This window comes from Rhodococcus sp. 05-2254-5, from assembly GCF_002258575.1.
Taxonomy (GTDB): Bacteria; Actinomycetota; Actinomycetes; order Mycobacteriales; family Mycobacteriaceae; genus Rhodococcoides; species Rhodococcoides fascians.
The window spans coordinates 230,687-461,372 of record NZ_NOZG01000002.1 but is presented as its reverse complement, the minus strand read 5'-3'; the positions used below and the strand labels follow the sequence as shown (position 1 = coordinate 461,372).

Here is a 230,686-nt window from a genome sequence, read left to right as displayed (position 1 = left end):
CTGCCGTGCCGTCCGATCGGAGCATCGATGGTTCCACTGCTCGGATCCGGATGTCCCTGCACCAGGGCGTGATAACGCTTGTCGATCGTACGAGCCTTGAACGCCCGCTTGAGCACGGTGTATGCCCGTTCGGACGTCGCGACCACCATCACCCCGGACGTTCCCACATCGAGTCGGTGCACGATGCCCTGACGCTCGTGCGCGCCGGACGTGGAGATTCGGAAACCGGCGGCCGCGAGGCCGCCGATGACGGTCGGCCCGGTCCAGCCCACACTGGCGTGCGCGGCGACGCCCACGGGCTTGTCCACGGCCACGACGTCGTCGTCGGCGTAGAGAATCTCCATCCCTTCCACCGGCTCGGCCTCGATCGTCAGCTCACGTGCAGGTTCGGGCAGAGTCACTTCGAGCCACGACCCACCCGAGAGGCGATCGGACTTCCCGACGGCACTGTGATCGACCAGCACCGAGCCCTCTTCGGCCAAGGCTGCGGCGACCGTGCGCGAGAGCCCGAGAAGTCGCGCCAGGCCGGCGTCGACGCGCATGCCGTCCAAACCGTCGGGCACCGGCATGGAACGCGATTCCCTCACGAGTCGGCCTTCTGCGGGGCATCGGACGTGGACTTCGTCACCCGTTCGCCGTTGGGCTCGAAACCGAACAGGCTGAGCGCGACGAGCAGGATGGCCCCGCACACGATGGACGAGTCGGCGACATTGAACACCGGCCACCATCCCACCGATACGAAATCGACCACGTGACCCTGGAACGGGCCCGGTGCGCGGAAGAACCGGTCGATCAGGTTCCCCAGAGCGCCGCCGAGAACCAGCCCCAGACCCAGCGCCCACCACGGCGAACGCAGCGTTCGACCGATCTTCACGACCCCGATCACCACGGCCACGGCGACCAGCGTCAACAACCACGTCATTCCGGTGGCCATGGAGAACGCCGCTCCGGGATTGCGCACCAGCCGCAGTGTCACGACGTCGCCGATGATCTCGATCGGGTTTCCAGGCTTCACGTAGTGCACCACCACGATCTTCGTGATCAGGTCGAACAGCAGAATCACTGCCGCGATCGCCACCAGGAGTCGGGTACGCAGAGGTGCGGCGGGCCGAACCGCAGCACTATCGGCACCGGACACCTGCTCGTCTGCAGCCTCGTGGGGGTCGGGGGTTGCACTGGTCTCGGTGGTCGGATCGTCGGGTCGGTCGTCACTCACCCGTCCATCATGGCGCATCGACAACCGTCGGTCCGCATCCGAGCCGCGTGGTAGCGGTCTGCGCACCCGGTGTCATCAGTAGCCTGGTGCCCGTGAAGTCGACCGATCGCACCCGCACCGTCCGCTCCGGCTTCGTGGCCGCCTCCTGCGCAGTGGCTCTACTGGCCGGATGCTCGAGCGGTGATTCGGATCCCGCACCCGAACAGACCCCGTCTTCGAACGAGGTCACGATCGCGGTGACGCCCACGACCACCACCGTCGTCGATCCCGGTAGCGAGCCACGGCGCGCGCTCACCTTCGACAGCTCCGACACGGACGCGCAGAACCAGAGCGTCGACCTCACCACCACCTCGACCGTGCAACAACAGATCAATGCTGCTGCGCCGCAAGACTTCTCCAGTCCGGAACTGACCGTGCCACTGACTGCCTCGGCGTCCGACACCGTCCCGGACGAGGACGCGTCGAGCGGGGCCACCACCTCCGTCGAGCTGACCATCGGAGCCGCGACGTCACCGGACGCGGGACTGACCGACGCACTCTCCGCATCCGAGGGATCGACTGCGCGATTGGCCAGGACCGATTCCGGAGCGATCACCGCCCTACACATCACGCCGGCCGACGATGCCCTCGATACCGCCCGCGCCGCGATCGAACGCTCCTTGAACGCGGCCGTGTACCGATCCATCGACTTTCCCGACGCGGAAGTGGGGGTCGGCGCGGTCTGGACCGTCGATCAGCAAGTGCTCAGTGGCATCACACTGAACCAGCGCACCACGGTCACCTTGCGTGCACTCGACGGCGACCGCGCGACCCTCGACGTGGCCATCACCCAGACGCCCGAATCGTCGGTGTGGAATCTGCCCGACAATGCGGGCACTCTCAACATCGCGTCGTACACCTTCACGGGCGCGGGAACACTCGACGTCGATCTCTCCCGACCACTTCCGGTCGGAGGTTCGATCACCGCGGGCGGCGAGCAGATGTACACCGACCCCGACAGCACCACGGTGCTTCGACAAACCGTCGGCGATTCGATCACCTGGACCGCCCGATGACGCGCGCTGCCACCCGGGTACTGGCGACGTTGTCGATTCTCGGGATCGCTGCCACCGGATGCAGCACGGACGAGCCTGCCGAAACGGCCACGCCTGCCCTCACCACCGTCGCGGCTCCCGACCCGCTGCGCGGTCCGCCCATCACCGATCCGGCCGCGCTGACTGCCGCGATGCTGGGACTCGCAGACCTGCCGGACGGCTTCTCCTCGATTCCCGATCCGGTTCGTGATCTGGGATTGGATCCGGCACCGGAGTACGACTCGCCTGATCGCTCGAGCACCGACCCGGCCGAGTGCGCCGCCGTCCTCGCGCCGGTATCGCAACAGCAGGCAGGAGCCGCGTCGAGCGCGGTGGTCCGCTTCTCCGGTCCGAATTTCTCGTCGATCGACGAGGACGCGGCGAGCTATCCCGTGCCGGGAGCCGCCGAGGCTTTCGCGAACATTCAGCGAGCGTGGGCCGAGTGCTCGACGTTCACCGGAACCGACGCGGACGGTATCGGCGTCGACTACTCGGTGGCGGGGCGTGACCAAGCGACCGTCGGCGACGCGTCCGCATCAATTCGACTGACCACCACGAGCGAGGGCTTCACGCTGGTCTCCGACGTCGTGGTGGCGGTGGTCGACTCGACCGTGGTGCAGATCGTCGTCTCCGACCAGAGCGGACTGGAACCGGAGACCGTCACCGCCGTCGCGGGGTCTGCAGCGGATCGCATTCGATCGGCCGTGCCCAGCGCCTGACCGCCGTCCCTACACAAGACGAACTGCCGGTGACGCCCTCTCGAAAAAGGGTGTCACCGGCAGTTCGCGGTTGGTCAGAGACGATCGGCAGGACTCAGGGTGCGGGGCACGCCGGGCTGGTCAGCTGCGCGAGAGACACGATGCCGCAGGCGTTCTCCTTGGAGAGCTTCCACACACCGTCCTCGGGGACGAACTTGAACGTGCCGGGGTTGGCCTGGCCGTTGAGAGTGATGGTGATACCGGCGTTGAGCTCACCGGTGCCCAGATCGTCGATGCTGGTGATCTCGATCTGTGCGTTGTTGGCCACAGCAGCGGCGGCAACCTGGTTGATCAGACCCGGATCCTCGGACGCACCCTGGATCAGAGCAGCCTTCTCCTCGACCGGAACGTTGGGATCGAGTCCGCGGTTGAGCTCGGTGTTGAGCTGCTCGACGGTGGGCACCGGCGGGTAGTCCCCGCCCGCGGGTGCAGCACTCGCGGTGGTGGTGGCAACCGTCGTGGTCGTGGCCGTCGTGCCGCCCTCTTCCGAGCTGCAGGCAGACATGGTCAGTGCACCGGCGATGGCGATACCGGCAACCATGGCCCGTCGGGTGTTGCGAAGCTTCAAGTGCTTGTCCTTTTCACTCTGAGTCACGTATCGATCGTTCTGTGACTCGTCGGTCGTCTGTATGGGGGTCGTCTCGGACCGAGTCCACTATGTCAGCTCGACTCGCCCGAGTCACAACGCGAAGGGCATACCTGTGAAACCTCACAGAGTTTCCTCAGCCGCGCCACAACTCACGCCAAGCTGTCCAGAACATCGGCCACGACCAGGTCGGTGTCCGATTCTGCAAAGGTGCGGGCCGTTCCCGGGCCGGTGGTCCGCGTCTCGAAACGGACCGTCACCACCGAGTGTCCCGCGCCCTGCACCCACCCGTGACCGTACCGAACATGCCGAACGTCCATACCCGGTTGCCACCGCGGACCGTCCTCGACCACGGCGAGATTCGCGGCCTCCTCAGTCGCGGGTAACGGCTCGTCCGGGACCGGAGCAACCGGTTCGTACTCGAGTTCGGGGAACAACGATCCTTGCCGAACCGCGGACAGACCGGCGAGTCCTACACCGACGAGCCGGATCGGTCCGACATCCAGCGGATCGACCGCCAACCGCTGAGCAGTGGCCACGATCGTCTGCTTGTCCACCGTCGCGTAGGGCAATGTCGCCGATCTGGTGATGATGCTCATGTCGGACTTACGCAACTTGAGCACGACCGTGCGGGCCCCCCGGCCGTCCTTCAGCAACCGGCGATGAGTCGACTCGACGATGGACTCGATCGCCGGGCGTAGTTGAGCGAGAGTCGTCAGGTCGTTCGCGAACGTCGTCTCGGCACTGACCTGCTTGGCCTCGGCCCGCTCGGCCACCACCCGGTTGTCTATGCCGCGCGCCAGCTGATGCAGGCTCGGGCCCATGGTCGCACCGAGAATCGACGCCACTTCCGACTCGGGCGTAGCCACGAACTTGCCGATGGTGTCGATCCCCAACCGGTGCAACCGTTCTCCGGCAACAGGGCCGATCCCCCACAACTTGCGCACCGGCAGATCGGCCATCAACTCGGCCTGGATGCCGGGCGCTACCACCGTGATTCCATCGGGTTTGGCCAGACCCGACGCGATCTTGGCGATCTGTTTCCCGGACCCGGCACCGATGGAGGCGACGAGCCCGGTCTCTGCCAGTACCAGCGCCCGCAGATCGGCACAGAAGCGCTCGACCTCGGCCACCGTCGCGCCCGCCAGCTCGAGCGGCTCGCCGAAGGCCTCGTCGATCGAGAGCTGTTCCAGCACGGGCATGCGCACCCGAAGTGCCTCGAAGGCACGTCTGCTCAGCTCCGAGTACAGCGGGAACCGCGGCGGCAGGACCACTGCGCTCGCACCGACGAGTCGACGGGCCTGGTGCATCGGCATCGCCGAACGAGCCCCGAACGCCCGGGCCTGATAGCTGCACCCGGCCACCACGCCTCTGCCGCCTGCACCGCCGACCAGCACCGGCCGACCCCGCAGCGTCGGCCGCGTCAGCTGCTCGGCGGACGCAAAGAACGCGTCCATGTCCAGATGCAACACCCAACGCCGGCTCCGCAGAGTCCGATCGACACTGTCGGGCATGGTCAACGACGGCCGTCGGGCGGCTCGAACGGGGCGTCGGCACCGAAGCCGAGCACACGTGCGGCCCGCTCCGGTCCGGGATCGGACCACCGTGCGGAGTACTGCTCGGTCGTGGTCAGCGACCGTGTGTGTGCACGATCGATGTACAGCGTGCCGGCGAGGTGATCGCTCTCGTGGGCCACGATCCGTGCGGGCCAGCCACGCACCACCTCGTCGATCTCGCGGCCGGTCTCGTCCTTACACACAAGCCGGACTTCCGCGGCGCGGGTCACGACGGCCTGATACCCCAGCACACTGAGGCAGCCCTCGTAGAACGAGGCCGTGCGTCGCCCTACCGGGGTGTACCGAGGATTGATCAACGCTCGGAACGACAACGGGGTGCGCTCCCGGACCCGGGCGACGTCCACCGCGACATCGAAGAGATCCTCGATCACCGCGATCTGCAACGGAATTCCGATCTGCGGTGCAGCAAGGCCGACACCGGGCGCATCGTGCATCGTCGCACGCATCACCTCGATCAACTCCGTCAACACATCACGCCCGAGCTGACCGGTGTAGCGCAGCGCCGGGGCACGCAGCACCGGATGTCCGGCGGCGACGATGGGAACGACGCCGCCGCGAGCCTCGGAGAGACGCTCGTGGACGGCATCGACCACCTCCTCCTCGGTCACGACGACCCGGTGCCCCTCGCTCATATGCCCTCGGTCACGACGACTTCGTGATCGCTGCCCGAACTCCCTCACCGAGATCGCTGCCGTCGTCGCCGACCGAGCCGTCGACCAGCGACAACGCGAGTACCTCGCGCGCGATCAGATCCCGATGAGCGTCCAGCCACGCCCGTCGATGTTCGGGTACCTCGATGACGATGTCGATACGGTCGGACACATCGAGTCCGTGGCTACGACGCGCATCCTGCAACTCACGAATGCGGTCCTTGGCCCAACCCTCGGCCTCCAGCTCTTCGGTGACCGCCGAATCGAGCACCACGAGTCCCGCGTTCCCGGGCAGCGGTGCCGTCGATTCCGGCTCCGCGGCAACGAGTCTGCGGGTGTACTCCTCGGGCAGCAACGCGATGCCTGCGGCGCTCACGACACCGTCGGCATCCTCCGACCAGTCACCGGCCTTGACTGCCTTGATGACCTTCTGGACATCCTTGCCGATTCGCGGCCCGGCAGCGCGTGCGTTCACGACGAGCTCGAATTTGCCGTGCACGGCGACGTCTTCGGTCAGATCCACCTTCTTGACGTTGACCTCGTCGGCGATGATGTCGAGGAACGGACGCAGCCGCTCGGCGTCGGCGGCCGCGACGGTCACCTCGGGCAGCGGCAGCCGCACGCGCAGATTCTGTGCCTTACGCAGACCGAGCACCGTGGAGCACACGGTACGAACCTCGTCCATGCTGTCGACCAGCTCCGGGTCGGACGGCAACTCGTCGGCGGTCGGCCAATCCGTCAGGTGCACCGATCGGCCACCGGTCAACCCGCGCCAGACCACCTCACTGATCAACGGCAACAACGGAGCGGCGATGCGGGTGAGCACTTCGAGCACCGTGTGCAGGGTGTCGATCGCGTCGGCGTCCTCGCCCCAGAAGCGTGAACGCGACCGTCGCACATACCAATTGGTCAGTGCGTCACAGAACGTACGCAGTTCGTCGCACGCCCCGGCGATGTCGTTCCCTTCGAGCGCGTCGGTGATCGCATCCCGCGTGGCGGACAGTTTGGCCAGCACGTATCGATCGAGCACATGCGGAGAATCGGTCCGCCACTGCCCCGGCGTCGACGCGTAGAGCTGCAAAAAGCTCCACGCGTTCCAGATCGGCAACAGCGCCTGCCGTACCCCCTCGCGGATGCCCTGCTCGGTGACGATCAGGTTGCCACCGCGCAGGATCGGCGACGACATCAGGAACCACCGCATGGCATCCGAGCCGTCGCGGTCGAAGACCTCCTTGACGTCCGGGTAGTTCCCTTTCGACTTACTCATCTTCAGACCGTCGTCACCGAGCACGATGCCATGGGCAGCAACGGTTTTGAAGGCTGGCCGGTCGAACAGTGCAGTCGCGAGCACGTGCAGGGTGTAGAACCAGCCGCGCGTCTGACCGTTGTATTCGACGATGAAATCGCCCGGGTTGTGCGTCTGGAACCATTCCTCGTTCTCGAACGGGAAGTGCACCTGCGCATACGGCATCGAGCCGGACTCGAACCAGCAGTCCAGCACCTCGGGAACGCGACGCATCGTGGACTTACCGGTCGGGTCGTCCGGGTTGGGACGCGTCAAGTCGTCGATGTACGGCCGATGCAGATCGGTGGGACGCACACCGAAGTCACGCTCGAGTTCGTCCAGGCTGCCGTACACGTCGAGACGAGGGTAGGCGGGGTCGTCGGACGTCCACGCCGGGATCGGGCTGCCCCAGTATCGGTTTCGGCTGATGTTCCAGTCGCGGGCACCTTCGAGCCACTTGCCGAACTGACCGTCCTTGATGTGCTCGGGCACCCAGGTGATCTCCTGGTTGAGCTCGACCATCCGATCACGGAACTTGGTGACCGCGACGAACCACGACGGAACCGCCATGTAGATCAACGGCTGACCACTACGCCAACTGTGCGGGTACGAGTGCTCGATGGTCTCGTGCCGCAGCAAGCGGCCCGAGGCCTTGAGATCCTTGATGATCACCGGATTGGCGTCGAACACCATCAGGCCCTCGTAGGGCGGCACCAACGACGTGAATTTGCCGCCCGCATCGAGCGGTTGCACGACCTCGATACCGTTCGCGGTGGCGACGTCCATGTCCTCCTCACCGAATGCCGGTGCGAGATGGACGATTCCGGTGCCGGAGTCGGTGGTGACGTAATCGGCCTCCAGAACGCGATGCGCATTCTCGTGGCCTAGGAAGAAGTCGTAGGGCGGTGCGTAGGCGAGGCCGACCAACTCCGCGCCGGTGTGCTCCGAGAGCACCTCCGGCTCCTCCCCCAGTTCCTTCGCATAGTGCGCGAGTCGGGCAGAGGCGAGCACGTAACGCTCACCGTCGGCACCGCGGACCTGAACGTAGTGCACCTCCGGATGCACCGCGATCGCGAGGTTCGACGGCAGAGTCCACGGAGTGGTGGTCCAGATCAGTGCGTTCGCGCCGTCCAGGGGTGTGCCCGGTGCCGTCAGGGGCATGGTGACGGTGACCGCGGGATCCTGACGCATCTTGTAGGCGTCGTCGAGCCGGGTCTCCTGGTTGGACAGCGGCGTCTGCTCGTACCAGCTGTACGGCAGCACTCGGTAGCCCTGGTAGATCAGGCCCTTGTCGTGGAGCGTCTTGAACGCCCACATGACGGACTCCATGAAGTCGACGTCGAGGGTCTTGTAGTCGTTGTCGAAGTCGACCCACCGCGCCTGCCGAGTGACGTAATCCCGCCACTCGTCGGTGTACTGCAACACCGATTGCTTGCAGTAGGCGTTGAACTTCGCCAAGCCCATCTCGTCGATCTCGGACTTGTCCTTGATGCCGAGTTGCTTCTCCGCTTCCAATTCGGCGGGAAGGCCGTGGCAGTCCCACCCGAAACGACGCTCGACCTTCTTGCCGCGCATGGTCTGGAACCGGGGCACGAGATCCTTGACGTACCCGGTGAGCAGATGGCCGTAGTGCGGCAAGCCGTTGGCGAACGGAGGTCCGTCGTAGAAAACGAATTCCTCGGCATCGGCGCGGTTGTCGATGCTGGCGCGGAACGTGCCGTCCTCGGCCCATTCGTGCAGCACGATGCGCTCGAGATCGGGAAACGGAACGCTTCCCGATCGACCTTCGGCCAGATCCACCAGCGGGTACGACGCGTTCTCGGGGCGTGCGCTCGAATCTGTCATATCTGTCTCCTCCGTGCCGGACGCGTACAGGACGCGACATCGATTGGCACGGGGACGACATTCGGCGATGGGGACGCCGAGTACCGCGGTACCACCCCGCTTGCTCGGACCGATGGAACCCGTCGGACCGAGCCTCTCCACACGAGCTGTAACGGGCTCACCCGTTCGGTTCTACTGAACAGCCCATTTCGGTCGTTGCAGACCGAATCGTCACTGTCGTTCTTCCGAAGGCTCCCCGGTGATGGCCGGATCGACGCCTGATTGTTCTCTCGTCTGACAACCGTCGAACTGATGCACTACCGCATGATGTACTACCGCGTAGATGCTACCTGTCGATCTCGGGCGGTGGCCGTCGCCCGAGCAGGGCCCCGACCAGGAGCAGCACCGCCCCGACTATGCAGATCACGATGCAGGCCCAGGCCCAGACGACCGATCCGGTCATCAGGGCCAACACCAGGAACCCGAACCCGACAGCCGCCGCGCCGAGAGTCAGAATCAGCACAGGATTCCTCGCTCACCACTCGACGCTACAACCGAGCCCGACGCTGCCCCGAGAGGCAGCGTCGGAAAACGATCGCGTCAGTTGTTGCCCTTGGCGTACGACTGGCTGTAGCCGGACGTCTGATTGTCCTGGTTGAAGTTGTCCTGGCCGTTGTCCACCGGCAGCGCCGAGGAACGGTTCTCGAGCTCTTCGAGCTGCGATTCGAGGTACGACTTGAGGCGCACCCGGTATTCGCGCTCGAACGTCTTGAGCTGCTCGATGCGACCTTCCAGCACCGACCGCTGCTGGTTGATCGTCGCCATGATCTCGGTGTGCTTGCGCTCGGCGTCGGCCTGCAATGCGTCGGCCTTCTCCTTGGCCTGGCGAAGCTGGGTTTCGGAGCGAGTCTGTGCATCGGTGAGCAGCGATTCGGACTTCTGCCGCGCTTCGGACATCATCGACTCCGAGCGAGCGCGGGCATCCGACACCAGCCGTTCGGCGTTGGTGCGCGCATTGCCGAGCAGCTGCTCGGACTCGGTCTTCGCATCGCCGGTGAGGCGATCCGCCATCTCCTGCGCGAGACCGAGAATCTTCGCGGCCTGCATGTTGGAGTCGCCACTCTGCTGCGGTGCTGCGGCCACGGGAGCGACCGGCGCGGGCTGCTGAACCACTGGTGGCGGCTTGGGGGGATCGACCGGCCGCTGCGGCTCGGCTTTCGGTGCGGCGACCGGAGCCGACTGTGGGCTCTGGCGCGCAGAGTTCTTGGCGTCCGCAAGCTCCTGGTCGAGCTCACCGACGCGCTGGCGCAGGTCGGCGTTCTCTTCGATCAGTCGGGACAACTCTTGCTCGACGAGGTCGAGAAATGCGTCGACCTCGTCTTCGTTGTAACCGCGCTTACCGATGGGCGGCTTGCTGAACGCAACGTTGTGCACATCAGCTGGAGTCAGCGGCATGGAAGGATCCCTTCACGCGTCTTGGGGCGGTAGAGCAAGCATTCAGTTATATGCCATTCCGCGCGAGTGCAGAACAATCAAACTGTAACTGGCGTCCATTCTGTCACACGGGACACGCAGCTTGCGCTGGGTCCCGAGTTCTAACATTCCATCTTCGGCCTCAGGCCGCGAGGCTGCTGGTCACATTCCACAGAATGAACACGACGAACAGCAAGACCATGATCGACAGGTCCAGTCGCACACCACCGAGGTTGAGCGGCGGAATTATCCTGCGCAGGAACTTCACGGGCGGGTCGGTGACCGTGAAGATCGCCTCCAGAAGGATGACGACCAGCCCGGTCGGTTGCCAATCTCTCGCGAAAGTCCTGATGAACTCGACGATGATTCGACCGATGAGAAGGAGCCAAAAAAGAAACAATACGATGTTGATCACCGTGAACACGATCACGGCTATACTCTGCCTGACTTCGCCGGGCTGAGCAAAGTGCGCTGGTCACAGCTCCGACTTGCCGCCCCAAGGGGAGAAACGATCACTGCTGGCTGTAGAAGCCGGTTTCCGCAATTCGCCTGCGCTCCTGCGGGGATACATCGACATCGGCCGGCGAAAGCAGGAACACCTTCGTGGCCACCTTGTCGAAAGATCCACGGAGCGCGAAGGCCAATCCGGCAGCGAAGTCGACGAGTCGCTTGGCGTCGGCGTTGCTCATTTCGACGAGATCCATGATGACCGGAGTGCCGTCACGGAAACGCTCACCGATGGTGCGCGCCTCGCTGTAGTCCCTCGGGCGCAGGGTGGTGATCTTCGAGAGTGGGCCGCCGTCGTCGACGATCGGGCTGCGTCGCGTCTCGGCCCGCACGTCCATGCGGGTGTCCATCGCCAGCGCGCCACGAGTGGCAGCGCCTCGGGTCGACGGTCCTGCTGTGCCGCGTGCGCGTCCACCGATCGGAGCGAGCGTCGCAGCGGGGCGAGGGGCCTCGTAATCGTCGTAGTCGTCGTCGGCCTGCGCGTGCCGCGAGCCACCGAACGACGGCTTGACGAAGTCACGATCGTCGATGTCGTCGTAACCGTCACGGCCACCACGGGGACTGCGGCGGGTGTCCGGATCGTCGAGGTAGTCGTCCTCGTAGTCCGCGAGCGGAACCATGCCGAAGTACGCCTTGAACTTGTGCAGGGTGCTCATCGTTCTGCCTTCCGTGGCCGTGTCTACTGTCCATCTCCAGGTTCGCAAGTGTCTGTTGTGACTGATGTGATCCGTGGACTGTTATTGGGAGGCTATCGGCCGCGCACCGAGTATTGCGGTACCGACACGCACGCACGTCGATCCGTGTCGCACAGCAGCTTCCAGGTCCCCCGTCATGCCGGCCGACAACTCGCGGGCATCGGGATGATCACGCAGAAGTCGCTGATGCAGCACCTGGAGATCACCGAACGCAGCGTCCGCGTCGGCGTCCAACGGAGGTACGGCCATCAGTCCCGCCAGACGCAAGCCGGGTGCGGTCGACACCGCGTCGGCCAACTCGTACAGGTCCCCGCGTTCGACGCCGCCGCGGTGGACATCGCCGTCGAGACTGACCTGAACGAGGACGTCGAGCGGCGTCGTCCGAGCGCCGTCGTCGAGTGCTGTCTCGGTGGCCTTGGACAGCGCGATGACCAATCGAGCGCTGTCCACCGAGTGAATGGAGTGGGCCCACGCAGCGATGGACTTCGCCTTGTTTCGCTGGAGATGCCCGATCATGTGCCATCGCGGCGGATCACCGCGGAAGTCCTCGGCGGTCTCGGCCACCTTGGGCGACGCATCCTGCTCTCTGGACTCGCCGAACTCACGGCAGCCCAGCTCGTACAGGATCCGAACGTCGGACGCGGGGAAGAACTTCGTCACCGGCAGCAGAGTCACGGTCGAGTCTTCTCGACCTGCGTCCGCACATGCTCGCGCCAGTCGTTCGCGTACCGACGCCAACGCGGCGGCGATCTCGGCAGCTCGGTCGGTGGGCTCGCTCACGACATCCTCTCCTGGCCGGAGTCGGGAACCTCGTCTGCGGATGCGGAATCCATCCACACGACGCTCGCGATACGGCCGGTCGAACCTTCCCGGCGATGGCTGAACAGGGTGCGATCCTCGATGGTGCACCGGGGATCCTGAGCCACTCCGTGCAGTCCTGCGGCAATCAGCTGCGCGCGCACACCTGCCGGGATATCGAGACCGGGAGTCTTCCGAACCGTCGTCGTCGCGCTCCCGGGAAGATGCTTGTCGACGTCGGCACGCATGTGTGCGGGTACCTCGTACTGACGCCCACTGGCCGCCGGGCCGAGGAAGGCCCCGATCCTCTCCGGGACCGCGCCCAGCTCGACCATCGACGCAAGTACCCGAGGAATGATGCCGATGCGGGCACCGACGCGGCCGGCGTGTACCGCGGCGATCACGCCCGCCTCTTCGTCGGACAGCAACACCGGAACACAGTCGGCCGTCAACACCACGAGCGCGAGATCGCGCTGCGTCGTTACCAACGCATCGGTCATGGGAACGGGCTCGGACACCGGCCCGTCCACCACCGTGACGGTGCGGCCGTGGACCTGTTCCATGAACACCATGCGTTCGATGCCCATACCCAACCGGTCACCGAGGCGCCGACGGTTGGCCTCGACAGCAGCCGGGTCGTCGCCTACGTGGTCACCGAGATTGAAGGTGTCGAACGGCGGGGCCGACACGCCGCCTGCTCGCGTCGTCGACACCCGCCTGACCCGAAAGGAGTCACTCACCGCCGCATGAAGGACGGTACGTCGACCTCGTCTTCGCCGTCGTCCTCGGCGACGGGAACGCGGCGTCCGGATCCGACCGACTCGCGGCCCTGACCACCGGAATCCCGGCCGTGACCGGCTGCGGACTCGCGACTGGACGATTCGCGGTTCGACGAGCTGGACGAGTTCAGCGGGGGCAGGCTCGATCCGCTGGGTGCGCCGACCGGGTCGCGGAACACAGCGCCTTCGGAGCTGTCGTTGGAGCGTGAGGAGACCTCCCCCGAGCGCGCCGATCCGATCGGGCCACGGGTGGATGCCGCTGCCTCGACCGGACGACGCGTGGGCGTTCCTCCGTCGAACCCGGCGGCGATGACGGTGACACGAACCTCGTCACCGAGAGAGTCGTCGATGACGGTTCCGAAGATGATGTTGGCGTCGATGTGCGCAGCTTCCTGGACCAGCGAGGCGGCCTCGTTGATCTCGAACAGGCCGAGATCCGAGCCACCCGCGATGGAGAGCAGCACTCCGCGGGCACCTTCCATGGACGCTTCCAGCAGCGGCGAGTTGATCGCGGATTCCGCGGCCTTGATCGCGCGGCCTTCACCGCGGGAGGAACCGATGCCCATCAGCGCACTGCCTGCGCCGGACATGACGCCCTTGACGTCGGCGAAGTCGACGTTGATCAGCCCGGGGGTGGTGATCAGATCGGTGATGCCCTGAACGCCGTTGAGCAGGACCTCGTCGGCACTGCGGAACGCATCCATGAGGCTGACGGCCGCGTCGCCGAGCTGAAGCAGACGGTCGTTGGGGATGACGATGAGCGTGTCGCAGGATTCACGCAGCTGCTGGATACCGGTGTCGGCCTGGCCACCACGGCGCTTGCCCTCGAAAGAGAACGGGCGCGTCACGACGCCGACGGTCAGCGCGCCGAGCTTGCGCGCGATGTTGGCGACGACGGGAGCGCCACCGGTACCGGTTCCGCCGCCCTCACCTGCGGTGACGAAGACCATGTCGGCACCCTTGAGGACCTCTTCGATCTCGTCCTTGTGGTCGTCCGCTGCGCGGCGACCCACCTCGGGGTCGGCACCGGCACCGAGTCCGCGAGTCAGCTCACGGCCGACGTCGAGCTTGACGTCGGCGTCACTCATCAGCAAGGCCTGAGCGTCGGTGTTGACGGCGATGAACTCGACTCCCTTGAGTCCCTGTTCGATCATCCGGTTGACCGCGTTCACGCCGCCGCCGCCGATGCCGACGACCTTGATTACGGCGAGGTAGTTGTGCGGGGGCGTCATGGGCTCTCGCCTTCCGTGGATTGTTGCTCGAAAAATGTGGAAAACCCTCAACCTAAACCACAGGCTTAGAGTTATGTCAAGTACTCGACTGTTCGGAACGCTATTCACCGACGGCCACGATCGCCATTAGGCGCGCCGATGCCGCGCCGAAAATATGAGCCTTTAGGGCCCGTCGCTACTTCGTGGTCGGAAGATCGGGACTGGACACGTCGAAAATCTGACCCGGTTGCGACAGCAGCGCGATCGCCACCGCCCCCTTGCGCTCGGAGTTGTCCTTGTTCCCCCACACGACGGTACGCCCGTCCAACAGCAGGATCGAGATGTCGGACAACGTGCTCGCGCGCACTTCGCCGACCTGACCTCGAATCAGCGGCGGCAGCGAATCGAGCACAGCCAGTGCATCTTTCGTCACCGGATCGCCGAAGACAGGATTGTCGGTCACCAGTCGGACCACCCCGGGCGGAGGCGGTGCGACGGCGAAGTCCACGCCGGTTGCATCGAGCAAGTGAGCGCCGTCGGGGGAATCGACGAACGCCACCGGGACACGTTCTTCGACGGTCACCTGCACGGTGGACGGGTATTTCCGTTGCACCCGAACCGATGCCAGCTCCGGTATCGATGCAACACGCTGGGCCGCGGCCGCGGCGTCGACCCGCACCAGCGGCAGGCCGGTCGGCACCTCGAGTCGGTCGAGGATCTCCTGTTCGGACACCGACGAGGCTCCCACGACCGAAATCGTCCGAACCGACAGCAGCGGCGTGAAGTAGACCAGTACTGCCGATCCGACGATCACTGCGACAACCGCCACTACGGCAAGGACTGCGCGACGGCGTGACCGTTTCACGCGAGCGCGCTCTTCTTCCCTGGCCTGCGCGCGAGCTTGCCTGTCTGTGACCGACGACGTCGAATCACCCTGCCCGGCAACGGGTTCCGATCTGGAAGCGCGGTCTCGATCGGACCGACGAGTCACGTCGACGGCCGATCCTTCGGTACCGCGCGGCCGGTCGTGGCACCGAAATCGGTTTTGGAACGTAGGGCGTCGAGAATGGGCCCGCCGAGCATGGTCACGTCGCCCGCACCCATCGTGATCACCACGTCGCCGGGACGGCTGAGATTGGCCACCTGCTTGGCGACCAACGACAGATCCGGTTGGTAGTTCACCGGTTTGGTCACCGACGCTGCGACCAAGGCCCCGGTCACACCGGGCAGGGGTTCCTCGCGAGCGCCGTAGACGTCGAGCACCACGATCTCGTCGGCCAACGACAGTGCGGTACCGAACTCCTCGGCGAACGTCGCAGTGCGCGAGTACAGATGCGGTTGGAACACCACCACGACCCGCCCCCGCTCGCCACCCTCGAGTGCTTGACCCGCGACCAACGCCTGCGCAGCGGTCAGCACGGCCCGCACCTCGGTGGGGTGATGGGCGTAGTCGTCGAACACTCGGACTCCGTGCTCACGTCCGGTGAACTGGAACCGCCGGTGCACTCCCCCGAATCCGGTCAGCCCGGCCAGCAACTCGTCGACCCCCGCACCCACCTGGCGGGCAGCCACGAACGCCGCCAGGGCGTTGAGGGCGGTATGTCGTCCCGGTACTCCCAGCCGAACCGTGCGGGCAGAGTCCTCACCGGCGATCTGCAACTGCGCGACGCCGCCGATGTCCTCGGGCTCCCAGGCCAACAGACGAACGGCCATCTCCACCGGTCCGGCGTCGACGTCGGACGACCCGTAGCCGAGCACCGTCACTCCGGGGAGATTCTTCTCGACCACGCGGCGGGCCAGAGCTGCCGAACCCGGATCGTCCATGCATGCCACCAGCACACCGCCCGGGTGAAGCAGCGCGGCGAAATCGTCGAACACCTTCACGTAGGCCTCGGTCGTACCGAAGAAATCGAGATGATCGGCCTCGATGTTCGTCACGATGATCACGTTCGCCGAGTACTGCAACAGCGAACCGTCACTCTCGTCCGCCTCGGCGACGAAGACGCCGCCACTGCCGTGATGCGCGTTGGTGCCGGCCTCGTTGAGCTCACCGCCGACCGCGAACGACGGGTCGAACCCACAGTGCTGCAGCGCGACGACCAACATCGATGTGGTCGACGTCTTCCCGTGCGTGCCCGACACCAGCAGGGTGCGGTACCCCTCCATCAACGACGCGAGGACGGCGGGCCGCAACACCACCGGAATCCCGCGATCGCGAGCCTCGACGAGTTCGGGGTTGGTCTTGGGTATGGCCGCGTGGGTCGTCACGACCACGGTGGGGCCGCCGTCGATCATGTCCAGCGCGCTTGCATCGTGCCCGATTCGCACCAGCGCACCGCGGGCTCGCAGCGCCAACACCCCGCGCGATTCCTTGGCATCCGATCCGGACACCTGACCACCGCGCGCCAGCAGAATGCGTGCGATCCCGGACATCCCGGCACCGCCGATTCCCACCATGTGCACCCGTTCGAGCTCTGCCGGCAACTCCGACATCGCCGCACCCTCAGTTGTCACGCGGACGTCTCCCTCGTTCTGTGGCATTCTCGCCGCCGCCCGGTTCAGCGCCGCGCCGCGTGCGCGGTATCGAGCACGATCTGCGCAACGGCAGCCGCAGCACCCTTGTGACCGGCTCCTGCCGCAGCACGGGACATCGCGGCGATGCGCTCGGTGTCGGCCACCAAAGCGACGACCGTGTCGGTCACGTACTGCGCGCTCAGCGTCGCGTCGGCTACCAGGATGCCACCTCCGGCGTCGACGACGGGACGGGCATTGAGCTCCTGCTCACCGTTGCCGTGCGGTAGAGGCACGTACACGGCAGGAAGCCCGGTCGCGGAGACTTCGGCGACCGTCATGGCACCGGACCGGCAGATCGCGAGATCGGCCGCCGCGTAGGCCAGGTCCATCCGGTCGATGTAGGGCACTGCGACGTACGGAGCATCCGGATTGCTCTGCTCCACGTCCAGTGTGTTCTTGGGACCGTGTGCGTGCAGAACCGAGATGCCGGCGGCGGCAAGGGCGGCCGAGGCACCGGACACTGCGTCGTTGAGTGAACGCGCGCCCTGTGAACCGCCGAACACCAGCAGCACCGGCCCGTGTTCGGGCAGACCGAAATGAGCGCGAGCCTGCGACCGCATCGCTGCGCGATCGAGACCGGTGATGGTGGGCCGCACCGGAATTCCGATCACTTCTGCATCCTCGGACCCCGGTGCAGAGATACCAGATCCGGCGACGGCGGCAAGGACTCGTTCGGCGCTGCGTGCACCGACCTTGTTCGCGATGCCGGCGCGGGCATTGGCCTCGTGAATGATCACCGGAATACGGCCGCCGCGACCGAGAAGTCGACCGCGGGCAGCGAGATACGCAGGAAGCGCGACGTAACCGCCGAAGCCGACCAGTACATCGGCCTCGACCGCAGCGAAGATCTCCCGGGTTCGACGCACCGACCGTGCGACCCGAACCGGTAACTTCACCAGGTCGAGAGTGGGCTTGCGAGGCAGCGGCACGGGCGGTATCAGTTCCAGCGCGTAGCCGCGGGCGGGTACCAGTGTCGTTTCGAGCCCCCGGCTGCTGCCGAGGGCGGTGACGGTGACGGTGGGGTCGAGCTCGCGCAGGGCGTCGGCCACGGCGAGCGCGGGCTCGATGTGTCCGGCGGTTCCGCCTCCGGCCACCACCACGGATATCGGCCTCGATGTCTGCTTCACCGTCGATATCCTCGCTCACCCGAGCGGACCGGCGGACGACCGGGTTGCGGTTCCGGACGCGGCCGATACGGCGACCGTGGTCCGGCGGCGTACCCGCTGCCGGTGTCTCGGCGTTGGGGCTCGGCACGGCGGGCGTGGCCACGGGGTGCGTTCCTGGCCGACCCGTTGGGGCCGGCAGTGTCCACCCGTGAACTCGACACCCGGGTACGTCCGGGCTCGGGTGACCGTGCCCCGCGGCCGTCCTTGTTCTTGCGGGACTCGAGACGTGTGCGATCCTGCGCCGCCAACGTGGGACGGGTGGATTTGGAGCGTGCCATCGCGGCCCGCTTCGGTGAGAAGACAGCAGGCAGCGGCAATCTCAGAGCTCGGGCGATACGACCCTCTTGCCCGGCGTGCAGCGCGGCGATGGCTTCCGGTTCGTGTCGGGCCGCACTGGCGATGATCCCGAACATCAACAGCGTGATGGCCGTGGACGTACCGCCGTAGGACACCAGCGGCAGCTGCAGACCGGTCACCGGCAGCAGCCCGACCACATAACCGATGTTGATCATGGCCTGACCGAACACCCAGCACGTTGCGCCTGCAGTCAACAGACGCAGGAACGGATCGACCGACCGCATCGCGATGCGTAGGCCGGTGTAGACGAAGAGACCGAACAATCCGATGACGGCAAGGCAGCCGATCATGCCGAGCTCCTCGCCGATGATCGCGAAGATGAAGTCGTTGTGCGCGTTGGGGAGGTAGCTCCATTTCGCGCGACTCTGTCCCAATCCGCGACCGAAGAGTCCGCCGTCGGCCAAGGAGTACTTGGCCTGGGTGGACTGATACGACAGACCCTGGGTGTCCTCCCCCGGGTTGAGCCAAGCCTTGACGCGGTTCGAGCGGTAGCCGGCGGTGAACGCGAGCACGGTCGCCAGAGCCAAACCGGTCACCAGGACTGCTCCGAACAGCCGGGCGTTGAGGCCGGCGAACCACAGCAGTGCGACGAGAATGATGCCCAGGGCGATCGCGGTACTGAGGTTGGGCTGGAGCACGACGAGCAGACACATGAGCAGGCCCGCAGGCAGCAACGGCACCAGCAGCGACTTGATGTTGCCGTGCTCGCTGCGACGGGAGGCCAGCAGGTGCGCTCCCCACAGAACCAACGCGACCTTCGCCAGCTCGGACGGCTGGAACGAGACGACACCGAAGTCGAACCAACGCCGTGCGCCCTGACGCTCGGCACCGATACCGGGGATCAACACCAGCATCAACATCGTGATCGAGACCAGGAAGAGCGGGAACGACAATTTGCGCAGGTATCGCACCGGCAGTCGAAGCGCCGCATAGAACGCGACCACACCCAGTGCGACACCGATCAGCTGTTGCGTGAACAGCGCGTAGCCGGACTCGTCGGCTGCGAACGATTCGGCCGACGACGCGGACAGCACCATCACCAGTCCGAGCACGGTGAGCAGCACCGCGATCGTGACGATGAGGTGGAACGACGCCAGCGGCCGACCGAACCACAGTCCGATTCGGGTGCGCGGCGTGGTGGTGCGACGAGGTGGACGCGCCGGTCGAGCTGCGGTGGTCACGATCGCGGCGATCCGAGGGCGGCGATGTCGAGGCGCTCGACGGACTCGGCGAAGCTTCGGCCGCGGTGACCGTAATCGACGAACATGTCCAACGACGCAGCCGCGGGGGCCAGCAGGACGGTATCGCCGGAGGCGGCAAACCCCGCAGCGTGGTCGACGGCCGCTCGCATCACCGCATCTGCATCTTCAGCCTCATGAGTCACACCAGCATCGTCTCCCGAAGGGAGCCTGACGACCGGAACATCGGGGGCGTGTCGCGCCAAAGCCTCTGCGATCTGCATCCCATCGCGGCCCAACACCACCGCAGCCACGAGCCGATCGGCGATCTCGACGACCAGATCGTCGATCACCGCACCCTTCAACAACCCGCCCGCGATCCACACGACCCGATCGTGCGCGAGGATCGACGAGCGCGCGGCATGCGGATTCGTCGCCTTGGAATCGTCGACGAACGTCACCCCACCGAGTTCACGCACCACTGCGGCCCGATGCGGTCCCACCCGGTACGTCCGCAATCCGTTTCGGACGGCCTCGGCGTCGACACCGATCGATCGCGCCAACGCAGCCGCGGCCAACGCGTCGAGCACACCGGACGGGCCACTCGGTTCCACCTCGTCGGCCCGGAGCAACTCGACGTCGTCCCCGAACGCACGATCGACGAGCATTCCCGCCCGCACTCCCAACTCGCCCGCGGCGGGTTCGTCCAGGCGGAAACCGACGACCGTCTCAGCAGGTGCCCCCGCCCGCAGACCGGCCGCCACCGCGTCGTCGAGTCCCACGACAGCGACGTCCCCGCTCAACGCGCGCGCCTTGGCCTGGACGTACCCGTCCATGCCCCCGTGCCAGTCCAGGTGATCCTCGGCGATGTTGAGCACCACCCCCGCCGCGGGACGAACCGACGGCGCCCAGAACAGCTGGAAGGACGACAGCTCGACCGCGAGCACGCGGGGATGTGGGGTACCGCGCAATGCGTCGGCGATGGGGAGGCCGATGTTTCCGCAGGCGACGGAGTCGATTCCGGCAGTGTCGAGGATCGACGCGAGCATCGAGGTGGTGGTCGTCTTACCGTTCGTACCGGTGACCACCAGCCAACGAGCGCGCGGGCCGTACACCTCGGCGCGGTCGAGATGCCAGGAGAACTCCACGTCGCCCCACACCGGGACGTCGTGGTCGGCGGCCGCAGCCAGCACCGGGGAGTCCGGCCGGAATCCGGGGCTGGTGACGACGAGCGCAAAGGCCGCGATCGCGTCCGGATCGGCGAGCAGATCGTCCTGAACCACCATGGCAGCACCGAGCGCCGACGCCTCGTCGAGCGCAGCTCGGTTCGAGTCGGTGACGGTCACGAGTGCGCCGAGGTCCAGCAGTGGGCGTACGACGGCCAGCCCGGAGATGCGCGCACCGGTGACCAGCACCGAACTACCGCGCAACCAGGACAGATCGGTTGAGGCGTCGGTCATCGCCTAGCCGCCCACAGCCGCGAGGTATTCGCTGTAGAACAGTGCCAAGCCGACGGCCGAGGCGATCGCGGCGAGCAACCAGAACCTGATGATGACCGTGGTCTCGGCCCAACCGGCCAACTCGAAGTGGTGATGGAACGGGGCCATTCGGAACACGCGTCGCCGACTCGACCGGAACACTGCGACCTGGATGACGACCGACGCTGCTTCGGCGACGAACAACGCGCCGATGACCACCATGATCAGTTCGGTCTTGGTGACCACGGACAGTCCTGCGATCAGGCCGCCCAGAGCGAGGGATCCGGTATCGCCCATGAAGATCTTGGCGGGCGCGGCGTTCCACCACAGGAAACCGATGCAGGCACCGGCCGCCGATGCGCACACCAGGGCCAGGTCGAGAGGGTCGCGTACGTCGTAGCAACCCGGCGCAGGACCGGCCGGTCCTGCACACGCCTGCCGGTACTGCCAGAAGGTGATGACGGTGTACGCCCCGAGGACCAATGTCATGGACCCGGCCGCCAGCCCGTCGAGGCCGTCGGTGAGATTGACCGAGTTGGACCACGCGATCACCAGCAGACAGACAAAAAACACGAAGACAGCAGCCGACATCGACCACGTTGCGATGTCGCGCACATACGACAGTTGAGTGCTGCCCGGAGTCAATCCGTCGTCGCTGCGAAATTGCAGGACCAGGATGGCGAACAGCACCGCCGCGGTGATCTGGCCGACGTACTTGCCGGTGGCGTTCAGACCGAGGTTCCGCTGCTTACGAATCTTGATGAAGTCGTCGAGAAAGCCGACGAGGCCGAGCACGGTGGTCAGGCCGAGTACGAGTAGAGCCGAGGCCGACGGCCCCTCGGCGTCGTATCCGATGCCGATCAGGTGCGAGCCCCAGTAGCCGGCCCAGATCCCGACCAGGATCGCCACGCCGCCCATGGTGGGAGTACCGCGCTTGGACTGATGGCTCGCCGGGCCCTCGACCCGGATCTCCTGGCCGAAGCCCTGTTTCGAGAAGGTCTTGATGAGCACGGGAGTCAGCAGAATTGCGACTGCAAGTGCGATCCCTCCGGCGAACAGGATCTGTCTCACTGCTCGCCCTCCGACGGTTCGGCCAACAGGGCGTCGGCCGACGGTTCGGCCAACAAGGCCTCGGCAACGGTCCACATCGCGCCCGACTGCGAGGCCTTGACCAGAACGATGTCGCCGGCGCTAACCTCGTCCTCGAGCACGGCGATGGCGGTCTCGCGGTCGGGTACGAGCATCGATTCCTCGCCCCAGGACCCTTCCATGACGGCGCCCTGATGCAGCGCACGCGTGGGCCGACCCGAATCGACGATGATCAACCGATCGACGTCCAGGCGGACGGCGAGCCGACCGATCGCATCGTGCTCCACCACCGATTCGCCGCCGAGCTCGCCCATCTCCCCCAGCACCGCCCAACTGCGCCGCTTCGGCCCGTCGTCTCGCCGCGACATCGACACCAGCGCCTTGAGGGCGGCCCGCATCGAATCGGGATTCGCGTTGTACGAGTCGTTGATGACGGTGACGCCGTCCGCGCGGGTGCGTACATCCATCCGGCGGATCGAGGTGGGTACCGCGGTCGAGAGCGCTTCGGCAACCTGGGCCACGCCGGCCCCGCACTCGAGCGCGACGGCCGCGGCAGCCAGGGCGTTGCCCACCTGATGTTCACCGTGCACCGCCAGGGTGATGTGCGCTGTGCCTGCCGCACACACGAGGGTGAACGACGCTCGCGCATCGGTGTCGACCACGACGTCGACGGCCCGGACGTCGGCGTCCGCGTTGAGTCCGACGGTGACGACGGCCGCCTTCGTGCGTGTCGCCATCTCGGCGACCAGACGATCGTCGATGTTGAGGATCGCCACGCCGCCGTCCGCAGCAGCGGGCAGTGCCTCGACCAGTTCACCCTTGGCCAGCGCAATCGCGGCACGTGAACCGAACTCGCCCAGGTGCGCGGTTCCGACGTTGAGGACCACCCCGATCCGCGGCGGCGCAAGCCTGGCGAGTTCGGCGATGTGGCCGATTCCCCGGGCGGACAGCTCGAGAGCGAGGAAGTCGGTATCGGCGTCGGCCCGCAGAGCAGTCCATGGATGCCCGAGTTCGTTGTTGAACGATCCGGGTGGGGCCACCACGGATCCGAGCGGACGCAGCACCGCCGAGATGAGATCCTTCGTCGACGTCTTGCCCGACGACCCCGTCACGCCCACCACGGTCAGGTCGTGGCGCGCGGTCAGTTCGAGCACCGATTCCCGGGCCAACGCACCGAGCGCGGTCAGCACCGCAGCGCCGGCCCCCTCCGGATCGTGTTCGAGTGCCATCGCACGGCTCGAGTGCGGCGCCGGCCGAACGACGACAGCCGGGACGCCCACCGGACGCGCCGCGAGAACGACAGCAGCGCCGGCGGCCACGGCGTCGGCCGCGTGCTCGTGGCCGTCCACCTTGGCACCGGGCAGGGCGAGAAAGACACTGCCGGGTGTGACCTTGCGTGAGTCGAACTCCACCGGCCCGGCGACCAGCACCGTCGGGTCCGCTACGTCGTGCAGTTCGCCGCCGACGATCTCGGCGATGCGAGCGATCGAGAGCGGTATCACCGTGCGCCTGCGCTCGTGGTGACCAGTCGTGCGTCGATGGCCGATGCGAGTACCACTCGGTCGTCGAACGGATACTTCACCCCCGCCACCTCCTGGCCCGTCTCGTGTCCTTTACCTGCGATCAACACAACGTCCCCCTCACGTGCCCACGCCACGGCTTGTTCTATCGCCGCTGCGCGGCCTTCGACATTTCGTACTTCGCCACGAGCGTCGTCGGGCACCGACAGTGCACCGTCTTCGACGGCATGCCGTATGGCTGCCGGATCCTCACTGCGCGGATTGTCGTCGGTCACCACGAGCAGATCGGCACCGCGCGCTCCGGCCGCACCCATCAGAGGGCGCTTGGCGGTGTCTCGATCCCCGCCGGCACCCAACACGACGGCGATACGTCCACGGGACGACTCTCGCAGAGTCGCCAGCACCGCTTCGACCGCAGCGGGCTTGTGGGCGTAGTCGACCACCGCGAGGAAGTCCTGGCCACGATCGATTCGTTGCACTCGACCGGGCACGTCGACGGTCGCGATTCCGGGCGCCGCCGTCGCGGCATCCACGCCTGCCGCTTCGCAGGTCGCGAGCGCGAGCACGGCGTTGGCGACGTTGTAGCGACCCGGCAGACGTACCGACACCGGCAACGACGTTCCGTTCGGATCGGCAACGGTGAACGACTGCGTTCCGTCGTCGTGCTTGGCCCACTCGGAGACGGTCCACTGCGAGTCGGCACCGGTGGACACCGTGACGACCGTGGATCCTGCCGACCGGGCGATATCGGCCATCCGCACTCCCCAGGCATCGTCGACGCACACGACCGCTGTGTCTGCCCGTACCGGCGAATCGACCCCGAACAGCCGGCTCTTGGCCAGAAAGTAGTCCTCGAGCGAGTCGTGGAAGTCGAGATGATCCTGGGACAGGTTGGTGAACGCGCCGACCGCGAAGTCGGTGCCGTCGACTCGGCCGAGGGACAACGCATGGGAGGACACTTCCATCACCACGGTGTCGACTCCGGCCTCGACCATGACGGCGAAGAGCGCATGCAACTGCGGAGCCTCGGGGGTGGTGAGAGCGCTCGGTACGTGCCGGCCCACTACGCGGGTCTCGATCGTGCCGATCAGTCCGCAACGGCGGCCGGCGGTTGTCAGGCCGGCCTCCACGAGGTACGCGGTCGTCGTCTTGCCCGACGTGCCGGTGATTCCGACGACCGTCATCTTCGACGACGGATTGCCGTAGACGAGGGCGGACACGGTTCCGAGCACCTGGCGTGGTCGGTCGTGCACGAGGACAGGAACCTGGCGATCGGCGGTGGCGAGCACGCGGCGGACGATGTCGGCACCGGATGGGTCGGTGAAGACCGCCGCTGCACCCCGCTCGATCGCGTCGGCGGTGAACTCGGCTCCGTGCCGAGCGGATCCGGGTAGCGCGGCGAAGAGATCGCCGGGACGAACGGACTGCGCTCGCAGATCGATTCCGGTGACCTGCACTCCGTCGAGGTGTCCCCACTCGATCGTTGCACCGACAGCGGACGCCACGTCGGATACGTCGGTGTGCGGCGGATTCGCCGGCCGAGACCCCGGAGCGGGTTGTGAATCCGATGACACAGTCACTCCTGCTCCCTTCCTCTGTACTGCCACCGCACACTGCGTCAGCTCGAACACGCTGCGGTGGCTGATCGACGAACACGCCTCGAGCCGATGTGTCAGATTACCGGCGACCGTGATCGGCATGCTGCCGCCCCGATTCCCGGACCGACAGATTCGAGCCTCAGTCGGCCTGAAGAACCAACTTGGGGCCCGGGTCTGCGGACATCGGAACACTGTCGCGCTGCAACAGCCAGCTGGCGATGTTGTGGAACAGCGGTGCGGCCGACTGCCCTCCCGAGCCGTCGGCACTGCGGGACGGCGCGTCCAGCATGATCCCGATCACGTAGCGAGGATCGTCGGCCGGAGCGATACCCGCGAACGTGATCCAGTACTTCGAGTTCGAGTAGCACTTGCACTCGGGATCGACCTGCTGGGCCGTGCCGGTCTTACCACTGATCTGGTAGCCCTCGACACCAGCGGCGACTCCGGTACCGCGCTGATTTCCGTTGTCGTCCTGGGTGACCGACCGGAACATGTTGCGGACCGTCTTGGCCGTATCGGGACTGACCACGTACACCCCGTCGGGTCGCGGTGTCTCGGTTCGTTCGCCGTTGGCGTCCACCGTTGCCGCGACGATCCGAGGCGGGATGCGCACACCGTCGTTGGCGATCGCCTGGTACATCCCGGTCATCTGCAGGAGCGTCATCGACAGACCCTGCCCGATCGGCAGGTTGGCGAAGGTACCGCCCGACCACTGATCGCGGCTGGGCACGCTGCCTGCGCTCTCATTGGGGAGGCCGACGTCGCTGCGCTGGCCCAGGCCGAACTTGTTCAGCATGTCGGCATACCGATCCTCGCCGACACGTTGGGCCAGCATCAGAGTCCCCACGTTGGAGGACTTACCGAACACTCCGGTGGAGGTGTACGGCGCAACTCCGTGTTCCCAGGCGTCCCGGACCGAGACACCGGACATGAAGATGTTGCCCGGTACCTGCAGCACCTCGTCGGGTGTGGTGAGCCCGTACTCGATAGCGGCTGCAGCAGTGATGATCTTGTTGACCGAACCGGGCTCGAACGGCGTCGTGACGGGCAGATTGCCCATCTCCTTGGTCCGTTCGTTGTTTCCGACGCCGATTCCGGGGTTGAACGTGTTGTCGTTCGACATGGCCAGCACTTCGCCGGTGTGCGAATCCTGAACGTAGGCAGACGCATTCTTGGCCCCGGACAGATCTTTCGCCAGCTGCACCTGCTGCTGTACGTAGTACTGCAGGTCCGCGTCGATGGTCAGTTCCACGTTCGAGCCGTTGACCGCGGGCTGCTTGTCGCGCCAGCTGCCGGGAATGACGGCCCCGTCGGAACCGCGATCGTAGGTCTGCGATCCGTCGGTACCGGCGAGCGTGGCGTCGAGCGAATCCTCGAGCCCGAGCAGGCCGTGTCCGTCCCACCCGGTGGCCCCGACGATGTTCGCGGCGAGCGAGCCACCCGGGTACTCGCGGATGTCCTGACGTTCGAGCCCGACCTGCTTGAATTCCTTGCTGATGTTCGACGCCACGGTGGCGTCCACACCCCGTGCCAGATAGGTGAATTCGTCGTTGCTCTTCAGTTTCGCGAGCAGATCCTTCTTGCTGACGACGTCACCGAGATCGCTGTGGATCCGCTCGGCGATGTCGTCGAGGTACTTGTCGGTTTCCGGTTTCGTCGGATCCTTGGCGCGTGCCTCGTCGAGTTCTCTACGAACCCGGACCGGCTGGAACGTCAGCGCTTTCGCTTCCATGGTGAAAGCGATCGGGTTTCCGTTGCGATCGAGGATCGAGCCGCGCATCGCCGGATCGACGAGGGTGGTGGTGCGCTGCGAGGCGGACTCGGCCGACAGTGTCGGCGCATCGAATCCTTGAATCCAGAGCAACTGTGCCGCGACGACCGCCAAAGCCACGTACATCAGGATGCGGCCCGTGCCGTGCCGAAAACGAAATGTGGACGAGTCCAACCGCTTTCGTCCCGGCCGCGCTCGATCTGCGGGCCGGGGACGTGACGCAGGCGACGGCCTGGTCACTGCTCGTCACCGGAGGATTCGCCGGGGGCGGGAGCCGAGGGGGTGCTCATGGGAACCAATTGTTCAGCAAGCGCGGCAGTTCCGGCACCATTGGGCGCACTCGGCGTGGCGGCACGGGTGTCACCTGTGCCCGTCGGCCTGGTGGGCTGCGACGCACTCCTCGGAGTCTGCGACTGCGCCGACTGTTGTGCGGGATTCTGTGTCGACGCACTCGGAACCGAGCCCTCCCCCGAGCCGGTGGCGGGAGGCGGATCGAGGGGTGCAACCGGCGCACCGTCGGCGGGAGCGGGCGTGCCGACGACCTGCACACCGCCCTCGGGGGCTACGACGAGGCGGGCGGGGTTCTTGGCGGGGACCATTCCGATCGCGGCGGCTTTGCGCGCGAGCTCGGGCGCAGATTCCGCGAGCTCGACGTCACGCTGCAAGGAGGCACGCTGTTGTGCGAGCTCGGCGTTGACGGCCTTGGCGGCACTGAGGTCGTAGGAGTCCCCCGCCGAGCGCGTCGTCAACAACAACGTCAAGCCGAGCCCGAGGGCAAGCAGACCGATGACCAAGGCTACGAACGGGATTCGAGCCGCAATGGCGCTGCCGTTGAGCGTCGGGCGAAGTGAGGCCGCCGAACCGCGAGCAGAATCCGACGTATGTATCGAGGCACGCTGCTGCCTGCGCTCGTAGGCGCGCAATGCGGCTCCGGACCGACCACCGCGGCCGGCCCGCTCGGGTCGAGTAGCCGGAACCCGATTGCGTTGTGTTCCAACAGTTGTGCCTGGAACCGTCATTCCGCTCTCCTTGCAATCCGTTCGGCGGCGCGCAACCTCACCGGGGCCGAGCGTGGGTTGACTTCGATTTCCTCGTCCGAGGCGCGTTCCGCACCTCTGGTCAACAGCCGAAATTCCGGACCCATCCCGGGAAGTTCGACCGGCAACCCCTCGGGACTTCGAGACTTGATCCGAGGGGCCAACTCCTGCTTGACAACTCGATCTTCGAGCGACTGATACGACATGAAGACGACGCGGCCGCCGACGGCCAAGGCGTCGAGTCCGGCCGGCACCGCGGCTTTGAGCGAATCGAGCTCCCCGTTGACCTCGATACGCAGCGCCTGGAAAGTTCGCTTTGCCGGATGCCCACCGGTGCGGCGAGTCGCGGCCGGTATTGCGGCATACAGCAATTCGACCAACGGGCCGCTCGTCGTGAACGGCGTGTGCTCACGTCGCCGCAGAATTGCGGACGCGATCTTGCCTGCGAACCGCTCTTCTCCGTAGGTGCTGAGCACGCGAGCGATATCGCCGTGCGAGTACGTATTGAGCACGTCGGCTGCCGTGATGCCCTGCGTCGGATTCATCCGCATGTCCAGCGGTGCATCGACGGAATACGCGAAGCCGCGGTCCGACTCGTCCAGCTGCATCGACGACACTCCGAGGTCGAACAGGATGGCGTGAACGGAATAGGTCGCGGGAAGTCCGGCCTCGTCTAGGGCGGCGGCAATGCCCTCGTATGTGGTGTGCACCAGAGTCGTTCGATCCGAGAACGGGGCCAGTCTGGCACCCGCCTTGTCGAGCGCGTCAGGATCGCGATCGAGTCCGATGAGGTGCAGACCGGGATACTTCCGTAGAAAGTGTTCGGCGTGACCGCCGAGTCCGAGCGTGGCGTCGATCATGACCCGAGTCGTGTCGGGGTCGTCCGCCGATTCCACTGCGGGCCCGAGAAGCTCGTCGGCACGCTCGAGTCGAACGGGGACGTGGATCGGGCCGCCGGAGCGACGGTGAGTGCGGTCGGCGGACGCGTCGTTCTCGTCCGGCCCGGCTCCCTCCGTCATGGTCCCTCCCGGTTGCGTATACGTACTTCTCGCCCGGGTCCGGGCCCTGCGGGTCGTCCATTGCGGCCGGTACGAATGCTTCGAGGTCCCTGTCCGATAGGGAACCTGGCGTTGGGGAAGAACGTCAGGGTCCTGATCTGCGAAACCTGGCGTTGGGGAAGAACGTCAGGGTTCTGATCGGGCAGAGGCCTCGCTGCACTCGCAGCCGGCCTCGGTGGTCTACAAGATCCCTCCGAGGGATTCGTCGAACGCGTCGGAGAAATCCTGCTCGTTCTCGGCGGAGTAGCGGGCCCAGGCTTCGTCGTTCCAGATCTCGATGAAGTCCATCGATCCGATCACCACGCAGTTGCGTTCGAGTCCCGCATACCGACGGTGCTCGGGACTGATGGTGATACGGCCCTGTCCGTCCGGCCGCTGTTCGTCGGTTCCCGAAAAGAACTGGCGCACATAGGCACGGGCTTTGGGGTTGGCACGAGAGGCCGCCGTCAACTTTCGAGAACGCTCTGCGAAGTCTGCCGCGGTGTAGACAGCAAGGCTGAAATCCTGCCCCTTGCTCACCATGACACCTCCCGCAAGCGCGTCCCGAAACTTGGCCGGCAACGTGAGTCGACCCTTGTCGTCGAGCTTCGGCGTGTAGGTACCGAGAAACACTCGCCACCTCCAGCCTCGACTCTCCGCTGCGGACCACTTTACCCCACTCTCCCCCACTTCGAACCATTCACAGCCCGAAAACTTTGTGGACAACCACATATCCGCAGCTCAGACGCAAGAAGATTGCCCGTTCAGGTTGCCGCGTTCGACGTCGGCCCTGATCTGGCCGACGCAATCCCCCGGGGCGCGCGGCGTCGCGAGCAGGCACTTTGTGCGACAACCCGCCTGACAAGCGCAGCTGGACCCTGAAAGTGGGGACTGGGTGGGGTGAAGTGGGGACAATGGCGGCTGTGGGGGGAAGTGGGGAGTTCGCCCCGGAACCACCACCCGGGAACCACCACCCCGGAACCACCGCACGGGAACGATCGCCCCGCGTCGTCGCTGGGGCGCACTTGATCGAGCACGCCGCGCGACAGGGGCTACGGAATGCTCGCCGTATCGAAGAGCCGTGGAACGACAGCAGCACCTCACCCGAGGGTGAGGTGCTGCTGTCGAATCGGTGAAGTTGTGGTGGGTGACCGTCAGGCCCAGGGAGATCCGGACGGCGGAGTCATATCACTCCTGATCGAACCGCTTACGAAAACGGTCTTCCATTCGAGAGGTGAAGCTGCCGCCCTTGCGGCCACCACTCGATTTCGGCTGAGCACTACGACCTTGCGTGCCGGCTCGGTCGCTTGCGCTACCTTCTTCGCCGGTCGCGGCAGCTCCCTTCTTGGAGCCGCCGAACAAGAACAGTGCCCCGGCACCGAACATGAAGAGAAAGCCGATGAGGCTGACGACGAGAAAACCCAGACTGTTCGTCGACAGTGCTACACCGGCGACGAGCAACACGAGTCCCACGACGAACAACGCGGCAGCCTGAAAACGCCTCTTGCTCGACGCCGCGCGAACGCGACCGCCCCTCACATGGGACGCGAATTTGGGATCCTCGGCGTAGAGAGCGCTCTCGATTTGATCGAGCATGCGCTGCTCGTGCTCGGAGAGTGGCACGGTACCTCCCCCTGCACAGATAATGAGAGTCGTTTCGGTTCAGAAGCGACGGGAAGCTGACCTTGGCGGCTACCTACTGACGATGATACGAGCTGAATCGACCGCTTACCACCTACTCGCACTATGTGTTCCTGAGAAACGACCAAGTTTTCGAGACGGACGTCTCGGAAACACTTGTCGAACACCGTGTGACGTGGCCGTTCACGTCCGTTCGAACTCGAGGAATCGACGCGGCGGGCTATGCGGACAGCGGTGCCGCCATCGGATCGACGGGCTGGAACCTCGACTGACCGCCCAACCGGTCCTCGACCGCGTTCAGAAAACGACTGACGTGTCGATAGAAGTCGTCGGCGTCGACGTCTCCGACAGCGGACGAGGCACCCGCCTCGACTGCCGCGCGGGTTGCGGAGAAGGACGAGAAGTACTCGGACCAGATCGCCAGATCCGGCGCAGCCTTCGCCATCAGAACCCAGGCGTTGCGTGAACGTGGCCGCGAGCCGATCGAATTGGGCAGCGATGCCAGGACTGCGGCAGCACCCTTGAGTGCGGCGATGTAGCTTCCGAGGAAGCGGTCCCCCGCATCGCGCTCACCGATGGATTCGGACAGCAACGCATCGGCTCGACCGAGCAGGACCTGCGCCTGACGCGACACCGGCGACCGCACGCCGACATCGAATGTCTTCGTCATCGTCATACTCGAACACCTCCAGTTCGAATCTCCGGGCGCGCTACCGACACGCCTGGAACCGTGATGAAGCCTTACAGTCGAACTCCGGGAGAATCCGCCTCGTTCGTCGAGGTGATCCACCGGCGCGCTCGGCCCCGATCATCGAACACCCGTTCGACACATTCAATATAGCTGTGCCCACCGACAAGTTGCCGAAGAAAGGGTGAGAACCGTCGTCACCGATGCGCAGACAACCCCCTACGTGGTCGATCTGACGCCCCAGGAATTCCGTCGGCGCTTGTTCGAAGCTCTGGCGATCTACGTCGAGGCCATGGGATATCCCCGCGGAACCGAGCACAGCCGCGCACCGATGTGGACGGAGCATCTGCACCGGCCGGGCTGGCGAGCGGTGGGAGCCATGGTGCCCAATCCCGACAAGACGCAGCCGGACACGCTGGTCGCCGTTGCGTACGGGTATCACGGCGCGCACCATCAGTGGTGGCATCAGCAGGTCCGCGACGGATTGCGCCGCGCCGGACACTCGACACAGCACGTCGACGCCACCCTCGGCGACTACTTCGAACTGACCGAATTGCACGTACTACCGAGCGCGCAAGGACACGGACTCGGCGGGCGTCTCTGTCGCAGGCTGCTCGACGGTGTTCGAGCGCACTCTGTGATGTTGTCCACACCCGAGGTCGCGCAGGAGGACAACCGCGCCTGGCGGTTGTATCGACGGCTCGGCTTCGAGGACGTACTGCGGCACTTCACGTTCGCCGGCGACCGGCGCCCCTTCGCGGTGCTGGGCCGCCGGTTGCCGCTCGACGGGCCCGTAGCCTGAAGGTGTGATCGATGCTGTGGTGGTGGGCTCCGGCCACAATGCCCTGACTTCTGCCTGCTACCTGACCGATGCCGGAATGTCGGTGGAGATCGTCGAACGCGACACCGTCGCGGGCGGTGCGGTGTCGACGGTGGAGCGCTTCCCCGGCCATCGAGTCGACCGCGGCTCGTCCGCGCACATCATGATCAGGCACACCGGGATCGTCGAAGAGCTCGGACTCGAGGAGTTCGGGCTGCGCTACATCGACTGCGATCCGTGGGCATTCGCCCCGGGCGACGTCGACACCGCCGAACGCGCCATCGTCTTCCATCGCAGCCTCGATCGAACGTGCGAGTCCATCGCTGCCGCCTGCGGGCCCGTCGATGCGCGCGCCTACCGTTCCTTCGTCTCGGTGTGGGGTCCGCGCAGCGAACGCACCATGCGCGCATTCGGTGGGCCGCCCACCGGGTCCAAACTGCTCCGATCCTTCTGGGGACTCGGTGCGCCCGACGGCGGCAGCGCGCTCTCGCGCGAGTTTCTTGCCACCGGCGATTCCCTGCTGGACGAAATGTTCACGAGCGAGCGACTCAAGGCTGCGCTGGCATGGTTCGGAGCGCAGTCCGGCCCGCCGATGTCCGAGCCCGGCACCGCCCCGATGGTCGGGTTCGCGGCTCTGATGCACACGCTCCCACCGGGCCGCGCCGTCGGCGGTAGCGGCGCACTGACCGAGGCGATGATCGCCCGGCTGCACCGGGACGGGGCAGCGCTGACGCTCGGCGATGCCGCCGTATCGCTGACGCGTCGCGCGCACGGCTGGACGACGAGGACCGCGTCGGGACGGGAGATCGACAGCACGATCGTCGTGGCCGGGTGTCACATCCTGACCACGCTCGACCTGCTGGCGGAGGGCGGACACGACGCGGCGCAGCTGGCCCGGTGGCGCTCCACCATTCGGGTGGGTCCGGGGATCGGTACCGCGGTTCGGTTGGCCACCGACGCGCTGCCGCAGTACCCGAGCGCCGACTGCATCGAGGACGGTACCCACGGTCTCGCGCTGCTCGTCCGCGACCGCGCGCAATTGCGGTTGGCTCACGGGCACGCTCTCGCCGGGGAGCTGCCGCCGAAACCCGCTGTTCTCGGCATGTCGTTCAGCGCCCTCGATCCGACGATCGCGCCGCCGGGTCAGCATCAGATCTCCCTGTGGTCGCAGTGGCATCCGCACACTCTCGCCGATGGCCGCCGGTGGCGCTCGAACGTACCGGGGCAACGTTCTTTGGCCGAGGTCGAGGGTGATCGAATCGTCGCCGAGCTCGATCGCTACGCCCCTGGATTCGCCGCGTCGGTCCTCGATCGGTACGTACAGTCGCCGCCGGACATCGAGCAGGAACTCGGACTGATCGGAGGCAACATCATGCACCTGGACATGTCACTGGACCAGATGATGATGTGGCGTCCTCATCCCCAACTGGCCGGCCACCGCGTTCCCGGAGCAGACGGTCTCTATCTCACCGGCGCGTCGACTCACCCGGGAGGCGGCGTCACAGCGGCCAGCGGCCGTTCGGCGGCGAGAATCGCACTCGCGGACGCACGCGCGGGGCGTCGTCGCGCATTCTTCAGCAGGAGACGAGCATGAAGATTGCCCCGACGGTCTTCGCGATCGGTGCCGTCGCCGCCCAGATCTGCTATCCGCTCGTATCGGGTTCGACGCGGGACGCGGTGACCATCGCGGTGGTCGCGCTACTCGCGCTGGCGTCGATCGCGCACGCCGTGCTGTACCGCGGAAAGCTGTGGGCGGCGGCTCTCGTGATCCTGACTGCAGGAACGGGATTCGTGTCCGAGCTCGTCGGCACGGCCACCGGGTTTCCCTTCGGCGAGTACTTCTACGCGCAGAATCGACTCGGCCCCAGCCTGTTCGAGGTCCCCGTGGTGGTTCCACTCGCCTGGACGGCGGGGTTCTATCCGATCTGGTGCGCGGTCACGTTCATCGTCGGCCATCTCGGTGCGACACGGCTCCGAGCGTCTGCATTCCGAATCGCCGCAGTCGCCGTCGGGATGGTGGGCTGGGACCTGTATCTCGATCCTCAGATGGTCACCGACGGCCAGTGGACCTGGACGTCCGGTGCCGTCGGACTGCCGGGTGTGTCGTCAATCCCGTTGACCAACTACGCGGGTTGGCTGTTGGTGGCGACATTGATGGCCGCAGTCATGGAAGCGGTGAACCGCGTGGTGGCCCCGCGCGCGTCCGACGACGTCGTTCCCCTCGGGCTGTTCCTGTGGACGTGGCTGGGTTCGGCGCTCGCGCACGCGGTGTTCCTCGACGGCCCCGAACTACGATTCTCGGCCGTCTACGGATTCGTCGTCATGGGTAGTGTCGGAATCCCGTTGCTGTGGATCGCACGTCGTCGCGGATCTCTACGTAGCCGACACGCACCGATGGCAACCCCTGCCGACTGACACCGACGCGACGCCCTGGCACGATGTCGCTGTGCAGTCGACATCACGAACATCCGCTCGTACCCGCCGACGCCGAGTTCTCTCGGTGCTCGCCCTGACGCTGCTGGTCGCGCCGATGCTGGCCGGCTGCTTGCGGGTCCAGGTCACGATGGGTGTGTCGGCCAACGACCGGGTGGCGGGTCAGATCGTCGCGGCGACGGTCCCCACCTCCGACACCGACACCGGCCCCGAACTCGTGGTGCCCTCCTCGATCGAGGACAAGGTCCGCGTCGAGCCGTACAACCAGGACGGGTACGTCGGGTCGCAGGCCATCTTCGACGACCTCTCGTTCGGTGATGTTCAGACACTCGGTTCGATCTTCCAGAACGCGGCCGGATCGTTTCAGCTGACCCTGCAGCGTTCGGGCGACACCGTGACGCTCGCCGGTAACGCCGACCTGTCGTCGGTACCGGTCCAGGGGTCCGACGTGCAGTTCACTATTGCATTTCCCGCCCGTATCGGGACCACCAACGGCACTCGCGAGAGCGACAACTCGATCTCGTGGAAGCTGCCGGCAGGCGAAGTCACCTCGGTGCGTGCCGAGGTCAACTACCCGGACCCCAACACTCGTAGCTTCGCCGGCTGGGCGGGCATCGTGGGCGGCGTGACCGTCGGAGTGGCCGCTATCGTCGGTGCCATGGCCTGGGTGTCGCGGAACCCACCGTTGGGCAACCGTCGTAAGCGCGCTGCCGAGACGGGCGAGTCGAACGACCGAACGTCGGTGTGATCGCCCCCATCTCGTCCCGCACGACAGATCTCGCCGAATGACGGTCCTGACCCGGGCGACTCGGGCGACTGCCGTTCTCGCCTCCACCTCCGCTGCCGTCGCGGTGTTCAATGCGCTGTTCGTGCCGGGTTTGCGTCGACCGAGCCGTGACGTCACCGAACGGGTCGCAGTGTGCATCCCCGCGCGCAACGAAGTCGACACGCTGCCTGCGTTGATCGGCGATCTCACGCGTCAACGATTCTGCACCGACCTGCAGGTCGTCGTCCTCGACGACGATTCGACCGACGGAACGGCAGCCGCTGCCGTCACCGCGGCGAACGGCGATCCGCGATTCCGCGTCGTGACCTCCCACGCGTCGCCGCCGCCCGGATGGACGGGTAAAGCCGCCGCGTGCGCCGAACTGGCCGACTCGGTCGACGTGGATACGACGATCGTCATGTTCGTCGACGCGGATGTCCGGCTCGAACCCGAGGCCCTCGCCGCCGCGGCGAGGAGGTTGCGCCGCCGCGGCGACGCTCTGATGTGCCCCTGGCCCGAGCAGGTGGCGGGTGGTCTCGCCGAACGCCTCGTTCAACCGCTGCTCGCGTGGTCGTGGATGTCGACGCTGCCCGTGCCGGTCGGCAATGCGACGCTGCTGCCGTCGATGGCCGTCGCCTGTGGGCAGTTCATGGCGTTCGATGCCGCCGCGTATCGCGTCGTCGGCGGCCACAGCTGCGTCGCGTCGAGTGCCACCGAGGATCTGGACATCGCGCGTGTCCTGCGTCGACGCGGGTTCTCGACGTCGGTTGCCTCCGGTGCCGGGTTCGTACGGTGCCGGATGTACCGCTCGGCCGCCGATGTTCGGGCGGGTTACAGCCGGTGGCTGTGGAACGAGTTCGGTGGGCCCGTCGGTTCGGCCACGGCTGCCCTTGCGCTGAGTACGGTCTACCTGTTGCCGCCGGTCGCGGCAGTCTTCGGTTCCGGTTCGACGCGGCGACTGGGTGTCGTCGGTTACCTCGCCGGGACCATCTCGCGCGTGGCATCTCGTCGGCGCGAGTCGGGACCCCGATTCGGCGCTCGCGACGTCGTCGACGCCGCGGTGCACCCGCTGTCGATTCTCGCCTTCGTGGGGCTCGTTGCGGAATCCCACGTGCGACGACGCCGCGGCGCGCTGAGTTGGAAGTCGCGTCCGATGCCGACGTCGTAACGCCGATCGCAAGTCAGACGCGCGCGGCTGCCAGCCCCAGGTTGCTCAGGACCTCACGTGTCGCGCGCGCGAAATTCAACGTGATGAAGTGCAGCCCGGGCGCACCTTCCGCGATGAGCCGCTCGCCGATGTTCGTGGCGAGCTCGATACCCACCTCTCGAACCGCGGCCTTGTCTTCCTCGGCTCCGGATCCTGCTGCGCGAGTGAACTTCTCGTCCAGATGCGACGGCAATGTCGTGCCCGAGAGCTCGAGCATCCGGCGCACCGAACGCAGCGAGGTGATGGGCATGATCTCGGGGATGATCGGCTTGGCACCCTGCTCGGGGTCGTATGCGCTGACGCGATCACGCAGCCGCAGGTAGTCGTCCACGTCGAAGAACATCTGCGTGATCGAATACTCCGCTCCCGCACGCAGCTTCCCGACGAGGCACCTGGTGTCCTGCTCGAGATCGTCGGCGCGGTGATGGCCTTCCGGGAACGACGCCACTCCGACGTGAAAGTCGCCCAGTTCGCGGACCATGCGCACCAGCTCTTCCGCGTACTCGACTCCCTCGGGATGCTTCTCCCACTCGCCGAGTGGATCGCCCGGGGGGTCACCGCGAAGAACGAGGATGTTGGTGATGCCGCGGTCGGCGTACGACCCGACCATCGAGCGCAACTCGGCGACACTGTGCGACACGGCAGTGAGATGCGCCACTGGCAGCAGAGTCGTCTCCTCGGCGATCTGACCGGTGACGCGCACCGTTCGATCGCGGGTGGAACCACCTGCGCCGTACGTCATCGACACGAACGCGGGCTGGAGTTGCTCGAACTCTCGCACTGCTCGCCACAACCTGGCCTCGGCAGCCTCGTCGCGCGGGGGCGAGAACTCCACCGAGAACGGGATCCTCGCTTCGGGTTCGGTCCGCAATCGGTCGACGATCGACGGCGTCCTCGTCACGAATCCTCGGCTCGACCGCCCCCTGACGGAATCTTCGCTCACCCGAAGATCATAGGTTGCGCTGCGCCGCCGGCCCGCTGGGCATCCCCCGACGGCGTAGTTCGCTGCTCGTCGGTGCCGGGTTCGGGTGCCTATTACTGTGGGACTGTAACGCGTCTTTCCCACGAAGACCTTGGAGGATCGTCCTGTCCGGAGACCTGTCCGCGCCCACCAACTCTGTGTCCGTGAATGCGACGTCACTACGGGATTCCGTCGATGCGAAGCTCGCGGAGTTCTTCGCCTCGCGTCGTGCGGTCGTCGACAGCGTCGGCGGTGGCTACCCGGCCGCAGTGGCCGACCTCGAGGCGTTCGTACTACGCGGCGGCAAGCGCATGCGCCCGGCCTTCGCGTGGACCGCGTGGCTCGGCGCGGGCGGTGAGCCCACCGGGGACCGCGCCGACGCAGTACTGCGTGCGTGCTCGGCACTCGAGTTGATCCAGGCCTGCGCATTGATCCACGACGACATCATCGACTCGTCCCGCACCCGCCGAGGCTTTCCGACCGTGCATGTCGGCTTCGCTCAGCGACATCGCGATGCGGGGTGGTCGGGCTCGGCAGATCACTTCGGTGTCTCCGCTGCCGTTCTCGTCGGCGACCTGGCGCTGTGCTGGGCCGACGACATGCTGCGCGAGTCGGGTATCGACACGGACGCGGCGCGGCGGGCGCAGCCCGTGTGGTCCGCGATGCGTACCGAGGTGCTCGGCGGTCAACTCCTCGACATCGAGGCCGAAGCCGGGACCGACGAGAGCGTCGCGGCAGCCATGCGCGTCAACCGGTACAAGACCGCCGCCTACACAGTCGAACGCCCGCTGCACCTCGGGGCCGTTCTTGCCGGGGCCGGCGAACCGCTGACTGCGGCGTACCGCAGCTTCGGTGCCGACATCGGCATTGCCTTCCAGCTGCGCGACGACCTGCTCGGCGTGTTCGGCGACCCGGAGATCACCGGCAAACCGTCGGGTGACGACATCACCGAGGGCAAGCGCACGGTGCTCATCGCCGTCGCCTTGCAGCAAGCGGATGCGAGCCGTCCCGATCACGCGGCGAGGATTCGAGCCAGTCTCGGTACCGAGCTCAGCGAGAGCGAGGTCGCCGACATCCGATCGATACTCACCGAACTGGGCGCCGTCGACGCCGTCGAACGGCAGATCGACGAACTGGGCACCCGGGCCGTTGCCGCGCTGGACGACAGTTCCATCGATCCGATCGCCGCCGAACACCTTCGTGCCATGGCCACCGCCGCCATCCAACGGCAGTACTGAAAGAGAGCGTCATGTCTACGATCCGAACCGTTCCCGGCCGCACCGACTCGGTCGTCGTCGTGGGAGCTGGATTGGCCGGCCTGGCCGCGGGGCTCCACCTGCTGGGCGCAGGCAAGAAGGTCACGATCGTCGAGCGCGACGACACCGTGGGCGGCCGGGTGGGGGTGTATCCGGTGACCGACTCCGACGGAACGCATCTCTACGACATCGACAACGGTGCGAGCGTACTCACGATGCCGAACCTGGTGCTCGAAGCGTTGGCCGCCGTGGGTGCCGACTTCGAGTCCACGACGCCGCCGATTCGGCTGACGTCCCTGTCGCCGTCGTACCACACGCGGTACGCCGACGGCACGTCCATCGACGTCTACTCGGACCCGGAGGCAATGGCCGCCGAGGTCGAGCGGACCTGCGGTACGGCCGAGGCGCAGGGCTACCGCGATCTTCGGCGCTGGCTCGCCGACATCTTCGACGCCGAATTCGACCGCTTCATCGACTCGAACTTCGATTCGCCGCTGGACCTCGTGGGATCCAAGGCCGCGATCACCGATACCGCAACGCTGACGAAGCTGGGCGGCTTCGGTCGCCTCGGGCCACGGGTCGATCGTTTCCTGAAGGACACCCGTCTGCGCCGAGTGTTCACGTTCCAGGCCCTCTACGCCGGCATGGCACCGCAGAAGGCGCTGGCCGTCTACGGTGCGATCGCACACATGGACACCTCCCTCGGGGTGTTCTTCCCCGAGGGAGGCATGGCGGCTATCGGCCGGGCCATGGCCGACGCGTTCGTGACGGCGGGCGGCACGCTCGAACTGGGCACCGACATCGTCGACATCACCGTCGACCGCGGCCGTGCCGATGCCGTCCTCACTGCCGATGGACGTCGAATCGCTTGCGACGCATTGATTCTCACCGCCGACTTGCCCGTCGTCGATCGCCTGCTCGATCGCGCCGCGGTGTCGAAGAAAGGCAGGCGCAACGGGTACGGCGTCGTGTCGCCGTCCGCCGTCGTGGCCCACGGAACGGTTCCGGTCGAACTCACGGCGTCGTGGCCTGCGCGGGCGCACCACACCATCGACTTCGGCGACGAATGGGCCGAGACCTTCCGCCGGATCACCGCCCGCTCCGGCAAAGGATCTCTGATGGCCGATCCGTCACTGCTGATCACGCGGCCGTCGGTGAGCGATTCGGGCCTCGAGGTCGTGCGCGACGGGGTCCGCAGCGAGCCGGTCTCGATCCTTGCCCCGTGCCCCAACCTCGACAGCGCTCCCCTCGCCTGGGCCGAACTGGCTCAGCCGTACCTCCGAGAGATTCTGGCGACGCTGGAGGGCCGCGGATACACCGGACTCGCCGACGCTTTCGTGCTCGATCACATCGACACACCGCAGACGTGGGCGGACAAAGGCATGTTGTCGGGCTCGCCGTTCTCGTCCGCGCACGTCTTCCGGCAGACCGGGCCGTTTCGGAGAAAGAACATGGTCGCCGGCCTCGACAACGTGGTTCTCGCCGGCTCCGGAACCACTCCGGGTGTGGGCGTGCCGACCGTCTTGGTCTCAGGCAAACTGGCGGCAGAACGGGTGACAGGGCCGCAAGGGCGGTAGGTTCGTCCGACCGACTGCGTCGACCAACTAAGCTGAGCGCGATCGTTTGCCGGTCGCGATCTTTGCTGCGACCATGATCCTTCGGCCGACAGCGAGAACGCGTCGGCGCGGAGCCACATCTCGACACACACGACTCGCAGCAGCAGAGGAGGAGCAGGCGGCAATGTCTTCGGTTTCGTCGCACTCCACCTCCGAAGGGCGCTCGTCGGACGGGTCTGCACCCATGCCTGCGCGGCATCCGTCGAGACTGACGACCACCGGAAACTTCCTGCGAAGCCCCGAGGGCAAAGCAGCGATCCTCGGGGTTCTCGGTGCGGTCTGCATCATGTTCGGTGGATTCGGCGCGGGCAGCGTGCGCCGTCGTGACCCTCTGCTCGAAGAGATGCATCTGTCGTGGCTGCGATTCGGCCACGGCTTCGTGATGTCGACCGTCATCGTCTGGGCCGGTGTGTTGTTGATGATCACCGCCTGGGTCAGGCTCGGCCGAGCCACGCTGCACGGCCGCACCACGGTGGGCGAGCTCCGGTGGATCGTGCCCGCATGGACGGCACCGCTGCTGCTGTCGGTGCCGATGTTCAGCCGCGACGCTTACTCGTACCTCGCTCAAGGTGCGTTGCTACGGGACGGCTTCGACCCGTATGCCGTTGGGCCCGTGGCCAATCCGGGAATCCTGCTCGACAACGTCAGCAACGTGTGGACCACGACCACTGCCCCGTACGGGCCACTGTTCCTACTCCTCGGTCGCGGCATCACGAGCCTGACCGGTGACAATGTGATCGCCGGAACCATGCTGCTTCGCCTGACCATGCTCCCCGGGCTCGCTCTGATGATGTGGGCCGTCCCGCGACTGGCCACCCATCTGGGCGGGCGCGCCACGACGGCGGTGTGGCTCGCCGTGCTCAATCCCCTGGTGCTGATCCACCTCATCGGCGGAGTGCACAACGAGTTGCTCATGGTCGGCCTGATGACCGCGGGCATCGTGCTCGCGCTCGAGCGTCGCCACGTGGCCGGCATCGCGCTGGTGGCGATCGCTGTGGCCATCAAGGCAACTGCCGGTCTCGCTCTGCCGTTCCTGGTGTGGATCTGGATGCTGCACCTCCGCGACAAGGCGCGCGAAGAAGGCCGCACACCGCCTGCACCGATTCTGGCGTTCACGAAGACCGCGGGCATCGGAGCGTCCGTTTTCGTCGCGGTGTTCGCCGTCGCGTCCGTGATCGCCGGAGTCGGCATCGGCTGGCTCACGGCGTTGTCCGGCTCGGCGAAGATCATCAACTGGCTGTCGCTGCCGACGATCCTCGCGCATCTGGTGACCGTCAGCACCTCGTGGTTCCTCGATCTGCGTCTCGGACCGGTTCTCGACGTCACCCGGTTGCTGTGCGCGATCGCCTTGGTGGTCATCCTGGCCGGGGCGTGGTGGTTGGGCCGCCGATCCGAGCGGGACGCTGTCAAGGGCATCCTGATCGCTCTTGTCGCCACTGTCGTTCTCTCCCCCGCCGCGCTGCCCTGGTACTACTCGTGGCCGTTGGCGATCGCGGCCGGCTTTGCGTTGTCCCGCCGAACTCTGATGGTTCTCACCGGCCTGTCGACCTGGCTGATGCTGGTGTTCCAACCCGACGGATCCATCGGCCTGTACACGTTCGTGCACGTGGCCCTCGCAGTTTTCGCTGGTGTCGTTGCCGCGCTGGCGCTGACCCGAGTCGACCCGTTGCGTTTGCGATCGGACCGCTCCCGGGAACACCGTGCCGTACCCAACGCCCCCAAGACCGCGCCCGTCTCCACCGAAGACGACGCCACACCGTGAGGTCCCGCGCCATGAGTGCCCGCGTATCGAGAGAACTGACCGACATCGATCCTGCTCTGCACGAGGCGTATCGCATCTGCCGCGAACTGAACGCCCAGCACGGCAAGACCTATTTTCTGGCAACCAGACTGTTGCCCGTCGACAAGCGCGCAGCCGTGCACGCTCTGTACGGTTTCGCTCGGATGGTCGACGACATCGTCGACCTCGAGGGCACCGACATCGCGGTCGGTTCGGACGAACTGAACGCCCGCAGAATCGTCGAACTCGACATCATCGAATCCCGGGTGCGCGACGCCTTGGCCGGAAAACCGCTGTCCGACAGCACATCCGATCAGGTGTTGAGCGCATTGTGCGACACGGTCGCTCGGTACGAGATTCCCCACGATTACTTTTTCGCGTTCATGCATTCGATGCGCATGGACATCCCGGGCAGCGCGATGTTCGTCTCGCGGTACCGAACGATGGAGCAGTTGAACGAGTACATGTACGGATCGGCCGCAGTCATCGGACTGCAGATGTTGCCGATTCTCGGAACGGTGGTTCCGCGAGCCGAGGCGGAGCCGTCGGCTGCGGCGTTGGGCGAGGCGTTTCAGCTGACCAACTTCATCCGCGACATGGGTGAGGACCTCGACCGCGACCGCATCTATCTCCCGACCGACGAACTGGCGGCCTTCGGGGTCGACGAGGATCTGTTGCGGTGGTGCCGGACCACCGGCTCGGTCGATGCCAGAGTCACCCGCGCCCTCGCCCACTCGATCGCCGTCACCCGGTCGATCTACCGGACGTCGGACGCCGGGATCGACATGTTGGATCCGCGAGTGCGTCCGTCCATGCGAACGGCGTCCATTCTGTACGGCCGCATTCTCGACGAGGTCGAGGCGCAGGGCTACCGGGTGCTCTCCCAGCGTGCGACCGTGCCGCAGTGGACTCGCGCACGCGTCGCGCTGCCGCAGTTCGCCGTCACCGGCTGGAAGCGCGCCACGGTCCGCTGACGACCGCTGTTCCAGCTGCTAGAAGGCCATTGCCTGAGCGCGTCTGATCACTTCGCGCATCAGGTCACCGTGCAACGCTGCGACCGGGGTGCCGGGCAGACTGTCGTCCTCGGCGAACAACCACCGCAGAATTTCTTCGTCCTCGTAGCCGCCGTCGTGCAGCACCGCCAGCAGGCCGGGCAGACCCTTGACGATTTCGCCCTTGGTCGTGTCGAAGAACTGCTCGGGCACGCCGGGGACGCGGGAACGCTTGAGAGCCAACAGCTGACGATCCCGCACGAGCTGCTCGACGCGCGTCTTGGGGACGTCCAGGATCTTGGCGACGTCGGCGAACTGCAGCAGAGAAACCGACGGATCGAGCACGTCGTCGGCGTAGGGAATGGCACTCACGCGGGTAACGTTAACGGGTCCGGCGTCCAGACTTCAAAAGTGACGCGGCCCGCCACGGAGACCGAAGACACGAACCACGATCGTCGGTGAGCTCCCACGGCGCCGATACCATCGTCGTCAGGCGTCCGGATTTCGAGCGGACACATCGAGGACGACGAGGGGAGGTTCGGTGATACCGGGTTCGATGCTCGATCGTCGATATCGAATAGACGCACCGATCGCACGGGGCGGAATGTCGACGGTCTACCGCGGACTCGACACCAGGCTCGACCGACCTGTCGCGGTGAAGATCATGGATCCGAAGTTCGCCGAGGACCCGCAGTTCGTTCAGCGATTCGAGTTCGAGGCACGCGCGGTGGCCAGGCTGAGCCACCCCGGTCTGGTGGCCGTGTACGACCACGGGCGGGACGGCGATCACGCATTCCTGGTCATGGAGCTCGTCGAGGGCGGAACGTTGCGCGAGCTGCTGCGGGAGCGCGGGCCCATGCCTCCGCACGCCGCAGTCGCCGTGGTTCGCCCTGTGCTCGAAGCTCTCGCCGTCGCACACCGCGCCGGTCTGGTGCACCGAGACATCAAACCGGAGAACATCCTGATCAGCGACGACGGAGACGTCAAGATCGCCGACTTCGGGCTGGTCCGAGCCGTCGCCGCATCCACCGTCACCTCGAGCAGTGTGATTCTGGGCACGGCCGCGTATCTGTCCCCCGAACAGGTCACCACCGGCTCCGCATCCGCGAGCAGCGACGTCTACGGCGTCGGAGTCGTACTGTTCGAGCTGCTCACCGGACGCACCCCGTTCACCGGCGACACATCCCTGTCCATCGCCTACCAGCGCATCGACAACGACGTTCCGCTCCCGTCGACCCTCATCGCAGGCGTGCCACCACAGTTCGACGACGTGGTTCAACACGCCACCGTCCGCGACCCGGAACACCGATACCGCAACGCCGACGACATGGCCCGCGCGCTGCGCACTGCCGCGTCGGCGCTGGCGCTTCCCGCGTACCGGGTGCCCGCTCCCCAGCGTTCGGCACAGCACCTGAGCTCGGCGGCTGCGGGCGCACCGACGACAGTCGCCGGCGATCGACAGCCGCCCACCCGCACCCAGGTGGTGCAGAGCGCTCCCCCGGTACCGCCGCCCGACGGCGTGCACCACACCCGAGTGGTCACGTCACCGACATCCCGCGAAATCGAGTACGAACCGCAACCGGACGACCCGCAGCCGGCGGCACCCCTGGGCCGGCGACACTACGAATTTCCCGATTTCGCCGCCGATCGCCAACGGTCCCGGCGGGCCATCGTCGTCTGGTTGGTGGTCGTTGCACTGCTGGCAGTGTTGGTCGGTTTCGGCGGCTGGTGGATGGGCTCGGGCCGATACACCGCAGTTCCGATGGTCGACGGTCTCGACACCACCGGTGCCACGAGCGCGATCGAAGCGTCGGGCTTGGAAGCGACGGTTCGGGGAACGTACTCCGACACCGTCTCGACCGATCTGCTCATCGGCACCGACCCCGTCGGTGGTTCCCGAATCGCCAAGGGCGACACCGTGTTCCTGCTCGTCTCACTGGGCAGCCCGACCGTCCCCTCCATCGACTCCGACGCCTCCGTCGAAGACATGCAGCAGCAATTGCGCGATAGAACCTTCACCCCGGTCGACGGCGGCGAGGCATTCAGCACCACCGCACCGATCGGCGGCGTCGCTGCGCTCGATCCCCCGCCGGGAACGGTGTTGAACACCGGTGCCGCAGTCACCGTGCTGCGCAGCAAAGGTGCACCGCCGGTGCAGGTTCCCGACGTCCGCGGACAGAGCGTCGATCAGGCACGGACGACTCTCGAATCGGTCGGCATCACCGTCGACGAGATCCGCGAAACGTTCGACGAGGACACCGACGGCGGAAAAGCGATCGGCACGAATCCGAAGGCCGGCCAGACCGTCAAGTCCGGTACCACCGCCGTCCTCGACGTGTCGACCGCGGTCACCGTGCCGTCGCTGCTCGGACGTTCGGTGGGATCCGCACGCACGACTCTGGATTCGCTGGGACTGACGATCGATGTTCGTCAGGTGGTCGACACGGACGGCTCGTTGGTCATCTCCCAGAGCCCCGGAGCCGGTTCACGGGTGGAACCGGACTCCGAGGTCATGGTCGTCTCCCTGCCCTGAACCTGCCAGGGCGGTGCCGGCGATCAGCCGCGGAGCATCTCGGCGACGAGGAATGCCAGCTCGATGCTCTGCTGAGTGTTCAGTCTCGGGTCGCAGGCAGTTTCGTAGCGCCCGGCGAGGTCGAGATCGGAGATGTCCTGGGCTCCGCCGAGGCATTCGGTGACGTCGTCACCGGTCAGTTCGACGTGGATTCCGCCCGGATGGGTGCCGAGGCCGTTGTGCACCTCGAAGAAGCCCTGCACCTCGTCGACGATGCGGTCGAAATGCCGTGTCTTGTATCCGGTGGACGCCTCGTGCGTGTTGCCGTGCATCGGGTCGCACTGCCAGATCACCTGGTGTCCGGTGGCCTGCACCTTCTCGATGATGGCGGGCAAGATGTCGCGAACCTTGCCGTTGCCCATGCGCGAAATCAGCGTCAGGCGGCCCGGCTTGTTGGTCGGGTCGAGGCGCTCGACGTATTCGACGGCCATCTCGGGGGTCGTGGTGGGTCCGATCTTGAGCCCGATCGGGTTCGAGATCAGTTCGGCGAGCGCGATGTGCGCGCCGTCGAGCTGGCGAGTGCGGTCGCCGATCCACAGGAAGTGAGCCGACAGATCGTAGAGCTTGGGGTGATCGTCGGTGTTGTCGAGCCGCAGCATCGCGCGCTCGTAGTCGAGTACGAGTGCTTCGTGGCTCGCGAAGATCTGGGCGGTGTGCAGATTGGGGTCGGAGACACCACAGGCATCCATGAACCGCAGGCCGCGGTCGATCTCCCCGGCCAGCGCCTCGTAGCGGGCTCCGGCGGGTGACTGCGCGACGAATTCACGGTTCCAGTCGTGCACCTTGTGCAGGTCGGCCATCCCGGCTCCGGTCAGTGCCCGAACCAGGTTCATGGCCGCACTCGCGTTGGCGTAAGCGCGCACCAGTCGTGACGGATCGTGGCCGCGCACGCTCTCGTCGGCCACCAGCGAGTTGATCATGTCGCCGCGGTAGGACTGCAGGCCGAGCGCATCGATGTTCGACGAGCGAGGCTTGGCGTACTGGCCGGCGATGCGCGCGACCTTGACCACCGGCATGCTCGCCCCGTACGTGAGTACGACGGCCATCTGCAGCAGCGTGCGAATGTTGCCCTTGATGTGCGGTTCGGTGTTGTCGACGAACGTCTCGGCGCAGTCGCCACCCTGAAGCAGGAACGCCTCGCCGCGGGCGACGGCAGCGAGCTTGTCCGACAGCGCCTCGACCTCACCTGCGACGGTGATCGGCGGAACGCTCTCGAGCACCTTGCGCATCTCGCCGGCCTGCTCGGGATCCCACTGCGGCTGCTGCGCAGCCGGCTTGGCCAACGCGTCGTCCAATCGAGTGCGCAGTGTCGGAGACAGCGGCGGCAGGTCGGGCAAGCGATCGATGGGTACGTCGACAGTCCAGTTCACCGCTACAGGATATTCGTACCGCCGTCACCGCAGGACAACGGGTGTTCAACCGCGGTACGAGTACTCCTCGATCGCCTGGAACTTGGCCAGATTGTGGCGCGCGTCGGCCAGGGCATCGTGGGCGTCGTCGGGCACAGAGGGAAGCTCGGGACTGCCGCGATCCTCCCAGTGCTGACGGAGCTCACGGGTGAATCGAGGCAGGGAACGCGGCAACTCGGTCATCGATCCCCACAGCTGGCAGAGCGCCACGTGGTCGTACGCCGCCACCCATGCCCACAATTCGACCTCGGCACCGTAGTACGGAACGAGAAATTCGAGCAGTTCGTCGCGAATTCGGGATCGGCTCATCCACAACGGCGACGAGTACGGTGGCAGCTTGGGTAAGACGTTGCGCCGGACCCACCGGCCCGCCCGCTCGGGGTCGAACTCGGAGGACACCGCATAGAACTCGCGACCGTCCTCCGACACCACACCGATCGAGACCAACTCGATTGTGCGACCATCCTCGATGAACTCTGTGTCGTAGAAGTAGCGCACGCGGCTCACCCTAGCGCGTGCCCCGGCACGTCCCCCACACACCGCAGAACCGAGCCGAACAAGCCCTGAAAGGGAACGTTGTGACTTCGTCCGACACCAACCGTCCGGTCGCCGAAGCGTCGGAGCCTGCCGGCCCGACGCGACGCCGGTGGCCGCTTTGGGCGGTGGCGTCGAGCAGGGTCGTCGTTGTCGTCGCCGCGGCGGTCGGTGTGCTCTTCCATCTCAACGGGTTTCCCGGGCTGCGAACGTTGGGTGAGCATTACCGACTGGATCTCGATGTCTACCGGCTCGGCGGTGAGGTGTTCGCTCGGGGCGGGGATCTGTACGGCCAGCTTCCTCCCATCGCGACCGGTACCACGTTGCCGTTCACGTATCCCCCGATTGCTGCCGCTCTGTTCAGCCCGCTCTCGAAGGTCTCGCTGTACGCCGCGTCGATGACGGTGACGTCGTTGTCCATGCTCGCGTTGCTGGCGACCGTTGTGCTCACGCTGATCTCGTTGGGGGTTCGCCCTCGCACGCTCGTGTGGTGGGGTGCTGGCGCGGTGTTCGCGGTGTCCGTCCTCGTACTGGAGCCGGTCACGTCCACGTTGAACTACGGGCAGATCAACATCGTTCTGATGATGTTCGTCGCGCTCGACTGCTTGCCGAAGAAGACTCCGTGGCCTCGAGGTGTGCTGATCGGTCTGGTCGCGGCCGTCAAACTCACTCCCGCAGTTTTCGTCTTGTTCTTCTTGCTGCGCAAAGACTTTCGTGCTGCGGTGGTATCGGCACTGAGCTTCGCGGTGTTCACAGCGTTCGGGTTTGCGCTCACGTGGTCGGACTCGGTGAAATACTGGACCGAGACGATCATCGATTCCGATCGGATCGGCGGCCCGGCGTACCCGGCGAATCAGTCCATCACAGGTGTACTGGCCCGCCTCGGAATGGACGAGCTCCCCCGTTCGATTCTGTGGATCGCGCTGTCGGTAGGAGTACTGCTCGTTGCGGGAATCGCGATGCGCAAAGCGTTCGCCGCCGGTGAGATCGCCCTGGCGCTGACCGTGAACGCGATGTTCGGCCTGTTGGTCTCGCCGGTCTCCTGGTCACACCACTGGGTGTGGGCAGTACCGTTCGCGTTGGTGCTGGCCGCCGTCGGATACCGCCGTCGAAGCGCACTGCTACTCGCTCTGGTTGCCGTCGGACTGGCGATCATGGTGTACGCACCGCACTGGAAACTCGGTGAAGGTCGATGGAGTGGACTCGACTGGCCGCTGGTCGATCAGTTCGCCGCGTCCGCCTACGTGTGGTGGGCTCTGGTCTCTGTGGTCGCCGTCGCGGCCGTGAAACTCTCGCCTCGGGTCACCCCGAAGGAAAGCGACACCGCGGTTCACTGACCGCCGTCGTCAACTGGCCTTCGAGTCGGGGATACGGCGCGCGGACGGAGCCGAATCTTCGGGTGTCGCAACCTTCTTCAGCGAGGCCGCGTACACGTCGACGTATTCCTGGCCCGAGAGCAGCATCAGGTCGTACATCACCTCGTCGGTGACGGCGCGCTCGACGAATCGGTTGCCTGCCATTCCCTCGAACCGGGAGAAGTCGATGGGCTTGCCGACGCGAATGGTGACCTTTGCCGGACGCCACACGCGCGAACCGATCGGGTTCATCTTCTCGGTGCCGATCATGGCGACCGGCACCACCTGAACGCCGGTCTGCAATGCCAGGCGCGCCATTCCGGTCTTGCCCTTGTAGAGCCGGCCGTCCGGCGACCGGGTGCCTTCGGGGTAGATACCGAGCACCTTGCCGGCTTCGATCACGCGGGCCCCGGCGTTCAGTGCGTCCTGTGCCGCGTCGGCTCCGGTGCGGTCGATGGGCACCTGACCCACCGCGGTGAAGAACCACTTCTGGAACGCACCCTTGAGACCCGAGCCGGTGAAGTACTCACTCTTGGCGAGGAAGGTGATGCGCCGCGGGGTCTTGAGCGGAAGATAGAACGAATCGAGAACCGCTTTGTGGTTGCTGGCCAGGATCACCGGGCCGTGCGTCGGAATGTTCTCCGCACCCTCGATCGTGGGCCGACCCAGGGCAATGAGCAGGGGCCCCACGATGATGTATTTGAACAGCCAGTACCACATTGACGTGCTCCCTGATCATGGTCGGCAATCGTTGGTGTGCCGGCTCGCGCGGGGCGAACCGACTGCGGCCGTGCGTTCTCGAACCGTGCCGCGTAGTGAACTGTACCCAGGGTTTATGACACCAGCCACATCGACGAGGAGTCGTCGTGCGACATCACACGGCGTCGGTCCGGACCGTCATCGTGCGGTGGTGACGAACTGTGCTCGCGCGAGCTCGGCCGCACCGATCATCCCCGCGGCCTCGCCCAGTTCGGTGCTGCGAATCCGTGCCAGCGGGCGATGCCCCGCGCCGGTGACGAGCTCGGCGTACTTGTCCGTGGCACGAGCGAGGAATTGGCTCGACGAAGTGGCCACACCGCCGGCCAACACGATCAGGTCGGGGTCGTACACATCGCTGACCATCGAGAGTCCGACGCCGAGCCAGTGTGCGAAATCCTCCATGGTGCGTCGGCCGATCGAGTCGCCGTCGTGCGCGGCGCTCGCGATCCGACGCCCGGTCAACGAGCCGGGATCGAGGAAGACCTCGCGCGCCAACCTCGTCGAGGACGACGGGTCTGCGGCCAACAACTCCACCGCCGTATCCACCAGTGCAGTACCGCTGCAATACCGTTCCCAGCACCCGCGTTTGCCGCAGGGACACGCGCGTCCGTCGGGCACCACCTGAATGTGACCGAGTTCGGGTGCCACCCCGTGGCTCCCTCGATAGATTCGGCCGTCGATCAGCAGCGCCGCACCGATTCCCGTTCCGATCGCCACCATCACCACGTTGCGGCCACCCGATGCCGCTCCGAAACGGTATTCCGCCCATGCGGCGGAGTTGGCGTCGTGTTCGAGCAGGACCGGTAGTCCGATGCGTTCGCTCATCTCGGTTGCGACCGGCGTGTCGACCCACGGCAGGTGCGGAGCGAACCGGACCGTCGTGCGGTCGGAATCGATGAAACCCGCCACCGCCAGACCGACGGCAGCGATGTCGTGCCTGCCGGCCAGCTCCTGCACGGCGCGGTCGAGACCACGCTCGAGTGCACGAGCAGTGTGGGGCGTGGGTGCTGCGGTCGAGTCGAGCACCTGACCGTCCGCGTCGACAACCGAGGCGCGCAGGCTCGTGCCGCCCACGTCGATCCCGACCGTCAATCGCTGATGATGACGCTTCATTCGTTCATGCCTTCCTCGGCCGTCCCCCCACGGCGATGGTCACTCCTTGACCCGAACGGTAATCGGTACGAACGCCGGTCGACGAACGGACGGCGCAGAGGTGTCCTCCGACACGTCCGCGTCGGCGTCGACCCGGTCGGCAGCGGACGCGGTCGACTCGGTACCTGGCTCGCTGCTACCACCAGCGGCGTGTTCGGTGCCCGGCGCGGTGTGGTCGATCAACAACTGGCGTAGCAGTGCGACGACGACGGCCCCTTCCGAGGCAACGAGTTCGACGAGATCGTGCCGTTCACCGCGCACCAACGCCGCGAGCGCACACACCGGGCACCAGCTGCAGCCCTGCTGATCGCGGTCCTGCTGTGTCTCGGCAACTCGGCGCAGGATGGGCTCGAGACGTGTCAGGACGGTGTCGGCCAACGCCAGCAGGTCCGCGCCCAACTCCGAATGCCCGGCCGTCACAGCGTCTCTCCGCTCACAGCTCTTACGGTCATGGCTCGGCCGCTCACAGCGGCCACACATCGGGGTCGGGTCGGAAACGCACCACCAGGAACGGGCCGTCGAGTTCCGCAGAATCGGCAATACACCGACGCAACACCGACGCCAACGTGACGCGTCGCCGCCTACCGTCGGCACTCACTATCAAGTCGTCCTCCACTCGCCCCAGACCCAAGGTGGTCGAATCGACTACCGGCAGAAGCATTCTCATCGCGTACACGGATTCGAGTCCGCTCCCCGACTCGAGTTCGACCGACGGTCGACCGGCCGGGCTCGACGCACGTCGTTCGAGGGAGTGCGGTGCCAGGTGCTCGGCCACATCCTGCAAGGGGCCCAACCCTACCGGTTCCACTTCACAGTGCTCCACCTCCACGATCGGAACCGCGCCGACGCGTCCTCGGAGTTCGGCCACGGCGTCGAGCTGCGCGGCCCGCCATCGCTCGAACCAGAACACCGCAGGATGAGCTCCGACCAGACCGATCGACGAAGAATTGAGAGCCGGGAGCATCCGGTTCACCAGCAGTCGGTCGACGCGAACGCCGAACAGAGCCGCTGCGGAGAGCGTGCGTTCGGCGTCGACGATGGACAGGTGCTCGGGGGTCAGGACCACGGTTGCCCCGGTCCGGTCGGGATCGGTGATCAGCGCCCGGACCGATTCGATCTGTCCGAGGATCCGCTCGATCATGGCCACCACGAGCGTGAGCCGCACGTCGGTTCCGGTGCCGGCGACCATGCGATCGTGGCGCGGCCACACGCGCTCGAAATAGGACGAGACGGTGTCGGGCAGCTGCAGGGTTCGCAGCGCATCCCCCGATGCCGGAAGATCGACTATCACTGTGTCCCAACGACCTTCGTCGACGAGCCGGGACACCTCGTGCAATCCCAACAGCTCCTCGATACCCGGGAACCCCATCAGCTCCTCCGGCTCGATCGCGCCGAAACTCACGCCGTGTTCGTGGCCTGCCGAAGCCACCGACAGCATCGAACCCAGACCGCGGTACCGCTCTTCGAGCAGCCGCGAGGTATCGATCTCGACGACGTCCAGGTTCGGAGCAACCGCTCCGATGCCCGAGTCCTGGTCGGTGTCACCTTGTGCGCCGAGGGCGTCGCGGAGCGAGTGCGCCTGGTCGAGGGAGGCAATCAGCACCTCCCGGCCCGAGGCCGCGAGCGCAAGACCCGACGCAGACGCCAGGGTGGTCTTCCCCGCGCCACCTTTGCCGATGAACAGCGATACCGTGGTGCGGAGTTCGGGGCGAGCGTCGGTCAGCCTTCGACCCGCTTCTTCAATTCCTTGAGCGCAGTGTCGGTGATGACCTTCTCTGCTTTGCGCTTGAACAGGCCGATCATCGGAATGTTCAGATCGACAGTGAGCTCGTATGTCACGTCGGTGCCGTTGCCGGTCTCACGCAGCGAGTACGACCCGTTCTGAGATTTCTGCATTTCGCCCGAGACGAGATTCCACGACACCGAATTGCCGTCCGCGGCCCAGTCGTACTCGAGTTCGTACGTGTCTTTCACCATTCCGGCGTCGAGCACGAACTTGACCCGCTTTCCCCGTCCGTCCGCACCGACTTCGAGGACCTCGACGGACTTCGCGGCGGACACCCACGTGGGATACGCGTCGAAATCGGCGATGACGTCCATGACCCGACTCGGTGGGGCTTCGACGACGATCGACCTCTGGGTTTTCTCCGCCATGACTACTGGTCCGCTTCCTCTCGGGTACTTCGATCCGCTTCGTTCGCTGCCTGCTGTGTAACCCGCGGCAGGCCTATCTCACACGATCGAACCGCCAACGCACAACGCGAACCGGCCGACCGTACCGCGCGGTTCATTCGGGAGCTGAACTCGACGCTACGTGGTGGGGTGCCTCGCCCGCTGACCTCCCGGCCTCGAGCTCCCGCTTCAGCTCGAAGGTCATGGCGCGGCCGGCCACCCGACGCGCATGCTGCTCGGTGGCCGACTCACTTGGTGAGGCCGGCTCGGCGTGCAGGAAGTAGTGGACGATGACGCCGTCGAGTACGGGCTCGAGCCACAGCTCCATCGTTCCGACGACGCCGCCGCGGACCGACCACCGAATGCCCTTCTCGCCGCGATCCTCGGTCACGGTCAGCGACAGGTCCGGCCACCACCGCCGCCACCGCTCCGGCGAGACGAACGCCTGCGCCACCGCCGCACCGGGCGCTGCCACGAATGTCTGATCCGCAACTTGAATACTGCTCATCGTCAGAGCTTCACATATCGGGTCCGAGACCAGGACCGCCGAGGCACATTCGGGACCGCGCGCCCCAGGTCTAGAGTATCTGTGAAGCCGAGCTATCGACTTTCTCCAACCCGTTCGATCCGGAGGTAATCCCGTGCGCGAGTTCACTGTTTCCGCCGAGTACGACATCGCGGACACCGACTCGGCTGTCGACAGCGTCTTCGCCCGCGCTCGGACGTCGCCGGATGCCGTGGTGTTCCGTCGGCTCGACGACGGCCGATGGACCGATGTCGGTGCCGCAGAATTCGAGCGACTGGTCGTCGACGTGGCCAGGGGCCTCGTCGCGGCAGGTATCGAGCAGGGCGATCGCGTCGCGCTCATGTCGTCCACGCGATTCGAGTGGTCGGTCATCGACTACGCGATCTGGGCCGCGGGCGGAGTGACCGTGCCGATCTACGAGACGTCGTCGGCGGGCCAGGTCGAGTGGATTCTCGAAGACGCCGAGCCGGTTCTGTTGGTCCTCGAGAACGACGCGCACGTACGGGAGACAGAAGCCGTCGTAGCTGCTGCGCCGTCGGTACGTCGAACGTTCGTGATCGACAACGCTTCCGGCACGGGCGCAGTGCAGGCTCTGATCGACAACGGCGCGGACGTCTCCGAAGACGTTGTGCACGAACGAGTCTCGACACTTCGCTCGTCCGATCCGGCCACGTTGATCTACACCTCGGGCACTACCGGCCGCCCCAAAGGTGTGCAATTGACGCATGCGAACCTCCTTGCGGAATCTCGCGGCATTCGCCAGACGTCGTTGAAAGCTCTTCTGACACAGGGCCGCAGTACGTTGATGTTCCTTCCGATGGCGCACGTCCTCGCTCGCGCGGTGAGTATCGCGTCGTTCGATGCCGGAGTCACCCTCGGCCACACCAACGACATTCCCAACCTGGTCGCGACCTTCGGGACATTTCGACCGGACTTCATTCTGTCCGTGCCGCGCGTGTTCGAGAAGGTCTTCAACACTGCGAAGCAGAAGGCACACAGCGACGGCAAGGGCAAGATCTTCGATCTCGCGACCGAGTGCGCAGTGGCGTGGAGCCAGGCGCAGGATTCCGGTGGCCCGTCGATCGTGTTGCGCGCCAAGCATTTCGTGTTCGACAAGCTGGTCTACTCGAAGCTGCGGACCGCTCTCGGTGGCAAGTGCGAACTCGCCATCTCGGGCGGCGCACCACTGGGCGCGAGACTCGGCCACTTCTACCGCGGCATCGGCGTGACCATCTACGAGGGCTACGGCCTGACCGAAACCACTGCGGCGTTCGCGGTGAACACCATCGGATTTCAACGTGTGGGCAGCGTCGGACGCCCGCTACCCGGGAACACCGTCCGCATCGCCGGCGACGGTGAGATCCAACTACGCGGACACGTTGTGTTCGACGGGTATTGGCGAAACGAGAAGGCGACCGCGGAATCCCTCGACGACGGGTGGTTCCGCACCGGCGATCTCGGATCCGTCGACGAGGAGGGATACATCACGATCTCCGGCCGCAAGAAGGAACTGATCGTCACCGCCGGCGGCAAGAACGTCTCCCCCGCGGGCCTCGAAGATCACCTTCGTGCCGGAGCACTGATCAGTCAGGCCGTGGTGGTCGGTGACCAGAAGCCCTTCATCGGTGCCCTCATCACCCTCGATCCGGATGCGTTCGACAAGTGGAAGTCCGCACACGGCAAGGACTCCGACGCCACCGCAGCGGATCTGCAGGCCGACCCCGATCTCGTCGCCGAGATCGACGCCGCCGTCGCCGACGCCAACAAGTCGGTCTCGCACGCGGAATCCATCAAGAAGTACCGCCTGCTCCCCCACGACTTCTCGGAGGAGAGCGGCGAATTGACGCCGACGATGAAGCTCAAGCGCAATGTCATCACCAAGGCGTACGCCGACGAGATCGAGGCGATCTACGCGAGGTGACACGCGTGGCGTGAGCCGTGGTGCGAGCGGACCGCCCGGTCAGATCAGCGACCGCAGTTTTTCCGTCAGCACGTCCCAGCGCCATTCCGCGTCGACCCATGCCCGACCGGCGTTGCCCATCTGCGTCGCCAGTGTTCGATCGGACAGGATCGTCACGATCGCGTCGGCGATGGACGACACCGAAGTCCCGTCGACGACGAGCCCGGTCTTGTTGTGCTGCACAGCTTCCGGAGCGCCCCCGGACATTCCGGCAACCACCGGAACGCCACAGGCCGACGCCTCGAGGTAGACGATTCCGAGCCCCTCGACGTCGAGGCCCGCGCCTCGGGTGCGGCTCGGCATCGCGAACACGTCGGCAATCGTGTGATGGGCAGCCAGTTCCGCCGACGGTACTGTCCCGGTGAACACCACGTGGTGCTCCATCCCGGTGGAGCGAACCAGTTCGCGCAACGTGTTCTCGTACGGACCGCCGCCGACGATCACCAGAACCGCCCCGTCCACCGCGCGCCGGATCTCCGGTAGCGCCCGGATCAGAAAGTCCTGGCCCTTGCGCGGCACCAGTCGCGACAGACACAGAACCGTCGGTCGGTCACCGAGGCCGTACCGAGCACGTAACTCCGTCCTCGCGGCATCGTCGGGCACGAAGCGCTCGGTGTCGACCCCCGGCGGCAGATGCTCGAGTGCCGCCGACGCCCCGAACGCCGAGCTGAATCGGCTCCGCGTGTACTTGCTCACGTAGGTCACCACATCGGTGTTCTCCCCGATGGTGCGCAGCGTCGCGCGACCACCGGGAACCATCGACCACCCCACCTCGTGGCCGTGCGTGCTCGCCACGATGCGATCCGCCCCGGCTTTGCGCAGGTGTGACGACATCACCGCCAACGGGGCCGCGGCACCGAACCACACCGAGTCGCACCCTCGGGTTTTCACGATGCGTGCTGCGCGGCGAGCCACCAACGGAGTAGGCAGCATCAACGTGGTCGGATGCCTGATGACCTCGAAGGGTTGTTTCGCATCGAACTTCACGTGCGAATCACCACGCCACCGCGGCGCGTAGACCACGAGCTCGTCGGCGGGCAACTGCGAGGCGAAGCTGTGCAAGTAGGACTGGATTCCGCCCGGCCGGGGCGGAAAGTCGTTCGTCACCAGAAGAGTCCGACGCATGACGACAACCGTAGCGCTCCCGATCGGACAGCTCGTGTCGACGACGCGCACGTCCGGGTCAGCGTGACCGAGCGGCCACCCAGTTGCCCCACTCCGCGACGAACCGGGTTCGGCTCGGACTCAGGACCGAGGTGATCGCTGCGTCGACGACTCCGTCCGACCCGGGTCCGGACGCCAGCGCCTCGTAGAACCTGCGCAACGTGGACTCGCCGTACCGGTCGGCCACGAACGCGAAGACCGACCAGGCGGACTCGTAGGCCACGTTGGAGCGGGTGCCGCCTGCACCGAAATCCTCGTCTTTCGGCAACACGGTCGGCGGGCCACCGGCAGCCACGATCGATGCCAGAGTAGGTGCCAGCTGCCGGAAGTCGGCACCGGAACTGCGATACCCGGAGTAGTCGGCGAAACCCTCCGCCACCCACAATGCGGTGCCTTCCGCCGTCTTCGCCCGCGCCGCCACATGCGTCAACTCGTGCCGAAGCACCGAACGAAGAGTGAACGGAGACAGCCGCGACGCGGCATCGGGACCGAACACCACCCGCTGACCCGTCGGACGCGACCCGCCGGCCACGGCGTCGGACACGGTCACTGCGGCCACGTCCGTCGAGGGCGAGGACCCCGTCGATTCGTCGAACTCCTCGGCCGTCGAACTGACGAACACCAGTCCGTCCCGGGCCCAGTCGGCTCCCCAGAAGTCGGTGACCGCAGCGGTCGCCGCGGGCAGCTCGGCGGCCACATCTGCCACGAACTGCTCACGGTCGGGATGTCCCAACACCACCGACGTGCCGGATGCAGTGGCGACCGAGCGCACCGTCACGGGCCCGAAATCCCACGGACCGCGCCAGGTGTGGCGACGGTAGGTCGGCAAGTCGGCGTCGTCGACCAGTCGCCACTGGCCGTCGCGTTGGGCGACCACCAGCGAAACCGGCCGGCGGGTCGGCGAGGCATCCGGGCCCTGCACGGCATACCGCAGGTACACCGGTGGAGCCCACACATCGGTGGCATCCAGCTGCTCGGCAATCGACGACGGCACGGGGGTCTCGGGTTCGTCACCGATCTCGTAGTCGAAGCCCGAGAAAGGAACCGTCGGAACGACAGTCGCCCGGCGAACCTGCGCATCCACGAACGTCGGATCCGCGAGGGGGTCGAGCAACCCACGCAGCGCCGATTCGTCGCCGGAACGGAGGGCAGCCGCCCAGCGCTCGAGCAGCTCGGTCACTTCGGCGCGGCGCTGCTCGTCGTAGGTCGGCGGATTCTGGGAGGCCGACGGATCGGACGAAGTCGATGCGCTCGATGTCGCCGCTCCCGATGCAGGACCGTCGTGACGATGAACCAACAGCAGCGTCGACGCCACTGCCAGAACAACCAGGACTGCCGCCCATCGCGCCCGCCCCGACGCGGTGAGAGCGTGGACAACGGACGGCCGTTCCGTACCGCTCATTCAGGCGTCAGTCGTCGTTCGCGGCACAGTCAGTATCGACGGGCCCCGTAGAACGGGAACGACGCCATCGACTGGACCTTCACCGGTACCCCGAAGGTGGAGGCATGCAGAACGTTGCCGTTACCGGCGTAGATACCGACGTGTGATGCGTCCGGGTAGAACAGAACGACGTCTCCCGGCTGCAGATCCTTCTGATCGACGGGAGTTCCGCCGGCAGCCTGAGCCTGACTCGACCGCGGCAACGTCTTTCCGACCTGCTTGTAGGCCCAGACGACCAACCCGGAGCAGTCGAAACCGTCGGGGCCGGTCGCTCCCCAGACGTACGGCTTGCCGATCTGTGTGAGACCGGCTTGCAACGCGCTGGAACCGGAGCCCGGCGTCAAGTTCTTCAGAATCGTGGAGGGGTCGAAACCTTCGGGAAGCGCCGATCCCGCGAGGGCCAGCTGCTCGGACGAGGAAAGCGCGCTGTACGCGGCCATGACTTCGGCGATCTGGCCCTGGAGTTCACTCTGCTTCGCCTGCAGATCGTCGCTGACCGCTTTGGCCTGCTCGGCGGCGACTCTGGCCTGTTCTGCGGCGGTCGCGGCGGCCTGCTCTGCCGCGGATGCATCCGCGCTGGCCTGCTGGAACCGAGCTACCTGGCCGGCTGTCTCGGCGGAGATGACATCGAGGGCCGACATTTGGTCGAGCAACTGTTGCGGGGAGTCGCTGACCATGACCGCGAACAACCGGTTGGTGCGAGCGCCCTGGTAGTTGACATTGGCCACCTTGTCCATGGCGGGTTTGAGCTGCGCCAGCTGCGACTGGGCGGCGTCGAGGGCCGCCCGACTGGCATCGACGGCGGTCTGCGCATCGAGCTGCTCGCGAGCCCGAGCGTCGAGATCGATCTGCGCGTTGTGCAGCGACTCGTTGGTCTGTTCCGACTCCCGGGACAGCTCCGCCAGCTTCGCCTGCGCGTCGGAAGCCGAGCCGAACCCCGGATCGGCGCTCGCCGTCGTGATCGGCACCACCATGATGCACGCGGCCGCAACGGCTGTGGTCACCGAGCTACCTACTAGTCGTAGAACTCGGGTGGTTCTCGATATCGCCACGGAAAGCGACTCTCCGTCCTGACATATGCCATTCCAGCTGGAGTGGCGGTTGGAAAAAGTGACCGGAACCGAACAATACCCATGCTCAGCTGGGCGCGGACGTGAACACGGTCCGAAATCGACGCAGTCTGCACGTGACAGATCACAAACCAAACGTCGGAGAGGTCTCGATCAGATTACGAACTGGACGCTCTGCTGTCCACCGTACCGGCGTGTCGCCCGGAAACCGTCCCTGGAAACGACAACAGGGCCGAACCGTCGAAACGGATCGACCCTGTCGGTCGGTACACAACTCCGGTCGGAGCGCTCGGCTCAGTAGCGTCGGGCACCGTCGAACGGCATGGAGTCCACGGGAGCAACCTTGACCGGCACGCCGGACGTGGATGCGTGCACGACGTTGCCGTCGCCGATGTACATACCCGAGTGCGAGCCGCCGTAGAACGAGACGACGTCGCCGGGCATCAGGCTGTCACGCGAGACCGGGGTGCCCGCGGCTGCCTGGTCGTAGCTCGTACGGGGCAGGCTGACGCCGGCCTGCTTGTAGGCCCACTGGATCAGGCCCGAGCAGTCGAACGAATCCGGACCCGATGCGCCGTACACGTACGGAGCGCCGATCTTGGACTCCGCCGCCTGGACGGCCTTGGCAGCCGGGGTGACCTGCGGGGCAAGGGGCGCACCCGGAGCGGGCATGCCCGGAATGTTGAGGGGAGGGAGACCCGGGATGTCAGGAATCTCGAAGGTTCCGACGCCGGGGATGGTGACTGGGGCCGCCATTGCCGGTGCAGCGGGGAGAATCACCACGCCTGCCGTGAGCGCTCCGGCTACGAGAGCTCGCCGCAATGTTCGGTTGGAAAGTTGTGACGCCACGAAAGATGGTGCTCCGTTTCTTCCACTCGTCCGCCGACCGAGTTAGCTGACGGGTTCGGGCTGGGAAGAGCAGCCCTACCCACCGGCCACCATCGGTGACTCGGCGGGATTCACCCCAGTAAATATCGGGTTCCCGGTACGAACACTCTCGCGAGTGATCGATTAGGCGGTGACTTGCGACGCCACTCCGGTTTGGACTGGCAAGACTCCGCAAGGTCTCAGGAAGGTTACGAAATGGCATACCCCTGTGTCGACCCCAACGCGCCGAACGGACCGAATTGGGCCGTGTTCTCGCTACCCGGCGCGTTGATCGCCCGGTGTGTCACGAGTCGATAACAGGGGAACATCCGCGGTGCCGTCGTCGTTCACGACGAGCTTGAGCGCGGGCACCATACCGACGTCGGCGAGCACTCCCATGGCACCGAGTTCTTCCTGCTCGAGGGTGATACGAGACGGTGAACCGACCCATTGCCCATCCGATCTCGCGGGCATCCCGGGAGCCCCCAGAAGCACCGTCACAACGCAGTCGGCGCAGGCGATGTCACGAACCAGGCAGTCACTGCAGTCGATGATCATTGTGATCCTTGTCTCTTTGTCGCGTCGGACGGTGTAATCGGCCGATCGAACGAAAGGTAGCGCCAGCCACCGACAGGTTCCGCGACTCGACAATCGGCACCGACCGACACGATGCCCTCCGACGCCGTGTTCGGCGTTCTTGTCGGAGGTCGGCCCTAACGTCGTCGCAGTGAGCCTGCCGATCCAGCTGACGTTCGACGAACTCGACACCCCGCTTCACGCCACCACGTTCGTCGTCGTCGACCTCGAAACCACTGGTGGCAGCGCTGACACGGAGGCGATCACCGAAATCGGGGCAGTCAAGGTCAGAGGCGGCGAGATCATCGGCGAATTCGCTACCCTCGTCGACCCGGGCAGATCGATCCCGCCCTACATCGTCGAGTTGACCGGCATCACGACGGCGATGCTGATCGGGGCTCCCCGCATCGAACGCGTTCTCCCCGGCTTTCTCGAGTTCGCTCGCGGATCGGTACTGGTGGCACACAACGCCGGGTTCGACACGGGATTTCTCAAAGCTGCAGCAAGTCGACTCGACATCGCCTGGCCCCGCTTCCAGGTGCTCTGCACGGTCAAACTCGCCCGGCGAGTGCTCACGCGCGACGAGGCACCCTCGGTGAAACTGTCCGCCCTGTCGACGTTGTTCAGATCCAGCACTCGGCCGACTCACCGAGCATTGGACGACGCGCGTGCCACGGTGGACGTGTTGCACGGCCTGATCGAACGAGTGGGCAACCAGGGCGTACACAGTTACGCGGAACTGGTCGACTACCTCCCTGCGGTGTCGGCGGGGCAACGAGCCAAACGCGGCCTGGCCGCACACCTGCCCGATACACCCGGCGTCTACCTCTTCCGAGGACCGTCGGACGAGGTCCTGTACGTAGGCACCTCGAACAACCTCAAGCGTCGGGTGCGCAACTACTTCACCGGTTCCGAGACACGTGGGCGAATGAAGGAGATGGTCTCGCTCGCTACTCGCGTGGACCACGTCGAATGTGCGCACGCACTCGAGGCAGGAGTCCGCGAATTACGGCTGCTCTCGGCTCACGTCCCGCCTTACAACCGCCGATCGAAGTTTCCCCGCAAAGGGTGGTGGGTCACCCTCACCGACGAAGCGTTTCCGCGTCTGTCGATCGTGCGCACTCCCGCACCCAACAGCCTCGGACCGTTCGCTGTTCGGGCGGACGCGGCGGAGGCCTCCGCCCTCGCCGCAGAATTCTGTCGACTTCGTACATGCACCCGCCGGTTGGGCCGCGCAGTTCGACACGGTGACGAGTGCACCGCGACGGACGTCGGTGGCTGCCCAGCGGCGTTCTCCGGGCCCCTGACGGCCGAGGAGTACTCGGGTGCCCCGGCGAAATTTCTGGCGTTCGTGTGTGGACACGACGACGAGCTGCTGTTCGCGATGCGACGCCGCGTCGCCGAACTCGCGGACCGTGAACTGTTCGAGACAGCCGCGCGTCTCCGCGATCGAATCGCGGTGACGGTGAACGTGCTCCGCAGGATGCACCGGGCGGCCGCCGTTGCGGCCATCGCCGAGCTCGTGGCGGCCAGGCGGACGGCCGACGGTGGCTGGGAGCTGATGGTGGTGCGCTTCGGCCGCTTGGCCGGGGCGGCCGTCGCGCCGCGAGGAGTGCACCCGATGCCCGTCGTCGATGCGATCACGGCGTCGGCCGAGACGGTGATGCCCGATGCGACGCCACTTCGCGGTGCGCCTCCGGAAGAGGTGGGCCTGATCGCGTCGTGGCTCCACACGGACGGAGTGCGCATCGTTCGCACCACCGGGGGCTACTGCAGCCCTGCTCGGTCTGCGGGTTCGTGGGAGGAGTGGTGTCGAACGGCCCGAGAAGCAACGCGGCAGGAGTGGAGCCCGCGGAACGACCGATGAGGCAGGAGTGGAGCCCGCGGAACGACCGATGAGGCAGGAGTGGAGCCCGCGGAACGACAGATGAGGCGAGAGTGGAGCCAGCGGAACGACCGATGAGGCAGGAGTGGAGCCCGCGGAACGACCGATGAAGCGAGAGTGGAGTCGGCCGAGCAACTAGTGTTGTCTCGGTTGGGTCGAGCTCGCGTCGTGTGTGGGCCCGGAGATGCGTGAGGAGCACAGATGATCAATGCCATCGTCTTGATCGACGCCGAGGCCGATCTGATTCCGGAGACGGCGCAGGCCGTTGCCGATGTGGACGGTGTGTCGGAGGTGTATTCGTGCGCCGGCGACGTCGATCTGATTGCCATCGTCAAGGTGCGTGATCATGCGTCGATAGCCGAGGTCATCACCAAGCACATCAATCGTGTTCGTGGTGTTCGCAGTACGACGACTCACATTGCGTTTCAGTCGTATTCGAGTGCCGACGTCGATGCAGGATTCTCGATCGGCGAGTAGTTCGGTGTGATTCAGTCGGCCAGCGCGGTGGTGCAGCGTGCCCAGTCGGCAAGCAGGCGGGCCGCGGAACCGTTGTCGACAACCGTTGCCGCAGTTGCCAATCCGGCTTCGATTTGCTCGTGCAGGTTTCCCGAGACTCCTCGATGCGCGGCCATGGCCGCGGCGGCGTTGAGTAGCACGGCGTCACGGACGGGTCCGTGTTCGCCTGCGAACACGCGATGTGCCACTGCTGCATTGAACTTCGCGTCCCCGCCTCGGAGGGCCTCGATGGGCGCCCGAGCGATTCCGTAATCGGCCGGGTCGATCGAGTCGACGGTGACGGTCCCGTCGGATACCACGTGCACGGTGGTCGTGGTGGACAGGGTGATTTCGTCGAGCCCGTCGTCGCCACGGACGACGAGAGCCGAACTACCGCGTCGAGCGAACACGCCGGCGACGACGGGCACCAGATTCTCGAATGCGCAGCCGATCAGTCCGGCGCGTGGGCGGCCCGGGTTGGTCAAAGGGCCCAGCACATTGAAGATCGTCGGAATGCCGATCTCCTTGCGCGCCGGACCGGAGAACCGAAGTGCGGGGTGGTGGATCGGCGCGAAGCAGAACCCGATCCCAACCTGCTCGACGCTCGACGCCACCCCGGCGGGCCCCAGGGTGACCCGCACGCCCAGCGCCTCGAGCACATCGGTCGTACCACTCTTGGACGACGCTGCACGGTTACCGTGTTTGACGACGCGTACTCCGCTGGCAGCGACGACGATCGCGGCCATCGTGGAGATGTTCACCGTGTCCGCACCATCGCCGCCGGTTCCGACGACGTCCACCGCGTCACGGTCGGTCTCGACCAGAAATGCGTGCGAGAGCATGGAGTCGGCGAGACCTTCCAGTTCCGCGGGAGTGGGGCCTTTCATCTTCAGTGCCACCCCGAAGGCAGCGATCTGAGCGGCTGTGGCGTTGTCGGACATGATCTCGTCCATCACCCAGCCGGTATCGGCGCTCGACAGGTCGGCGTGCGTGGTCAACGCTCCGAGGATTCGACGCCACGTTCGCGGCTGCTCGTCACTGGTCCCTGCGGTCATGGTGGATGTGCCGTGCCCTTCTGCTGTCGATGCGCGCGGTGCGGTGGAAGCTTAGTCAGACGTGTCGGCGGGTGAGGCGGGCTGCAGCGCATCCCACCCCAGTACCGCTCCCCCACGCCGTTGCGCGAGACCCGCCATGCGAGACCTCTCCTGCGAACAGTGCAACGCGTCGAGCACCTGTACCCGCTGCAGGACCAGAGCGACACCGTCATCGACTTGCGGCCGATACCCGGTGTCGTCCGGTAGTTCGACCTGCGGACCGACCTCGTACGCATCCTGCGCCGCGACGGCTGCCGCATCGTCGACTTCGTGCGCGGGCAGCACGAGGTGATGCCGCAACAGCACCTCGGAGGACTCGATCCACGTGGGTTCTGTGTTCGCCGCCTCGTCGAGAACGGCGGAGCACGCCCGCGCGTCGTCGAAGCAGCTCGCCACTACCACCAGATCCTCGCGCGTGGGGTCCAGACGTTCCGCGGTCGACCGCGAGAACAACCGCCGAAACCACCCACCTGCACTGCTCTTTGCCATGAGGCCAGCCTTGCACGACTGGACCCTACCGGCCCGTACAGGCCCTTCCACCAGCGCGGGAACAAGGGCGCGCTCGGAATCGTTCCTCCGCGACGCGCCAAGACCGGACCCGGATATGCCTTCCGTACTACGACGGGTCATACTTCTTTCTGTGACGAGCGCTGTAGGGACTCAAGGATCGGCAATCACCCAACGCGTGCACTCGCTGAACCGTCCCAATATGGTCAGCGTCGGCACGATCGTGTGGCTGTCGAGTGAACTCATGTTCTTCGCCGGGCTGTTTGCGATGTACTTCGTCGCACGCGCGCAGGCGAATGGAAACTGGCCGCCGGAGCCGACCGAGCTGAACCTCGGGCTGGCTGTTCCGGTGACGGCCGTGCTGATCGCTTCTTCGTTCACCTGCCAGCTGGGCGTGTTCGCTGCCGAGCGTGGCGACGTGTTCGGGCTTCGTCGGTGGTACATCGTCACCCTGGCCATGGGCGCGTTCTTCGTCGCCGGTCAGGGCTACGAGTACTACCACCTGGTCCACGAGGGCACGACGCTCTCGAGCAGCGTGTACGGCTCGGTCTTCTACATCACGACCGGCTTCCACGGTTTGCACGTGATCGGCGGACTCATCGCCTTCGTCTTCCTGATCACCAGAACCCTGGTCAGCAAGTTCACGCCCGCGCAGGCCACCGCCGCCATCGTCGTTTCGTATTACTGGCACTTCGTCGACATCGTATGGATTGCCCTCTTCGCGACGATCTACTTCATCCGCTAGTGACAGTCAGCAAGCCACAGATATCGAGCGAACGGATTCAGCCCCCGACGTTCGGCCCGTCCCGACACGACAAGGGATAGAAGATGAGTACATCTCCCCCAGCAGCAACCGACGACACTTCGGCCTCGAAGGCGCGACGCAAGCGTAAGACGCGTCGACGCGTCACCGGTGCACTCGTTCTGATGATGGGCCTTCTGAGCGCGGGTTTCCTCGCGTCGGCCCTGACGCCTACACCCCAGGTTGCAACAGCCGATACCGATTCGGCGGCGCTGATCCGCGAAGGCAAGCAGCTCTACGACACGTCGTGCGTGACGTGCCACGGTGCCAATTTGCAGGGTGTTCAGGATCGCGGACCGAGTCTCATCGGTGTCGGTGAAGCTGCCGTCTACTTCCAGGTGTCGAGTGGCCGTATGCCGGCTGTTCGCAACGAGGCACAGGCACTGCGCAAGCCGCCGAAGTTCGACGACAAGCAGATCGACGCGCTCGGTGCTTACATCCAGGCCAACGGCGGCGGCCCGACGGTCATTCTCGACGAGAACGGTGAGGTGGCGCAGGAGTCGCTTCGCGGCGACGACATCGCCCGAGGCAGCGAGCTGTTCCGCTTGAACTGCGCGTCCTGCCACAACTTCACCGGCCAGGGCGGCGCACTGTCGTCGGGCAAGTTCGCGCCGGACCTCGGGCCTGCCAACGAGCAGGAGATCTACACCGCGATGGTCACCGGTCCGCAGAACATGCCCAAGTTCTCCGACCGTCAGCTGACGATCGAGGAGAAGTCGGACATCATCGCCTACGTCAAGTCGGCCCAGGAAACCAAGGCTGCAGGCGGCTGGGGTCTCGGTGGCTTCGGTCCCGGTACCGAGATGATCGCCCTGTGGGTTGTCGGAATCGCCGCTGTCGTCGGCGCAACATTGTGGATCGGAGCTAGATCATGAGCGACGGCGATTCCGGCCGTAAGGACGCCGACAACACCGACGGCACCAATGCCGAGGGTGTGAACCCCGACAAGAAGTACACCGACGAGGAGTTGGCAGCGCTCAGCCGGGACGAGTTGGTCGAACTCGGCACCAATCTCGACGGTGTGGATGTCGCATTCCGTCGTAATCGCTGGGCTGTGGAAGGTACTCGCGCCGAGAAGCGCGCAGAGCGCAGCGTGGCGATCTGGTTTGCCATCGCCGGCCTGTCGGCAGTCGCGTTCATCGGCGTCTACCTCTTCTGGCCTTGGCAGTACGCGGGCATCGGTGACGACAACTACAACCTGTACTCGCTGTACACGCCTCTGATCGGCGGAACGATGGGTCTTGCGATCCTCGCCGTCGGCGTCGGTGCCGTGCAGTTCACCAAGAAGTTCATCCCCGAAGAGGTCTCCATCCAGGACCGCCACGACGGAAGCTCGTCGGAAACGGACCGCAAGACGCTGGTCGCCGAGCTGGGCGATTCGCTCGACACCTCGACCATCGGACGACGCAAGGTCATCAAGCGTTCGCTTCTGTTCGGCGGCGGCGCTCTCGGCGTCATGGCACTGCTCCCCCTCGGCGGCCTCATCAAGAATCCGTGGGCCAAGGGCGAAGATTCTCCGTTGTGGGTATCCGGCTGGACGCCTCGCTACGATGGAGAGACGATTTACCTCCGACGAGACACCGGGCGACCGGAAGATGTTGTTCTCGTACGGCCCGAGGACTTGGACGCTGGTGCCATGGAAACTGTCTTCCCGTTCCGCGAGGCGGACCGCGAGAGCGAGCACGACCTGCTCATGTCACTCCGCGGTATCCGTAACGCAGTCATGCTCATCCGTTTGCGTCCCGACGACGCAAGCACGGTCATCAAGCGCAAGGGCCAGGAGAGCTACAACTACGGCGATTACTACGCCTACTCCAAGATCTGCACGCACCTGGGTTGCCCGACATCGTTGTTCGAGCAGCAGACCAACCGCATTCTCTGCCCTTGCCATCAGTCGCAGTTCAACGCGCTCGAGTACGGCAAGCCGATCTTCGGACCGGCTGCGCGCGCGCTGCCTCAGCTTCCCATCACAGTCAACGAGGAGGGTTACCTAGTGGCACAGCACGACTTCCACGAAGCACTGGGTCCCGCCTTCTGGGAACGTCGACCGGAGCGTGATTCATGAGTCCTTCACTGCAAACCCTCGCCGCCAAGCAGGCGGACGACGTAGACAGTCGTTACCACTTGGCACCAGGTTTGCGCCGCCAGATCAACAAGGTGTTCCCCACCCACTGGTCGTTCCTGCTCGGTGAGATCGCGCTGTACAGCTTCGTGATCCTGCTGATCTCCGGCGTCTTCCTCACCCTGTTCTTCGATCCTTCGCTCAGCGAAGTCGTCTACCAGGGCGCGTACACCCCGCTGAACGGCGTGACCATGTCGCGTGCCTACGCGACAGCACTCGACATCTCGTTCGAGGTGCGCGGCGGCCTGTTCATGCGCCAGATCCACCACTGGGCAGCACTGATGTTCGCCGCGTCGATCATCGTGCACATGATGCGCATCTTCTTCACCGGTGCGTTCCGTCGTCCCCGTGAGGCCAACTGGGTCATCGGCTGCCTGCTGCTGATCCTGGCGATGTTCGAGGGCTTCTTCGGATACTCGCTCCCCGACGATCTGCTCTCGGGCACCGGCCTCCGCGCCGCGTTCTCCGGAATCACGATGAGCATCCCGATCGTCGGCACCTGGATGCACTGGTTGATCTTCGATGGGGACTTCCCCGGCACGATCATCATTCCTCGCCTGTACGTGGCGCACGTGCTGCTGCTACCGGCCATCATCCTGGCGCTGATCGCAGCTCACCTGGCTTTGGTCTGGTACCAGAAGCACACGCAGTTCCCCGGACCCGGTCGTACGGAAACCAACGTCGTCGGCGTTCGTATCCTCCCGGTCTTCGCCGTCAAGTCGGGCGCGTTCTTCGCCGTGACGTTCGGCGTGATCGCCGCCATGGGCGGACTGCTGCAGATCAACCCGATCTGGGCGCTCGGACCGTACAACCCGTCTCAGGTCTCCGCAGGTTCGCAGCCCGACTTCTACATGATGTGGACCGACGGCCTGGCGCGTCTGTGGCCGGCATGGGACATCTACATCGCTGGTCGCTACACGATTCCTGCAGTCTTCTGGGTGGCCGTGATCATGGGCCTCGTCTTCACCGTGATGATTGCCTACCCATGGATCGAGAAGCGTCTCACCGGAGACAACGCACACCACAACCTGCTGCAGCGTCCCCGCGACGTGCCGGTCCGTACTGCAATCGGCGCAATGTCCATCGCCTTCTACGTCGTTCTGACGCTCTCGTGCGTCAACGACCTGATCGCGTACAAGTTCGACATCTCGCTCAATGCGATGACGTGGATCGGTCGAATCGGAGTGCTCATTGCTCCGCCGATCGCATACTTCGTCGCGTACCGGTTCTGCATCGGCCTACAGCGCAGCGACCGGGCAGTTCTCGAGCACGGCATCGAAACCGGAATCATCAAGCGACTCCCGCACGGCCAGTACGTGGAAATCCACCAGCCGCTCGGACCGGTCGACGATCACGGTCACCCGATCCCGCTCGATTACCAGGGTGCAGCGGTCCCCAAGAAGATGAACAAACTCGGTTCTGCCGGTAAGCCCGGCTCGGGTTCACTGTTCACCCCGGACCCCGTTGCGCAGAGCAAGGCCCTCGAGGATGCACTCCACAAGGGCGAGCACGAGCAGTTGGCAATGCTTCGCAACTACCAGGCGGGCATTCTGGGCACTGGCCACTCGAACGGCAACGGTCACGCCAACGGCAACGGCCATACGAACGGCAACGGTCACGCCAACGGCAACGGTCATTCCAATGGCCACGCCAACGGCAACGGCCATGCCAACGGACACGAAGACACCTCGATTTCTTCGGGTCGTCAGGACAGCGATCGCGATCACTGAGTCCTGACAACGCATTCCGCTGAAGGGCGGCACCGGCAACGGTGCCGCCCTTCTTCGTGTGGTGGCGGTGCTACCCGCTCGACATATGTCCGGAGACGATCCGGCTGGATCTCCATCGGTCCGCGGGAGTCCTGTGAACGGAGGCCGCAACTCTCACAGGCTCCACTCCCCTCCCCCGCCCGAGGACTGCCGATTCAGAGCGCGGTAATGCTCGAGTCGGAGTCGGCACTCACCTGCCGGTAGTCTGCAGACCCATCGGTGACGAGCATCGGCCCGGTCGGTCTCGACCGGTATTAGTATCGGTGTATGGTCCGTATCCCACTCAGTCCCGGTGAACTCGCGCGTGGTGCTCGCTTGGGCACAGCTTTGCGCCGTTTCCGGGGCAGCCGGACCATGACCGAGGTTTCCGACGCCGCAGGCATTTCCGTCGAAACACTCAGAAAAATCGAGACCGGGCGTATCGCAACCCCGGCATTCTTTACCGTCGCCGCACTGTGCACTGCGTTGGAGATCTCGCTCGATGCACTGCTCGAATCCACGACGGATGTGTCGTCGACCCTGCGGGAGGCAGACGCGTCCTGACTGGTTCGGATCCGCGCCGTGGTCTTCCGGGACGTTCATGCGTTCCAGTCCATGACGAAGGACCGGCCCTTGGGGTGTGGCCGGTCCCTCAGCGACCCGCAGTAGGTAGGCGTGGTGCTTCTCAGTCGATCGGCGAGACCCTGACGAGGTTGCCGTCGGGGTCCGCGATCACGAAAGTGCGGCCGAAGACGGCGTCGTGTGGCTTCTGCACTAGGGCAACTCCTTTCGCGACCCAATCGGTGAATATGTCGTCGACTGCCTCCGAGGGGCCGGGCACCATGAGTCCGATCTCGCTCATGCGGGGTGTGCTCGGTACAGAGTGCTCGGCGTAGCCCGTCCACAACGCGAGCAGTACACCGGGGGCAACGTCGAAAGCAACCTAGTGGGGACTCGTGAAGGTCGGTTCGATCTCGAACAGGTCGATGTAGAAGGCGGTGGCGGCCTGGGTCTACCGGACGCCGATCAAGAACAGGTTCGGTGCAGGCATAGAGGGTTCCTAATCGAAGTACTCACACCAGCCGCAGCTCGCGAACGCATCGGTCAGCTCGCCACAGTTCTGGCCGAAAAGCACTCGACCCCCCCGCCGGCTGACCCGGTCGGAATGCCCCTGCACTCGAGCGATGTCCCCGGTGTGCACGTCCCAGCACAGAAAAGGGCCCCGATCGCTCTCGTGAACGATCGGGGCCCTTTCCGGGTGTCTACAGGTCAGTGGCGTTCGGCACCGATGTGGTACTCGAAGACCAATCCAGCGGCCGAGGCGATGACGCACACGACGCCCAGAGCGATCAACCAGGGCTGGAAGAAGGCAAAGCCCAGAGCGGTGATCGACGCCGCCACGGCCAGCACGAACGGCCAGAAGCTGCCGGGGCTGAAGAAGCCCAGGTCGCCTGCGCCGTCACTTACCTCGGCGTCGTCGAAGTCTTCGGGCCGAGTGTCGAGCCGTCGAGCTACGAATCGGAAGTACGTTCCGACGATCAGCGTCAGGCCGACCGACAGGAAGATCGCCGTGACGCCTGCCCACTCGACGCCGGTTCGGCTCAATCCTGTGAACAGCGCATACACGATGCCGACCAGGAGGAAGAAGACCGTGAGGATCTCGAAGATCTTCGCTTCGATTTTCATATCAGCATGCTTCCTTGGTCAGTTGCCTTCGGCGACGGTGGCGGTACGGACGGTGCGATCGGTCTCGAACGGCGAGGTGCTGGTCGCGAGCGGGCTCTCACCGATGGCTTCGAGCGCCTGCGCGTTGGTCAGCGCTTCGCCACCCTCGGACAACGGCTTGCGCAGCTCGATGTACTGCTCGAACTTGTCCGGGGACACGGCGCGAACCTCGAAGTTCATCATCGAGTGGAACGTGCCGCACATTTCCGTGCATCGACCGACGAACGAACCCTCGCGCTCGATTTCGCTGATCTGGAACACGTTGTCGGAATGGTTCTCCTCGGGGTTGGGGAGAACGTCACGCTTGAACAAGAACTCCGGAACCCAGAAGCCGTGGATGACGTCCGAGGATGCCAGCACGAATTCGATGCGCTTTCCGGTGGGAAGGACGAGCACCGGAATCTCGGCGCTGGAACCGACCGTTTCGATCTTGTTGTAGTGCAGGTAGGACAGATCCTGGGGAATGGCACCGTGGATCGCACCGGGTACGAACTCGCCGTCCTCGCTACCCTCGGCACCTTCGCCGGGAGTTGCGGCGGCTTCTGCGGCGGCCTGCTCCTCTTCGTCGGTGCCCTCGTACTTGGCAGCACCGTCCTTGAGGTCGATGGTCCGGTATCCGAACTTCCAGTTCCACTGGTATGCGGTCACGTCGACCTGGACGTCGGGATCTGCCTGCTTCTCGTCGACGTAGTTCTGAACCACGACGGTGAAGTAGAAGAGCACGGCGATGATCACGAACGGAACCGCCGTGTAGAACAGCTCGAGCGGAACGTTGTACGCGGTCTGACGCGGGAACTCCGGGGAGCTCTTCTTCTTACGGTGGAAGAGCACCACCCAGAAGATCAAGACCCACACGACGATGCCCATGACCAGGGCGGCGATGACCGACCAGGTCCACAGGTCGCCGATGCGTCGTCCCTGCGGAGTGACGCCCGAGGCGAAACCGAAATTGAGTACGTTGTCACTGCTGATGGAACAGCCCGACAGCATCAACGCGGCTACACCGAGAAATGCTGTCAGCCCCGCTCGCCGAAGGATCCGACTATGCGCCACGTTCACGCCTTCCTGATTGCCCACCACTGAAGAATAAGGGCTTCCACATGGAGATGCCCGAGTACTACGCAGCGTAGACCAAAGCTGACGCGGAGCCACCCTTGGGTCGTTACCTAGGTTCGAGCGTGTCTGCGGCATACTCGGTTGCTGATCGACCGTCCCGCTGACGACACGCGGAGATCCGGCCCCCGGCATTGTCCCCAACTGCGAGAAGAGGTAGCAGACGCTGTGTGTGGACTGCTCGGAGTACTGACATCTCACGGAACGACCGCCGCCGGCGTCGAGCTGGTGAGCTCGGCGACTCACTGCATGCGCCATCGAGGCCCGGACGAGCCCGGTGGCACCTGGCACGACGACGACGTCGTGTACGGCTTCAATCGACTCTCGTTCATCGACATCGAACACTCGCATCAGCCGATGCGGTGGGGACCTCCGGGTTCACCCGACCGGTACGCGTTGGTGTTCAACGGCGAGATCTACAACTACCTCGAGTTGCGTGCTGAGCTCGCGCGCGATCACGGTGCAGAATTCGCCACCGAAGGTGACAGCGAATCGATCGTTGCGGCATTCCACTACTGGGGCGCTGCCGCCGTGCAACGTCTGCGAGGAATGTTCGCCTTCGCCATCTGGGACACCGAGACGCGCGAGATGTTCATCGCGCGCGATCCCTTCGGCATCAAGCCGCTGTTCTACGCCACGGGCCCGGGTGGAACCGCGTTCGGCAGTGAGAAGAAGAGCGTTCTCGAACTGATGGAGCTGCTGGGCGTCGAGCTCGATCTCGACCCGCGGGCCATCGAGCACTACACCGTGCTTCAGTACGTCCCGGAACCGGAGACGCTGCACGCGGGGATCAGGCGGCTCGAGTCGGGTTGCTACGCCACCCTCTCCCCCGGTACGCCGCCGAAGATCACCCGATACTTCACACCGACGTTCCCGGTGAAGCCTTTCGCTCCCGGCAGCGAGAAGGCTCGCTACCAGGAGATTGCCGAGGCGCTCGAAGATTCGGTCGCCAAGCACATGCGAGCCGACGTGACCGTCGGTTCCTTCCTCTCGGGCGGCATCGATTCCACGGCCATCGCGGCACTGGCGATTCGACACAATCCGAACTTGATCACCTTCACGACCGGCTTCGAGCGCGAGGGTTACTCCGAGGTCGACGTTGCAGCGGAGTCGGCAGCCGCGATAGGTGCTCGGCACATCGTGAAAGTGGTCGGACCTGAAGAGTTCGCGGCGTCCATTCCCGAGATCGTCTGGTACCTGGACGACCCGGTGGCCGATCCGGCGCTCGTACCGCTCTACTTCGTCGCCAAAGAAGCTCGCAAACACGTCAAGGTCGTGCTGTCCGGAGAGGGTGCGGACGAACTGTTCGGCGGCTACACCATCTACCGCGAGCCGCTGTCGTTGAAGCCGTTCGAGTCTCTACCCGCATTTCTACGCCGCGCAGCCGGATCGTTGAGCGAGCGCATTCCCGAAGGCACGCGCGGCAAGAGCTTGCTGCACCGAGGATCGATGACCCTCGAGGAGCGCTACTACGGCAACGCACGCAGCTTCAACGACGCGCAGTTGCGATCGGTGCTGCGTGAGTTCCGTTCGGAGTGGACGCATCAGGACGTCACCGCGCCCATCTACGCGCAGTCGCAGGGGTGGGATCCCGTGGCTCGTATGCAGCATCTGGATCTGTTCACCTGGCTTCGCGGCGACATTCTGGTCAAGGCCGACAAGATCACCATGGCGAACTCGCTCGAGCTGCGCGTCCCGTTCCTCGATTCCGAGGTCTATCGCGTGGCGGAGAAGTTGCCGTTGGACCAGAAGATCACCAAGAGCACTACCAAATACGCGCTGCGCCAGGCGCTGGAAGGCATCGTTCCCGGTCATGTGCTGCACCGCGCCAAGCTCGGTTTTCCGGTGCCACTGCGCCACTGGCTGCGCGGTACCGAACTCTTCGACTGGGCTCACCAGCAGATCGCCGAGTCACAGACCGATCACCTTCTGAACAAGGCAGCCATCGTCGCCATGCTCGACGACCATCGGGCAGGCAAATCGGATCACAGCCGTCGCCTGTGGACGCTGCTCATCTTCATGGTGTGGCACGGGATCTTCGTGGAGAAGCGCATCGTGCCGCAGATCGCCGAGCCGGAGTACCCGGTCAACATCTGACTGGTACACCCGTCTCCCCGGGATCAATGTGGATTTCAGTTGCTCAGATTGCAACAAAGCCGCATTGATCCCGCTGAGGGGAGCCGATCTCAGGCGGGCAGCAACGCGCCGATCTCCTCGCCGGCTTCGGCACCGTACGCCGCGCTCAAGCGCTTGATCGCGTCGTCGCGGTTGAGACTCCATTCCTGCGTTCCGGTGGTCTCGAGGACCAGCACGGCTACCAGAGAACCGAGTTGAGCAGCTCGTTCGATGCTCGCTCCGGCGAGGTGGCCGGTGAGGAACCCGGCACGGAACCCGTCGCCCACTCCGGTGGGATCGACCTTGCTCGTCTCGGGCACGACACCGATGTGGGTATGCTTCCCGCCCTTTTCGACGATGTCCACGCCCCGCTTGCCCAGCGTGGTGACCCGCAGGTCCACCTTGTCCGCGATATCGGCGTCGGACATCCCGGTCTTCTGCTTGAGCAGTGCCCATTCGTATTCGTTGGTGAACAGGTAGGCCGCCCCGTCGATCAGGTCGGTGGCCTGTGCGGCGTCGAGTCGCGCGAGTTGCTGGGACGGGTCGGCGGCAAAGGGAACACCTGCCGCGCGGCACTGGTCTGTGTGGGCGGTCATCGCCTCCGGATCGTTGGCCCCGATCAGGACGAGATCGAGCTTGTGCTGCGCGGCCAGCGCGTCGATGGAAATGTCGCGGGCTTCGCTCATGGCACCGGGATAGAACGACGCGATCTGCGCCATGTCCTCGTCGGTGGTGCAGACGAAGCGTGCTGTGTGCGCGGTGGCGGACACGCTGACGCCACTGCAATCGACTCCGTGCTCTTCGAGCCAGGTCCGATACTCGGCGAAGTCCGGCCCCACGGCTCCGACGAGGAGCGGAGAGCCGCCGAGGACCCCGAGTGCGTAGGCGATGTTTCCGCCCACTCCCCCTTTACGGATGACCAGGTCGTCCACCAGGAAGCTCAGCGAAATGTTCGCGAGCTGATCGGCGACGATCTGCTCGGCGAACCGACCGGGGAATCGCATCAGATGGTCGGTTGCAATCGAGCCGGATACCGCGAGAGTCACGAAGAAGGGCCTTTCGGAGTGAAGTTCTGGATGACCGACGAGCAGACACGACTGTGACCGATACACGAATACGTGTATCGGTCACAGTCGAGAGCGAGTCAGCTCAGTTGAACGAGTCGCCGCACGCGCACGATCCGGTCGCGTTCGGGTTGTCGATCGTGAAGCCCTGCTTCTCGATCGTGTCCACGAAGTCGATGGATGCACCCTCCACGTAGGGAGCGCTCATCCGGTCGACTGCGAGGGTGACGCCGCCGAAGTCGACCGCGAGGTCGCCGTCGAGGCTTCGATCGTCGAAGAAAAGCTGATAGCGCAGTCCTGCACACCCACCGGGCTGTACAGCAATGCGCAGCGCGAGGTCGTCGCGGCCCTCTTGATCCAGCAACGCCTTGGCCTTGGCCGAAGCGGTCTCCGTCATGGTGACCTTGTGCGCCGTGGTTTCGGTCGTTGTGGTCTCATTCGAAACGGTCATGGGCTCTCCCTATCAGTCGTACCAAACCCGTGAACAAACTCAACCGTACTCCGGGTTGCTCTATTCCTTGCGCGCGCCGCCCCTGTTCGAGGGCCCGGCAACAGCACTGCTCGCCACGTGCGCGGCCAGCTTCTCGAGCTGATTGGCCGCATCGGTCATGGCCACCTCCACAGACCCGGCGAACTCGCTGATCGAGTGAGCGGCCGAGATACCGGCCGACGCCAAGTCGTCCTTGCTCAACGTCACCTGGCCGGCGAGCACCACGGTCTCGATTCCGGTGGCACCGCCTGCAGCGGCGATCCTGGTCACCAACTTGCCTCGCAGCGACTGCGAATCGAACTTTCCCTCCCCGGTCAACACCAGGTCGACGGAGTCCAGGAGTTCCCGCTGACCGGTTCGTTCCGCCACGACGGCAGCACCCGGCACCTGCCTGCCACCGAGCGCGAACAGGGCCGCCCCCATCCCGCCCGCGGCACCCGCACCGGGACGGTCTGCCACGTCGTGGCCCGCAGCCGACAGAACGGCAGCCCAGTCGGCGTTCAGTTCTTCGAGTCGCTCGACCGTCTCGGTGTCGGCACCCTTCTGCGGCCCGAACACCCGAGCAGCACCGGAATCGCCGAGCAGGGGGTTCTCCACGTCCGACGCGACGACGAGGTCGATTCCCGAGAAGCGTTCGATTGCCGACCCCAGCCCGCCGAGTGCGCGGATCATCGCTCGTCCACCGTCGGTGCAACTGCTTCCGCCGAGTCCGACCACGATCGACGTGGCACCACTGTTCAACGCCTCGCTCAGCAGCTGTCCGACGCCGTAGCTGTTCGCCTTCAGCGCCGACTGCGGAGTCAGTGGACCGTCGACGAGGTGCAGCCCGCAGGCCTGAGCAGATTCGATGTACGCCACCGTGCCGTCGAGCAGCCAGCGGGCCTTTACCGGCGTCCCGAGCGGTCCGTCCACGTCGGCGACGTGGACTGTGCCGATGCGCGAGGCCAGTACCTCGACGAACCCCGGTCCACCGTCGGATTGGGGTGCCAGTTCCAGCTCGTCACCGCTCCGCACACCCGCCCATCCTCTGGCAATGGCGGCGGCTGCATCTGCGGCAGTCAGGGTGTCCCCGAAGGAGTCCGGCGCAATCATCACTCGCATTCTCGGAAGTGTAGGACCGCAGTGCCCGAACAGCATCCGGTGCTGCGCCGCTGACCTGGCCGGTGTTCGAGTGCCTCCGCTCATCCCATACTCTGGTTGCGTGAAGCTGCTACGCCGTGGAAACTCTGACAATTCGGACGGACAGGACTCGAACGAGCCCGAGTCGACTGTGTCCGCCGGCGAGGCGACCTCGCCGGTGTCTCTCGGCAAAGGCCGACCGACCCCCAAGCGCCGTGACGCCGAGGCCCGCCGCCGCGGGCCGGTCGCTCCGGCTCCCCTGACGAGCAAAGAGGCTCGAGAGCGCCGCAAGGCGAACAAGGGCAGCAAGGAAGACCGTAAGGCTGCCTCGAACGAACGGCGTGCAGCAGCTGCAGAGCGTCGGGCGCGCATGCTTGCGGGCGACGACAAGTATCTGCTGCCTCGCGACAAGGGCCCGGTGCGTGCCTACGTTCGCGACATCGTCGATGCGCGGCGCAATCTTGTCGGCTTGTTCATGCCGCTCGCTCTCATTCTCATCTTTGCGCTGTTCCTGCAGCCGCAGGTACAGCAGTACGTCACTCTCGGCATGTTCGTGATGATGCTGTTCATGGTCGGTGAGGGCATCTACCTCGGCAAGATGATCAACAACCGCATTCGCGTCCGGTTCCCCGACACTCCCGACGGCGGCTTCAAGATCGGCTGGTACGCCTTCGTACGGGCGTCGCAGATTCGGAAGATGCGTGCCCCCAAGCCGCGAGTGAGCGCCGGCGAGGCCGTCTGACGTCGGTGGCCGTGCCGTCTCGAACGCTCGTCCTCGGCGGAGCCAGATCCGGTAAGTCCGCGCACGCAGAATCGTTGGTCACGACCCGCCCGGTCCGTTACGTCGCGACCGGACAGCGCGATGCGTCCGACGAAGACTGGCAGCAGCGCATCGAACTCCATCGTGCGTCGCGTCCGCCCGAGTGGACCACGGTCGAAACCGTCACCGGGCTGGCGGCGGTGGTGGCTCAGCGCTGGGGCGGCACCACGATGGTCGACGATCTGGGCACCTGGCTGACGGGAATGCTCGACGACGCAGCGGCCTGGGACCTGCCTCGCGGGACGATTGCTCCGGCCGTGGACGACTTGGTCGCGGCGGTCTCGGACTGCAGGTCGACTCTCGTCATCGTCAGCCCCGAGGTCGGCATGTCCGTGGTTCCCGAGTCGCGTTCGGGTCGACTGTTCCGTGACGAGCTCGGTGTCCTCAATGCGCGTCTCGCGCACGTGTGTGACAGGGTTCTGCTGGTCGTCGCGGGCCTCGCGCTGACCCTCAAAGAACCACCGGCGGATTCCCTGACCGCGAAAGGCCCAGTGTGACAACTCCTGTGGACGAGAATCCGGCACCATCACCGTTTCGACCGGTGCCCTCGCCGTCCGATTCCGCGCGGTACGAAGCTGCCGAGCGGCAAGGTCGGTTGACCAAGCCGGCCGGTAGCCTCGGCCGTCTCGAGACGCTCGGCGAGTGGATCGCCGCCTGCCAAGATGTCAGTCCGCCGAAGTCCTTCGAGCGCGTCCGTGTCGTCGTCTTCGCCGGCGACCACGGCGTCGCCGCTCATGGAGTGTCCGCCTACCCGCCCGAGGTCACGGCGCAGATGGTCGAGAACATTCGCGCGGGCGGTGCTGCGGTCAACGTCCTCGCGACCATCGCCGGGGCCACTGTTCGGGTGGTCGACATCGCTGTCGACGCCGACACCGATCCATCGGTGTCCGCCTTCAAGATTCGGCGCTCGAGTGGTTCCATCGACCGCGAGGACGCACTGAGCGAGGACGAGGTGCGCGCCGCCGTCGCCGCCGGCGCTGCCATCGCGGACGAGGAGGTCGACGCCGGTGCCGACCTTCTCGTCGCAGGCGACATGGGCATCGGAAACACCACGCCCGCAACCGTATTGATCGCCACCCTCACCGATACCGAACCGGTCGCTGCCGTCGGCCGCGGCACCGGAATCGACGACGCCGGGTGGATCAGGAAGACCGCTGCGATCCGGGACGCGATGCGGCGGGCTCGGCCGGTCGCCAAGAATCCCACCGACCTGCTGCGGGTGGCCGGTGGTGCCGACATCGCTGCCCTCGCCGGCTTCCTCGCGCAGGCGGCGCATCGGCGTACCCCGGTGATCCTGGACGGTCTCGTCGTCACAGCAGCAGCACTGGTGGCGGAGGACGGTGCGGCCGGTGCCAGCGCCTGGTGGGTCGCCGGGCATCGTTCGGCCGAGCCCGCCCATTCACTTGCCTTGCGGCACTTGCGACTCGAGCCGTTGGTGGAGCTGTCGATGCGACTCGGTGAAGGCTCCGGCGCGTTGACGGCCTTGCCGCTCGTTCGTGCGGGAGTCGACACGTTGAATTCGATGGCAACGTTCGCCGACGCCGGCGTCAGCACCGGCGACCCCGAAGTCCGCTGACCGTGAGGCTGCGGGCCGAGGGTCTGGTGCTCGCGTTCTCGTGGTTGACGGTGCTGCCCGTGCGTGGCCCGTCGCAGGTCGACAGGATCCGCGCCGGTCGCGCGATAGCGCACGCTCCCCTGGTCGGTCTCGTCCTCGGGTGCGTGTGTTCGGCACTGCTGTGGGCGACGACGGTTGCCGGGCTGTCGGCAATCCTGTGCGGCCTCATCGCCGTTGCCGCCGCCGCGCTGCTGACGCGCGGGATGCATATCGACGGGTTGGCCGACACCGCCGACGGGCTCGGCTGTTACGGCCCGCCCGAACGTGCGCGGGAGGTCATGAAGTCCGGTAGTGCCGGACCGTTCGGGGTGGCGGCCATCGCTTTGACGTCGGCGATTCAGGCCGCGAGTCTGGGTCAACTCGCGCAGGAGCGACTGTGGTGGGCTGTCGTCGTGGTCGCGGTGACTGCCCGGGTGGCGGCAGTCCTGGTCTGCCGCAAGGGAATCGACGCATCGACGTCGGGCGGCTTCGGCGCCCTCGTGGCCGGAACGCAGTCCAACGCCGTCCTGACGCTGTGGGTGATTGCGGCAGCAGCTGCGTCGGTCTTCGCGCAACCCGATCGACCCTGGCAAGGGCCGCTGGTCGTCGTCGCGGTCCTGACACTGTCGGTGTTTGCCGTTCGACACTGCGTCCGACGCTTCGGTGGCCTCTCGGGCGATGTTCTCGGTGCCGCAATCGAGACCACTACGGCGTCGGCCGCGGTGGGCCTGTTGATCGGCAGCTGATCAGCGGAGCTTGGTCATCCAGCCGTGGGTATCGGCGAAGGTGCCGCGCTGGATGCCGGTGAGGGTGTCTCGCAGTGCGAGCGTGATCTCACCGGGTTCTCCGCCTGCGATCTCGAAAGAACCGTCGGTGGATTTGACGCTGCCCACCGGGGTGATGACAGCTGCTGTGCCGCAAGCGAACACCTCGGTGATCTCGCCCGCTTCGGCACCCTTGCGCCACTCGTCGGTGGAGATCCGTCGTTCTTCGACGGGGATGCCGGAGTCCGTAGCCAAGGCCAACAGCGAGTCGCGCGTGATTCCGGGAAGCAGCGATCCGGACAGCGAGGGCGTCACCAACCGGGCGTCGGAACCCGAGCCGAAGACGAAGAACAGGTTCATGCCGCCCATCTCTTCGACGTAGCGGCGCTCGGTGGCGTCGAGCCAGACCACCTGATCGCAGCCCTCGTCGCTGGCCTGCGCCTGCGCGAGGAGGGAGGCGGCGTAGTTGCCTGCGAACTTCGCGGCACCGGTGCCACCCGGTGCTGCCCGGACGTATTCGGTGGACAACCACACGCTCACCGGTTTGACGCCACGTGGGAAGTACGCGCCTGCGGGTGAGGCGATCAGCATGTAGCGATACGCGTCGGCGGGGCGCACACCCAGACCGGCTTCGGTGGAGAACATGTAGGGCCGCAGATACAGCGCGTCCTCGCCGCCCGCCGCCGGGACCCACTCGTGATCGAGCTCGAGCAGCTTCTCGATAGAGCCGATGAACAACTCGTCCGGCATCTCGGGCATGGCAAGCCGCTTCGCCGAGGTACGGAATCGTTCGGCGTTGGACTGCACCCGGAACGTGGACAGGTCGCCGTTGGGCTGGCGGTAGACCTTCAGGCCCTCGAAGATCGCTTGGCCGTAGTGCAGGACCATCGCCGCGGGGTCGAGCTCGATCGGACCGTACGGGGTGATTCTCGCATCGTGCCAGCCGCCGTCGCGGGTGTAGTCGATGCTGACCATGTGGTCGGTGAAGTGCTTTCCGAATCCGGGCGCAGCGAGTACCGCGTCACGCGCCGCGGAGGTTGCGGGCGAAGGATGCTGCACGTACGTGAATTCGGAAACACCTGTCATGCCGGGAATCCTATCGTGGGGTTCGTGGCGGTCTCACGCGGTCACCTGGTCTTGGCGACGACGAACGGCGGTGCGACCACTTCGCAGCGCAGGGCGCGGCCTCGAACGTCGACCTCGACCTCCGAACCCACCGCGGGAGCAGCCTGCGCGTCGAGGAGTGCAAGGGCGATACCGACCTTGAGAGTGGGCGAGAAAGTGCCGGAGGTCGTCGTTCCGAGATCGCGTCCCGACGCGCGCACGGTGAGACCGAGGCGTAGAACGCCGCGATCGAGAGCTCTGAGCCCGCGCAGAATCCGTGCCGGACCGTCTGCCTTCTGGGCGGTCAATGCGTCCTTGCCCCAGAACGAGTCCTTGTTCCACCCGATCGCCCAGCCGCATCGTGCTTCGAGGGGCGAGATGTCCTGCGCCAGTTCGTGTCCGTGCAGCGGGTACCCCATTTCGGTGCGCAGCGTGTCGCGCGCTCCGAGTCCGCACACCTGACCGTCCCGAGACCGCACCGCAGCCAGCAGCGCCAGGAACAACGGTTTCACGTCGTCGGCAGACGGGATCAGCTCGTAGCCCTGTTCGCCGGTGTAACCCGTGCGGCAGACCCGGACAGGCAGCGAGTTCCAGGTGGCGTCCTCGAATGCCATGTAGTCCATATCGGTCGGTAGACCCAGTTCCTGCAGAACCTCGGACGCCTTGGGCCCCTGCACGGCCAGCACTCCGAACTCGCGGTGCCGGTTCACCACCGAGACCCCGGCGGGGGCAGCGGCAGCCATCGCGTCGACCACAGCTGCCGTGTTCGCAGCATTGGGTACCAGAAACACGTCCTCGTCGGAGACGAAGTAGGCGATCAGGTCGTCGACGACGCCACCGGACTCGGTGCAGCACAGCGTGTATTGCGCTTTGCCCGGTTCGATCCTGGCCAGGTCGTTGGTGAGGACGGAGTTCACGAATGCGGCGGCCCCGGGGCCGGTCACCGACGCCTTGCCGAGGTGGCCGACGTCGAACAGACCCACCGTTTCACGCACTGCCGTGTGCTCGACGACGACGCCGGCGTACGAGACCGGCATGGTCCATCCACCGAACGGTGCGAACGTCGCGCCGAGTTCGGTGTGCACGGCGTGGAGTGGTCCTTCGATCAACTCGGTGTCGGTCATGGCGGCCACGCTAGCTCACCTTGCGGAGCGTCTCAGGTCGGTCGCCCCGGTACGTCCCTCGATCGTCGACGCCGCCGACCGTCATTAGGATCGAGGGACATACACGTCAACCCCTACAGGAGCAGCCACGTGCCTTCCCCCTCGACGCTCACCCGCACTCTCGGACCCGACCTGGTTCTCGCGGGCAAGCTCGGTAAGAAAGTCGACGTACTCGTCGTCGCATTGAGCACGAGTGACGACGGCCTCGAACTCTCCATCACCGACGACATTTCCGACGATGCGATCGCCACCGAATTGCTCGACGCGTTCGAAGCCGTCGGTGCCACCGGCAAGGCCGACGAAGTAGTGCGTATTCCGGCTCCGGCCGGTCTGGCCGTGGCGAGTGTGTTGGCCGTGGGCCTCGGCAACGCCGCCGACATCGACAGTGAACGCATTCGTCACTCGGCCGGCACCGCGGCTCGCGCGCTGTCCGGTGTCGAGACGGCGGCCACGACGCTCTCGGCGCTCGATCTGGGTGCGGCTGCCGAGGGCTTCTTCCTCGGCGCGTACCAGTTCGCCGAGTTCAAGTCGGCTCTCTCGGCACCGAAGCCGTCTGCGCTTCCGGTGACTCGCATCGAGTTGTTGGTGCCCGACACTCGCTCCAAGGATGCCAAGCGCGAATTGGAGAGGTCGATCGCGATAGCCGAATCAGTGGCTGTCGCAAGGGATTTCGTCAACACTCCGCCCAGCCATCTCTACCCGGAGGAGTTCGCGGCTCAGGCCAAGGCGCTGGGCAAGGCGGCCGGCCTCGAGGTCGAGATTCTCGACGACAAAGCCCTCGAGAAGGGTGGCTACGGCGGCATTCACGGAGTGGGCAAGGGATCGTCCCGACTGCCTCGGCTCGTGCGCCTGACGCACTCGGGAGGCAAGCGCGGCGCGAAGAAGGTTGCCCTCGTCGGTAAGGGAATCACGTTCGACACCGGCGGCATCTCCATCAAGCCTGCTGCCGGCATGGAGAACATGACCTCGGACATGGGCGGTGCGGCAGCGGTCATCGCCACGGTGGTGCTCGCCGCCAAGGTCGGTCTGCCGCTCGACGTCATCGCCACCGTCCCGATGGCGGAGAACATGCCGTCGGGCACCGCTCAGCGCCCCGGCGATGTGCTCACCCAGTACGGCGGCATCACCGTCGAGGTGATCAATACCGACGCCGAGGGCCGCTTGGTACTCGCCGACGCGATCGTGCGGGCCTGCGAGGACGATCCGGACTACCTGATCGACACCGCGACGCTGACGGGCGCTCAGGTCGTCGCACTCGGCAACAGGACTCCCGGCGTGATGGGTACCGACGACTTCCGCGACCGCGTCGCAGCAATCTCGCAGGCGATCGGCGAGAACGGATGGGCCATGCCGTTGCCGAAGGAGATTCGCCGCGAACTCGACTCCAAGATCGCAGATCTCGCGAACGTCACCAACGGTCGAGCAGGTGGCATGCTCGCCGCTGCTCTGTTCTTGAAGGAATTCGTCGCCGACGGCGTGGAATGGGCTCACATCGACGTTGCCGGCCCGGCATACAACACCGGTGGTCCGTTCGGCTACACCGGCAAGGGCGGCACCGGGGTTCCGGTCCGAACCATGTTCGCGGTTCTCGAGGACATCGCCGACAACGGTTGATCGTCTCCCGTCCGTGCGCGAGGCCCATGCCCTCGCGCACGGACGGTGTCAGCTGTCGCGCTGCTGTTGTTCGCGCTGCCGAACGATCTTCTGCCGAGCGTCGTGATCACGCATCCGCTGCGGATAGCCCGTCTTGCGGACGTCGTACACCGGAATCTTCAGGTCCGATCCGATCTTTCGTACATATTTTTCATCGAGCGGTCGACGCGTCCACTCACCGTCGTTCGCGACCAGAACCACCGTCAGCGGCGTGACCGTCGTTTTCGGTTCCACGTAGGCCTCGACGCCGATTCGCGCCGAGGTCCAATCGGCCAGGTACTGGGCAACCGAGCCTTCGGGTGCCCGTTTCGCGCCCCCGCCGCTCGACTTGAATCGATCGAACAATCCCACGCGAACTCCTCTTTCGTACGGCCGGCGAAGTCCGAGTTTCGGTGCCGGATCTTTGTTACCCACCAGTTCGACAGGCGTGTTGCACGCCCTCGGGGAACGGCGAGGCGACATCAATGGAAGGATGACATTAGAGGGTTCAGCTCTCTTGATTGTGAACCAAGGCTCGTGAAGTGAGTAAGTGAGTTGCCGAGAGGGAGTGTCGACGTGGGCGCTGGATCGAGCCGAACGTGCTCGGTGAGTGTCGATCGCACCGGTGCCTCCGTCGAACCGAATCACCCAACTCTCGTCCATGAACCCTGTTCCGCCAGCACAATGGTCTGCGACCACAAGTCGTAAGAACTACATCACCCGCATACAACTGTCGAGGAGTCAACAGACATGGCCTTCTCCGTCCAGATGCCAGCTCTCGGTGAGAGTGTCACCGAGGGAACTGTCACGAGGTGGCTCAAACAAGAAGGCGACACCGTCGAAGTCGACGAGCCATTGCTCGAAGTCTCCACGGACAAGGTCGATACCGAGATCCCGTCGCCTGCTGCCGGTGTTCTCACCAAGATCGTCGCTCAGGAAGACGACACCGTCGAGATCGGTGGCGAGCTCGCTCAGATCGGTGACGCGGACGATTCTTCCTCGTCCGACGCGCCGGCCGATGACGCCGCTCCCGCCGAGGAGTCGGCACCGGAGGAGCCTGCCGAGGAGCCCACTCCCGCAGCCGAGCCCGAGCCGCAGGCCGAGCAGGAGGCTCCCGCAGCAAGTGCCTCTTCCAGCTCCTCCGACTCGTCCGGATCCGGCACCCCGGTGACGATGCCCGAGTTGGGTGAGTCCGTCACCGAGGGCACCGTGACGCGCTGGCTCAAGGCCGTCGGCGACGAGGTTGCAGTGGACGAGCCACTTCTCGAGGTGTCCACGGACAAGGTCGACACCGAGATTCCGTCTCCGGTCGCAGGCACCCTGCTCGAGATCTCCGCCGAGGAAGACGACACCGTGGCCGTCGGCGGCCAGCTCGCAGTCATCGGCTCCGGCTCGCCCGCCGAGAAGGCCCCCGAGCCCGAGGCAACTCCGGAGCCCGAGGCCCCGAAGGCCGAAGAGCCCAAGGAAGAGCCGAAGCCCGAGCCGAAGCACGAAGCCCCCAAGAAGGAAGCTCCCAAGGCCGAGCCGAAGCCCGAACCGAAGCAGGAGGCTCCCAAGGCCGCTCCCGCCAAGGAATCGGCACCGTCGGGCGATTCGAGCCCGTACGTCACTCCTCTGGTCCGCAAGTTGGCGTCGGACAACGACGTCGATCTGTCGTCCGTCAAGGGCACCGGCGTGGGTGGACGCATCCGCAAGCAGGACGTTCTCGCTGCAGCCGAGGCCAAGAAGGCTCCCGCTGCTCCGGCCGAGGCCGCGGCACCCGCCGCAGCGTCGAAGCCCGCAGCACCGGCGACCGCGGGAGTTCGTCCCGAGCTCGCACACCTGCGCGGCACCACGCAGAAGATCAACCGAATTCGTCAGATCACCGCGAAGAAGACGCGTGAGTCGCTGCAGACTTCTGCTCAGCTGACGCAGACCTTCGAGGTCGACGTGACGAAGATCGCCGGCCTGCGTACCAAGGCGAAGGCGAAGTTCGCCGAGAACGAGGGCGTCAACCTGACGTACCTGCCGTTCTTCGCGAAGGCGGTCGTGGAAGCACTCAAGGCTCACCCGAACGTCAACGCCAGCATCAACGAGGACGCCAAGGAGATCACGTACCACGCCGATGTCCACCTCGGCATCGCCGTGGACACCGAGCAGGGCCTGCTCTCCCCCGTCATCCACAACGCCGGCGACCTGTCGCTGGCCGGACTCGCGCGGGCGATCAACGACATCGCCACCCGCGCACGTTCGGGTGGACTCAAGCCCGACGAGCTGTCCGGTGGCACGTTCACGATCACCAACATCGGCAGCCAGGGCGCGCTGTTCGACACCCCGATCCTGGTTCCGCCGCAGGCGGCCATGCTGGGTACGGGTGCGATCGTCAAGCGTCCCGTCGTCGTCAAGGACGACTCGGGCAACGAGTCGATCGGTGTTCGCTCGATGTGCTACCTGCCGCTCACCTACGACCACCGGTTGGTGGACGGAGCCGACGCAGGACGCTTCCTGACGACGATCAAGCAGCGTCTCGAAGTGGCATCGTTCGAGGCCGATCTGGGTCTGTAGACAACCGGCGAGTGTCGCGCCACGTATTCTCGTAGGAGCGCGAAACATTCGCATCGGGGTCTCGTTCACCAGGGGCACGGACAGAGCATCCGGGGCATCATTCGTTCGCGAATGGTGCCCCGGAGTGCGTCAAGGAGGCTTTCGTTCACATGCGCGTAGTCATTGCAGGTTCATCAGGCTTGATCGGCACAGCTCTCGTTGCAGCTCTGCGCGGCCGCAGCCACGACGTCACCAGACTGGTCAGACGTTCACCGGCGGGACCGGACGAGTCGCAGTGGGACCCGTCGCACGGCAGTATCGACCCCGCTGTGCTGGCCGGTGCCGATGCGGTCGTCAATCTGTGTGGTGTCGGTATCGGCGACAAAAGATGGTCCGGTGCGTACAAGCAGCTGGTGCGCGACAGCCGCATAGCGCCTACCGAGGTGATCGCGTCGGCTGCGGCCGACGCGGGTGTCCCCACCCTGATCAATGCCAGCGGCGTCAATTTCTACGGTGACACCGGCGACCGCGTGGTCGACGAGACCGCTCCGGTAGGAGACGGATTTCTCGCCGAGGTGTGCCGCGATTGGGAGAACGCCACGGCTGCGGCGTCGGAGGCAGGTGTTCGCACGATTCTGTTGCGCAGCGGTGTGGTGCTGTCGCAGCGCGGCGGCATGCTGGGCAAGCTGCGCCCGCTGTACCTGTTCGCGCTCGGTGGTCGATTGGGCAGTGGCCGCCAGTACTTCCCGTGGATTTCGTTGGAAGACGAAATCGGTGCCATCGTGCACGGTATCGAGAACGACTCGCTGCGCGGACCGGTCAACATGGTGGGGCCGACTCCGGTGACCAACGCCCAGTTCAACAGCGCGATGTCGCGAGCGGTGCATCGTCCGGCCCCGTGGGTGGTGCCCGGATTCGCCCTGAAAGCGGTCATCGGTGAATTCGCCGAGGAGGCGATCCTGACCGGGCCGCGAGCCATTCCCAAGGCACTCGAGGACGCGGGCTACACCTTCGAGCACAACACCGTGGGCGAGGCACTGCGGGTGGCTGTCGGCTCATGACCCGGCGTAGCGTCTCGGTTCATGAGTGACGTGAACGCCCCGTCAATTCCGGCCACCGGCACCGACTCGGCCCGGGCCAGCAGCGAACCGGTCGTCGTGCGAGAGCTGGGCACCGTCGAGTACACCCAGGCGTGGGCTCTCCAGCGGGAACTGGCCGACGCCCGCGCCGACAATCGGGGCCCGGACACGTTGCTGTTGCTCGAGCACCCTTCCGTGTACACCGCGGGGCGGCGCACCTCGGAAGAAGACATGCCGCGCGACGGTACCCCCGTGGTCGAGGTGGACCGCGGCGGCAAGATCACCTGGCACGGGCCGGGTCAACTGGTCGGCTACCCCATCGTCGCGCTGGCGCAGCCGATCGATGTCGTCAAGTACGTCCGCCGGATCGAGGAAGCGCTGATTTCCGTGGTGTCCGATCACGGCATCGCGTGCGGGCGGGTGGACGGCAGGTCCGGGGTGTGGCTCGCGTCCGAGGTTCGCGACGGCGTGCTTCTACCCGAACGCAAGATCGCGGCCATCGGCGTGCGAGTTCAGCGCGGCGTGACCCTGCACGGCTTCTCCCTCAACTGCAATTCGGCGATGACGGGTTTCGACGCGATTGTGCCGTGCGGAATCGCCGACGCCGGTGTGACGTCGCTGTCGCTCGAGCTGGGGCGAGACGTCCCGGTCGCCGAGGTACTCGAGTCGGTCACGACGGCAGTTCTGGCCGCGTTGGACGGATCGATGCCGGTCAGAGAGCACGAGCTCGAGCACCCGGAGATCACCACCGCGACGGTGAACCCGCAATTCACCACGGTTCGGTTCGGCGCGTAGCATTGCTGGCGTGACTGTGGCCCCAGAAGGACGCAAGCTGCTCCGCCTCGAGATCCGAAATGCGGAGACCCCCATCGAACGCAAACCCAGCTGGATCAAGACCAAAGCCAAGATGGGCCCGGAATACACCGAGCTCAAAGGTCTTGTGAAGCGTGAGGGTCTGCACACGGTGTGCGAGGAAGCCGGCTGCCCGAATATCTACGAATGCTGGGAAGATCGCGAGGCGACCTTCCTCATCGGCGGCGAACAATGCACCCGTCGATGCGATTTCTGCCAGATCGATACCGGCAAGCCCGAGGATCTCGATCGTGACGAGCCTCGCCGCGTGGCGGAGAGTGTGCAGGCCATGGGCCTGCGCTACTCCACGATCACCGGTGTCGCCCGCGACGACCTCGAAGACGGTGGTGCGTGGCTCTACGCAGAGACCGTCCGGTACATCAAGAAGCTCAACCCCAACACCGGCGTCGAGCTGCTGATCCCCGACTTCAACGCCAAGCCCGATCAGCTGGCCGAGGTGTTCTCCTCCCGCCCGGAGGTGTTGGCCCACAACGTCGAGACCGTGCCGCGCATCTTCAAGCGCATCCGTCCCGCATTCCGGTACCAGCGGTCGATGGACGTCATCACCGCAGCGCGTGACGACGGTCTGGTCACCAAGTCGAATCTCATTCTCGGCATGGGCGAGACTCCCGAGGAAGTCCAGGAAGCGATTCGCGACCTGCACGAGGCGGGCTGCGACATCCTGACGATCACCCAGTACCTGCGACCGTCACCGCGGCACCACCCCGTCGAGCGGTGGGTCAAGCCGGAGGAGTTCGTCGAGCACTCCGACTACGCCACCGATGTCGGGTTCGCCGGCGTGCTGGCCGGCCCGTTGGTCCGCTCCTCGTACCGCGCCGGACGCCTCTACGCGCAGGCCATGGCACACCACGGTCGCGAACTGCCCGAGAGCATGAGCCACCTCACCGACGGCGGCGAAGCTTCTCAGGAGGCCAGCTCGTTGATGGCTCGGCTGGCTCCTCGCTGATCGCTCCACTCGACGTGGCGCGATGCACGTGAGCGTCGGCACAGGCCGTATCCTGTGAGGTATGGCGAACGGCAGTAAAGCTGGCAAAGCGGCAAAGCCCAGCAAGGAAGCAAAGGCGGCTGCCAAGGCAGCCCGCAAGCAGGCATCGAAGGAACGGCGCAGCCAGTTGTGGCAGGCGTTCCAGATGCAGCGTAAGGACGACAAGGCTCTCCTTCCGCTCATGATCGGAGCGGTGGTCGGTCTCGGGCTGATCGGCTTCCTGATCGGTCTGGCCTTCGGCTTCCAGTGGTTCCTTCTCCCCATCGGTCTCCTGCTGGGCGTGCTGGTCGCGTTCATCATCTTCGGCCGGCGGGTTCAGAAGTCCGTGTACAAGAAGGCCGACGGTCAGGCCGGTGCTGCGGCGTGGGCCCTGGACAATCTTCAGGGATCGTGGCGTGTCACCAATGCGATCGCAGGCACCACTCATCTCGACGCCGTGCACCGGGTGATCGGGAAGCCCGGAGTGATACTCGTGGCCGAGGGTGCGCCGCAGCGTGTGAAGACCCTGCTGGCCCAGGAGAAGAAGAAGACCGCCCGGCTGGTGGGCGATACTCCGATCTACGACATCATCGTCGGCAACGGGGAGAACCAGATTCCACTGTCGGGTCTGCAGAAGTACCTGTCGAAGCTGCCGAAGAACATCGACGGCAAGCGGATGGACACCATCGAGTCCCGGCTGGCCGCGTTGGGAACCAAGGGTGGCCCGGCAATGCCCAAGGGACCGATTCCCGGTGGGGCCAAGATGAAGGGCGTTCAGCGGACCATGAAGCGTCGCTGACCCGTATTTCGACCGACAGCCCTGGTGCGTCGACCCCTCAGCGGGTCCGCAGCAGGGCTGTTCCCGTTGCGCGGTCGTGCATTCCCCGGCCGTCCATGTCGGTGATCACGGCCGGGACGACGAACAGCAGAATGAGCTGCCGCACCAATGCCCGGACGAAACCGACTCGCGCATGGGCGTCGATGCGTCCCACCTGCACTCCCACTATGAACTGCCCCGGGGTGAACGAGAACAGCGAGACGCTCGCGATTCCTACGACGAACCACACGGCCAGCACGATCGTCGAGATCAGTCCGCTGGTGGTGTAACCGCCGAGAATCAGCGACGCCACACCGGTGGCCATCGTCCAGTCCAGCAGCAACGCCAGGACTCTACGACCGGTTCCGGCGAGTGCGCCGACGCCCCGCGCGGGCAGACCGAGTTGTTCCCCACGGAAGTTCTGCGGCGGTCGTGGGTTCGCGGCCGCCGGTCCGGACAACCAGGACCCTGTCATTCGTGCCATGATTCCCAGGATAGGCGCGGTCGGGCGCGCGGAAAAACGGGTGGACGTACTGTTGTTCGTGCCAACCGTGAACCACGACGTGTAACACGGGCGAAACACGAGCTTGACGGGCGGGCAACACCGAGTCCATACCGTCAGTTCGACGGACTCTCAACTAAGGAGCAAAAGCGTGGCGTTTTCCACGGCCCAAGAGGTCATCAAGTTCATCGCAGATGAAGGAATCGAATACGTCGACATCCGATTCACGGATCTGCCGGGTGCACAGCAGCACTTCTCCATCGCTGCCAAGGCGTTCACGGCCGACACCCTGGAAGACGGCCTCGCGTTCGACGGCTCGTCCGTCCGCGGCTTCCAGTCGATCCACGAGTCCGACATGATCCTGCTGCCGGACTACGCCACCGCTCAGGTCGACCCGTTCCGCAACGCCAAGACGCTGAACATCGACTTCTTCGTCCACGACCCGTTCACGCGTGAGGCCTACAGCCGCGATCCGCGCAACGTTGCTCGTAAGGCCGAGGAGTACTTGGCCAGCACCGGCATTGCCGACACCGCGTACTTCGGTGCCGAGGCCGAGTTCTACATCTTCGATTCGGTTCGCTTCGATTCGCAGGCCAATGGCGCGTTCTACGAGGTCGACTCGTCCTCGGGTTGGTGGAACACCGGAGCCGAGACCGAAGCCGATGGCAGCCCCAACCTCGGCTACAAGGTTCGCTTCAAGGGCGGCTACTTCCCCGTCGCGCCGTACGACCACTACGTCGACCTGCGCGACCAGATCTCGACCAACCTGCAGAACGCAGGCTTCGAGCTCGAGCGTGCCCACCACGAGGTCGGCACCGGCGGTCAGCAAGAGATCAACTACAAGTTCAACACGCTGCTCCGCGCGGCGGACGATCTGCAGCTGTTCAAGTACATCGTCAAGAACACCGCCTGGCAGAACGGCAAGTCGGCAACCTTCATGCCGAAGCCACTGTTCGGCGACAACGGCTCGGGCATGCACGTGCACCAGTCGCTGTGGAAGGACGGTAAGCCCCTCTTCCACGACGAGGCCGGATACGCCGGACTGTCCGATCTGGCACGTCACTACATCGGCGGCATTCTGCACCACGCTCCGTCGCTGTTGGCCTTCACGAACCCGACGATCAACTCGTACCACCGCCTGGTGCCGGGCTACGAAGCCCCCATCAACCTGGTCTACAGCCAGCGCAACCGCTCTGCGGCGGTGCGCATCCCGATCACCGGTAACAACCCGAAGGCCAAGCGCCTCGAGTTCCGCGCGCCGGACTCCTCGGGCAACCCGTACCTGAACTTCGCCGCTCAGATGATGGCGGGCCTGGACGGAATCAAGAACAAGATCGAGCCGATGGCTCCGGTCGACAAGGACCTCTACGAGTTGCCGCCCGAGGAAGCCAAGAACATTCCTCAGGCACCCACCTCGCTCAACGCGGTCATCGACCGTCTCGAGGCCGACCACGACTACCTCACCGAGGGTGGCGTCTTCACCACCGACCTCATCGAGACGTGGATCTCGCTCAAGCGTGAGCAGGAGATCGCTCCGGTCAACCTGCGTCCGCACCCGTACGAGTTCTCGCTCTACTACGACGTGTGAGTTCTCGGGTCATCTTTCGTCGGTGACCCGTCGATAGTCCACGAACGCCCGACCGGGCTGACCCGGTCGGGCGTTCGCGGTTCGAATGGGCTTGTCGCCGAAGCCATTTCGTCGTTTCGCTGCAAAAGGGTTCACCTGACGTTTGAATGGGTAACGACGGGGTACAGAAAAGCATCCGCGCTCAGCCGAACAGAGGACTACAACTGCATGGACGCTCTGTGGGACTTCATTGTCGGGCGGCGAAGGCAGTTGGCGATCGATTCGTATCTCCACGTGTCGGCCGTCATTCAATGTGTCGTCATTGCAACCGTCATCGGGGTGGCGATCGGTGTGCTCGTGTACCGAAGCCCTGCGGGCTCCGCAGTCGCGACGGCCCTGGCGAGTACGGTTCTCACCATCCCGTCGTTCGCACTGCTCGGAGTTCTCATTCCGGTGCTGGGTCTGGGCGTCAAACCCACTGTGACAGCACTTGTTCTGTACTCGCTTCTCCCCATCATCCGCAACACCGTGGTGGGCTTGGCAGCCGTCGATCCGGCCGTTGCCGACGCGGCTCGCGGAATCGGAATGAGCCGCGCTCTGGTGTTGCGCCGCATCGAGATCCCACTCGCGTGGCCGTCGATCCTCACCGGCATGCGCGTCAGTACGCAGATGGCCATGGGCATTCTCGCCATCGCCGCGTACGCCAAGGGTCCCGGACTCGGCAACCTCCTCTTCTCGGGCCTCGCCCGCGTGGGTAGCCCCACAGCTCTACCGCAGGCTCTGACCGGCACTGTCCTGATCGTCCTGCTGGCGTTGATCCTCGATGGGATCTACGTGTTGATCGGCAAACTGACCACCTCGAGGGGTATCCGTGAGTGACTCGACCCGTACATCGAATGTCTCCGGCGCGGAAATCGTGCTCGAGAACGTGACCAAGAGCTACCCGGGGCAGAAGCTCGCTGCCGTCGACAACGTGTCGATGACCATCCCCGCGGGCGAGGTCGTCGTACTCGTCGGGCCGTCCGGTTGCGGCAAGACGACGACGATGCGCATGATCAACCGTCTGATCGAGCCGACATCGGGCCGCATCACGATCGGTGGCAAGGACGCACTGTCGATCGATCCGAACGAATTGCGCCGCACCATCGGTTATTCCATTCAGCAGGCAGGCCTGTTCCCGCACATGACGATTGCGCAGAACGTCGGCATGGTGCCGGGTCTGATCGGGTGGAACAGGAAGCGAATCGACGACCGCACGGACGAGATGCTGGACCTCGTCGGCCTCGATCCGGCGGTCTATCGCCAGCGTTATCCGCGGCAGCTCTCCGGCGGTCAGCAGCAACGCGTCGGAGTCGCACGCGCTCTTGCCGCCGATCCCCCGGTGCTGTTGATGGACGAACCGTTCGGTGCCGTCGACCCGATCACCCGCGGGTTGCTGCAGGACGAATTGATGCGTCTGCAAGCAGAATTGGGCAAGACCATCGTTTTCGTCACGCACGATTTCGACGAGGCGGTCAAGCTCGGTGACCGCATCGCCGTGCTCGGTAACCAGTCCACGATCCTCCAGTACGACACTCCCGAGGCGGTGCTCGCCAACCCGGCCGACGACACCGTGGCCGGGTTCGTCGGAGCCGGAGCCGCTTTGAAGCAGCTGACGTTGATGCGAGTACGCGACATCGAGCTGTCCGACGTGCCGGTGTTCGGCGAGGACGACTCGGTGGAGTCGATGAACTCCGCGCTGGGATCGGATCCCGAAGCCTGGGGAATCATCGTCGACTCCCGTAGACGCCCGATTCGATGGACGGATCGACGCCACCTCGCGGGTGTGGGGAGCCTCCGTGACGTCGGGGTGCCGATGGGGGAACTGGTGTCGACCCAGTCGACCCTGCAGGATGCTCTGGAAGCTCTACTGTCCGAGGGCAATGCGACGGCGACCGTCACCGGCAATCGCGGCGAGTACGTCGGCACCGTGACCATCGACGTGCTGATCGACACCATCAAGTCGTTGCGGTCGCAACACGCGAACGATCACGACGAGCCGCGCGAAGCTGCTGGGACTCCGTCGTGACGACACTCGCCGATACCGGCGACGAGACCAAGGACGCCGCGCGTACTGCCAAACGCGCCGAGCGAATTCGTCTTCTCATCCAGCCGGCCCTGGTGCTGGTGATCGTGGCGATTCTGTTGGTCTACGCGTTGACCAGAGACCTCACCGCGACGCAGGCCGAGACGATCAACATCAGCACGATCTCCACCCGGGTTCTCGAGCATGTGCTGATCACCTTCGTCGTCACCGCGTTGGTGCTCGTCATCGCCGTTCCTCTGGGAATTCTGTTGACTCGCAACGGGTATCGCAAGGCTGCACCACTGTTCATCGGTATCGCGAACATCGGGCAGGCCGCACCGGCCGTCGGCTTGCTGGTGTTGTTGTTCCTGTGGACGGGCGCAACGGGTTTCTGGACCGGTGTTCTCCCGATCGCGTTCTATTCGTTGCTCCCCGTTCTGCGCAACACCATGTTGGGCTTTCAGACAGTCGAGCCGAACTACATCGATGCCGCTCGCGGACAGGGCATGTCGAACATGGGCATTCTGCGCCGCATCGAATTTCCGCTCGCGGTTCCGTTCATCCTGGCGGGTCTGCGCACCTCGCTCGTGCTCGCCGTCGGCACCGCAACTCTGAGCTTTCTCGTCGGAGCAGGCGGGCTCGGCGTGCTGATCGACACCGGCTACAAGCTCAACCAACCACTCATTCTCGTCGTGGGTGCCGTTCTCGCGGTGGCACTCGCGCTGTTGGTGGATTGGCTGGGCGCACTCGCCGAGGCCTACCTCGGACCGAAAGGACTCCGCTGATGCGGCGCACCACCCGACGACTCGCAGCGCTGTCCGCCACCACCGTTCTCGCGCTGACGGGGTGCGGATTGCAGTCCGGCGGCGCGATGCCGTTGTCGGTCGAGGCCGGCAGCATCACTCCGCTCGAGGGGCTCGAAGGTGCCGAGTTCACCGTCGGATCGAAGGACTTCACCGAGCAGATCATCCTCGGCTACATCCTCGAATTCGCGCTGAGCGCAGCCGGTGCCGACGTTCGAGACCTCACCAACATCGTGGGCTCGCAGAGCGTTCGACTCGCGATGCAGAACGGCCAGGTGGACCTCGCCTACGAATACACCGGAACCGGGTGGATCAACTACCTGGGCAACGAGAAGCCCATTCCCGATGCCACGGAACAGTTCGAGGCAGTGCGCGACGCCGACAAGGCCAACGGCATCGACTGGGTCAATCCCGCGCCGATGGACAACACCTACGCGCTGGCCATGAATCAGCAGGTCGCGCAGGAGACCGGTGTGCGCACGCTGTCGGACTACGCCGCTCTGGTGAACCGAGATCCCGCCGCCGCGTCGCTGTGCGTCGAGACCGAGTTCAACAGTCGCCAGGACGGGCTCCCCGGCCTCGCCGCCACGTACGGTTTCGACGCCAACGCGATCTCGGTGCAGATTCTCCAGACCGGCGTCATCTACCAGGCAACTGCGGACGGTTCGCAGTGCCGCTTCGGTGAGGTGTTCACCACCGACGGCCGAATCAAGGGCCTTAACCTGACCGTGGTCGAGGACGACAAGGCGTTCTTCCCGCGGTACAACGCGACTGTCGTCGTGCGGCAGGAGATCGCCGATCGCTATCCGGAGATAGCCGAGGTCACCGCGCCCATTTCCGCTGCGCTCACCAACGAAGCGATCTCGGAGTTGAACAAGCAGGTCGACATCGACGGCCGGGAGCCCGCGGACGTGGCACGCGACTGGATGGTCGAGCAGGGCTTCGTCACCGCGGGCAGCGACTAGAGCCCTCCGAACGTCCTTTCCACGACTGCCTTGGCCCGACGCGTGACGCGCAGATAGTTGTCGAGGAATGCCCCGGCGTCGCCGTTCTCCCACCCCGCCACCTGTGCGACGGCGGACAGGACGGCACCCGGTCTCGGCAGTTGGTCGGTCGGCTTACCGCGAACCAGGACGAGCGCGTTGCGCGCTTTGGTCGCCAGGATCCACGCTTCGCGCAGCAGCTCGATGTCGGTCTCACTCATCAGCTCGGCTGCGCCGATCGCGTCGAGAGTTTGTAGCGTCGAGGTGTTGTGCAGTGACTCGACCTTGTGTGCGTAGCGGAGCTGGATGAGCTGTACGGTCCACTCGATGTCCGCCAGTCCCCCGCGTCCGAGCTTGGTGTGGGTGGCCGGGTCGGCTCCCTTGGGGAGACGTTCGGAGTCGATCCGCGCCTTGATACGCCGAATTTCACGGACGGCGTCGGCCGACACTCCACCCTCGGGGTAGCGAACCTTGTCGGCCATCAGCAGGAAGCGGATGCCCAGGTCCTGATCTCCCGCCACCTGATGCGCACGCAGCAGAGCTTGTACCTCCCAGGCCTGCGCCCACTGGGCGTAGTACGCGGCGTAGGACGACAGCGTGCGCACCACCGGGCCGTTGCGACCTTCCGGGCGCAGGCCGGTGTCGACCTCGAGAGGCGGGTCGGTGCTCGGCGCTCCGAGCAGTTTCCGGATGCGATCGGCAATGGTGTTGGCCCACTTGACCGCAACGGTCTCGTCGACGCCGTCCACCGGTTCACAGACGAACAGCACGTCGGCGTCGCTTCCGTAGCCGAGTTCGCCGCCGCCGAGGCGTCCCATGCCGATGACGGCCAGCGTCGCCGGTGCCGGTTCGCCGCGCTCCTTCTCGCTCGCCCGCACAGCGGCCGCCAATGCCGCGTTGATCACTGCGGCCCACACCGAGGACAACGCCCGGCAGACCTGAGGGACGTCGAGCATGCCCAGTATGTCGGCCGAGGCCACCCGGGCCAGTTCGTGGCGGCGCAGCGCTCTGGCGGCGTTGATCGCCCGAACCGGGTCCTCGTAGCGAGCCGAGGACGACAGGATGGCGCGGTAGGTCTCTTCGGGTTCGGCGTCCAGCAGGCGCGGGCCGGTGGGCCCGTCGGCGAACAACCTGATGACCTCGGGGGCCTTGATCAGCAGGTCCGGCACGTACGCCGAGGATCCGAGCACGATCATCAGCCGCTGGGCCACCGCACCCTCGTCGCGCAGCACTCGCAGGAACCACGTCTGCTCGCCGGCCGATTCCGAGAGCCGTCGGTAGTTCAGCAGTCCGGCGTCGGGATCCGGTGTGTCGGCGAGCCATTCGAGCAACGTCGGCAGCAGCACGGCCTGAATCTGACCGCGGCGAGTACCGGAACCGACCAGCGCTCGCAGGTGGCCCAACGCATTCTGCGGCGTCGCGTACCCGAGCGCAGCAAGCTGACGCGTCGCCGCGTCGGGGGTCAAACGCACTGTCTCCGAGTCGAACTTGACCACCGAGTCGAGCAGCGGCCGGTAGAAGAGCTTGGCGTGCAGCCGACGGATGCGCTGCGCGTTGCGCTTGATCTCGGCGTTCAGCACACCGAGCGCATCGCGGTTACCGTCGGGGCGCATGTGCGCGGAACGCGCGAGCCACCGCAGACCTTCCTCGTCGTCCGGTGGAGGCAGGGTGTGTGTGCGGCGCATCCGCTGCAATTGCAGTCGGTGCTCGATCAATCGCAAGAATTCGTAGGACGCGGTCAGATTCGCGGCGTCGTCACGGCCGACGTACCCGCCCTCGGTCAGAGCCGTCAGGGCATCGGTCGTGCCCAGTACGCGCAACGACTCGTCTGTTCGGCCGTGCACCAATTGCAGGAGCTGGACGGCAAATTCGACGTCGCGCAGACTGCCGCGTCCGAGTTTGATCTCCCGTTCGCGCAGCTCGGTCGGCACCATCTCCTCGACCCGTCGCCGCATCGCGCGGACCTCGGGCACGAAGTCCTCACGCTGACTGGCCAGCCACACCATCGGATTGACGGCATCGACGTAATCGTTGCCGAGGGCGATATCGCCGGTCATCGGCCGAGCCTTGAGCAGGGCCTGGAACTCCCAGGTCTTGGCCCAGCGCTTGTAGTAGGCCACGTGCGAGTCGAGCGTGCGAACCAGCTCGCCGCGCTTACCTTCGGGGCGAAGCGCAGCGTCGACCTCGAAGAACGCCGAGGACCCGATGCGCATCATCTCGCCGGCGATCCGACTCGCCTGTGAGTCCGCCGGCTCGGCGACGAACACGACATCGACGTCCGAGACGTAATTGAGTTCGCGCGCACCGCATTTGCCCATGGCGATGACGGCCAGCCGCGTCGGACACGGGGCATCGGGGCACACGGTCGCCACCGCCACCGACAGAGCCGCAGTGAGCGCCGCGTCTGCCATGTCGGACAGTTGAGCTCCCACCACCGTGTACGGCAGGACCGGTTCGTTCTCGACGGTCGCGGCGAGGTCGTAGGCGGCCAACACCATGATCTGGTCGCGGTACTTCTTGCGCAGGGCGATCACGGCGGGCGGGCCGGTGACGGACGCCCGGTACAGATCGGGTGCGGCATTGGGCCCGGTCTCCGGCTCGGCCCCGACGGCCTCGAGCAGTTCCGCGACCAGCGTTGCCTTGCTGGGCAACTGGATCTTCGCCGACACACCGCTGCTCTGACCTTCCGCGGTCAGTAACAACCGCCAGGTGGTGTCGTCGGCAACGAGGTGGTCGGCGAGTGCACTGGACGCGCCGACGAGTCCCAGGAGGCGGCCGCGGAATCCCTTGTCGTTACGCAGTGCGGTGTCGAATTCGGCCCAGCCACTGCCGAGCATCTCGTACATGCGCACCAGCGTGCGCAGTGCGAGATCGGCGTTGGGGGCACGCGAGAGCGACCACAGCAGCTCGAGACTCTCTTCGCCCGTCCAGCCCAGGGTGCGCAGATCGGACGGCGCAGTCTCCTCGACGAGACCGAGGCGGCCAGGTCCGGGTACGACCGACCTGGAAGTGGGAGGACGCACCATCAGAATCCACCTCGGGGTGCCACAGATATACCTCGTCGTCAGTAATGCGACGCGAGGGTGCCCACGCCGGCATCGAACCTACATTCGGGATCGACTAGAACGTAGCCCATGGCAGCGGTGGGTCGTTACAGACCCCGCTGCTCTACAAACCGAGGTATGCCCTCAGCTCGTACGGCGTGACGTGGCTGCGGTATTCCTCCCACTCGCGACGCTTGTTGCGCAAGAAGAAGTCGAACACGTGCTCGCCCAGTGCTTCTGCGACCAGCTCGGAACCCTCCATCGCGTTGAGCGCTTGGTCGAGGTTGCCCGGCAGTTCCTTGTAGCCCATGGCGCGACGCTCCGCGGAGGTCAATGCCCACACGTCTTCTTCGGCCTCGGGAGGAAGGGTGTACCCCTTCTCGATTCCGCGCAGGCCTGCCGCGAGCAGCACCGCGAACGCGAGATACGGGTTGCAGGCCGAATCGGGGCTACGAATCTCGACGCGTCGCGACGACGCCTTGTTCGGGGTGTACATGGGCACACGAATCAATGCCGACCGGTTGGCCGGTCCCCAGGATGCAGCGGTCGGGGCTTCGCCACCACGCACGAGACGCTTGTACGAGTTGACCCACTGGTTGGTCACGGCACTGATCTCGTTGGCGTGCTCGAGGATGCCGGCGATGAAGGACTTGCCGGTTTCGGACAGCTGCATCGGATCGTCCGGGTTGTGGAAGGCGTTGGCGTCGCCCTCGAACAAACTCATGTGTGTGTGCATCGCCGAGCCGGCCTGGTCGCTGAACGGTTTGGGCATGAACGTCGCGCGCACGCCCTCTTCGATGGCGACTTCCTTGACCACGTAGCGGAAGGTCATGATGTTGTCGGCCATGGACAGTGCGTCCGCGTACCGCAGATCGATCTCCTGCTGGCCCGGCGCTGCCTCGTGGTGGCTGAACTCGACCGAGATGCCCATCGACTCGAGCGCGTCGATGGCATGCCTGCGGAAGTTCGGAGCCGAGTCGTGCACGGCCTGGTCGAAGTAGCCGCCGTTGTCTGCCGGGGTCGGCGGTGAGCCGTCCTGGGGAGCGTCTTTGAGCAAGAAGAATTCGATCTCGGGGTGCACGTAGCAGCTGAATCCGAGGTCGGCAGCCTTGCTCAGCTGGCGACGCAGCACGTGGCGCGAATCGGCCCAGGACGGCGAGCCGTCGGGCATGGCGATGTCGCAGAACATGCGGGCAGAGTGCTGGTGACCCTTGCTGGTCGACCACGGCAGAATCTGGAACGTCGACGGATCCGGCTTGGCGACGGTGTCGGCCTCGGAGACGCGGGCGAATCCTTCGATGGCGCTGCCGTCGAAGCCGATTCCCTCGTCGAATGCACCTTCGAGTTCAGCGGGCGCGATGGCCACCGATTTGAGGTACCCGAGGACGTCGGTGAACCAGAGGCGGACGAAACGAATGTCGCGCTCTTCGAGAGTCCGGAGCACGAATTCCTTTTGACGATCCATGAACGCGAGAGTAAGCAAACGGAGTTAAATCTGTGTTACATCGTGAATTCAGTCTCACTTCGTGGAACTCTCCGCTCACCGCGCGCCCGGTGAGGTACGTGTCAGCAGACCAGCCCTTCGCCTGGTGGGACGAGGTCCACGAGGTAGTTCGTCAGCGGATCGTCGATGCACTCCACTCCCGAGAACGCCACCGTGTGTTGGGTGCCGTTGTAGGTGACCAGGTCGCCGCGCAGCTGGTCGGCCAGTTCCACGCCCGCTTGGTAGGGCGTCGCCGGATCGTTCGTCGTCGAGACCACCACCAGCGTGGGCAGCCCCTCCGCCTCCACGATGTGGGGCTCGCTTGTGTTCGGCACCGGCCAGAACGCACACAGATCCAGCGGCGCGTTCCCGGTGGAGCGGCCGTCGTCGAGGTACGGCGCTGCCGCTCGGAACCTGGCGTCGGCCTCGTCGGCCTCCCCCCGGTCGGTGGTCGGCGGGCCGTCGACGCATCGGACGGCGTTGAACGCGTCGTCGATGTTGGTGTAGCTACCGTCCTCGAGCCGTCCGGAGTAGGTGTCGGCGAGGCGCAGCAGTGTGTCTCCCCTGCCCTCTCGCAGTTCGCTCAGTCCGGCTCGCAGCAAGCGCCAGAGCTGCGGTGAATACAGCGCCTGTTGCGCTCCGGTGATCGCGTCGTCGTAGCTCAGTCCGCGCGGATCGGTGGTGTCGGCGGGCGTGCCGACCAGCGGGTCGACCAATGTCCGGAACTGCGCCACGGCCTGGGACGGATCGGTGCCGAGCGGACAGGTATCCGTCTGCGTGCAGTCCGCAGCGAACTGGTCGAACGCGGTCTGGAACGCCGCACCCTGGGCGACGGCCTCGTCGACGGGCGACTGGTCGGGATCGAGTGCTCCGTCGAGCACCATGGCCCGGACGTTCGACGGGAACGCCTCGGCGTAGGCGGTACCGATGCGTGTCCCGTACGAATACCCGACGTAGGTGAGCTTCTCGTCGCCGAGCACTCCGCGGATGACATCCATGTCGCGGACGACTTCGCGGGTGCCGACGTGTTCGAGCACGTCGGCCCCGGTGCGTTCGACACATTGCGCCGCGTAGTCACGATGATCGGCTTCGGTGGCGGCGATCCCTTCCGGGCTGACGTCGACGTCCGGTTCCCGACGCTCGTCGTCGACTCCCTCGGACGTCAGGCAGCGCACTTCGGGTTCGGAGGCCCCGATCCCACGTGGGTCGAATCCGATGCGGTCGAACCGGTCGGCGATCGGGGTGCCGTCGGCTTGCTCGGCGAGATAGAGCCCCGACGATCCCGGACCGCCCGGGTTCATCAGGATCGACCCGATCTTCTCCCCCGTCGCCTGTGTCCGAGAGATCGCGATCTCGATGGTCTTGCCGCCCGGATCGGCGTAGTCGAGTGGCACGGTCACTCGGGCGCACTGGACTGTGTCGCCGAGTTCGGACCCATCGGTGTTGTAGGACTCGCACGATTCCCACTGCAGATTCTGGGTGTAGAACGCCTCGAGCCCAGCAGGAACAGGACCGGCCGGAGCCGAGAACGTGGAGTCGGACGCGGTGGACGGATCGGGGTCGGCACCGGGCCCGGGCGCGGAGCAGCCGGCGAGGACGAGGGCGACTGCGGACAGTGCCACGACCGACGTCGTGGTGCGCGTTCTCATGAGTCGATCGTGCCAGGTCTTTCCCGCCACACTCCATTCTCGCTGCCCGGCAGGGACGGCCGTCGAGCACTAGCGTCTACACGGTGCAGGCCCTCAGACTCGCCCTCGCCCAGATCAATCCCGTCGTCGGCGATCTCGAAGCGAATGCGGCGGCGATCGTCGAATGGACCGTCCGTGCCGCCCATGACGGTGCCAACGTGGTCGTGTTTCCGGAGATGGCCCTGACCGGGTATCCGGTCGAGGATCTGGCGCTGAATCCGTCGTTCGCCGCGGCATCGGCGCGGGCACTGACGGGGCTGGCGGAGTCCCTGGACCGAGCGGGGTGCGGCGACCGCATCGTCGTGGTCGGGTATCTCGACCGCGATGTCGAGGGCTCGAGAAACAGCGCGGCGGTGATCGTCGACGGCCGGGTCGCAACTCGGTACGACAAGCATTCACTGCCCACCTACCGGGTGTTCGACGAGGCACGTTATTTCGCGCCCGGCTCCCGGTTGAGCATCGTGACGGTCAACGGCGTGCGACTCGGACTCGTTGTGTGCGAGGACATCTGGCAACCCGGCGGATCCGTGGCCGCCTACGCCTCGGCCGGAGTCGATCTGCTGCTGTGCCTCAACGCGAGCCCCTTCGAGCAGGGGAAGGACACGATTCGCCACTCTCTCGTCCAGCGCCGAGCCACCGAGATCGGGACCCCCATCGCGTACGTGAACGCGGTCGGCGGTCAGGACGAGCTGGTGTTCGACGGGGGAAGTCTCGTGCTCGGTCCCGACGGCTCGACGTGGGGCCGGGCTCCGCAATTCGTCGAGCACTTGCTGATCGTCGACGTGGATGCCCCCACGGATCCGGTCGCGGACTCCCCCGCGGTGGCGGGCTGGACCATCGATCGCGTCGCTCTGCCCGACGTCGCGATCAGCGGCTGGCAGCGCACCGAGCCGTCCCTGGCTCAGCCCCTGGGCGTCGAGGAACAGGTGTGGGGCGCGTTGGTGACCGGGTTACGAGATTACGTGCACAAGAACGGCTTTCGTTCGGTCACCCTCGGTCTGTCCGGTGGAATCGATTCGGCGGTCGCCGCCACCATCGCCGTCGATGCCCTCGGCGCTGACGCGGTGTACGCAGTGTCGATGCCCTCGGAGTTCTCCTCGGAGCATTCGCGCATCGATGCCGAGGATCTCGCCGCGCGCACCGGCATTCACTTTCGAACCGAACCGATTTCCCAGCTGGTCGCCGGCTTCGTCGACCAGCTGCACCTGACCGGCGTGGCCGAGGAGAACGTCCAGGCGAGATGCCGGGGAATCGTGTTGATGGCGCTGTCCAACACCTTCGGTCATCTGGTCCTTGCCACCGGGAACAAGTCCGAACTGGCGGTGGGTTATTCGACGATCTACGGCGACGCGGTCGGCGGCTTCGCACCGATCAAGGACGTGCCCAAGACGCTGGTCTGGGGATTGGCGCGCTGGCGCAACGAGTCCGCGATCGACCGCGGAGACGTCCCGCCGATCCCCGAATCGAGCATCGACAAGCCGCCCTCGGCCGAGCTTCGGCCGGGTCAGCTCGATACCGATTCACTGCCCGACTACGACACCCTCGACGCCATCCTGTTTCGGTACGTCGACCACGATCAGGGCGTCGCAGACATCGTCGCGGCGGGTTTCGACGCGTCCGTCGTGGCGGACGTCGTGCGCAAGGTGGACATGGCGGAATACAAGCGGCGGCAGTATCCGATCGGCACCAAGGTCACCTCGCGGGCGTTCGGACGCGATCGCCGGATGCCGATCACGGTCGGGAGGGGCGCGTACGAGCCCCCGATGTGACGATCAGCTGTTGCCGTGACTGTGACAAATTGCACTCCCTACCAGCATTCCTGCGACGGAAGGGCGGTGGCAGACTGGGGACGTCATCACACCCCATCCCGGGGACCCGCCGCGCGGGCCTCGAGGACCAGAAAGGGACAAAGATGTCCGAAAATGCTGTGTACGGCGGTTCCTCAACCGAATCTCCGGCGACCGCGCTGACCCGCAAGACCCGTACCCACCATCTGCTGCAGATGAAAGCAGAGGGTGAGCGTTGGGGAATGCTCACTGCGTACGACTACTCCAGTGCCCGCATCTTCGAGGAAGCCGGCGTGCCTGTGCTTCTCGTCGGTGACTCTGCGGCCAACGTCGTGTACGGCTACGACACCACCGTGCCGATCACCGTGGACGAATTGCTTCCTCTCGTACGTGGAGTGGTACGCGGCGCACCGCACGCGCTCGTCGTCGCAGATCTGCCCTTCGGTACCTACGAAGCCTCACCGCAGCAGGCACTCGAAACCGCTGTTCGTTTCATGAAGGAAGGCCTCGCGGGCGCGGTGAAGCTCGAGGGCGGCGAGCGGGTCGCACCGCAGATCGCCGCCATCACCGCTGCCGGTATCCCCGTCATGGCTCATGTGGGATTCACCCCGCAGAGCGTCAACACTCTCGGCGGATTCCGCGTTCAGGGTCGCGGTGACGCGTCCGAACAACTCGTCGCCGACGCCATCGCCGTACAGGAGGCAGGTGCCTTCGCCGTCGTCATGGAGATGGTCCCCGCCGACATCGCCGGCCAGGTCACCCGCAAGCTCACGATCCCGACGGTCGGAATCGGAGCGGGCAACGAATGCGACGCTCAGGTTCTCGTGTGGCAGGACATGGCCGGATACACCAACGGCAAGACCGCCAAGTTCGTCAAGAAGTTCGCCGACGTGGGCGATTCGCTGCGCACCGCAGCCACCACGTACATGTCCGAGGTGCGCTCGGGAGTCTTCCCCGGACCCGAACACAGCTACTGACCGTCGTCGTCTGATCCCGGTTCGGATGGCACACTCGGGCCATGACAATCAGACGGGGTACGACGTCCATTGCAGGACGAAGCGCAGTCGCACTGGCCGGTGCGGCTGCGCTTCTCGCCGTAGTGGGGGCATGCAGCACCGACACGACCAATACGGGTTCGTCGTCGACCACGACGACCGCTCCGAGCACGACGGTGGCGACGACGACTCCTGCGGGAGCAGCTGTCACCGATGCCCAGAAGCAGCAGCTGTGCACCGATCTCGAGGCGCAGCTGTCGAATTGGCGCGTGCAGGGCCCCACTCTCGGTCGCGGCGGTCTGAACATTCTGGTGCAGACCTGGGCTGCGCAGAGCGGCGTCATCAATCTCCAGGTGGTGCAGAATCGCGCGCTCGTCGACGACATCACGAAGGAAACGTGCTCGGACGTGCGGGACGAGGCCATCCGCTCCCTCGACATCCCGGATCTGGCCTCCGGTCTGGTCGGTTTCTAGGATGCGCACCCTGTACCCGGAGATCGAGCCCGTGGAGACCGGTCACCTCGACGTCGGCGAAGGGCAGCAGATCTACTGGGAGATCTCCGGCAACCCCGATGGCGAACCAGTGGTGTTCGTGCACGGCGGTCCCGGCGGTGCCACCAATCCGCTGCAGCGTCGCTACTTCGATCCGCAGGTCTACCGCATCGTGTTGTTCGATCAGCGAGGCTGCGGGCTGTCGACCCCACATATTGCCGACGGGGCAGATCTGTCGGTCAACACCACCGATCGCTTGATCTCCGACATGGAAAAACTCCGCGAGCACCTGAACATCGACACCTGGTTGGTGTTCGGCGGATCCTGGGGCTCCACGTTGTCGCTGGCCTACGCACAGACGCATCGCGAGAGGGTACGAGGACTCGTGCTCCGAGGAATCTTCCTCGTCCGGCCGTCGGAGATCGACTGGTACTACCGCGGCGGTGCCGGACACATCTTCCCGGACCTGTGGGAGGAGTTTCTCGCCCCCATTCCGGAAGGCGAACGAGACGGGGATCTGGTCGAGGCATATCACCGACAGCTGATGTCCGAGGACGACGCTGCCGCGACCCGGGCCGCGGTGGCGTGGTCGTCGTGGGAGGCAGCGACGAGTTACCTGCTCCCGAAACCCGATGCTGTACAGCATAATTCGGATGCGCGTTTCGCTCGCGCCTTCGCCGGAATCGAGAATCACTACTTCCGCAACGGGTGCTTCCTCGAAGAGAACCAGTTGCTACGCGACGCGCACCTGCTCGACGGTATTCCTGGTGTGATCGTGCAGGGCCGCTACGACGTGGTGTGCCCGGCCACGAGCGCGTGGGCACTGCACAAGGCCTGGCCGAGTGCAGATCTGGTGATCGTCGACGATGCCGGCCATTCTGCGGCCGAGCCGGGCATCGTCCACCACCTGGTCGAGGCTACCGACCGCTTCAGGCCGTGACAGGCGGATAGTCGAATCGGACTGTGCGCGAGTCGGTGTCGGCCCGAGTCAATCGGACCTGCACCGACTCCCCCGCAGGCGGCTCGCCGTCGCACTTGCCCATGACTATCGGTTCGGACACGAGCACCTCGGCGTCGCGCTTGCCCTCGGCACCGCGCAGCACCACTGCGTCGAACGTATGACCTACGCGATCTTCGAGCACGTGCGCTTCGGTCAGATCGATGCAGGCTCGGTCCACTTTCGATGCTGCAGAATCCGATCCACGCATGATCGCCGGTAGCTCCGGCAGCGCCTGCGCCGCCCACTCGGGGACGGGCACACCGGCGACCACGGCCAGACACACCTCGGTGGCGAACCGATCCGACAGCCGTCGCAACGGGGCCGTCACATGGGCGTACGGCGCTCCGATACCCGAGTGTTCGACGGAATCGTCGGTGCCGGGTGCATCGATGGTCGAGTTCGGGGTCCGACTGTCGAACGCCGAATAGTCCGCTCCCCGAAGCAATCCCGTGGCCTGAGTCATCATCGCCAGGGTCGACGGTTCGTCGGTGGGCAGGCCGGCGAGTACCGCGCCGGCGGATGCTCCGGCGGGCCACTCGATTCCGAGTGCGTTCGCGGTCTTCTTCAGGGTCTCGACGGCCTCGGGCGGTGCGGGCGGAAGCGTGCGTACGATGCCGATTCCGGCGTCGAGCATGATTCTGGCTGCGCACATGCCCGTCAGCAAGGACACCTCGGCGTTCCAGCCGTCCACTGCTGTTCGCGGTTGCAGAACGATTCGCCAACCGTGCCCGTCCGGAACCACTTCCTGCTCGGGGAGCGTGATGTCGATGGCTCCTCGACGCCTCGCTGCCTCCGCCCGTAGGTGTCCGAATTCGGCAAGGGCAGCGATCGACGGGTGCGGTGTGCCGGCGTCGAAGTCGGCTTGCACTCCCGCGTAATCGAGACGCGCGGTCGAACGCACGAGCGCCCGAGTGACGGTCCACGCCGCGGCTTCACCGACGTCGTCGAGTTCGATGGTCCACAATGCAGCGCAGCGAGTCTGTCCCTCCAACAGGCTTCCCGAGCCCTCCGACAACTCACGCGGGTGCAACGGAACAGATCCGTCGGGGAGATAGTACGTCTGGCCGCGTCGGCGGGTTTCCACGTCGAGCGCTCCCCCCGGCATCACCAGCGCACCCACGTCGGCGATCGCGTAGTGCACCACCAAGCCGTTGGCCGTCTTCTCGATGTGTACGGCTTGATCGAGGTCCTTCGAGCCGGGTGGGTCGATGGTGACGAAAGGAATGTCGGTGCGGTCGATTCTGCTGTCGGCGTGCAGGTCTCGGGCTTCGATCGCTTCGCGCATCACGTCTGCGTCGAAGACATCGGACAGACCGAACTCGGATCTGATGGACTCGAAATCGAAGTTCGGAGCCCTCAGCCGGGTGAGCAGCACCGTCAGTTGTTCCAGCCGTCGTCGGAGTCGGCGGCCTTGTTGCGGGCGGCTGCGATCTTCAGCGCCTGCTCTGCGGTGGCCTTGTCCGGATACGGACCCATGCGGTCGAGGGCATTGGTCTCCTTGCCCTGCACAACCTGCTTGGTGCTGATGTCGTAGTACCAGGAGCTGTCGTCGTCGGTCATGACTTCCAGTGTGCCCCATACAGCCACGCCGCAGGTGTACCGCGCGAGAAATTGGAGTGCGAACGAGTCGGCCTGTAAGCCGGATCCTGTGCATCGACCCGCTCTCGCGAGATCGAATAGACGACCATCCATCTGGGCACACCGTTGCCGGGTACCTCGAGCAGTCCACCCGCAGGCTCGGGCGAGCAGCCCTCGAGCACCTGCGCAGCTGCACCCCTTGCGCGGTGCAGCCTTCGACCTTGCTCCGGGCGGGGTTTACCTAGCCACCCCAGTCACCTGGGATGCTGGTGCGCTCTTACCGCACCGTTTCACCCTGACCTGCGCTTCGATCCCGAAGAACCGAACCGCAGGCGGTCTGTTTTCTGTGGCACTGTCCCGCGAGTCACCTCGGGTTGCCGTTAACAACCGCCCTGCTCTGTGGAGTCCGGACTTTCCTCGGCCCGAAGCGGAACGGAACCTGTCCGTCGGTACTTCGAGCCGCAGCCGTCCAGCCAACTCGTTCGCGATTGCGTACTCTACCCGCCTCACGTCGGATGCCCGGCGATTGCGCGGCCATGAAGAACAGAGGCACTCACGATGGCCGCGGCAGCGGTGACGATCACCCCCACCCAGGCGGCGGACGTGTAGGCATCCTCTCCGGGGAAGGTGGAGCCCGGACTCGTTCCGGCGGCGAGTACCAGACCACCGATCGCGCTTCCGAAAGAGAATCCGACACTGCGCACCACCTGGTTGATACTCATGACGCTCGAGGTCTCCGCGGAGGGCACCACCGGCAGCACGACGGCCGGCAGCGCGGCCGAAAAGCTTCCGACTCCGAAACCCAGAATCGCCATCACCGCACAGAGTTCAACGATGCCGGCGCGGGTACCGGCGAACAAGGCGAGAGCCACCAGAACGATCAGTGCGCTGACCGTCAGCGCGCTGCCTGCCCCCACCCGACGCAGCACTCTGGATACCAGCTTGCCGGCGAGAAATCCGAACACCGAGAACGGAACCAGGACGAGGCCCGCCGCGAACACGTCGAGGCCGAAACCGTATCCGGCACCGGAAGGCGTCTGCGCGTAGCGCGTAGCGAGGGTCAGCAGCAGATACATTCCGATGCCGCCGAGCAACATTGCGCCGTTCGCTCCGACCACAGCCCTGTGACGAAACAACCGAAGATCGACGAGCGGTGCCGAGCTTCTCAGTTCGACGCGTACCCATATGCCCGCAGCGACGACCGCGATTGCAGCCAGCACCCCCGCCGTCCAAGGGCGGCTCGTCCACAGCGCGGTCTCACTGATGAGAACGAGCACCAGGGTGAGAGGGAGCGCCAGCAGCACCGCACCCGGAACGTCGATGCGGGTCGCGCGCTTGCGCGTCGAGGCAGGAACAACTCGCAGAGCAACGGCAAACGCCATGACCGTCATCACAGCACCGAATCCGTATGCGAGCCGGAGACCGCCGTGCTCGGCCAGAAACCCCGACAAGGGATAGCCCACACCGACACCCGCAGTAGACGCGACCGACAACAAAGCGATGGTCGATCCGGACCGCTTGTCGGACAGATGATCTCGCACCACACCCATCAGCATCGAAGTCAGGGCCAGTCCCACTCCCTGGGCTGCCCGGCCGAGGAGCAGCCAGGAGAAGGACAGCGGCAGTGCGGTCAGAATGCCTCCGGCCGAGACGACGCCCAGTGTCCCGAGGATTGCTGCCCGTCGATGCGGACCCGATCCGAGGCGGCCCAGAACCGGTGTCGTGACGGCACCGGTCAACAAAGCCAACGTCAACGTCCATTGTGCACTGGAGAGGGAGACGTCGAAAGTTGTTGCGACGCTGGTGATCAGCGGGGCCCCGAGGCTACCGACAGCGGCGACGACGACTCCGACGAACAACAGAGAAGGCACGAGCATTCGTGATTCGTCGTGCTCGGAGCCGGAGATCAACGGTTCGTCTCGCTCGTGATGTGGTCGAACAATCCGGCGTGGATACGAGTGCCCACTCCGTTCGCCCAGGGTTGGTCAACGTCATGAATCTGCAGGGCCGCGCCACTGTTGAGCAGCATGCCGAACGCCAGAAACGCTTTGACGGTCACCGCATCGAGACCGGTGACCTCTACGACGGTGTTCCACATCCGGCCGAACGCCTCTCGAACGGCGTCGCGCACCTCTTCGTCGCCACACGCGGCGATCCCCTGCAGCTGCAGCAGGAGTGAGGTTCGATCCTCGAGCATGGCGTAATAGCACTCCCCCATCGAGGCCAAGGCTTGCTGACCGGTGGCAGTACCTGCGGCCGCGCGCATTCCATCCGCCACACGGTCGAACGACGCGACCACCAGCTCGGAGAAGAGTGCCTTCTTGGTTCCGAATATTCGAAAGATGTAGGCCTGGGTGATCCCTGCTTCGCGGGCGATCCTGTCGGTCGAACCGCCGTGCAGTCCGGACGATGCGAATTCGTCTGCCGCTATCCGCAGTATTTGCTGCCGTCGTTCCGTGCCTGTCATCCGTCCTCTCTGCGCCATGCCGCCAAGTTACTGGTTACTAACTACTGACTTCAATGGTTGTTCTCGTGCGCTTCACTACAGTTCTTTCCATGAGTGAATGGGTTGTGCTGCTGCGCGGCATCAACGTCGGCGGCATCAACATCAAGATGGTCGACCTCCGCGCAGCTCTGGCCTCGGCCGGCTTCACGAATGTCCGCACGATTCTGGCGACCGGCAACGTACTGCTGCAGTCGCCGCTGGCGGCCGCCGCCCAGAAAGCACAGGTGGAGAGCACGCTCGCCGAGGCGTTCGGCTACCGAGCCTGGGTTGTCGTACTCGACGTCCCGACACTGAGGGCGATAGTGGAGTCCTACCCGTTCGACGCCGAACGGGAGGGCTGGCATCCTTATGTGGTGTTCGGTAACGACGATAGCCATTTGACCGAATTGTCCGCTCTTGCAGTGGAACTCGACCCCGATCTCGAGAGGATTGCCGAGGGGAACAGCGTGCTCTACTGGGAGGTGCGCAAGGGCAACACCACCGACAGTAGGTTCGGAAAAGCCACGGCGAAGGCGAAGTACAAGGCCACGACCACCACGCGGAACGTCCGCACTCTCGTGAAGATTCTCGCGTGACCGTTCTCGCTGCGGCATTGGTCGCCGCCGTTCTCGTCTTCGCCATCGTTCGCCCGCGCGGTCTTCCGGAGATCGTTGCTGCACTTCCAGCGGCCGCAGTTGTTCTTCTCGTCGGCCTCGTCAGCCTCGACGCCGCCCGTGAGCAGGTACTCGAACTCGCACCCACCGTCGTCTTTCTGGCGTTCATCCTGATCCTGGCGCATCTGTCGGATGCCCTCGGTGTGTTCACCTGGATCGCTGCGAAGCTACGCCGCGGATCCAAGGGCAGCCCCCGCAGACTGCTGACCCTCGTGTTCGCCGCTGCCGCGGCCACCACAGCCGTACTGAGCCTCGACGCCACCGTGGTTCTGCTGACACCGGCCATCATCGGTGCCGCTCGGATCCTGGGGATGTCGCCACGTCCACACAGTTACGCCACTGCGCACCTGTCCAATTCGGCGTCGACCTTGCTGCCGGTGTCGAATCTGACCAACCTGCTGGCCTTCGCCGCGACGGGCCTGACCTTCTTGCACTTCACCGCACTGATGGCGCTACCGTGGATTTTCGCGGTCGCCATCGAACTGGCGGTGTTCCTGATCTTCTTCCGCAAGGATCTGACCCGCACTGCGACACCGACGGACTCCGCGACCGAACACAGCACTGACGACGTCCCAGCACCGCGAAGCACACTCGTCATCCTCGGCGCGACATTGATCGGCTTCGCCGTGGCAGGACTATTCGATATCGAACCGTTCTGGGTGGCTGCCGTGGGGTCGATTGCGCTCGCGATCCCGGCACTTCGAGCTCGCCACACCACGCCTCGCGCGATTCTGCGCGGTGCCGATCTGCCGTTCTGTGGCTTCGTCTTCCTTCTCGGCATCGTCGTTCTCGGCGTGACGACGGGCCCGATCGGCGACTGGCTGGCGCGAATTCTGCCGTCGGACACCACCTTCGCGTCCCTGTTGGCCGCAGCTGCCATTGCGGCGGTGGCGTCGAACATCGTCAACAACCTGCCCGCAACATTGCTGCTGCTGGCGGCCTTCGGCGCGGACGCTCCCCCGGCGCTGCTGTTGGCCATGGTGATCGGGGTCAACCTCGGTCCTAACCTGACCTACGTCGGTTCACTGGCGATCATGTTGTGGCGACGCGTCGCATCGGCCAACGACGAGCCGGCGGATCTGAAAACGTTCACCGTGCTCGGTGTCATCACGACCCCGTTGACCATCGTCGGAGCAGTGGCGGGCCTATGGCTGGCGCTGCAGATCTGAGACCCGCACCTCCGCAGGATCAGGTCAGGTGAGACGTGTCGTTGACCAATTTCACCGATGCCCCGCCGTCGGGGTAGAACTCGGCGATGCTCAGCGACGCGAGGTCCAGGTGCATTCGGTAGAGCAGTGACGGTCCGACGTCCAGTGCCAGTTGCAGCAGTGTCTTGATCGGCGTCACGTGTGTCACGACGACGATCGTCTTACCCGCATACTCTTTGATCAATCGATCACGGGCCGATTCGATTCGAGTGCGCACTGCGTCGAAACTCTCGCCGTTGGGCGGGGTCACCGAGGTATCGCCCAGCCAGGCCCGATGTTGTTCGGGATAGCGGTCTTTCGCCTCCGCGAAGGTCAGACCTTCCCAGTCGCCGAAGTCCGTTTCGGTCAGATCGTCGACGGTGGTCACGTCGAGTCCGAGTGCACCTGCCGCGGCGTCGGCAGTCTGTCGGGCGCGGCCGAGGGGGGACGAGACGATCGCTGCGATGTCGTCGTGTCCGCCGAGCCTTGCCGCTGCAGCGGTGGCCTGTCGAACTCCCAGCTCGGTCAGTTCCGGATTTCCGCGGCCGGAGTATCGCCGGTCGACCGACAGCGCGGTCTGGCCGTGGCGCAACAACAACATTCGGGTGGGGTCGCCCACTGCACCGGTCCACCCGGGGGCCGCCGCGGGTTGCTTCGCGGCCGGTTCGGAATCGGGCAGATCAGGGAGGTCGATCCCCTTGGCCGCGGCATCCATCGCCTCGTTCGCCAGACCGTCGGCGTGTGAGTTCTGCTCCCGCGGAATCCATTGGAAGGTGACGTGATCGAACGTCCGAACAAGCTCCGCCGCTCGGCGATTGAGCGGAATCATGTCGGGATGCTTGACCTTCCAGCGTCCCGACATCTGTTCGACGACGAGTTTGGAGTCCATCCGAACGTCGACCTCACGGGCACCGACGTCCGCGGCCGCCGTCAACGCAGCGATGAGGCCCCTGTACTCGGCCACGTTGTTCGTTGCGATTCCCAGCGCCTCCCGGCGTTCGGCCAACACCTCGCTGCGATCTGCTGTGAACACCACGGCTCCGTATCCGGCGGGACCCGGGTTGCCGCGGGAGCCGCCGTCGGCTTCGACGACGACCCGTTGCGCGGCACTCAAATTCCGGACTCCTTGGTGCGCACCAGGATTGCGTTGCATTCCGAGCAACGAACCAGAGCGTCGGCAGGTTTGTTGGCGATGCTCGCAATTTCGTTGCGGTCGAGCTCGATTCGGCATGCGCCGCATCGGCGGGCCTGCAGCAATGCTGCGCCTCGACCGGTCAGTGCGCGTTGCTTCTCGTACAGCGCCAGCAGATCGGCCGGCATACCCGAGATCAATGCCTCGCGACGCTCGGCGCTCCGCTTCTCGGCGACGTCCAGATCTGCGACAGCGTCGTCGCGGCGACGACCGGCGTCGACCATTTCGTCCTCGATCTGCGTCAACTGCGCTCCGGCGTGTTCGTAATCGCGCTCGCTGGCCTCGCGCTGTTCCATGACTTCGAGCAGTTCTTCCTCGAGGATGCTCTGCCGCCGTTCGAGACTGCCGAGCTCGTGCTGCAGCTCGGTCATCTGCTTGGGCGCAATCGTGCCGCTCTCGAGCATCTTCTTGTCGCGCGCCTCACGCTGGCGAACGGCATCGACTTCGCCCTCGAGCTTGCGGATGTCGCGATCGAGGTCGTCCATCGAGATCTGCACCGTGACGGCAGCATCCTTGCGGGTGATGCGCTCGGCCTCGAGTTTGTCGACCTCCTGCTGCTCGGGGAGGGTCTTTCGGCGATGGGCGATCTGCGAGAGTTCGGTATCCACACCGGCCAATTCGAGTAGCGAGGCCTGGACTTTGGGATCGACGTTCACGCTTGATGACTCCTGCGACTATGGAAGTTGATTCCGATTACCCTACCGGCTGCGCAGAACGTACCGAGCCGGATCCGTCCAGTCCCCCGGTCGCGGGGTTCGTCGGTCACAGCGTCCACGGGTCGGTACGGACATCGCTGACCCTGCTGCTCCAGCCGTCCGTATCGCCGAGTTCGGCGTCCACGATGCTCCTCGCCTGAGCACACCACGGGAACTCCGAGGCCCAGTGGGCCGTGTCGATCACCGCGGGCCCACCCGCCCTCAGGTGCTCGTCGACGGGATGATGTCTGAGATCGGAGGTGACATAGACGTCGGCGTCGGTCCGCGCGACGGTTGCGAGGAACGAGTCCCCTGCTCCCCCACACAGGGCGACGATCGACACCGTGGCGTCCGGATTACCCGCTGCTCGCACTCCCCAGCTGGTGGCCGGCAGAGCGTCTCGGACGACGTTCGTGAACGCGGCGAGCGTCATCGGATCAGGCAATCGACCGATCCGCCCCAGACCGGTGCACGACGGTAGGGCCGCGGACTCGAAGACATCGAACGCGGGCTCCTCGTACGGATGCGCAAGTCTGAGCGCGGACTGCATCCGCGCGCGGTCGGCCCGAGATGCAACCACCTCGATTCGGTCCTCGGTCACGGTGTGGACTTCGCCGACGACACCGAGCGTCGGATGAGCACCGGGCTGCGGCCGAAATTGGCCCAGCCCCTCGGTGTGCCAGCTCGCTTCGCTGTAGTCGCCGATCTCACCGGCTCCAGCGTCGAACAGCGCCTGGCGCACCGCCGCAGTGTCGGCGGACGGCACGAATACGACCCATTTGTCGTGCGCCGGAGCAGGAATGGGATCGAGTGGCCTGGTGTCGATCACACCGAGGGCCGACGCGAGTGCGTCGGAGACACCGGGATCGGCCGAGTCGGCGTTGGTATGGGCGGTGAACAGCGCGCAATCGGCCTTGATCAGGCGGTGGATCACCGAGCCTTTGGCGGTGTCGGCCGCAACCGAATCGACTCCTTTGAGCAGCAGAGGGTGATGGGCGACGATGAGGTCGGCGCCCCATGAAATGGCCTCGTCCACGACGGCCGGGGTGACGTCGACGGCGTAGAGCACCTGTCGCACTTCGGATTCCGGATCTCCACACACCAATCCCACCGAGTCCCAGCTCTCGGCCAATCGAGGCGGGTATGCCTTGTCGAGAACCTCGATGACGTTCTCCAGAGTCACTGCCATGTCGATTGCTCTCCTCACAGAACGGTGTTCAACGCATGCACCAGTATGTCGACGTGTGCCGAGTCCCGTACGGCGACGCGTAGGTAGTTGCGATCCAGTCCGGGAAACGTGTCGCCGCGCCGAACCGCAATTCCCTTCGTGCGCAGGCGTTCTCGGATCCCGTCGGCGCCGTCGACCCGCGCCAGAAGAAACGGCGCTCGCGCCGGTCCGGCAATGTCGAGACCGAGTGCGGTCAGTCTCGCGATCATGGCGTCACGTTCGGCGTCGATACGCAGCGCTTCGGCTCGGGCCTGCTCGACCGCGAACGGCTCGGTACAGGCGCGGATTGCTTCGAGCTGCAGAGTGCCCAGGGGCCAGTGCGCACGGCCCCGCTGCATTCGTTCGAGTACGTCGGGATGGGCCAGAGCGTAGCCGCACCGCAACCCCGCCAATGCCCACGTCTTCGTCAGGCTTCGGAGTACCAGCACGTCCGCGACGCTGTCCGAGGAGACCGACTCTCCTGCTCCCGTCACTGCGTCGGCGAATGCTTCGTCGACCACGACCGTGCGGCCGGGCCTACGCAGACCGAGTACTACTTCTCGGGGATGCAGCACCGACGTCGGATTGGTGGGATTGCCGACGATCACCATGTCGGCGGCCTCGGGCACCAGGCCCCGATCGAGCAGAAACGGCGGCTGGAGTAACACCCGATGCACGGGAATGCCGGCCTGCTCGAGCACCCAGTCGGGCTCGGTGAACGACGGGTGCACGGTTGCCACGAGGGCCGGCTCGAGCCGCGGCAGCATCGCGAATCCTTCGGCTCCGCCACCGAGCAGCAGTACCTCGTCCGGCGAGCGTCCGTGGTGTGCGGCGACCTGCTCCCGAGCCGCCCGCTCGGCTGCCCCCGATGGATACGAACCGAGCGAGTTCAGGGCTGCAGCGAGCCGATCACGAAGCCACGGGGGCGGGCCATCACCGCGCACGTTGACGGCGAAGTCGACGAGGCCCGAGCCGACCTCGAGATCTCCGTGATGACGGAGAAATGCATCGGGGCCGGACGCTGTATCGGACATCGCGACGAGCCTAGCCGTCACGTGCACCGATAGGCTCAGGCCATGTCTGCCGCTCTGCCCGCATCCGTTGTCCTGTTCGATCTCGACGGAACGTTGACCGATTCCGCACCGGGAATTCACGCAGGATTTCGCCACGCGCTGGCCTCGGTCGGCGCTCCCGAACCGACCGAACAGCAACTCTCTCTCGTCGTCGGTCCACCGCTGATCGACACGCTGCGCTCGATGGGCCTGGACGAGGAGGCAGCTCAGCGCGCGCTCGCCGCCTACTTCGACCGCTACGACGAGCGGGGTTGGGCCGAGAACACCGCGTTCGACGGCATCGAGACAGTGCTGACGCGATTGCAGGATCGCGGTGTTCGGCTGGGCGTGGCGACGTCCAAGTCGGAGCGCTTCGCCGTCCGAATTCTCGACCACTTCGGCTTGTCCCGGTACTTCGACTTCATCGGCGGTGCCAGCAACGACGGGTCGCGGCGAGCGAAGTCCGACGTCATCGCGCACTCGCTGACCAATCTCGGCATCGATCCCGTCGAATCCTCGGACGGCGGCACCGCAGGGGTGATCATGATCGGCGACCGCGATCACGATGTGCACGGCGCGGCCAGGTTCGGAATTCCGGCGGTCTACGTGGAATGGGGCTACGGCATCGACGGTGAGAGCGACGACGCCGCGTTCACCGCGTCGAGCATGGACGAACTGGCCGTCGTGCTCGAGCAGAACACGGAGGCGTCGCGGTGAGCGAGCCACTGCATGTGACGTTCGTGTGCACCGGAAACATCTGTCGATCACCGATGGCCGAGAAGGTGTTCGCCGCGCACCTACGCGAGGCGGGTCTGGGTGACGCTGTCCGCGTATCGAGCGCGGGAATCGACGGGTGGCATGTCGGCGATGGGGCAGACCCGCGGACGGTCGCGGAACTCGATGCGAACGGATACGAGAGCGAGCACGAAGCGAACCAGGTGGGACCGGACCACCTCGCTGCCGATCTGATCGTTGCTCTCGACACCGGCCACGCTCGATCTCTACTGCAGTTGGGTGCACCGGCCGATCGGGTGCAGCTGCTGCGTTCGTTCGATCCCGACGCCGACGATGCGTCGGTCGCAGATCCCTACTACTCGTCGGATTCTGCGTTCACCGAGGTGCGAGAACAGATCGAGGACGCCGTGCCCGGCTTGATCGATTGGGCGCGGTCTCGGCTGACCGCCTGACCCGGCTACCGTGGTGGGGTGGAGAAGTTACGGTTCTTGCTACGTCCGAAGTGGTTGGTGCTGGCTGCCGTCGCGCTGGCGTTCGCATTCTTGTGCTTCAGCGTGCTCGCTCCGTGGCAGCTGGGCAAGAACACCTCGACTTCTGCACGCAACGACTTGATCACCCGATCGGTCGGGGCAGATCCGGTGCCGATCACCGACGTTCTCACCGGGAACGGTTTCGCGGCCGACGACGAATGGCGGCGGGTGATCGCGCAGGGCAGTTACGTGGAGAATTCCGACGCCCTGGTGCGGCTGCGCAGCATTCGTGAGCAGCCCGCGTACGAGGTCATCACTCCGTTCGTCATCGACGATGGCCCTACTGTTCTCGTCAACCGCGGATACGTGCTCCCGGTGGAGGGAACGCGACCGCCCGAGTTCGCAGCAGCCCCAACCGGCCCGGTCACTCTCGATGCCCGCGTTCGTCAGGCCGAAGGAACATCACGTGAGCCGATCCAGGAGGACGGCCGCCTGCAGGTGTACAACATCAACCCGGAGCAGATCGGCGCAGCGGTCGGTGTCGACGCGATCGACGGGTACCTGCAGCTCGACGACGGTCAGCCCGGTGGCCTCGGCCTCATCGAGCTCCCGCAGACCGACGCGGGCCCCTATCTGTCCTACGGGCTGCAGTGGCTGGCGTTCGGCATCATGGCACCGTTGGGTCTTGCGTATTTCGTCCGCGCCGAGCTGCGGGAGCGACGCATGTCTAGAACCGAGATGGCCGACGCGATGTCCGATGAGTCCGACCCCACGTCCGACGACGATTCCGCGTCGGACGACGAGGAAGAATTCACTCTTCCGACCCGGCGCGAGAAGCGGGCCAGGGCCCGCGCGGCATCACAGGCGAGAACGCCGACGGATCCTCGCCTGGCGGATCGATACGGCAAGAACCGCTGACGCAGCCGTCGCGATCTCTTGCACCCGCGTCGACAGGACGACTGCTCGCCGAAGGTCCCGTGCCGTGGGCGCTCGCCCGTCGCCGAGTGTCGGCCTGATCTCCACGCCGTGCCGGTACTGGGTGCGCCCGCCGAGCTGGAGTCCGAGCGCTCCCGCCGACGCGGCTTCCGGCACCCCGGCATTGGGGCTGGGATGACGGGACGCGTCGCGTCGCCACACCCGTAGCGCGTGTGCAGCAGAACCCTGCACCAGCGGTGCCGCGAGAACAGTCGCCGCACCCGTGACTCGTGCCGGCACCAGGTTCAGCGCGTCGTCGAGGCGTGCGGCGGCCCATCCGAAACGTAGGTATTTCGGAGACCGGTATCCCACCATTGCATCGAGTGTGTTGCTGGCTCGGTACGCCAGGATTCCCGGTACGCCGGCCAGGGCTCCCCACACCACGACACCGACTGTTGCGTCGGATGTGTTCTCGGCGATGGATTCGAGTGCCGCGCGTGCCAGCCCGTCGGAGTGGAGGAATGCCGGGTCACGTCCGCACAGTGACGGGAGCAATGCGCGTGCGCCGGGCAGGTCGTCTCGGTCGAGGTGATCGGCCATCGAGCGACCTACTACCGACAGCGATGATCCGCCCAGCGCGGCCCACGTCGCGGTAGCCACCAGAGCGGCCTCGGCCGGTGGGCCGAGACGCGACACTGCTCGCGTGGACGCGATTCCGAGTGCGGTGACGCCTCCGACCAGTACGGCGGTATGGATGACGCCCGCAATCCTGTTGTCGCGGTAGAGCCGAGCCTCGACGCGAAGGGCAGCCGTTCCGAATCCTGCTACCGGATGCCATCGCTGTGGGTCTGTGAACACTCGATCCAGGCCGTAACCGACCAGCAATCCGATCGCTCGGGGGTGTGTCCACATCGCACGAATCTATCCACCGGCCATCCGGTGTGCGGAATCGGTACGGGTCAGGCCCAGTGCCGGTTGTACGCGCCGGAGAGCTGACGGCTCCTGAAGTCGATGTCGCTTCCGTCGTTGAGCAAGGCGATGGCCATACCGACGAAACCGATTGCTGCTACTACGAACATGGTCATGATTCCCCCAAGAATCGTTGTGGGCCTGCCGCGGCGGTGCCGTGGCCGACGTGTTCCGTAACAGATTGTTACCCGCCGGTAGGGCGATTCCCACTGCTTTGAGGTCGGCGTCACGTGTGTCTGTCGTCACGAGACGCCGGACACACCGAACGTCCAAAATTCAACGGACACCGCCGATCTCGTGCATTTAGTGACCGCGACTATCGACCGCCGGGCACCGCATGCATGTGCGGCTCCTCGGCCACGACCGAGCCGATGAAATCGTCCACCACCTTCACCCGCGCCAACCCCGTCAGCTCCCGCGGAATCACCGTCCAGTAGGTGCGTTCGACCGAGACGAGGCCCGGCAACACCGGAATCAACGTGTCGTCCGGTTCGCCGATGTAGCTGGGCAACGGCGCAATTCCCACGCCGGACCGCGCCGCGATCCACTGGCCGGTGATGTTGTTGGTCTGAATCTGCGCCCGACCGTCGGGCAGAATCGAATCCAGGATGCGCAACGGCGCAACGTCGAGCAGCGCATCCACGTAGGAGATCAGGGTGTGCCCACGCAAACCGTCGACCGAGTCGATCGTCGGCTGCGCAGCCAGATATCGCTCGGCGGCATAGAGGGCCAGAGTGTAGGTCGCCAATTGCCGGGCCACCACCAACCTGGGCGACGGCCGTTCCAACGTGATGGCAATGTCGAACTCCCTGGTGGCCAACGAGTTGTGCTCGGTGGCGGTGACGAGTTCGATATCCAGATCGGGATGCTTGTCGCGAAGCGCACCCAACTTCGGCGTGAGAACGAAGGCACCGAATCCGTCCGGGGCGGCGATACGCACCGTCCCCCGCAGCGATCCGGTATCGGATGTCTGATCCTCGAAGGCGGCGATCAGCGTGGACTCCACGGTTTCGGCGTACCCGACCAGCCTGCGCCCCGCCTCGGTCAATCGCCATCCCGTCGGGGTTCGGTCGAAAAGTCGTTGCCCTGCGGACTTCTCGAGGGCCGTGATGCGTCGACCGACCGTGGTGTGGTCCACGCCGAGCGTTCGCGACGCATCGGTCAGACGTCCCGTTCTCGACACTTCGAGGAAATAGCGGAGGTGGTCTGGGTTGAACACTCGCCCAGCCTATCCCCCTGTGCATTTATGCACGGCAATCTGCGATTTTGGCCTTTGACATGTGCATCGATCCCAATGAGACTCGAGACACACCGATGGAAGGAACGAACGTTGACCGACGTCATCTCACACTGGCTCGATGGTAAGACTTTTTCCGGATCTTCCGATCGGACGTCGCCGGTCACCAACCCCGCCACCGGGGAGGTCACCGGCACGCTCACGCTCGCCGACCGGAGCGATGCCCGGGCCGTCATCGACGCCGCCGCAGCTGCCTTTCCCGCGTGGCGCGACACCTCCCTGGCCAAGCGCACCTCGATCCTCTTCTCCTTCCGAGAACTGCTCAACGCCAAGAAGAACGAGCTGGCCGAGATCATCACGGCCGAGCACGGCAAGGTGCTCTCGGACGCCCTCGGCGAGATTTCTCGCGGCCAGGAAGTGGTCGAATTCGCCTGTGGCATAGCCCATCTACTGAAGGGCAGCTACACCGAGAATGCGTCCACCGGAGTGGACGTCTATTCCATTCGTCAGCCGCTCGGGCCGGTGGCCATCATCTCCCCCTTCAATTTCCCTGCCATGGTGCCGATGTGGTTCTTCCCCATCGCCATCGCCGCCGGTAACACCGTCGTGCTCAAGCCGTCGGAGAAGGACCCGAGTGCCAGCATCTGGCTCGCGCGGCTCTGGGCCGAGGCAGGCCTGCCCGACGGCGTGTTCAACGTGCTGCAGGGAGACAAGGAGGCCGTCGACGAAGTGCTCGAGAACAAGAAGATCAAGTCGATCTCCTTCGTCGGATCGACGCCCATCGCTCAGTACGTCTACTCGACAGGCACCGCCAACGGCAAGCGCGTCCAGGCCCTCGGCGGTGCCAAGAACCATGCCGTCGTCCTCCCCGATGCAGATCTCGACCTGGCCGCGGACGCCATGGTCAACGCCGGCTTCGGCTCGGCGGGTGAGCGATGCATGGCCATCTCCGCTCTCGTGGCCGTCGGGAAGATCGCCGACGAGCTCGTCGCCAAGATCGCCGAACGCACCACACCACTGGTTACCGGCGACGGCACCCGCGGTGCCGACATGGGCCCGCTCGTCACCCGGGTACACCGCGACAAGGTTGCGTCCTATGTCGACGCAGGCGAGGCGTCCGGCGCCACGATCGTCGTCGACGGCCGCACCGTCCAACCCGACGGGGCTGCGGACGGATTCTGGCTGGGCCCCACGCTCATCGACCATGTGACACCGGACATGAATATCTACACCGACGAGATCTTCGGTCCTGTGCTCTCGGTCGTGCGTGTCGAGACCTACGACGAAGCCCTCACCCTGATCAACGACAATCCGTACGGCAACGGCACGGCGATCTTCACCAACGACGGCGGGGCGGCGCGGCGTTTCCAGAACGAGGTCGAGGTCGGCATGGTCGGTGTCAATGTGCCGATCCCCGTTCCCATGGCGTACTACAGTTTCGGTGGCTGGAAGAGCAGTTTGTTCGGCGACAGCCACGCTCATGGCACCGAAGGAGTGCACTTCTTCACGCGAGGCAAAGCCGTCACCAGTCGCTGGCTCGATCCCAGCCACGGCGGTATCGATCTCGGCTTTCCTGCAAGCAACTGAGTTCTACAAAGCCCATGTGCGTGGAAACTCGTAGCCCACTACGAAGTTCCACGCACATGGGAATACCACGAAGGAGCACTCCATGGTTGCCAATATCTCTTTCCCACGTTTTCTGAAACTCGGCGGCGGTGCTGTCGAGGAGCTGGGTACGGTACTGACCGACCTGGCCGTATCTCGTCCCCTACTCGTCACCGATGCGTTCATGGCAGGCAACGGTTCGGCCGATCGACTGATGACGATCATGACCGAGGCCGGTAAGTCGCCTGCGCTGTTCTCCGGCACCGTGCCCGATCCGACGACGGATTCGCTGATCGCCGGTCTCGAAGCAGTGCAGCAGCATTCGGCCGATTCCATCATCGGGTTCGGCGGCGGCAGTCCGATGGACACGGCCAAAGCGCTGGCCATACTCGCTGTGCAGGGCGGGACGATGCGGGACTTCAAAGCTCCGGTGCTCTCCACCGGTCCGGCGCTTCCGATCATCGCGATTCCTACTACCGCGGGAAGTGGTTCGGAGGCAACGCAGTTCACCATCATCACCGACGTGGCTTCGGACGAGAAGATGCTGTGCCCCGGCCTGTCATTTCTGCCGATCGCATCGATCATCGACTTCGAGCTGACGATGTCGATGCCGGCACGTCTGACCGCCGATACCGGCGTCGACGCTCTGACTCACGCCATCGAGGCGTATGTCAGCAAGAAAGCCAACCCCATCTCCGACGGCTTGGCGCTCAGCGCGATTCGCACCATCGGAACGTCGCTGCTGCGGGCGTATCGAGACGGTGACGACCGGCAGGCACGCGAGGCCATGATGCATGCGTCCACCCAGGCGGGAATGGCGTTCTCCAACGCCAGCGTCTGTCTGGTCCACGGGATGAGTCGACCGATCGGCGCGCATTTCCATGTCGCACACGGACTGTCCAATGCGATGCTCTTGCCTGCCGTCACAGCCTTCTCCATCGGCGGAGCCCAGTCCCGCTACGCCGACTGCGCCCGCGCCCTCGGTGCGGCATCGGAAGCCGATTCGGACGCGGTTGCCGGAGGCAAGTTGCAGGACGCCATCGTCATGCTGTGCCGTGAGGTCGAAGTTCCCACTCCGGAGACGTTCGGCATCGACAAGTCGACGTGGGACGACCTGTTGCCGCTGATGGCCGAGCAGGCTCTCGCGTCCGGCAGCCCCGGTAACAATCCGGTCGTCCCGACGGCAGAGCAGATCGTCGATCTGTACCGCCAGGTGTACGCCGGGATCTAGGCCGAGTCACCGGACCCGCGGGCGGCAACCTTGTCGCGCCGCGTGTTTCGGCGTTGAACGATGATTCCGCCGATCACCGTCACCGCCGCCAGCACCGCCGAGAGGAGGATCGACGATCGTTGCTCCGGCCGCACCACCATCATCACCAAGACGAAGACGATGAATCCGATGGCCAAATAGGTGAGCCACGGATAGAGCCACATCAGAACGGCCGGTCGCTCGCCGTCGCGATCGAGTTGGCGACGCAGCACCAGTTGACTGCTGGCGATGGCCAGGTAGACGAATAGAGCCACGGCACCGGTGGTCGCGAGCAGGTAGGTGAAGAGCTTCTCGGGAAGAATGTAGTTTCCGACGACGGCAAGGAAGCCGAGAACCATCGAGGCGATGACGGCAACCCACGGCACCCCGTTGGCGGTGATCTTCTTGACTGCGCGCGGCGCATCGCCACGATCACCGAGCGAGTAGAGCATGCGGGAGGCGGTGTAGAGCGCCGAATTCAGGCACGACGCGACAGCAGTCAGAATGACGATGTCCATGATGGTCTCCGCGTGGGGAATTCCCATCTTGGACAACACATACTGGTAGGAGCCGGTGGCCGGGTCCAATTCGTTCCAGGGGACGAGCGCGACGATGACGAAGATCGATCCGAAGTAGAAGATCGAGATACGCCAGATCACCGAATTGGTCGCGCGGGTGATGCCCTTTGCAGGATCCTTGGATTCGGCTGCAGCGATGGTGACGATCTCGGATCCCATGAAGGAGAACATCGTCGTCAGCATGGCTGCGATCACCGCGCCGAAGCCGAGCGGCATGAAGCCGCCCGAGGCCCACAGTTGGTCCACGCCACTGACTTCGGAGTTCGGCAGCCAGCCCAGGATGGCCGCGATGCCGAGACCGATGAACGCGACGATGGCCACGACCTTCACCAACGCGAACCAGAACTCGAACTCGCCGTAATTGCCGACGCTGATCAGGTTGGTCGCGGTGAGCGCAACGACGATGATCAGGGCCCACATCCATTGGGCACCGCCCAGCCAGTTGGTGAGGATGGCGGCAGCGGCGGTCGCCTCGACGGGGATCACCAATACCCAGAACCACCAGTACAGCCAACCGACGGAGAAGCCGGCCCAATGTCCCAGTGCCCGGGTCGCATACGTCGAGAACGAACCTGTGTCGGGGTTGGCGGTGGCCATTTCCCCGAGCATGCGCATCACCAGGATGACGAGGAGTCCGGCGAAGAAGTAGGCCAACAACACCGCAGGTCCCGCGGTGGCGATGGCGTTGGCAGAGCCGACGAACAGTCCGGCACCGATCACTCCGGCTATCGAGATCATCGTCACGTGTCGCGGTTTGAGACTGGTTCCCAGTCCGTGCTCTCCGGTATCTGGCTTATCCGTAATTGCCATTTCAACAGTTCAGCACAAGGTCGGGCCCTCCGCAGCAGGTGACCGAATTGTCCAGACAATCAGTAGTACAAATGGCGGGCTTACGCACGGCCCCTGCCGGGCATACTGACGACATGACTGTCGATGCTGGGCGCACCACGGACTCGATCACCATCGTCGGCGCGGGCATCGCGGGTGCCGCCTGTGCCCGAGTACTGCACGCGGCGGGCGTCCCGTTCCGCATCGTCGATCGAGGACGTGCCCCGGGCGGACGGATGTCCTCCCCCGAGCTTCACGGGCGTCGCGTCGATCTGGGTGCCGGTTACTTCACCGTCCGCGATCAGGATTTCGCGACGGTGGTGTCGGACTGGGAGTCGAGGGGCCTTGCGCGCCAGTGGGCAAACACCTTCGGCATCCTCAAGCCCGACACCGAACCGTGCACCACCACCGGGCCGGTCCGTTGGGCGACACCACACGGGCTTCGTTCTCTGGTGCGAGACTTGCTGGGAGACTTCGATATCGAGGGCTCCTCCGAGTTGACCGACCTACCCGAGGGCCACGTCGTGGTTGCGATGCCCGATCCGCAAGCCGCGCGCATCACGACAGTTCCCGATGCGGTCGAGTACGAACCGGTCATCGCGGTGGCATGTGGATTCGACGGGTTGGATGTGCCGTTCCGCGACGCGGCCTTCGTCAACGACCATCCCGATATCGCGTTCGTCGTCGACGACGGTGCCCGGCGGGGTGACGGTGCGCCCGTGCTGGTGGTTCACACGACCCCCGAGCGGGCACAGCAACACCTCGCCGATCCCGACGCAGTGATCACCCCGGTCCTCGACGCGCTACGCGAACTGTCGGTAATCTCCACGGCACCCAACTGGACGCATGCCCATCGCTGGACGTTCGCAAAGCCTGCGGCGCAACATGATTCGACCTTCGCGCTCGACGAGCGCAGCGGACGGTTCGTCGGATTCGCAGGCGATCAATGGTGTGAATCCGGCGCGCCCAGGGTGGAAAGCGCATGGCGATCGGGCACGGATCTGGGTACGGAACTGGTTGGTCGGCTCCAGAGCTGACGCCGTCACACCTCAGCTGATGAAGGTCACCGTCTCACTCAACGGTGCACGGCTGGTGCGGAATCCGTTGATCGGGTGGCTCTCGTCGGGGTAGCCGAACGAGATGCCGGCTACCACCCTGCGGGTATCCGGGATATCGAACCATTCGTGGACGAACGGCGAGTACGCGGCGAGCGCGGCCTGAGCTCTCGCGCCGAGCCCGAGACTCTGCGCGCCCAGCAGGAACGTCTGCAGATACAGCCCGCAGTCGACGGCACCGTAGACACCCAGGTCCGCATCGGTGGTGATGATTGCCGCGTGTGGGGCGTCGAACAGCTCGAAATTGCGAATGAACTGACGCGTCGTCGCCTCGGTGTCGGACTTGACCACACCGATGCTCTCGTACAGTGCTCCACCACATTCGCGTCGCCGAGCGCGGTGCAGGGCGTTGTAATTGGCCGGAAACGGAAAGTCCGGTTGCGGCACACCGGATACCACATGTTTCACCAAGGCGTCGGAGAACTTCCGGGTGGCATCACCTTCGGTGACGATGATCTGCCACGACTGGGTGTTCGACCGCGATGGAGTGCGCTGGGCGGCCGCCAACAACTGTTCGAGCACGTCCCGTGATACCTGCTTCGGCAGGAACTGCCGGCATGAGTACCGCTCGTCGAGGAGTTCGGTCAATGCTTCGTACCGGGTCACGTCGTCCGCCTCGTGTCATCGCTGTCGGGTGCGGATCGAACGTAGCACCACCGCTGCGCCCGACGGTCCGCTGTCGGACCGTCGGGCGCGAGGCCGTTACTGAAGTGGCAGGAGGATGTCTTTCACCCGCGGGTCGGTGGCGAGGAACTCCTGGACCGCAGGGTCCTTGAACGCGGCGACGAGGTTCTTGATGTTGTCGCTGCCCGCCCACCGGCTACCGATCGTGAGCTGGCCGGCGAACTCGTCCGGTGCCGGTGGTGCGAAGATCTGCTTCTCGACGGGAATTCCGGCCGCGAGGTAGTACTCCGTATAGCCCACTGCTGCATCGAGATCCGGCAATGCCCGCGATTGCGCGGCGAAGTCCAGCAACGTGAACTTCAGGTTCTTCGGGTTTCCGACGATGTCCTTCTGCGTGGCCGTCGACTTGTCGACCGCGGGGTCGAGGGTGATCAGACCGGCTCGCTCGAGTACCCACAGACCCTGCGCTTCGTTGGCGGGATCCGAGTAGAGCGAGACCGTTGCGCCGTCCGGCAGTTGCGCTGGGTCGGAGTACTTGCCGGACCACAATCCGAAGCCCCAACGGAACACCGGGGTTGCGGCCTCTTCCTGGAAGTCGGGGTTGGATTCGAGTACCTGTCCGAGCCACAGCTTGTGCTGGTACACCGTGGCGGCCACCTCGCCCTCACTCACCGCGCGGTTGATGGTGTTGCTGTCGGCGAGTCCGCGGAATGCAACCGTGATGCCGTACTTGGGAGCTACCTGATCGGCGACGAATTCGACGAGTGCCTGCTCGGATGCGTTGCCTTCGGCAGTGGCGACGACGAGTGTTGCGCCCTCGGTTTCGTTGGCCGAGGCCGTGTCGCCGAAGAACGCGATGCGGACAACCACGGCGAGTGCGATCAGCAGCACGACGGCCCCGATGATCCAGGGCGCTTTCCGACGGTTCTTCAGCTCGAAGCCGTGCGCTTCGGTGGACGTTGTCATGATGGATGAGACCTTTCGAATGTGGTTCAAGCAGTGCGCAATGCGCGCTGATGAGGTGTGGTGAAGCGAACGAGCGCATCGCCGACGAGCTGCACGACGGCGACAGTGAGAATCAGGATGACGATCGTGGCGATCATGACGGTGTGATCGAATCTTTGGTATCCGTATGTGACTGCGACATAACCGATTCCGCCCGCTCCGATGGTGCCGGCGATGGCCGAGTATTCGATCATGGCGATGACGTTGATGGTCAGGCCTCCGATGATCGACGGCACGGCCTCGGACAATTGTGTGGTGGTCACCTGCAGCGTGGAACCGCCGGACGCCCGGGCGACGTCGACCACCGACGTCGGGACCGAGCGGAGAGAGTTCTCGACGATGCGGGTGAAGAATGCGATGCCCGCCAACGACATCGGTACCACCGCGGCTGCAATACCGATGTTGGTTCCGGTGATCCAACGAGTGACCGGAACCAACGCAGCCATCAAGATCAGGAACGGCAACGACCGCCCGATGCTGACGATCCAGCTGATCGGCGCATGGAACACCGGGTTTTCGAACAGTCCGCCGGGGCCGAGGTTGAACAGCACCGCTCCGAGCGGCACACCGACGAGCACCACGATGAACATCACGATGCCGACCATGGTCAGTGTGTCGCCGAGCGCAGGCAGGAGCAGAGCAGGCAGCTCGTCGACGGGAACTTTGTTGCCAGCGGCCAGAATTGCGATCACGACGCAGCCTCGAAGATCGGCTGCGCTGTCTGTGCAGAACCGGACAAACCCAGAGCTTTCAGTGCACCGGGGACGCGTCCGCTCAGGTGTGCGCCGATCCCGAGCGAAGCGCTGCCGACCGTCACTCCAGAGACAACCTGAACCGATGCTCCGAGCAGCGCGACCGGTGCGCCCAGGTCCTGGCCCAGCCGCGTGATCCAGTCCTGCGGAACGTCGGGCGAGTCGTAGGTGACGTGCCAGTGCACGTCTCCGGCTGCAGCTTGTGCGTCGTCACGCCTGGGGCGCAGCTCGTTGCCGAGCGCCGACGTGTGGTCGGTCAGTAGGTCGACCAACCGACCCGATTCGACGATGCGTCCGTGATCGAGTCTCGCCACCGAATCAGCAGCTCGCAGAACGGTATCCATCTCGTGCGTGATGAACACGATGGCGAGGTCGAGGTCGCGGCGAAGTTCGCGCAGCAACTCGACCACCGATTCGGTCGTCTGTGGATCCAGGCCGGAGGTGGCCTCGTCGGAGAGCAGCACCGACGGCCGCAGGGCCAACGCTCGCGCAATTCCCACTCGTTGACGCTGTCCGCCCGAGAGCTGAAACGGATACCGACCTGCTTTGTCGGACAGATCTACTCGGTCGAGAAGCTCCCCCACACGCCTGGCCGTCTCTGCCTTCGTGGCCCCGAGGAACTCCAGCGGCAGGGCGACGTTCTCCGCCACCGTTCGACGCGAGAGCAGGCTCGACGATTGAAACACCGTGCCGATGCGGCGCCGCGCGACCCGAAGCTGCTTGGCGTTCAACTGCGCCAGGTCGTCTCCGTTGACGATCACCGAGCCAGAGGTGGGACGGGTCAGCAGGTTGATGCATTGGGCCAGCGTGCTTTTGCCGGCACCACTCGGGCCGACGACAGCCAGAATTTCGCCGGACTGCACCGTGAAATCCAGCCGGTCGAGAACGACGGTTCGACTGTCCCCCGTCCCGTACGTCTTGGTCAATTGCGCTATTTCGATCATGCTCCGACGCTCTTTTCAGTGATGTGACTGCGCAACACTGAGGTATCGGAGCGCTGCCGACCAGCTATCGACTCATCACGATCCGAACTGTTCCCACCGGCCCGGGTCGTCGGTAGCGTCGCACCGCTGCATGTTCGTCAAGACTGCCCTGCCGAAGGAGTTTCCTAGTGCCACGCGAGATCCGTTTCAATGCCTTCGACATGAATTGCGTCGCGCATCAGTCCCCCGGTTTGTGGCGTCATCCACTCGACCAGTCGTGGCGGTACAAGGAACTTGGTTATTGGACCGATCTTGCGAAGCTGTTGGAGCGCGGGCTGTTCGATGGCCTGTTCGTGGCCGACGTCCTCGGCACCTACGACGTGTACGGCGGCAATCACGACGCAGCCATTCGGCACGGCGCGCAGATTCCGGTGTCGGACCCACTGTTGATCGTCAGTGCGCAGGCCGCGGTCACGCAGCATCTGGGCTTCGGCATCACCGCGGGAACCGGTTTCGAGCATCCGTATCCGTTCGCACGCAGACTCTCCACGCTCGATCATCTGACCAACGGCCGCATCGGGTGGAACGTCGTCACCGGGTATCTGCCGTCGGCGGCGCAGAACATGGGACACGACGATCAGCTGAAACACGACGATCGTTACGACCACGCCGACGAATACCTCGAGGTGCTCTACAAGCTGTGGGAGGCATCGTGGGACGACGACGCGGTGGTCCGTGATCGCGAAACCGGCGTGTTCACCGACCCCACCAAGGTGCATCGAATCGGCCACCGCGGCAAGCACTTCACGGTGCCGGGTATCCATCTGGCCGAGCCGTCGCCGCAGCGGACGCCGGTGATCTTCCAGGCCGGCGCGTCACCACGCGGCGTGCGGTTCGCGGCGCAGAATGCCGAGGCGATCTTCGTCGGCGCACCCACCAAGGAGATTCTGGCGCAAACGGTTTCGAATATTCGTCGAGCCTTGCGCGATGCCGGCCGCGATCCGTACTCGGCACGGATCTACCAGTTGCTTACCATCGTCACCGACGAGACATCAGAGCTCGCCCACGCCAAGCACGACGAGTATCGGTCGTATGCCAGTGCCGAGGGTGCGTTGGTGTTCATGTCGGGTTGGATGGGAGTCGACCTGTCGCGGTATGCGCTTGACGAGCCGCTCGGCAATGTCGAGAGCAACGCGATTCAGTCGTTCGTCGCGTCGTTCCAGTCCATCGGAGCCGATGGCAAGGAATGGACGGTGCGCGATATCGCCGAGTGGGGCGGAATCGGCGGTGCAGGTCCGCGCATCGTCGGTTCCCCCGGCGAGGTCGCGGATCAACTGCAGGAGTGGGTGGACGAGACCGACGTGGACGGCTTCAATCTCGCCTACGCCATCACACTGGGAACCTTCGAGGACGTCGTGCACTACGTCGTACCCGAATTACAGCGCCGCGGTGTCTATCGCACCGAGTACACGCCGGGCACTTTGCGCCACAAGCTCTTCGGCAAGGGCGACCGACTGCCCGAGGAACACCGGGCGCAGCAGATCGTGCGAGAGGTTCGGTCTAGCCGAGAATCGGCGTGATGGTGGGCGCAGAGGGGTTCGAACCCCCGACCGGTGGTGTGTAAAACCAGCACAGACCCCCGTTGGCCGATCCACGAGTCTCTGACCTGGCACGCTGCTAACGGGGGTCAATACATGCCACGCCACTTGTGACAGCTCTGTGACAGATCGAAGCCGTCGCCCAGAGCGAGGGCTACATCTACCCCAAGTACCAAGACAAGTGGCGGTTCGATCCAGAGCTAATTGAGATCACATGGAGGTCTTGAGTCCAACGGATACACCGATCAGACCGGTACCACTCTTGAACGGCGACAACAGGATCGAAGGCTTCTTAAGTGCGCGGGTACCGCTTGAAGCTCCTCCTGAATCACAGGCTCGATCCGGTGCCATGCAACGTTCGAGATCCCACCACTCAGTACGACTGACTGGGGTTGAAAGGTATTGGTCAGTTGCACAATGTAAGAGCCGAGCCTGTACCCGAATCGCCGTTGAGCCCTGATTCTATCACCGTACTTCTCTTCAAGCTGCCTCAGTCCGAGCGATCCAAGTGCGAACCAGACTGAGTTGTTTGATGCGCTTGACTTTAACTGGACCTTACCAACATCCCAGTTTTCGCCGGAGCACAGACGCATGACTTTTCCTGAGGCATCGAGCACACCCATACCCAAGGACGTGCCGATCGACAGTGCGATTGCTCCGAGCTGGACGCCCTTCATTGCCTTGATGGCAAGAGCATGGGCCTCGCCGTCGTTCATGAGTGAAACTGGGCAGTTCAAAGCTCGAGAGACCTCGTTTCGGAATTCGCCCTGGCTCCACGGCGCACTTCTACTCAACCGAACGTGGCCCGAGTGACTGTTCACGAAGCCTGCCAGAGATATTCCGACACCCTCGGGTCGCGGTTCGACACGCTTAATAGCGCCGATGAACGAATCGAACGAGTTCGCATCGGATCGATACTCCTCAAAGGGGTTGTCGTCCCGATATTTGACTAGACGTACACCGGAGCCACCAATGTCTGCCGATACAAAGCTCACGACGACTTCTCCACGTCCTCAACTGATGCAAGCTGCGTTATAAAATCCCGAAAACGTTGAATCTCTAGCTTGAGGTAATTCACTCTTCGTGCAAGCAATTCCAGGCTGGTTGGTTCGTTGTCACCGACCTACTTATCTTCAGATCTCATCTTCAGTACGAGGTCGATCTGCTTCGCAAGAAGCTCGCATACAGTGTTGATATACCGAGAGTAGGTTCGTTCAGAGATTCCCTGCTGATCCGCATAGGCAGCTTGACGAACAGTCAAGTGAACATCAAGGCTTGCGCCGTAGGTGCCCGGTAGAGCCAATGCATTTGTGATCGCGTCGATGTACTTATTTCCAGGTGGCACGAGCGAGATCGCTTCGTTGATCAGGTCGATCACTTCTTCGTTATTGCGGCCTGCAAACTACCCGGTCCCGTCATAGAAGCCCGAGCTATCAGTGGAATTCGATAATCCTGTACCCGCGCACATCGCACGCAATATTGTGACCTTGTGGACCCGAGCAACGCGACGTCAGGTGCAGATGAATTCTGACGGTTCAGTCAATGACCACTTAGGAGATTGCGGTGGCTGAGCTGTTCGGTTTGTTCATAGTAGTAGTTGTACTGGTGTCGCTCTTCTTGATCTTTATCCACCTGCCAGCAAAGTTCATCGTTGCTCCGATCCTGATCAGGCAACGGATTCGCAACGATGATCGCAGGGCAGATGCAGCGATCGCTCAAGGTGAGTACGAGGCAGATATTGTTCGTCGCGCTTATGAGCGTAGGCAGCGTCGTTGAAGAAGCTCATGACGTTCGTAGGGGCAGCGCAACTGATCGCAATCGCGGTCTCGATGGCGCTGCCCATCATCGCTCAACACGTCGGACCGATCATCCTGCTGTTCGCAGCCATTGTGCTCGTAGCTGGTTCGGCAGTGATCACCTATCGCCTGGCCAAGTACTTCTTCGTCAGGTAGTCCCCTTTACTGAAAACGGGCAGGGTGTCGACCTCTTCGCCGTAGCGCTCGACTGAATCGTCACTGATACGGAAGCGGATAGACTTAGAGTCTTCGTTAATCGATTTGATCTTGGTTGTTTGTAACTTGAGGTTCTTTTCCATAGTTGTTCTCCAGTTCGAAAGGTGCAGCTACGCGGCCTTTAATTGCAATAGCACTACCGGACGAAGGGCGACTGATCCACATCCTTCACGACGTCTCTTAAATTCACCATGCGCTGTTTTTGCTGCAATGATTCCTGCATGAAGAAAGTTACGGGAGTGTCATCGACAATTCGTAGAAACGATTTAAGAATCTTTGCTTTATCCTGACCGACGAGTGCTCGCACTTTGTCAGGGTAGTTCTTGATGCCGTTGTAACTCTCGCCGTCCCTGCCGGTCACTATCAAACCCGCTGGAACTTGTAAGGGGAACTGCTGTTCTCGCGTGTAGTGAAACAGTCGGGCTTCTTGCACCTCGGTAAGCCAATTCATATCCAGCGCAAGTCTGCGCTGCCTAATAATTGTGTTGATGATATCCCAGTTGAGCCTGATGGTGATCCAGTGAGTCAGCATCAAGTTTTGATTGCCGACCCCCGCAAGATAATCTTTAATTGCTTGCTCCATCCTATCTGCGTGAGCATCCAGTCGAGAGTAAACCTCAAAAAGTGTCAACGATGTGTGTGAATCTTGGCCAAAATCAGCCATATCGCCGCACATCGTGCCGAAGTCATCGGTTATTACTTTTGCAAGCACAGGCGGCTTATCTATTAGCTCATCAGTGCAGAGCTTCTTCGCAGCATCGGACAATCTTGTCCAACTCGCGATGGTCAGGCTTCGTGTCTGTTTGATACTGGCCTCTCGCTCCCGGTTCTCCGAGATGGCGTTGAGCCCAATGATGGCGACTGGGACGCCGAACAGAAACCCGACAAGCGATGTCAGCACGTTGATGAAGAAGCCCCACTCACTCCACCGCCAATTGAGAGCATCAGCCGCGACCCCAAGACCAAATAGGCTCGCGCTCAGACCGAACGAAACCTGGGTTGAACGACGTAACCACTTAGGGGTCTCGATCCAAACCGACCGAAGCTTCTGAACCAGCATGTGACGAGCTTCCAGGATCGTTCGTAGAAACGCGCGTACGACACGACCAATGCTCTAAGCCTGATTCAAGATCTACGTGTCGTAGAAGCCGATGACGTCCACCTTGAACGCGCAGCTCGTGGCCAACGCTGCGAGACTTACATTCGCGTAGATCACCGTGCCGCCGGCCAAAGCTGGCGAGGTGCTTGCGTTCTGAGGTGAGGTAGTCGCGCCGCTAGTCATCCGTTTGAATGATTGGACTAGGGCAGGCGGCCTCTGAGAATCGAACGCCTGGTTGAATGCCCGGGTGACTACGGACAACGAGAGCCCTCAGTCGAACGGGATCAGGACATTCTTCAAGAAACCTATCGTCGTGATTGCCGTCATCGTGCTGGTTCTGATGCTGGCCGTGTACATCGCCATGCTGAACCACGTCGTACTCTGGCCCAGCTACTCATCGTCACAACTAGCGGCTGCTGGTGGATGGATTGGTGGTATCGGATCACTGCTAGCAGTATCAGTCGCTTTGGCGGCCTCGTACTTCACCCGCAGAGACGCTGAGAGACATCTTGAGACGCAGCTACTCGCGGAACACCGAACGCAACAAATCGATGCACTCCTCACGATGTGGCAATCCGTCTCGGACCTTTGTCTACATGCCGATCAGTTCAGAACTCGTATTAGCGAGTTACAGCTTGGTCTGATCGACCAGGAGAGATTAAGCGAGGAAGAGGGGCCGTTCGGTCGGGCCGTACGTCAGGCGTCGGTTGCATCCACGCGAGCCATTGTTACTGTCGACAACGAGACAATTAGCAGCTTGGTCGAAAGTATCGTGAAAGATACTGACGCATTGGCGCTTTCCGTCTTTGTCGCCAACGATAACATTGGGACACAACACCACGTCGATATCTTTGCAATTGCCGAACATTTAGACAAGATTGACGCGCATCGCAGAACACTAACGGACACTATCAGGCAGGAGCTGCCAAATCCTGCTCTCACCCGCTTCATGGCCAAAACCACCTCAACCCAAACAGACCCTCCCACGGCGAAGTAAGCAACCAATACTTTGCTCTCTTTATAATGGGAGGGTTAAATAAATGCGAGGTGTTCAAAAACATGGAGGGCCCCTTGTGACTGATCTACTTACTGATGTGTTGTTACCACTCTTACTGGTCTCGACTGTTTAATCTGGACTAGTAGGGAGGGTATCGAAAGTATGTAAGAGGGTGCAGGTTCTTTTGTGGCTTCCCTAGCTCATCCGCTCGCACACGGTTGATGATGAGACCCCCGGTTAACACGAGTTAACCTACTTATCCTACCTACCACAGGGTGTCATTGCGCTGGTAATCACGGCTTTATAGAGGTCTCACAACCTCGACATGATGTCCCGTAGTGAGGATTGAACCGATCAACCCGTTAGCCGTAAGGCGCACCCTCTTAGATACCTTCGATAGCGATAGACACGCATGGCTGCTAGTAGTGGGTCGGGACTGCCCCGGCTTTGGTTGATGTCTGATCTGTGAGGATCGCGCCTCACGGTGGGAGGATGTTCACCATGCCTAAAGCATTTCCGAGGAGTCCCGCCGCGACGTCATCGCCGTCGCACGCAAGGGCGAGGCCCCGCTGCGTCAGATCGCGAAGGACTTCGGAATCTCCGAAGGCTGCCTGCACCGCTGGCTCAAAATCGCTGACCGCGACGACGGCATCGAACGCGGCACCGCTACGAAGGCGGGACTCGACGAGTCCGCCGAGCTGCGAGAAGCCCGCAAACGGATCAAGCTGCTCGAGCAAGAAGCCGAGGTCATGCGCCGCGCGGCTGACTACTTGTCCCGGGACGTCAACCCAAAATGATCTTCCCCCGCAAGCGGGAGGTGCCCCCACCGCTGGTCCTCGACCTTGCTGGCGACGGAGTCCCCGTCACAGCGACCTGCCGGGTTCTCGGATTCTCCACCCAAGCGTTCTACAAATGGAAGAAACAGCCAGTCAAGCAACGAGATTGGGATGATGCGCATCTGATCAACATTGCTCGTGAGATCCACGCCGACGACCCCGCATTCGGCTACTGCTTCATCGCAGACGAACTACCCGACCGCGGCATCACCGCCAGCGAGAACCGGGCCGCGCGGTTGTGCTCACAAGAACGCATCTGGTCGGTGTTCTCGAAGAAGCTTGGCCTGAACAGGAAAGCTGGCCCGCTGGTCCACGATGACCTTGTGGACCGTCAGCTCGCCGCACAGGCCGCGGGCGAGCTGTGGCTGACCGACATCACCGAACACCGCACCGACGAGGGCAAACTTTACCTTGGCGCGATGGAGTTGTGGTCGAACAGGATCGTCGGCTACTCGATCGACTCCAGGATGAAGGCCTCGTTGGCGGTGTCCGCATTGGATAATGTTGTGGCGCAAAGAGGCTCGGCGGGTACGATCGTTCACTCGGATCGCGATAGCCAGTTCCGATCCAGGAAGTTCGTACATGCCCTGTTGCGCAATGGATTACGAAGTTCCATGGCGCGGGTCGGGGCGTGCGGTGACAACGCCGCGATGAAGTCGTTCTTCGCACTCGTGCAGAAGAACGTCCTCGATCGCCAGCGGTGGTCGACCCGTGAGCAACTACGGCTGGCGATCGTGACATGGATCGAGAAGACCGCTCACCGCAAACGCCGTCAACGACGCCTCGGCAAGCACACTCCGATCGAGTTTGAGACAATCAACCGGACCGCACACGCGGCCTGAATCACTCAACCCGACGAGTCAACTGAAGTGGGGCAGTCCCGTCACCTTGTCCATCAGCCAAGTTTGCCAGCGTTGCGGACCTCGTAGTTGAAGGCTTCGTATCAACGTTTATCCGTATGAATGACTGGACTAGTGCAGCCGGCCGTTGACGATCGAACACCTGGTTGAATGCTCAGGTGAGTGATGACATCTCGAAGACTGCTAAAGGCGACCTACCGGCGAAGACCCCTAGGTGGAAGAACCCACGGATCATTGGCGGTATAGCCGTCAGTTTGCTCGTGATCGGCGGCCTGGTTGCCATGGCGAACACAGTAATTCTCTGGCCAAACTACAGCTCAGCTCAGCTCGCGTCAGCAGGCAGTTGGATAGGCGGAATCGGTTCGATTGCGGCGGTATCCGTGGCCGTTATATCGATATTTAGAGCTCGTGAGGAAACAAAGAGGGCTCGCAATGATGCACGGAAGGCTGCAAAGAAAGCAAAGGAAGATCGAAAGGCAGTTGAGAAACGACACACCCAGCAGCTCAAGAACGCGAACGAAAGCGTTTCCAGGCAACTCGACGCACAGCTGCGTAGCGAACAACTCACCTCCCTTAGTGGACTATGGCTAGAAGTTGACTCGATCCGGCCAGAGTTCGACGCCTTCTGGGAAGAGATCGCTAAGAGTGAATTAGTGTGGATTGACCGGGGCAACAACACAGAAGACCCTTCCGATCCTATGTACGAAGATCATAAAGAAATCGCAAACACAACTGGCCTTAGACTAAGAGATGCGATAGTCCGAACCAACGTCGCTTTCGAGCCTGCACTGCTCCAAGTTGTCGAGCCGCACACACAAAGAATGATTACGGCATTTTACGAAGATTTTCGCGCAGTACTAGATAACTTGCTTGGAATCATAGCGAAGGCCCGCAAGGACGGAACGACACCCACGTACGTAGGTTTTACTCAGAGCGACGAACTGTTGCGAGACCTACAGAAGCATAGAGAGCCCTTTATAAACGTCACCCGGAGATATCTCACCGATGCCGAGCCGCTGACAAGCATTGCTGACACGTCCCGATACGAAAGTCATCCCTGGGCCACTAGGACAGACGATCTCTATCAAGTCGTCGATGCCCAAACCAAACGAGATTGGCTAAGCGATGATGATCACTAGTTCCTCCTGTCCTTGCTGATAGACCACCGTAGGCACCCAGCTGTCTAGGCAAAATCGAATCCATGGAGGTTGAAACTTGTCGTATCGCGGGATTTTCTCCCTGTGTGGCATTGGACACAGGCACGCCGCGACGTTGTACGTTACTTTACGCCCGTAACCTCCACCCAAGACAGCGTGAGCAATGTTGTGTGCTTTAAGACGCCCATCCAACGGCCAGTTGCGGCGCAATATCCTCAGCTCGATTAGGCAGCTACTCGATAGCGAAGTTGAACAAGGTCAATTCCGCCGGAACGTCGCGCAGTATGTCGACACCCCGCGGCTCGACATCAAGGAGCGTCCTACTCTGACAGTTCAGGAGCTAAAGATCGCACTCGATGCAACTAAGGATGATCGCGATGGACATCAGCACCAGCTCGGTTCACTAGGCCTGCGCAAAACAAGAGTTAGCCGGCCTCTGCTGGGAGCACATCGACATGGACGCGCACACGGTGCGAATCGTCCGCACCCGCACCGTTGTCGATGGGAAGGTAATCATCGGAGAACCGAAGACAGAACGTCCCAAGCGAGATCTACCGATCCTCGATCCGGTCTACTCGTCATTGCTGCACGCCCTAGCCGTTCAGCGCCGGGAGATGTCACAAGCTCGTGACAGATACCGTGCAGCGGCCATGTGTTCGTGAACGAGTTGGGAGATCCTGTGCACCCCGACTACCTCACTGATTGCTGGAGGGCTGCGTGCGCTCGGGCTGGCGTTCCCGTCATCAACCTGCACGATGAGCGGCATACCTGCGCCACGCTCATGATCCTCAACGGAGTGCCAATCCCGACGGTTTCTGCCTGGTTAGGCCATGCAACCGCCGCCTTCACGATGGCGCGATATGTCCAACAAAACCAGCCTTATGCGCTGATCTCTGCTCCAACGAGTTACGGACGACTTGTAACAAACCGTGATGACAACTTGCTGCCAGTCGGGTCAAATCAGGGTCGATAACCCCTGTGACCAGGGTGGGCGCAGAGGGGTTCGAACCCCCGACCGCTGGTGTGTAAAACCAGAGCTCTACCGCTGAGCTATACGCCCGAGTACCGGTGGCCTGGGGACATCCCCGGGCCACCGGAACGCTTGGAGAAATTTATCGTGTCTGCTGTCTAACTACAATTCCGCAGGTCAGCTCACCTGTGCGAGTGCCTCAGCCCACGATGAACTGTCTCGGGCTTCCCCGGGACCGTTCATTTCGGCGAATCTGATGATTCCGGACTTGTCGACCACGAAGGTTCCACGATTGGCGAATCCTGCGCTGTCGTTGAACACGCCGTACGCCTGAGCCACTTCACCGTGTGGCCAGAAGTCGGACAGCAGCGGAAAGGTGTAACCCTGCTCTGCTGCCCAGATTTTGTGGGTCGGAGGCGGACCCACCGAGATCGCCAGGATCGCGGTGTCTTCGTTCTCGAATGTCGGTAGCTCGTCGCGCACTCGGCACAGCTCGCCCTGGCACGTTCCGGTGAAGGCCAGTGGATAGAACACGAGCAGAACGTTCTTCACGTCCCGGTACGACGACAACGTGACCAATTGATTGTTCTGGTCTTTGAGGGTGAAGTCGGGCGCAACTGCGCCAACCTCGATCGGCATCTAGAACCGTCTTCCTGTGTCGAGCATGGGCCTACCGCTTGGTGGTAGGGGTCTTGGGCTGAACCAATCGACTTCCGATCCAGTCGCCGAGATTGGCCGCAGAGGTCTGCGTCAATCCGGCTGTCGGAGCGGACTCGGCAATCTCGCTGGGCTCCACATGACCGGACATGCCGGTCTTGGGGCTGAGGACCCACACGATTCCATCGTCCGAGAGCGGACCGATGGCATCCATGAGTGCATCGACCAGGTCACCGTCTCCGTCGCGCCACCACAGCAGTACGACATCGATCACCTCGTCGGAATCCTCGTCGAGGGTCTCGCCACCGATCGCATCTTCTACGTCGGCGCGCAGATCATCGTCGGTGTCCTCGTCCCAGCCCAGCTCTTGAACGACCATGTCGCGAGTGATGCCAAGTTTCTGAGCGTAGTTCTGAGCGTCCGCCGCGGCGACCACGGTGGTGACCTCCTTGAATTGTGGGTGCAGTAGACAAAGCGAACAGGGTCGAAGCCGTTCGCGCAAGCTGACCGCGCCGAAATTGCGTACATAAATTTCTACTGGTGGGTATCGGACCTCTGTACTACCAGAACCGACGAGATGCGGCAGGATTGGGGAGGAATCACGAGAACGAGGAATGTAGATCGCCGTCACAGGGGCGAGCTACCGGACCGGGCGCCACACCGAGCGTCCGCCACATTGAGGAGTGCACACGTTGTCCGAAGTGAACAGCGGCGAACGGCAGAACACATCGTCTGCAGGCAAGAAGGGCTCGGACGGCCGGGTCCGCGTCATCCGTGAGGGTGTCGCGTCGTACCTGCCCGATATCGACAACGACGAGACCAACGAATGGATCGAATCGTTCGACGGCTTGCTGGAGAGGTCCGGACCCAACCGCGCTCGCTACCTGATGCTCAGGTTGCTCGAGCGCGCCGGCGAGCGCCGCGTCGCGCTCCCGTCGCTGACATCGACGGATTACGTCAACACGATTCCCACCGAGAACGAGCCGTGGTTCCCCGGCGACGAGTCGATGGAACGCCGCTACCGTGCCTGGATCCGCTGGAATGCCGCGATCATGGTGCACCGCGCACAGCGTCCGGGCGTCGGCGTCGGTGGCCACATCTCGACCTACGCATCGTCGGCTGCGCTGTACGAGGTCGGCTTCAACCACTTCTTCCGCGGCAAGGATCACCCGGGCGGCGGCGACCACATCTTCATTCAGGGCCACGCCTCCCCCGGCATCTACGCCCGCGCCTTCCTCGAAGGCCGCATTCCGGCCGAGCGCATGGACGGCTTCCGTCAGGAAGCGAGCCATGTGAACGAGGGCGGCGGACTGCCGTCCTACCCGCACCCGCGTTTGATGCAGGACTTCTGGGAGTTCCCGACGGTGTCGATGGGCCTCGGCCCGATGAACGCCATCTACCAGGCGCGCTTCAACCACTACCTGAACGACCGCGGCATCAAGGACACCTCCGATCAGCACGTCTGGGCGTACCTCGGCGACGGCGAGATGGACGAGCCGGAATCGCGTGGACTCGCACATGTGGCTGCGACCGAAGGCCTCGACAACCTCACGTTCGTCGTCAACTGCAACCTGCAGCGTCTCGACGGCCCGGTGCGCGGTAACGGCAAGATCATCCAGGAACTGGAGTCGTTCTTCCGCGGTGCCGGCTGGAACGTCATCAAGGTCGTCTGGGGCCGCGAGTGGGACTCGCTGCTGCACAAGGACCGCGACGGCGCACTGGTGAACCTCATGAACACCACGCCCGACGGCGACTTTCAGACCTACAAGGCCAACGACGGCAGCTACGTCCGCGATCACTTCTTCGGCCGCGACCCGCGAACGAAGGAGCTCGTCAAGGATCTCTCGGACGACGAGATCTGGAACCTCAAGCGCGGCGGCCACGACTACCGCAAGGTGCACGCTGCCTACGCGGCTGCGATGTCGCACAAGGGCCAGCCGACGGTCATCCTGGCGCACACCATCAAGGGCTACACCCTGGGCAAGCACTTCGAGGGCCGTAATGCCACGCACCAGATGAAGAAGCTGACGCTCGACGATCTCAAGACGTTCCGCGATCTCCAGCACATCCCGATCTCCGACGAGGAGCTCGAGAAGGATCCGTACATGCCGCCGTACTACCACCCCGGTGCGGACGCTCCCGAGATCCAGTACATGCTCGATCGTCGCAGCAAGCTCGGCGGATTCGTCCCCGAGCGCCGCGTCGACGTCAAGCCACTGCCGCAGCCCGGCGACGACACCTACAAGACGCTGCGCAAGGGCTCGGGCAAGCAGGAAGTCGCCACCACGATGGCGCTCGTGCGCGTCATGAAGGAGCTGTTGCGAGACAAGGAGATCGGCCACCGAATCGTGCCGATCATTCCCGACGAGGCTCGCACGTTCGGTATGGACTCGTGGTTCCCGTCGCTGAAGATCTACAACCGCAACGGCCAGCTCTACACCTCGGTCGACTCGGAACTGATGCTCGCCTACAAGGAGAGCTCGGTCGGTCAGATCCTGCACGAGGGCATCAACGAGGCAGGCTCCACGTCGTCGTTCACCGCGGTCGGTACCTCGTACGCGACGCACGGCGAGGTCATGATCCCGCTGTACATCTTCTACTCGATGTTCGGTTTCCAGCGCACCGGCGACGGTCTCTGGGCCGCCGCGGATCAGATGGCCCGCGGGTTCGTGCTCGGTGCCACGGCAGGTCGCACCACGCTGACCGGTGAGGGTCTCCAGCACGCCGACGGTCACTCGCTGCTGCTGGCGTCGACCAACCCCGCGGCCGTGGCGTACGACCCGGCGTTCTCGTACGAGATCGCGCACATCGTCAAGGACGGTCTGCGTCGCATGTACGGCGGAACCGAAGGTGTCGAGGGCTTCGGCGGCGAGAACATCTTCTACTACATCACCCTGTACAACGAGCCGTACGTACAGCCGGCCGAGCCCGAGAACCTCGACGTCGAGGGGCTGCTCAAGGGCATCTACCGGTTCGCAGAACCGCAGGAGGGCGACGGACCCGAGGCACAGCTGCTCGCGTCCGGCGTCGGCATTGTCTCGGCCCGCAAGGCACGTGAATTGCTGTTCGAGGAGTGGGGCGTTCGTTCGGCCGTGTGGTCCGTCACCTCGTGGGGCGAACTGCGCCGCGATGGCGTCGAAGCCGAGAAGGAGTCGCTGCGTAACCCGGGTGCCGACAAGCGCGTTCCGTTCGTCACCTCGGCCCTGGCCGATGCCAACGGCCCGGTCATCGCGTCCTCCGACTGGATGCGCGCCGTGCCGGATCAGATCCGCCAGTGGGTTCCGGGCGATTACGTCACCCTCGGAACCGACGGCTTCGGCTTCTCCGACACCCGCCCGGCTGCACGACGGGTGTTCAACGTCGATGCCGAGTCCATCGTCGTCGCCACACTGTCCGCTCTCGCGGCATCGGGCGAGATCGACAAGTCCAAGGCCGTCGAGGCTGCCGAGAAGTACAAGATCGACGACGTCACCGCAGCTCCGACGTCGTACGCCGATACCGGCTCGGCGTAGGTCTCCGCCATGATCGGCCGACCCCCGTTCCACCTCGCGACGAGAGTCCAGCGCGAGGTGGGCGGGGGTCGGGCGTAGGTTCTCCTTATGTCCGATGCGAAACCCGATTCACCGGACAGTTCGTCCGCGCGTGATGTCTCCCGGCGCGACGCTTACCGTGAGGCGTTGCGTGAGTCGTTGGCTCGTGACTCCCCGGCCCGTGACTCCCCCACCCGTGATTCGCTCACGACCGACAACGAGGTCCACCTTCCGGTCAACTCGTTGGCCCCTTCGCGCCAGAAGCGCGACCCTTTGCCCGACGCCCTGTTGCGACGCGTCAAACAGTTCTCCGGCCGCCTCTCGACCGAGGCAGTGACCACGATGCAGGGCCAGTTGCCGTTCTTCGGCGATCTCGACGCCGCCCAGCGGGCCAGCGTCCAGCTGCTGATCCAGACGGCCGTCGACAACTTTCTCGAATGGCTCAAGAATCCGAACAGCGACATTCGATTCAGCCTCGACGCCTTCCAGGTGATCCCGCAAGACCTGGCCCGACGCCTCACGCTGCGTCAGACCGTCGACATGGTTCGGGTGGCGATGGAGTTCTTCGAGCAGTGGCTCCCTGCGCTCGCCCGCAACGACCAGCAGTTGGTCGCGCTGACCGAGGCCGTGCTGCGGTACGGCCGCGAGCTGGGTTTCGCAGCGGCGTCCGTGTACGCCAGTGCAGCCGAGTCACGAGGGGCGTGGGACACCCGCCTCGAAGCCCTCGTCGTCGACGCCGTCGTCCGGGGCGATACGGGATCGGACATGCTCTCCCGTGCTGCCACGTTGAACTGGGACGCCACTGCACCCGCGACGGTATTGGTGGGCACTCCCCCGGAAGATCGCGGCGTATCCGTCGTGGGCACCGTGCACTCCGTCGCTCAGAAGCACGGTCGAGCTGCGTTGGCGGTGGTTCAGGGGACACGACTGGTGATGGTGGTCAGTGGTCAGCTCGACGACACCGCGGCGCATCACGCGTTCATCGACGACATGTTGCAGAACTTCTCCGACGGCCCTGTCGTCATCGGTCCCACCACCCGCACGTTGGGCGCAGCGCACTCGAGCGCGGTGGAGGCCTTTGCCGGCATGCAGGCCGTGGCTGGCTGGCGGGGCGCACCGCGGCCGGTTCACGCCGGCGAGTTGCTGCCCGAACGAGCGTTGCTGAACGACGGGGCAGCTATCTCGGCTCTCAACGATCATGTCGTCGTTCCGTTGGCCGCGGCAGGTTCGGGTTTGGCCGACACGCTCGATGCGTATCTCGACTGCGGCGGTGCCGTGGAAACCTGCGCTCGGCAGCTGTTTGTTCATCCAAATACCGTCCGGTATCGGCTCAAGCGCATCGCCGAGGTGACCGGTCGTGATCCCACTCACCCGCGCGATGCGTACGTCCTTCGGGTCGCGGCAACGGTAGGTAGGTTGGCTCGAACGCATCACGAACCGACATATCCAGCCCCATATGTCACACAGGTCACATTTGGAGAAGTGGTTACGTAACGCCGAACCGCCTTCCGGCGATAGCGGGTCTCCACGAGGCAATTTGTAGGGTTCCCACAAATTGCTTGTCGAGAGTTCATCGAGCGCGACATCACTGATGAGGGGCCCGACAGTGTTCTCTTAACCCTGTGATTGCGTTGCTTGCGCCCGGTCAGGGCTCCCAGACTCCCGGCATGCTGCTGCCTTGGCTCGAAATCCCGGGCGCGGCCGATCGGTTGGCGCTGTGGTCCAAGGCCTCCGGCCTGGATCTCGTGCGACTCGGCACCACCGCCACCGCTGAAGAAATCACCGACACTGCGGTGACTCAGCCGCTGGTCGTGGCGTCGGCCCTACTGGCCTTCGAGGAAATCGCCTCGCGTGGACTGTTCCCCGACGACGCCATCGTGGCCGGCCACTCGGTCGGCGAGCTCGCGGCTGCTGCCATTGCCGGCGTGATCTCCTCCGACGACGCGGTATCTCTGGCGGCGGTGCGCGGGGCTGCGATGGCCAAGGCCTGCGCCCTCGAACCTACCGGCATGTCCGCCGTGCTCGGCGGCGACGAAGCTGCAGTTCTGGCCCGGCTGGAGGAACTCGATCTCGCCCCGGCCAACGTCAACGCTGCCGGTCAGATCGTTGCTGCAGGTCTGCTGACCAAGTTGGCGGAACTGGCCGAGAGCGCACCCGAGAAGGCGCGGGTCCGAGCACTCCCGGTCGCAGGTGCCTTCCATACCAAGTACATGGCATCGGCAGGCGACACCGTCGCCGCGGCCGCAGCCGCCATCACTCCGTCCGAGCCGACGCACACCTTGCTGTCCAACTCGGACGGTCAGCCGGTCGCATCGGGTGCCGATGCGCTCACCAAACTTGCTGCCCAGGTCACACGTCCCGTGCGGTGGGACCGGTGCAGCGCGTACCTGCGTACCGCGCAGGTCACCGGACTTGCGGAGCTGCCCCCGGCAGGCGCACTGGTCGGCATCGCCAAGCGTGAACTGCGCGGCGTGCCCAACCTCGGCCTGAAGACACCGGCGGACATCGCCGCATTGGCCGAGCTCGGATAGCTCGGTCACCTTCACACCGCAGTCTCGGTACTGCGGATCGACTTCCACTCCCCGAGTGGCAGAAATGCACAACCGCGTCTCGAAGCACATGACTTCGGCGTTCGACACAGAAGAGAAGGGAGCCACAACAGTGGCCAGCCAGGAAGACCTCATCGCCGGACTTGCAGAGATCATCGAGGAGGTCACGGGCATCGAACCGTCCGAGGTGACCATCGAGAAGTCCTTCGTGGACGACCTCGACATCGACTCGCTCTCCATGGTCGAGATCGCAGTGCAGACCGAGGACAAGTACGGCGTGAAGATCCCCGACGAAGACCTCGCAGGTCTGCGCACCGTCGGCGACGCCGTCAACTACATCCAGAAGCTCGAAGCGGAGAACCCCGAAGCCGCAGAAGCTATCAAGGCCAAGCTCGACGACTCCGCGAGCGAGTGACACGACCCATGACCAACCCATCCACCGCCAACGGACGCTTCCCCAGTGTCGTCGTCACCAGCCTTGCTGCGACCACGTCACTCGCGGGTGACGTCGATGCCACGTGGAAGGGTCTGCTGAACGGCGAAAGCGGAATCGGCACTCTGGAAGACGATTTCGTCACCGAGTACGACCTGCCCGTGCGGATCGGCGGACACCTCGCGGTGAACCCGCAGAGTCTGCTCTCGCGGGTCGAGATCCGTCGCCTGAGCTACGTGGAGCAGTTGTCCACGGTGCTCGGTCGTGAGGTCTGGAAGAACGCCGGCTCGCCCGACGTCGATCCCCTCCGCCTCGGCGTGTCGATCGGTACCGGACTCGGTGGCGGCGATTCTCTCATCGACGCCAACGACAAGATGAAGGCCGGCGGCTACCGCAAGGTGTCCCCGCTCGCCGTTCAGATGGTCATGCCGAACGGCCCAGCAGCGGTCGTCGGGCTCGAGCTCAAAGCACAAGCCGGCGTCATCACGCCCGTCTCCGCCTGCTCCTCGGGATCGGAAGCCATTGCGCATGCATGGCGGATGATCGTGATGGGTGACGCGGACATGGTCGTCACCGGCGGCGTCGAGGGATACATCGACGCGGTTCCGATCGCCAGCTTCTCCATGATGCGGGCGATGAGCACCAACAACGACAACCCGAAGGGTGCGTCACGTCCGTTCGACAAGGATCGTGACGGCTTCGTCTTCGGTGAAGCGGGTGCGCTCATGGTCATCGAGACCGAGGAGCACGCCAAGGCACGCGGGGCAACGATCCACGCCCGCCTGCTCGGTGCCGGAATCACCTCGGACGGGTTCCACCTCGTGGCCCCCGACCCCGAGGGCAAGGGTGCCGCGCGTGCGATGCAGCGCGCCATCGAGACCGCAGGCCTGCAGAAGTCCGACATCACCCACGTGAACGCACACGCAACGGCAACTCCCATCGGAGACACCGCCGAAGCGCTGGCGATCAACAAGGCAGTCGGAAATCACGCAGCGGTGTACGCACCGAAATCCGCTCTGGGCCACTCGATCGGTGCCGTCGGCGCCCTCGAGTCGGTACTGACGGTGCTGGCAGTGCGAGAGGGAATCATCCCTCCCACACTGAATTTGGAGAACCAGGATCCCGAAATCGATCTCGATGTCGTCAAGGGCGAGCCCCGCGTCGGACAGATCGACTACGCGATCAACAACTCGTTCGGATTCGGTGGGCACAACGTAGCGCTCGCCTTCGGTAAGGCGTGATCCACTGAGTCGACTTCTCGACTCAGCGAATCCCGCTCTCGCAGTGCATGATCCGAGCTGGGGCCGTTCTTTCGACGGACGGTCCCGGCTCGGGCCTCGCCCCCGCCAGGGGCCCTGAAGAAGGACAACGCGATGACCATTCTGGCCCCTGTCACACGATCCGGCACCTCCACCGATCCGCGCGACCCCCTCACCCGCCTCGAAAAGCTCTTCGACGCCGGAACCACTGTCCCTCTGCATGATCGGGACAAGTCGGGAATTCTGGCCGCATCGGGCGAAATCGACGGCGTCCACACCATTGCCTACTGCTCCGACGCCACCGTCATGGGCGGTGCCATGGGAGTGGACGGCTGCAAGCACATCGTTGCCGCGATCGACACCGCCATCGAACAGCGCGCCCCGATCGTCGGCGTCTGGCATTCAGGTGGTGCTCGCCTCGCCGAGGGCGTCGAGGCTCTCCATGCCGTCGGACTCGTCTTCGAGGCCATGGTCCGAGCATCCGGCCTCGTCCCACAGATTTCCGTCGTCCTCGGTTTCGCAGCCGGTGGTGCAGCGTACGGTCCCGCCTTGACCGACGTCGTCATCATGGCTCCCGAGGGACGCGTATTCGTCACCGGACCCGACGTCGTTCGCAGCGTCACCGGCGAACAGGTCGATATGGAGTCGCTCGGCGGCCCCGACACGCACCACAAGAAGTCCGGCGTGTGCCACATCGTCGCCGACAGCGAGATGGACGCGTTCACCCGCGCCCGCCGTCTGGTGTCGATGTTCTGCGAGCAGGGCGTGTTCGACATCGCCGCCGCGGAACACGGCGACACCGATCTACGCGCACTGATGCCCGAATCCAATCGTCGTGCCTACGACGTGCACCCGATCATTCACGAACTGCTCGACAACGTCGAAGGTGAATCGACGTTCGAGGAGTTCCAGGGTGGCTGGGCTCGCAGCATCGTCATCGGGCTCGGCCGCATCAGTGGCCGCACCGTGGGCGTGATCGCCAACAACCCCATCCGACTCGGAGGTTGCCTGAACTCCGAAAGTGCCGAGAAGGCAGCGCGTTTCGTTCGCCTGTGCGACGCCTTCGGCATTCCGCTCATCGTGGTCGTCGACGTTCCGGGCTACCTGCCGGGTGTCAGCATGGAATGGGAAGGCGTCGTTCGCCGCGGAGCGAAGTTGCTGCACGCGTTCGCCGAGGCCACCGTTCCCCGCGTCACGCTGGTCACTCGCAAGATCTACGGCGGCGCGTACATCGCCATGAACGCCCGCGCACTCGGTGCCACCGCGGTCTACGCCTGGCCCGGCTCCGAGGTGGCCGTGATGGGTGCGAAGGCGGCCGTCGGCATCCTGCACAAGAAGGCGCTCGCCGCCGCACCCGAAGAAGAGCGTGAGGCACTGCACGACCGCCTCACCGTCGAGCACGAGAGCATCGCAGGCGGTGTCGATCGCGCCGTTGCCATCGGCGTCGTCGACGAGGTCATCGAGCCCAGCAAGACCCGAAGCACGGTTGCGAAGGCTCTCGCTGCAGCACCGGCGGCTCGCGGAAATCACAAGAACATCCCGCTCTGATCGACTCCGACCGCTACCTACTGCGGTCCGTCAGCCCTGCCCCCAAGACCCCACCCCGGTTGGGAACCCACCCCCGGTTGGGATCAATGCGCCTTTCAGGCACTCCATGTGCAAGAAAGCCACATTGATTCACACCGGGGACGGGCGAACGAGGTCGATCGAGGTCGGTCAGCCCTGGATCCATCGGTGATCGTGGGCCAGTCGAACTACGGCCGATCGCACGTCGAGTATCTGCGCAGCCGTGAGCGTGCCGTTCGACGTCAGTAGTTGTTCGGTCAGCTCTGTGGTGAAGTCCGCCTCGGACAGGACGTCCGCGCCTGCGTCGTCGTGGCGCTGGTGACCACTGACGGGCGCGGTGTTGTGGAATGGGACGTCGGGTTTGTGCCGGGTCACCAGAGCGGTCGACGTCGGCCCGTCGATGATCTGGACCTCGGTGGCCTTCAGACCACGGTCACCGTCTACGGCAACGTATTCGACGCGTACTCCCGGCGCCATAAGTCGTTTGTCGAAGTCCAGATCGTTGACGTGGATGAACACGTCCTCGCCGCCCTCGTCCGGCGCTACGAATCCGTACCCCTTGAACTCGTCGAATCGAATCACTTTTCCGGTCGACAACATCGAACTCACCACTCCACGGTCGTTCCCACATGCCTACCCCAGGCACGAACGCGAAACTACCGCCGCGACGAATCCCCGGCAACCGCTGCTAGCCGACGTTGCGGCTGAGCCAGGTCACTTCTGCTCCTGCGCCTCCGGTGCGGAACGGCTCGAGAGCGGCATCCCAATCCGAGCCGAGCGCGTGCTCCACTGCGGCGGCGAGGTTGCCTTGGTTGTTCTCCATCAGGGCGCGCAGTCGCATCTCGCCGAGCACCACGTCCCCGTTGGCACTCGTCGATCCGCGCCAGAGACCCAATCCGGGTACGTGCGAGAACCGTTCGCCGTCGACGCCTTCGCTGGCGTCTTCGGTCACCTCGTAGCGCAGCATCTGCCAGGAGCGCAGGATGCCGGCGAGCTTCGCTCCGGTGCCTACGGGCCCGATCCAGTCCGTGGTGGCGCGCAGCTGACCGTCGGAGGCCGGCTGCGCGGACCACTTCAAATTGGCACGGCAATCGAGGGCGTCGGACAACGCCCATTCGACATGCGGGCACAGCGCAGCGGGCGACGAGTGGATGTACACAACACCCGACGTCGCATCTGCGAATTGGTTCGATCCACGCATTGCACTACCTCCAGCTTCGACGAGGGACGTCTTCCCCAACGACCTCGACATGCTCGAACTGGTTGCAGCGATTCAACGCGTGTGTGTACTAGTGTGCCCCGAGTTGCCCCTGTTGCGCCAGTGCAATCGGTGAACGGTGATGTTTCACCCGGCCAGGACGGCGTCGGAGAGCTCGGGCCAGAGCGGTTTGGCCCAATCTCCGAAGTTTCGATCGGTCAGCACCACGCACGCGATCCGCACCGACGGGTCCACCCACAGGAACGTCCCGGCCTGTCCGAAGTGGCCGAACGTGGCCCTCGAGTTGGTGCTCCCAGTCCAGTGCGGGGTCTTGTCATCGCGCAGCTCGAACCCCAGACCCCAGTCGCAGGGCTTGTGCGATCCGTACCCGGGCACGATTCCGTTCAGGCCGGGAAAATGCACGTCCACGGCCGAAGACAGTGTCTGCGACGCGAGGAGACTCGGTTCCAACAGCTCCGCGGCGAACTTGGTCAGGTCTGCAACAGACGAACGGGCACCGTGACCGGCCGACCCGGGCAGCGACGTGTCGACCATCCCGAGCGGTCCGCAGACGGCCTCATCCAGGTAGTCGGGAAAGGCAATTCCCGACTCTGCTTCGATGAGTTCGGCCAAGACCTCGAATCCCGCGCTCGAGTAGATCCTCTTGGTGCCGGCCGGAGCCTGCACCTTCCGCTCGCCGAACGCCAGTCCCGAGGCATGCGCCAGCAGATGCCGCACAGTCGACCCCTCCGGCCCTGCGGGCTGATCGAGCTCGACGGCACCTTCCTCCACGGCAACGAGCACCGCGTAGGCGGTGAGCAATTTGGTGACCGATGCCAGCTCGAAGACGCGCGCGGTGTCCCCCACCTCCTCCCGCACTCCGGCGTCGGTGAAGACGGCGGCACTGACATGGTCGACGGGCCACGAGGCAGTGAGATCGAGGGTAGTCACGACTCCAGAGCCTAATTGTCTGTCGATGCCGGTGGATCGGTCCCCCGCCGCGCTAGTCTCGGACGACAGGAATGGGAGAAATGCGATGTCGGTTGTGTATGGATCGTGCAATCTGTGCGAGGCGATCTGTGGTCTCGAATTCACGGTGGAGAACAACGCGGTGGTCTCGATCCGCGGCGACGAGAAGGACCCACTCTCCCGGGGCCACATCTGCCCGAAGGCTCTGTCGTTGATCGACCTTCATGCCGACACCGATCGGCTCACCACACCGGTCAAGCGGGTGGGTGAGAAGTGGGAGAAGATCGGCTGGGATGAGGCGTACGACCTCGTCGTCGATGGCCTCGTCTCGACGCGGAAGAAGTACGGATCCAACGCTGTCGGGCTCTATCAGGGCAATCCCAACGTGCACTCGATGGGTGCGATGACCCACGGCATTCCGTTCGCGTCGCTGCTGCGCACCCGCAATCGGTACTCGGCGACGTCCTTGGATCAGTTGCCGCACCAGCTCGTCGACCATCTGCTCTACGGCCACCAGCTCCTGCTGCCCATCCCGGATATCGATCGAACCGATTTCTTCCTCGTCCTCGGCGGCAATCCGATGGCCTCCAACGGCAGCATGATGACGGTGCCCGACTTCGCCAAAAGAGCACGCGCACTCCGTAAGCGAGGTGGCCGACTGGTAGTGGTCGATCCACGTAAGACCGAAACGGCGGATATTGCCGACACCCACTTCTTCGTTCGTCCCGGCAGCGACGCGCTGCTGTTGCTGGCGATGATTCACACGATCGTCGCCGACGGCTCCGTCCGAGTCGCCGACTACGTCGACGGTGCCGATCGACTTACCGATCTCGTCGCCGAATTCACGCCGACGGCGGTGGCGCCGATCGTCGGCATGTCGGCAGACGACATCTCCTCTCTCGCAACGGAATTCGCTGCGGCGAAGTCTGCAGTGGCGTACGGCAGGATGGGGGTGTCGACGCAGCAGTTCGGCACGGTGTGCCAGTGGGCGATCCAGGTACTCAACATCATCACGGGCAATCTCGACCGACCGGGCGGTGCGATGGTGACCGATCCGGCGATCGATCTGATCTCGCAGGGCATCGTCGGTCGTGGCCATTTCGACAAATGGCGCAGCCGCGTTCGCGATCTCCCCGAGTTCGCCGGCGAGTATCCCTGTTCGACGCTTGTCGACGAGATCACCACCGAGGGCAAGGACCAGATTCGTGCCATGGCCGTCCTGTCCGGCAATCCGGTGCTGTCGATGCCCGGCGGTAGTCGCCTCGACGAGGCCTTCGCCGGTCTCGATTTCATGGTGTCGTTCGACTTCTACATCAACGAGACCTCGCGGCACGCACACGTAATTCTGCCGCCGACGATGTCCCTCGAACGCGATCACTACGATCTGATCTTCAATTCTTTCGCGGTACACAACACTGCCAAGTACATGCCAGCAGTCCTACCCAAGCAGGCTGACGCCAAGCATGATTGGGAGATCTTCCGCGACTTGTCACTGCGCTACAAGAACCGCATGGCAGGCTCCACCGTCGATCGACTGAAGGCACGATTGACGCCGAAGAGCGTCATCGGCGAGGCCCGTCTGCGCCTGTCCCCTGCTCGCACTCTCGACATCCTGCTCCGTAGCCGACGAAAAGGGTTGTCGCTGAGGAAGCTTCGAGCCAACCCGCACGGCATCGATCTGGGACCGCTGCGTCCGGGCTTTCCCCAGAAGCTGAAGACCAAGGACAAGCGCATTCAATTGATCCAGGACGTCGTGGTCGGTGAACTGCCTGCCCTGGTGGACCTGATGCACTCGAGCGCGGTTCCCAAAAACGACGAGCTCCTGCTGATCGGTCGACGACATCTGCGCAGCAACAACTCGTGGATGCACAACACCGCTCGGCTCACCAAAGGCAAAGCGCGACATCAGCTTCTGGCCCACCCGAACGATCTCCTCCAGCGCGGGATCGAGGACGGTTCGATGGTGTCGGTCACCTCCGCGGCCGGTACCGTCGACATCGAGGTTGCGGCGTCCGAAAAGATGATGCCCGGGGTGGTGAGCATGCCGCACGGATTCGGTCATCAGCGCCCCGGCGTGCAGCTCTCGGTCGCCACCACTGTCACCGGACCGAGCGTCAACGACATCACCGACCCCGCCCGAGTCGACGCGGTATCGGCGAACGCGATTCTCAACGGCGTTCCGGTGCAGGTGAGGGCCAAGTAGCGCCCCCGATGGAACCACGAGACGGCGTGATTCTGTACGATTCTGCTGGCTCGTACCTGGTACGGGATTGGGGCGGTAGCTCAGTCGGTTAGAGCCGTGGACTCATAATCCATTGGTCGCGGGTTCGAGCCCCGCCCGCCCCACCAAGACGGTTTTAAAGCAACCCGGCTGTGGTGCTTACCGGCCGACGAAATCGATAAGTGCCGACAGTGTTTCTGTCGAACTGCACTGCCCACACCTCGCTCGACAGGCGCCCTCTCCCGGCGATCACAGGAACAATTTTGGACAGATCAGTACACAATTGCTAACGTCTGGCTATGGGACGAACAGCCGACTTCGATCGAGACGCCGTAGTCGATGCAGCACTCGACCAGTTCTGGGCCCATGGATTTCACGGCACGAGCACTGACATGCTCTGTCGTGCGACTGGTTTGGGCAGAAGCAGCCTCTACAATGCGTTTCGCAGCAAAATCGGGCTGTATGAAGAATGCATGTCGACGTACCTCACGAAAGCCGACGAGTCGGCAGACGCGATCCTCTTAGGCAGTACGACTTCCGTACTTGATCGAATTGGGCTTCTGTTCGACGATCTGATCGAAGGCGAGATGGATCGGCGCTCGTCAGGTGGCCCATCAGGATGCTTCTCGGTGAATACGGCCATCGAAGCTGCGGACGATCCTGAACTTGCCGCACCACTCGAGCGGTTGACGGCCAACCTCCAGCGGCGTTTGTCAGTATTGGCGGACTACCTACATGCCGGACAAGCCACTGGCGAGGTCTCATCTACGTTTCCACCCCGCGCGCAGGCCGAAATCGTCAATGGTGCGATCGTCGGCATTCGAGTGGCTGCACGAGTGGCCTCCGGACGTGAAGCAATGCGCGCTATAGCCGACGGGGCGCTGAGAGCACTTACGCCGTAAGGACGGCGAGCATCGACAACCAGTCTCCTGCGGCCATTTTTTGTACTGATCGATACAAAAATTCCGGTTCTACACCTCACACAAAGGAGATCGTCAGAGATGCATGACGTTACGAGTTGCGAACCCCAAGCGCCGCAGACTCCCGACCGAGTTCCCCTGCCCGTCTACGTACTTGCGTTCACCATCTTGGCGTTCACGACGAGCGAATTCATGGTGTCGGGCTTGATGAACGACCTTGCGCGGGACCTGCCTGCATCGATCCCTAGCGTCGGATATCTCATCGCGATCTACGCGCTGTCGATGGTGCTCGTGGCCCCGCCCGCCTCGATCTTCCTCACCAGGTTTCGACCCAAGTTCGCCCTGCTCGCCATCTCGATCGTGTTCATCATCGGCGAACTGATCGCCGCTGCTGCCCCCAACTACGCCGTCATCGTCATTGGTCGCATCCTCACCGGAGCCGCCGCGGGCACCGCCTACGGCGTCACTCTTTCCATCGCAGCCCAGGCGGTACCCGAGAAGATCCGCGGCCGCGCCATCGGTATCGTCATGGGAGGCAACACGATCGGCACCGTCATCGGTCTACCTGTCGCCAGCTTCCTCGGTAACGCCTTCGGGTGGCGACTGGCCTTCGCATTCGTGGCAGTCCTCGCGGCAATTGCACTCGCGGCGAGCTTCGTTCTGGTACCCGCTGTGGACGCCGGCCCACGACCGAAAATTCTGACTCAACTATCGGAGTTGAAGAACGGCAGCTTGTGGCTCGCCTACGCGACAAGCGGATTGCTGATCGGCGGCGTGTTCTCCATCTTCAGCTACTTCTCCCCCATCCTCACCGAACGTGCCGGCTTCGACCAGAGCTGGGTCCCCATCATCTTGGCCGCATACGGCGTCGCATGCGTCATCGGTATCACTGTGGTCAGTCGGCTTTCCGATGACTTCCCCTTGTCCGTCGCCTGCGTCGGCGCGGTGGTGATCTTCTTGTCCGGTCTGCTGTTCCTTCTCGGCGACAGCAATTCGGCAGCAGTCTTGGTTGGCGTTGCCGCCCTCGGATTCGCCGGCGTGAGTCTCAACCCGGCATTCGCAGTCCGGGTCATGAGAGTCGGCGGTACATCCTTCGTCGTCAATACTGTCCACACCTCGATCATCTGCTTCGGAATCTTCCTCGGCGCGTCCCTCGGTGGTGTCATCATTGATCTATCCGCATCCGTCCACTCGGTCTACTACCTGTCCCTGGTCTTCGCGGGTGTCGGAATCCTTGTTCTCCTACCGAAGCTGGGTAATACGCGAGCCGAGTTGAGGAGATGACCGACATCGTCGTGATCGGCTGCACGTCCAGCAGCATCCCGACCGAGGCGGGCGCAGTCATAAGTTGTCGGCGCCGTTCGAGACGACACCCGCGCAGTTCGAGTCATCCCGTCATGGAAGAGAACGCGGATCAAATCCCTACCACCTTGCGATACAAAGCCGACCAATACACCAGCAGTGCAGCAGCATTGGCCCCGAACCACAGCCACGTCAGGAATGCCGCCACCACGCCGGTGACGAAGAATCCCAGCACGAGTGCCACCACCCAGCCGAGTAGGTAGGCGAGGATCGTGATGACCGCCGCTGCGGTACAGCGCCACGGGGATTGCTTCACGGTGTGTAGTGCAGCGCGCAGAGGGTTTCGGCAACCGTCCACTGCCGCTGGAAGTATCAGCAGCGCAATGACTATGACAATAGCCGGGAGCAGGGGGAAGAGAATTGCGAACGCAACGGCCGCCACGGTCAGCACCACGCACCACGCCAGTACCCGCGGTCGTCGCCACGTCCGGCTCAGTGCACCCGACGCGTTGCCGTCCACCACATCGAGTGCCGTCGAGGCGGTGAACCACAGCGCACACATCACCGTTGCGGCGGAAACGACGACCAGCGCAGCGAATCCGAGGGAGGACGTCGGAGCCGGATCCCCCACCACGGTCAGCGCCTGAATCAGAGCCGAGACAGTCGCCACCGATGCGAGCAGCAGCACCCCTTTCACGGCGCACCGACCGTCGAATTGCGATCGAGCACGTCCTGCACCGAACCCGAGTAGAGAACGGTCAGGCCGACCTTCACTTCGACGGTACTGGCATCGTCGGACGTGGCCGTACCGGTGATCGTCTCGTTACCGGTTGTCGTCCCGGCACATTCGATGTCCGCCCCGGTGCCCGAGCACACGGGCGCAACGAGGATCTCGATTCCTTGCTCGAACAGCACGTCGTTCACCGCGTAGCGGAGGTTACCGAGTTCCGCTCCCCCGACCGGGGCGAGCGCAGCGGTCTGCGAGCACCCCGCGCAGGCCAGCACCATCACCACCGTGAAGAGCTGCCTACGAACACCGTTCATCGCCCCTGCCTCGTCTCGTACGCAATCAGTCTGGCGTGCTCGTCGAGATGTTGCTGTTCCAGAGCGGCGTCGGTGATGGCGCTCAGGTCGAACGGCGCGGGCAGCAGGAGTTCGGTGTTGCGGTCGAGGCGCGAACCTCGTCGCATCAGCGGATTCTCGGCCCAGTCGTTCGCAGCCAACTCACGACTACGCGAGGCGAGGTCCAGGTAGCTGCCACTGTTTCCGGGCGTGATCGGCGACGCGTGATCGAGCACCGTGGTGAACAGCGACAATGTCTCGTCTCTGTTGTCGACGATCTCCACCACCTGCTGTTGCTGCGGAAAGTCGATGCACGACGCGGTGGTGATCTCCCAGAACCCTCGTCCGTCTCGCGAATGCGCCACGATTTGATTCTGGTGGGTGTGACCGTTGAGCCAACCGATCACCACAGGATATTTCAGAAGCAGATCGATGAATTCGTCTGCGCCGTACAGCTTCACCGACTGTCCCGGCCGCTGTGCACGGTTCTCCAGGGTCAGGCTGTTGTGGTGGGTGTAGATCAGGACGAGCTTGCGTTCGGCCTGTGCCTTCTCCAATTGCTGAGTGAGCCAGTCGAACTGGTCCTCGGGCACCGCCCCGTCGGGGCCGGCGACGGCGTTGCACGTGTCGAGTCCGAACGTGCGAACGTTCGGAGTCGGGTCCGCCGCCCACCAGGTTTCACCCGAGTCGAGGTTGTGCTGGGTGAAACCGTGCCCGATCGGCCCTGGGGTGGGAGTCGTCTCGAAGTGCTCTTGCATGAACTCACGCTGCTCGAAGAGATACCGAGCCGGATCCGCCGACACTGCCCGAAACCCGGGCCGGGCGCCGGATCCGACCCCGAGCGCATCGACCATCCTCTGCAGCGGACTACCCGTCGATGCGTACCCGGCCAATGCCGACGTGGCCGTCGCTTCGAGTGTGTACGCCTTGCGTCCGCCGACCGCGAGGGCATGCGGCTGAGAGGAGAGATCGAACGTGCCGAGCAACAACGTGTCGTGATTGCCGTAGACGGAATACCACGGGACGGGTAGCCCCACCGATTCGACGGTCCCCGACATCGCCTGCGTCAACAGATCGGGAAGCGTCGGAAATCCGTAGTCCCCGAACGACCCTCCCGACGGATCGCCCGGCCGATACGCCCACTGCGCCTCGGGCCACGCTTGCACGCCCTCGAAGACGTCGGATGCGCCACTCGTAGGCCGGACCGCGACGCCGTCGAGAACGTCTATGTACCAACGAAGTTCGAGATGAGAATGCATGTCGGCGCTGTCACCGGTGACAACCGCGGCTCCCATGGGAGCGCCGGTGACCGAACTGATTCGCGCATCCGCAAATGCCTTCACCATCGCGGCGGTGACGTGCACGGTCAGCGGATCCTGCGGATGGAAGGCCGAGCCCCACGCTGCATGGTCGGAGACGATCATGGGCTCGATCCGGCCGGGCGATTGCGCATCGATGACATGCAAGTCCGACAGGTGCCCCAAGTAGAGCAACGAGCGTCTGGCCTGCACCCGAGACGCGCTGGGTGCCCGCCCGAGGATGTCGAGGCGAGGGACGTAGGGCTCCCCCGGCCCCGCAGCGAGCACCCGGTACCGACCGGGGCCGGTCGACGATCTCAGGATGGTCTGCGCCAGCGTTCCGCCGACATCGGTCTCTCCTGACGCCGGCTGCGCCCGAGCGACAAGGACGTGGCCCAGAACCTGCGGTGCGATTCCCCATGCCGCGGCGAGGGTGCCCACCCGAGTGACGAATTGACGACGCGACAGACCGCCATGGAACTCCCCGAATCCGAGAACCGCACCACATGCGCCTCGCATCCGACGAGGTGACTGCCAATTTTTACAGGGAAAACCGCGGACTGGTTGGAATTCGAGCCTTCATGGCACCACTGTGACCGGCCAGCGGCCCGCCTTGACCAGTCGCACTGCCACAGATCCCGCCAATCGGTGCCCGGCGCGTTCGGAGGCCCCCACCACGACGGCGTCGGTGCGGAGTCCATCGGCAACCGCGACGAGTCCGTTATAAGGATCACCCTGCGCAGTGCGGAATTCCCAGCGAACCTGCTCTCGCTCCCCGAAGCGGGCCACCGAGGTTCTGATGTAGTCGAGGAGTTCGTCGGCGATCTGTCGGCCCGTTTCCACCATCGAGATCCCCGCCTGGCCCCACGACGCGGTGGCGATGGGCTGCACGTAGACCAGCACCAGAAGCGATTGTTGCCTACGGGCCAGTCCTCCGGCGTATGCGGCGGCCCGCCAGGACGAATCCGAGCCGTCGACGCCCACCACGATGGACTTCGGGCCGTCGTGGCCGTACTCGAACCCCGTAGATTCCTGCGCATTGCTCACGACATGAGGCTACTGCCAGCCCATTGGTGCAGGGACCCCGGCGCAGGGCGGTACGGTTGATGTGCTGCGCAACCGGTTTGCCCGGCATGCGCCACACGACGGGAGAAGCAATGACCGACGACGAACAGTTCGACGCTCCGTCGACCGACCCGGCAACTGTATTCGCCGCTCTGGCCGACATCGTGTATCGCGGCAGTAGCGCAGAAGAGGTCTACACCGCTATCTGCAACGCCGCGACGATGGTTGTCCCTCACTGCGATCACGCGAGTCTCATGTTGTTGCGCCACGGAAAGGCCGTCACCGTCGCGGCCTCGGATGACGTGGCACGCGTCGTCGACGACATCGAACGCGCCACTGGTCAGGGACCGTGCTTGGATGCGCTGACCACCGAGGCCGTCCAACTCGAGCCGGATTTCAGCAGCCCCACCCAGTGGCCCGCAATGGCTCGGGGTGTCCTGAACCGCACGCCGGTCCGGGGAGCGATGGGGTTCCGCCTCAAGGTCGACGAGCAGAAGGTGGGTGCTCTCAACCTGTTCACCGACACCGCAGGTGCCTTCGATGCCGACACCGCCGACAAAGCCGTCATCCTGACTGCATTCACTTCTGTGACGGTAGGGGCGATGCTGAACGGCCAAGAGGCATCGACCTTGCGCGACGGCCTCGAGAGTAACCGTGAGATCGGCAAGGCGATCGGCCTCATCATGGCGCTGCACAAAGTATCCGACGAAGAAGCGTTCGCACTGCTCCGCAAATCGTCGCAGGATCTCAACGTCAAGATCGCCGATCTCGCATCGACGGTCGTCCAGCGGCACGGCAAGGGCCTGTCGAGCTGAACGAGCCGAGATCAGTGACCGCTCTGCACCTTCTTCGGTAGAGCGAACACCAACGCCAACGCAACGACGCTGAACGCGGCACTGACGGCCATGGCCATTGCGGCACCGTGCAGGAAGCCGGATCCCACGGTATCGGGGCCGGTGATGGTGAGTGAGCCGAACAGCACACTACCGATGACTGCGATACCGATTGCGGAGCCGACGCGCTGCATCGTCGAGATGACGCCGCTCGCGGCCCCTGCGTCGTCGCGGTCGACGGTTGCGACGATGAACTGCGCGTTGGGAGCGATGAACGCGCCGTTGCCCAAGCCCGCGATGAACAGCGGGACCAGCAGAGTCCAATGGGAGATGGTGTCGGCGGAACTGGTCGCCAAGATGATCCACAGCCAGATCAAGCCGATCGACACCAGCGATGCGCCGAGGATCAGTACGGTGCGGCCGAGTCGGATCGTGAGCTTGTTGCTCTGCGAGGACGCGATGATGCTGCCGATCGCGAACGGTATCGAGACCAACCCGGACGAGAGGGCCGTATTGCCGAGCCCGGTCTGCCACAACAACGAGATGGTGAAGAAGATGCTGGTGAACGCTGCGAAGTACACCAGCGCGAGAATCACACCGCCGGTGAATGCCGGTCGGGTGAACAGTCGCGGCGGCACGAGCGGATTGTGTCCACGACCGCTGTGGATCACCTCCCACCAGCCGAACACTGCAATCAGGCCCACGCCTGCAGCAATGGTCACGTAGGTCCACAACGGCCACCCGAGCTCCTGGCCTTCGATCAGCGGTACGAGCAGCGCGATGAGGCCGGCGGAGATCAGCACCAACCCGAGCCAGTCGATGCCCGGCCTTGCAGTCGGCTCGGATTCATCCTTCTTCGGCAGCAGAACCGCCGCCGCGATCAGACCGACGATGCCGATCGGCAGGTTGACCCAGAAGACCAACCGCCAGCCGTTCTCCTCACCGAAAGCCTGGATGATCAACCCGCCGACGATCGGCCCCAACGCAGTCGACACTCCGATGACCGCACCCATGATCGCAAATGCCTTGCCGCGCACAGGGCCTGGAAACAGCAGTTGAATGAACGCTGTGACAGCGGGCACGAACATTCCGCCTGCCAGACCCTGAACCACTCGGGCAACCACCAACTGCAGATCGTCCTGAGCGAGTCCGCAGGCAAAGCTGGCCACCGTGAACAGAGCGAGACCGGTGAAGAACACCCACTTGTGCCCGATCCGATCCCCGACCTTGCCCGCTGGAATCAGGGCGAGACCGAACGCGAGCGCGTAGCCCGAGATGATCCACGACAGAACGGATTCCGATGCCTCCAGCGTCGTGCTGATCGTCGGCAATGCGACGTTGACGATGGTGGTGTCGAGCAGGGCCATGAACATGCCGAGCAACAGAACCACCAGGGCTTGCCAGGCGCGCTTGGGTACCTCGATCGCCGGTGGGGTCGCTGACGCAATACCGTCGGTCACTGCACTGCCCTTCGTAGTAGTCGCTGAGCAGTATCGACCGAACGGTCTGGTATTGCTAGCCGATCATTGCGGACGCGGCGAACATCCAGGACAGGCCGGTGGCCAGAGCCACGAACCCCGAGGCCACGATTCGACCTGCCCACTGACCTTCCAGCAGAGCCGTTTCCACGCGAGCCGTGTCGGCGTCGGTCGTCTCCATCGGTGTCATGTTCCACTTCCCACCCTGCATCCGCGGCCGTCGTTTCCGGCCGCCGGATACCCCCGGATTCGACGCCGAAACTAGCGCAACTCCACAAAGGCCTCCACCGCGTCGAGAAATGGGTGCTGCGCGGCCAGTAGCTTTGTCCTCGCCAGCGGCACCGAAAACCATTCGATGCGGTCTACCTCGGGAAACGATTGCATCTTTCCGGATTTCGGCGGCCATTCGATCTCGAATGTGTTGCTCATCGCAGTGGAGACATCGAGGTCGGACTCGATCCCGAACGCGGTGACGATCTTCCCGCCGCGCTGTGTGGCGGTGCCGAGCTCGATGGGGTTGCCCGCAGGCACCTCGATGCCGACTTCCTCTCGGAACTCGCGCTGAGCCGCGGTCCACGGGTCTTCGGCCTCGGTGAACTCCCCCTTCACTATCGACCACGCACCGTCGTCCTTCCGCGCCCAGAACGGGCCGCCGGGATGGGCGATCAGAACCTCCACCACGTCGGCGTTCACCCGAAACAGCAGAATGCCCGCGCTCTTGTTGACCATGTGATGAGCGTGCCATCAACTTGCACGCTCACCGTCATCCCCCATCACCATTCGAGCAGGCGCGCACGGTTCGCCCCTTGGGCATCGACACCGATTTTCGTTGAATTGCCGTCTTTTGACTCGGAGAGTGCCGCGAAAGCGGGTACCAGCTATTGTCTACCGATGCAAGAGCGCGCAGAATCGACCAGGCAGGCCGTACTCGTGGGAGCCGCATCGAGCTTCGACAAGTTCGGCTACGGCACAGCCAGTCTGAGCACCATCATCGCCAACGCCGGCGTCAGCAAGGGTGCGATGTACTTCCACTTCTCGTCGAAGGAAGATCTGGCGCAGGCCGTGATCGAGGCACAGATGGCTCTTGCCACCGCTGCCACCGTCACCATCATCGAAAGCACACCGAAGGCCATCGATGCCCTGATCCTGATCACCAAGGAGTTGGCGCGTCAGCTGCAGACCGACCCCATCGCACGTGGCGGCATGCGGTTGACGTTGGAATCGACGACGGCTCAGAATCCGAATGCGCAATCGTTCGACGACTGGATCGGAATGATCGCGAAGTTGACCGAGCGCGCCCGGACCGAAGGCGACATCGTCGACGACGTGGACACGGCCGCACTCGCCAGGATGATCGTCGCATCGTTCACGGGAGTTCAGACCGTCTCGGAGATGCTCACCGGACGCGCCGACCTCCAGCTTCGGATGACCGAGATGTGGCACCTGTTGCTACCGTCGATCGCCCCTCGCCGGCGACTGGCCCGGATTCGAGCGGTCGCCGACGCACCGCTCATCGACTGGAACGATCGCTGAGCGGCAGCCACGGTTCGGGTGTCGCCGTGACGGACATCGCCGAGAGCACGACCCCGTCGTGCTCGAACTGAATGCGGTGAATGCCGTCGGTCGTGTCGCTGTCGACGATGACCGTGCACGGGTTGGCCCATTCGGCGAACCCCAAGAACCTGACCTCCAGGGACGTGAAATCCAGTCCCACGCAACCGGTGGCCAAACGCAACGCCTGACGGGCGGCTTCGAGCATGGTGACGCCCGGTAGGTATTCCACCGAATGATCGAACATCGCCAGGTTTCGCGGATCCGGAGCAACCACGAGCGTCCCGTCCGACGTATGACGAGCCAGTACTACATCGGAGGGGTCGAGACGGCCGACTCCGGCCGGTTCCACCACCTCGGTTCCGGCGGGAAGGTACCGGAAGTGTGGGTCGGCCATCGTCGGCTTGCGGACCTTGGAGTAGACGTCCGGTCCGATGGGACGCACGGACGCCGTTCCAGAGGCGACGACCTGACCGCGGTTGAGCAGTCGAGCCGACAGCTTCAGGTTGTCCAGCGACTCGTCCTCGAATGTCCGGTCGGTCGTGATCGACTCGGCGACAAGCGAATCGTCGATGTTGTCGACCGACAGAAGGTCGAGAATGTCGAACCGGAAGTGCTCGATGTAGACCACGTGATCGAGCGGGACGTCGTGTTCGACGTGACAGAACAGGCTCACCGCCTGCCGTAGCGCCTCGGCGATCATCAACGAATCGTGGGTGCGACGTACCGGCACGAACATGCGATGCGACGTCGGCAGCTGTACCGCCGCACGATGCGTACCGTCGACCGTCTCGTAGTCGGTCAACAGCACGTCCGCCGGAGAGCGCCGATGCACGAGCTGACGTGGAACGGTGGATGCGTAACTCAAACTCACTTCAATGCCCCTTAGAACCCGACCGATCCGGCTTTTTTCGAGCACTTCCGAGCGTCCCGGACCACACGAACAGTATGTCGCGAGACACCGACAAAACTGGCATCGGTCGGCCTGATTCATTCGATCGATATACAGAAGATTCGGTCACGATCTGATAGCTGTCCGGGACTCTCGGTACCACATGTGCGGTACGTTCTCGCCGACCAATCCCGTCACGGGCGAGCGACCCCTGATAGCAAAAATCCCCGTCCGGACAAGCCGGACGGGGACTGCGCTCCCCCACCTGGACTCGAACCAGGAACCCTTCGATTAACAGTCGAATGCTCTGCCAATTGAGCTATGGGGGATTACCTCGCGGCGTCACACTCTCGTGCGAGCCGTTGGAAACAATAGCGCACACCCCCTTGTGAGTACCAAATCGGGCCCACGCAAGCACCGAAGGAGGGTCCGCCGAGTACCGAATCGCCCTGCTCGAGGTTCGTCGGGCAAGATGGAAGAACGGCCGCACGCTCTACGGAAGGACCCACTGATGATTCGTTTGGTACTGGCGGCTGGAGCTGCATATGTACTGGGAGCCAAGGCCGGACGGGGCCGCTACGAGCAGATTCGCAAGACGGCCAGCGCCGTCGCGTCGAGCCCGGCCACCAAGAAGGCCATCGAGGTCGGCCGTCAGAAGTTGTCCGACTCTCTGAACACGCAGCCGAGACTCGAGCCGATGAAGCCGGTCGACGACGAAGACCAGGTTTTCGTCCCGCGCGATCAGCTGCGGCGCTAACCGACCTCGGCGACGCTTCCCACGGCGAGTTCGAGCAGGCTGCGGCGGTACTGCTCGAGGGCGATGAGATCACCGAACAGGGCGTTGTAGTCGTCCGGCTTCTCCGCAGGCGACATGCGCTGCAGCTTGGACTTCAGTTCGGCGACCTGTTGGCCCACCCACACCTCTTGAAGCCGGGCGAGCACACCGGAGATGTAGCGCGTGAGAGCGTCGTCGGCCACGCGCATCGGGTCGACGGCCAACTCCGTCACCAACGACACCACCACGGCGTCCTTGGCCTGCTTGGCCACCGCGTCGACCCACTCCCCACCGCCCAGGCCCGCGGCAGTGCCGCCGGCCGCGGCCACGGCATCACGCACCGCGGCGTACGCCGGATGGTGAAAGCTCTCGGGCGGGAGCGAATCGAAGACGGTGCCGGCGACCGCGGGCATCTGCAGCACCGCTTTGAGTGCCTCTCGTTGCGGCCACAGCGTCGGATCGGTGGGGTTCGGACGCGGCGGCCCGGCCGGGGCTTCCGTCGGCGCTGCCTGACGCTTCTCGAAGGGCACGCGTTTACCGCTCGTGTCGCCTCGCGCACCCTTCTTCGCCTCGTCGCGCACGCGGGCGAGCACCATCGCAGTGTCGTCCCAGCCGGTCCACCCGGCGAGCTGTCTGGCGTACTCGTCCCGCAGTGAGGCGTCCTTGATTCGCGCGACCACCGGAACAGTGCGCTTGAGCGCTTCGACGCGCCCCTCGGGCGTGTCCAGATCATGCTCTCGTAGCAGCGATTTGACGACGAAGGCAAACATCGGGGTTCGCCGGGCCACGAGATCGCGAACCGCGTTGTCACCGGATTTCAGGCGCAGGTCGCACGGGTCCATTCCGTCGGGTGCGACGGCGACGAAGGTCTGCCCGGCGATCTTCTGATCCCCCTCGAACGCCTTCATGGCCGCGGCCTGGCCGGCGTCGTCACCGTCGAAGGTGTAGATCACCTCACCGCGAAAGTAGCTGTCGTCCATCATCAGTCGGCGCAGCATCGCGAGGTGGTCTTCGCCGAACGCGGTGCCACAGGACGCCACCGCGGTCTTGACGCCGGCCAGGTGCATTGCCATCACGTCGGTGTACCCCTCGACGATGACGGCCTGATGCGACTTCGCGATCTCCTTGCGCGCGAGATCCAGCCCGAACAACACCTGAGACTTCTTGTACAGCATCGTTTCCGGAGTGTTGATGTACTTCCCGGGCATCGTGTCGTCGTCGAACAGTTTGCGTGCGCCGAAGCCGATGACGTCGCCGCTCTGACTGCGAATCGGCCACACCAACCGACGCCGGAAACGGTCGATGGGTGTTCCGCGTTTGCCCGGGGTCGCCAGGCCGGCGTCGACTATCTCCTTGGCCTCGAAGCCCTTGCCCAGCAAGTGTTTGGTGAGGGTGTCCCAGCCGTCGGGTGCGTATCCACAGCCGTAGGCCAGCGCGGCGTGGCCGTCGAAGTTGCGTTCGGTCAGGTAGTCCCGTGCGGCCTGGGCATCGGGCCCGCTGAGCCGGCCGGCGTAGAACTCCTGAGCCGCCGCGTTCGCGGCGATCAGGCGCGCGCGGGTCCCTCGATCACGTTGGACCGATGGCCCTCCGCCCTCGTAGGAGATCGAGTAGTTCAGCCGATCGGCGAGTTGCTCGACGGCCTCGACGAACGAGATGTGCTCGATCTTCTGGAGGAAGGAGTAGGCATCACCACCTTCGCCGCAGCCGAAGCAGTGATAGTGGCCGTGATTGGGCCGAACATGGAACGACGGGGACTTCTCGTCGTGGAAGGGGCACAACCCCTTCATGGAGTCGCCGCCCGCGCGCTTGAGCGAGACGTAGTCGCCGACTATGTCTTCGATCCGTGTGCGTTCGCGAATGGCGGCAATGTCACGTTCAGGAATTCGGCCGGCCACGACTGGAGTCTAGCGTCGAACAAGACGCCCGACACCCGTCGATCAACCCCAGCTGGCCTGAGCCCCGAGCGACCGCTTGTCCACCAGTTCGAGTCGACTCTCGGTGTACGACGCGATCTGATCCACGACGACGCGAGTCCGTTCGGCGTCGCTGTTCGCGCGTTGCCACGCGGGCACCAGGATGGGATCGAGTTCGCCCGGCGCCGAGCGCATCAACCACTCGGCGACGCGATGGATCCGGTCACGTTGACGTTCCTGCCGAATCTTGTGCCCGGCGTCGGACATGACGTACCGCAGTGCCATCGTCTTGAGCAGAGCCACTTCGGACGCGACGATCGACGGCACCACGAGGTCGGCGTCGTATCGCGTCAACGCTGCCGTGCCGTACTTCTGGCGGGTTCCGTCGATGGCAGCCGTGGCGAATCGCCCGACCAGCTCGCTCGTCATGTGCTTGAGCGCCACGGATGCGGTGAGGGTGCCGTCGTATCTGCCGACCGCGACGACGACGTCCATCTTGGACAGCCGGCTCGCCGCCTCGATCAACTCGTCGACGTCGAGTCCGCGGAACTCCGAGACACCGAGTTCGGCCAGTGCCCGCTGCTCGATCGGATCGGATAGTGCACGCAGGTCGATTCTGGCGTCGATGACGCCGTCCTCGACGTCGTGCACCGAGTAGGCGACGTCGTCGGACCAATCCATGGTCTGCGCTTCGAGGCACTTGTGCTTGTCCGGTGCACCGTCGCGTACCCAGCCGAGAATGGCCGAGTCGTCGTCGTAGGCACCGAATTTCGCGCCCGGCGCGGGCCTGGTCCACGGATACTTCATCGCGGCGTCGAGGGCGGCGCGGGTGAGGTTGAGCCCCGCGCTGTTGCCGTCGGAGTCGAGGATCTTGGGCTCGAGGCCGGTCAGGATGCGCAGGTTCTGCGCGTTGCCCTCGAATCCGCCGCAGTCCTGGGCCACCTCGTCGAGGGCTCGCTCGCCGTTGTGTCCGTAGGGAGGATGACCGATGTCGTGTGCCAAGCCCGCCAAATCGACCAGATCGGGGTCGCTGCCGAGCCCCTCCGCGATGCTGCGCCCGATCTGCGCGACCTCGAGCGAATGCGTCAACCGGGTGCGCGGGGTGTCACCGTCGCGGGGCCCGGTCACCTGGGTCTTGTCCGCCAGACGACGCAGGGCAGCACAGTGCAAGACCCGCGCTCGATCTCGCGCGAACGCACTCCGATGCGAGGCGTTGTCCGCCCCGGATCGAAGCCCAGCGGTCTTGGGCGGTTCGGGAACGAATCGTTCGACGTCGTGCTCGGAGTATGTGCCGGTCATCTACTGGCCTGCCGTGTAGGAGAAATCAGCGGTGAAGTGCGTCAACTGGTACCACAGCAGCGCGCCTGTCTCCCTGGCTATTCCGTGCGCCTGCGACTCGCGGGTGTAGACGGCAGGCCCGGTGCGGGTGGGCGACGTCCACGCATCGAGATCGGCGTCGCGCGCCATGGTTCGGGTGCGCAGCGAGTGCCACGGATCGCTGACCAGCACCACCGATGTCTTGCCCTGATCTCGTAGCGTGGCACTGACGGCTTCGATGCTTTCGAGGGTGTCCGATCCGGTTTCGACGGCCACGATCGCGTCGGCAGGCACGCCCTGATCTATCAGGTAATTGCGACCCGACGCCGCCTCGGTGAACAGGTCACCTTCTTGCTTGCCGCCGACGGTGACGATCTCGGGAGCGATGCCCTGCTCGTACAACGACGCGGCCTGCGCCAAGCGTGCCTCGAACACCGTCGAGGGCGTACCGCTGTACTGCGCAGCACCGAGTACGACGATGGCGTCCGCCGCAGTATGGTCGTCGATTCGAGCCACCTGCCACACGCGCACAGCGGTGCCTGCCACCAGAACGAGGGCCATCAGTATCACTCCCGCGACCAACCGACCCGTCCAGCGTCCGAGCGTTCCGAAGAAGCCCAGCCGCTCGGGACCGGGGTCCGGGGCATACCGGTCGTCGTACGGGTCGCCGTACGAATCTCGGTCGAGAGTTGGATTCACCCCTCGAGTTTGCCAGGCCCGCGCATCTTCGGCGGTCACGGCGCGCCTCGGAAGGTCAGAGCCACCCGCGGTCCTCGGCGACTCGGACCGCTTCGGCCCGGGTGCTGGTGCCGGTTTTTCCGATCGCCGAAGAGAGATGGTTGCGCACTGTACCTTCCGACAGGTGCACCTGCGCCGCGATGGCACCGGCCGTTCCACCCTTCGACGCTGCGCGAAGAACTTCCTGCTCACGGGCGGTCAGCGGCGAGACGCCCTCGGTGAGCGTCTCGGTGGCGAGCGCGGGATCGACGACGCGCAGACCCATGTGGACCCGTCGCACGGCATCGGCCAACTGTTTGGCTGGAGTGTCCTTGACGACGAATCCGGAGGCTCCGGCATCGATCGCACGGCGTAGATATCCGGGCCGGCCGAACGTCGTGACGATCAGCACTCTCGACTCCGGTACCACCTCAGCCAGCTCGGCGGTGACGTCGATGCCGTTCTTGCCCGGCATTTCCACGTCGAGCAGCACGACGTCGGGTCGGTGTTCGAGAACCGCCGCCACCACTTCGTCGCCTCGTCCCACCTCGGCGACGATGTCGAGGTCGTGTTCGAGCCCCAACAATGCCGCGAGAGCACCACGCACCAGCGCTTGGTCGTCGGCCAGCAACAGCCTGATACTCATGGTGCCGAGACCTCCACCTTGAATCCGCCGGTCGGAACCCGGGCGACCGTCAGTGAACCACCGGCAGCGCTCACGCGTTCACCCAACCCGCGGAGCCCGTTTCCTCCACAGTGTTCCTCGGCCGGCCCGCATCCGTCGTCGACGATGGAAATGCTCGAGGGCGTCAGCATCACTCGGCAGTGGCGTGCGTGGGAGTGTCGCACCACGTTGGTCACCGCTTCGCGCAGGACCCAGCCGAACAATTCGCGGTGTCGCAGTGGAACGACGTCGGCATCCGCGGGCAGCTCGACGTCGATGGCGGCGGCCACCAGAGCTGTTCGTGCGCTTGCCAGTTCGGTGCCGATGTCGATTTGACGCATGCCGCCGACAGTGCTGCGCACATCGGCGAGTGCTTGCCTTGCAAGGGTTTCCACCTCGGCGATCTCGACAGCTGCTCGGGCAGCATCGATCTCGAGCAATCTGCCGGCCAGTTCACTCTTGACAGTGATGACAGTCAAGGAATGCCCGAGAATGTCGTGCACGTCTCGGCTCATCCGCTCACGTTCGGCGACGATGGCCAGATCCGCCAATTGCTGCCGCGCCACGGCCAATTCGTGGTTGCGCTGGAAGACCTGGGTGATACCCCACGCGGCGGCCGAGCTGATCAGCAACTGAAACGCGAAAAAGTTGTCGGGCTCCCAGGACGGGATGACCCGCGGTGCCACTTCGATGGCCACCACCATCACCGCGACCAACGTCCACGCCTGCCGAACCGGCAGCGTCATCATCGCCAGCACCGCGATGTAGATCGTTGCGCCGAATCCGGTGGTTCCGATCAGCGCGCTCATCGCCGCGGTCAGGGCCAGCATTGCCGCGAGCGCAATCCAGGCCTGCCGTACCGGCAGCGGGTGTCCGCGGCGGTGACCGTTGCGAAAGCGCCAGAAGGTGGCCGTGAACACGACTCCGAACCCGACGATCGCGGCAATACCGAGGACCCGTGCCGCCACAAATTCCAACGACAGAATTTCGTTCAACGGATAGATCAGGTATATCAGCCAGATGGCTCCGAACATCCAGCCGTACCGCCAAACCCTGCCCTCGGGGAGGTCGGCGGTGAACGTGGTCATGTCGCCCACGGTATCTCCGTGGGCGACAGGATCGGTGGTTTCCGCGTCAGGCACGCTTGGTGTCTTTCCGGAACAGCAGCGCCGCTCCTGCGATGAACACCACCGCCCACACCACCAGGTTGACCACTGCGACGGCGAGGATGCCTGCGTCGGCCGAGGTGAACGGAGCCCGGGCCACAGTCGCCAGACCGTACAGCGGGGTGAACTTCGCCAGCATCGGGAACCAGCCGCTGTCACCGAGCGGGACGAACAATCCGCCGGCCAGGGCGAGGAAGGCCAGTACCGGTCCGAGGATCTGCATGACGTTCTCCGAGGGCAGCAGGTACCCCATGAACAACCCGAATGCGGCGAACACCGCAGATCCGAGCCACGCGATCACTCCGCACGCGACCCACACCCAGATCGGCATGTCGGCTCCGAAGAATGCCGCGACGACGAACACCACGACGATCGCTGCAGCACCCATCGTCATGGCGACGAGCATCTTGGTGACGATGTAAGCGACAGGTTTGAGCGGAGTCAGTCGCAACTGCCTGCTCCAGCCCTGAGCGCGTTCGACGGAGACCATCGCTCCCCCACTCGTGGTGGCCAGCATCGCTCCGTAGACGGCCATGCTGATGGCGATGTAGCCCGTGACATTGCCGTGCGCGAAAGGGTAGTTGGTCCGGTAGTCCGACTGCGTACCGAAGATCACGAAGAACACCGGGGGCATGACCAACGTGAAGACCAACGTGCGCTTGTTCCGGAACAGTCGACGGATTTCGAGTCCGAGGAACGTGGGCGAAAATCCGCCGTACGCAACGGCTCTGGCAGCGGTGGGGCGGGGCGAGGTCGTGGTCATCGGATACTCCCGGCGAGTTCGGTGTCGGCATCGGTGGTCAGGGCGAGGAAGGCGTCCTCGAGGTTGCGCGAGACGATTTCGAGATCGGTCGCATGCGCATCGTTGAGCAGGTAGCGGGCAACGCAGTCGGAGTCGCGTCCGTGCACGATCACCCGGTCGCCGCGCGTCTCGACCCGGTCGACTCCGGGAAGAGCGAGCAACGTGGACCGGTCGACACCGGGCAGAGTGGCGGTGACCGTGCGTCCCGCCGCGAGGTTCTTGACCTCGGCGGCGCTGCCGTCGGCGACGATCTTGCCGTGCCGCACCAACACGATTCGGTCGGCGTAGGCATCGGCCTCGTCGAGGTAGTGCGTTGCGAACAGCACTGTTCGGCCGGTACTCGCGTCCTGGCGAATGGCGTTCCAGAAGTCACGACGACCCTCGACGTCCATGCCGGTGGTCGGCTCGTCCAGCACCAGCAGATCCGGGTCGGGCAACAGTGCAAGTGCGAATCGCAGTCGCTGTTGCTGGCCGCCGGAGCACTTGGCCACTCGCCTGTCGCCGATGTCGGCGATGCCGGCCCGAGTCAGCACTTCCTTCACCGACCGAGTTCGGGCGAACAGGGCCGCGGTCAGTTCGACGGTTTCGCGGACGGTCAGGTCGCGAAGAAGTCCGCCGGTCTGCATCACCGCCGAGATGCGCCCCTGGGCGATGGCGTCGGCCGGAGTTCCGCCGAACACCGATACCGTCCCGGTGGTGGGTGTGGCCAGGCCGAGCATCATGTCGATGGTCGTGGTCTTGCCGGCACCGTTCGGTCCGAGAAAAGCGACTACCTCGCCCGGCTCGATGGACAGGTCGATTCCGTCCACCGCACGGACCGATCCGTATGTCTTCGTGACGCCTCGCAGTTCGACTGCCTTCGTTGTGGTCATGACAGTTACTCTGCTGCGATCCGAGCCCGACCACCTCGACCGAGCGTCACGATTGCACGATGACAACTGTCATGGATCGACCTGCTCGTTTCGGACACCCTGGAGCCGGTAGATTTCAGCGCATGGCAGTCCAGCACCGGCGGCATTCCAGCGCCACAGTCCGTAGGTCGGTTCATCGATTCCGTCGCCTCGCCGCAACAGGTGCTCTGACCTTGTTCGCTGCGGTTCTCCTCGCCCCCGGCGTCGCCTCCGCCGAGGCACCCTCGCGCCTCGCCACCCAGATCACCGACAACGTGCAGGCACTCGATCCGGACTCGCTGGCCGAGGTACAGACGTCCATCGACGACCTGTACGGCGGCAGTCAGCTCAGGCTGTGGGTCACCTACGTTGCGGATTTCGACAACATGTCGGCGGCCGACTGGGCACGGCAGACGTACGAACGGAGCGATCTCGGTCAGCGAGACGTCCTGCTCGCAGTGGCGACCGTCGATCGGTCGTACTACCTCGGCGTCAACACCGGGCTCTCACAGATCACCACGGCGGAGCAGGACGACATTCGTGTCAACGACGTCGAACCTGCGCTGGGCGAAGAGGATTGGTCGGGAGCGGCCATAGCGGCGGCCGGCGCTCTCGGCGAGGCCTATGCGTCGAGCGGTGGAGGTGGGTCGTCGGCACCGCTGCTGATCGGTGTCGGGGTGTTGGCCGTCGCAGGCGGCGGAGCTGTTGTCTACTCCTCACGGCGCAAGAAGGCTCGAGTGGCCGCCGAGGTGGAAGCGGTGGCGAAGATCGACCCGAGCGACCCGGCAGCATTGGCCCAATTCCCGATCGACGTTCTCGACACCCGCGCCAAGGAAATTCTGATCGAGACCGACAACGCCGTGCGAGCCAGCGAGGAGGAATTGACCTTGGCCCGAGGCGAATTCGGCGATTCGGCAGCCGCTCCCTTCATCACCGCGTACGACAACGCAAAGAAAGCTCTGGCCTCTGCCTTCGAGATCCGTCAGCGGCTCGACGACGCCATTCCTGAAACCCCCGATCAGCGACGGGCGATGCTCGTCGAAATCATCTCCTCGTGCGGCCAGGCAGATCGCGAACTCGACTCTCGGGTCGAGGAATTCGACGGATTCCGCGACCTCGTCATGAACGCCGGTTCGCATCTCGACGAGCTCACCCAAGCCATCATCGGCTTGACGGTGCGCATTCCGCAGTCCGAAGCCGTACTCGCTCAACTGCATTCGGAATTCTCCGAGACCGCATTGAAATCGATTGCCGACAACGTCACGATGGCCAAGGATCGAGTTGCGCTGGCCGAGGAGAACATCGAAGCCGGCCGCAAGGCCGCAGCACTGCCGCCCGGTAAGCAGGGCCCGGCCGTCACAGCGATTCGGACCGCGGAACGAGCCGTCGATCAGGCGAAGTCGTTGCTCGACGGAGTCGACCACGCCCGCGACGACATACGGCACGCAATAGCCACCCTGCCCGACGCCATCGCGGACGTCCGCCGGGACATCGAGCAGGCTCGCGGACTGACCGAACACGGCGGTACCGAACTGCAGGCGGCGATGGCCGCGGCACAGACGGCATTGAAGAACGCCGAGACGGCACAGTCGAGCGATCCGCTCGGTAGTTACACCGCCCTTGCCGCAGCAGATTCCGAACTCGAGAAGATCGTCGACGAAGCGTCTGCGGAGAAGGCCGCCGAGGATCAGCTGCGGGCGCGTCTGGAACGCGATATTGCCGCTGCCCAGGCGCAGATCACTGCTGCAGCGGACTACATCTCGACCCGACGCGGCGGAGTGGGTGCCGATGCTCGAACGCGTTTGTCCGAAGCCGAACGGCATCTCGGTGCAGCTCGGCAGCTCGAACCGGAAAATCCCGACGAGGCTCTCAAGCACGCGCATGCCGCCAGTCAATTGGCTTCGCGCGCATCGCAGATCGCCCAATCCGATGTACAGAACTGGGAAAATCGGCACGGCCCACGCGGCGGTAGCAGCGGCGGCAACGTAGCAGGCGCCGTACTCGGCGGGATCCTGATCAACAGCGTGCTGCGCGGTGGCGGAGGCGGATTCGGCGGCGGCTTCGGTGGTGGCGGGGGCTTCGGCGGCGGTGGAGGCGGAGGCGGCGGCTTCGGCGGAGGCGGCGGCCGCTTCTGAATCCGACCGAGACATGCGACAGGGCCCGCTCTCTCATCGAGAGATCGGGCCCTGTCGATTGCCTACAGCTCTACGCGCCGATCAGTCGGGACGCGATGTAACCCTCGACCTGATCGAGAGCCACGCGCTCCTGTGCCATCGTGTCGCGCTCACGAATGGTGACGGCGTGGTCGTCGAGGGTGTCGAAGTCGACGGTGATGCAGAACGGGGTACCGATCTCGTCCTGACGACGGTAGCGACGGCCGATGGCTCCGGCATCGTCGAATTCCACGTTCCAGTACTGACGCAGTTGCTGCGCAAGATCTTTCGCCTTCGGAGTCAGGTCTGCGTTACGCGAGAGCGGGAGCACAGCGACCTTCACCGGGGCAAGACGACGATCGAGCTTGAGCACGACACGCTTGTCGACGCCGCCCTTGGCGTTGGGTGCCTCGTCCTCGGTGTACGCGTCGACGAGGAACGCCATCAGCGACCGAGTCAAGCCGGCGGCCGGCTCGATGACGTACGGGGTGTACCGGGTGTCGGTGGCCTGCTCGTAGTAGCTCAGGTCCTGGCCCGACGCCTTCGAATGCACCGTCAGGTCGTAATCGGTGCGGTTCGCGACGCCCTCGAGCTCACCCCAGGCGCTGCCCTGGAAGCCGAAGCGGTACTCGATGTCGACGGTGCGCTTGGAGTAGTGCGACAGCTTTTCCTTGGCGTGCTCGTACAGCCGCAGGTTCTCCGGATCGATGCCGAGATCGGTGTACCACTTCATGCGGTAGTCGATCCAGTACTGATGCCACTCGTCGTCCTCGCCGGGCTTGACGAAGAACTCCATCTCCATCTGCTCGAACTCGCGAGTGCGGAAGATGAAGTTTCCCGGCGTGATCTCGTTGCGGAAGCTCTTGCCGATCTGGCCGATGCCGAACGGCGGCTTCTTGCGTGAGGTCGTCAGCACGTTGGCGAAGTTGACGAAGATGCCCTGGGCGGTCTCGGGGCGAAGGTAATGCAGCCCCTCTTCGTTGTCGACCGGGCCGAGGAAGGTCTTGAGCAGGCCGGAGAATGCGCGCGGCTCGGTCCACGAACCGGGCTCACCGGTCTCCGGGTCGCGGATATCGGCGAGTCCGTTCTCGGGCGGGTGGCCGTGCTTCTCCTCGTAGGCCTCGATGAGGTGATCGGCACGGTAGCGCTTGTGGGTGTGCAGCGACTCGACGAGCGGATCGGAGAACGTCTCGACGTGGCCGGAGGCCTCCCACACCTGGCGCGGCAGAATCACCGACGAGTCGAGCCCGACGGTGTCGTCGCGGCTGGTGACCATGTTGCGCCACCACTGCTTCTTGATGTTCTCCTTGAGCTCGACGCCGAGCGGACCGTAGTCCCAGGCCGACTTCGTACCGCCGTAGATTTCGCCGCACGGGTAGACGAGACCTCTGCGCTTGGCGAGGTTGGCGACGGTTTCGACCTTGGACTTGGGTGCCACTGGCGGAGCTCTCCATCTTCGGTTACATCGTGTAAGAGGTGACGTGGGCGGTTTTCGCCCTGATCAGACTATCTGGCTCGGTCATCGATTCCGAACAGCGGTCGGGCACCGAAATTGACATGCGCACCTGTGCATATCACAATGAATATGATTTGCAATAACGATGACTGCACTAGCCTGAGTTCATGACGTCGACCGTGCAGGGAGATTTCGACAACCGACCGGTGACCGAAGGAGCCGCAGCCATGTCCACGGTGCACACCCACAGAACCGACTCGTCCATGGAGACGGCGGCGCATCTGCAGGATCCGGAACGCCCGGTGCACGACGACCCGTTCGCCGCCGCTCCCCCGGCGTTGCTTCCGCCGAAGGAGACTTTGGCCGCGGCCGGCGACATCCTGCGTGCACTGGCCGCACCGGTTCGGATTGCGATCGTCCTGCAGCTCCGAGAGTCCGAGCGCTGCGTTCACGAACTCGTCGTCGCCCTCGGTGTGACACAGCCGTTGATCAGCCAGCATCTGCGGGTTCTCAAGGCGGCCGGCGTGGTTCGCGGAGAACGTAACGGCCGCGAGGTCCTGTACCGACTGGTCGACGACCATCTCTCCCACATCGTCGTCGACGCCGTGGCTCACGCCGAGGAAGGCCGAAACCTGTGACCGAGAAGACGACCGATACCGCCACTCCGAGACGACCCGTCGTGGTCGGAGTGCGCGCCACCAAACAACGCAGTGCGATCTCGGATCTGCTGGACACCATCGAGGAGTTCAAGTCCGCGCAGGATCTGCACGACGAGCTGCGCAAGCGCGGTGAGGGGATCGGCCTGACAACCGTGTACCGCACACTGCAGACCCTTGCCGACGCAGGAACGGTCGACGTCCTGCGTACCGACAACGGCGAGTCGGTCTACCGGCGTTGCTCCTCGGGCCATCATCACCACCTGGTGTGCCGAGCATGCGGATTCACCGTCGAGGTCGAGGGTCCCACCGTCGAGAAGTGGTCGCAGAGTGTCGCCGAGTCCAACGGCTTCAGCGACGTGAGCCACACCATCGAGATATTCGGCACCTGCAGTCAGTGCAGCACGGCCGATCACTGAACAGCTCTCACCCCACCGCACCCGCCAGGCGAGGCACCACCGAATCGATGGCGAACGGAATGGACAGCACCGAGTTGTACGTGATCGCCCCACGCTGATCGGTGGACAACGGAACGATGGCGTCGTTGCGGGCGGCTGTCAGTGTTCCGAAGATTGGATTCTCCGCCACGACGTCGATGTCGTCGCCGGTGCCGAGATAGAGCACCACATCGGCGTCGAGCTTCGAGATGTTCTCAGCCGAGACCGGAACGAAGAAGTTGGTTCCGTTGTCCTCGGCCAGGATCGGGTCCGGAATCCCGAAGCCCAATGACGTGACGAACGTCCCCCGCGCGTCCCCCGGCAGATATGCGCCGAACTGACCGTCGTACGGAAGTACCACGGCGGCAGTCTTACCCGCGAACTCCGGATGTGCGGCTCGAACCTGTTCGAGTGCAGCCGTGGTCTGGGCGTTCAGCTCCTTGCCACGATCGGATTCGCCCATCGCGCGGGCGATGGTGTCGGTTGCCACCTCGCGATCGACGGCGTATGCCGCCGATCCGGCCGGTCGAGCGACGGTCGGGGCGATGTCACTGAGTTGCGCGTAGGTGGCCTCGTCGAAGCCGGCGTTCAGCCCGGTGATCAGATCCGGTTGCAGAGAAGCGATCAGCTCGAAGTTCGGTTCGGACTCCGAGCCCAGCAGCGTCAGTGGTGCGTCGCCCACCAACTCGTCGGTCCACGGACCGAGTCCGGTCTCGTAGAAGGTGTATCCGGTGTTTCCGACCGGGACGGTTCCGAGCGCGATGACGGCATCGGCGTCGGACACCCCGAGCGTGACTATGCGGGTGGGCTTCTCCGGAACGGTCGTGCTGCCGTAGATGTGGTCGATGACCACCGGGAAAACACCGTCTGCAGACTGGGCCGCGCTGTCGTCGGGTTCTGCTGTGGAGCAGGCAGTTGCGGACGCGCCGATGGCCATCACCGCCACCACTGCCGTCAGCATTCTGGACACTCGAACCGCCATTGCAACCGCCTTCACGTGAGTAAGTAAAGGCTTACCTTAGACGACCGTTCAGGGCAGCAAACCCTCGCGGGCCTTCTCGACCCCGGCGAGCACCAGAATCAACATCGTCAACATCGCTTCGTCGTCCAACCCGTTGGCCGGAAAGGTGTAGCGCAACAACACATCTGCGAGCTTGTCGTGGGTGTTGACCGAAATCGCGCCGAACTGCGAATCGGCGTTGCGGTCGGCTACCTTCTTGTGTAGTGCGGGCTTGAGCGGTCGATCCCACGCCAGCACCGCGGTGAGCGAAAGCACCTCGAGCTCCGGCGAGAGCTGCACCGCGCGTAGCGAGCACAGCGCACCTGCATAGTCGAACCCCAGAGAGCCTTCCTCCCCCACAGTGACAGTGGCGAACTGCGCTAGCGCCAACTGAGCCCGCGTCTGCAAGGTGAGGCCAGAAACATCGTCACTCATATTTCACTCCACCGAATCGTCGGTCCCGCGACGCGAATTCGATGCAGGCCTCCCACAGATCTCGACGATCGAAATCGGGGAACAGTTTCTTCTGGAACACGAACTCCGCGTAGGCCGACTGCCACAGCAGGAAGTTGGAGGTTCTCTGCTCCCCCGAGGGACGCAGGAACAGGTCGACGTCGGGCATGTCCGCCTCGTCGAGGTACTTCGCGACGGTCGCCTCGGTGATCTTTTCCGGGTTGATCTTTCCGGCGGCAACCTGACGCGCGATTTCCCTTGTGGCGTCGGCAATTTCGGCTCGCCCGCCGTAGTTGACACACATGGTCAGCGTCATCACCGTGTTGTGCTTCGTCAGCTCCTCGGCCACTTCGAGTTCTTTGATGACGCTGCCCCACAGTCGCGGTCGCCGACCTGCCCAGCGCACCCGCACACCCATCTCGTTCATCTCGTCTCGTCGACGCCGGATCACGTCGCGATTGAAACCCATCAAGAACTTGACCTCGTCGGGACTGCGCTTCCAGTTCTCCGTCGAGAAAGCGTACGCAGACAACCACTGCACACCGATTTCGATGCAGCCACAGACGGCATCCATCAGTACTGCTTCGCCCTGCTCGTGCCCTGCGGTTCGCGGCAATCCACGATCCTGAGCCCACCGGCCGTTACCGTCCATGACCAGAGCGACGTGACGAGGAATCAGCTCCGGCTGCAAGATCGGCGGCCGCGCACCCGAGGGGTGCGGGTCCGGCGGGCGAACCGCCGGCCGTTCGTCAGGCCGGTGTTGCGGCTCGCGTCGTCGAATCACGGTCCCCATCCTGCCCGACGGTGTCGGCGAACACGGAGTCAGGTTGGGCCAGCGGCACCTGGTGTGGATGCGAGCGCTCGATGAGCGGAAGTGTGCGGAGCTGGCGTTCGAGGTGCCACTGCAGATGAGCCGCCACCAGGCCACTGGCCTGCTTTCGGACCGCATCGGAGGTGGTGACGGTGTAGTCCCACTCCCCTCGTTCGAGGGCCACCATCAAATCCAGAACACCGGTCGATGGCGTCGCAGATCCCGGCGGTCGGCAATGCACGCACACAGCGCCACCCGCGGCGACGTGGAACGCACGATGCGGCCCCACCGCAGCGCATCGAGCGCAGTCCGTCAGTGCGGGAGCCCATCCGGCGAAACCCATCGCACGCAGCAGATACGCGTCGAGTACCAACTCGGGCGGCCGCACGTGCTGCGCAAGGGCACGCAGCGCGCCGACGGTCAGCTGATGCAGGCGCTGCGCGGGGGCGTGTTCTTCGCCGGCCAGACGCTCGGCGGTTTCGAGGACTGCGCAGCCGGTGGTGTACCGGCCGTAATCGGCAACGATGTCCCCGCCGAACGCGTCCACCGTGTGCACCTGAGTGACGATGTCGAGGTTGCGTCCGGGATAGAGCAGGACGTCGATGTGCGCAAACGGCTCCAGCCGTGCGCCGAACTTGGACTTGGTGCGGCGCACCCCCTTGGCCACCGCACGGACGATGCCGTTCTCCCTGGTCAGCAACGTGACGATGCGATCGGCCTCACCCAGCTTGTGCTGGCGCAGGACGACTGCGTTGTCACGGTATGGCCTCACGCTCTCCAGTGTCCCACGTGGGCGTCGACGAAGATCGTTCCCGCGCTGACGGTGAGTCGATACTGTGCACACGTGGATTTCCATCGGTCGACACTCGTTGCTCAGGCTGCCGAACTCGCGTCGAGACGCGTCACCTCGGTCGAGGTGGTCACCGCTGCACTGGATCGCATAGAACGCAGTCAACCCACCCTCAACGCGTTCCGGATCGTGCGACGCGATGCCGCCCTCACCGAAGCCGCCGAGGCCGATCGGCTGATTGCTGCGGGCTCGTCCGCTCCCCTGCTCGGCGTTCCGATCGCAGTCAAGGACGACGTCGACATCGTCGGCGAACCGACCGCATTCGGCTGCGCAGGCCGGTTTCCGCTGGCCACCGAGGACTCCGAGGTGGTCCGCCGACTGCGTGCTGCAGGGGCGATCATCGTGGGAAAGACCAACAGTCCCGAACTCGGGCAATGGCCGTTCACGGGCGGATCGTTCGGCCACACGAGGAATCCGTGGCACCGAGACCGGACTCCGGGCGGTTCCTCCGGTGGTAGCTCTGCCGCGGTAGCAGCCGAATTGGTTTCCGCCGCTTTGGGTTCCGACGGTGCCGGTTCGGTGCGCATCCCGGCGTCGTGGACCAACCTCGTCGGCATCAAGCCGCAGCGCGGCCGAATTTCCACCTGGCCCGATGCCGAGGCGTTCAACGGCATCACTGTCATCGGTCCGCTCGCCCGAACGGTGGCCGACGCAGCCCTGCTTCTCGACGTGGTCTCCGGTGGGCACGACGGCGATCTGCACCGGCCGACTCCGCTGACGGTCTCGGACGCCGTCGGCCGCGACCCCGGTTCCCTGCGCATCGCGTTGAGTCTGCGCAAGCCGTTCATTCCGACACCCGCGGCACTCGATCCCGAGATCACGGCTGCGGCGTACGAGATGGCTGCCGTGCTGCGGTTGCTCGGTCACCGCGTGGTCGTCGACGATCCTGCGTACGGAATGTTGTTGGGGCTCAACTTCCTACCGCGGTCGTTGGCCGGAGTCGCGGCCTGGCTCGACCGCCTGCCCGACCCGTCTCTGGCCGACCCCCGCACCCGAGCCAACGCCCGGAGCGGACGAGCCCTCGCCGGCGCACCACTGCGGGCGGCCCGCGCGGCGGAGCCACGGATAGCCCGCCGCATCGGCCAGTTCTTCGACGACTACGACATTGTGCTCGCCCCGACGACGGCCACGCCGCCTCCGCGGGTCGACGCCATCGACGGCATCTCCAACGCCGACACCGACCGCGTGATCACCGAACACTGCCCGTACACGTGGCCGTGGAACGTCCTCGGTTGGCCCAGCGTCAACGTCCCCGCGGGACTGACGAAAGCCGGTCTACCGATCGGTCTGCAGCTGATGGGCCACGAATCCACAGAGCCTCTGCTGGTCTCGGTGGCCGCTCAACTCGAGAACGTACTGCAGTGGCATCGCCGACGCCCCGAGCCGTGGTGGAACCGGGTGAGCGACACCTCGTAGCCTGCTCGTCAGGGCACGTCAGAAGCCGAGCTTGCCCATCTGCTTGGGGTCGGTCTGCCAGTCCTTGGCGATCTTGACGTGCAGATCCAGGTAGATGCGGGTACCGAGCAATTTCTCGATCTGCAGTCGCGACGCGGTGCCGACCTCTTTGAGTCGCGAACCGCCCTTGCCGATGATGATGGCCTTCTGGCTGGACCGTTCGACGTACAGGATCGCGTGCACATCGAGCATGTTGTCGTGGCCCTCGCGCGGCACGACCTCCTCGATGACCACTGCCAGCGAGTGCGGGAGCTCGTCGCGGACACCTTCGAGCGCTGCCTCGCGGATCAGCTCGGCCATGAGGATTTCCTCCGGCTCGTCCGTCAGTTCCCCGTCGGGATAGAAGGCGGGACCCGGCGGCAATTCGGAGGCCAGGAGGTCGACGAGCTTCTCGATCTGCTCACCGGATTCGGCCGATACCGGGATCACGTGCGAATTCTCGCCCAGCAACTTCGACAACGACATCAACTGCTGTACGACGCGTTCCTTCTTGACCTTGTCGATCTTGGTCACGATGCCGATCAGGGTGGTCTTCGGCGCGATGTGCCGCACTTGTTCGAGGATCCACCGGTCGCCCGGTCCGATCTTCTCGTCGGCGGGGATGCACAGTCCGATGACGTCGACCTCGGAGTAGGTGTCCTGCACCAGGTCGTTGAGGCGTTGTCCCAGAAGCGTTCTCGGTCGGTGGAGCCCCGGGGTGTCGACGAGGATCAGTTGCGCGTGGTCGCGGTGCACGATGCCGCGGATCGTGTGGCGCGTGGTTTGGGGTCGCGAGGACGTGATGGCGATCTTCGACCCCACCAGTGCATTGGTCAGGGTGGACTTGCCGGTGTTGGGCCGGCCTACGAAACAGACGAATCCGGATCGGAACTCTTCGGTGTGTTGCTCGGACATCGAGCACCTCCAGATTTCAGTGTTGGTGAGTGACGTCCGACGAGTCGTCGTCCTCGGTGGATTCTTCGTCGGGTTCGAGCTTTTCGACCAGCACGGTGGTGATGCGGACGCGGCCCTTCGGGTCGGCTCCGCCCTCGCCGCGCAGCAACAGCCCGTGAGTGGTTACTTCGGAACCGGGCAGCGGCACGCGGCCGAGCTCGTAGCCGAGGAGTCCGCCGACGGTATCGACCTCCTCGGATTCGATGTCGATACCGAAGATTTCACCCAGATCCTCGAGCGGTACCCGCGAGGACACCCGGAACCGTCCGTCTTCGAGTTGCTCGATGGGTGCTACCTCGTCCGAGTCGTATTCGTCGGCGATCTCCCCGACGATCTCCTCGATGACGTCCTCGATGGTCACCAGGCCCGCGATGCCGCCGTACTCGTCGACCAACAACGCCATATGGTTTCGGTCTCGCTGCATCTCGGCGAGAAGACTGTCGAGCGGCTTGGAGTCCGGCACGAACACCGCCGGACGCATCAGTTCGGAGACCTGTACGCCTCGCCCACCGTCGGTGGAGTAATACGTCTGCTGCACAAGGTCTTTGAGGTACACCACGCCGACGATATCGTCCACGTTCTCGCCGATCACCGGGATGCGAGAGTGCCCACTGCGCACGGCCAGCGACGTCGCCTGCCCCGCCGACTTGTCGGATTCGATCCACACCATTTCGGGCCGCGGCACCATGACCTCGCGGGCCGAGGTATCGCCCAGCTCGAACACCGATTGAATCATTCGGCGTTCGTCGTCGGCCACGACTCCGCGCTCGCGCGCCATGTCGACCAGCTCACGAAGCTCGATCTCGGATGCGAACGGGCCGTTGCGAAATCCCTTACCCGGGGTGATCGCGTTACCGATGAGAATGAGCAGCCTGCTGATCGGCCCGAGGAGCCAGCCGAGGGCGCGCAACGGCAACGCTGCGGCGAGCGCGATCGAGTACGCGTTCTGCCTACCCAGCGTTCTCGGACCGACGCCGATCACGACGTAACTGACCAATACCATTGCCACAGCGGTGATCACGAGCGCGGTGGTCGAGTCGATCAATTGGGTCAGGCCGCCTGCGAGCAGCACCGTGCCGCCGATTTCGCACAGAATACGAAGCAGCACCATGAGATTGACGTACCGCGGGCGGTCGGCAACCACGACGACGAGGCCGGTGGCACCCGGTCGCTCGTCCTTGACCATGTCTTCGATCCGCGCCCGCGAGACGGTGTTCAGGGCCGAATCGACTGCGGCGAACAAGCCGCCGAGAGGAACCAGCAGAACGGCGAAGACGATGAGTGCGGCAGCACTGCTCACGCGCTAGGACCCCGCACTCCCGCTGGTCCGAACACGCACATCATCGGTCGAGACCGTCGACGAAGCCGGCCTTGCCGAGCAGCCGAGCGTCTCGAACGGCCTGTTCGGCTGCCTGCTCCGCCCGCCTGGCGTCCTCGTACCATTCGGCCAGCAGACGGTTCTGCAGCTCGAACATTTCCTTCTCTTCGTCCGGCTCGGCGTGGTCGTACCCGAGCAGGTGCAGCACGCCGTGCACGGTGAGCAGCGCGAGCTCGTGTTCGAGCGAATGTCCTGCTGCCGCGGCCTGATCCGCCGCGAAGGACGGGCACAGCACGATGTCTCCGAGCATCGCCGGTCCGGGCTCGGGAGCATCGGGACGACCGCCCGGTTCGAGCTCGTCCATAGGAAACGACATCACGTCGGTGGGGCCGGGCAGATCCATCCAGCGCATGTGCAGATCTGCCATGGTTGCCGAATCCACCAGCACCATGGACAGTTCCGCAGCGGGGTGCACGTCCATGCCGGCGATCGCGAACCGTGCGACCGAGACCAGTTCGGGCTCGGAGATGTCCATCCCCGACTCGTTGGACACTTCGATACTCATCTAGCCACTACCCACGCTCTCGTTGCCTGCATTACCGTTTCCGTACGCCTGAATCATCTTCTCGCCGAACGCGGCCCACCGGCACGGCGTTGCGCGCGGTTCGCGATGACGCCTTCCGATGCGGACTCGAAGCGCTCGTAGGCGTCGACGATTTCCGAGACGAGCCGGTGACGCACCACGTCACTACTGGTCAGTTGCGCGAAATGGATGTCGTCCACATCGGTGAGAATCTCCGACGCCGCACGAAGGCCCGACCGGGCACCGCCGGGTAGGTCGACCTGCGTCACGTCTCCGGTGACGACGATCTTCGATCCGAAACCGAGACGCGTGAGGAACATCTTCATCTGTTCGGCCGTGGTGTTCTGCGCCTCGTCGAGAATGATGAACGCGTCGTTGAGCGTACGGCCACGCATGTAGGCGAGCGGCGCGACCTCGATGACTCCGGCCTGCATCAGCTTGGGGATGGCCTCGTCGTCCATCATGTCGTGCAAGGCGTCGTGCAGTGGACGCAGATACGGGTCGATCTTCTCGTGCAGGGTTCCGGGCAGAAAGCCCAGGCGCTCACCTGCCTCCACCGCAGGCCGCGTCAGGATGATGCGGCTGACCTGCTTGGTCTGCAATGCCTGCACTGCCTTGGCCATGGCCAGGTAGGTCTTGCCCGTGCCGGCAGGACCGATTCCGAACACGATCGTGTTGGCATCGATCGCGTCGACGTAGCGCTTCTGGTTCAAGGTCTTGGGCCGAATGGTCTTGCCTCGACGCGACAGAATGTCCAGGCTCAGCACCTCGGCGGGAGAATCCGACACCCCCTCGGTGAGCATGGCGATCGACCGGCGCACTGCGTCGGGAGTCAGTGGCTGAGCACGTTTGGCCAATGCCGCCAATTCGGTGATCACCCGCTCGGCCAACGCCACATCGGGCACCTTCCCGGTGAGCGTCACGGCGTTTCCTCGTACATGGATGTCGGCCGTCAGCATCTGCTCGAGCGCCCGGAGGTTCTCGTCGGACTGTCCCAGCAGCGGCATCACTGCTTCGGGGGCGAGCTCCAAGGTGGACCGAACGTCGCGCTCGGCGGGAAATTCGCTGTGTTCACTCACGTGGTGGCTATGGCCTGCTCTCTTGTTTCGACCGGTGACGCTGATGTTTTCGAACGCGTCCGTCAGGTCGCGCTCGGACCAAGTTTAACGCCGCAGGATCGATGCGCATTCCTATTACCCACGGCGCTCGCCCAGGACGGCCTCGAGCGAGAGCGCCCAGCACCGCGAATCCGGGTTCAGGAAGGCGAAGTGGTCCTCGCCCGGCACGATCGCCGGCTCCGCGTCGTCGCCCGCGGCTCGTGCGGCCTCGACGTACCTCGAGCTCTGCGAAGCCGGGACCTGAAGGTCATCGGATCCGTGCAGACAGATCGTCGGGATGCCGATGGGTAGTCGGGCCAGAGGTGAGGCCGACCGGTACAGCTCGGGCTCGTCTTCGTAGCGGGCCTGCAGCAGTGCCTCGACCGCCGGATTGGTACGTCCCGACGCCCCGCGCGGCTCCAGATCGAGGACACCCGCCTGCGAGACGATGCGCGACGGCCGGACCGTCGTGTCGGTTTCGCCGCCGAGCCACACTGCCAGGTGGCCGCCCGCCGAGTGCCCGATGACGCGGACATCGTCGACACCGACCGGGGCGTGGTGCTGTACCACCCCGGCCACGGCGTCGAGTGCGGCGCGCACGTCGGCTTGCATCTCCGGCCAGTGCCCGCCCGCACCGACGCGTCTGTACTCGATGTTCCAGGCCACCGCACCGGCTCCGGCGACAGCTCGGGCGAACTGGGTGCCCAGATTCGACGCGTACTGCCCACTCCAGAATCCACCGTGCACGATCACGACCACCGGTGTCGCGGGCGTGACCGGCGCGGACGGCAGATAGAGGTGACCGAACTGTTCCGGATGATCGCCGTACGCGATCTTGATGCGAACGCTCATGCGTTCGGGAAATCGGGCGGAAGTTGCGCCCACCGCGTCGTCAGAACGCCGAGAGCTCCCAACGCAACAGCTCCGGCCGTCGAGGTTCGCAGCACCGTCGGCCCCAGCACCACCGGGGTCGCGCCCGCCTCGGTCAGAGCCGCGATCTCTCTGTCGTCGAGGCCACCCTCGGGTCCGACGACGATCGCGACCTCGGGCACCGAATCGAACGGCAGGTCGCGAAATGCCGAGGTGGCCGCTTCGTGCAGCACGGCGACGATGCCGCCGCCCGCCACGATCCGGTTCACGAGGGCGTACACCGAGCGTGAATCGTGCAACTCGGAGACCTCGGGGATGTATGCGCGACGCGATTGCTTGGCCGCCTCGGCGGCGGTACTGCGCCAGCGCGCGACCCCCTTGGTCGCCTTGGGCCCTTCCCAGCGAGCGACGCATCGCGCCGACTGCCACGGCACCACGGCGTCGATCCCGGCCTCGGTGGCCAGCTCGATCGCCAGTTCGGAGCGGTCCGCCTTCGGCAACGCCTGAACCAGCGTCACCGTGGGCGTGGCTCGCGGCATGTCCGTGCGCGACTGCACCGTCAGTTCGAGTCGGTTCTTCTCGGCACCGACGACGACCGTATCGGCCAGACCGCCGGCACCGTCACTGAGCAGCAGCCGCTCGCCGACTCGGATCCGCCGCACGGTCGCGGCGTGATGACCTTCTTTGCCGTCGAGCACGGCGAGCTCTCCCACGGCCGGCAGCGGCGTGAGATAGAAGACCGTGGGGGCCATGAATCAGCGCCCGCTGAAGGCTTCCCGCAACCGCGAGAACAGGCCACCGCTGTGCGCCGAACCGGTGGTGACGACCTCCGCCGAATCGCGGTCGCGCATGGTCTTGAGCTGTTCGAGCAGGTGGGTCTGCTTGCTGTCCAGCTTGGTCGGCACGATGACCTCGAGGTGGGCGTGCAGGTCACCGCGGATACCGGAACGGAGCTTGGGCATCCCGTGCCCGCGCAGCACCGTCGTCGAGTTCGGTTGTGTCCCTTGCTCGATCGAGATCTCGGTCGGGCCGTCGATGATGGCGTCGACCGTCACCGACGTCCCGAGTGCCGCGTCGACCATCGGGACGCGAACGGTGCAGTGCAGATCGTCGCCGTCACGGACGAACACCTCGTGCTGCTGCTCCACGATTTCCACGTAGAGATCGCCTGCGGGGCCGCCACCCGGCCCGACCTCGCCCTGCGAGGCCAACCTGATGCGCATGCCGTTGCTGACGCCGACCGGGACCTTCACCGAGATGTCCCGACGCGAACGCACCCGGCCGTCGCCGCCGCACTTGCGGCAGGGGTCCGGGATGGTCTCGCCTGCACCGCGGCAGGTGGGGCACGGACGGCTGGTCATGACCTGGCCGAGGAACGAGCGCTGCACCGACTGCACTTCGCCGGCACCGCCACAGGTCTCGCACCGAACGGGCTTGGAATCGCCGTTGGTGCCCGAGCCGGTGCACAGGTCGCACAGGATCGCCGTGTCGACGGTGATGTGCTTGGTGACGCCGGTGGCGCATTCGTCGAGGGTGAGTTTGGTGCGCAGCAGCGAATCGGCTCCGGGTTGTACGCGTCCCTTGGGTCCGCGCTGTCCACCGCCTGCGCCGCCGCCGAAGAACGCTTCGAAGACGTCGCCGAGGCCGCCCCCGAATCCGGCACCGCCGAATCCGCCGCCACCACCGCCGCCGCCCTGCTGCAGAGGATCGCCGCCGAGGTCGACGATTCGACGCTTCTCCGGATCGGAGAGCACCTCGTATGCGGTGGAAATGTCCTTGAACCGGGCCTGTGCGGCCTCGTCCGGGTTCACGTCCGGGTGCAACTCTCGCGCCAATTTGCGGTACGCGCGTTTGATCTCCTGGTCCGTAGCCTGCTGGCCGACGCCCAAAGTCCCGTAATAATCCCGTGCCACGTCGTCTCTTTCGTCCTAGAAGATGAATCTCGTTCGTTGATGCTGTGTCGCGGCCGCTGTGCCCCCGCGGCCGACGATGGATCGTCGGCTCGCGTCAGCGCTCGGCCAGGACCTCGCCGATGTACCTGGCAACCGCCGCGACCGACGCGATTGTTCCTGGATAGTCCATTCGGGTGGGGCCGAGAACGCCCATCCCTCCCAGGACCATGCCAGCAGAGCCGTATCCGGTGGAAATCACCGATGTTCCGCGCATCTCCTCGACCTGCGTCTCCTCGCCGATACGCACGGTGACGGTGCGGGTGTCCTGCGTCACGGCGAGCAGCTTGAGTACCACCACTTGCTCTTCCAGCGCTTCGAGTACCGCTCGGAGCGATCCCGGAAACCCTGCGTCTCCCGCGAAGTCCGCCGCATTGCGCGTCAGATTGGCCGTTCCGCCGAGAACCAGCCGCTCCTCGGGATGTTCGACGAGCGATTCCACCAGCACCGTGGCCGAACGAATCATCGCGTCACGCAGGGCGGGAGGTGAATTTTCGGCCAGCTCGGCCACGGCTGCGGACGCCGCCGCCAGCCGCTTGCCTTCCAGTGCGCCGCCGAGCAACCGCCGCAACTGGGCCAAGTTCTCGTCGTCGATGACGTCGCCGAGTTCGACGATGCGTTGATCGACCCGGCCGGAGTCGGTGATGAGCACCAACAGCAGTCGAGCCGGTGTGAGGGCGACGACCTCCAGATGTCGAACCGAGGACGCCGACAGCGTCGGGTACTGAACCACGGCTACCTGCCGGGTCAGCTGAGCGAGCAGTCGAACACCGCGGCGCAGCACATCATCCAGGTCGACGCCGTTCTCGAGAAACTCCAGGATGGCGCGACGCTCGGCCGCTGACAACGGTTTGACGTCGGCGATCCGGTCCACGAACTGGCGGTAGCCCTTGTCGGTCGGCACCCGCCCGGAGCTGGTGTGCGGTTGGGCAATGTAGCCCTCTGCCTCGAGGACAGCCATGTCGTTACGCACGGTCGCACTCGACACACCCAAGTTGTGACGCTCGACAAGAGCACGCGATCCGACGGGCTCCTGAGTGGACACGTAGTCCGCCACGATCGCTCGCAGAACCTCGAACCGCCTGTCGTCGGTGCTCGACATCGGTGCCCACCTCCGTTCTCGTTGTCAATCGTCGCTCGAGTCTAGTAGCCGAGGAACGCATGCTCGTGCAAGGCCTTACTGTGGTCCGAGTGGAAACTGTCTTTCGATTCGGTCCAGCGGTTCGAGGCTCGCGATGATCTTCAAGGGTGTACGAGACGGTAAGCCCTACCCGGAGCACGGCCTGTCCATCAGGGACTGGTCGAGAATTCCTCCACGCCAACTGCGTTTGGACGAGATCGTCACCACCACCAAGGTGCTCGAACTCGACCGGTTGTTGTCCGAGGACTCCACCTTCTACGGCGACCTGTTCCCCCATGCTGTGCAGTTCCGAGGCGTCATCTACCTCGAGGACGGCCTGCACCGCGCTGTCCGGGCGGCGCTGCGCAGTCGAACGGTGTTGCACGCCAGAGTGTTCGACTACGACGCCCTGGGAGCCTGAGGGTTCGAGGGCCCTGAGAACACTGCAGCCTGAAACAGGTCGTTCAGGCCGCGGCGATGGTGCGCACCACGGCGTCGGCGAGCAACCGGCCGCGGTCGGTCAGCACGAGGTGATCGCCTCGCTGCACCATCAATCCGTCCGCCACGGTCTGCTCGGCGGCTGCGAGCTCGGTCGGCCCCAGCAGACTCATCGGCACTCCTGAGCGCAGACGCACGGTCAGCATCAGTTCTTCGAGATGACGGTCCTGCGCGGTGAGCAGCTCACTGCCCTGCACCGGCAGCTCGCCCGCGGCGAGCCGATCGGCATAGGTGGCCGGGTGTTTGACGTTCCAGAATCGCGTGCCGCCGATGTGGCTGTGCGCTCCCGGCCCGGCACCCCACCAATCGCCGCCGTCCCAGTAGCCGATGTTGTGCCGGCAACGCGCATCGGCATCGGCGGCCCAGTTCGATACCTCGTACCAGGACAGGCCTGCTGCGTTCATGGCCGTGTCGATGCGCTCGTATCGGCTCGCCAACACGTCGTCGTCGGGTGCGGGCAACTCACCTCGGCGCACCTTTCGCGCCATGGCGGTGCCGTCCTCGACGATCAGTGCGTACGCGGAGACATGGTCGACACCCGCGTCGAGCACCGCAGCGAGGGACTGGTCGAGATCGCTGTCTCGCTCGCCCGGCGTTCCGTAGATGAGGTCGAGGTTCACGTGCTCGAAGCCGGCTGCGGACGCTTCGTTCGCTGCGGCCACCGCTCGCCCCGGAGTGTGGGTGCGATCCAGAACCGCCAGAACGTGCGGCGCCGCGGACTGCATTCCCAAAGACACCCGCGTGAACCCGGCGTCCCGCAGCCGCTCGAAGAATGCAGGCGACGTCGATTCCGGGTTCGATTCCGTGGTCACTTCCGCACCGTCGGACAGCCCGAAGCTCGACCGGACCGCGCCCAATACGTCCGCGAGGCCGTCGCCGCCGAGCAACGACGGCGTCCCACCTCCGACGAAGACTGTGTCGGCCGTCGGTACTCGACCCGCGCCCGTTCCGATCAGGTTCGCCGCAGCGTCGAGTTCTCTGCGCAGGCCCTCCAACCAGGACTGCGGCGACGCCGATGTGCCCAGCTCCCCGGCCGTATACGTATTGAAGTCGCAGTACCCGCATCGCGTGGCGCAGAAGGGCACATGCACGTAGATCCCGAACGCACGTTCCCCCACTCCGTCGAATGCGCCGGACGGCAGCTCGAAGACTGAGGAGGTATCGACGACGGTATTCACGGACTCCAGTGTCCCAGAGTTCACCGGCGGCCCGATCCACGCGCCGCCCAGGGCGTTGTGCACGCACGACTCGCACCCTGCCAGCCTATTTACCGGAATTTTGGGGTAAATAGGCCGCCGCGGTCGGCACCCGGTCGATGACGTGGCACAATGGCACCCGTGACCGACTCAGGAATTCGACTCGTGGCGCGCCGCCACGTCGATCTCGGCCGTGTCTGCAGCGCGTCGTGTCGACACACGACCGGCTGCTGACCCAGCCCTCCTTGGAGCAAGTCCATTCGATCCACCGGTTCCGCACCATCTCGTGAGCGCTCTTCTGCGCAACGATCGGAGCCGGCCCGCACCGAAGATGCAGGAGCATTGCATGTCGTCGACCAGCGACGCGACCACCGACGCTGCCTCCGCCACACCGCGAGAGCGAGCGCCGCGGCCGACCAAGCGTCGCGCCGAAGGCCAGTGGGCTCTGGGCTATCGAGAGCCGCTCAACGCCAACGAGCAGTCCAAGAAGGACGACAACCCGCTCAACGTGCGCGCCCGCATCGAGAACATCTACTCGAAGCAGGGTTTCGACAGCATCGACAAGGGCGATCTGCGCGGCCGGTTCCGCTGGTGGGGTCTCTACACCCAGCGTGAACAGGGCTACGACGGCACCTTCACCGGTGACGACAACATCGACCTGCTCGAGGCGAAGTACTTCATGATGCGCATCCGGTGCGATGCCGGTGCATTGAATCTGGAGCAGCTGCGCACTCTGGCTCAGATCTCGAAGGAGTTCGGCCGCGACACCGCGGACCTCTCCGATCGCGAGAACGTCCAGTTCCACTGGATCGAGGTCGAGAACGTCCCCGAGATCTGGCGTCGAATCGAGGCAGTCGGCCTGAAGACGACCGAGGCATGCGGAGACTGCCCGCGTGTGGTGCTCGGTTCCCCACTGGCAGGTGAAGCGGTCGACGAGATTCTCGACCCGACGTCGGCCATCGACGAGATCGTCGAGCGGTACATCGGCAAGCCCGAGTACTCGAACCTGCCACGCAAGTTCAAGACCGCGATCTCGGGTCTGCAGGACGTAGTGCACGAGATCAACGACGTCGCCTTCATCGGTGTCAACCACCCCGAGCACGGGCCCGGCCTGGACCTGTGGGTCGGCGGCGGCCTGTCCACCAACCCGATGCTCGCGCAGCGCGTCGGTGTCTGGGTTCCGCTCGCGGACGTTCCCGATGTATGGGAAGGCGTCGTCTCGATCTTCCGTGACTACGGCTACCGCCGGCTTCGCACCAAGGCGCGCCTGAAGTTCCTCATCAAGGACTGGGGCATCGAAAAGTTCCGCCAGGTCCTCGAGGACGAGTACCTGCACCGCAAGCTCATCGACGGCCCGGCTCCCGAGAAGCCCGCTCGGCCCCGTGATCATGTCGGGATCCAGAAGCTCAAGAACGGGCTCAACGCCGTCGGTGTCGCGCCCATCGCGGGTCGCGTGTCCGGCACCATCCTCGCGGCCGTCGCCGACGCCGCCGAGAAGGCCGGGTCGGATCGCGTCCGATTCACGCCGTATCAGAAGCTGATCGTGCTGGATGTTCCGGACGAGACGCTCGAGCAGCTGATCTCGGACCTCGATGCGCTGGGCCTACCGGCTCGCCCCTCGCATTGGCGCAAGAATCTGATGGCGTGCAGTGGCATCGAGTTCTGCAAGCTCTCGTTCGCCGAAACCCGCAAGCGCTCACAGGTTCTCGTCCCCGAGCTCGAAGAGCGCTTGTCCGACATCAACAGTCGACTCGACGTTCCGATCACGATCAACATCAACGGTTGCCCCAACTCGTGCGCGCGGTCGCAGATCGCCGACATCGGGTTCAAGGGACAGTTGGTCGACGACGGGGACGGGAATCAGATCGAGGGTTTCCAGGTTCACCTCGGAGGCAGCCTCGGCCTGGACAGTGCGTTCGGCCGAAAGTTGCGTCAGCACAAGGTCAACAGCTCCGAGCTGGGAGATTACATCGACAGAGTGGTGCGCAATTTCGACAAGCACCGCGAAGACGGCGAACGGTTCGCTCAATGGGCCGTGCGAGCAGACGAGGCGGATTTGCGATGAGTACCAGACTGAATTTGACGGTCGACCAACTGAAGGACATCGCCGAGCGCGGTGCCCGCGAACTCGACGGCGCAAGCCCGCTCGAGTTGTTGCAATGGACCGAGGACACCTTCGGTAGCGACTTCATCGTCGCCTCCAACATGCAGGACGGGGTTCTCGTTCACCTCGCCGCACAGGTTCACCCCGGAGTGGACGTCCTGTTCCTCGACACCGGCTACCACTTTGCCGAGACCATCGGAACGCGCGATGCCGTCGAGGCCGTCTACGGCGTGCACGTCGTCAACGCCCGCGCCGAGAAGACTGTCGCAGAACAGGATGCGATCGACGGCAAGGACCTGTTCGCCCGCGAACCGAACCGCTGCTGCGCGATGCGCAAAGTGGCGCCGCTGAAGAAGGAACTGGCGAACTACAGCGCGTGGGTCACCGGCATCCGGCGAGTCGAGGCCCCGACGCGCGCCAACGCTCCGTTGATCTCGTTCGACGACGCCTTCGGCCTGGTGAAGATCAACCCGATCGCACCGTGGTCGGACGAGGAGATGCAGGCCTACATCGACGAACATTCGATCCTGGTCAACCCTCTCGTCGACGAGGGATATCCGTCCATCGGGTGCGCACCGTGCACCGTCAAACCTGCCCCCGGAGCCGACCCGCGCAGCGGTCGTTGGGCCGGCAAGGCCAAGACCGAATGTGGGTTGCACGCCTCATGACACTCGACCTCACGACGGCGACCGTCGGACGCACCCATCTCGATGCAGATCGGTTCGACACCCTCGACGCACTCGAATCCGAAGCCATCCACATCTTCCGAGAGGTGGCCGGCGAATTCGAGCGCCCCGTCATCCTGTTCTCGGGCGGCAAGGACTCGACGGTTCTGCTGCACCTGGCCATCAAGGCCTTCTGGCCCGCTCCCCTGCCGTTCGCACTGCTGCACGTCGACACCGGGCACAACCTGCAGGAGGTGCTGGATTTCCGCGACCACGTGGTTGCGAAGTACAACCTGCGCCTGCACGTGGCCAGCGTCGAGGAGTACCTCGCCGACGGACGTCTCACCGAGCGCCCCGACGGCATCCGCAACCCTCTGCAGACCGTTCCTCTCCTCGACGCGATCTCCGAGAACCGGTTCGACGCCGTGTTCGGCGGTGCCCGACGCGACGAGGAACGCGCCCGCGCCAAGGAGCGAATCTTCTCGCTGCGCAACGCATTCGGGCAGTGGGAGCCGAAGAAGCAGCGTCCGGAACTGTGGAATCTGTACAACGGCAAGCACTCCCCCGGCGAGCAGGTGCGCGTGTTCCCGCTCAGCAACTTCACCGAACTCGACATCTGGCGCTACATCGCTCGCGACGACGTGGAGTTGGCCAGCATCTACTACGCCCACCAGCGCCCGGTGTATCAGCGCGACGGCATGTGGATGACGCCGGGCGTCTGGGGCGGACCGGCCGAAGGTGAAGAGTTGCAGACACTGTCGGTGCGCTACCGCACCGTCGGCGACGGATCCACCACCGGCGCCGTCCTGTCCGAGGCTGCCGACAATCAGGCAATCCTGGCCGAGGTCGCCGCGTCCAGGCTGACCGAACGCGGAGCCACTCGCGGCGACGACCGCGTGTCCGAGGCTGCCATGGAAGATCGCAAACGAGAAGGATACTTCTGATGAGCAGCACCAGCACGGGTACGCAACTCCTTCGCCTCGCTACCGCAGGCAGCGTCGACGACGGCAAGTCCACTCTTGTCGGACGCCTGTTGTACGACACCAAATCCGTTCTCGCAGACCAGATCGATGCCGTCACGCGCGCGTCCGTGGACAAGGGACTGGCCACACCGGACCTGTCCCTCCTCGTCGACGGCCTACGCGCGGAACGCGAACAGGGCATCACCATCGATGTCGCCTACCGCTACTTCGCGACGCCGCACCGCTCGTTCGTGCTGGCCGATACCCCCGGACACGTGCAGTACACCCGCAATACCGTCTCCGGTGCGTCGACTGCGCAGTTGGTCATCCTGCTCGTCGATGCCCGTAAAGGTGTGATCACCCAGACCCGCAGGCACGCAGCCGTTCTGGCTCTGCTCGGTGTTCCGCGCCTGGTGCTCGCCGTCAACAAGATCGACCTGGTCGAAGACCCCGCGACGGTGTTCACCGACATCTCGGCCGAATTCAATTCACTGACCTCCTCGCTCGGGTGGTCCACCGAGGACGTCATCGAAATCCCCGTCTCGGCGTTGCACGGCGACAACGTGGCAGTGAAGTCCGACAAGACCCCGTACTACGACGGGCCCACCCTCATCGAGCACCTCGAGTCGGTCCCGGTGGACGCCGAACCTCACCGGGTCGGTCTGCGATTCCCCGTGCAGTACGTGATCCGGCCGCGCACAGCGGAATTCCCGGACTACCGCGGATATGCCGGCCAGGTCGCAGCGGGCTCCGTCGACGTCGGCGACGAGGTCGTCATCCTGCCCTCGGGCACCCGAACGACAGTGGAGCGCATCGACACCGCGGACGGCGAGCTGCGTACCGCGCATGCCGGCCGTAGCGTCACCCTCGTCCTCGCCGACGATGTCGACGTCTCGCGCGGCGACACCATCGCCTCCCCGCAGGACGCACCGGAACCGATCGGCGACTTCGAGGCCACGGTGTGCTGGCTCGCCGAGAAGCCGCTTCGCCCGGGCGCTCGTCTGCTGCTCAAGCACGGCACTCGTACCACCCAGGCCATCGTCGGGGCTCTCGTCGAGCGTTTCGACGAACAGGACCTCACTGCACACGAGGGCCCGGAATCGTTGGAGCTCAACGAAATCGGACGCATCTCTGTTCGCGTTGCCGAGCCGATCGTGGCCGACGACTACGCCGTCAACAGGCACACCGGCAGCTTCTTGCTGATCGATCCGGCCGGTGGCAACACACTGGCAGCCGGTCTGGTGGGCAACGCACTGGCCGCCGTCGAGCTGGGGTCGGCAGTTCCGGCGTGACGGCTCTGCTCGCGGTGGCGCACGGCAGCCGCGATCCCCGCTCGAGCGAGACGATCCACCGCGCCGTCGACGTCCTGCGTCGACGGCGTCCGGATCTCGATGTCCGCGTGGCGTTTCTCGACCTCAGTGAGCCCAGTGTCGAGCAGGCACTCGACGAGCTGGCCGATGCCGGGCATGTTCGCATCGTCGCGGTTCCGCTGTTGTTGGGCAGTGCTTTCCACGCCCGAGTGGACCTGCCTGCTTTGTTGGCTGCAGCGCGGGTGCGGCAGCCGCACGTATCGATCGGTCAATCCGAGGTGCTGGGCGACGACCCACTTCTCGTCGACGCCGTTCGTGATCGTGTTCTCGACGCCGGTGCGGTGCTCGGCGATTCGACCGTCGGAGTCGCCTTGGCTGCCGTCGGATCGAGCGATTCTTCGGCGAACGACCGTAGCCGTCGAGTTGCGAACGAAGTGGTGTCCGGCACCGGCTGGGCGGGAGTTGTCACCTGTTTCGCCACGTCCGTCGATCCGTCTCCACTCGACGCGGTCGCACAGCTGCGCGCGCTGGGAGCCACCCGGATCGTGGTGGCTCCCTGGTTCCTGGCACCCGGGAGACTCACCGACCGCATCTCACAGGTGCTGGACGGCGTCCCGAACGTGACGTACGCCGATGTTCTGGGCCCTCATCCGGCAGTGGCCGAGCTCGCCTCCAGGCGGTACGACGCAGCTCTCGCGCACGATCGCTCGATCGCATAGCACGAAAGGTACTGCTCGTCCGATCAGTGCACCGGAGCCGATTCGGTCGTATCCGTGATCGTCGGAACCCGAGTCGCGCGGACGTAGACGGTTTCGCCCTCGTGCAGCCCCAGCGCCTCGCTGTCGCCGCGCGTGATCTGCGCCGCGAACAACTCGCCGGTGGCCGCGTTCTTGAGCTCGACCTTCACCTCGAAGCCGAGGCGTACGACCCGTTCGACGACGGCCCGCGTCACCCCGGCAGATTCTGCCGTGCCACTCGCCTGCGCCTGTGCCAACGACGGGTCGCGTCCGACACGAATGTCGTGCGGGCGCACCAGAAGTCCGTTCAGCCTGGCCACCTGACCGAGGAACGACATCACGAAGTTGTTTGCAGGGCGATCGTAGAGATCCTCCGGGGTGCCGACCTGTTCGATTCTGCCCTTGTTCAGCACCGCGATTCGGTCGGCGACGTCGAGCGCTTCTTCCTGGTCGTGAGTCACCAACACAGTGGTGACGTGCACCTCGTCGTGCAATCGGCGCAGCCACGTCCGTAGATCTGCGCGCACCTTGGCATCGAGGGCACCGAAGGGCTCGTCGAGGAGGAGAACCTGCGGGTCGACCGCGAGTGCACGTGCCAGCGCCATGCGTTGACGCTGTCCTCCGGACAGCTGCGCCGGGTAGCGGCCTTGGAAACCCGCCAGACCGACGATCTCGAGCAGTTCGTCGACCTTCTTGGCAATTTCGGCCTTGGGCCGCTTGCGGATCTGCAAGCCGAACGCCACGTTGTCGCGCACCGTCAGGTGTTTGAACGCGGCGTAGTGCTGAAACACGAACCCGATCTCGCGACGCTGCGGGCTCACCCAGGTGACGTCCTGGCCTGCCAGCACCACTCGGCCCGTATCGAGCTGCTCGAGGCCTGCGATGGATCGAAGCAGCGTGGACTTGCCCGAGCCACTCGGTCCGAGCAGCGCCGTCAACGAGCCCTTCGGGATGTCGATGCTGACGTCATCGAGGGCGGCGAAATCGCCGTAGCGCTTGTTCGCGCCGACCACGGAGATCTCGATCTCGGAAGATGTCTCGGTCATTACTTCGTCCTCTTCTTGTCGAGAACCGTCATCAGCAGCAGCACGATGACGGCGATCGCCATGAGCAAGGTGGACGCCGCGTATGCGCCCTGCTGATTGAAGTCCTCGTACCGTGAATTGACCAGCAGTGTGAGCGTCTGGGAAATGCCGGGCAGGTTGGTGGAGACCATGATGACGGCGCCGAATTCTCCGAGCGAACGTGCGACGGTGAGCACCACGCCGTAGGTCAGTCCCCATCGGATGGCAGGCAACGTGATTCGCCAGAACGTCTGCCAGGTACTCGCACCCAGAGTCGAGGCAGCCTCTTCCTGCTCTTCACCGATCTCGTACAGGACCGGTTCCACTTCGCGAACGACGAACGGCAAGGTGACGAATATCGTCGCGATGACCATGCCGGGTAGCGCGAAGATGACCTTGAAACCGAGGCTTTCGATGCCACCGAACCATCCGTTGGCACCCCACAGCAGGATGAGCGCGACGCCGGTGATGATCGGCGACACCGCGAACGGCAGGTCCACGATCGCTTCGAGTATCCCCTTGCCGCGGAACCGTCCGCGTACCAATGCCAACGCTGTGACGATTCCGAACACGACGTTGATGGGAACGACGATCGCCACGATCAACAGGGAGAGTTGGAGAGCGGATTGCGCGGCGGGAGTGGTGATCTGCTCCCAGAACGCCACCACCCCGTCCTCGAACGTGCGAAACAGGATGGCACCGAGGGGGAACAGCACGAGCACAGCGAGATAGATCAGTGCGACGGCACGCAGGGACAGTTTGATCGGGAGACCGATTTTCACGAGATCTGCTCTTCCCGTCTGGCCAACCTGTTGCCGATGATGCGGAGCACGAACAGCACAGCGAAGGCGATTGCCAACAGCACCACAGAGATTGCGGCTGCGTCGACCGGCCGGTCGTACTCGATGAGTTCACGGATGTACTGCGAAGCGACCTGCGTGTCGTTGGGGATGTTGCCGCCGATCAACACCACAGACCCGAATTCGCCGATGGCACGGGCGAACGCGAGCCCACCGCCCGAGAGCACAGCCGGAAGCAGTACCGGCAACACGATGCGCCGAAAAATGGTCCAGTTGTTCGCACCCAGCGATGCGGCCGCCTCTTCGACGTCCTTGTCGAGTTCTATCAGCACCGGCTGCACCGCACGCACCACGAACGGGAGCGTGACGAACAGCAGCGCCACGATGACCGCAGGCTTGGTGGCGTTGAAGACGATGCCGATCGGACTCGACGGTCCGTACAGCGACAGCAACACCAAGCTCGCCACGATGGTCGGTAGTGCGAACGGCAGGTCGATCAGGGCATTGACGAAACGCTTGCCGGGAAACTCGTCGCGTACCAGAACCCACGCGATCAGAGTGCCGAGAAAGAGGTTGATCACGGCGGCAGCCACGGACACCAGCAGAGTCACCTTGAACGTGGCGATGGCACGTGTCTCGGTGACCGCATCCCAGAAACCACCGAGGCCGCCGTCGAACGACTGAACCGTCAACGCCGCCAACGGCAGCAGCACGATGACACTGAGCCACAGAACAGCGACACCGAGGCCCAGCGGACCCACCGAACCGGGGCCCCGGAACTTGCGACCTTCCCGCCCAGCACGAAACCGAGGTGTCGCACTGAGCGGGGCGATCGAACCCGGGGCCGCGGGTTCACCGGTCGACGACGACATCTACCGAGTACTTTCCTGGTAGATCGTCGCAATTGCGCCGTTGTCTCCGAACAGGTCGGCGTCGACCTGAGTCCAGCCGCCGAGATCATCGATGGTGTACAGCTTTTCGGGCGTGAAGAACTTGTCCGAGTATTCGGAGGCGATCTCCGGATTGGTCGGCCGGAAACCCGCCTCGGCCCAGATCTTCTGGCCTTCGTCGGAGTAGACGAAATCGTTCAGAGCATTCGCACGCTCGAGGTTCGCACTGCTGTTGATCACTGCCACCGGGTTGTCGATGCGGAAGGTGACGGGAACGTCCACGTGCTCCACCTTCTGTCCCTGCTCTTCGATGAGCAGTGCCTCGTTCTCGTAGCTCAGTAGCGCGTCGCCCTGTCCCTGCAGGAACGCTTCGGTTGCGGCGCGACCGGATTCGGGCTGCACAGGGAAGTGATCGGCGACGAGCGTACGAACGAAGTCGAGACCGGCCTGCTTGTCCTGGCCACCGTTGCTCTTGGCGGCGTACGGCGCGAGCAGGTTCCACTTCGCCGATCCGGAGCTGAGGGGGCTCGGGCTGATGACCTGAACGTCGGGCTTGATCAGGTCGTCCCACGTCTGGATGTTCTTCGGATTGCCCTCGCGGACGACGATGGTCACCACCGAGCCGAACGGCACCCCGCCGTACGCGTTCTGGTTCCAGTCCTCGTCGACCTTGCCCGCCTTGACAAGTCGAGTGACATCCGGCTCGACGGAGAAGTTGACGATGTCCGCAGGCGCGCCGTCGGCAACCTTGCGCGACTGGTTTCCGGATGCGCCGTAATCGGCGTTGATCGCCGTACCCTCTCCATCCTCGGTGGCTGCGAACGCCGGACCGATTGCGTCCCAGCCGTTCTTCGGCACTGCGTAGCCGACGAGTGTCAGAGCCGGGCCACTGGCAGTGTCCGACCCGCCCCCGACGACATCGCTGGAACCGCCGCCGCAGGCGGTGACCAGAAGAGTTCCCACAGCTGCGAACGTGGTGAGCAGATAACGAGAACGATGCCTCATTGCGAAAGGCCTTTCATGGTGGTGTGACGATGAGGAAAGAACACAAGACACGCAAGGAGATTCGCGCTGAGCGCCGTAGCAGTCAGGACCCGGCCGGCGAAGCAGCGAACTGGCGGCACGGACTCCGGTCCGTCGTGCGGACACACTGCACTACGCGGCGACAGTGGATCGACGAAACCGATTCGCGAAGGAAAGAATCAACAACAGTCGATATCGGCGACTGCCAGCATGCCGACAGCAATCAACGCCAACTGGTGGCGGACGCGGTACTCGGCGGCAGAAGACACGGTCAGGAATCTAGCAGAGGTTCCGGACCGACTCTAATCAGAGGAGTCGTGCGCGTGCACGACGGGCGCGTGTCAGCGAGTGATCAACCACGCGATGACGACCAACGCCAGCAGCGCGATCAGAGCCCATGTCACCCGAGACCGCGGCATTACAGTCCATCCTTCGTCGTAGACGTCGAGGCCGAGAGCTCGGCCTCGCGTGCTGCGCTGGCGTCACGGCCCAACACGCGCAGGATCACTGCCAGCACGCGATCGAACACCCGAGCCGAGACGAACGCAACCGGAACGAGCACTGCGAGGACGACGACCGACTGCGGAACGAACGGAAGGCCCGTCACCCACAGCTCGACGCCGTCCCACCACCGCGCGAACGATTCCATCCTCGCAGCTTAAACCAGGGCTCCACCTGAGCCGCGCCACGCCGAGTACGGCCTCTCAGTGGACGGCTGCCACGGATCGGTCGATGATTACGCCATGACGGCATTCGATGAGGTTTCGCCCGTGCCCCCGGTCGCCGAGGAGCCGGCCATGGGCTCAGGACATCCAGGCCTGGGCGGAACGGAAGTCCAAGGTGCGTTGGGCAGCACCGATGCGCCGGTGTCCACGTTGGTCTCCTACCGCAGCGCGTTTCCGCCCATCGACGACTACGCATTTCTCTCGGACTGCGAGACGACGTGCCTCATCGCCCGAAACGGCTCCGTCGAATGGATGTGTGTGCCGCGGCCGGACTCCCCCAGCATCTTCGGAGCGATTCTCGATCGAAGTGCCGGCCACTTTCGAGTCGGCCCCTACGGTCAGTCGGTCCCTGCGGCGCGGCGCTATTTGCCCGGCGGCCTCATCGTGGAGACGACCTGGCAGACCGAGACCGGGTGGCTCATCGTGCGTGACGCGTTGGTGATGGGCCCCTGGCACAACACCGATCAGCGTTCTCGAACTCACAAGCGCGCACCGAGCGACTGGGATGCCGAGCACATCTTGCTTCGAACCATCAAATGTGTCAGCGGCACAGTCGAATTGGAGATGAGCTGCGAGCCCGCCTTCGACTACCATCGGGCACCCGCGACATGGGAGTACACCGGCAAGGTGTACGAGGAGACCACCGCGACCTGCGAGGCGAGCGCCGACGGCGACCAGCCCACCCTGAAATTGACCACCAATCTTCGGATCGGCATCGAGGGCCGCGAAGCACGCGCGCGAACCCGAATGACGGAGGGCGACAACATTTTCGTTGCGCTGTCGTGGTCCGATCTTCTCGCACCGCAGACGTTCGAGGAAGCGGCCAGCAAGATGTGGCAGACCTCCGAATGCTGGCGGCAGTGGATCACGATCGGCCGATTCCCCGATCATCCGTGGCGCGGCTACCTCCAGCGCAGCGCTCTGACCCTCAAAGGACTGACCTACGCACCCACGGGAGCACTGCTCGCCGCGTCGACCACGTCGCTACCCGAAACACCTGGTGGGGAACGCAATTGGGACTATCGCTACACCTGGGTCCGCGACTCGACATTCGCTCTGTGGGGTCTGTACACGCTCGGGCTCGACCGTGAGGCCAACGACTTCTTCGCCTTCATGTCCGATGTAGCCACCAGTGCAGACGGGGAGGTCAACCCGCTTCAGGTGATGTACGGCATCGGCGGTGAGAAGACCCTCGACGAGGCCGAACTACCGCACTTGTCCGGGTACGACGGCGCCCGACCGGTACGTATCGGCAACGGTGCCTACGACCAAGAGCAGCACGACATCTGGGGCACCATGCTCGACTCGGTGTACTTGCACGTCAAGTCGCGTGAACACGTCCCGGAGTTCCTGTGGCCTCTGCTCAAGCGGCAGGTCGAGGAAGCGATCGCGAACTGGCGCAAACCCGACCGTGGCATCTGGGAGGTACGCGGTGAGCCCCAGCACTTCACGTCCTCGAAGCTGATGTGTTGGGTTGCGCTCGATCGCGGTGCGAAGCTCGCCGATATCCACGGCGAGAAGGACTACTCGACCAAGTGGAACGAAATCGCCGACGAGATCAAGGCCGACATCCTCGACAACGGCGTGGACTCGCGCGGCGTGCTGACGCAGCGGTACGGAGATCCCTCTCTGGACGCGTCGTTGCTACTCGCACCCCTCCTGCGATTTCTGCCGGCCGACGACGAACGCATTCGTGCCACAGTGCTCGCCATCGCCGACGAGTTGACCGAGGACGGCTTGGTTCTGCGCTATCGAACCGACACCACCGACGACGGTTTGTCCGGCGAGGAAGGCACGTTCACGATCTGCTCGTTCTGGCTCGTGTCCGCTCTGGTGGAGATCGACGAACTCCCGCGCGCCAAGCACCTGTGCGAACGACTGCTTGCCTACGCGAGCCCGCTCAAGCTCTACGCCGAAGAGATCGACCATCGCACCGGCCGTCACCTCGGCAACTTTCCGCAAGCATTCACGCACTTGGCGTTGATCAACGCCGTGGTGCACGTCATCCGAGCAGAGGAAGCGCAGGCATCGGGACACTTCCAGCCCGCCCACGCCAACCCCTGAGCTGTCTGGTTCAGCGGCCGAGTTGTCCCGCCCATTCGGCGACCAGCTCGGCCGCCGGTTTCGCCTGAGTGCGGCGATAGCCGGTCCCGGCCCACATCGACAGTCCCGACGGGTCACCCGCAGCTGCGGCCTTCGCGCGCATCGGCGCAGTCAGATAGTGCAGGTCGGGATACGCCAGCGGGGCGGCGTCGGAGTTCTCGCGCATGAACTCGTTCACCAAGCCCCGCGCAGGACGGCCCGAAAACGCCTTCGTCACTGCGGTACCCGACGCACTGGCCAGCTGCTCGCGGTGCACGGGCTTCGTTCCTGCCTCGGGAGTGTTCAGAAACGCGGTACCCAGCTGGGCTGCATGCGCAGCACCCGAATCCAGCAGCGGCGCAATGTCGTTGCCGTCCATGAGCCCGCCGGCCGCGATTCGGGGCAGATCCGATATCTCGCGCACTGCGACCAGCAACTCCGTCAACGGCTCTTCCGGAGCCGACCCGTCGAACGTGCCTCGGTGTCCGCCCGCCTCGGGACCCTGCACCACCAGCGCGTCCACACCGTTCGCGGTGGCGATGGACGCGTCGGAGGCGGTTGACACCGTTGCCCACACTTCGGTTCCCACCGAATGCAGCTGGGCAACCTCGTCGGCATCGAAGGTGGCGAAAGTACTCGACACCACCGGCACCGGATGGGCAAGCAGCCAGGCGAATTTCTCCGGGTAGTAATCATCGCGGCGTTTGAGCACGCCGGGTTCGGCGTCGAATCGCTCGAACCACGATGCCAGATGCTGGGCGTAGGAGTCGACATCCGCGCCCGACGGCTCCTCGGGTAGGAAAAGATTGACCCCGAACACCAGACCCCGCATCGAATCCACCTGCGCGGCAAAGGCATCCGGCGTCAACAACGCGCCGGCAATCATTCCGAGTCCGCCGGCCTCGGACACAGCCCGGGCGAGCTCGGGAGTACTCGGACCGCCCGCCATGGGCGCACCGACAACGGGAACACGCAATTTCTTCAGGATCGGTGTCGTCACAGATTCGAAATGTACTCGCCCGACATTCGCGAGAGGGTTGGGCGGGGGCCGCGCGCCCCTGTTGCCGACTGCGCGCCCCTGTTCTGAAGCGAGCGGGGGCGCGCAGTCGGCAAAAAGGGTGTGAGGTTACGTCCGGCTACTTCTTCGGCTTGTCCGACGAGGACTCCGAGGACAGTGCCGCCACGAAGGCTTCCTGCGGAACTTCGACCCGTCCGATGGTCTTCATTCGCTTCTTGCCTTCCTTCTGCTTCTCGAGCAGCTTGCGCTTACGGCTGATGTCGCCGCCGTAGCACTTGGCAAGCACGTCCTTACGGATGGCGCGGATGTTCTCGCGGGCGATGATGCGAGATCCGATAGCAGCCTGAATCGGCACCTCGAACTGCTGCCGCGGAATCAGTTCCTTCAGCTTGGTCGTCATCTTGTTGCCGTAGGCCGCAGCGGCGTCCTTGTGGACGATCGCGCTGAAGGCGTCGACAGCCTCGCCCTGCAGCAGGATGTCCACCTTCACCAGCGCACCGCTCTGCTCGCCGATCTCCTCGTAGTCGAGGCTGGCGTATCCCCGAGTACGTGACTTCAGGATGTCGAAGAAGTCGAAGATGATCTCGGCCATTGGAATCGTGTAGCGCAGTTCGACACGAGTCTCCGACAGGTAGTCCATACCGCCGAGCTCGCCTCGTCGACCCTGACACAGCTCCATGATCGAGCCGATGAACTCGCTCGGCGAAATGATGGTGCACTTGACCATGGGCTCGAACACTTCCCGAGCCTTGCCCTCGGGCCAGTACGACGGGTTGGTGACGATGTGCTCGGCACCGTCTTCCATCTCGACGCGGTAGACTACGTTCGGCGAGGTCGAGATCAAGTCGAGGTTGAATTCGCGCTCGAGCCGCTCGCGGGTGATTTCCATGTGCAGCAACCCCAGGAAGCCGCAGCGGAAGCCGAATCCGAGAGCCACGGAGGTCTCCGGCTCGTAGGTCAGGGCCGCGTCGTTGAGCTGAAGCTTTTCGAGGGCGTCGCGCAGATCCGGGTAGTCGGAGCCGTCGAGTGGGTAAAGGCCCGAGTAGACCATCGGCCGTGGCTCGCGGTAACCGGTCAGCGGCTCGGTAGCACCCTTGCGGAACGTGGTGACGGTATCGCCGACCTTGGACTGACGGACGTCCTTGACGCCGGTGATCAGGTACCCCACCTCGCCGACACCCAGGCCCTTCGTGGCCTTCGGATCCGGCGACACGATGCCGACTTCGAGCAACTCGTGCGTCGAGCCGGTCGACATCATCGTGACCTTCTCACGAGGGTTGAGTGCGCCGTCGACCACTCGGACGTAGGTGACGACACCTCGGTAGGTGTCGTAGACCGAGTCGAAGATCATCGCGCGGGCAGGCCCGTCCGGGTTGCCGACCGGAGCCGGCACCAGCTTGACGACCTCGTTGAGCAGTTCCTCGACGCCCACTCCGGTCTTGCCGGACACCCGCAGCACGTCGTCGGCCTCGCATCCGATGATGTGCGCGATTTCGGCGGCGTAGCGATCCGGGTCGGCAGCAGGCAGGTCGATCTTGTTGAGCACAGGGATGATGGTGAGCTCTTTGTCGAGAGCCAGGTAGAGGTTCGCCAGTGTCTGCGCCTCGATGCCCTGAGCAGCGTCGACGAGCAAGACAGCACCTTCACACGCTTCGAGCGCGCGGGACACCTCGTACGTGAAGTCGACGTGGCCGGGGGTGTCGATGAGGTGCAGAACGAATTCTTCGCCGTCGACGACCCAGGGCAGACGCACGTTCTGCGCCTTGATGGTGATGCCGCGTTCGCGCTCGATGTCCATCCGGTCCAGATACTGCGCACGCATCGACCGGTCGTCGACGACGCCGGTGAGCTGCAACATCCGGTCTGCCAGCGTCGACTTTCCGTGGTCGATGTGGGCGATGATGCAGAAGTTCCTGATCCTGGACGGATCGGTGAACGTCGTGTCGGCGAAGCTGGGCACTCGTATCCTTCGGCTGGCGTGTTCGAAATGAGCGAACGGGTTTCCCTATCGTCCCACGAGCGGAACGGTGCGCCGTCCCCGGCTGTCCGTCGTGGCTGGTCGCCCGGTGAGTCAGGGCGGTTTGTAGCGCTGCCGCCGTGGCTACACTCGCCGCATGGCTGGCAACTGGAGCAGATTCGGCAAGGAACTGGGCAAGATCGCACTGCGCGAGGGCCCGAGGCTACTGCGTCAACTACAGAACTCCGGTGCGCTGCAGAAAGGCAAGGACGCGATCTCCGGAAGCGCGTCGCGCACGCCGGCTCCGGCACCTCGCCCCGGCCGTCCGGTGGCATCGCAGACCAGGCCGACCGCCCAACGGGCGCGGACCATCGAGTACTCCCCCGATCTGGACGGCAAGGCCGATCCGGGTGAGATCGTCTGGACCTGGGTTACCTACGAGGAAGACGCCACTCAGGGCAAGGACCGCCCGGTGCTGGTCATCGGTCGTGAGGGCAACGATCTGCTCGGCCTGATGCTGTCGAGCCAGAGCAGCCGCGACGGCGACCGCGACTGGCAGTCGATCGGATCCGGTGCGTGGGACGCCGAGGGGCGCCCGAGCTGGATTCGTCTGGACCGAGTTCTCGACGTGCCCGAGGACGGTATTCGTCGCGAAGGCGCAATCCTCGGTAGAGCTCAGTTCGAGTCCGTGGCAGATCGGTTGCGTCGGGACTACGGCTGGAACTGACCTCGTGCGCGTTTTGCGTATCCCTGGGTACGCAAAACGCGCACGACGCTAGGCCAGTCGCGTGATCTCCACGACCACGTCGAGAGCCGTCGAACCGCCGCCGGAGAAGATGCCCTTGAGCGGCGGGACGTCGGCGTAATCACGGCCGAGTCCTACCGACACGTGCTGCTCGTTGACGGCGATGGCGTTGGTCGGGTCGTAGCCCCACCACGCACCGGTCCAGGCCTCGATCCAGGCGTGAGACTGGCCCTCGACCGTCGCACCGATCGCGGCCTGCTTCTTCGGATGCAGGTAGCCCGAGACGTACCGACTGGGGATGCCGACGCTGCGCAGCATCAGCAGCGTCAGGTGGGCGTAGTCCTGACACACACCCTTCTTCTCCGACCAGGCCTCCACCGCCGAGGTGTGCACACCGGTGGTACCGGGAACGTACGACATCTCCTGGTTGACCCAGTTGGAGATCTCGACGACCGATTCCTGCGGCGGCAGACCCTTCGACAGCTTTTTCGCGACCGACGCGAGTTGCCTGTTCTTCGGCACGTACTCGGTGTTGTCGAGCACCTCGTTGAAGCGGTCGGTGATCGGGTCGCTGGCCAGCTCCTCCCATGAGGCGTTCTCGTCGGGGTAGACGAAGGGGTCGGTCTCGACCACCGACGAACCGGTCACCTCGAGCTCGGTGTGCGGCGCGTGCAGGTCGAATGCCGTCACCGCCGTTCCCCAGTAGTCGGTGTACCGGTAGGAGCGGGTCACCGGGTTGGTCTCGACTCGGTTCAGAATGACGTTCTGCCGGTTGTCACTTCGCGGCGTCAGTCGAGCCTCGTTGTACGACGACGTCACCGGTGCGTCGTACTGATAGCCCGTGGTGTGCACGACACGCATACGCCAGCTCACAGTTCACCTTCCAATTGATCTTCGTATGTGCCGGACCCGGCATCGGTCCACGCCACCCACGGCGCGGCATGGAAGTACTGCTTCGAGATCGCCTCGCCGAGTTCGCGGCAGGTTTCCTGCAATGCCAGCAGCCGATCCTGCAGGTCCTCGAGAATTGCACCGGGACGCAGGAATTCGAGCTCACTTCGAGCGCGACCGAGTAGGCGCTGCGCCTCGGCGCGGGCACCGACGCGACTGTTCGGCTGATGATCGAGCTGGTCGAGAGACCGTTCCGCCTCGGTCAGTGCGTAGAACACCGAACGCGGAAAGAGTCTGTCCAACAACATGAATTCCAGTACTCGCTGGGCATCGAGCGCGCCGCGGTAGGTGCGCAGGTAGGTGTCGTGGGCACCGGCCGAGCGAAGCACAGTGACCCAAGCCGGCGACGACGGCCGGTCACCGGCTCGCGAGAGCAACAACCGAACGATCATGTCGATGCGCTCGACCGAGCGACCGAGCAGGAGAAAGCGGTAGCCGTCGTCGTGGCTGAGGGTGGAGTCCGCGAGACCGGCGAACATCGCGGCGCGCTCCTCGATGTAGCTGAAGAACTCGGCCGGGCCGGTGCGCTTGGACGCCCTGATGCGCTCGTTCAATCCGTTGTACGTGGTGTTCAAGCACTCCCACATCTCACTGGACGTGACTTCACGCGCACCTCGGGCGTTCTCGCGCGCACTCGACAGTGAGTCCACGATCGAACCCAATCCGTCGCGGCTGAAGGCGACGACCTCGGTAAGCGACCACACGTCGAGCGAGACGTCCGGCTCGTGCTGGAAACCGAGCACTCGCAACAACACTCGCGAAGTGTGGTCGGGATCGACTGTGGCGTCTTCGAGAAGTTGGTGGACGGTGACATCGAGAATGCGGGCCGTGTCGTCCGCTCTCTCCACATACCGCCCGATCCAGTAGAGCGACTCTGCGTTGCGCGCGAGCATTTACTGTCCACCGCCGTTCGAGTCCGAGTTCGTTGCCTGCTGCTGTTGCTGCTGCTGCTGCTGCTGATTCATTTGTTGGTCCATCGTCAGCTCCGGGCCTTGTTCGGCCATCGGTGACTCCGGCGGAACGCTGACGATCTCGTCGCCGGCAAGTTCCTGCTCCTCCTGAGAGGTCCGAGTGGCGAGCACCCAGGTGTCCTTGCTGCCACCGCCCTGGCTGGAGTTCACCACCAGGGACCCCTCCGGCAACGCCACCCGGGTCAGACCGCCGGGCAACACCCAGACGTCGTCGCCGTCGTTGACCGCGAACGGCCGCAGGTCGACGTGGCGGGGTACCAAGCGATCGCCGATCTTCGTCGGCACCGTCGAGAGCTGTACGACGGGCTGGGCGATCCAGCCGCGCGGATCCGCGCGGACCTTCTTGCTGATGGTGGCGAGTTCCTTCGGCGAGGCGTCGGGTCCGAAGACGATGCCGTAGCCGCCAGAACCTTCCACCGGCTTGATCACCAGTTCGTCGATGCGGTCGAGGACTTCCTCGCACTCGTCGTCGAGCCAGCACCGGAACGTGTCGACGTTGGCCAGCAGCGGCTTCTCGCCCATGTAGTAGTCGATGATGGTGGGAACGTAGGTGTAGACGAGCTTGTCGTCGCCGACGCCGTTTCCGACGGCACTCGAGATGACGACGTTGCCTGCGCGGGCGGCGTTGACCAGACCTGCCACTCCCAGCACCGAGTCGGGACGGAACTGCATGGGGTCGAGATAGTCGTCGTCGATGCGTCGGTAGATGACGTCGACCTGACGCTCACCCTCGGTGGTGCGCATGTAGACGATGTTGTCTCGGCAGAACAGGTCTCGACCTTCGACGAGCTCGACGCCCATCAGCCGAGCGAGCAGCGAGTGCTCGAAGTACGCCGAGTTCGCCACGCCCGGAGTGAGAACCACCACGGTCGGGTCGGCCTCGTTGAGGGCGGCCGATGCGCGCAGTGCCCGCAGCAGATGCGAGGCGTAGTCGCCGACGGCACGCACGCGGTGACTGGCGAACAGGTCCGGGAACACCCGGGCCATGGTCCGGCGGTTCTCCATGACGTAGGAGACGCCCGAGGGTGAGCGCAGGTTGTCTTCGAGGACACGGAACGTGCCCTGCGCGTCGCGCACGAGGTCGATTCCGGCAACGTGGATACGTACGCCGTTGGGCGGGGTGATGCCGACGGCCTCACGGTGGAAGTGCTCGCACGACGTGATCAGGCGTTTCGGAACGACGCCGTCCCGCAGGATTTCCTGGTCTCCGTAGATGTCGGCGAGAAACATCTCGAGAGCCTTGACGCGCTGCTTGATGCCGCGTTCGAGACGCGACCACTCCCCTGCTGCGATGACGCGGGGCACCTGATCGAGCGGGAACGGGCGTTCTTGGCCGGACAGCGAGAACGTGATGCCCTGGTCGACGAACGCGCGTCCGAGCGCATCCGATCTGGCGTCCAGGTCCACGGCGTTCGCCGGGGCGAGCGCCGTGTGGATTCCTTTGTACGGCGTTCGAGTACGACCGTCCGAGTCGAACATCTCGTCGAAGGCGAGGCTGTACTTTCCGACGTCGGAGTACCCCCCGAACACCCCGTCTGCATCGGGTTCGACACGATCCGCTGACTTCGTTCTGGTCGCTTTGGCCTTGGAGGCGGCATGCGTTGCCGATCGCGGACTCATCCTGGCAATGTTGCTACAGAGACAGGAGTTAGGCGCGGTAGAAGCGTTAAATTCTTGAAACGGCTGTGGAGGGCGACTCCGAATTGGGTTCTGCCGTCCTGTGCTGGTATTCTCGATCTTCGGCGCAGGGCTCAACGCTCAGCAGCAGACTTCGGGCATTCCAGCATGGATCGCCCTGACCGGAATACCGACGAAGACGACAAGGATTTTACGCGTGGCCAATATCAAGTCCCAGAAGAAGCGGATTCTCACCAACGAGCGTGCACGCCTGCGCAACCAGTCGGTGAAGTCCTCCCTTCGCACCGTCATCCGCTCGTTCCGCGAGGCACAGGCTGCGGGCGACAAGGACAAGGCTTCCGAGATTCTCCTCGATGCCGGCCGCAAGCTCGACAAGGCTGCCAGCAAGGGCGTCATCCACAAGAACCAGGCCGCCAACAAGAAGTCGGCACTGGCTCTCGCAGTCAACAAGCTCTGATCTCGTACTGAGCTCGACCGAGCCCGCTGCATCCGATGAGGACGCAGCGGGCTTTGTCGTGCGCCGGGCACCCCGCTAGCGGTCACCCAACGAGGCGACCTCGGCGACAGCTCGCTCCACCGCGTAGTCCGCGTCCGCTGCTTGGCCTTTGACGTCGGCGTTCAGCTGCGCCACCACGCGCAGGGCCTGCGCTATCGAGCGGCCGTTCCAGCCGCGCGCTTGGCCCTGCGCCTTCTTGATTTTCCAGGGCGGCATTCCCAGTTCGCCTGCCATCCGGAACGGGTCACCGCGACCGGCCGAGCCGACGAGCGCGATGGTGCGCACGGCATCGGCGAGCGCATCCGCGAGAAGAACGTGGGCCACTCCCCGGTGCATCGCCCACCGCAAGGCTTCGAGAGCGCCGGCTCGATCACCGATGACGGCCTTGTCCGCGACGTCGAATCCCGATACCTCCGCCTTGCCCGAGTAGTACCGACGCACGGCGGCCAGATCGACTTTGCCTCCGGTGTCGGAGACCAACTGTGAACACGCCGAGGCCAATTCGCGGAGTTCGTTACCGACGGACTCGACGACAGCCTCGATCACCTCGCCGCTGACGCGGACGTCCGCCGCGCGAAACTCGCCCCGGACAAAATCGATCCGCTCGGCCGGTTTGGTGAGCTTGACGCATTCGTGGACCTGAGCCCCGCATTTCTGGAGGGCACCGACCATCGCTTTGGCGCGGCCGCCGCCGGAATGCATGACCACCACGACGGCACCCTCGGGTGGATCGGTAGCCGCGTCGAGCACCAGAGCGACTGCATCCTTACCGGCCTCGGCCGCCGCCTCGAGTACGACGACACGGTCTTCGGCGAACAGAGACGGACTCAGCAGTTCGGCGAGCTCGGGAGCACTTGCGTCACCGGTCCGCAGCCGGGTCACCGGGAGGTCCTCCCCCGGGATCGCCGCATTCGCACGCACCTGCGTCACGATCGCGGCCACCGCACGATCCATCAGTAGTTCCTCGTCGCCGAGTACCAGATGCAGAGGAGCCACACTCGAAGTCACGACCATGATCGTGCCATGCGCCGCCGACACCACGGACATCCGCTTCGGACCGTCACTCACCACACGACATGGGCCGTCCACAGCGCCAGAAGTGCAATCGCGAACGTGGCCGACACCCAGCGGAACAACGCCCATCGCAGCGCGCCCAGGAGCACGACAGTGCCGACGATCGCCGCCGCGATTCCACGGACACCCTCCGGAACGACGACCGATGCTGCCGGCACCGACGCGGCACGCTCGGCCACCGTGATCAACCACCACAACGGTGCCGACGCCAGCTGCGCCGTCACGTCGGCCAACGAGGTGCTGACCACAGCCAACACCGCAGTCACGATGCCCACCACGGTGATGGGAGCGACCACCGGCGAGACCAGTACGTTCGCAACCACACCCACCACGCTGAACGTTCCCGCCATTGCCGCGACGACGGGTGCCGTCACCACGTGGGCCGCCGCGGCGACCGCCACCACCTCCGCAGCTGCCCGGGGCCATCCTCGGGCCCGCAGCCAGTCCACCCAGATCGGTGCCACCAGCACCAGCCCCGCGGTGGCGAACACAGACAACACGAATCCGACGTCCACGGCGAGCCGCGGCCACCACCCGAGTAGTGCCAACACCGCGCCGCACAAGGCCGGGACCGCTTGCTTCCGTCTGCCGGTCACCAAGGCCAGCAAACCGATCGACCCCATCACCGCGGCGCGCAACACGCTGGGGGACGGTCGGGCCACGACGACGAAGGCGATCAGAACGACGAAGGCAATCGTGACGGTGGCGCGAGGCCCTATCCCTATGCCGCGCAACACCAACAGCACGGCACCGATCAGGATCGAGAAGTTCGCACCGGAAACCGTTGGAAACACAGACGTATCAATCCGGCCTGGTACACATCACCCATGAAACGGACACTGCTCGCCCTGGCCGCAGGCTCACTACTCCTGACTGGATGCTCGAGCGACGCCGGAAACGAACCGGCCCCCACAACCGAGACCACGGTACGGGCCGAGCCTCAGACCGCAGCCTGCCCGACGCCCGTGCCCATCGACGACCCGACCGTCGCCGCCGCGGTGGCAGCGGTTCCATTGCCTGCCGGCGCAAGCCTCGTCGGTGGACGCATCAGTACGGACAGCGACGAGCCCGGTATGTTCGCGACGGCGATCACCCTGTGCGATCCGAGCATCACCACCGCCGACGGTCTGCGGCCGCTCGCCACCGAATATGCGAAGGCGCTCAAGGCTTCCCCCTCGGCCGAGCAGATCTTCGCGGTGTACGTCGAGACCTATCAGACCGACGGCAGTGACGTCGTGAACGAGGTCAAACTCAAGGACGGCGACTTCCAGCTACACCTCTGGAACGGCAAGCCCTCCGCGTCGGCCGAGCTGGCGACGTGGGAAGTCATTGCGGGGTAGTTTCCCGTGCCATCCGCGATGCCTCTCGTTGCTTGCGCTCGAACTCGCGGATGGCCTGCCACTCGTCGATCGTCTGCGGGAGCCATCCCTGATTGCGGCCGACCATCGCGTCCGGCTCGGGGAGCATGCGCTTCTTGTCGTACCCCTTGATCGTGTCGAGGGTGAGGCCGAGACGGTCGGCGATTTCGCCGCGTGACAAATAAATGATCATTTTCGCCCAATCAATTTCAGAAGACAAAGCCTGGTTACCTATAGACGATACCACCCTTAAGGGTCTACGTCAACACTTAAGGGGGTACGGGTTCGGGGGGCCGAAGCCCTCCCCCTCAGGCCGCTGCCAGCCAGGGGCAGAGGACGTAGGTGGTGAAGTTGGAGGTCTCGTCCAGCCACTCGGTGACGGTCTCGATGTCGATGTACTCCGGCTCCCAGCCCTCCTCGGCGGCTTCCCGGTCCTGCTCCTTGTTGTAGCGGGTGACGTTCTTGAGGGTGGCTTTGATGTCGAAGTCGCGGGGGCTGTGGCCGGCTGCGGTGATGATGTCGGTGAGTGCCTGGGCGGTGATCTCCGTCTTTGTCATGTTTATAGTCTAACCCCTTAAGGGTGTATTCGCAACCCCTAATTGGGAATTCTTTTTCTGCAATTTCATATTGCACTGTACCCCCTTATAGGGTATCGTCTATAGGTAACCGGGCTTCATCTTTTTCATTCGAACGCAGAAAAGCGCCCCCACCTCGCGATGAGGTGGGGGCGCTTCGTTCGTGCAGGCGCGTCAGAGCGTCTTGGTGCCGTCGTCGTTGGCTGTGGTCGGGTAGACCGATGCCGGGTCGGTGGCTGGCACCTCGGCCGTCTCTGCGGCTACCTCGGCGGTCTCGCCGGGCGCGGCAGCGTCGGTGCCCTCCCCCGCAGTCGAGTCCGAGACTGCGGGGGAGGGATCGACGAACTCGATCGGTGCCGGGTTCTCGGCCTCCGGGTCGACGAGCTTGGCGAAGGCGTCGGCGATCACCTTCGCCTCGTTCTTCACGCGCAGCACGCCGGTCAGGTCGATGGCCGTGTGGCCGGCCGCGAGCTGCTCTTCGAGCTTGACGATCTCGGCCTCCAGGGCGTCCGTGTTGTCGGCCTGCGCCTTCACTCCGGCCGCGACGAGATCGAGGGTGAGGTCGAGCTCTTCCACCGCTGCGTCGAGATCCTTCTGACTTGCCATGATTGCCTCCTGATTGGTGATGATCTCGGCAACCCAGGGCGGGGTACCGAGTAGACGCCATAGCCATTGCATGGCGGTTCCTCCTCTGGTCGAGGATTTGTGGGCCCGATCCGGGCATGAAAAAACACCCGCACTGTTCGTACGGGTGTTCGATAACTGTTAGATTGTGGGCAGCGGGACGCGGTCAGGAAGGGAAGCCTGGATCGTGTCCCGCGACTACTTTCGGGAGGCGTCGTGGAGCTGTACCGGCGCGGTGATCGGTGGTCAGAACCGGCGCCGAAATTTTGCCCTCGGGGGCACCGGCTCGGACCGGGCCGCGTGCTCGTCGGATCGCAGGTCTGCTCGTGCGAGATCCACCACCACCGGACTCACGCCTGCCGGGAGTGTGACGCGGTGACCTACACGCCGCCGATGACCGCCGAGTGCACCGACTCCAGCTTCGACGGGCGCGCTCGGTAGCTACTCGACGACGGCTTCCTTATGGATGATGAGGTCGTCGGAGCCGTCGTACCGGTATGCCCGGCGTCCATCCGGGAGCAGCACCCATCCGGCCTGTCCTTCGTCAGCGGGTGGGGTGAAAGCGCTCTCGTCGGTCATGCCGTCGAGTATCCCAGGGCGCACTTCTCGCGTTATGCACCCGCCTCGCTAAGCCTTCTGGGCGTCGCGGTATTCGACGAGATCCCACTTCTGTCGCTCGATGCGGACACCGAGCCCTTGTCGTTCGATCCACTTGGAGTGCTCGATTGCCTCTTCGTCCGAATTGAAGTCTTTCGTGGTCACTGCGCCGTCGCGGTTGGTGAATCGATAGGTAGTCATCAGGGCACCGTAGCGCGCCAGACCGAGCGGTACGGCACAATGCTGCGCATGGCTCGGAACCGGCGCGCACTCAGCAGCAAGACCCAGAAGCTCATCGGCGGAGGGCTCGCTGCGGTGACGGTCGTCGCGGTCACGGCGGGCCTGCTGTACGACAACGTCCGCACGTCCGGTGTGGATGTCAGCTCCTCCGCTGTCGCCTATACGCCGGCACCACCAGTCGACAAGACCATCCCGGTCGTGCCCATCGCGGATGTGATGCCACGCCTCGACGACCCTGCTCGCGCATTCAACGTCGTCGTTCTCGGAGACTCGACCGGAGCCGCACGCCGAGGTTGGGTGATCCAACTGGCCGAAGCGATGGGCGAGCGCACTGGACGCGAGACCAAAGTCCATCAGTGGAGCGTCGAGCAGGAACCAGACGTCTACCTCGACCCTTACGGGATCAAGCAAGGCCCCGGTTCGCCGATCACCATCTGGAACGGATCGGCATCGGGCGAGAACCCGTCCTACACGATGACCATGTGGAAAGAGCTTGCACCGATCCCGGACGAGACGGTCGATCTGGTGATCATCAATCACGGCCACAACGTCGGAGAAGGCAGCCTCGCAACGGCCGGCGCGCTCATGGCCAAGCGCGCAGCTAAGCAGTTCCCAAACGCCGCTGTCGCGACGATCCTGCAGAACCCGGAGCGACCCGGCTCGGTCCACGCCGAGGCGCAGGACGGAAACGTAGAGCAACTCCGCGAGCGCATCGGACTGATCGGACTGCCAGTGATCGACGTCCACACCCCGTACACCCAGATGCCCGGTTGGGAGTCAGCGTTCGACACCCCAACCGGGAACCTGCACCCCGACCAGGCCGGGTATGACCTGTGGACCAACGTCGTCCGTCAGACGCTCGGAATCTAAGCCGGGATTACACCCGCCCAGACGTCAGCACCAGGGCCGTTCGCGGCTTTGTACATTCCCGACCTGCCAATGCGGAACGTGCCGGATCCGCGCACCTCGAACTGGAACGCCATGCGCAGCGTCGCGGTCGACGGCACCACGACGAGCGGCGTCTGGAACACGCCCTGACGTGGGAAATACTGTGCCTCGGGAAACACGATCCCCGCCGTCTGTTCCATGTCGATGCCCTGCGCGCCGACGCCGAAGTCCGGCTTCATTGCGATGAGGTTGAGGCGCACTCGGCTGGTGGTATTGGCGGGGATGTCCGTGTCGGTCTGGAACTCAGCGAGCGCGTAGAGCTGGTCGGCAGTGTTGTACACCGTCCCGAAGCCGGTGATGTTCTGCCCGATCTTCAGCTCACCAGAGACGAGCGTGATCTCCTGCCAGAAGCCGGGGATACCGTCCGTTCGCGCCACCTTGCGGCAGGTGAACACCGTCGTCGACAGTGGGTCGACACGCCACGAGTCGGAGAGCTGCCCCGACCCGCCTGCGCCGATGGTGCCCGCGGTGCCGAATTGCAGAGGGTTGACGATCAAGTTCGACGCGTCGCCGTTGTTCTGCGGGCACACGTCGATCGCGGGAGTCATCAATGCGACGCGCTCGGCGGCAATCTGGCCCATCGCGGCCGCGCCCTGCGGATTAGGATGCAGGCCCGAGGTGTCCGAGACGTTGGTGTGTCCGAGTTTCCAATCCATCGACGAGCCCACCGACAGCTTGGAGTTCCAGTCGATCAGGACCAGGCCCTTGCGCTCGCGGGCGGTGCGCCGCAGGTAGTTGTTGATCTCGTTCGCGCGGTCTTTCACCACGGTCGTAGCACCGGTTTTCGGGGTGACCGTGAGCTGCACGATGCGGATACCGGCTGCGTCAGCGGCGTTCCACATCGACACCAGATTCGCGACCGTCTCGGCCTGCGTGAGGGAGGTGTCGTTCGTCGGCCCGCCGAGGAACACCCAGCCGGGAGCGAGCGCGACAACGTCGGCCTGAAACCGTGCTGCCTGCTGCGTGGTGGTCTCGCCGGGGATTCCCGAGTTGCGGAGCAGCTTGAATCGGTGCCCGAGTCGGCAGTTGAGGTGCGTCCACCAGCCGTTCGAGTTCGCTGTGCGGATGGTTCCCGAGTTGTACTCGGAGTGCGCCTGGTTGACGATCGAGTCGCCCATGATGACCGCGGTCATCTTCATCGTCGGATCGCCACCACCACCGGCCGCGACGATGCCCTGCACCGATAGTGGGGCGTACGCGGCCGCGACGTCGGTGAGCGTCTGGCGGGGATTCTTCCTGGTCGCGCGGGCCATCAGGAGAACACCACACCGGACAGAACGAGCGTGATGGACGCCGCAGTACCTGCAATGGCCGAGACGAAGTCGCCGGGGCCGAGGAAGTGGCCGGCCAACTCGGAGACCGTGATCGAGTCACCGGCCACGAGCGAATAGGTGAGGACACGATTCGCGGCACCCGCAGCCCCACCCGACTTCACGAGCGAGAGCGATACCAGCACCGTCGCCGCCGAGGTGTTCGTCAGGGTCGCTGCGGCGAGCTTGGTGGACGACGCAGTGGGGCACGTGTACTGCGTGACCTCGGCTGCGGTGAGTTGCTGTGAGACCAGGACGGACGGCAGAGCGCTCGTCGCGGCCATGATGTTCTGGGGCATGGTGCGCTCCTAGTTTCCGAGTCCGGCGATGGTCAATGCGAGGGATTTTCCGAAGGCGGTCTGCGCCTCCGCAGCGGGTGAACCGGCACCAGAAACGGGTGCATAACTCTGGTCAGCTTCCTCCTTGGTCAGCCCTCCCCCGCCACCGCTCGGCGGGTTGAGCATCAGGTACGCCTCGACGGCCGCGCCCACGACGACGTCGGGAGTGCCGGCCGGAATCCCGAGCGCCGCCGCGATCAGAGTCGAGAGCGTCGGGGTGCCCGACGCCGGGACCGTGAACGCGAACTCGCGGCCACTCAGCATCACCGACGCAGGCCCCGGCTGGAGATCGACCGTGATGACGCCGTTCACCGGGTTCACGACCTGGACGTCCTCGGTGACGAGGTTCGTCCCGGCCGTGCGGACCGCTGGCGACGTGAAATGCACTGGCGTGACGCGGGATACGCCCGCGATGTTGGTGAGCTTCTGAGTGACGACGGTCATCGAGATCTCCGATCTTCTCGCTGCTCGCGCAGAAGGGATTTCATCATCCAGAGGTAGGCGACGATGCCGGACCCGTAGACGATCAGACGAATGGTGTCGCGGTTCCAGTAGTCCGATTTGTAGATGACGCTGAGCGAGATCTGAATCAGGACGATCGACAGCACGATGGACTTCGCGAGGTAGACCCGGCCGACCCGGTTGTGCTTCCAGCCGTCCGAGGAGCGGATCGCGTATAGCAGAGTGAAGGCCACGACGACGATCGCGAGGGCGAAGAGCGCCCAGTTGCCCACATCACGCAGGGTCATTTGCCACCCCGCATGGACTGCTGCAGCATCTCGGTCCATCCATTGCGGCGCAACTCCTTCCAAAGCACTTCGGTCACTTCGACGGCCTCCTCACGGGTCTTCTCGGACTGCATCCGGCGCTCGACCGACTGGGCATGGTCCATCGCTGCACCGAGCGCCTGAGCTTCGGCTTCTTCGATCCGCTTCGACCAGGGCAGTCTCATGACGGATGCCCCGCATTTCCTGTTGCTTCACGAATTGCCTGGATGACATGGGCTGAAAGCTGCCCGGCGACCTTCTGCTCGGACACGGTCTCGACGAGGGTCGCGATCGTCTTCGCGTCTTCGGACTCGCGGCCCTGCGAGTGATCGGCCGCGTCCTGCAGGGCCTTCATCAGGCGGCGATGAGCGGGGCCGAGGACGAGCCACTCGCGGATCAGTGCGAGCCCGATCAGCAGAACGAAGATGATGACGACCCCGACCACGCCCACGCCTTCCCAGGCCGAAGGCGTGAGCAGGTTCATCACCCGATCCTGGGTTCAGCCGCCAACCAGGCGAGCACACCGGAGCGCTGCAGCAGGTCGTTCACGCCGGGGATAGCCAGCACTCGGGTGACGACGCCCGTGACTGCGAGCGCTCCGGCCGAGACGCCTGCAGCGCCAGGGACTCCGGCATCGTCCGCTGCCGCCACGATCGCGGGCAGGAGCGGGCCGACGCCGACAAGGAAGGCGAACAGGGTCCGAATCGTCGCTCGCCAGGGGTATTTCGACTGCGATGCATCCTCGGGAAGTGCGTGCCGTCCCATCACTTGCCACCCTTCAGGAGTGCGAGGATCTCGTTGTTCTGATCCATGACACGGGCGATGCCGTCGACCAGCGTGCGGGCCTTCACGTCACCGTCGCCGAGCTGCTCCCACCCCTCGAAGTTGGGCCCACCCGCGAGCTGGGTGAGGATCACGGCGACCGCCTCGGTGAGGAATCGGTTTCGTGCCGGGTCGGTCTCGACGGCGTGGCCGAGGATGTCGAACCCCTTGCCGTCGGGGCCGAAGAACTGTCCTGCCACTGCGGTTGCTTCGCTCATCTCGTTCTCCTTCTCGGGGGTGGCCGCACCGAACAGGGCGGCGAGTTGGGTGTCATCACCGCGGAATGCGTTGACGTCGATCGATTGGCCGGCAACGCGGCCCTTCTCGGAAAACTGGAGGAAGGCGACGTCCTTATTGCCGAACGGAAGCCATCCCTGCTGACCGTCAGGTCCGCGCCAGTCGTCGCCCGGGTACAGCTTCGAGGCGTAGTCGGAGCCCGCGACGTAGTGCGAGTTCCACAACGGGGCCGGAAGCCAGGACAGGTCGAACGACTTCATTCGACTCGACCAGTACCAGCGCGGGATGTAGACCGGCAGCAGACGAGCGCCGCGATCGAGGAACGCCTGCACCCGTTTGGCGAGATCCTGCGCGGACCCAGCTCGGTCCATGTCCTCGTAGTCGATCTGAACGAGTGAGGTGCCGCCGTGTGCGAAATAGGCATCAGCTTCTCGCTGCGGATCGGCGTCGACCTTGCAGAACACGTACCCGGCATTACGGCCCGGGAAGTGTTCGGCCATCTGCTCTTTCGCGCGGGGCCAGTACGGGTCTCGGTATCCGGTCCCCTCGGTCACCTTGTGGGTGGCAAAGGAGAAGCCCTCGCGCTTGGCTGCTGCGAAGTCGAAGTTGCCTTGGTGATTGCTGACGTCGATTCCGTACAGCGTCATCGTCTTTCTCCGATCAGTTGGGTGAGGATTGCCGACCACCACACGTCATCGTTCTCGTCGACGGCCGGGATTGCCGGAGGTGGTGGCGCGGGCTGACCCGGCCACGCAGCGCCCGCGAACCACGGTGTGGGATCGAGGCGGTCCGGCCCGGGCTGTGACCACACGGATCGGTGCACCTCGAAGTGCAGGTGCGGTGCGATCGGCTTCTGTCGGGTGCCGCCATTAGTCGTCGAATCGGGGTTGATGTACCCGATTCGTTGGCCGGCTTCGACACGCTGCCCGACGCGGACCTCGGGGATGATGTGGCCGTAGACAGTCAGGCCCGATCCGTCGGCGGTCGGGTGGTCGATGTTGATCCACTGCCCGAATCCCGACGCCGGTCCGGCCTTGGTGACGGTGCCGCCCTGAGCGGCGTAGATCGGCCGGCCACCCGAACCGCCCTGTCGGCCATAGTCGTTGCCCCAGTGCGTTCCACCCCGCCACTGCTGATAGCCGAACGTGTCGGTGACGAAGAACCCGAACTCGACGGGTAGGTACCTCATGCGTCCTCCTGTGCTGGTCGGTTCAGGCGTGCCGCAACTCGGCCGGAAAGTGTTGCCGCGCGGGCCATGAGCGTCCCCGGCTCGGGATTGAGCAGGAACGTCAGATTGAGGAATGCCACCGCGCCATCGAGGCCGTGCTCGCGGACGTAGTTCTCGGCGTGATCGACACGAACCAAGTACATCGGCCAGTGCGTATGGGCTTGCAGCCGGTCCAACTCGTCGGGGGTGGGGACGACGATCTCGGTGGTGCGGTCCTCGTTCATGATCCACACCGCGTCTGGGTGACTGTCGTCGGCGAGCAGCTCGAGGAATTGCTCGCGGGTGACCTTCACGACCCTTCCATCAGCTCGTAGCCGATGTCCGACAGGGCTTCGGCGTGAGTCCTGTCTGCCGCACGGTGGAGAATCCACATGATCGGTTGGCTCGGGTTCTGCCGGATTGCGCCAGTCTCGTCTGCGGCCAGAACGATTGCCTCGTCTGGACAATTAGGGAGGGTAGCGACGGTAACCGCAACGTGGGTGACGCCGTTCAGGGGCGGGGATAGCTCGTAAAGATGACTCGTGGGCTGCAAGGTCGAAACGTTCTCGATCGTCATTGTTGCCGTGGGCATTTCGCTCCCTTCACTATTTGTACGAGGTGATCCAGCAGGCACCCGGTGCACCATTGCCACCATTGCCCGCGAATCCGAAGATGTTGTAGGAGCCGCCGCCGCCACCAGGTGCGCCCGGATTGCCGCCGTTGCCGCCACGGCCGCCGTTGCCAGTGCCCGCGTTGCGTGCGCCACCACCACCACCCGTGCCCGGGTAAGGCTTCGTTGGGGGTGAGGGCGAGTTTCCGTTACCACCAGCAGCACCGCTAGTACCTGCTCCTGCGGCACCGCCATTGGCGAACGCGTGACCTGTACCCGCAGTAGGTTCGTACGGGACAGTGAATCCACCGGCCGATACGACGTAGCCGCCGTTACCTCCGCGGATATTGAGTGTTTTCGACCCAAAACCGTGTGCGGTCGAGAGAGCGCCGCCCGCAGCGAGGAACGCTCCGAACGTGCTGTTGCCTCCACCTGTGCCCATCGTGTTGTCAGCGGTGGCACCGACGCCGCCGTTGCCGAGCGCGACGGCAACCGTGGCGGGTAGATCGCCGTCGAAGAACTCAGCGTCGTTCCACCCACCGGAGTAGCCACCAAGGCCGCCGCCGTTCGCGCCGAACTGGGTTCCGTTCGATCGACCACCGCCACCGCCACCGCCGATGATCTCGACGACGTGACGGGAGAACCCGGTTGGTTTGGTCCAGGTCCCATCCATGCCGAAGTAGGCACGCTGTGCGGACGCGCCGCCGCCCGCATCGACTTGGTCGATCCGGTTATCCAGCCGCGGCACTTCGACATCCGCTACTTGGTTGACTCGATTCTTGACCCCGAGCATCCCGCCAATGAAGTCCGCTGCCGCGCCTACTATTCCGAAGATTCCTTGCGTCAGAAACCCAAGGAATCCCCCACTCCCCCAGAGGTTGTTCTGACCCTTCCCGTACGCGGTCACCGCGGGATTCTTGAGACGGTTCCGAATCCCCGCCTCGGACTCCAGACTGCCGAACTTGTTGCCATCACCGACGACATACGCCTCGTCGGGTGGCGGCTGATTGGGATACGACATCTCACACCCCTCGGTGCTTGTTCAAGATTTGCTGTCGCGGCTTCCCCGAGGCCATCTCGGCGGCGATGACGCGGCGCTTCTCAGCAGCCGAGCACGCCATCAGATACCCGTTGACGGTGCTCGGAGTGTGTTTGCGCGGATCGAACAGCTCTCCGTTGATCTCGGAGGCAGTATCGACCGGTTCCGGCTCCTGGCCGGGCACCACTCCGAGGTAGCGGAGTTGCTCGGCATGGATCTTGTTCTCATCGACAGTGAATTTCGACAGATCGGCCACCTCGAACTTGTCGCGCTCGGGTTCGTCGCGGCCGATCCAGTCCGACGTGCCGTTGAGGTAGTGATCGGGGCCCCGATACGGCGTGACGAGCTTGATGACGCGCAGCTCATCGTGGTACCGCAGGCCTCCGTCGTACCAACGCTGCGACCATTGCTTGCGCATGTCCGGTGGCGGGGTGAAATTCTGCACCGCAGTGAACGGCAGCTCGACCATGAGCGGTTGAAACATCTGCTCGGGATCGTTCATGTCGACGTTGTCGAACGTGGGCAGTCTGGCCATGTGAATATTCCTCTCCGAGAACGCGCTTCGATGGAGCAGAGGTGGTTACAGAACGCCGAGCTGCTGGAGCATCGCGAAGAACTCCTGTAGATCCTGGAATGCACGCAACATCGGGTCTTCGTGCTGGCGTTCGCCGATCTGGATCGTCCAGGTGCAGGCGTCGTCGCGTGACCATGCGAGCGTCAGCTCGGCAACGCGCTCGACGAAGATGCGTCCGGCCGGCATCCCGAGGATCGTGAAGCCGACACGGTCGCCGAGGAAGAAATCACCGAAGCCCTGGGCACCCACACGCCACGGCGAGTTGTCCTCGACGGTGAGCGTGCAGCGATTGACCTCGCGCGACTCGTACATCGACGCGCGCTGCGCGAGGACGTAGCCGATCGTGTACGCCCGGTCTGCGCCTTCGGCCCATTTCTCCTTCTTGTGCGACCAACCCGAACGTTGTGCTCTCGCGACGCTCTTCCAGACGCCGAACGCGAGGAACGTGTCGGTGTACAGAGGGGCCAGCAGCGCATCCGCGACGCCGCCGAGTGGAGGAACGCCGGGGATCATGGCGGTCAGATCGCCGGTCATGGTCACGAGGGCTTTCAGAGCCTCGTTGGTGCCCGGCATGGAGTGGCCACCGGCCACCGACTGCACGGCACCAGCTGGCTTGTGCGAGAACGACGACGACGAGATACCCGTCCGCTCACCCTCGGGGAAGATGACGCCCGGCATCTCGGGCTTCGTGCCGCGGTATCCGGGCTGGTAGTACTCCCCCGGGATGTTCGGATCGTCGATCTGCTCGATGGTTTCGGTCAGACCGTCGCCGCCGATGTTGACGAGTTCGTTGATGATCCCGCCGAAGATGTTGCCGCGAAATGCCGTACCGGTGGTGAAGCCCGACTTGTCGACGAGATCCCAGACCAGGCACCCGTTGCGTAGGTTCGCGCCTGGCCACGGCGGCTCATCGCCCTCGAAGTAGCGTCGCCACTCCCACGAGAGCTGCCCGTCGGTGACGGCCTTGCGGGTCGCCTCGTGCATGTTCTTGAATCGAGACAGGATGACGCCGCCGACGCTGTTGTCTGGGCCCATCATCGGCTTCACGGCCATCGACCAGGTGCTCTGATCGAGGTTGAACCATTTCGACAGATCGAGTGGGTTGTCCGGGAGCATCCATAGCGACGCCTCGAGACGGAGAATGTTGCAGAAAAGCGTTGTCAGGCAAGAGAACTTGGCCGATCCGAACATGAGCCACTGATGCGGGAACTGCACCTCGGCCGGCAGGAACGGATTCGCCCACGCGAGGATGTTCTTCAGTTCCTCGTAATCGGACTTGAAGATGACCCGGACGTATTTCTCGCCGTTGTCGTCCTTGTTGACCTGAAGTTCTTCCATGCGGCCGGTCCAGCGCGCGCCGTCCTTCTCGACCCGGACGTGCACGTTGGTCGTCGGCCGCGCATCGATGTCGACCAGCCACTCGGACAGGTAGTAATCGATCGGCATATCCATCTTGCCGATGCCGGTCTCGTTGTCGACCCACTGAAACGAGGCGTTGTACTCCTGCTTGCAGACTCCTCGGAAATTCCAGTCGCCGTCGTAGAGCTCGACGAGCGGAGGATGCAATCGACGACGTTGTTCCGTCTCGATGCCCGCGGTCATCTCCTCGAACATCTTGTCGAAATCGAGGGTCTGCACTGTCGCCATACCGACCTCCGATCAGGAGAGAGCTACTGGAGTCCCCAAGGCCTCGTCCACGGACGCGGCAGCCGTAGGTTGATGCCGACACCAGCGGGTGCCAGCGACATTGCGACGTTCATCTGTCGCGCGGGTGTGTAGGGCGGGATGCCGTACAGGAAGCGGACCATCTTCATTCGCATGTAGTAGGCGGTGTCGATCGACGACCGGAACTGCCCACCCTTGGCCGCGCTGTCTGTGTTCACCATGACGTTCTCGCCCGCGAGCATCGTGGGCATGACGATCTGTCGATTCGCATGTCCGACAGCAGCATCGAATGACCGGGTGCTGTAGTAGTCGCTGCCGAACGAGTAGTCCGGAAGCGTCGGCTTCCCCGGTGCCTGGCATTGCCAAATGGCGAAGATCGGAATGTCGGTCGGATTGAGCCACTCGTCCTCGGCGAACGAGCCGTCCTCGCGACGCCAGATGTTGCCGGTGACCGTGGAACCGTTCGTCGTGTCCGACGGTGCGACCCAGGTTTTCGCGACCGACTCCTCGTACCAGAACGGATCACCCGAGACGCACGTGACGATGATCGTGTCGACCTGCGTCTGATTCGGGTCCGACTTCGCCGCGATCTTGAGTTCCTTCGCGAGCCGGATTTTGAGATACCGACGCGAATTCTTCGTCTCGATCCAGAGCTTGCAGTCCTTCTCGGCCGACCAGGCTTTCGCCCACTCCGAGTCGTTGTCCTGCCAGTCCGGACCGCCGACGTTCCCGGCGATCTCGACGGAGAACACCGTGCGCCGCTCGGGGAACTTCTTACCCTGGAAATCGGCACCGTTTTGGAACGCCCACGACTTGTACATCGTGACGAACGGGGCGTCGTAGAAGTCGTCGATATCCGACCCCAGTACGACGCCCCGGTTCCCTGCCTTCGGACCGGCGAGACAGAACATCTCGCCGTTGTGGCCCTCGAACTCGACCACCGTGGAACGTGCCACCATTCCAATCCCCCTCTATCTGGTTGCTTGGAATGCGAGAGCGTCCTCGCGACGACGTGCACGGTCCTTCGACATCGCCTCGTCCATATCGGCGACGTGGTAGTGGATGTGCTCCTCGACGATCTTCGCGCCTTCGAGCAGACCCTTGAGCAGACCGCCTGCCTGCGTGGGGATTCCGAGATCGGAGAACGCCTGATCGACGTTCGCCTTCACGAAGTCACCAGCAATCGATCCAGGTGTGGCCGACGTGTCGATGCTCGACTGGTATGCCGAGTCGACGCCACCTCCAGGCGAGAACGATGCTCCTGCACCGGAACTGCTCGAACTCGAGCTGCTCGGTGCAGTAGAACCGCCGCTCGTGCTCGGCGATGCCGGAACATCCACATCGGCGTCACCGACAGGAAGCTCGGCCGGCGCAGGATTGCCTCCGGTGAACGAGCTACCCGGCAGATGCCAGAAGTCGGTGAACTGCGAATCGTCGCCACCCACGGTCCCGCCGAACTTGCCGCCACCGTACGAGCCGCCCATCTCGAAGTTCTCACCCGTCGGCAGGGTCGCCGCCGTGTGTCCACCACCGGGCCCGCCGTTCTTGAACCCGACGAGCAGATCTTCGCCACGAGTGCCCTTGCCCTGGACGAAGCCGCGTGCGGCCAGCTCGTCGGCCTCGTTGCCCGTCGCGAACCTGCTGCCGAACGGATCTCGACCGGTTGCGTAGTTCGCGAGCGCCGAGACGGCACCCGAGCAGTCGCCCCAGTTGACGCCGCCCCAGTCGTACGGCTTCCCATCGACGCCCCGGGCGAAGTCGCGCAGGGCTTCCTTGGTGACCATGCCGCCGTCGGCAAAGCCCGCCAGCTCTCGGCCGCGCAGGATCGCGTCGACGAGTGGCGAGTCCTCCTCCTGGCCCAGCACGTTGCCGGTGTAGTCACCTCGACCGATGAGCGAACCGAAGCCGCCGACCATCGAATGTAGGAAGTCGGCCGACGGAACCCACCCGTCGTTGATTGCTTCCAGGATCGGAAGCGTCTGCGGCGTAACCGAACTCGCCTTGTTGATGAATTCGCCCGTCGAGGCGCGAATCAGCATCGAGTCGGACCGCGGCCCGCCCGGCCCGTTGAGCATGCCGCCGTCCCGGAAGTACGGGATGTCCGGCGTATCGATACTGACCCGACCGCCGCCGACGATGCTCGGCAGATTGAACCCGAGCGAGAAGTTGTTCCACTTCCCGATGATCCAGTTCAGGACGCCCTTGAACCCGTTACTCAGGCCGTCCCACATTCCCGACGCGGCGTCGGAGATGCGGCCCGGCAGGCCGGTGACGAAGCCGACCAGCTCATCGAACTTGCCGACGACCCAATCCTTCGCCTCACCAGCTTTATCGCCGATGTATCCGAAGTAGTCGCCGAGCGCGGTTATGCCGCCCGAGACCTTTTCGTACATCCAATTCCAGCCCTGCAGGATGGCATCCCACGTCGCTGTCACGATCTCGCGACCGACCTCGGTCTGAGTGAAGAAATAGACCAGTGAACCCACGAGTGCCCCGATGGCGACGACAATGATGCCGATCGGATTCGCCGTGAGAGCGGCATTCCAAAGCCATTGCGCTGCAGTGGCGATAGTCGTTGCCGCCTGAATTCCCATCGTGACGGCCTTGTACGTGATGTAGGCCGCGCCGAGTGCGCCGACCGTGATCGCGAGAACCTTGGTGACGGTCTCGTTCTCCTGCATCCAAATGACCGAGTTCTGTAGCGCCTCGACCAGGCCGGTTTGCAGTGATCGCTTGAACTCTTCGAGCTTGGTTGCGCCGTTGTCGCTGAGCGTCGTTCCCATTCGCTCGGTCGCGCCCTCGAATCCGGCCATAGCCGGTTCGGCACCGGCCAGCCCGGACAGGAAGGCGGGAATCTGGTCGATCGAAAGATCCTCGAGAGGAGTGCCGAACAGGGCGATTGCAGTGTTCGCACGAGTCGCCGGATCTTCGATCCCCAAAAGCCCCTGCGCGGTTCTCTGTAGCGCGTTCTGCGCTCCTTCCCCACCTGCCGCTACAGCATTGGACATCTCCTGCGCGTCAAGGCCGATCGCCTTGTATGCGTTCGACGAGGCCTCGCTCATGTCCGATCCGCGGATTGTGAATTCCTTGAGCGAATCACCGGTCTTGTCGAGCGCGAACTTGCCTTGCTCGGCTGCGCTTACCAGGAGATTGAAGGATTCCTCACCGGTGAACCCGAGCGAGCGAAAGTTGGTTCCGTACTCCTGGATGATCTCGGGCAGCTCGTCGCGCATCGCGGCCGGGACGCGCTGAAAGCTCTGCGTCATCAGGTCGAATGCCTCGGTCGAGTCAGCCGCCAGCCCGTTGTTGAGCAGCTGCGAGGCGGTCTGCACAGCAGACGAGACGTCGGTGCCGAATGTGTCCGCGAAGTTCAGAGCATTCTTGGTGACCGTATCGAGACTGGCCTCGCCCTCGAAACCCAATGTGTGGAAGGACGATTGGACGATGCCAACCGCTTCGGATACTTCACCCATCGACTCGCCGAAGGCTTGCGAATAGATCGAGGCCGTCGTGCTGGCCAGCTCGGCTGCCTGCTCGCCATCGACGCCGAGCGATGCTGCGAGTCGGTCGGTCGAGACCTCGTTCTCCATCGAGGACATCGCGAGTTCCATCGCGGTTCCGACGCCGGCCGCGGCGATGGCCATGCCACCGAGCTTCTTGGCGTTATCGTCGATCGAGCCGCCGAGATTGCCGAGCCCCGAGCGGAATCGACCGGTGCTCTGCTCGGTCTCATCGGTCGCGTTCGCGGCGCGACGGTTCGCCTCTTCGAGATCGTTCGTCGCGCGAGTGGTGGCCTCGGTCGTACGCAGGGCATTGCGCTGCGCGGTCTGCAGGCGCTCCTCTGCGGTGGCCAGCTGTGACGCTGTAGCGCGACCGGAATCGCGCAGTTCCTGCAGTTTGAGCTCGGCGACCCGGACCTTGCCAGCGGCGTCGGCTTCTTTGTCGCGCGCGGTCGAAAGCTTGGCCGATGCGGCAGCGACCTGCGCTCGGGAGGCCTCGATGCCGGACGCAATTCCAGCACCGGCCGCACGTCCCGCAGCGCGGCCTGCCGTCCCGAGCGTGCCGGTCAGTTCGGATTCGAGAGCACCAGCTGCGCCGCGCATCGAGGGGATGACCTGCAGGACTGCGTAACCGACGTTCTCCATGCAGGCACCCCCTCGCGACTAGATTTCGCCGGCCTCGATTGCGCGATTGCGCTCGGCGAACTGCTTTTTGAGCTGCCTGATTCGGCGATCGCGTGCCGCACTCTGCTTTGGCTGCACGCGTGGGATCGGCCGGGCCGGGTGATCCTTGCCGGTCCAGGCCTTCCAGATGTCCGAGAGCAGATACTCGGTGTGACCCCACCGGGGCTTGCCCTTGTTCGACTCGATGACGAGCGACGAGTCATTGGGCAGGTTTTGAATCCGTACCCAGATCTCGCGCAGCGTGAGTCGTCGCTGTCCGCACTTGTCGAACCTCCACCGATCCGAATAGCGGATCCCGTGGAAGCGAGAGAGGTCCGCTTCCACGAGGTCCGCGTGCTCGTCCAGTGCTCGGAGGAGGGTGATCAGTTTCCCGTGCTCAGATCCGTCACGGCCTCGTTGATCGTGTTGAACAAGTCGCGAGCTTCGGTGTTCGTCAGACGCGGCCGAGCCTGCCTCAGAAGCGCGGTCTGCTCACCGCCCAGAAGACCTGTGAGCGCAACGGGGACGTTGCCTGCAGCGAGAGGTCGGGTAACCGTCCAGAAGTCCCACTCGTCCGGATCGGACGCGATATGGAACGTCATTCCCTCCCACTCGACGGTGACGGTCTCGGTGCCCTCGGCTTCGATCTGCGCTGCGGACTTCTTGCGGTCCTGCGGCTGCTTCACGTTGGCAGGCTTGTGTGGCTGCGCTCGCTTGGCTGCGGCCCTCTTGGCGGGGGCGCGGCGAGTGGCGGACTTGATCGGTGTGGGTTCTGCGTTGGTCATGGTCGCGGTTCCTTCGTGTCGGTGGAAAGTTTCAGCCCCTCGGTGCGGAGCAGGTGACGGAGTAGCTCGGCGATCAGCAGATCGCGCACATTGGCGTCGGCCTCCTCGTCGTATCCGACCTGGTCTTTCAGGTCGCGATCGAACGCGGCGAGCGTGTCGACCGTGGTTCGATTCG

227 protein-coding genes, 3 tRNA genes, 1 other RNA gene, 2 pseudogenes and 1 riboswitch (2 of these 234 cut by a window edge) are annotated in these 230,686 nt (G+C 64.5%); of the genes and pseudogenes, 84 read left to right on the top strand and 149 right to left on the bottom strand.

Annotated elements, in window-relative coordinates:
• Together CH278_RS03265 and lspA are read right to left on the bottom strand one after the other, a co-directional pair.
• Positions 1–587, bottom strand: the 5' portion of a protein-coding gene (locus tag CH278_RS03265) for an RluA family pseudouridine synthase (protein WP_027497328.1). The gene continues 340 nt to the left of window position 1, outside the view; only the first 587 of its 927 coding nucleotides appear in the window; its start codon is at positions 585–587; the stop codon falls past the left edge of the window.
• Positions 584–1,234 (bottom strand): signal peptidase II, encoded by a 651-nt coding sequence (lspA, locus tag CH278_RS03260; protein ID WP_080729936.1) that lies wholly within the window; start codon positions 1,232–1,234, stop codon positions 584–586. Before lspA ends, CH278_RS03265 begins: the two co-directional genes overlap by 4 nt.
• A gap of 74 nt (positions 1,235–1,308) precedes the next feature.
• Between lspA and CH278_RS03255 the strand changes: the two genes are divergently transcribed.
• Positions 1,309–2,271 (top strand): hypothetical protein, encoded by a 963-nt coding sequence (locus tag CH278_RS03255; RefSeq protein WP_256991807.1) that lies wholly within the window; start codon positions 1,309–1,311, stop codon positions 2,269–2,271.
• Complete coding sequence (locus CH278_RS03250) at positions 2,268–3,008, top strand: hypothetical protein (protein WP_094621160.1); 741 nt, start codon at positions 2,268–2,270, stop codon at positions 3,006–3,008. Before CH278_RS03255 ends, CH278_RS03250 begins: the two co-directional genes overlap by 4 nt.
• Positions 3,009–3,102: 94 nt before the next feature.
• Here CH278_RS03250 and CH278_RS03245 read toward each other — a convergent pair whose 3' ends face one another.
• The 25 genes from CH278_RS03245 to CH278_RS03130 form a co-directional block, all read right to left on the bottom strand.
• Positions 3,103–3,588 carry a hypothetical protein gene (locus CH278_RS03245; RefSeq protein WP_176456734.1) on the bottom strand — a complete coding sequence of 162 codons (486 nt, stop codon included), beginning with the start codon at positions 3,586–3,588 and terminating at the stop codon, positions 3,103–3,105.
• 197 nt (positions 3,589–3,785) lie between these two features.
• Entirely contained in the window at positions 3,786–5,147 is a 1,362-nt protein-coding gene (locus tag CH278_RS03240) for a DNA polymerase IV (protein ID WP_094621159.1), read from the bottom strand.
• Positions 5,148–5,149: 2 nt separating this feature from the next.
• A complete protein-coding gene (locus CH278_RS03235) occupies positions 5,150–5,842 on the bottom strand; it encodes a peptide deformylase (RefSeq protein ID WP_094621158.1) in 693 nt (230 codons plus the stop codon).
• Positions 5,843–5,852: 10 nt separating this feature from the next.
• Entirely contained in the window at positions 5,853–8,990 is a 3,138-nt protein-coding gene (gene ileS, locus CH278_RS03230; RefSeq protein ID WP_094621220.1) for an isoleucine--tRNA ligase, read from the bottom strand.
• Between the two features lie 325 nt (positions 8,991–9,315).
• Complete coding sequence (locus tag CH278_RS27340) at positions 9,316–9,492, bottom strand: hypothetical protein (protein ID WP_027497336.1); 177 nt, start codon at positions 9,490–9,492, stop codon at positions 9,316–9,318.
• A 77-nt stretch (positions 9,493–9,569) separates the two neighbouring features.
• Positions 9,570–10,424 (bottom strand): DivIVA-like cell division protein Wag31, encoded by an 855-nt coding sequence (gene wag31, locus CH278_RS03225; protein WP_027497337.1) that lies wholly within the window; start codon positions 10,422–10,424, stop codon positions 9,570–9,572.
• 160 nt (positions 10,425–10,584) lie between these two features.
• Entirely contained in the window at positions 10,585–10,872 is a 288-nt protein-coding gene (locus tag CH278_RS03220; RefSeq protein WP_027497338.1) for a YggT family protein, read from the bottom strand.
• An 82-nt stretch (positions 10,873–10,954) separates the two neighbouring features.
• Positions 10,955–11,605 (bottom strand): cell division protein SepF, encoded by a 651-nt coding sequence (locus CH278_RS03215; RefSeq protein ID WP_027497339.1) that lies wholly within the window; start codon positions 11,603–11,605, stop codon positions 10,955–10,957.
• An 81-nt stretch (positions 11,606–11,686) separates the two neighbouring features.
• Positions 11,687–12,424: a YggS family pyridoxal phosphate-dependent enzyme gene (locus CH278_RS03210; protein ID WP_094621157.1), complete on the bottom strand. Its 738-nt coding sequence runs from the start codon at positions 12,422–12,424 to the stop codon at positions 11,687–11,689.
• Positions 12,421–13,182, bottom strand: coding sequence for a peptidoglycan editing factor PgeF (pgeF, locus tag CH278_RS03205; RefSeq protein WP_048318677.1), 762 nt, complete (start codon positions 13,180–13,182; stop codon positions 12,421–12,423). The genes CH278_RS03210 and pgeF overlap by 4 nt, the downstream gene beginning before the upstream one ends.
• Positions 13,179–14,453 (bottom strand): cell division protein FtsZ, encoded by a 1,275-nt coding sequence (ftsZ, locus tag CH278_RS03200; protein ID WP_027497341.1) that lies wholly within the window; start codon positions 14,451–14,453, stop codon positions 13,179–13,181. The genes pgeF and ftsZ overlap by 4 nt, the downstream gene beginning before the upstream one ends.
• A gap of 175 nt (positions 14,454–14,628) precedes the next feature.
• Entirely contained in the window at positions 14,629–15,297 is a 669-nt protein-coding gene (locus tag CH278_RS03195) for a cell division protein FtsQ/DivIB (RefSeq protein WP_256991806.1), read from the bottom strand.
• A 122-nt stretch (positions 15,298–15,419) separates the two neighbouring features.
• The gene (murC, locus tag CH278_RS03190) at positions 15,420–16,925 is read right to left on the bottom strand and encodes a UDP-N-acetylmuramate--L-alanine ligase (RefSeq protein WP_094621155.1); all 1,506 of its coding nucleotides are present in this window, start codon (positions 16,923–16,925) and stop codon (positions 15,420–15,422) included.
• Between the two features lie 65 nt (positions 16,926–16,990).
• Positions 16,991–18,133, bottom strand: coding sequence for an undecaprenyldiphospho-muramoylpentapeptide beta-N-acetylglucosaminyltransferase (gene murG, locus CH278_RS03185; RefSeq protein ID WP_027497344.1), 1,143 nt, complete (start codon positions 18,131–18,133; stop codon positions 16,991–16,993).
• Positions 18,130–19,710, bottom strand: coding sequence for a putative lipid II flippase FtsW (ftsW, locus tag CH278_RS03180; RefSeq protein WP_027497345.1), 1,581 nt, complete (start codon positions 19,708–19,710; stop codon positions 18,130–18,132). The genes murG and ftsW overlap by 4 nt, the downstream gene beginning before the upstream one ends.
• Positions 19,707–21,167, bottom strand: coding sequence for a UDP-N-acetylmuramoyl-L-alanine--D-glutamate ligase (gene murD, locus CH278_RS03175; protein ID WP_094621154.1), 1,461 nt, complete (start codon positions 21,165–21,167; stop codon positions 19,707–19,709). The genes ftsW and murD overlap by 4 nt, the downstream gene beginning before the upstream one ends.
• Before the next feature lie 3 nt (positions 21,168–21,170).
• Positions 21,171–22,256: a phospho-N-acetylmuramoyl-pentapeptide-transferase gene (gene mraY / locus CH278_RS03170; protein WP_032374350.1), complete on the bottom strand. Its 1,086-nt coding sequence runs from the start codon at positions 22,254–22,256 to the stop codon at positions 21,171–21,173.
• Positions 22,253–23,776, bottom strand: coding sequence for a UDP-N-acetylmuramoyl-tripeptide--D-alanyl-D-alanine ligase (locus CH278_RS03165; protein ID WP_094621153.1), 1,524 nt, complete (start codon positions 23,774–23,776; stop codon positions 22,253–22,255). Before CH278_RS03165 ends, mraY begins: the two co-directional genes overlap by 4 nt.
• Positions 23,773–25,374: a UDP-N-acetylmuramoyl-L-alanyl-D-glutamate--2,6-diaminopimelate ligase gene (locus CH278_RS03160; protein ID WP_027497348.1), complete on the bottom strand. Its 1,602-nt coding sequence runs from the start codon at positions 25,372–25,374 to the stop codon at positions 23,773–23,775. Before CH278_RS03160 ends, CH278_RS03165 begins: the two co-directional genes overlap by 4 nt.
• 157 nt (positions 25,375–25,531) lie before the next feature.
• Positions 25,532–27,403 (bottom strand): peptidoglycan D,D-transpeptidase FtsI family protein, encoded by a 1,872-nt coding sequence (locus CH278_RS03155; RefSeq protein WP_027497349.1) that lies wholly within the window; start codon positions 27,401–27,403, stop codon positions 25,532–25,534.
• Positions 27,400–28,182: a hypothetical protein gene (locus CH278_RS03150; RefSeq protein WP_228139226.1), complete on the bottom strand. Its 783-nt coding sequence runs from the start codon at positions 28,180–28,182 to the stop codon at positions 27,400–27,402. The genes CH278_RS03155 and CH278_RS03150 overlap by 4 nt, the downstream gene beginning before the upstream one ends.
• Positions 28,179–29,219, bottom strand: a complete 1,041-nt coding sequence (rsmH, locus tag CH278_RS03145) for a 16S rRNA (cytosine(1402)-N(4))-methyltransferase RsmH (RefSeq protein ID WP_027497351.1) — start codon at positions 29,217–29,219, stop codon at positions 28,179–28,181. Before rsmH ends, CH278_RS03150 begins: the two co-directional genes overlap by 4 nt.
• Before the next feature lie 219 nt (positions 29,220–29,438).
• A complete protein-coding gene (gene mraZ, locus CH278_RS03140) occupies positions 29,439–29,870 on the bottom strand; it encodes a division/cell wall cluster transcriptional repressor MraZ (protein ID WP_027497352.1) in 432 nt (143 codons plus the stop codon).
• 555 nt (positions 29,871–30,425) lie between these two features.
• The gene (locus CH278_RS03135) at positions 30,426–30,860 is read right to left on the bottom strand and encodes a DUF3040 domain-containing protein (protein ID WP_027497353.1); all 435 of its coding nucleotides are present in this window, start codon (positions 30,858–30,860) and stop codon (positions 30,426–30,428) included.
• A gap of 238 nt (positions 30,861–31,098) precedes the next feature.
• Positions 31,099–31,548 (bottom strand): SAV_6107 family HEPN domain-containing protein, encoded by a 450-nt coding sequence (locus tag CH278_RS03130; protein ID WP_230074380.1) that lies wholly within the window; start codon positions 31,546–31,548, stop codon positions 31,099–31,101.
• Between the two features lie 202 nt (positions 31,549–31,750).
• Between CH278_RS03130 and CH278_RS03125 the strand changes: the two genes are divergently transcribed.
• The 5 genes from CH278_RS03125 to CH278_RS03105 are packed head-to-tail and all read left to right on the top strand — an operon-like array spanning position 31,751 to position 36,753.
• Positions 31,751–32,368: a GNAT family N-acetyltransferase gene (locus CH278_RS03125; protein WP_027497355.1), complete on the top strand. Its 618-nt coding sequence runs from the start codon at positions 31,751–31,753 to the stop codon at positions 32,366–32,368.
• 4 nt (positions 32,369–32,372) lie between these two features.
• Positions 32,373–33,980 carry a phytoene desaturase family protein gene (locus CH278_RS03120; protein WP_072692129.1) on the top strand — a complete coding sequence of 536 codons (1,608 nt, stop codon included), beginning with the start codon at positions 32,373–32,375 and terminating at the stop codon, positions 33,978–33,980.
• Positions 33,977–34,801: a carotenoid biosynthesis protein gene (locus CH278_RS03115; protein WP_032368106.1), complete on the top strand. Its 825-nt coding sequence runs from the start codon at positions 33,977–33,979 to the stop codon at positions 34,799–34,801. The genes CH278_RS03120 and CH278_RS03115 overlap by 4 nt, the downstream gene beginning before the upstream one ends.
• Before the next feature lie 31 nt (positions 34,802–34,832).
• Positions 34,833–35,567 carry an LppM family (lipo)protein gene (locus CH278_RS03110; protein WP_045841254.1) on the top strand — a complete coding sequence of 245 codons (735 nt, stop codon included), beginning with the start codon at positions 34,833–34,835 and terminating at the stop codon, positions 35,565–35,567.
• Between the two features lie 37 nt (positions 35,568–35,604).
• Positions 35,605–36,753 carry a glycosyltransferase gene (locus CH278_RS03105; RefSeq protein WP_032406703.1) on the top strand — a complete coding sequence of 383 codons (1,149 nt, stop codon included), beginning with the start codon at positions 35,605–35,607 and terminating at the stop codon, positions 36,751–36,753.
• Positions 36,754–36,766: 13 nt separating this feature from the next.
• Here the strand turns inward: CH278_RS03105 and metF are convergent, their stop codons facing one another.
• The gene (metF, locus tag CH278_RS03100) at positions 36,767–37,693 is read right to left on the bottom strand and encodes a methylenetetrahydrofolate reductase [NAD(P)H] (protein WP_032368108.1); all 927 of its coding nucleotides are present in this window, start codon (positions 37,691–37,693) and stop codon (positions 36,767–36,769) included.
• 185 nt (positions 37,694–37,878) lie between these two features.
• On the opposite strand from metF, the gene CH278_RS03095 reads away from it, so the two are divergent.
• The 4 genes from CH278_RS03095 to CH278_RS03080 all read left to right on the top strand — a co-directional run bounded on the left by CH278_RS03095 (position 37,879) and on the right by CH278_RS03080 (position 43,379).
• Positions 37,879–38,991 carry a polyprenyl synthetase family protein gene (locus tag CH278_RS03095; RefSeq protein WP_441344190.1) on the top strand — a complete coding sequence of 371 codons (1,113 nt, stop codon included), beginning with the start codon at positions 37,879–37,881 and terminating at the stop codon, positions 38,989–38,991.
• 11 nt (positions 38,992–39,002) lie between these two features.
• A complete protein-coding gene (gene crtI, locus CH278_RS03090) occupies positions 39,003–40,586 on the top strand; it encodes a phytoene desaturase family protein (RefSeq protein ID WP_174557283.1) in 1,584 nt (527 codons plus the stop codon).
• A 223-nt stretch (positions 40,587–40,809) separates the two neighbouring features.
• On the top strand, positions 40,810–42,387 hold the full coding sequence (locus tag CH278_RS03085; protein WP_052053202.1) for an alpha-(1->6)-mannopyranosyltransferase A: 1,578 nt from the start codon (positions 40,810–40,812) through the stop codon (positions 42,385–42,387).
• Between the two features lie 11 nt (positions 42,388–42,398).
• On the top strand, positions 42,399–43,379 hold the full coding sequence (locus CH278_RS03080) for a phytoene/squalene synthase family protein (protein WP_032368109.1): 981 nt from the start codon (positions 42,399–42,401) through the stop codon (positions 43,377–43,379).
• A gap of 18 nt (positions 43,380–43,397) precedes the next feature.
• On the opposite strand, the gene CH278_RS03075 is transcribed toward CH278_RS03080, so the two are convergent.
• Complete coding sequence (locus tag CH278_RS03075) at positions 43,398–43,769, bottom strand: Rv2175c family DNA-binding protein (RefSeq protein ID WP_027497362.1); 372 nt, start codon at positions 43,767–43,769, stop codon at positions 43,398–43,400.
• Positions 43,770–43,953: 184 nt separating this feature from the next.
• On the opposite strand from CH278_RS03075, the gene pknB reads away from it, so the two are divergent.
• Positions 43,954–45,930: a Stk1 family PASTA domain-containing Ser/Thr kinase gene (pknB, locus tag CH278_RS03070; RefSeq protein WP_052068826.1), complete on the top strand. Its 1,977-nt coding sequence runs from the start codon at positions 43,954–43,956 to the stop codon at positions 45,928–45,930.
• Positions 45,931–45,953: 23 nt separating this feature from the next.
• Here the strand turns inward: pknB and CH278_RS03065 are convergent, their stop codons facing one another.
• Both CH278_RS03065 and CH278_RS03060 read right to left on the bottom strand, forming a co-directional pair.
• On the bottom strand, positions 45,954–47,339 hold the full coding sequence (locus CH278_RS03065) for a class II 3-deoxy-7-phosphoheptulonate synthase (RefSeq protein WP_027497364.1): 1,386 nt from the start codon (positions 47,337–47,339) through the stop codon (positions 45,954–45,956).
• A 45-nt stretch (positions 47,340–47,384) separates the two neighbouring features.
• Complete coding sequence (locus tag CH278_RS03060; protein WP_094621151.1) at positions 47,385–47,876, bottom strand: polyadenylate-specific 3'-exoribonuclease AS; 492 nt, start codon at positions 47,874–47,876, stop codon at positions 47,385–47,387.
• Positions 47,877–48,040: 164 nt separating this feature from the next.
• Between CH278_RS03060 and CH278_RS03055 the strand changes: the two genes are divergently transcribed.
• Positions 48,041–49,249: a glycosyltransferase 87 family protein gene (locus tag CH278_RS03055; protein ID WP_230074384.1), complete on the top strand. Its 1,209-nt coding sequence runs from the start codon at positions 48,041–48,043 to the stop codon at positions 49,247–49,249.
• A gap of 9 nt (positions 49,250–49,258) precedes the next feature.
• On the opposite strand, the gene CH278_RS03050 is transcribed toward CH278_RS03055, so the two are convergent.
• From CH278_RS03050 to CH278_RS03025, 6 genes are all read right to left on the bottom strand, one after another.
• Positions 49,259–49,987, bottom strand: a complete 729-nt coding sequence (locus tag CH278_RS03050) for a lysophospholipid acyltransferase family protein (protein ID WP_032374359.1) — start codon at positions 49,985–49,987, stop codon at positions 49,259–49,261.
• Positions 49,988–50,164: 177 nt separating this feature from the next.
• Positions 50,165–51,139 carry an ROK family protein gene (locus CH278_RS03045; protein WP_027497367.1) on the bottom strand — a complete coding sequence of 325 codons (975 nt, stop codon included), beginning with the start codon at positions 51,137–51,139 and terminating at the stop codon, positions 50,165–50,167.
• Between the two features lie 39 nt (positions 51,140–51,178).
• Entirely contained in the window at positions 51,179–51,598 is a 420-nt protein-coding gene (locus CH278_RS03040; RefSeq protein WP_032374360.1) for a hypothetical protein, read from the bottom strand.
• A 43-nt stretch (positions 51,599–51,641) separates the two neighbouring features.
• Positions 51,642–52,856, bottom strand: coding sequence for an ArsA family ATPase (locus CH278_RS03035; protein ID WP_256991814.1), 1,215 nt, complete (start codon positions 52,854–52,856; stop codon positions 51,642–51,644).
• Positions 52,857–52,897: 41 nt separating this feature from the next.
• Entirely contained in the window at positions 52,898–53,332 is a 435-nt protein-coding gene (locus CH278_RS03030) for an SRPBCC family protein (RefSeq protein ID WP_027497370.1), read from the bottom strand.
• Between the two features lie 133 nt (positions 53,333–53,465).
• Positions 53,466–53,858, bottom strand: a complete 393-nt coding sequence (locus CH278_RS03025) for a hypothetical protein (protein WP_027497371.1) — start codon at positions 53,856–53,858, stop codon at positions 53,466–53,468.
• 133 nt (positions 53,859–53,991) lie between these two features.
• Here CH278_RS03025 and CH278_RS03020 point away from each other — a divergent pair, with 133 nt between their 5' ends.
• Entirely contained in the window at positions 53,992–55,797 is a 1,806-nt protein-coding gene (locus CH278_RS03020) for an AMP-dependent synthetase/ligase (protein ID WP_094621150.1), read from the top strand.
• 39 nt (positions 55,798–55,836) lie between these two features.
• On the opposite strand, the gene CH278_RS03015 is transcribed toward CH278_RS03020, so the two are convergent.
• From CH278_RS03015 to CH278_RS02995, 5 genes are all read right to left on the bottom strand, one after another.
• Positions 55,837–56,961, bottom strand: coding sequence for a glycosyltransferase family 4 protein (locus tag CH278_RS03015; RefSeq protein WP_094621149.1), 1,125 nt, complete (start codon positions 56,959–56,961; stop codon positions 55,837–55,839).
• Positions 56,962–57,019: 58 nt separating this feature from the next.
• Positions 57,020–58,402, bottom strand: coding sequence for a hypothetical protein (locus tag CH278_RS03010; RefSeq protein ID WP_094621148.1), 1,383 nt, complete (start codon positions 58,400–58,402; stop codon positions 57,020–57,022).
• 29 nt (positions 58,403–58,431) lie between these two features.
• Positions 58,432–59,415 (bottom strand): C40 family peptidase, encoded by a 984-nt coding sequence (locus CH278_RS03005; protein ID WP_080729233.1) that lies wholly within the window; start codon positions 59,413–59,415, stop codon positions 58,432–58,434.
• A 390-nt stretch (positions 59,416–59,805) separates the two neighbouring features.
• Positions 59,806–60,360, bottom strand: coding sequence for a C40 family peptidase (locus CH278_RS03000; RefSeq protein ID WP_027497375.1), 555 nt, complete (start codon positions 60,358–60,360; stop codon positions 59,806–59,808).
• Between the two features lie 16 nt (positions 60,361–60,376).
• Positions 60,377–60,539, bottom strand: a riboswitch (cyclic di-AMP (ydaO/yuaA leader).
• Positions 60,540–60,654: 115 nt separating this feature from the next.
• Positions 60,655–60,936 (bottom strand): hypothetical protein, encoded by a 282-nt coding sequence (locus CH278_RS02995; protein WP_032384652.1) that lies wholly within the window; start codon positions 60,934–60,936, stop codon positions 60,655–60,657.
• Positions 60,937–61,105: 169 nt separating this feature from the next.
• On the opposite strand from CH278_RS02995, the gene CH278_RS02990 reads away from it, so the two are divergent.
• Positions 61,106–62,821, top strand: coding sequence for a DEDD exonuclease domain-containing protein (locus CH278_RS02990; protein WP_032391006.1), 1,716 nt, complete (start codon positions 61,106–61,108; stop codon positions 62,819–62,821).
• 219 nt (positions 62,822–63,040) lie between these two features.
• Positions 63,041–63,316: an Lrp/AsnC family transcriptional regulator gene (locus tag CH278_RS02985; RefSeq protein ID WP_032370294.1), complete on the top strand. Its 276-nt coding sequence runs from the start codon at positions 63,041–63,043 to the stop codon at positions 63,314–63,316.
• An 11-nt stretch (positions 63,317–63,327) separates the two neighbouring features.
• Here the strand turns inward: CH278_RS02985 and trpD are convergent, their stop codons facing one another.
• Positions 63,328–64,389 carry an anthranilate phosphoribosyltransferase gene (trpD, locus tag CH278_RS02980; protein WP_094621147.1) on the bottom strand — a complete coding sequence of 354 codons (1,062 nt, stop codon included), beginning with the start codon at positions 64,387–64,389 and terminating at the stop codon, positions 63,328–63,330.
• Positions 64,390–64,440: 51 nt separating this feature from the next.
• Positions 64,441–64,917 carry a hypothetical protein gene (locus CH278_RS02975; protein ID WP_032370292.1) on the bottom strand — a complete coding sequence of 159 codons (477 nt, stop codon included), beginning with the start codon at positions 64,915–64,917 and terminating at the stop codon, positions 64,441–64,443.
• A 151-nt stretch (positions 64,918–65,068) separates the two neighbouring features.
• Here CH278_RS02975 and ctaE point away from each other — a divergent pair, with 151 nt between their 5' ends.
• The 5 genes from ctaE (at position 65,069) to CH278_RS02950 (ending at position 70,171) form a co-directional block, all read left to right on the top strand.
• Complete coding sequence (gene ctaE, locus CH278_RS02970) at positions 65,069–65,680, top strand: aa3-type cytochrome oxidase subunit III (RefSeq protein ID WP_027497380.1); 612 nt, start codon at positions 65,069–65,071, stop codon at positions 65,678–65,680.
• Positions 65,681–65,763: 83 nt separating this feature from the next.
• The gene (gene qcrC / locus CH278_RS02965) at positions 65,764–66,612 is read left to right on the top strand and encodes a cytochrome bc1 complex diheme cytochrome c subunit (protein WP_027497381.1); all 849 of its coding nucleotides are present in this window, start codon (positions 65,764–65,766) and stop codon (positions 66,610–66,612) included.
• Positions 66,609–67,802: a cytochrome bc1 complex Rieske iron-sulfur subunit gene (gene qcrA / locus CH278_RS02960; protein WP_230074373.1), complete on the top strand. Its 1,194-nt coding sequence runs from the start codon at positions 66,609–66,611 to the stop codon at positions 67,800–67,802. Before qcrC ends, qcrA begins: the two co-directional genes overlap by 4 nt.
• The gene (gene qcrB / locus CH278_RS02955; RefSeq protein WP_027497383.1) at positions 67,799–69,589 is read left to right on the top strand and encodes a cytochrome bc1 complex cytochrome b subunit; all 1,791 of its coding nucleotides are present in this window, start codon (positions 67,799–67,801) and stop codon (positions 69,587–69,589) included. Before qcrA ends, qcrB begins: the two co-directional genes overlap by 4 nt.
• Positions 69,590–69,895: 306 nt before the next feature.
• Positions 69,896–70,171 carry a helix-turn-helix domain-containing protein gene (locus tag CH278_RS02950; protein WP_032370291.1) on the top strand — a complete coding sequence of 92 codons (276 nt, stop codon included), beginning with the start codon at positions 69,896–69,898 and terminating at the stop codon, positions 70,169–70,171.
• Positions 70,172–70,292: 121 nt separating this feature from the next.
• Here CH278_RS02950 and CH278_RS27875 read toward each other — a convergent pair whose 3' ends face one another.
• From CH278_RS27875 to ctaC, 3 genes are all read right to left on the bottom strand, one after another.
• On the bottom strand, positions 70,293–70,469 hold the full coding sequence (locus CH278_RS27875) for a VOC family protein (RefSeq protein ID WP_230598156.1): 177 nt from the start codon (positions 70,467–70,469) through the stop codon (positions 70,293–70,295).
• A 407-nt stretch (positions 70,470–70,876) separates the two neighbouring features.
• Positions 70,877–71,293 carry a cytochrome c oxidase subunit 4 gene (locus CH278_RS02940; RefSeq protein ID WP_027497386.1) on the bottom strand — a complete coding sequence of 139 codons (417 nt, stop codon included), beginning with the start codon at positions 71,291–71,293 and terminating at the stop codon, positions 70,877–70,879.
• A gap of 18 nt (positions 71,294–71,311) precedes the next feature.
• Positions 71,312–72,391, bottom strand: a complete 1,080-nt coding sequence (gene ctaC, locus CH278_RS02935; RefSeq protein ID WP_027497387.1) for an aa3-type cytochrome oxidase subunit II — start codon at positions 72,389–72,391, stop codon at positions 71,312–71,314.
• Between the two features lie 222 nt (positions 72,392–72,613).
• On the opposite strand from ctaC, the gene asnB reads away from it, so the two are divergent.
• On the top strand, positions 72,614–74,542 hold the full coding sequence (asnB, locus tag CH278_RS02930; RefSeq protein ID WP_032387839.1) for an asparagine synthase (glutamine-hydrolyzing): 1,929 nt from the start codon (positions 72,614–72,616) through the stop codon (positions 74,540–74,542).
• Between the two features lie 89 nt (positions 74,543–74,631).
• On the opposite strand, the gene CH278_RS02925 is transcribed toward asnB, so the two are convergent.
• The 3 genes from CH278_RS02925 to CH278_RS02915 form a co-directional block, all read right to left on the bottom strand.
• Positions 74,632–75,606, bottom strand: a complete 975-nt coding sequence (locus CH278_RS02925) for a carbohydrate kinase family protein (protein ID WP_094621146.1) — start codon at positions 75,604–75,606, stop codon at positions 74,632–74,634.
• A 103-nt stretch (positions 75,607–75,709) separates the two neighbouring features.
• Positions 75,710–76,075: a HesB/IscA family protein gene (locus CH278_RS02920; protein ID WP_027497390.1), complete on the bottom strand. Its 366-nt coding sequence runs from the start codon at positions 76,073–76,075 to the stop codon at positions 75,710–75,712.
• 60 nt (positions 76,076–76,135) lie between these two features.
• Positions 76,136–77,215, bottom strand: a complete 1,080-nt coding sequence (locus CH278_RS02915) for a glycerate kinase family protein (RefSeq protein WP_094621145.1) — start codon at positions 77,213–77,215, stop codon at positions 76,136–76,138.
• A 100-nt stretch (positions 77,216–77,315) separates the two neighbouring features.
• Here CH278_RS02915 and CH278_RS02910 point away from each other — a divergent pair, with 100 nt between their 5' ends.
• The 4 genes from CH278_RS02910 to CH278_RS02895 are packed head-to-tail and all read left to right on the top strand — an operon-like array spanning position 77,316 to position 80,393.
• Positions 77,316–77,975 (top strand): DUF3043 domain-containing protein, encoded by a 660-nt coding sequence (locus tag CH278_RS02910; RefSeq protein ID WP_027497392.1) that lies wholly within the window; start codon positions 77,316–77,318, stop codon positions 77,973–77,975.
• Between the two features lie 5 nt (positions 77,976–77,980).
• Positions 77,981–78,550 carry a bifunctional adenosylcobinamide kinase/adenosylcobinamide-phosphate guanylyltransferase gene (gene cobU, locus CH278_RS02905; RefSeq protein WP_032387842.1) on the top strand — a complete coding sequence of 190 codons (570 nt, stop codon included), beginning with the start codon at positions 77,981–77,983 and terminating at the stop codon, positions 78,548–78,550.
• The gene (gene cobT / locus CH278_RS02900) at positions 78,547–79,629 is read left to right on the top strand and encodes a nicotinate-nucleotide--dimethylbenzimidazole phosphoribosyltransferase (RefSeq protein WP_094621144.1); all 1,083 of its coding nucleotides are present in this window, start codon (positions 78,547–78,549) and stop codon (positions 79,627–79,629) included. The genes cobU and cobT overlap by 4 nt, the downstream gene beginning before the upstream one ends.
• A gap of 2 nt (positions 79,630–79,631) precedes the next feature.
• Positions 79,632–80,393: an adenosylcobinamide-GDP ribazoletransferase gene (locus tag CH278_RS02895; RefSeq protein ID WP_094621143.1), complete on the top strand. Its 762-nt coding sequence runs from the start codon at positions 79,632–79,634 to the stop codon at positions 80,391–80,393.
• On the opposite strand, the gene CH278_RS02890 is transcribed toward CH278_RS02895, so the two are convergent.
• Complete coding sequence (locus CH278_RS02890; RefSeq protein ID WP_027497396.1) at positions 80,394–81,497, bottom strand: branched-chain amino acid aminotransferase; 1,104 nt, start codon at positions 81,495–81,497, stop codon at positions 80,394–80,396.
• Positions 81,498–81,538: 41 nt separating this feature from the next.
• Positions 81,539–82,639, bottom strand: coding sequence for a glycine cleavage system aminomethyltransferase GcvT (gene gcvT, locus CH278_RS02885; RefSeq protein ID WP_094621219.1), 1,101 nt, complete (start codon positions 82,637–82,639; stop codon positions 81,539–81,541).
• A 129-nt stretch (positions 82,640–82,768) separates the two neighbouring features.
• On the opposite strand from gcvT, the gene CH278_RS02880 reads away from it, so the two are divergent.
• On the top strand, positions 82,769–84,292 hold the full coding sequence (locus CH278_RS02880) for a leucyl aminopeptidase (RefSeq protein ID WP_032368123.1): 1,524 nt from the start codon (positions 82,769–82,771) through the stop codon (positions 84,290–84,292).
• Positions 84,293–84,340: 48 nt separating this feature from the next.
• On the opposite strand, the gene CH278_RS02875 is transcribed toward CH278_RS02880, so the two are convergent.
• Positions 84,341–84,682: a hypothetical protein gene (locus tag CH278_RS02875; protein WP_032368429.1), complete on the bottom strand. Its 342-nt coding sequence runs from the start codon at positions 84,680–84,682 to the stop codon at positions 84,341–84,343.
• A 378-nt stretch (positions 84,683–85,060) separates the two neighbouring features.
• Here CH278_RS02875 and sucB point away from each other — a divergent pair, with 378 nt between their 5' ends.
• From sucB to CH278_RS02850, 5 genes are all read left to right on the top strand, one after another.
• On the top strand, positions 85,061–86,854 hold the full coding sequence (gene sucB / locus CH278_RS02870) for a 2-oxoglutarate dehydrogenase, E2 component, dihydrolipoamide succinyltransferase (protein ID WP_094621142.1): 1,794 nt from the start codon (positions 85,061–85,063) through the stop codon (positions 86,852–86,854).
• Positions 86,855–87,003: 149 nt separating this feature from the next.
• Positions 87,004–87,894 (top strand): TIGR01777 family oxidoreductase, encoded by an 891-nt coding sequence (locus tag CH278_RS02865; protein WP_032368125.1) that lies wholly within the window; start codon positions 87,004–87,006, stop codon positions 87,892–87,894.
• A 21-nt stretch (positions 87,895–87,915) separates the two neighbouring features.
• Positions 87,916–88,707, top strand: a complete 792-nt coding sequence (gene lipB / locus CH278_RS02860; RefSeq protein WP_032370282.1) for a lipoyl(octanoyl) transferase LipB — start codon at positions 87,916–87,918, stop codon at positions 88,705–88,707.
• Between the two features lie 10 nt (positions 88,708–88,717).
• Positions 88,718–89,731 (top strand): lipoyl synthase, encoded by a 1,014-nt coding sequence (lipA, locus tag CH278_RS02855; RefSeq protein WP_174557282.1) that lies wholly within the window; start codon positions 88,718–88,720, stop codon positions 89,729–89,731.
• Positions 89,732–89,792: 61 nt separating this feature from the next.
• A complete protein-coding gene (locus tag CH278_RS02850) occupies positions 89,793–90,548 on the top strand; it encodes a DUF4191 domain-containing protein (RefSeq protein WP_027497404.1) in 756 nt (251 codons plus the stop codon).
• Positions 90,549–90,585: 37 nt separating this feature from the next.
• On the opposite strand, the gene CH278_RS02845 is transcribed toward CH278_RS02850, so the two are convergent.
• Positions 90,586–91,050: an RDD family protein gene (locus CH278_RS02845; protein WP_032370280.1), complete on the bottom strand. Its 465-nt coding sequence runs from the start codon at positions 91,048–91,050 to the stop codon at positions 90,586–90,588.
• Between the two features lie 169 nt (positions 91,051–91,219).
• Between CH278_RS02845 and glnA (CH278_RS02840) the strand changes: the two genes are divergently transcribed.
• The 5 genes from glnA (CH278_RS02840) (at position 91,220) to CH278_RS02820 (ending at position 96,468) form a co-directional block, all read left to right on the top strand.
• Complete coding sequence (glnA, locus tag CH278_RS02840) at positions 91,220–92,656, top strand: type I glutamate--ammonia ligase (RefSeq protein WP_032368128.1); 1,437 nt, start codon at positions 91,220–91,222, stop codon at positions 92,654–92,656.
• A 207-nt stretch (positions 92,657–92,863) separates the two neighbouring features.
• Positions 92,864–93,514 carry an ABC transporter permease gene (locus tag CH278_RS02835; protein WP_027497407.1) on the top strand — a complete coding sequence of 217 codons (651 nt, stop codon included), beginning with the start codon at positions 92,864–92,866 and terminating at the stop codon, positions 93,512–93,514.
• Positions 93,507–94,703: an ABC transporter ATP-binding protein gene (locus CH278_RS02830; RefSeq protein ID WP_094621141.1), complete on the top strand. Its 1,197-nt coding sequence runs from the start codon at positions 93,507–93,509 to the stop codon at positions 94,701–94,703. Before CH278_RS02835 ends, CH278_RS02830 begins: the two co-directional genes overlap by 8 nt.
• Positions 94,700–95,485, top strand: coding sequence for an ABC transporter permease (locus tag CH278_RS02825; RefSeq protein ID WP_027497409.1), 786 nt, complete (start codon positions 94,700–94,702; stop codon positions 95,483–95,485). Before CH278_RS02830 ends, CH278_RS02825 begins: the two co-directional genes overlap by 4 nt.
• The gene (locus tag CH278_RS02820) at positions 95,485–96,468 is read left to right on the top strand and encodes a glycine betaine ABC transporter substrate-binding protein (RefSeq protein WP_032382798.1); all 984 of its coding nucleotides are present in this window, start codon (positions 95,485–95,487) and stop codon (positions 96,466–96,468) included. The genes CH278_RS02825 and CH278_RS02820 overlap by 1 nt, the downstream gene beginning before the upstream one ends.
• Here the strand turns inward: CH278_RS02820 and CH278_RS02815 are convergent.
• From CH278_RS02815 to CH278_RS02805, 3 genes are all read right to left on the bottom strand, one after another.
• A complete protein-coding gene (locus CH278_RS02815; RefSeq protein ID WP_032382797.1) occupies positions 96,465–99,512 on the bottom strand; it encodes a bifunctional [glutamine synthetase] adenylyltransferase/[glutamine synthetase]-adenylyl-L-tyrosine phosphorylase in 3,048 nt (1,015 codons plus the stop codon). The genes CH278_RS02820 and CH278_RS02815 overlap by 4 nt on opposite strands.
• A gap of 142 nt (positions 99,513–99,654) precedes the next feature.
• A complete protein-coding gene (gene glnA / locus CH278_RS02810) occupies positions 99,655–100,995 on the bottom strand; it encodes a type I glutamate--ammonia ligase (protein ID WP_027497412.1) in 1,341 nt (446 codons plus the stop codon).
• Positions 100,996–101,096: 101 nt separating this feature from the next.
• Positions 101,097–102,662, bottom strand: coding sequence for an alpha/beta hydrolase (locus CH278_RS02805; protein WP_094621218.1), 1,566 nt, complete (start codon positions 102,660–102,662; stop codon positions 101,097–101,099).
• Between the two features lie 83 nt (positions 102,663–102,745).
• Between CH278_RS02805 and CH278_RS02800 the strand changes: the two genes are divergently transcribed.
• The 4 genes from CH278_RS02800 to pip all read left to right on the top strand — a co-directional run bounded on the left by CH278_RS02800 (position 102,746) and on the right by pip (position 106,914).
• Positions 102,746–104,470: an NAD+ synthase gene (locus tag CH278_RS02800; protein ID WP_094621140.1), complete on the top strand. Its 1,725-nt coding sequence runs from the start codon at positions 102,746–102,748 to the stop codon at positions 104,468–104,470.
• A 143-nt stretch (positions 104,471–104,613) separates the two neighbouring features.
• On the top strand, positions 104,614–105,465 hold the full coding sequence (gene panB / locus CH278_RS02795) for a 3-methyl-2-oxobutanoate hydroxymethyltransferase (RefSeq protein ID WP_032368131.1): 852 nt from the start codon (positions 104,614–104,616) through the stop codon (positions 105,463–105,465).
• A gap of 41 nt (positions 105,466–105,506) precedes the next feature.
• On the top strand, positions 105,507–105,956 hold the full coding sequence (locus CH278_RS02790) for a hypothetical protein (protein ID WP_179273977.1): 450 nt from the start codon (positions 105,507–105,509) through the stop codon (positions 105,954–105,956).
• 1 nt (position 105,957) lies between these two features.
• Entirely contained in the window at positions 105,958–106,914 is a 957-nt protein-coding gene (pip, locus tag CH278_RS02785; protein ID WP_032368132.1) for a prolyl aminopeptidase, read from the top strand.
• Here pip and CH278_RS02780 read toward each other — a convergent pair.
• The 5 genes from CH278_RS02780 to CH278_RS02760 all read right to left on the bottom strand — a co-directional run bounded on the left by CH278_RS02780 (position 106,904) and on the right by CH278_RS02760 (position 111,019).
• Complete coding sequence (locus CH278_RS02780; RefSeq protein ID WP_094621139.1) at positions 106,904–108,349, bottom strand: RNB domain-containing ribonuclease; 1,446 nt, start codon at positions 108,347–108,349, stop codon at positions 106,904–106,906. The genes pip and CH278_RS02780 overlap by 11 nt on opposite strands.
• Positions 108,350–108,351: 2 nt before the next feature.
• Positions 108,352–108,534 carry a hypothetical protein gene (locus CH278_RS02775; protein WP_094621216.1) on the bottom strand — a complete coding sequence of 61 codons (183 nt, stop codon included), beginning with the start codon at positions 108,532–108,534 and terminating at the stop codon, positions 108,352–108,354.
• Positions 108,535–108,593: 59 nt separating this feature from the next.
• Positions 108,594–109,033, bottom strand: an RNA gene (rnpB, locus tag CH278_RS02770) — RNase P RNA component class A.
• Positions 109,034–109,058: 25 nt separating this feature from the next.
• Positions 109,059–110,429 carry an MFS transporter gene (locus CH278_RS02765; RefSeq protein ID WP_052053219.1) on the bottom strand — a complete coding sequence of 457 codons (1,371 nt, stop codon included), beginning with the start codon at positions 110,427–110,429 and terminating at the stop codon, positions 109,059–109,061.
• A 29-nt stretch (positions 110,430–110,458) separates the two neighbouring features.
• On the bottom strand, positions 110,459–111,019 hold the full coding sequence (locus CH278_RS02760) for a TetR/AcrR family transcriptional regulator (RefSeq protein ID WP_057473478.1): 561 nt from the start codon (positions 111,017–111,019) through the stop codon (positions 110,459–110,461).
• A gap of 89 nt (positions 111,020–111,108) precedes the next feature.
• On the opposite strand from CH278_RS02760, the gene CH278_RS02755 reads away from it, so the two are divergent.
• Positions 111,109–111,633: a DUF1697 domain-containing protein gene (locus tag CH278_RS02755; RefSeq protein ID WP_094621138.1), complete on the top strand. Its 525-nt coding sequence runs from the start codon at positions 111,109–111,111 to the stop codon at positions 111,631–111,633.
• A complete protein-coding gene (locus CH278_RS02750) occupies positions 111,630–112,880 on the top strand; it encodes an SLC13 family permease (RefSeq protein WP_032368135.1) in 1,251 nt (416 codons plus the stop codon). Before CH278_RS02755 ends, CH278_RS02750 begins: the two co-directional genes overlap by 4 nt.
• A gap of 19 nt (positions 112,881–112,899) precedes the next feature.
• Here CH278_RS02750 and CH278_RS02745 read toward each other — a convergent pair whose 3' ends face one another.
• From CH278_RS02745 to cobC, 4 genes are all read right to left on the bottom strand, one after another.
• The gene (locus CH278_RS02745; protein ID WP_032390991.1) at positions 112,900–114,012 is read right to left on the bottom strand and encodes a bifunctional RNase H/acid phosphatase; all 1,113 of its coding nucleotides are present in this window, start codon (positions 114,010–114,012) and stop codon (positions 112,900–112,902) included.
• Positions 114,009–114,746, bottom strand: a complete 738-nt coding sequence (locus CH278_RS02740) for a zinc ribbon domain-containing protein (protein WP_027497425.1) — start codon at positions 114,744–114,746, stop codon at positions 114,009–114,011. The genes CH278_RS02745 and CH278_RS02740 overlap by 4 nt, the downstream gene beginning before the upstream one ends.
• 106 nt (positions 114,747–114,852) lie before the next feature.
• On the bottom strand, positions 114,853–115,974 hold the full coding sequence (locus CH278_RS02735; RefSeq protein WP_094621137.1) for a Nif3-like dinuclear metal center hexameric protein: 1,122 nt from the start codon (positions 115,972–115,974) through the stop codon (positions 114,853–114,855).
• A gap of 14 nt (positions 115,975–115,988) precedes the next feature.
• Positions 115,989–117,026, bottom strand: a complete 1,038-nt coding sequence (gene cobC, locus CH278_RS02730; protein WP_032406726.1) for an Rv2231c family pyridoxal phosphate-dependent protein CobC — start codon at positions 117,024–117,026, stop codon at positions 115,989–115,991.
• A gap of 42 nt (positions 117,027–117,068) precedes the next feature.
• Here cobC and CH278_RS02725 point away from each other — a divergent pair, with 42 nt between their 5' ends.
• The 3 genes from CH278_RS02725 to CH278_RS02715 are packed head-to-tail and all read left to right on the top strand — an operon-like array spanning position 117,069 to position 119,167.
• Entirely contained in the window at positions 117,069–117,761 is a 693-nt protein-coding gene (locus CH278_RS02725) for an HAD-IA family hydrolase (RefSeq protein WP_094621136.1), read from the top strand.
• Positions 117,758–118,231 (top strand): low molecular weight protein-tyrosine-phosphatase, encoded by a 474-nt coding sequence (locus CH278_RS02720; protein WP_179274399.1) that lies wholly within the window; start codon positions 117,758–117,760, stop codon positions 118,229–118,231. Before CH278_RS02725 ends, CH278_RS02720 begins: the two co-directional genes overlap by 4 nt.
• An 18-nt stretch (positions 118,232–118,249) precedes the next feature.
• Positions 118,250–119,167: an SURF1 family cytochrome oxidase biogenesis protein gene (locus CH278_RS02715; RefSeq protein WP_094621135.1), complete on the top strand. Its 918-nt coding sequence runs from the start codon at positions 118,250–118,252 to the stop codon at positions 119,165–119,167.
• Here the strand turns inward: CH278_RS02715 and CH278_RS02710 are convergent.
• The 3 genes from CH278_RS02710 to CH278_RS02705 all read right to left on the bottom strand — a co-directional run bounded on the left by CH278_RS02710 (position 119,108) and on the right by CH278_RS02705 (position 121,352).
• Positions 119,108–120,076, bottom strand: a complete 969-nt coding sequence (locus CH278_RS02710) for a cobalamin biosynthesis protein (protein ID WP_094621134.1) — start codon at positions 120,074–120,076, stop codon at positions 119,108–119,110. The two genes, CH278_RS02715 and CH278_RS02710, sit on opposite strands and share 60 nt — an antisense overlap.
• Before the next feature lie 47 nt (positions 120,077–120,123).
• Positions 120,124–120,249 carry a hypothetical protein gene (locus CH278_RS27870; protein ID WP_256991804.1) on the bottom strand — a complete coding sequence of 42 codons (126 nt, stop codon included), beginning with the start codon at positions 120,247–120,249 and terminating at the stop codon, positions 120,124–120,126.
• A gap of 200 nt (positions 120,250–120,449) precedes the next feature.
• Positions 120,450–121,352 carry a LysR family transcriptional regulator gene (locus CH278_RS02705; protein WP_032387860.1) on the bottom strand — a complete coding sequence of 301 codons (903 nt, stop codon included), beginning with the start codon at positions 121,350–121,352 and terminating at the stop codon, positions 120,450–120,452.
• A 75-nt stretch (positions 121,353–121,427) separates the two neighbouring features.
• Between CH278_RS02705 and CH278_RS02700 the strand changes: the two genes are divergently transcribed.
• Complete coding sequence (locus tag CH278_RS02700) at positions 121,428–122,957, top strand: CoA-acylating methylmalonate-semialdehyde dehydrogenase (RefSeq protein WP_094621133.1); 1,530 nt, start codon at positions 121,428–121,430, stop codon at positions 122,955–122,957.
• An 82-nt stretch (positions 122,958–123,039) separates the two neighbouring features.
• Positions 123,040–124,206: an iron-containing alcohol dehydrogenase gene (locus CH278_RS02695; protein WP_094621132.1), complete on the top strand. Its 1,167-nt coding sequence runs from the start codon at positions 123,040–123,042 to the stop codon at positions 124,204–124,206.
• On the opposite strand, the gene CH278_RS02690 is transcribed toward CH278_RS02695, so the two are convergent.
• Positions 124,203–125,612 carry an amino acid permease gene (locus tag CH278_RS02690; RefSeq protein ID WP_094621131.1) on the bottom strand — a complete coding sequence of 470 codons (1,410 nt, stop codon included), beginning with the start codon at positions 125,610–125,612 and terminating at the stop codon, positions 124,203–124,205. The genes CH278_RS02695 and CH278_RS02690 overlap by 4 nt on opposite strands.
• Positions 125,613–125,725: 113 nt before the next feature.
• Here CH278_RS02690 and CH278_RS02685 point away from each other — a divergent pair, with 113 nt between their 5' ends.
• The gene (locus tag CH278_RS02685) at positions 125,726–126,667 is read left to right on the top strand and encodes an NAD(P)/FAD-dependent oxidoreductase (RefSeq protein ID WP_094621130.1); all 942 of its coding nucleotides are present in this window, start codon (positions 125,726–125,728) and stop codon (positions 126,665–126,667) included.
• Between the two features lie 12 nt (positions 126,668–126,679).
• On the opposite strand, the gene CH278_RS02680 is transcribed toward CH278_RS02685, so the two are convergent.
• From CH278_RS02680 to CH278_RS02665, 4 genes are all read right to left on the bottom strand, one after another.
• On the bottom strand, positions 126,680–127,351 hold the full coding sequence (locus tag CH278_RS02680; RefSeq protein WP_094621129.1) for a nitroreductase: 672 nt from the start codon (positions 127,349–127,351) through the stop codon (positions 126,680–126,682).
• Positions 127,352–127,447: 96 nt separating this feature from the next.
• Complete coding sequence (locus tag CH278_RS02675) at positions 127,448–128,335, bottom strand: MetQ/NlpA family ABC transporter substrate-binding protein (RefSeq protein WP_032406734.1); 888 nt, start codon at positions 128,333–128,335, stop codon at positions 127,448–127,450.
• 26 nt (positions 128,336–128,361) lie between these two features.
• Positions 128,362–129,066: a methionine ABC transporter permease gene (locus tag CH278_RS02670; protein WP_032406735.1), complete on the bottom strand. Its 705-nt coding sequence runs from the start codon at positions 129,064–129,066 to the stop codon at positions 128,362–128,364.
• The gene (locus CH278_RS02665) at positions 129,063–130,070 is read right to left on the bottom strand and encodes a methionine ABC transporter ATP-binding protein (RefSeq protein WP_094621128.1); all 1,008 of its coding nucleotides are present in this window, start codon (positions 130,068–130,070) and stop codon (positions 129,063–129,065) included. The genes CH278_RS02670 and CH278_RS02665 overlap by 4 nt, the downstream gene beginning before the upstream one ends.
• Positions 130,071–130,237: 167 nt before the next feature.
• On the opposite strand from CH278_RS02665, the gene CH278_RS02660 reads away from it, so the two are divergent.
• Complete coding sequence (locus CH278_RS02660) at positions 130,238–131,629, top strand: LLM class flavin-dependent oxidoreductase (protein WP_094621127.1); 1,392 nt, start codon at positions 130,238–130,240, stop codon at positions 131,627–131,629.
• Positions 131,630–131,892: 263 nt separating this feature from the next.
• Here the strand turns inward: CH278_RS02660 and CH278_RS02655 are convergent, their stop codons facing one another.
• Both CH278_RS02655 and CH278_RS02650 read right to left on the bottom strand, forming a co-directional pair.
• Positions 131,893–132,642, bottom strand: coding sequence for an ROK family protein (locus CH278_RS02655; protein WP_094621126.1), 750 nt, complete (start codon positions 132,640–132,642; stop codon positions 131,893–131,895).
• 128 nt (positions 132,643–132,770) lie between these two features.
• Positions 132,771–133,025, bottom strand: a complete 255-nt coding sequence (locus CH278_RS02650; protein ID WP_094621125.1) for a hypothetical protein — start codon at positions 133,023–133,025, stop codon at positions 132,771–132,773.
• A 185-nt stretch (positions 133,026–133,210) separates the two neighbouring features.
• Here CH278_RS02650 and CH278_RS02645 point away from each other — a divergent pair, with 185 nt between their 5' ends.
• Entirely contained in the window at positions 133,211–133,423 is a 213-nt protein-coding gene (locus CH278_RS02645; protein ID WP_094621124.1) for a hypothetical protein, read from the top strand.
• Positions 133,420–133,599: a hypothetical protein gene (locus CH278_RS02640; RefSeq protein ID WP_094621123.1), complete on the top strand. Its 180-nt coding sequence runs from the start codon at positions 133,420–133,422 to the stop codon at positions 133,597–133,599. The genes CH278_RS02645 and CH278_RS02640 overlap by 4 nt, the downstream gene beginning before the upstream one ends.
• 196 nt (positions 133,600–133,795) lie before the next feature.
• Here the strand turns inward: CH278_RS02640 and CH278_RS02635 are convergent, their stop codons facing one another.
• Complete coding sequence (locus CH278_RS02635) at positions 133,796–134,719, bottom strand: hypothetical protein (protein WP_094621122.1); 924 nt, start codon at positions 134,717–134,719, stop codon at positions 133,796–133,798.
• Positions 134,720–135,005: 286 nt separating this feature from the next.
• Here CH278_RS02635 and CH278_RS02630 point away from each other — a divergent pair, with 286 nt between their 5' ends.
• From CH278_RS02630 to CH278_RS28185, 4 genes and pseudogenes are all read left to right on the top strand, one after another.
• Entirely contained in the window at positions 135,006–135,755 is a 750-nt protein-coding gene (locus CH278_RS02630; protein ID WP_094621121.1) for a hypothetical protein, read from the top strand.
• 501 nt (positions 135,756–136,256) lie between these two features.
• Positions 136,257–137,433: pseudogene (locus tag CH278_RS02625) on the top strand (IS3 family transposase).
• 176 nt (positions 137,434–137,609) lie between these two features.
• On the top strand, positions 137,610–138,590 hold the full coding sequence (locus CH278_RS02620; protein ID WP_094621120.1) for a hypothetical protein: 981 nt from the start codon (positions 137,610–137,612) through the stop codon (positions 138,588–138,590).
• Between the two features lie 670 nt (positions 138,591–139,260).
• Positions 139,261–139,581, top strand: a complete 321-nt coding sequence (locus CH278_RS28185) for a tyrosine-type recombinase/integrase (RefSeq protein ID WP_371831560.1) — start codon at positions 139,261–139,263, stop codon at positions 139,579–139,581.
• 15 nt (positions 139,582–139,596) lie between these two features.
• Here the strand turns inward: CH278_RS28185 and CH278_RS02605 are convergent.
• The 3 genes from CH278_RS02605 to CH278_RS02595 all read right to left on the bottom strand — a co-directional run bounded on the left by CH278_RS02605 (position 139,597) and on the right by CH278_RS02595 (position 140,671).
• A tRNA-Val gene (locus CH278_RS02605) sits at positions 139,597–139,668 on the bottom strand.
• Positions 139,669–139,755: 87 nt separating this feature from the next.
• On the bottom strand, positions 139,756–140,217 hold the full coding sequence (locus tag CH278_RS02600) for a peroxiredoxin (protein WP_094621117.1): 462 nt from the start codon (positions 140,215–140,217) through the stop codon (positions 139,756–139,758).
• 31 nt (positions 140,218–140,248) lie between these two features.
• The gene (locus CH278_RS02595; RefSeq protein ID WP_032390975.1) at positions 140,249–140,671 is read right to left on the bottom strand and encodes a DUF3052 domain-containing protein; all 423 of its coding nucleotides are present in this window, start codon (positions 140,669–140,671) and stop codon (positions 140,249–140,251) included.
• A gap of 256 nt (positions 140,672–140,927) precedes the next feature.
• Between CH278_RS02595 and aceE the strand changes: the two genes are divergently transcribed.
• From aceE to CH278_RS02565, 6 genes are all read left to right on the top strand, one after another.
• Entirely contained in the window at positions 140,928–143,747 is a 2,820-nt protein-coding gene (gene aceE / locus CH278_RS02590; protein WP_027497445.1) for a pyruvate dehydrogenase (acetyl-transferring), homodimeric type, read from the top strand.
• A gap of 87 nt (positions 143,748–143,834) precedes the next feature.
• Positions 143,835–145,259 (top strand): PucR family transcriptional regulator, encoded by a 1,425-nt coding sequence (locus tag CH278_RS02585; RefSeq protein WP_228139233.1) that lies wholly within the window; start codon positions 143,835–143,837, stop codon positions 145,257–145,259.
• 128 nt (positions 145,260–145,387) lie between these two features.
• Positions 145,388–146,296, top strand: a complete 909-nt coding sequence (locus CH278_RS02580) for an ACP S-malonyltransferase (RefSeq protein WP_094621116.1) — start codon at positions 145,388–145,390, stop codon at positions 146,294–146,296.
• Between the two features lie 88 nt (positions 146,297–146,384).
• Positions 146,385–146,729, top strand: a complete 345-nt coding sequence (gene acpM / locus CH278_RS02575; protein ID WP_045841363.1) for a meromycolate extension acyl carrier protein AcpM — start codon at positions 146,385–146,387, stop codon at positions 146,727–146,729.
• Between the two features lie 8 nt (positions 146,730–146,737).
• Entirely contained in the window at positions 146,738–147,988 is a 1,251-nt protein-coding gene (locus CH278_RS02570; protein WP_027497449.1) for a KasA/KasB family beta-ketoacyl-ACP synthase, read from the top strand.
• A 132-nt stretch (positions 147,989–148,120) separates the two neighbouring features.
• On the top strand, positions 148,121–149,554 hold the full coding sequence (locus CH278_RS02565; RefSeq protein WP_032368156.1) for an acyl-CoA carboxylase subunit beta: 1,434 nt from the start codon (positions 148,121–148,123) through the stop codon (positions 149,552–149,554).
• A gap of 168 nt (positions 149,555–149,722) precedes the next feature.
• Here the strand turns inward: CH278_RS02565 and CH278_RS02560 are convergent, their stop codons facing one another.
• The 3 genes from CH278_RS02560 to CH278_RS02550 form a co-directional block, all read right to left on the bottom strand.
• On the bottom strand, positions 149,723–150,172 hold the full coding sequence (locus CH278_RS02560; protein WP_094621214.1) for a cold-shock protein: 450 nt from the start codon (positions 150,170–150,172) through the stop codon (positions 149,723–149,725).
• An 88-nt stretch (positions 150,173–150,260) separates the two neighbouring features.
• Positions 150,261–150,773 (bottom strand): DUF3145 domain-containing protein, encoded by a 513-nt coding sequence (locus CH278_RS02555; RefSeq protein ID WP_032368158.1) that lies wholly within the window; start codon positions 150,771–150,773, stop codon positions 150,261–150,263.
• 144 nt (positions 150,774–150,917) lie between these two features.
• Positions 150,918–151,721, bottom strand: a complete 804-nt coding sequence (locus CH278_RS02550; protein WP_094621115.1) for a serine hydrolase domain-containing protein — start codon at positions 151,719–151,721, stop codon at positions 150,918–150,920.
• Between the two features lie 85 nt (positions 151,722–151,806).
• Here CH278_RS02550 and CH278_RS02545 point away from each other — a divergent pair, with 85 nt between their 5' ends.
• The 4 genes from CH278_RS02545 to CH278_RS02530 all read left to right on the top strand — a co-directional run bounded on the left by CH278_RS02545 (position 151,807) and on the right by CH278_RS02530 (position 156,164).
• Positions 151,807–153,942: a molybdopterin-dependent oxidoreductase gene (locus CH278_RS02545; RefSeq protein WP_094621114.1), complete on the top strand. Its 2,136-nt coding sequence runs from the start codon at positions 151,807–151,809 to the stop codon at positions 153,940–153,942.
• Positions 153,943–154,011: 69 nt separating this feature from the next.
• Positions 154,012–154,088 (top strand) — tRNA-Ile (locus CH278_RS02540).
• 171 nt (positions 154,089–154,259) lie between these two features.
• Entirely contained in the window at positions 154,260–154,862 is a 603-nt protein-coding gene (locus CH278_RS02535) for a TetR/AcrR family transcriptional regulator (protein ID WP_094621113.1), read from the top strand.
• A gap of 99 nt (positions 154,863–154,961) precedes the next feature.
• Positions 154,962–156,164 carry an MFS transporter gene (locus tag CH278_RS02530; RefSeq protein ID WP_094621112.1) on the top strand — a complete coding sequence of 401 codons (1,203 nt, stop codon included), beginning with the start codon at positions 154,962–154,964 and terminating at the stop codon, positions 156,162–156,164.
• A gap of 130 nt (positions 156,165–156,294) precedes the next feature.
• Here CH278_RS02530 and CH278_RS02525 read toward each other — a convergent pair whose 3' ends face one another.
• The 4 genes from CH278_RS02525 to CH278_RS02510 are packed head-to-tail and all read right to left on the bottom strand — an operon-like array spanning position 156,295 to position 159,589.
• A complete protein-coding gene (locus CH278_RS02525; protein ID WP_032390972.1) occupies positions 156,295–156,879 on the bottom strand; it encodes an EI24 domain-containing protein in 585 nt (194 codons plus the stop codon).
• Positions 156,876–157,226: a hypothetical protein gene (locus tag CH278_RS27335; protein ID WP_032390971.1), complete on the bottom strand. Its 351-nt coding sequence runs from the start codon at positions 157,224–157,226 to the stop codon at positions 156,876–156,878. The genes CH278_RS02525 and CH278_RS27335 overlap by 4 nt, the downstream gene beginning before the upstream one ends.
• On the bottom strand, positions 157,223–159,061 hold the full coding sequence (locus CH278_RS02515) for a TIGR03767 family metallophosphoesterase (protein ID WP_094621110.1): 1,839 nt from the start codon (positions 159,059–159,061) through the stop codon (positions 157,223–157,225). Before CH278_RS02515 ends, CH278_RS27335 begins: the two co-directional genes overlap by 4 nt.
• Before the next feature lie 60 nt (positions 159,062–159,121).
• Positions 159,122–159,589 (bottom strand): universal stress protein, encoded by a 468-nt coding sequence (locus CH278_RS02510; RefSeq protein WP_027497473.1) that lies wholly within the window; start codon positions 159,587–159,589, stop codon positions 159,122–159,124.
• A gap of 110 nt (positions 159,590–159,699) precedes the next feature.
• On the opposite strand from CH278_RS02510, the gene CH278_RS02505 reads away from it, so the two are divergent.
• Complete coding sequence (locus CH278_RS02505; protein WP_027497474.1) at positions 159,700–160,422, top strand: GAF and ANTAR domain-containing protein; 723 nt, start codon at positions 159,700–159,702, stop codon at positions 160,420–160,422.
• An 11-nt stretch (positions 160,423–160,433) separates the two neighbouring features.
• On the opposite strand, the gene CH278_RS02500 is transcribed toward CH278_RS02505, so the two are convergent.
• The 3 genes from CH278_RS02500 to CH278_RS02495 all read right to left on the bottom strand — a co-directional run bounded on the left by CH278_RS02500 (position 160,434) and on the right by CH278_RS02495 (position 162,647).
• On the bottom strand, positions 160,434–161,900 hold the full coding sequence (locus CH278_RS02500; protein ID WP_027497475.1) for an MFS transporter: 1,467 nt from the start codon (positions 161,898–161,900) through the stop codon (positions 160,434–160,436).
• 55 nt (positions 161,901–161,955) lie between these two features.
• Positions 161,956–162,108, bottom strand: a complete 153-nt coding sequence (locus CH278_RS27330) for a hypothetical protein (RefSeq protein ID WP_155288446.1) — start codon at positions 162,106–162,108, stop codon at positions 161,956–161,958.
• Positions 162,109–162,179: 71 nt separating this feature from the next.
• Positions 162,180–162,647, bottom strand: coding sequence for an NUDIX domain-containing protein (locus CH278_RS02495; RefSeq protein ID WP_032399938.1), 468 nt, complete (start codon positions 162,645–162,647; stop codon positions 162,180–162,182).
• A 162-nt stretch (positions 162,648–162,809) separates the two neighbouring features.
• Here CH278_RS02495 and CH278_RS02490 point away from each other — a divergent pair, with 162 nt between their 5' ends.
• Positions 162,810–163,451, top strand: coding sequence for a ScbR family autoregulator-binding transcription factor (locus CH278_RS02490; protein WP_027497477.1), 642 nt, complete (start codon positions 162,810–162,812; stop codon positions 163,449–163,451).
• On the opposite strand, the gene CH278_RS02485 is transcribed toward CH278_RS02490, so the two are convergent.
• A complete protein-coding gene (locus tag CH278_RS02485) occupies positions 163,429–164,343 on the bottom strand; it encodes an AfsA-related hotdog domain-containing protein (protein ID WP_167327870.1) in 915 nt (304 codons plus the stop codon). The two genes, CH278_RS02490 and CH278_RS02485, sit on opposite strands and share 23 nt — an antisense overlap.
• Before the next feature lie 274 nt (positions 164,344–164,617).
• Positions 164,618–164,690: transfer RNA gene (locus CH278_RS02480), tRNA-Asn, on the bottom strand.
• Between the two features lie 182 nt (positions 164,691–164,872).
• Here CH278_RS02480 and CH278_RS02475 point away from each other — a divergent pair.
• Positions 164,873–165,118: a hypothetical protein gene (locus tag CH278_RS02475; protein ID WP_027497479.1), complete on the top strand. Its 246-nt coding sequence runs from the start codon at positions 164,873–164,875 to the stop codon at positions 165,116–165,118.
• Here CH278_RS02475 and dnaG read toward each other — a convergent pair.
• From dnaG to CH278_RS02440, 7 genes are read right to left on the bottom strand one after another with little or no spacing between them, the layout of a single operon-like run.
• Positions 165,115–167,031, bottom strand: coding sequence for a DNA primase (gene dnaG, locus CH278_RS02470; protein WP_027497480.1), 1,917 nt, complete (start codon positions 167,029–167,031; stop codon positions 165,115–165,117). The two genes, CH278_RS02475 and dnaG, sit on opposite strands and share 4 nt — an antisense overlap.
• A gap of 42 nt (positions 167,032–167,073) precedes the next feature.
• A complete protein-coding gene (locus CH278_RS02465) occupies positions 167,074–168,348 on the bottom strand; it encodes a deoxyguanosinetriphosphate triphosphohydrolase (RefSeq protein ID WP_027497481.1) in 1,275 nt (424 codons plus the stop codon).
• On the bottom strand, positions 168,349–169,065 hold the full coding sequence (locus CH278_RS02460; RefSeq protein ID WP_027497482.1) for a YdcF family protein: 717 nt from the start codon (positions 169,063–169,065) through the stop codon (positions 168,349–168,351).
• A gap of 55 nt (positions 169,066–169,120) precedes the next feature.
• On the bottom strand, positions 169,121–169,729 hold the full coding sequence (locus tag CH278_RS02455) for a response regulator transcription factor (protein ID WP_094621107.1): 609 nt from the start codon (positions 169,727–169,729) through the stop codon (positions 169,121–169,123).
• Positions 169,726–170,835 carry a sensor histidine kinase gene (locus CH278_RS02450; RefSeq protein WP_032382908.1) on the bottom strand — a complete coding sequence of 370 codons (1,110 nt, stop codon included), beginning with the start codon at positions 170,833–170,835 and terminating at the stop codon, positions 169,726–169,728. Before CH278_RS02450 ends, CH278_RS02455 begins: the two co-directional genes overlap by 4 nt.
• A gap of 46 nt (positions 170,836–170,881) precedes the next feature.
• A complete protein-coding gene (locus tag CH278_RS02445; RefSeq protein ID WP_094621106.1) occupies positions 170,882–171,676 on the bottom strand; it encodes an ABC transporter permease in 795 nt (264 codons plus the stop codon).
• The gene (locus CH278_RS02440; protein ID WP_027497486.1) at positions 171,673–172,587 is read right to left on the bottom strand and encodes an ABC transporter ATP-binding protein; all 915 of its coding nucleotides are present in this window, start codon (positions 172,585–172,587) and stop codon (positions 171,673–171,675) included. The genes CH278_RS02445 and CH278_RS02440 overlap by 4 nt, the downstream gene beginning before the upstream one ends.
• Before the next feature lie 122 nt (positions 172,588–172,709).
• Here CH278_RS02440 and CH278_RS28135 point away from each other — a divergent pair, with 122 nt between their 5' ends.
• On the top strand, positions 172,710–174,740 hold the full coding sequence (locus tag CH278_RS28135) for a TPM domain-containing protein (protein WP_306436684.1): 2,031 nt from the start codon (positions 172,710–172,712) through the stop codon (positions 174,738–174,740).
• 70 nt (positions 174,741–174,810) lie between these two features.
• On the opposite strand, the gene CH278_RS02430 is transcribed toward CH278_RS28135, so the two are convergent.
• The gene (locus tag CH278_RS02430) at positions 174,811–176,196 is read right to left on the bottom strand and encodes a glycine--tRNA ligase (protein ID WP_027497488.1); all 1,386 of its coding nucleotides are present in this window, start codon (positions 176,194–176,196) and stop codon (positions 174,811–174,813) included.
• A gap of 245 nt (positions 176,197–176,441) precedes the next feature.
• On the opposite strand from CH278_RS02430, the gene CH278_RS02425 reads away from it, so the two are divergent.
• Together CH278_RS02425 and CH278_RS02420 are read left to right on the top strand one after the other, a co-directional pair.
• Positions 176,442–176,852 carry an ArsR/SmtB family transcription factor gene (locus tag CH278_RS02425; RefSeq protein ID WP_032368439.1) on the top strand — a complete coding sequence of 137 codons (411 nt, stop codon included), beginning with the start codon at positions 176,442–176,444 and terminating at the stop codon, positions 176,850–176,852.
• Positions 176,849–177,289, top strand: a complete 441-nt coding sequence (locus tag CH278_RS02420; RefSeq protein ID WP_032368170.1) for a Fur family transcriptional regulator — start codon at positions 176,849–176,851, stop codon at positions 177,287–177,289. Before CH278_RS02425 ends, CH278_RS02420 begins: the two co-directional genes overlap by 4 nt.
• 7 nt (positions 177,290–177,296) lie before the next feature.
• Here the strand turns inward: CH278_RS02420 and CH278_RS02415 are convergent, their stop codons facing one another.
• The 4 genes from CH278_RS02415 to recO are packed head-to-tail and all read right to left on the bottom strand — an operon-like array spanning position 177,297 to position 180,343.
• Complete coding sequence (locus CH278_RS02415) at positions 177,297–178,304, bottom strand: iron-siderophore ABC transporter substrate-binding protein (RefSeq protein WP_255182389.1); 1,008 nt, start codon at positions 178,302–178,304, stop codon at positions 177,297–177,299.
• A gap of 33 nt (positions 178,305–178,337) precedes the next feature.
• The gene (locus tag CH278_RS02410) at positions 178,338–178,742 is read right to left on the bottom strand and encodes a hypothetical protein (protein ID WP_027497492.1); all 405 of its coding nucleotides are present in this window, start codon (positions 178,740–178,742) and stop codon (positions 178,338–178,340) included.
• A complete protein-coding gene (locus CH278_RS02405; RefSeq protein ID WP_027497493.1) occupies positions 178,735–179,544 on the bottom strand; it encodes an isoprenyl transferase in 810 nt (269 codons plus the stop codon). Before CH278_RS02405 ends, CH278_RS02410 begins: the two co-directional genes overlap by 8 nt.
• The gene (gene recO, locus CH278_RS02400) at positions 179,510–180,343 is read right to left on the bottom strand and encodes a DNA repair protein RecO (RefSeq protein WP_008715506.1); all 834 of its coding nucleotides are present in this window, start codon (positions 180,341–180,343) and stop codon (positions 179,510–179,512) included. Before recO ends, CH278_RS02405 begins: the two co-directional genes overlap by 35 nt.
• Before the next feature lie 72 nt (positions 180,344–180,415).
• On the opposite strand from recO, the gene CH278_RS02395 reads away from it, so the two are divergent.
• Positions 180,416–181,837 carry an amidase gene (locus tag CH278_RS02395; protein WP_032368172.1) on the top strand — a complete coding sequence of 474 codons (1,422 nt, stop codon included), beginning with the start codon at positions 180,416–180,418 and terminating at the stop codon, positions 181,835–181,837.
• Between the two features lie 18 nt (positions 181,838–181,855).
• Here the strand turns inward: CH278_RS02395 and era are convergent, their stop codons facing one another.
• The 8 genes from era to hrcA all read right to left on the bottom strand — a co-directional run bounded on the left by era (position 181,856) and on the right by hrcA (position 189,728).
• Positions 181,856–182,770, bottom strand: a complete 915-nt coding sequence (era, locus tag CH278_RS02390) for a GTPase Era (RefSeq protein WP_027497495.1) — start codon at positions 182,768–182,770, stop codon at positions 181,856–181,858.
• Between the two features lie 16 nt (positions 182,771–182,786).
• Positions 182,787–184,109: a hemolysin family protein gene (locus tag CH278_RS02385; protein WP_027497496.1), complete on the bottom strand. Its 1,323-nt coding sequence runs from the start codon at positions 184,107–184,109 to the stop codon at positions 182,787–182,789.
• A 40-nt stretch (positions 184,110–184,149) separates the two neighbouring features.
• Entirely contained in the window at positions 184,150–184,692 is a 543-nt protein-coding gene (ybeY, locus tag CH278_RS02380) for an rRNA maturation RNase YbeY (protein WP_032368173.1), read from the bottom strand.
• 53 nt (positions 184,693–184,745) lie between these two features.
• Entirely contained in the window at positions 184,746–185,789 is a 1,044-nt protein-coding gene (locus CH278_RS02375; RefSeq protein ID WP_027497498.1) for a PhoH family protein, read from the bottom strand.
• A 114-nt stretch (positions 185,790–185,903) separates the two neighbouring features.
• Complete coding sequence (locus CH278_RS02370) at positions 185,904–186,659, bottom strand: alpha/beta hydrolase family protein (protein WP_032390961.1); 756 nt, start codon at positions 186,657–186,659, stop codon at positions 185,904–185,906.
• A complete protein-coding gene (locus tag CH278_RS02365) occupies positions 186,656–187,429 on the bottom strand; it encodes a 16S rRNA (uracil(1498)-N(3))-methyltransferase (protein WP_032390960.1) in 774 nt (257 codons plus the stop codon). The genes CH278_RS02370 and CH278_RS02365 overlap by 4 nt, the downstream gene beginning before the upstream one ends.
• 3 nt (positions 187,430–187,432) lie before the next feature.
• Positions 187,433–188,590 carry a molecular chaperone DnaJ gene (gene dnaJ, locus CH278_RS02360; protein WP_027497501.1) on the bottom strand — a complete coding sequence of 386 codons (1,158 nt, stop codon included), beginning with the start codon at positions 188,588–188,590 and terminating at the stop codon, positions 187,433–187,435.
• 94 nt (positions 188,591–188,684) lie between these two features.
• Positions 188,685–189,728: a heat-inducible transcriptional repressor HrcA gene (hrcA, locus tag CH278_RS02355; RefSeq protein WP_032382760.1), complete on the bottom strand. Its 1,044-nt coding sequence runs from the start codon at positions 189,726–189,728 to the stop codon at positions 188,685–188,687.
• Positions 189,729–189,861: 133 nt separating this feature from the next.
• Here hrcA and CH278_RS02350 point away from each other — a divergent pair, with 133 nt between their 5' ends.
• Positions 189,862–190,167 carry a type II toxin-antitoxin system VapB family antitoxin gene (locus CH278_RS02350; protein ID WP_027497503.1) on the top strand — a complete coding sequence of 102 codons (306 nt, stop codon included), beginning with the start codon at positions 189,862–189,864 and terminating at the stop codon, positions 190,165–190,167.
• Between the two features lie 43 nt (positions 190,168–190,210).
• Here the strand turns inward: CH278_RS02350 and hemW are convergent, their stop codons facing one another.
• Complete coding sequence (hemW, locus tag CH278_RS02345) at positions 190,211–191,422, bottom strand: radical SAM family heme chaperone HemW (protein WP_032391090.1); 1,212 nt, start codon at positions 191,420–191,422, stop codon at positions 190,211–190,213.
• Between the two features lie 364 nt (positions 191,423–191,786).
• Here hemW and CH278_RS02340 point away from each other — a divergent pair, with 364 nt between their 5' ends.
• The 5 genes from CH278_RS02340 to CH278_RS02320 are packed head-to-tail and all read left to right on the top strand — an operon-like array spanning position 191,787 to position 197,200.
• Positions 191,787–193,505, top strand: coding sequence for a nitrite/sulfite reductase (locus tag CH278_RS02340; RefSeq protein WP_032374560.1), 1,719 nt, complete (start codon positions 191,787–191,789; stop codon positions 193,503–193,505).
• Positions 193,502–194,212 carry a phosphoadenylyl-sulfate reductase gene (locus CH278_RS02335; RefSeq protein ID WP_032368442.1) on the top strand — a complete coding sequence of 237 codons (711 nt, stop codon included), beginning with the start codon at positions 193,502–193,504 and terminating at the stop codon, positions 194,210–194,212. Before CH278_RS02340 ends, CH278_RS02335 begins: the two co-directional genes overlap by 4 nt.
• The gene (cysD, locus tag CH278_RS02330) at positions 194,209–195,153 is read left to right on the top strand and encodes a sulfate adenylyltransferase subunit CysD (RefSeq protein WP_027497507.1); all 945 of its coding nucleotides are present in this window, start codon (positions 194,209–194,211) and stop codon (positions 195,151–195,153) included. The genes CH278_RS02335 and cysD overlap by 4 nt, the downstream gene beginning before the upstream one ends.
• Positions 195,153–196,463: a sulfate adenylyltransferase subunit 1 gene (locus CH278_RS02325; RefSeq protein WP_094621105.1), complete on the top strand. Its 1,311-nt coding sequence runs from the start codon at positions 195,153–195,155 to the stop codon at positions 196,461–196,463. Before cysD ends, CH278_RS02325 begins: the two co-directional genes overlap by 1 nt.
• On the top strand, positions 196,460–197,200 hold the full coding sequence (locus tag CH278_RS02320) for a sirohydrochlorin chelatase (RefSeq protein ID WP_032368178.1): 741 nt from the start codon (positions 196,460–196,462) through the stop codon (positions 197,198–197,200). Before CH278_RS02325 ends, CH278_RS02320 begins: the two co-directional genes overlap by 4 nt.
• 23 nt (positions 197,201–197,223) lie before the next feature.
• On the opposite strand, the gene CH278_RS02315 is transcribed toward CH278_RS02320, so the two are convergent.
• From CH278_RS02315 to CH278_RS02295, 6 genes are all read right to left on the bottom strand, one after another.
• The gene (locus CH278_RS02315) at positions 197,224–198,264 is read right to left on the bottom strand and encodes a sulfate/molybdate ABC transporter ATP-binding protein (RefSeq protein WP_032368179.1); all 1,041 of its coding nucleotides are present in this window, start codon (positions 198,262–198,264) and stop codon (positions 197,224–197,226) included.
• Positions 198,264–199,064 carry a sulfate ABC transporter permease subunit CysW gene (cysW, locus tag CH278_RS02310; protein WP_027497511.1) on the bottom strand — a complete coding sequence of 267 codons (801 nt, stop codon included), beginning with the start codon at positions 199,062–199,064 and terminating at the stop codon, positions 198,264–198,266. The genes CH278_RS02315 and cysW overlap by 1 nt, the downstream gene beginning before the upstream one ends.
• Complete coding sequence (gene cysT, locus CH278_RS02305; protein ID WP_230593414.1) at positions 199,061–199,954, bottom strand: sulfate ABC transporter permease subunit CysT; 894 nt, start codon at positions 199,952–199,954, stop codon at positions 199,061–199,063. Before cysT ends, cysW begins: the two co-directional genes overlap by 4 nt.
• Positions 199,955–200,977 carry a sulfate ABC transporter substrate-binding protein gene (locus tag CH278_RS02300; protein ID WP_032368180.1) on the bottom strand — a complete coding sequence of 341 codons (1,023 nt, stop codon included), beginning with the start codon at positions 200,975–200,977 and terminating at the stop codon, positions 199,955–199,957.
• A 197-nt stretch (positions 200,978–201,174) separates the two neighbouring features.
• On the bottom strand, positions 201,175–201,264 hold the full coding sequence (locus CH278_RS28180) for an Ms4533A family Cys-rich leader peptide (protein WP_310180897.1): 90 nt from the start codon (positions 201,262–201,264) through the stop codon (positions 201,175–201,177).
• Positions 201,265–201,413: 149 nt separating this feature from the next.
• Positions 201,414–201,644, bottom strand: coding sequence for a hypothetical protein (locus CH278_RS02295; RefSeq protein WP_027497514.1), 231 nt, complete (start codon positions 201,642–201,644; stop codon positions 201,414–201,416).
• 94 nt (positions 201,645–201,738) lie between these two features.
• Here CH278_RS02295 and CH278_RS02290 point away from each other — a divergent pair, with 94 nt between their 5' ends.
• Positions 201,739–203,784, top strand: coding sequence for a glycoside hydrolase family 15 protein (locus CH278_RS02290; RefSeq protein WP_094621104.1), 2,046 nt, complete (start codon positions 201,739–201,741; stop codon positions 203,782–203,784).
• 10 nt (positions 203,785–203,794) lie between these two features.
• Here CH278_RS02290 and CH278_RS02285 read toward each other — a convergent pair whose 3' ends face one another.
• The gene (locus CH278_RS02285; RefSeq protein ID WP_094621103.1) at positions 203,795–204,802 is read right to left on the bottom strand and encodes an NAD(P)H-dependent flavin oxidoreductase; all 1,008 of its coding nucleotides are present in this window, start codon (positions 204,800–204,802) and stop codon (positions 203,795–203,797) included.
• Positions 204,803–204,938: 136 nt separating this feature from the next.
• Positions 204,939–206,786 carry a translation elongation factor 4 gene (lepA, locus tag CH278_RS02280; protein WP_045194648.1) on the bottom strand — a complete coding sequence of 616 codons (1,848 nt, stop codon included), beginning with the start codon at positions 206,784–206,786 and terminating at the stop codon, positions 204,939–204,941.
• Positions 206,787–206,934: 148 nt separating this feature from the next.
• Between lepA and CH278_RS02275 the strand changes: the two genes are divergently transcribed.
• On the top strand, positions 206,935–207,504 hold the full coding sequence (locus CH278_RS02275) for a type II toxin-antitoxin system PemK/MazF family toxin (RefSeq protein ID WP_027497518.1): 570 nt from the start codon (positions 206,935–206,937) through the stop codon (positions 207,502–207,504).
• 48 nt (positions 207,505–207,552) lie between these two features.
• Here CH278_RS02275 and CH278_RS02270 read toward each other — a convergent pair whose 3' ends face one another.
• The 3 genes from CH278_RS02270 to CH278_RS02260 are packed head-to-tail and all read right to left on the bottom strand — an operon-like array spanning position 207,553 to position 210,923.
• Positions 207,553–208,395: a transglutaminase family protein gene (locus CH278_RS02270; RefSeq protein WP_196248540.1), complete on the bottom strand. Its 843-nt coding sequence runs from the start codon at positions 208,393–208,395 to the stop codon at positions 207,553–207,555.
• Positions 208,392–209,366 (bottom strand): alpha-E domain-containing protein, encoded by a 975-nt coding sequence (locus tag CH278_RS02265; RefSeq protein WP_032368183.1) that lies wholly within the window; start codon positions 209,364–209,366, stop codon positions 208,392–208,394. Before CH278_RS02265 ends, CH278_RS02270 begins: the two co-directional genes overlap by 4 nt.
• Positions 209,367–210,923, bottom strand: coding sequence for a circularly permuted type 2 ATP-grasp protein (locus tag CH278_RS02260; RefSeq protein WP_205913094.1), 1,557 nt, complete (start codon positions 210,921–210,923; stop codon positions 209,367–209,369).
• 355 nt (positions 210,924–211,278) lie between these two features.
• Here CH278_RS02260 and rpsT point away from each other — a divergent pair, with 355 nt between their 5' ends.
• On the top strand, positions 211,279–211,539 hold the full coding sequence (gene rpsT / locus CH278_RS02255) for a 30S ribosomal protein S20 (protein ID WP_027497522.1): 261 nt from the start codon (positions 211,279–211,281) through the stop codon (positions 211,537–211,539).
• Positions 211,540–211,614: 75 nt separating this feature from the next.
• Here rpsT and holA read toward each other — a convergent pair whose 3' ends face one another.
• Complete coding sequence (gene holA / locus CH278_RS02250; RefSeq protein WP_179273972.1) at positions 211,615–212,592, bottom strand: DNA polymerase III subunit delta; 978 nt, start codon at positions 212,590–212,592, stop codon at positions 211,615–211,617.
• A gap of 50 nt (positions 212,593–212,642) precedes the next feature.
• A pseudogene (locus tag CH278_RS02245) lies at positions 212,643–213,434 on the bottom strand (ComEC/Rec2 family competence protein); the annotation flags it as partial.
• A gap of 45 nt (positions 213,435–213,479) precedes the next feature.
• Between CH278_RS02245 and CH278_RS02240 the strand changes: the two are divergent.
• Positions 213,480–213,992, top strand: coding sequence for a hypothetical protein (locus CH278_RS02240; RefSeq protein ID WP_094621101.1), 513 nt, complete (start codon positions 213,480–213,482; stop codon positions 213,990–213,992).
• Here the strand turns inward: CH278_RS02240 and CH278_RS02235 are convergent.
• The 5 genes from CH278_RS02235 to CH278_RS27320 all read right to left on the bottom strand — a co-directional run bounded on the left by CH278_RS02235 (position 213,979) and on the right by CH278_RS27320 (position 216,007).
• A complete protein-coding gene (locus CH278_RS02235; RefSeq protein WP_179274396.1) occupies positions 213,979–214,203 on the bottom strand; it encodes an XRE family transcriptional regulator in 225 nt (74 codons plus the stop codon). The two genes, CH278_RS02240 and CH278_RS02235, sit on opposite strands and share 14 nt — an antisense overlap.
• Before the next feature lie 115 nt (positions 214,204–214,318).
• Positions 214,319–214,567 carry a hypothetical protein gene (locus CH278_RS02230; RefSeq protein WP_094621100.1) on the bottom strand — a complete coding sequence of 83 codons (249 nt, stop codon included), beginning with the start codon at positions 214,565–214,567 and terminating at the stop codon, positions 214,319–214,321.
• A gap of 192 nt (positions 214,568–214,759) precedes the next feature.
• Positions 214,760–215,263 (bottom strand): hypothetical protein, encoded by a 504-nt coding sequence (locus CH278_RS02225; protein WP_094621099.1) that lies wholly within the window; start codon positions 215,261–215,263, stop codon positions 214,760–214,762.
• 387 nt (positions 215,264–215,650) lie between these two features.
• A complete protein-coding gene (locus CH278_RS27325; RefSeq protein ID WP_179274395.1) occupies positions 215,651–215,788 on the bottom strand; it encodes a hypothetical protein in 138 nt (45 codons plus the stop codon).
• Positions 215,789–215,836: 48 nt separating this feature from the next.
• The gene (locus CH278_RS27320; protein ID WP_179274394.1) at positions 215,837–216,007 is read right to left on the bottom strand and encodes a hypothetical protein; all 171 of its coding nucleotides are present in this window, start codon (positions 216,005–216,007) and stop codon (positions 215,837–215,839) included.
• A gap of 48 nt (positions 216,008–216,055) precedes the next feature.
• Here CH278_RS27320 and CH278_RS02220 point away from each other — a divergent pair, with 48 nt between their 5' ends.
• The gene (locus CH278_RS02220; protein ID WP_143536203.1) at positions 216,056–216,916 is read left to right on the top strand and encodes an SGNH/GDSL hydrolase family protein; all 861 of its coding nucleotides are present in this window, start codon (positions 216,056–216,058) and stop codon (positions 216,914–216,916) included.
• Here CH278_RS02220 and CH278_RS02215 read toward each other — a convergent pair.
• From CH278_RS02215 to CH278_RS02125, 18 genes are all read right to left on the bottom strand, one after another.
• The gene (locus tag CH278_RS02215; protein WP_094621097.1) at positions 216,913–218,247 is read right to left on the bottom strand and encodes an SGNH/GDSL hydrolase family protein; all 1,335 of its coding nucleotides are present in this window, start codon (positions 218,245–218,247) and stop codon (positions 216,913–216,915) included. The genes CH278_RS02220 and CH278_RS02215 overlap by 4 nt on opposite strands.
• Entirely contained in the window at positions 218,247–218,603 is a 357-nt protein-coding gene (locus CH278_RS02210) for a hypothetical protein (protein WP_094621096.1), read from the bottom strand. Before CH278_RS02210 ends, CH278_RS02215 begins: the two co-directional genes overlap by 1 nt.
• Before the next feature lie 9 nt (positions 218,604–218,612).
• Positions 218,613–219,086 (bottom strand): hypothetical protein, encoded by a 474-nt coding sequence (locus CH278_RS02205; RefSeq protein ID WP_094621095.1) that lies wholly within the window; start codon positions 219,084–219,086, stop codon positions 218,613–218,615.
• Positions 219,083–219,391, bottom strand: a complete 309-nt coding sequence (locus CH278_RS02200) for a putative phage holin (RefSeq protein WP_094621094.1) — start codon at positions 219,389–219,391, stop codon at positions 219,083–219,085. Before CH278_RS02200 ends, CH278_RS02205 begins: the two co-directional genes overlap by 4 nt.
• Positions 219,388–219,594 carry a DUF7620 family protein gene (locus tag CH278_RS02195; protein WP_094621093.1) on the bottom strand — a complete coding sequence of 69 codons (207 nt, stop codon included), beginning with the start codon at positions 219,592–219,594 and terminating at the stop codon, positions 219,388–219,390. Before CH278_RS02195 ends, CH278_RS02200 begins: the two co-directional genes overlap by 4 nt.
• Positions 219,591–219,893 carry a hypothetical protein gene (locus CH278_RS02190; protein ID WP_094621092.1) on the bottom strand — a complete coding sequence of 101 codons (303 nt, stop codon included), beginning with the start codon at positions 219,891–219,893 and terminating at the stop codon, positions 219,591–219,593. The genes CH278_RS02195 and CH278_RS02190 overlap by 4 nt, the downstream gene beginning before the upstream one ends.
• A complete protein-coding gene (locus CH278_RS02185; protein ID WP_256991803.1) occupies positions 219,893–220,174 on the bottom strand; it encodes a hypothetical protein in 282 nt (93 codons plus the stop codon). The genes CH278_RS02190 and CH278_RS02185 overlap by 1 nt, the downstream gene beginning before the upstream one ends.
• A complete protein-coding gene (locus CH278_RS02180; protein WP_094621091.1) occupies positions 220,174–221,115 on the bottom strand; it encodes a glycoside hydrolase family 25 protein in 942 nt (313 codons plus the stop codon). Before CH278_RS02180 ends, CH278_RS02185 begins: the two co-directional genes overlap by 1 nt.
• Positions 221,112–221,657 (bottom strand): M23 family metallopeptidase, encoded by a 546-nt coding sequence (locus CH278_RS02175; RefSeq protein ID WP_094621090.1) that lies wholly within the window; start codon positions 221,655–221,657, stop codon positions 221,112–221,114. The genes CH278_RS02180 and CH278_RS02175 overlap by 4 nt, the downstream gene beginning before the upstream one ends.
• Positions 221,654–221,989 (bottom strand): hypothetical protein, encoded by a 336-nt coding sequence (locus tag CH278_RS02170; protein WP_094621089.1) that lies wholly within the window; start codon positions 221,987–221,989, stop codon positions 221,654–221,656. The genes CH278_RS02175 and CH278_RS02170 overlap by 4 nt, the downstream gene beginning before the upstream one ends.
• Positions 221,990–222,280: 291 nt before the next feature.
• Complete coding sequence (locus CH278_RS28130) at positions 222,281–223,306, bottom strand: glycine-rich domain-containing protein (protein ID WP_094621087.1); 1,026 nt, start codon at positions 223,304–223,306, stop codon at positions 222,281–222,283.
• 1 nt (position 223,307) lies between these two features.
• Complete coding sequence (locus tag CH278_RS02155; RefSeq protein WP_094621086.1) at positions 223,308–223,859, bottom strand: phage gene 29 protein family protein; 552 nt, start codon at positions 223,857–223,859, stop codon at positions 223,308–223,310.
• 45 nt (positions 223,860–223,904) lie between these two features.
• Entirely contained in the window at positions 223,905–225,545 is a 1,641-nt protein-coding gene (locus CH278_RS02150; RefSeq protein ID WP_094621085.1) for a Gp37-like protein, read from the bottom strand.
• 23 nt (positions 225,546–225,568) lie between these two features.
• Positions 225,569–226,522 (bottom strand): hypothetical protein, encoded by a 954-nt coding sequence (locus CH278_RS02145; protein WP_094621084.1) that lies wholly within the window; start codon positions 226,520–226,522, stop codon positions 225,569–225,571.
• A gap of 12 nt (positions 226,523–226,534) precedes the next feature.
• Positions 226,535–229,708, bottom strand: a complete 3,174-nt coding sequence (locus CH278_RS27310) for a phage tail tape measure protein (protein WP_179274393.1) — start codon at positions 229,706–229,708, stop codon at positions 226,535–226,537.
• Positions 229,709–229,726: 18 nt separating this feature from the next.
• A complete protein-coding gene (locus CH278_RS02135; RefSeq protein ID WP_094621083.1) occupies positions 229,727–230,071 on the bottom strand; it encodes a hypothetical protein in 345 nt (114 codons plus the stop codon).
• Positions 230,072–230,109: 38 nt separating this feature from the next.
• Positions 230,110–230,511, bottom strand: a complete 402-nt coding sequence (locus CH278_RS02130; protein ID WP_094621082.1) for a hypothetical protein — start codon at positions 230,509–230,511, stop codon at positions 230,110–230,112.
• On the bottom strand, positions 230,508–230,686 hold the 3' portion of the coding sequence (locus CH278_RS02125) for a hypothetical protein (RefSeq protein ID WP_094621081.1). It continues 160 nt past the right edge of the window; 179 of the gene's 339 nt are visible here — the last part of the coding sequence; the start codon falls outside the window, past its right edge; its stop codon occupies positions 230,508–230,510. The genes CH278_RS02130 and CH278_RS02125 overlap by 4 nt, the downstream gene beginning before the upstream one ends.

Excerpts from the sequence above, each read along its gene's own strand:
- lspA (WP_080729936.1), bottom strand. The coding sequence starts at position 1,234 with ATGCGCCATGATGGACGGGTGAGTGACGACCGACCCGACGATCCGACC.
- CH278_RS03250 (WP_094621160.1), top strand. The coding sequence starts at position 2,268 with ATGACGCGCGCTGCCACCCGGGTACTGGCGACGTTGTCGATTCTCGGG.
- CH278_RS03245 (WP_176456734.1), bottom strand. The coding sequence starts at position 3,588 with ATGGTTGCCGGTATCGCCATCGCCGGTGCACTGACCATGTCTGCCTGC.
- CH278_RS03240 (WP_094621159.1), bottom strand. The coding sequence starts at position 5,147 with ATGCCCGACAGTGTCGATCGGACTCTGCGGAGCCGGCGTTGGGTGTTG.
- CH278_RS03235 (WP_094621158.1), bottom strand. The coding sequence starts at position 5,842 with ATGAGCGAGGGGCACCGGGTCGTCGTGACCGAGGAGGAGGTGGTCGAT.
- ileS (WP_094621220.1), bottom strand. The coding sequence starts at position 8,990 with ATGACAGATTCGAGCGCACGCCCCGAGAACGCGTCGTACCCGCTGGTG.
- wag31 (WP_027497337.1), bottom strand. The coding sequence starts at position 10,424 with ATGCCGCTGACTCCAGCTGATGTGCACAACGTTGCGTTCAGCAAGCCG.
- CH278_RS03215 (WP_027497339.1), bottom strand. The coding sequence starts at position 11,605 with ATGAGCACCCTGCACAAGTTCAAGGCGTACTTCGGCATGGTTCCGCTC.
- ftsZ (WP_027497341.1), bottom strand. The coding sequence starts at position 14,453 with ATGACGCCCCCGCACAACTACCTCGCCGTAATCAAGGTCGTCGGCATC.
- murC (WP_094621155.1), bottom strand. The coding sequence starts at position 16,925 with ATGTCGGAGTTGCCGGCAGAGCTCGAACGGGTGCACATGGTGGGAATC.
- murD (WP_094621154.1), bottom strand. The coding sequence starts at position 21,167 with ATGACCGACGCCTCAACCGATCTGTCCTGGTTGCGCGGTAGTTCGGTG.
- CH278_RS03150 (WP_228139226.1), bottom strand. The coding sequence starts at position 28,182 with ATGACGGTTCCAGGCACAACTGTTGGAACACAACGCAATCGGGTTCCG.
- rsmH (WP_027497351.1), bottom strand. The coding sequence starts at position 29,219 with ATGACGGAGGGAGCCGGGCCGGACGAGAACGACGCGTCCGCCGACCGC.
- CH278_RS03130 (WP_230074380.1), bottom strand. The coding sequence starts at position 31,548 with ATGACGAAGACATTCGATGTCGGCGTGCGGTCGCCGGTGTCGCGTCAG.
- CH278_RS03115 (WP_032368106.1), top strand. The coding sequence starts at position 33,977 with ATGAAGATTGCCCCGACGGTCTTCGCGATCGGTGCCGTCGCCGCCCAG.
- CH278_RS03105 (WP_032406703.1), top strand. The coding sequence starts at position 35,605 with ATGACGGTCCTGACCCGGGCGACTCGGGCGACTGCCGTTCTCGCCTCC.
- crtI (WP_174557283.1), top strand. The coding sequence starts at position 39,003 with ATGTCTACGATCCGAACCGTTCCCGGCCGCACCGACTCGGTCGTCGTC.
- CH278_RS03085 (WP_052053202.1), top strand. The coding sequence starts at position 40,810 with ATGCCTGCGCGGCATCCGTCGAGACTGACGACCACCGGAAACTTCCTG.
- CH278_RS03080 (WP_032368109.1), top strand. The coding sequence starts at position 42,399 with ATGAGTGCCCGCGTATCGAGAGAACTGACCGACATCGATCCTGCTCTG.
- pknB (WP_052068826.1), top strand. The coding sequence starts at position 43,954 with ATGCTCGATCGTCGATATCGAATAGACGCACCGATCGCACGGGGCGGA.
- CH278_RS03050 (WP_032374359.1), bottom strand. The coding sequence starts at position 49,987 with ATGTGGTACTGGCTGTTCAAATACATCATCGTGGGGCCCCTGCTCATT.
- CH278_RS03045 (WP_027497367.1), bottom strand. The coding sequence starts at position 51,139 with ATGAAGCGTCATCATCAGCGATTGACGGTCGGGATCGACGTGGGCGGC.
- CH278_RS03030 (WP_027497370.1), bottom strand. The coding sequence starts at position 53,332 with ATGGCGGAGAAAACCCAGAGGTCGATCGTCGTCGAAGCCCCACCGAGT.
- CH278_RS03025 (WP_027497371.1), bottom strand. The coding sequence starts at position 53,858 with ATGAGCAGTATTCAAGTTGCGGATCAGACATTCGTGGCAGCGCCCGGT.
- CH278_RS03015 (WP_094621149.1), bottom strand. The coding sequence starts at position 56,961 with ATGCGTCGGACTCTTCTGGTGACGAACGACTTTCCGCCCCGGCCGGGC.
- CH278_RS03010 (WP_094621148.1), bottom strand. The coding sequence starts at position 58,402 with ATGAGCGGTACGGAACGGCCGTCCGTTGTCCACGCTCTCACCGCGTCG.
- CH278_RS03005 (WP_080729233.1), bottom strand. The coding sequence starts at position 59,415 with ATGGTGGTGCCGATCACGACGGCGAGCGCCGATCCGGGGTTCGGCTCG.
- CH278_RS02995 (WP_032384652.1), bottom strand. The coding sequence starts at position 60,936 with ATGATCATCGACTGCAGTGACTGCCTGGTTCGTGACATCGCCTGCGCC.
- CH278_RS02985 (WP_032370294.1), top strand. The coding sequence starts at position 63,041 with ATGATCAATGCCATCGTCTTGATCGACGCCGAGGCCGATCTGATTCCG.
- trpD (WP_094621147.1), bottom strand. The coding sequence starts at position 64,389 with ATGACCGCAGGGACCAGTGACGAGCAGCCGCGAACGTGGCGTCGAATC.
- CH278_RS02975 (WP_032370292.1), bottom strand. The coding sequence starts at position 64,917 with ATGGCAAAGAGCAGTGCAGGTGGGTGGTTTCGGCGGTTGTTCTCGCGG.
- qcrC (WP_027497381.1), top strand. The coding sequence starts at position 65,764 with ATGAGTACATCTCCCCCAGCAGCAACCGACGACACTTCGGCCTCGAAG.
- qcrA (WP_230074373.1), top strand. The coding sequence starts at position 66,609 with ATGAGCGACGGCGATTCCGGCCGTAAGGACGCCGACAACACCGACGGC.
- qcrB (WP_027497383.1), top strand. The coding sequence starts at position 67,799 with ATGAGTCCTTCACTGCAAACCCTCGCCGCCAAGCAGGCGGACGACGTA.
- CH278_RS02950 (WP_032370291.1), top strand. The coding sequence starts at position 69,896 with ATGGTCCGTATCCCACTCAGTCCCGGTGAACTCGCGCGTGGTGCTCGC.
- CH278_RS27875 (WP_230598156.1), bottom strand. The coding sequence starts at position 70,469 with ATGAGCGAGATCGGACTCATGGTGCCCGGCCCCTCGGAGGCAGTCGAC.
- CH278_RS02940 (WP_027497386.1), bottom strand. The coding sequence starts at position 71,293 with ATGAAAATCGAAGCGAAGATCTTCGAGATCCTCACGGTCTTCTTCCTC.
- CH278_RS02920 (WP_027497390.1), bottom strand. The coding sequence starts at position 76,075 with ATGACCGTTTCGAATGAGACCACAACGACCGAAACCACGGCGCACAAG.
- CH278_RS02915 (WP_094621145.1), bottom strand. The coding sequence starts at position 77,215 with ATGCGAGTGATGATTGCGCCGGACTCCTTCGGGGACACCCTGACTGCC.
- CH278_RS02890 (WP_027497396.1), bottom strand. The coding sequence starts at position 81,497 with ATGACAGGTGTTTCCGAATTCACGTACGTGCAGCATCCTTCGCCCGCA.
- gcvT (WP_094621219.1), bottom strand. The coding sequence starts at position 82,639 with ATGACCGACACCGAGTTGATCGAAGGACCACTCCACGCCGTGCACACC.
- sucB (WP_094621142.1), top strand. The coding sequence starts at position 85,061 with ATGGCCTTCTCCGTCCAGATGCCAGCTCTCGGTGAGAGTGTCACCGAG.
- CH278_RS02865 (WP_032368125.1), top strand. The coding sequence starts at position 87,004 with ATGCGCGTAGTCATTGCAGGTTCATCAGGCTTGATCGGCACAGCTCTC.
- lipB (WP_032370282.1), top strand. The coding sequence starts at position 87,916 with ATGAGTGACGTGAACGCCCCGTCAATTCCGGCCACCGGCACCGACTCG.
- CH278_RS02850 (WP_027497404.1), top strand. The coding sequence starts at position 89,793 with ATGGCGAACGGCAGTAAAGCTGGCAAAGCGGCAAAGCCCAGCAAGGAA.
- CH278_RS02845 (WP_032370280.1), bottom strand. The coding sequence starts at position 91,050 with ATGGCACGAATGACAGGGTCCTGGTTGTCCGGACCGGCGGCCGCGAAC.
- CH278_RS02835 (WP_027497407.1), top strand. The coding sequence starts at position 92,864 with ATGGACGCTCTGTGGGACTTCATTGTCGGGCGGCGAAGGCAGTTGGCG.
- CH278_RS02820 (WP_032382798.1), top strand. The coding sequence starts at position 95,485 with ATGCGGCGCACCACCCGACGACTCGCAGCGCTGTCCGCCACCACCGTT.
- CH278_RS02815 (WP_032382797.1), bottom strand. The coding sequence starts at position 99,512 with ATGGTGCGTCCTCCCACTTCCAGGTCGGTCGTACCCGGACCTGGCCGC.
- glnA (WP_027497412.1), bottom strand. The coding sequence starts at position 100,995 with ATGGATCGTCAAAAGGAATTCGTGCTCCGGACTCTCGAAGAGCGCGAC.
- CH278_RS02805 (WP_094621218.1), bottom strand. The coding sequence starts at position 102,662 with ATGAGAACGCGCACCACGACGTCGGTCGTGGCACTGTCCGCAGTCGCC.
- panB (WP_032368131.1), top strand. The coding sequence starts at position 104,614 with ATGTCCGAAAATGCTGTGTACGGCGGTTCCTCAACCGAATCTCCGGCG.
- CH278_RS02790 (WP_179273977.1), top strand. The coding sequence starts at position 105,507 with ATGACAATCAGACGGGGTACGACGTCCATTGCAGGACGAAGCGCAGTC.
- pip (WP_032368132.1), top strand. The coding sequence starts at position 105,958 with ATGCGCACCCTGTACCCGGAGATCGAGCCCGTGGAGACCGGTCACCTC.
- CH278_RS02775 (WP_094621216.1), bottom strand. The coding sequence starts at position 108,534 with ATGACCGACGACGACAGCTCCTGGTACTACGACATCAGCACCAAGCAG.
- CH278_RS02765 (WP_052053219.1), bottom strand. The coding sequence starts at position 110,429 with ATGCTCGTGCCTTCTCTGTTGTTCGTCGGAGTCGTCGTCGCCGCTGTC.
- CH278_RS02760 (WP_057473478.1), bottom strand. The coding sequence starts at position 111,019 with ATGACAGGCACGGAACGACGGCAGCAAATACTGCGGATAGCGGCAGAC.
- CH278_RS02755 (WP_094621138.1), top strand. The coding sequence starts at position 111,109 with ATGAGTGAATGGGTTGTGCTGCTGCGCGGCATCAACGTCGGCGGCATC.
- CH278_RS02735 (WP_094621137.1), bottom strand. The coding sequence starts at position 115,974 with ATGGCAGTGACTCTGGAGAACGTCATCGAGGTTCTCGACAAGGCATAC.
- cobC (WP_032406726.1), bottom strand. The coding sequence starts at position 117,026 with ATGTCCGATACAGCGTCCGGCCCCGATGCATTTCTCCGTCATCACGGA.
- CH278_RS02725 (WP_094621136.1), top strand. The coding sequence starts at position 117,069 with ATGTCTGCCGCTCTGCCCGCATCCGTTGTCCTGTTCGATCTCGACGGA.
- CH278_RS02710 (WP_094621134.1), bottom strand. The coding sequence starts at position 120,076 with ATGTGGACACACCCCCGAGCGATCGGATTGCTGGTCGGTTACGGCCTG.
- CH278_RS27870 (WP_256991804.1), bottom strand. The coding sequence starts at position 120,249 with ATGACCATGTTCGTAGTAGCAGCAATCGGTTTCGTCGGTATGGCCATC.
- CH278_RS02700 (WP_094621133.1), top strand. The coding sequence starts at position 121,428 with ATGAGACTCGAGACACACCGATGGAAGGAACGAACGTTGACCGACGTC.
- CH278_RS02695 (WP_094621132.1), top strand. The coding sequence starts at position 123,040 with ATGGTTGCCAATATCTCTTTCCCACGTTTTCTGAAACTCGGCGGCGGT.
- CH278_RS02690 (WP_094621131.1), bottom strand. The coding sequence starts at position 125,612 with ATGGCAATTACGGATAAGCCAGATACCGGAGAGCACGGACTGGGAACC.
- CH278_RS02685 (WP_094621130.1), top strand. The coding sequence starts at position 125,726 with ATGACTGTCGATGCTGGGCGCACCACGGACTCGATCACCATCGTCGGC.
- CH278_RS02675 (WP_032406734.1), bottom strand. The coding sequence starts at position 128,335 with ATGACAACGTCCACCGAAGCGCACGGCTTCGAGCTGAAGAACCGTCGG.
- CH278_RS02665 (WP_094621128.1), bottom strand. The coding sequence starts at position 130,070 with ATGATCGAAATAGCGCAATTGACCAAGACGTACGGGACGGGGGACAGT.
- CH278_RS02635 (WP_094621122.1), bottom strand. The coding sequence starts at position 134,719 with ATGCTGGTTCAGAAGCTTCGGTCGGTTTGGATCGAGACCCCTAAGTGG.
- CH278_RS02600 (WP_094621117.1), bottom strand. The coding sequence starts at position 140,217 with ATGCCGATCGAGGTTGGCGCAGTTGCGCCCGACTTCACCCTCAAAGAC.
- CH278_RS02585 (WP_228139233.1), top strand. The coding sequence starts at position 143,835 with ATGTCCGATGCGAAACCCGATTCACCGGACAGTTCGTCCGCGCGTGAT.
- acpM (WP_045841363.1), top strand. The coding sequence starts at position 146,385 with ATGACTTCGGCGTTCGACACAGAAGAGAAGGGAGCCACAACAGTGGCC.
- CH278_RS02570 (WP_027497449.1), top strand. The coding sequence starts at position 146,738 with ATGACCAACCCATCCACCGCCAACGGACGCTTCCCCAGTGTCGTCGTC.
- CH278_RS02565 (WP_032368156.1), top strand. The coding sequence starts at position 148,121 with ATGACCATTCTGGCCCCTGTCACACGATCCGGCACCTCCACCGATCCG.
- CH278_RS02560 (WP_094621214.1), bottom strand. The coding sequence starts at position 150,172 with ATGTTGTCGACCGGAAAAGTGATTCGATTCGACGAGTTCAAGGGGTAC.
- CH278_RS02555 (WP_032368158.1), bottom strand. The coding sequence starts at position 150,773 with ATGCGTGGATCGAACCAATTCGCAGATGCGACGTCGGGTGTTGTGTAC.
- CH278_RS02545 (WP_094621114.1), top strand. The coding sequence starts at position 151,807 with ATGTCGGTTGTGTATGGATCGTGCAATCTGTGCGAGGCGATCTGTGGT.
- CH278_RS02535 (WP_094621113.1), top strand. The coding sequence starts at position 154,260 with ATGGGACGAACAGCCGACTTCGATCGAGACGCCGTAGTCGATGCAGCA.
- CH278_RS02530 (WP_094621112.1), top strand. The coding sequence starts at position 154,962 with ATGCATGACGTTACGAGTTGCGAACCCCAAGCGCCGCAGACTCCCGAC.
- CH278_RS27335 (WP_032390971.1), bottom strand. The coding sequence starts at position 157,226 with ATGAACGGTGTTCGTAGGCAGCTCTTCACGGTGGTGATGGTGCTGGCC.
- CH278_RS02515 (WP_094621110.1), bottom strand. The coding sequence starts at position 159,061 with ATGCGAGGCGCATGTGGTGCGGTTCTCGGATTCGGGGAGTTCCATGGC.
- CH278_RS02505 (WP_027497474.1), top strand. The coding sequence starts at position 159,700 with ATGACCGACGACGAACAGTTCGACGCTCCGTCGACCGACCCGGCAACT.
- CH278_RS27330 (WP_155288446.1), bottom strand. The coding sequence starts at position 162,108 with ATGACACCGATGGAGACGACCGACGCCGACACGGCTCGCGTGGAAACG.
- CH278_RS02495 (WP_032399938.1), bottom strand. The coding sequence starts at position 162,647 with ATGGTCAACAAGAGCGCGGGCATTCTGCTGTTTCGGGTGAACGCCGAC.
- CH278_RS02490 (WP_027497477.1), top strand. The coding sequence starts at position 162,810 with ATGCAAGAGCGCGCAGAATCGACCAGGCAGGCCGTACTCGTGGGAGCC.
- CH278_RS02475 (WP_027497479.1), top strand. The coding sequence starts at position 164,873 with ATGATTCGTTTGGTACTGGCGGCTGGAGCTGCATATGTACTGGGAGCC.
- CH278_RS02465 (WP_027497481.1), bottom strand. The coding sequence starts at position 168,348 with ATGACCGGCACATACTCCGAGCACGACGTCGAACGATTCGTTCCCGAA.
- CH278_RS02455 (WP_094621107.1), bottom strand. The coding sequence starts at position 169,729 with ATGAGTATCAGGCTGTTGCTGGCCGACGACCAAGCGCTGGTGCGTGGT.
- CH278_RS02450 (WP_032382908.1), bottom strand. The coding sequence starts at position 170,835 with ATGACCACGTTCACCGCCGACCTCCCCGAGGGCAGGGTTTGGCGGTAC.
- CH278_RS02445 (WP_094621106.1), bottom strand. The coding sequence starts at position 171,676 with ATGACCACGACCTCGCCCCGCCCCACCGCTGCCAGAGCCGTTGCGTAC.
- CH278_RS02440 (WP_027497486.1), bottom strand. The coding sequence starts at position 172,587 with ATGACCACAACGAAGGCAGTCGAACTGCGAGGCGTCACGAAGACATAC.
- CH278_RS28135 (WP_306436684.1), top strand. The coding sequence starts at position 172,710 with ATGGCAGTCCAGCACCGGCGGCATTCCAGCGCCACAGTCCGTAGGTCG.
- CH278_RS02425 (WP_032368439.1), top strand. The coding sequence starts at position 176,442 with ATGTCCACGGTGCACACCCACAGAACCGACTCGTCCATGGAGACGGCG.
- CH278_RS02410 (WP_027497492.1), bottom strand. The coding sequence starts at position 178,742 with ATGAGTGACGATGTTTCTGGCCTCACCTTGCAGACGCGGGCTCAGTTG.
- era (WP_027497495.1), bottom strand. The coding sequence starts at position 182,770 with ATGTCCGAGCAACACACCGAAGAGTTCCGATCCGGATTCGTCTGTTTC.
- ybeY (WP_032368173.1), bottom strand. The coding sequence starts at position 184,692 with ATGAGTATCGAAGTGTCCAACGAGTCGGGGATGGACATCTCCGAGCCC.
- CH278_RS02370 (WP_032390961.1), bottom strand. The coding sequence starts at position 186,659 with ATGAGCGTTCGCATCAAGATCGCGTACGGCGATCATCCGGAACAGTTC.
- CH278_RS02365 (WP_032390960.1), bottom strand. The coding sequence starts at position 187,429 with ATGGCCCCCACGGTCTTCTATCTCACGCCGCTGCCGGCCGTGGGAGAG.
- hrcA (WP_032382760.1), bottom strand. The coding sequence starts at position 189,728 with ATGTCGAGCACCGACGACAGGCGGTTCGAGGTTCTGCGAGCGATCGTG.
- CH278_RS02350 (WP_027497503.1), top strand. The coding sequence starts at position 189,862 with ATGATCTTCAAGGGTGTACGAGACGGTAAGCCCTACCCGGAGCACGGC.
- CH278_RS02340 (WP_032374560.1), top strand. The coding sequence starts at position 191,787 with ATGTCGTCGACCAGCGACGCGACCACCGACGCTGCCTCCGCCACACCG.
- CH278_RS02335 (WP_032368442.1), top strand. The coding sequence starts at position 193,502 with ATGAGTACCAGACTGAATTTGACGGTCGACCAACTGAAGGACATCGCC.
- cysD (WP_027497507.1), top strand. The coding sequence starts at position 194,209 with ATGACACTCGACCTCACGACGGCGACCGTCGGACGCACCCATCTCGAT.
- CH278_RS02325 (WP_094621105.1), top strand. The coding sequence starts at position 195,153 with ATGAGCAGCACCAGCACGGGTACGCAACTCCTTCGCCTCGCTACCGCA.
- CH278_RS02315 (WP_032368179.1), bottom strand. The coding sequence starts at position 198,264 with ATGACCGAGACATCTTCCGAGATCGAGATCTCCGTGGTCGGCGCGAAC.
- cysT (WP_230593414.1), bottom strand. The coding sequence starts at position 199,954 with ATGTCGTCGTCGACCGGTGAACCCGCGGCCCCGGGTTCGATCGCCCCG.
- CH278_RS02300 (WP_032368180.1), bottom strand. The coding sequence starts at position 200,977 with ATGAGGCATCGTTCTCGTTATCTGCTCACCACGTTCGCAGCTGTGGGA.
- CH278_RS02295 (WP_027497514.1), bottom strand. The coding sequence starts at position 201,644 with ATGGAATCGTTCGCGCGGTGGTGGGACGGCGTCGAGCTGTGGGTGACG.
- CH278_RS02290 (WP_094621104.1), top strand. The coding sequence starts at position 201,739 with ATGACGGCATTCGATGAGGTTTCGCCCGTGCCCCCGGTCGCCGAGGAG.
- CH278_RS02275 (WP_027497518.1), top strand. The coding sequence starts at position 206,935 with ATGGCTGGCAACTGGAGCAGATTCGGCAAGGAACTGGGCAAGATCGCA.
- CH278_RS02265 (WP_032368183.1), bottom strand. The coding sequence starts at position 209,366 with ATGCTCGCGCGCAACGCAGAGTCGCTCTACTGGATCGGGCGGTATGTG.
- CH278_RS02260 (WP_205913094.1), bottom strand. The coding sequence starts at position 210,923 with ATGTTCGACTCGGACGGTCGTACTCGAACGCCGTACAAAGGAATCCAC.
- holA (WP_179273972.1), bottom strand. The coding sequence starts at position 212,592 with ATGGTCGTGACTTCGAGTGTGGCTCCTCTGCATCTGGTACTCGGCGAC.
- CH278_RS02240 (WP_094621101.1), top strand. The coding sequence starts at position 213,480 with ATGAAACGGACACTGCTCGCCCTGGCCGCAGGCTCACTACTCCTGACT.
- CH278_RS02235 (WP_179274396.1), bottom strand. The coding sequence starts at position 214,203 with ATGATCATTTATTTGTCACGCGGCGAAATCGCCGACCGTCTCGGCCTC.
- CH278_RS02230 (WP_094621100.1), bottom strand. The coding sequence starts at position 214,567 with ATGACAAAGACGGAGATCACCGCCCAGGCACTCACCGACATCATCACC.
- CH278_RS02225 (WP_094621099.1), bottom strand. The coding sequence starts at position 215,263 with ATGCAATGGCTATGGCGTCTACTCGGTACCCCGCCCTGGGTTGCCGAG.
- CH278_RS27325 (WP_179274395.1), bottom strand. The coding sequence starts at position 215,788 with ATGACCGACGAGAGCGCTTTCACCCCACCCGCTGACGAAGGACAGGCC.
- CH278_RS27320 (WP_179274394.1), bottom strand. The coding sequence starts at position 216,007 with ATGACTACCTATCGATTCACCAACCGCGACGGCGCAGTGACCACGAAA.
- CH278_RS02220 (WP_143536203.1), top strand. The coding sequence starts at position 216,056 with ATGGCTCGGAACCGGCGCGCACTCAGCAGCAAGACCCAGAAGCTCATC.
- CH278_RS02215 (WP_094621097.1), bottom strand. The coding sequence starts at position 218,247 with ATGGCCCGCGCGACCAGGAAGAATCCCCGCCAGACGCTCACCGACGTC.
- CH278_RS02210 (WP_094621096.1), bottom strand. The coding sequence starts at position 218,603 with ATGCCCCAGAACATCATGGCCGCGACGAGCGCTCTGCCGTCCGTCCTG.
- CH278_RS02205 (WP_094621095.1), bottom strand. The coding sequence starts at position 219,086 with ATGACCGTCGTCACTCAGAAGCTCACCAACATCGCGGGCGTATCCCGC.
- CH278_RS02200 (WP_094621094.1), bottom strand. The coding sequence starts at position 219,391 with ATGACCCTGCGTGATGTGGGCAACTGGGCGCTCTTCGCCCTCGCGATC.
- CH278_RS02195 (WP_094621093.1), bottom strand. The coding sequence starts at position 219,594 with ATGAGACTGCCCTGGTCGAAGCGGATCGAAGAAGCCGAAGCTCAGGCG.
- CH278_RS02190 (WP_094621092.1), bottom strand. The coding sequence starts at position 219,893 with ATGAACCTGCTCACGCCTTCGGCCTGGGAAGGCGTGGGCGTGGTCGGG.
- CH278_RS02185 (WP_256991803.1), bottom strand. The coding sequence starts at position 220,174 with ATGGGACGGCACGCACTTCCCGAGGATGCATCGCAGTCGAAATACCCC.
- CH278_RS02180 (WP_094621091.1), bottom strand. The coding sequence starts at position 221,115 with ATGACGCTGTACGGAATCGACGTCAGCAATCACCAAGGCAACTTCGAC.
- CH278_RS02175 (WP_094621090.1), bottom strand. The coding sequence starts at position 221,657 with ATGAGGTACCTACCCGTCGAGTTCGGGTTCTTCGTCACCGACACGTTC.
- CH278_RS28130 (WP_094621087.1), bottom strand. The coding sequence starts at position 223,306 with ATGTCGTATCCCAATCAGCCGCCACCCGACGAGGCGTATGTCGTCGGT.
- CH278_RS02155 (WP_094621086.1), bottom strand. The coding sequence starts at position 223,859 with ATGGCCAGACTGCCCACGTTCGACAACGTCGACATGAACGATCCCGAG.
- CH278_RS02150 (WP_094621085.1), bottom strand. The coding sequence starts at position 225,545 with ATGGCGACAGTGCAGACCCTCGATTTCGACAAGATGTTCGAGGAGATG.
- CH278_RS02145 (WP_094621084.1), bottom strand. The coding sequence starts at position 226,522 with ATGGTGGCACGTTCCACGGTGGTCGAGTTCGAGGGCCACAACGGCGAG.
- CH278_RS27310 (WP_179274393.1), bottom strand. The coding sequence starts at position 229,708 with ATGGAGAACGTCGGTTACGCAGTCCTGCAGGTCATCCCCTCGATGCGC.
- CH278_RS02130 (WP_094621082.1), bottom strand. The coding sequence starts at position 230,511 with ATGACCAACGCAGAACCCACACCGATCAAGTCCGCCACTCGCCGCGCC.